This window comes from Pseudomonas sp. MDT1-17, from assembly GCF_054898105.1.
The window spans coordinates 2,803,049-3,033,734 of record NZ_JBUBVM010000001.1 but is presented as its reverse complement, the minus strand read 5'-3'; the positions used below and the strand labels follow the sequence as shown (position 1 = coordinate 3,033,734).

Here is a 230,686-nt window from a genome sequence, read left to right as displayed (position 1 = left end):
TTTAGAACTTGTGTACGCAGTAGATCGAAAGCCGCGCCCATGTTCGAATTCTTGTTGTAAGCCACAATGCGGTGGCGCTCGAGGTGATCTGGCCGCAAAGGTACAACCTTGGTTTGCACATAACTGAGCGCATTCAGACCTGTGGACTGCGCGGTCGGTGTCATGGCTTTTGAGGAGGTCTGTTGCTCGGCTTTTTCGGTATCGGACTTGATTATTTCCATGGCTATGTTCCTTATGCAAACCGACCCAGAGCTTTAAATATCAGAAGATCCAGAGGCATGTAGAGGAAGTGCAGGAGCACCAGAAAGATCACGATTATCGCGACTCCACAGACGATCAACTGCGCTCGCCACTTCCTGCGGCGTGCCAGTTCAGACTTGGTGTGAATGTAGGGAATGGAAACCAATACGCGTCTACCCAGCACGCTGGCCAAGGCAGCGGCACCGCGCACACGCTGACTCATCATCTCGAGGAGCATCACCAGTGCGCCAGCACCTACCGGGGCAAGCACGAAGCCCATGGCAATCACTTTTTTTCGGTTCGGCCGTATCGGCTTTTCGGGCATCAGCGGTGACTCCAGAAGAACAAAACGCTCGGCTTTGTTTTCCTGCTCCAGGCTTTCGGAAATTTTCGCACCCATTTCCTTCGTGCGAATCTCCTCATATTTTTTACGCGCGTTATCATGGTCACGCATCACCGTGACCAAGCCGCGCTCGACTTGCGGCGTCTCAAGAATTTGCGCCTCGTACTCGGCTATTTTTCTGAGTATTTGCTGCTTTTGATCGGCCAGCGACTTGATACGTGCGTCTGCCGCAGAGATCCGCGCCTGGGCCTTGGCAACGTCCAGATTGACCGAAGCCGCTGCACCACCCGCACCAGCACCTTTGCCAGCCTGAAGTGCAGCAATTTTGCGTTTGACGGCACGCACGTCGGGGTGGGCTTCCGTATACAGCGACTGCAGCCTGATGTACTCCGCTTTGAGGCTACCCAGATCCTGTGGTTTATCAACTGCCGCGCCGGGTGCTCCAGGCTTGGTCGCTAGCCCGGCATTCGCGGCGGAAAGCTCCAACTCATTGAAGCGCAATTCCTCACGGGCAGTTTTGTAGTCACGGTCGACCTCTTTAAGCTCGGTTTCGGCGCGCGTCAACATATTCATGCGCAGCTCCTGATGCTCGGGCAGCGCGTTGCTGTTTGCCTGCTTGAAGTCCGCCAACCGGTTCTCAAGGGCTTCCAGTTCCACCCTGAGCTTGTCCGCCTCCTGCGTCAGGAACTCTGTCGTTTCACTGGCGCGTTCGGTGCGCTGCTTGATGTTTTCATCCAGAAACAGCGTCACCAGCTCGTTGGCCACTTTGGTCGCAGTCTCGGGCTGCCGGTGCTCAAAGCCAAGACGGAAAGCAATCGTCACCTCTCCGCGCCCCTTAATGACAGCACTGACCAGAGTGACTGTAATCGCATTGCGCATTTCCTCGATCTTCTCGGTAACACTCAGTTGCCGGCTTTGCGCAGCGAAAAGATCGTATTTGTTGATGATCCCTTCCAGATGCTCGCGGGTCATCACGCGCTGGCGAATGACTTCGATGCGCTCATCGGCAAAGGTATTGTTATTCGCCGCCACCAGGTCTGGCGAAATCTGCTGAGACTCCACCAGAATCGTGCCGGATGACTCATAGGTAGGCGGGAGAGAAAGCGCGACCGCTACGCACACGCCGAGTATGACCACGAAACTCAGGATCAACAGCAGCGCATGGTGCTTGATGATTGCAATGTAGTCGTTGAACGACATTTCGTATTCAGAGGCCATATTTCTCACACACCTGAATTTCAGAGACCGGGATAACTATAAGTTACCGTCAACCCGACGACGTTTGCAGTGGCATCCGGCAAGCCATCTTGCTGGCGTTGTTTGTATGTGTAGGATAGGCGCGCAATCCAAAAAGGCGAGAGTTCTTGGCTAAACCAGGCACTGTAATTTTGCAGGGTATTAGGCGTCTGGCCTTTGGCGTCTTGCCAGGAGGCATCGAAACCGAGGCGTCGGGTCTCGTCGACGGCATAACTCCATGTACCCCTCAGGGCATCAACCTCGACGAAACCACCGTCCCCGCTGGCGAGAGTGCTACGACTGGCGTCGATGCTGGTATCAATACGCTCACCGGCATATTGCAACGCAACACCCCCCTGGCCTTTGGGGCCGCTATCTGTGCCGGAGACTTGATTGAGACCCGCGTAGACCGTCCCCTTAAACCGCTCGGAGAGCTGGAAATTCAAGCCCGCCGTGGGGGTGTAGCTGTTTGAGGAACCCACCGCAGCCCCCTCTTCCGGCTCATAGCGACTCACTCTAAAACGGGTGAACAACTCGACCTGCTCACTCCATGCATAGTTCCAGCTAAAGCGGGTCGCCAGCTCGTCATAGTCGGTCAGTGAATCAACATCGTAAGTGACATGAGTGTAGTCAGTCTCGTTAACCAGGGTACTTCGCTCGCTGAGAGCAGTGCTCCAGTTGCCGCCCAGAAAATACATCTTTTGCGTGCCATCGGAGGCAACTACGCCGGTGTCCTGAACCACCGTGGAAAGCGTCGAGTTTTCTTCATATCTCGCCGCCAGCCCAAAAGCACCCGTTTCGGTCTCGCGCTGCCACCCTAACCTTAATCTGGGGTCTTCACGGTCCGAAACGATGGACGTATCCGACGAGCGCACGATATTTAACCCGAGACCGAACTGGAATTCATCCTGGCCGGAAGTACCCACGAGGCTGTAATCGGGAGCGATGATGGTACGGGTCACCCCCTTCTCGCCACTGGTAAGAAGCGTCGGGTTGCTGTCGTACTCGACCGTCGAAGGTACCGCTATTGCAGATTGCCAGGTGGCAGCATAGGCCGTGTGCGAACACGACATAGCCAGGATTGCCGTCGCAACCCCGGTCGTTCGAAATCTAAGCAAGATAATCCCTATTGCATCGCGCAAGGCTAAGGCACAAGCACCGTATCGCCGGCCTGAAGTTGGATATTGGTAGACATGTCATTTCCTGACATCAACTCGCTGTAGTTGACGCGCAGGATTTCTTGTTTTGCCCCATTAAGTCGCACGACCTTGATGTCATCCTTGTCGGCGAATTTGTCGAGCCCGCCCGCCATGCTTATTACCTGCAGTACTGACGTTTGACCTGGCATATGCACGGTGCCGGGTTTCAGCACTTTGCCCTGAACGTAGACGAGATTACCTTCGGTGCCTGTGACGACAACGCTCACTTGCGGATCAGGTATAAATTTCTCAAGCTTGGCAGCGATTTTCTCCGCCACAGCGGTGGTATCAAGCCCCTTAACATCGACTTGCCCTGCCAGCGGGAAGGTAATGCTGCCATCGGGAAGTACTTTCACCTCCTGTTTCAGCTTGTCTTCACCCCAAACGGAAACAGAAAGGGAATCTCCCGGACTCAGCCGGTAAGCCGCGTCGTTTCCGACGGCACTGGAAATGCTGGGCCAAACAGCCAGCGCGCAAAGCACAGGTATCAATGAACGGAACATCGGCATTCCTCCGCCTAAGTAGCCATGCAAGGAGCTTAGAACAATAAACCGAGCCAAATCACTCTATCCTAATTTCACGCCAAAGAAACGACTAAACAGCAATCACTTGGAGCGTCTGGGCGGCCAAATCCACCAACGCAACTCATCCGCAACCAGCAGTGCAACTACGAAAGCAAAATAGTGTTATTTCACAATGGCTTAGATTACGCAAGCCACCCCAACCCTTACCGCGCCAAAATAAACTACATCATGCCAGTTAGAGCTGGCTCAGCTGAAACACTGCAAATCTACTGATGCAAGCACAACTAACAGGCATCAATAATTACACACTAAGCATCATTGCAAGACAGGCAATCATCCGCAAAAAACGCCTCTATACCTTCCGCCGGTTGGCGACCACAATAAAACCAAACAACGCGGAAGAAAACAACCAGGCTGCTGCCGGAAGCGATACCGCATTCGGTTGATTGATATAAGAATCAGATCCCCCAACCAACTCTTTATGCTGAACATCAAGCCCCACTAACGGGTCACTGGTAGCCGCCGCCATTAAACCGTCGCACGAAAAAGTATTGACGGTACTTCCTGCCCCAGAACCAGAATCCCTCATGCTGTCAGGCTGGTCATCATCCAAGATAGCAGAGATCGAAGAAGCCAACCCTAAGCTACTTCCAACCGTTAACGGCGCACCACTCGGCCGCTCTTCGAGCGCCTTGCCAAGTTGAGAACTTAACGCATCGCAAGCGGTACTTATGCGACTATTTTCATTGGGCAAACTGGTCGCCTGAACACTGGCAACGGCCGCACCATTCAGGATCACAGAAAACAACACAAATTTTATGACAAGTGTTGAGCGCATAACACCGCCTCCTTGCGTAGGGGGTTATTCTTTTGTCGGCTGACGGAATCTTTATCGGATAAATTGAGCGTATGTGCACATCGCCATTACGTCAACAGCTCGTCACCATAATAAATTTAAATTTCATTTTACGGAGGGTGGCGTCAAAATAACGACACGGCAAGCACCCCAGTTGAGTAAATCTATCCCTATGAAATAGCTTAGCGCTTGGGCATTAGCCCGCAACAGGAGGCTCGCCTCCGACCTGGCGCAGCGCCATGCACCGGGGGACGAAGCACTGTTGGCAACCTTCTGAAAGTACCCGGCGGGTGCCCCCTACTTCGGTTGCGCCACCGTGCGCAAATAAGGTTTCACCGTGTTGAAGCCGTCCGGGTACTTCTTCCTTGCGTCCTCGTCGGAGACCGACGTAGGAATGATCACGTCCTGACCCGGACGCCAGTTCACCGGGGTAGCGACAGTGTGCTTGGCGTTTAGCTGAATGGCGTCGAGCAGCCGCAACACTTCATCGAAGTTGCGCCCGGCACTCATCGGGTAGATCAGCATTGCCTTGATCTTTTTGTCCGGGCCGACAATGAACACCGAGCGCACCGTGGCGTTGTCCACTGCAGTACGAGCGCCGCCACTGGCATTGGGGTGAATCATGTCGTAGAGCTTGGCCACCACCAGGTTCTCGTCACCAATCATGGGGTAGTTGACCGCATGACCCTGAGTCTCTTCGATGTCTTTGGCCCAGGTCTGATGGTTACCGACGGGGTCGACGCTGAGACCGACAATCTTGGTGTTGCGTTTGTCGAACTCCGGCTTGAGCCCGGCCATGTAACCGAGTTCAGTGGTGCAGACAGGGGTGAAGTCCTTGGGATGCGAGAACAGGACGGCCCACTTGTCGCCGATCCATTCGTGGAAATGGAGCGTGCCTTCGGTGGTTTCGGCGGTGAAATCCGGTGCTTCGTCGCCAATACGAATGGTCATGTGCGTTCTCCTCGCGGTGAAGGTAGGGAAACTCTTGGAACGGTCCAGTATAGGAGACCTTGAAGACTTCGCCCTGCACCCCGCCGAAGGGACGCACGCCGATTTTCGAGACCAAAACTTCATCAGGAAATGCTGCCTATACTGCAATCCGGGGTCGATACCGCCTGTCGGCAGTGCCTAACGTTCGATTTTTTCCGAAGTCTGCGAGTTCCCCAATCCAACCGCCCTGATTGTCTGCTCTGAGGACCTGACAGATGAATGTGATCGACTATTTTGATGGAGCAAGAATCATCAATATCTCGTCAAGAAAGGATCGCCGTTTAGAAACAAAAGAAGAATTCGCTCGCTACGGCTTTCACATTGATGATGAAAAAATAGGCTTTTTTGAGGCTGTTACGCCCAGTGAGGGAAATGGCTTCCCGAGCGTCGGCGCCAGAGGCTGCTTTTTGAGTCATCTGGGGGTGCTGGAAGAGGCAATACGCCTGAATCTGAAAAATATCTTGATCATGGAGGACGACATACAGTTTTCCAGACGCACTCTTGAATTTGGGAGACAGGCCATCAAGTCTCTGGAAGGTATGGAGTGGGACATCGTCTATTTTGGGCATCCGTTTGAAGGAAATTCAAATTCGCCAGTCTGGGAAGTAGTCGACCGCCCCATACATTTGTCCCATTTCTATGCTGTAAACGGGAAAAGCATTGGGAAATTGAGGGATTTTCTATTACAGATTCTGAAGCGGCCGCCGGGACATCCTGACGGAGGTCCGATGCATTATGACGCTGCTCTCAATACGCTTATTCACCAGAACAAAGATATCCGGGCTTACTATTTCACCTGGAATTTTGGCTATCAAAGGCCCTCGCGGACAGACCTGCATGCGCTTTCCTTCTTTGACAGGACGCCTCTCCTGCGGCCGGTAATGGATATGCTCAGGAGGTTGAAGGCAAAAAACCTGAGAAGAACTCGATAGTTTTCTGTTACTTCTCTCTCCTTAGGGAAGGTCTGATGTATTTACCCAGCCCGACACGGCGCAGGAGCCGTGTCCGGGTGATGTGCTGGGCCGCACCTGGTCATTTGCGCGCCAACTTATACCGCACGCATTCCTCATAAAAGCTCTCGCGCAGGGCAGCGGGCTTCATCCGCGAATGACTGTCATAGGTCTGCTCGGTAATGCCCATCGCCATCATGTGCATCCACGGCTTGCTGAACTTGTAGGTACGTAACTTCTGTCGCGCTGTATACAGTGAAACGCCGGACAGTTTGAGTTCCTGTGCCCTCGCCGCGGTACCTGCGCCCCAGTTGCAGAGGTAACGATCATTCGATGCCAGTTCTTTGGCCTGGACAGAGGCGGCAACGCTCGCCAAGCCTAACGAAATCAGCGCAACCATCACATTCCGCATTTGCATTCGATCCCAACTAACTGAAAATAAATTGATTTTGGTCAAAAATTTGAAACTTCGGGGCCAGCAAAATGCCTTAAGTGAGCTATAGCCTGTTTTCTCAGTGCCTTGCGGGCAGTTCTTGCGGCATTTCAATCCTTTGCTATAGCTAGCACTTCTCAATGCATCCAGTGAGGCAACGGAATGTCAGTCGCAAAAAAAATGACGGTGGGTCAGCTGACGATGTTGACGGCCGTCAACATGTTGGGCTCAGGCATTGTGCTGCTACCTACAAAACTCGCCGAAGTCGGCGGTATTTCCATTCTTTCCTGGCTGATCACAGCCACCGGCTCCCTGGCGCTGGCCTATGCCTTTGCGCGCTGCGGGATGCTCAGCCGAAAGACCGGGGGCATGGGCGGCTATGCCGAGTACACCTTCGGCAAGGCGGGCAACTACATCACGAACTACACCTATGGGCTCTCGCTGTTGATTGCCAACGTGGCGATCAGTATTACCGCGGTCGGCTATATCCAGGAACTGTTCCACATCAAGCTTGATTCACTGCAAGTGGGCCTGGCGACCATCGCTCTGTTGTGGATCACCACGTTCGCCAACTTCGGCGGCGCGCGGATTACCGGCCGGATCGGTGCGATCACGGTTTGGGGGGTGATTGCGCCGGTGGTGCTGGTGTCCACCATTGGCTGGTACTGGTTCGACAGCAGTGTCTACGCCGCCGGTTGGAACCCACACAACATGGGCTGGTTCGAAGCTGCAGGTGCATCGGTGGCGATCACCTTGTGGGCATTCCTCGGTCTGGAGTCGGCGTGCGCCAACACCGATGCCGTGGAAAATCCGGAGAAGAACGTTCCGATTGCGGTACTCGGCGGCACCCTCGGCGCGGCGGTGATCTACATCGTCTCCACCAACGTCATTGCCGGTATTGTCGATAACCCTGCACTGGTCGCCTCCACCGCCCCCTTCGGTCTGGTCTTCGCCAAGATGTTCACCCCGTTGGTCGGCGACATTGTGATGGCCGCGATGGTACTCGCCTGCATCGGTTCGTTGCTGGGTTGGCAGTTCACTATTGCTCAGGTGTTCAAAAGCTCGGCGGACACCGGTTACTTCCTGTCGATCTTCGCCAAGTCAAACAAGGCCGGAACGCCGATTGTCGGCATGTTGGTGCTGCTGGCCGCGCAGACGGCGCTGGGCTTTCTCACCATCAGCCCGGACCTGAGCAAACAGTTCGACACCCTCGTCAACCTAGCGGTGGTAACCAACCTGGTGCCGTACATCCTGTCCATGGCCGCCTTGATGACCATGCAGAAGGTGTCCAACGTACCGCCAGGCAAGGCGCTGGTCACCAACATCATTGCGTGGGTGGCGGCGTTTTATAGCTACCTGGCGCTCTACAGTTCGGGCGAGCAAGCACTGATGCTCGGCGGCGTGGCGACCATCTTCGGTTACACGCTGTTCGGCTTCGTCAACAACCGCCTGATCCGCCTCGAAGCGCTCAATAACAGCGTTCCGACGCAGACCGTCAGCGCCCAGCACATCACGGGCAAACCGGTGCCGGTCAACAACTTGCAAGCAGGCACAGTGGAGGCTCAATCATGACGGAACATAGACATACGCTCGGGATGCTGACGCTGTTAGTCAGCAGCCCGCCGGACAAACGCACCGTCTTTGGTCGCGCCCTGAACCAGTTGGTCAACGATGTGGAGGAACGCGCCGTCAGGGTGCTGGCGTCGGAAACCTTGAGCGACGCCACGTCGATCCTGCGTTCGGACCCGGCCATTCAATGCGTGCTGCTCAGCTGGGAAATGGACAACAGCGAAGGCCACGAGGAATGCATCAAACTGCTGGTCAGCCTGCGCGAGCGCAACACTCGGGTGCCGGTCTTTTTGATCAGCGACCGCAGCACCGCGTCGAGCATTCCGCTGGTGGTCATGCAACACGCCGATGACTTCATCTGGCTGCCCGAGGACACCAGTCGCTTCCTCAGCGGGCGCATCCTGGCGGCCATCGAACGCTATCGCCAAGCCGCGCTACCGCCCATGTTCGGCGCGCTGGTGAAGTTTTCCCGGACCTATGAATACTCGTGGCACACCCCCGGTCATGCTGGCGGCACGGCGTTTCTCAAGAGCACGGCGGGCCGGGCGTTCTACGAGTTCTTCGGAGAAAACCTGCTGCGTTCCGACCTGTCGATTTCGGTCGGCGAACTCGGTTCGCTGCTCGATCACAGCGGCCCCATCGGCCAAGGCGAGCGCTACGCCGCCAAGGTCTTCGGCGCGCACCGCACCTATTACGTCACCAACGGCTCGTCGACTTCCAACCGCGTCATTCTCATGGCCAGCGTCACACGCAATCAGATTGCCCTGTGCGACCGCAATTGCCACAAGTCCGCCGAGCACGCGATGACGCTGTCCGGGGCCATTCCGACGTACCTGGTGCCGACCCGCAATCGCTACGGCATCATCGGCCCGATCCTGCCGCAAACCCTGAGCAGCGACGGCGTCAAAGCCGCCATCGCCAACAACCCCTTGGTCAAGGAAGGGATCGACCCGACACCGATCCACGCCATCATCACCAACTCCACCTACGACGGCCTGACCTACAACGTCACCCGCGTCGAAGAGCTGCTGGGCCAGAGCGTCGACCGTCTGCATTTCGATGAAGCCTGGTACGGTTATGCACGTTTCAACCCGTTGTATCGCGAACGCTTCGCCATGCACGGCAGTCCGGACGATCACGATGACTCGAAGCCGACCGTGTTCGCCACACAATCGACGCACAAGTTGCTGGCAGCCCTGTCCCAGGCATCGATGATTCACGTGCGCAACGGCCGTAACCCGATCCATCACGGGCGTTTTAACGAGTCGTTCATGATGCACGCCTCGACCTCGCCCAACTACGCGATCATGGCCTCCTGCGACGTCAGCTCGGCGATGATGGAAGCGCCCAGCGGCCAGATCCTGACCACCGAATCCATCGAAGAAGCCATCAGCTTCCGCCAGGTCATCTCGCGCATGCACAACGAGATGCTGAGCAAGGATGAGTGGTTCTTCACGTGCTGGCAGCCACCGTCGGTAAAGGTTGGCGCGGTATCAGTGCCGTTCCATGAAGCGGATCCGGTGCTATTGAAAACCGAGCCGAATTGCTGGGTGCTTCATCCCAACGAGGTGTGGCACGGTTTCGGGGACATCGAGGAAGGCTACTGCATGCTGGACCCGATCAAGGTCTCGGTGCTGAGCCCCGGCATGGGCGACGACGGCAACCTGCTCGACTCGGGCATCCCCGCCTGCGTGCTCACGGCGTACCTCGGACGTCAGGGCATCGTCGTCGAGAAAACCACCGACTTCACCATTCTGTTCCTGTTCTCTATCGGCATCACCAAAGGCAAATGGGGCACCCTGGTCAACGCGCTGCTCGACTTCAAACGTGACTATGACGACAACGTCGACCTGGAGCTGTGCCTGCCCGACCTCCTGAGCGCCAACCAGCAGCGCTACGCCGGTATGGGTATCAAGGACCTGGCCGACGATATCTTCGCCGCCATGAAGAAACACAAAACCACCGCAACCATGGCCCAAGCGTTCGGCATGCTCCCGCAAGCCGAATTCAGCCCGGTGGAGGCCTACGAAAAACTGGTCAAGAACGAAATCGAACGGGTCACACTGGAAGAAGCCGCCGGGCGGATCGTTGCGACCGGGATAGTGCCCTATCCACCCGGTATTCCACTGCTGATGCCGGGCGAAAACGCAGGGCCAGCGGACGGTCCGTTGTTGGCCTACCTCAAAGCGCTGGAAAGCTTCGACAAATCCTTCCCGGGCTTCACCCATGACACCCATGGGATCGAAAGCGAGGGCGGGGTTTATCGCTTGCTGGTGTTGAAATGAGTTAAAGCTTTCCCTATGGCCGTCCATCACGGTGATGTGATGGCCGTAGGCCATTTCCAGAACCCCGCTGGCGCCGCCAACCACTCTGCACTAACGTACACACTCGGCCTGAACCCTTCAACAGGCCGCTCAACGCTGCATTTTTTGCCTGTTATCCTCGTATAGATCATGCGGAGTCTACAAAATAACATGCAGGATGCCCGCCCAAACCCCACGCTTCGTCTGGAGTATTGTGTCGAACGTCCGATATTCATGGACTTCTTACAGCAAGCAAGACGCTCGCCGGATGCAATGGCTGTCATCGCTCAAGACGCGACTTGCAGCTACCGTCAGCTTGAAGAGATCAGCCGGGGCATTGCTTCCTTCTTGATTGGAAAGGGCGCTACCGAATCCGACCGGGTGGTTATTGTTTCGAATCGCTGTGCGGGGTTGGTCTACGCAATGCTCGGTGCCTCACGTGCCGGAATGACGTTCACCGTTGCCGACATTGCCTATCCACCTGCGCGCATAGCCCAAATCATTCAAACACTTCAGCCTTCCTTTGTGCTGCTATGCGGTGGGGCTACCGTCGACCTCAATCCCGAACACCTTGAGCCGAGTGCAGAGAGTTCGTCTCCGCACGTCGTTAGAATCCCGGAAATCCCCACTGAATCACTGCGTGAGTTCGCCGTTGATCAAAAGGCTTTGCTGGAGGTCAATCCTGGTCATCCGGCCTATATAACATTCACCTCGGGCAGCACCGGTGAACCGAAGGGGATTGTGACAAATCATGCGCCTTTGGTGCATTTTATCGAGTGGCATACCCAGCGTCATTCGCTATCAAAAGACGATTGCTTTTCCTTACTGTCCGGGCTGGGTCATGACCCTGTCTACAGGGACGTATTTACACCGCTCTCCATTGGCGCAAAAGTTATCATTCCGGCACAGTCGACGGTCATAGATCCTTCGGCTTTGGCGGCGTGGATACATAAGAACAAAATATCCATTATTCACGTTACCCCGCCACTGGGAAAACTCATTGAAACCGGAGCAAAACTTAACGCACTAAGATTCACCACCCTGCGATATCTGTTTTGGGGAGGAGATGCATTAAGCATTACGTTATACGAACAAATACGCGTGGTGGCGCCCAATGCCGTTAGTGTGAACTTTTACGGCACGACGGAAACACCGCAGGCCATGGCGTACCATCACATTGACCCTGAAGCCGATAATTCAAAAATCCCACTTGGGAAAGGAATTGAAGACGCACAGTTGCTGGTCGTGGATGACACTAATCAGTTGGTCTGCGAAGGAAAGACCGGAGAGATTTTAATACGCAGTCCCTATTTGTCGCTGGGATACTGGGATGACACAGCGCAAACCCGGGAAAAATTTGTTGTCAATCCATTTACCAATGTCGAGGACGACATTTGTTATAGAACCGGCGACCTTGGCACTTATCTTTCTGATGGCAGTGTCAGCTTTCTAGGGCGGGGCGATAGCCAGGTCAAGATTCGGGGACATCGAATTGAGCTCACTGAAATCGAAGGCGCATTATCACGGCATCCCCGAATCAAGCAATGCGTTGTTTTAGCCGTCAATGAACGGTCGATCGTAAGACTGGTTGCTTATTGCGTTTCGACAAAGCCTGTTTCATCTGTTGATTTACGTGAACATGTCAGCAGTGAACTCCCGGAGTATATGGTGCCGGCGTTGTTCGTCTTTTTGGACGCTATTCCACTGACGCCGAATGGAAAGATTGATAAGCGAGCATTGCCTCCGATTGCCACTCACACGGATGTGTCGTCCGTAAATTCGAGCCAGGATCTATCGCCGCTCGCGCTAAAGCTGGTGGCTACATGGTCTGGAATACTTGAAGTCACGCACATCAATGCAAACTTATCGTTCGTGGAACTGGGTGGGGATTCACTCTCGTTTGTTCAGGCTTCAATGGTGCTTGAAGAGCTTATTGGTCATCTGCCAAACCAATGGGAAATGATACCCGTACGTGAACTTTGTGAACTGGCCAACAAAACCACGTCTTCAAAGTGGTCAATTCGGGCAATGGAGATGCCCGTCTTTTTACGCGTGATATCTATACTGCTTATTGTTGTCGGACATTTTCATATTTTTTCAAAATGGCCAGTGGCAGGAGAGACGACGATCTTGTTTTTAGTCTCCGGCATCAGTCTGGCAAGGTTTCAACTTCAAGCCATCAATGAACGCGGCAACGCGCGCACGCTGGTAAAATCCATTATCAGTATCGCTGCGCCCACTATTCTGTACACCCTGCTGACTCAGATTCTGTTCGACAGGATTCATTGGCAAACAGTGCTGCTGATTTCGAATTGGTTTCCAACGAATGTCATCGGCGTGTTTGCCTATTGGTATATTGAAGTTCTGCTGCAAATGATAATAATCATTGGATTCGCTCTGTCGTTCGAGCGCGTCAGAAAAATAACAATGTCGAACCCGTTTCGTCATCTTGTCATTGCGTCATGCGCATTGGCAGTGGCTGACGTTCTGATTAATGCGTATGTGTTTGATGCTACAGCGCTCTATAACAGAGTGCCACAGCACTACCTTGCGATTATGGTGCTCGGCATGGCCATTCACTATGCCCATTCAAGAGCCCAGAAACTGGTTGTCAGTGCGGTGGCTGTCATTGTGATGGGCGGGCGAGATATTCTGGGAATCTTCGGGCATGGATTACCCGGACTCTACATGAAGGAATATATTGATATCGCCTTGCCTGCCGTTCTCGCGGTGATTTGGATCAGGTCTATCCCCGTGCCAGGCATCATCGCGCGGGGACTTGCATTAATAGCGTCGTCAACGCTGTATATTTATTTGACGCACTTTCAGTTTCTGTCCCTGGCCCGTCACATCTATGATCAGCCGGCGCTCGCGGTAGTCCTTGCGATAGCCGGTGGTATTGCGGTTGGTTACGCCTGGAACCTGAGCGTTCGAATGCTTGTAATGCGCTGGAATCGAGGAGCAAAGAAGAGCAGTTCGGATACGGTTGAGCGAGTGGCGTGACCGTTCACGCGCCCTCCTCCCGGGCCAGGCTAGCTTCCCGATAACCTGGCGCAGGCACTGCCTCTATCGGCTCAAACTCTCACATTGCGCCCCGGCAATGATGATCGCTGGCTGGTTTCCCAATCCTGGCCCAGACCGACAGGCGCATCGGACGTCGGCAGCATGGTGCACCCACGAACCAGATCGGAGGCCCGTTCGGCCAGCATGATAGTCGGTGCGTTGAGGTTGCCGTTCGGCTCGGTCGGGAACACCGACGAGTCGATCACCCGTAAACCCGCGATGCCCCGCACACGCAGCTCGGAGTCAACCACTGCCATCTCGTCCTCACCCATGCGGCACGAGCCGCAAGGATGGTAGGTGCTTTCCAGGTTTTCACGAACGAAGGCGTCGATCTCTTCATCGGTGTTCACCTGCGGCCCGGGCGCGATCTCGCCGTCGCGGAAGCGGTCCATCGCCGGTTGGCCGATGATCTCGCGAGTCAGGCGTATGCAGCGGCGGAAACCTTCCCGGTCCTCTTCGCGTTGCAGGTAGTTGAATTGGATCTGCGGATGCTCGTAGGGGTCAGCGGAGCGAGCCCGCACATAACCGCGGCTCTTGGGTTTGTTTGGCCCGGTGAGCACCATGAAGCCGTGGCCCTTGATCGGTTTGTTGCCGTCATAACGCATGGCCGCGGGCAGAAAGTGGAACTGAATGTCCGGCCAGCGCAGGCCCTTGTCCGAGCGGATGAAACCACCGGCCTCGAAATGGTTGGTGGCACCGAGTCCGTCCTTGAACAGCAGCCAGCGCAGACCGATCAACAGCTTGCTCAGCGGGTCCATTTTGCTGTTGAGCGTCACCGGTTCCTTGCAGCCGAACTGGATGTAAACCTCGGCGTGATCCTGCAGGTTCTCCCCTACTCCCGGCAGGTCATGGCGGACGCCGATCCCGGCTTTGCGCAGGACCTCGGCCGGGCCGATACCGGAGCGTTGCAACAAGTGAGGAGAGCCGATGGGCCCCGACGATACGAGCACTTCCCGGTTGCAATAGACCTGGTGGGTCTGGCCTTCATGATCATAAATGATGCCGACGGCTCGCTTGCCTTCAAGGATGATCTGGCGGGTCATTGCATGGGTGATCACGGTCAGGTTCGGACGTCCCATGGCCGGGCGCAGGTAAGCGTTGGCCGTGGAGCAGCGCACACCGTTTTTCACCGTCATGTGCATGGCACCGAACCCTTCCTGCATGTAGCCATTGCAGTCATCGGTCTTGATGTAGCCTGCTTCTGCGCCGGCCTCGACCCAAGCCCCGTACAAAGGGTTTTTCATATGATTGCCGTTGGTGGTGTGCAACGGACCCGTGCTCCCGCGATAGCCGTCACCGCCCTCCTCGTAGTGCTCTGCCCGCTTGAAGTAAGGCAGGCAATTGCGGTAACCCCAACCCTGTGCACCGAGGGACTCCCACTCGTCAAAGTCATAGGCGTGACCACGGATGTACACCAGGCCATTGATCGATGACGAGCCACCGAGCACCTTGCCTCTCGGGCAGTGGATACGACGGCCATTGAGGTACGGTTCGGGCTCGGTTTCGTAGCGCCAGTTGTACTTTTTGGTGTTCATCGGGATCGAAAATGCACTCGGCATCTGGATCACCACACTGCGGTCGCTGCCGCCGAATTCCAGCACCAGGACTGAGGTGGCCGGGTCTTCGCTCAGGCGGTTGGCCAACACACAACCCGCCGAGCCGGCACCGATGATGATGTAGTCGTATTTTTGCGTAGCCATGATTATCTCCGGGCCGCCGATTCGTTGAAAACAGGCAACGACGGCTTGGTCAACGTGTCGCCGGTGGTGTATTGCGGGGATGTTTTTTCGATGTGCTGGATGATGGCCTCTTCACGCTTGAGGTCGATCGAGCGGCTGAACCAGTAGTAGACCAAACCCGATACGATCAGCCCGACGAGCCAGGCGATGTCGATGCTGCCCAGTGCTTTGGCGAGTGGGCCGACATAGACCTCTCGCTGTTCAACGCCGTCGTAGATGTAGAAAAACGGGATCATCGAAATGAAGCCGATTGCGTACGCCGCGATGCCGCGCAGGCCCCAGCTGCCGTAGATGTTGCCGTGCGGCATGAAGAAGTGCGGGATGGCGTAGCGGCCCTTGCGGACGAAGAAGTAGTCGGTCAGGTTGACCGAGGTCCAAGGCACCAGGAAGTACAACATCACCACCAGGTAGATCCCCAGCACCGACAAGCCTTTGCCCGAACTCTGGATGCTCAGGGCCACGCCCAGTTGCAGCAGGATCACGAAAGCGATGGCCAGGATGCGCGCCTTGCGCGTCGGTTCGATGTGCTTGATGGAGTCGACGCAGGTCAACGTGGTCAGCTTCGCACTGTAGATGTTCATCGCGATGACCGGCAGAAAAGCCAGGATCGTCACAACCACCACTGCGGTACCCACCAGCGGCGACAACGTGTTGCCGACTTGCCCGAGGGCGACCAGTACGTCAGTGGAATGCAGATGATCCGCCAACCAGCCACCCACCGAGATCATCCACGCGCCGGACAGCGAGGCGCCCAGAAACACTACGGCGATCAGCTTGCCGCTGGAGGTGTTCTTCGGCAGGTAGCGCGAGTAATCGGACACATACGGGGCGTAAGCAATGTTGTAACTCGCTGCCGCCGCGAACTGGGCGATGAATCCGGTCCAGTTGAAGCCCAGCGGTGGCGGAGCCACTTCACCGGCCGCCAGCACCGGCATCGGCGCATCGGGAACCCAGCCCATCAGAACCGCCAACGTCACCAGCCCGTAAAGCGGAATCGACAAAAACAACGCCCATTTGAAACTTCGGTGCATCCAGTCATGACCGAGAATCGCCAGGATCGCCGCGGGCACCGTCACGGCCACCGCCACCACGGCAGGATTGAAACCGAAGAGCGTGTGCAGGCCCTGCATCATCAACACCAGATTGACGATGTTGAAACCGGCGAACACGAACAGTGTTGCCAGCAAAACGAGAATGACGCCGCGATAGCCAAACTGCGCACGCGACTGGATCATTTGCGGCAGCCCGAGGTGTGGGCCTTGCGAGCCGTGAAACGCCATGAACAGCGTGCCGAACATGATGCCCAGCGTGCCGGCGAGTGTGGTCCAGAGCGCGGTCAGGCCGACGCTCGGACCGACGAAGCCGATGGTCATGGTGAAGAAGGTGAAATTGCCGAGGAACCAGAACGGACCCTGGCTCGACAGTTTGTCAGTGCGCTCGCTCTCCGGGATGAAGTCAATCGAATGCCCCTCGACGACGGGTTTGTCATCGCGGGTCAACACGCTTGGGGCGGCTTTGGCGTCAATGTTCATGATGGTCTCTTATTGTTGGAAGATCATGACGAGATAACTGCATTCTTTTGGATGAACGTCCCTGTGGGAGCGAGCCTGCTCGCGAAGGCGATGTGTCAGGCGACATTGATGCTGGATGTGCCGGCCTCTTCGCGAGCAGGCTCGCTCCCACAGGGATTGAGTCAGCCATGACTCAGGGCAGTGTGATCCAGACGGCCTTGGTCTCGAGCAGATAATCGAGCTGCTCCGCGCCCAGATCCTTGCCGAATCCGGACTGTTTGTAACCACCGAACGGCATCGACGGGTCGATGGTGCTGTGGGCGTTGACGTAGACCGAACCTGCCCGCAACCGTGGAATCAGGCTGTGCACGCGCCCAAGGTCATTGGAGTAGAGCGCGGCCGCCAATCCGTACGGCGAATCATTGGCCAGGGCCAACGCCTCTTCTTCATCGTCGAAAGGTGCAGTGACCAGCACCGGACCAAAGATCTCTTCCTGGACGATGCGCATATCGTTGCGGCAATGGGCAAAAATGGTCGGCTCGACGAAGAAGCCGGGACCCTCGACAGGCTGGCCGCCGTAGACCAGTTCGGCGCCTTCTTGTTTGCCGGTTTCGATGTAGTCGCTCACTCGCTCCTTTTGCAGCGCCGATACCAACGGGCTGATAAAGCAGTCGGGGTCCAGGCCCGGCGCGATCTTCAGCGTGCGGGTGTAGGCGATCAGTTCGCGCAGGAATTCGTCGTAGACGCTGCGATGCACATAGGCGCGAGTACCGGCATCGCACACCTGACCCGAGTTGAAAAACACCCCGTTGGCGACGGCTTGTGCGGCGGCTTTCAAGTCCGCATCGGCCAATACGATTACCGGTGATTTTCCTCCGAGTTCGAGGGTTAGTCGCTTCATTTCGTCCAGCGCAGCGCGGCCGACGGTGCGGCCGACCGGGGTCGAGCCGGTGAAGGTGAGCTTGTCGATACCGGGGTGCGTGGCCATGGCCGCACCGACCACGCTGCCACGTCCGGTCACGATGTTGATCACCCCGTCCGGGATCCCGGCTTCCTGCACCAGTTCGGCAAATCGCAGGGCTGAAAGAGAGGTCAGTTCGGCGGGTTTGACCACCACGGTGCAACCGGTTGCCAAGGCGGCGCCGAGCTTCCAGGCCATGGTTTGCAGCGGGAAGTTCCAGGGCACGATGGCACCCACGACACCCACCGGTTCCTTGCGCGTATACGCCAGGTAGTTGCCCGGCAGCGAGGGCTCGACGGTGCGCCCGTGAAGCTTGGTGGCCCAGCCGGCGAAGTAACGCAGGGTATCGACCGTGCCCTGGATATCAACATCCCGTGCCTGGGCCGCGGACTTGCCCATGTCGATCGATTCGATTTCGGCCAGTTCGGCGGCGTTGTGTTCTATCAGGTCAGCCAAGCGATGCATCAACCGCTCGCGCTCTGCCGGCTTGGCCTGACGCCAGGCGCCACCGTCAAACTGTGCCCGGGCGGCTTGCACCGCGCGATCCAGATCCTGGGTGGTGCCCATAGGAATACGCGTGATCAGACCCTCGGTCGACGGTTCGATAACGTCGGATGTCTGCCCGTCGCTGGCCTCCACAAAGGCGCCACCGATGAACATTTTCTGAACCTTGCTGAGGAAGGTCTGGGTGGCTTCGGATACACCGAATTTCTGCAGGTACTGCTTAACGATCGTGTCCATTTTCATGCTCTCTGTGCGGCGGTCAGATCACGCCGTGGCCGTGGAGGTTTCGCTCATGGCGTGCCGTGCTTGAGCCCGCTCGTGGAAGATGAAACCGATGCTGTTGAGCAGCAGTTGCGCCGCCAGAATCGAGGTGATGCCGGATGGGTCATAGACCGGTGCCACCTCGACCAGATCCATGCCAACAATGTTGCCTTGGCTGCGTTTGGCCAGGGCCTGGATGATTTCCAGCACTTCGTAATAGAGGAAGCCGCCATGGCTGGGCGTGCCCGTGCCGGGTGCGATGGACGGGTCGAAACCGTCGATGTCGATGGTGATGTAGTAGTTGATGTTTTGCGGGATCAACGCCAGTACGCCTTCGACACCCAGGCGACGCACGTCGCGTACCGAGAGAATCTTCGAGCCGGCCGCGTGGGCTGCTTCGTAGTCGTCGCGGTTGGACGAAGACACGTTGCGGATGCCCATTTGGGTCATGCCGACAATGTGGTTCATTTCCGAAGCGCGGCGCAGCGGGTTGCCATGACCGTAGCGAACGCCGTGGCGTTCATCGACGAAGTCCAGGTGCGCATCGAAGTGGATGATGTGGATCGGGCCGCGCCCCTCGAACGCCTTGATGACCGGGGCGTGAACTGAATGATCGCCACCGAGTACAACGGGCATGACGCCGGCATCGAGAATCTTGCGCACGGCGTACTCGGTGTTCTCGTTACTGGTGACCATGTCGGTGTGCACGATGTCGGCGTCACCGACATCGACCATGCGCACGTCCGATGCGGTCAGGTACATGACGTCATCTTCATGGTCATAGGCGCCGGCATGGCCGAAGGAAAACAGCGTCGATGCCTCGCGAATTCCGCGTGGTCCAAAGCGTGCGCCGGAACGCCACTGGGTGCCCATGTCGTTCGGTGCGCCAAGGATGGCGACATCGGCATCGAGCGTCTCCCAATCGGTGCACACCGGGGATTTGGCGAAGGTGCAGTGGCCCACGAATGGCAGGTTCAGGCGACCGGATTCATAACCGTTATTCGACATTTCAGGCATCTCCAATTCTTGTTATCAGCTAGCGGACTTGGAAGGCGACCGCCGTTGGAATGACTATGGGCGCAGGTTTTCGTGGAAAAAATGCTAAACATCAGATACTCATATCGGCATTACCGATGCATCCACACGCGGGAGGTCCAAGGTGATCCAGCTGCACGATGTCGATCTGAAATTGCTCAGGGTGTTTGCCACGATTGTCAGGTGCGGGGGCTTTTCTGCCGCGCAGGCGGCGTTGAATGCCGGCCAGTCAACCATCAGCGAACAAATGACTCATCTGGAAACCCGGCTCGGGGTCAAACTCTGCCAACGCGGGCGCAGCGGCTTTCGCCTGACCGAGCAGGGCGTGGCGATCCATGAAGCCACTCAGCGCCTGCTCTCGGCGGTAGAAAATTTCTGCATGGACGCCGACGTGCTCAAGCAGCACATCAGCGGAAAGCTCAACCTGGGGATCATCGACACCACCATTACCGACCCCGATTCACCACTGCCGCGCACCACCCAACGCTTCGTGTCTAGGGGGCACGACGTGCACCTGAACGTGTACGTGGGCACTCCCGCAGAACTGGAAGAACGCGTGCTCGACGGCCGACTGCACCTGGCCATCGGGCACTTCCCGATCTACGTTCCGGGCCTGTTGCATTCGCCGCTGTATCAGGAAGCACTGGGGTTGTATTGCGGACGACGGCATCCGCTCTATGGCAGCAAGGCCGAGGGGGACGAACTGCTCGAGGAGATTGCCGCGAGCCGAATCGTCGTCAGGGGTTACATGCAGCAATACGACCTGGAACACCTGGGTGTCAGCAAGGCTGCGGCCACCGTGGACAACATCGAAGCGCTGGCGATTCTGCTGATCTCCGGTGCCTACCTGGGCTTCCTGCCCGTGCACTTCGCCACTCAGTGGGTCAAGACCGGCGAGATGCACCAACTGGCGCCCACCAGCTTGCAGCTGATGTCGCCGTTCGACGTGATCACCCGACGCGGCACTGCCCCGCCGCCGATTCTTCAGGCGTTCCTCGAGGATCTGGCCGCCTGTTCGCGTAACACCAGCAATACCTGACAGGCACGGCTCTTGCCACTCATACTCATTCAAATCGCAACCCTTGCAGGCCTCCCATGCGCATCCACGTCACCTTCATCGACCGCGTCGGCATCACCCAGGAAGTACTGGCCCTGCTCGGTGGGCGCCGTTTCAATCTGGATGCCGTCGAGATGGTGCCGCCGAACGTTTACATCGATGCCCCGACCCTGGGTGCCGATGTTCTGGAAGAGTTGCGCGAGGCCTTTCTCGGGGTGCGGGGCGTGCAAGCGGTGACGATGGTCGACATCCTCCCGGGGCAGCGCCGACGCTTGCAACTCGATGCCTTGCTGGCTGCCAGCACCGACCCGGTGTTGGCGGTGGATGAGCGCGGTCATGTGCTGCTGGCCAATCCGGCGCTGATTTCACTCTGTGGCCGTGAGCCGGCCGGGGAACCGCTGACGGCGCTGTTTGATGATCCCGCCCTGCAACGCACGTTGATTGAACACGGTTACCGCCTGCCCATGCACGAGGTCAGTCTCGGTGGCCAGACGCTGCTGCTGGACGCCATGCCGATCACCGATGCCGGCGCCCTGTTGACCCTGTATCAACCGAACCGCATCGGTGAACGCCTCTCGGCGCTGCATCATGACCATGCCGAAGGTTTCGACGCGCTGATCGGCGAGTCCCCGGCGATTCGGACCCTCAAGGCCCGCGCCCAACGCGTGGCAACGCTCGACGCACCGCTGCTGATTCAGGGCGAAACCGGCACCGGCAAAGAACTGGTGGCCCGCGCCTGCCACGCGATCAGCACACGGCATGACTCGCCCTTTCTGGCCCTGAACTGCGCGGCACTGCCGGAAAGCCTCGCCGAAAGCGAGCTGTTCGGCTACGCCGCCGGCGCCTTCACCGGCGCCCAGCGGGGTGGCAAACTCGGCCTGCTGGAATTGGCCGATCAGGGCACGGTGTTCCTCGACGAAGTCGGTGAAATGTCGCCGTACTTGCAAGCCAAATTGCTGCGTTTTTTAAGCGATGGCTGCTTCCGCCGAGTCGGTGGTGATCGTGAGGTCAAGGTCAACGTGCGAGTCCTGAGTGCGACCCACCGTGACCTGGAAAAAATGGTCAGCGAGGGCAGCTTTCGCGAGGACCTGTTCTACCGCCTGAATGTGCTCAATCTGCAAGTACCGCCGCTACGCGAACGCGGCCACGACATCCTGTTGATGGCCAACCACTTCATGCAGCAGGCTTGCGCACAGATCCAGCGCCCGGTCTGTCGCCTTGCGCCAGGCACCTATCCGGCGCTACTCGGTAATCGTTGGCCGGGCAATGTGCGGCAACTGCAGAACGTGATCTTTCGCGCCGCAGCTGTTTGCGAAAATCCGTTGGTGGACATCGGCGACCTCGACATCGCCAGAACAGCCGTGGAGCGGCAAAACGACGGTGAGGTGGGCAGCCTGGAAAATGCCGTCGAAGGGTTTGAAAAGAACTTGCTGGAACAGCTCTACAGCAGTTATCCCTCCAGCCGTTTACTCGCCGCACGCCTGCAAACGTCGCACAGCGCCATCGCAATTCGCCTGCGCAAATACGGCATTCCCGGCAAGGCCTGATCGCTTTGCCGCAACACAATCCCACCACCGACACTTAACCCCTGTGGGAGCGAGCCTGCTCCGGGCGGCGTTCCGACGAAAGCGGTGTGACAGGCGACATAAATATCGACTGACACTCCCTCTTCGCGAGCAGGCTCGCTCCCACAGGAGATGAGTGTCTGCAAATCGATACAGCGTATTGAATTCAAGACAAGCCTTCTCGACTCATCTGACCCGGACTTCGCTCTCTCCTCTGCGCATGCCTGTATTGAATTCAATACGGAAGCTGTTCGCCAATCCCGCTATAAATTACTCAAGACATTGATTTACAAGCAATAAACAAAATTGGCACCACCCTTGCTATCAACCCTCAAGCCACGCTCGTTGCCCGGCACGAGCCTGCCAATCGCCATCCGCCACCAGCAGCGGATGAGTCAGAACAATGAGGAGTTGATATGAGCGAATTGCGTTTTACCGTCGATCACGAATGGCTGCGTCTTGAGAGCGATGGCCTGATCACCGTGGGTATTACCGCTTACGCCCAGCAAGCGCTGGGTGACGTGGTCTTCGTTCAGGTGCCTGAGCTGCGTGCCTTCCGCGCCGGTGATGAAGTGGCGGTGCTGGAGTCGGTGAAAGCCGCCAGCAGCGTGTACATGCCGCTGGACGGTGAAGTGCTCGAGGTGAATTCGACGCTGGAAAGCTCCCCAGAATTGATCAACGAGGACGCGCAGGGTGAAGGCTGGTTCTTCCGTATGCGCTCCAGCGATTCCGACGCAATGGAAGCCCTGCTCGACCAGACCGCTTACGAGCGCCTGACCAACGCCGACGCTTGAGGATTTCTGTATGACCACCCTCCTCGACACCCGAAATGAATTCATCGCCCGCCACATCGGCCCGCGCTCCGGCGACGAGCAGGCCATGCTCAACAGCCTCGGCTTCGACTCGCTGGAAGCCCTGAGCGCCAGCGTCATCCCCGACAGCATCAAAGGCACCAGCGTCCTCGGCCTCGAAGACGGCCTGAGCGAAGCGGATGCCCTGGCGTTGATCAAATCCATCGCCGGCAAAAACCAGCTGTTCAAGACTTACATCGGCCAGGGTTACTACGGCACTCATACGCCGTCGCCGATCCTGCGCAACCTGCTGGAAAACCCGGCCTGGTACACCGCGTACACCCCGTACCAACCGGAAATTTCCCAGGGCCGTCTCGAAGCGCTGCTGAACTTCCAGACCCTGATCAGCGACCTGACCGGCCTGCCGATTGCCAATGCCTCGCTGCTGGATGAAGCCACCGCCGCCGCCGAAGCGATGACCTTCTGCAAACGCCTGAGCAAGAACAAAGGCAGCCACGCGTTCTTCGCCTCGGTGCATTGCCACCCGCAAACCCTCGACGTGTTGCGCACCCGTGCCGAGCCGTTGGGCATCGACGTGGTGGTCGGCGACGAGCATGAACTGACTGACGTGACGCCGTTCTTCGGTGCCCTGCTGCAATACCCGGCGAGCAACGGTGACGTCTTCGACTACCGCGAACTGACCGAGCGCTTCCACGCCGCTAACGCGCTGGTCGCGGTGGCCGCTGACCTGTTGGCCCTGACCGTGCTGACCCCGCCGGGCGAGTTCGGTGCTGACGTCGCCATCGGCAGCGCGCAGCGCTTCGGCGTGCCGCTGGGCTTCGGTGGCCCACACGCGGCGTATTTCTCCACCAAGGACGCGTTCAAGCGCGACATGCCGGGCCGTCTGGTCGGCGTCTCCGTGGACCGTTTCGGCAAGCCGGCCCTGCGCCTGGCGATGCAGACCCGCGAGCAACATATCCGCCGCGAGAAAGCCACCAGCAACATCTGCACCGCCCAGGTTTTGCTGGCCAACATCGCCAGCATGTACGCCGTGTATCACGGCCCGAAAGGCCTGACCCAAATTGCTAACCGCGTGCATCACCTGACCGCGATTCTGGCAAAAGGCTTGAGCGCACTGGGTCTGAACGTCGAACAAGAAAACTTCTTCGACACGCTGACGGTTAAAACCGGCGCGCAAACTGCTGCGTTGCACGACCAGGCTCACGCACAACAAATCAACCTGCGCGTGATCGATGGCGAGCGTCTGGGCCTGTCCCTCGACGAAACCACTTCGCAAGCTGACGTGGAAACCCTGTGGGCCCTGCTGGCCGACGGCAAAGCGCTGCCGGATTTCGCTGCATTGGCTGCGAATGTTGAAAGCACCATCCCGGCCGCACTGGTTCGCCAATCGCCGATCCTCAGCCACCCGGTGTTCAACCGTTATCACTCGGAAACCGAGCTGATGCGCTACCTGCGCAAGCTCGCCGACAAGGACCTGGCACTGGATCGCACCATGATCCCGCTGGGTTCCTGCACCATGAAACTCAACGCCGCCAGCGAAATGATCCCGGTGACCTGGGCCGAATTCGGCGCCCTGCACCCGTTCGCCCCGGCCGAGCAAAGCGCCGGCTATCAGCAACTGACCGATGAACTGGAAGCGATGCTCTGCGCCGCCACCGGTTACGACGCGATCTCGCTGCAACCGAACGCCGGTTCCCAAGGTGAGTACGCTGGCCTGTTGGCGATTCGCGCCTATCACCAGAGCCGTGGCGAAGACCGTCGCGACATCTGCCTGATCCCCTCGTCCGCCCACGGCACCAACCCGGCCACCGCCAACATGGCCGGTATGCGCGTGGTCGTCACGGCTTGCGATGCCCGCGGCAACGTCGACATCGAAGACCTGCGCGCCAAGGCCATCGAGCACCGCGAGCATCTCGCCGCGCTGATGATCACCTACCCGTCGACCCACGGCGTGTTCGAAGAAGGCATCCGCGACATCTGCGGCATCATTCATGACAACGGCGGCCAGGTGTACATCGACGGCGCCAACATGAACGCGATGGTCGGCCTCTGCGCACCGGGCAAGTTCGGCGGCGACGTGTCGCACCTGAACCTGCACAAGACCTTCTGCATTCCGCACGGTGGTGGCGGCCCGGGCGTCGGCCCGATTGGCGTCAAGTCGCACCTGACGCCGTTCCTGCCGGGTCATGCGCAGATGGAGCGCAAGGAAGGCGCGGTCTGTGCGGCACCGTTCGGCAGCGCGAGCATTTTGCCAATCACCTGGATGTACATTCGGATGATGGGTGGCGCGGGCCTGAAGCGTGCGTCGCAACTGGCGATCCTGAATGCCAACTACATTTCCCGTCGCCTCGAAGAGCACTACCCAGTCCTCTACACCGGCAGCAACGGCCTGGTGGCGCACGAATGCATCCTCGACCTGCGCCCGCTGAAAGACAGCAGCGGCATCAGCGTCGATGACGTCGCCAAGCGCCTGATCGACTTCGGTTTCCACGCCCCGACCATGTCGTTCCCGGTCGCCGGCACGCTGATGATCGAGCCGACCGAAAGCGAATCCAGGGAAGAACTGGACCGCTTCTGCGACGCCATGATCCGCATCCGCGAAGAAATCCGCGCGGTGGAAAACGGCACCCTGGACAAGGACGACAACCCGCTGAAAAACGCTCCGCACACCGCACAGGAAATCGTTGGCGAGTGGACGCATCCGTACAGCCGTGAGCAAGCCGTTTACCCACTTGGATCCTTGATCGAAGCCAAATACTGGCCGCCCGTAGGTCGCGTCGACAACGTGTTTGGCGATCGACACCTGATCTGCGCTTGCCCGTCGATTGCGGACTACCAGGACGCCTAAAAACAACGCAAATCCCTGTAGGAGCTGTCGAGTGAAACGAGGCTGCGATCTTTTGATCTTGGCCTCTAAAAAATCAAAAGATCGCAGCCTCGTTTCACTCGACAGCTCCTACCGGTGCACGTCAAACCATCCAAGAACAACAGAGGATTCCACCATGTTCAGCAAGCACGACCAGATCAAAGGCTACGACGACGAACTGCTGGCAGCAATGAACGCCGAGGACACCCGCCAAGAGCACCACATCGAGCTGATCGCCTCGGAAAACTACACCAGCCAACGGGTGATGGAAGCGCAAGGCAGCGGCCTGACCAACAAGTACGCCGAAGGCTATCCGGGCAAGCGCTATTACGGTGGCTGCGAACACGTCGACGTGGTCGAGCAACTGGCTATCGACCGCGCCAAACAGCTGTTCGGTGCCGATTACGCCAACGTTCAGCCGCACTCCGGCAGTCAGGCCAACGCCGCGGTCTATCTGGCGTTGCTGCAAGCCGGCGACACCGTATTGGGCATGAGCCTGGCCCACGGCGGCCACCTGACCCACGGCGCCAAAGTCAGCTTTTCCGGCAAGCTCTACAACGCCGTGCAGTACGGCATCGACACTGCGACCGGGCTGATCGACTACGACGAAGTCGAACGCCTGGCCGTCGAGCACCAACCGAAGATGATCATCGCCGGTTTCTCCGCCTATTCGAAGACCCTGGACTTCCCACGTTTTCGTGCGATTGCCGATAAGGTCGGCGCTTATCTGTTTGTTGATATGGCCCACGTCGCGGGGCTGGTAGCGACCGGTCTGTACCCGAACCCGATTCCCTTTGCCGATGTCGTCACCACCACCACTCACAAGACCCTGCGCGGTCCTCGTGGCGGCCTGATCCTGGCCAAGGCCAATCCGGAACTGGAGAAAAAACTCAATGCAGCGGTGTTCCCCGGTGGCCAGGGCGGCCCACTGATGCACGTGATCGCCGCCAAGGCCGTGTGCTTCAAAGAAGCGCTGGAGCCAGCGTTCAAGACCTATCAGGCGCAAGTCATCCGCAATGCCCAGGCGATGGCCAAAGTCTTTATCGACCGTGGCTACGACGTCGTGTCGGGCGGTACCGACAACCACCTGTTCCTGGTCAGCCTGATTCGTCAGGGCCTGACCGGCAAAGACGCCGACGCCGCCCTCGGCCGTGCCGGTATTACCGTGAACAAGAACGCCGTACCTAACGATCCGCAATCGCCATTCGTGACCTCCGGCCTGCGCATCGGCACGCCGGCGATCACCAGCCGTGGTTTCAAGGAAGCCCAGAGCATCGAGCTGGCGGGCTGGATCTGCGACATTCTCGATCACCTCGGCGATGCCGATGTCGAGGCCCACGTCGCCAGACAGGCTGCCGCCATGTGCTCTGATTTCCCTGTCTACCGCGACTGAGCCATAGCGGGAGGGCTGACCCACAACACGATCTGTAGCAGCTGGCGAAGCCTGCGTTCGGCTGCGCAGCAGTCGTAAACTCGACCTACGTGGTCTACCTGACGCGCCGCGTGTTCTGGTTTTACGACTGCTTCGCAGCCGAACGCAGGCTTCGCCATCTGCTACAAAGTGCGGGCCGCCCCCGCTCGCGCAAAAGGAAAAAGTACATGAGCACTTTCGTGGAATCGACCGGCAAGGTGCCGGTAAAAATGCAAGTCGGGGTCAAACTGCGCGGTGCGGAAAAGGTCGCGCGAATTCCGGTCAAGATCATCCCCACCGATGAATTCCCACGCAAACCCGACTGGATTCGCGTGCGCCTGCCGATCTCCCCCGAGGTCGACCGGATCAAACAGCTGCTGCGCAAACACAAGCTGCACAGCGTCTGCGAAGAAGCCTCCTGCCCGAACCTCGGCGAGTGTTTTTCCGGTGGCACGGCGACCTTCATGATCATGGGTGACATCTGCACCCGCCGTTGCCCGTTCTGCGATGTGGGCCACGGCCGTCCAAAACCACTGGATGTCGGCGAACCGATGAACCTCGCTGTGGCCATCGCCGACCTGCGCCTGAAGTACGTGGTGATCACCTCGGTGGACCGCGACGACTTGCGCGACGGCGGCGCCCAGCATTTCGTCGATTGCCTGCGCGAAATCCGCAAGCTGTCGCCGGGTGTGCAACTGGAAACCCTGGTGCCGGATTACCGCGGCCGCATGGACGTCGCCCTGGCGATCACCGCCACTGAGCCACCCGATGTGTTCAACCATAACCTGGAGACCGTTCCGCGCCTGTACAAAGCCGCACGGCCGGGCTCGGATTTCGAGTGGTCGCTGGATCTGCTGCAGAATTTCAAGTTATTGGTCCCGCGTGTACCGACCAAATCCGGCCTGATGCTGGGCCTTGGCGAGACCGACGAGGAAGTCATCGAAGTCATGCAGCGGATGCGTGAACACGATATCGACATGCTCACCCTCGGCCAGTACCTGCAACCATCGCGCAGTCACTTGCCAGTCCAGCGTTTCGTGCACCCGGACGTGTTCGCCTGGTTCGCCGAGGAAGGCACCCGGATGGGCTTCAAGAACGTTGCATCCGGTCCTCTGGTGCGCTCTTCCTACCATGCTGACCAACAAGTTCAGGGGGCAACGAACACGGTGGAGCACTGCTGGTGAACGTCAAGGATGAGGATGAACTGCTCGCCGTCGCTCGCCCACTCAACGGCCAGCTCAGCGCCGCCATGCAGCTTGAAGAGCGCGATATGCCGCTGGCTCATCGCTTGCTGCCGGTCCTGGAGCGGCGCACCGGGCGAATCGTGAACCTGCATGACTACACCGACACCCTGCCCTTGCCACGCTGTCCAGACGCGCATTGCTCAATACCCTGAGCTCCCTCAGCGCCCGAATTTTCAAGGGCCGTATCCTCCATTCTCTTGCCCAAGACGTGATGGGTGCGCAAAAGAAAATGTGACAACGCCGGGATCAGAATCAAGGCGCCCAACATGTTCCACAGGAACATGAAGGTCAGCAGAACGCCCATGTCCGCCTGGAACTTGATCGGCGACCAGACCCAGCACACCACGCCGGCCGCCAGGGTAATACCCACCAAACCCACTACACGACCGGTGAACGACACGGCGCGTCGGTAGGCTTGCATCAACGACAGACCCTGACGCTGGTATTGCAGTTGGACGCTGAGCAAGTACAGCGCGTAGTCCACGCCGATACCGACCCCCAGAGCAATCACTGGCAGCGTTGCCACCTTCACGCCGATCCCCATGACCACCATCAAGGCCTCGCAGAGAATTGAAGTCAGTATCAGCGGTAGCAGGGCCACCAAAGTCGCGCGCCAGCTGCGGAAGGTAATCAGGCAAAACAGCGTCACCGCGGCATAGACGTAAAGCAGCATGGTGCGATTGGCCTCGCGCACCACGATGTTGGTCGCCGCCTCGATCCCGGCGGTGCCGGCGGCCAGCAGAAACTGGCGATCCTCGGTGCTGTTTTCCCGGGCGAACTTGTCCGCGATGGCCACCACCGCATCCAGGGTCTCGGCCTTGTGGTCCTTGAGGAAAGCGATCACAGGCATCAGCGAACAATCGGTGTTGAAGAGCTCCGGGGAATTGACCGAGGCTTGTTGCGCGCCATAGTTCAGTACGTTCTGGTTGCGCTGGATGCTGTTGAGCTTGGGATTGCCCTCGTAGGATCCTGCAGTGATCTGACGTACCGCGTTGACCAGCGATGCCGTGGCCTGCACCCCGGGATACTGCTGAAGCTCCCAGGCCAGACGGTCGGCGAGGATCAGCGTCTGATAATTCAGACAACCCTCCGCCGGTGTCTTGATCATCACCGCAAACAGGTCGCTGGACAGCGCATAATGCTGGGTGATGTAGGCGTTGTCGCGGTTGTAGCGCGAGTCCGCACGCAACTCCGGGGCGCCGCTGTCGAGGTCGCCGATTTTCAGATGCAGGCTGACCATAAAGCCACCGATCCCCAGCAAGGCTGCGACCAGTACAGCGCCGGTGGCCCACTTCCGTGTCGTGAAGCGATCCAGTCCGTCCCACAGTTTGCCAAAGCCTTTATGCGCATTCGCTTGCGTGTCGATTTTCAGCGCACGCTCGGCAGCTTTAGCACCGACGCCGACAAAGGACAGCGCCACCGGCATGAGCAGCAACGACGTGAAGATCAACACTGCCACACCGATACTGGCGGTGATGGCCAAGTCCTGGATCACCGGTATGTCGATCAGCATCAGCACGGCGAAACCCACCGCATCAGCCAGTAGCGCGGTGACGCCGGCGATGAACAGACGGCGGAAGGTGTAACGGGCCGCTACCTGTTTATGGGTACCACGGGCGATGTCCTGCATGATGCCGTTCATCTTCTGCGCCGCGTGGGACACGCCAATGGCGAAGATCAGGAACGGCACCAGGACCGAATACGGATCGATGGCATAACCCAGCCAGGCGACGATACCCAATTGCCAGACCACCGCGATCAGCGAACAGCCGACCACCAGCAACGTGCTGCGCACACAGCGGGTGTAGAGGTAAATGATGACCAGCGAGGTGACCACGGCCAGGCCGAAGAACATCATCACCTGAATCAAACCATCGATCAGGTCGCCGATCAGTTTGGCAAAACCGATCACCCGAACCTTGTAGTGACCCTTGCCCTCCTCCCCGCTCTGGCGCGCCGCGCTGTCACCGGCGAATTCGATCTTGTCGCGCAACTGCTCTTCGAGCATCCTCGAAAATTGATGGTAGTTAATGCTCTGGCCAGTGGCCGAGGCTTTGTCCAGCAACGGCACGATCAGCATGCTCGATTTGAAATCACTGGCGACGAGACTGCCGACGATGCCGGCGCGGGTGATGTTCTGCCGCAGCTGTTCGATGTCCGACGGTGAGCCCTGATAACCGTCGGGCATCACCGGGCCACCCTGAAAGCCTTCTTCGGTGACTTCGGTCCAGCGCACGGCCGGCGTCCACAGCGACTTCATCCAGGCGCGATCAACACCTTCGGTGAGGAACAATTCGTCGTTGACCTGCTTGAGCACGTTCAAGTAGTCGGGGTCGAAGATGTCGCCCTGGGTGTTTTCCACCACCACCCGCACCGAGTTGCCCAGACCGCGCAACGACTGGCGGTTCTCCAGGAAATTCTGAATATACGGCTGGCTCTGCGGGATCATTTTTTCGAAGCTGGGGCGCAGCTCCAGACGGGTCGCCGCCATGTAGCCCAGCACCAGAGTGGCCAGCGTCATGAGCACGATGAACAGCGGGCGGTAGTTGAACACCAGCCGTTCCAGCAGGTTGCCGGAGCGCCGATCAAAGTCATGCAGATCGCGGATCACCGGCATGTTGTCTTGCTTGGTAATGGCCATGTCTGAGTACTCGCTTTTATTGTTCTGGCTCTTATTCTTTGGGAAGCGCACGCGCACCACGGCTGCCCACCACGATCAGCGAACCATCGCTGGTCAGGGCGGCACCGGCCACCGGTGAAGTGTTCTGTTGCGGCATCAGTTGCAATTGGGCGTTATGGGTCTGATCGACCAACATGTGCCCCGCCTGGGTGAACAGCCGATAGTGACCCTGGTCATCGATCGCGGCGGCGGTGACACTGACTTGCAGCCCGGTATCGAACGGCTTCCAACTCAAACCACCGTCGGTGCTGCGCAACACATTGCCGCGCAGGCCGAAGACGACGACTTCGCCAGGCTTGCCGACGACACCGAAAAAACTGCCCTGGTACGGGGTGTTCAGGGCGGCAAATCGCTGGTGCGGGTCGTCCCATTTCAGCACCAGACCTTGCTCGCCGACGATGTACAACGCATCGCCAGTCGCCGTGATCGCGTTCAAGTGAAAGTTCTGCGGGTTGTCGGTTCGGTCCTGAAAAGGCGTCCAGCTGTGGCCACCGTCCTCGGTGCGCAGGATCAGGTTGAACACACCGACCACGTAACCGACCTTGTCGTCGGCAAACCAGACGTCGAGCAAGGGTTTGTCGGCGCCCTCCTCGACCAGCCGCTGACCTTCAGCGACGAGCAGCGGCCATTGTTCGCTGGCCGGCTCGGCATCGGCCAGCGCAGCATAATGTTTGACCAGCAACGCACCGATCTCTCGACCGTCCAATTGCTTTTTCCAAGTCACACCGGCGTCGCTGCTGTGCAGAACGACTCCATCGTTGCCGACGGCCCAGCCTTGTTCAGGGGTGGAAAAGTACACGGCATTCAGGTCGCTGCTGACGGGCACGCTGGCCTGCAGCCATTGTTGGCCGGCATCGTCGGTATAAAGAATGTGGCCGCGCTGCCCGACGGCAACCAGGCGCTGCCCGGCATTCGCGACATCGAGCAAGGGGCTGCGCACGGCCAAGGCACTGGGCTTGGCGGGCAGATCCAGCACATCAACGTACCCGGAGGCCTGTGCAAGCGTCTGCCACAACACCAACATCAACGGCGCAAGCGTTTTGAATAAACACATAGTGCGTCCTCTTGCCAAAGCTGAAGCCGGCGCTCTACCGCAACCGGCCCAGACTTTTGTTGTGCGTGACTTAGCGAACGCCATTACCGGCCAGCGCATCCGGCGACCATTGCGCCTTGGAGAGCGGCGCGATGTATTTGATACCGCCGTAGGCGCCCGACAAACCATTGATGTTGTAGGTTCCGCCCACCAGGTCATAGATCACGTGAGGCGTGGTGTTGGGGGTCGTCACGTCGTAGCTTTGCGAGAGGAAGCTGAATGAACCGCGGTACAGTTGGCCGCGCGCATCGTACTGGTCGGATGCCAGAGCGACCCAGCTGTCCTCATCCAGATAGAAGCGACGCTTGGCGTAGACGTGACGGGCACCGGCCTTGAGCGTGCCTTCCACCACCCACACCCGATGCTTCTCCCAACGCACGAATTGCGGCGCCAGGTGGTTCGGTGTGGTCAAGGCTTTCGGATCCTTGATGTAGCTCAGCGCGTAGGTGTTGTACGGCACGATCATTTCCTGCTTGCCGACCAGTTTCCAGTCATAGCGATCCAGCGCACCGTTAAAGACATAAACGTCGTCATAGGTCCCGGAACCTGCGGTCCCCGGGTTTGGCGTGTCGTAGGCCAGGGTCGGTGCCAGCTTCACGCGGCGTTGCCCGGGCAAGTACTGCCAGGCACGACGCGACTGCACCAGCGGGTTGGCGGCGTCCTTGAGCATGATCGCTTCGCCCGCCCGGCGCGCAGGGCCGGTGTAGAACAAGCGCGTCTGGAAGTAGGTGTCCTTGCCATCGATGACCTTGTTCGGGTCTTCGAAGATCGGAAACGAGTTGACGATTTCGCCGCTGGTGGCCAGGTTCTGCGCGCCCGAGGCGTCGACGTTCCAGGAGTCATATTTGGTGGAATAAGCGACGCCCTGATAGCGCAGCAAGTGGTTCCACATGGCCTCGGCCCCGTTCTGCGGGATCGGGAACGGCACGCCCGGCAGAACGTTCTCGATCGCGTTGCCACCTTCCAGCGACTTGGCTCCGGTAGCGTTCTTCAACGTGTTATCCAGCACGCTCTGCGGCAGGGCCACGCTGCGGTGGGTCGGATAGACCTCAACGCGGAAACTCGGAAAACGCGTGGCCAATTCGACGGTAACGGCAGTCAGCTGATTTTTGTACTGCGCGACATTCTTGCCATCGATCACCAGCAGCGGCTTCTCGTTGGCGTAAGGATCCGGGCGAAAGGTGTCACCGGCCTTGAAACCTGCCGGCAGACTGGTCAGCCCGCCGGTGTAGGCCGGAATGGAGCCATCGGCACTCGCGGCTTTTTCGGCGCCGACGGCGGTCAGGTTAGCCCCCAGTTTGGCGGCGTCTGCGGCGGGTACAGCGGCCTGCACGAGACCGGCGAAGGTCAGCGCCAGGGAGGCAGTCAACAAAGTGTGCATGCATTTCATGTGTCGTTCTCCTGCTTGTTTTTAAGCAATCGAAAATCAGAAAGTTGTCTTGAAGGTCGCCGTGACCATGCCGCGATCCTTGAGCTGGGCCGGGGTCCCGCCGAAGGCAGTGGTTTGACCGGGTACGCAGTTGTACTGGCCGTTGGCACCCGGTGCAGCGCCGTCTCCCTGACTGCCAGTGCTGCCTGGCGAACTGCAGGTGTCGAATGGACCGAAGTTGTCCACGTATTTCAGGTCGAAGCGGTACTGGTTGCGCACGTCCATGCCGATACCGATCGAATAGCTGCCGGCGTCCTCGTTACCGCCCAACTGCACGGCGGAGTTGCCATTGAGGCCGACGTTGTAGGTCATCGGCAGGTACATATCGATGCCCGGGAAGACCTGGAACCAGGTCGGGTTGAAGTTGACGCCGATGATGTAGTTGTCCTTGGTGACCTTATCGGTCCCGTGGTACCAGTCCTCACCCTTGAACAGCTGTTTGTTGTCGGTCACCTTCAGCCAGCGGCTGTAGCCGAGCTCGACCAGCAACGAAGAACTGTCCCACAACGGCGTGTCGCCAAAGGTGGTCAGGCCGTTGAGCACCGCGTGCACGGTGTTGCCGCGGGCCACGCCGTCTTCGCCGTTGAAACCGCCGATAAAACCGGGCAAGCCAGCATTGGCCGCGGCCGGGCTGACGGTGCCCGCCACACTGGCCAGCGGCATGTTTTCGCGGTAGTTCAGGTCGAAACCGACACTGACGTCGCCAATGCTTTTCGACAGGCTGATGCCATAGATATCGATGTCGTCGACATAGAACTGGTTGTAGCTGCCGATGTTGCCGGAGATCAGCTGTGCCGGGCCGACGGCGGTCGGCTGCAGAACCAGGTTGGGCAAAATGTCGGAGGTGTTGCGGTAGTAGACACCGAGGGTGCCGTCCAGCCATTCCGGGCTCCACTTGGCCATCAGACCGAAGTCGCCGCGCTTGTCCGGGGTGAAAGTGTGACCATTGCTCAGGCGCAGGAACTGATTGGCACCGAGCGGTCCAGGGGTACCAAAGCGCGGATTCAAACCACCGATCAACGACAGGTTATGCCCGCCGCTCTGGATGCCGTCGTTGAAGCCCAGGTACGTACCGGACTCCGGCAGGCGCGAAGCGTCCCAGTCGAGGAAGTATTGCGCACCGAGGGTCAGCTCAGGGTTGACCGTAAAGCTGACAGACAATTGGTTACGCGGGATGAACAACTCCTTGGCTTCGGTGCCCGGTACCGCCAGCGCTTTGGAAATGTCCAGGCCGGACTGGCCGTAGCTGTTGCCGTGTGCAAAGGCCAGGACACTTTCGCCCCAGTACTGGGTGTGCTTGCCGGCCTTGCCACTGAGGATCGACTCCTCACCAATTTCCGTGCTGCCAAAGACAAACGCATCGAGGATTTCGGCCGACGGCCCGTTGTAGTAGCGATCGGCGTAACCGCTGATATGGCGTGAGTCCGGCACCCCGTGGTTGAGCTGATTGGTCGCCGCATTGTCGCTGCCGACATTGTCATAGGCATGGTCGTACCAGCTGTTGGTACTGACGCGAAAACCCATCTTCTTTTGGTAGGCCACATCCAGTTCCGAGAGCACATCAAGACGTTGGGACACCGCACTGCCCGAGGAGAAATTGCGGTTACCGTCATTGTTGTTCCACGAATTGGCCAACTTGCTGTTCGGGCTTTCAACCCTCTGGGCATAGTTGAACTTGAACGTGTTGTCGAAACGCACGGCCCAGTCTTCATTTCCGGTATTCAGTTCGAAGGCATTAGCCGCCGGCAATACAGCGACGAACAGCGCCGAGGCCAACAGCGTTGGCTCCCACACTCTCCCACCCGTAATTTTGTTTATTCGCATACGTTGGCTCCGATTTTTTTTGTTGTTGTTTTTGTGTTTATGAAAAAACATCTGGCCACCCAATCCGGGCGCGGCAGTGCTCACCACTCTTATCCCCATCAGGGGAGCGTTCGATTCATTCAAAGTGACCCAATCAATACCGCCGGAATCAGCACACCCCGTGGTATTGAACGACCAGACTCAACTACCGAGTCGTATCAACAGCAACACCAGTCCCAGCAAAAACACGGTTTCACCGACCATCAACAGAATGGGTTTGAGCCCCACCGTGGCCAGCTCCTTCAACTGGATTTTCATCCCCAGCGCACTGATGGCGACGACCAGGCACCAGCTCGACAATTGGTTGCCCAGGGTCAGCACCGCTGAAGGCAGCCAACCGAAACTGGTCACCGCGGCCAAAGCGATGAACGCCACGGCAAACCACGGCAACAAGGGAGGCCTCTCACCCGTCCCCTGCCCACCCTGAGCGCGGGTGATCAACACCGCGCAGACGATGACTGGCAGCAACATCGCCACTCGCATCAGTTTCACCACCGTCGCGGTATCGCCGATGTCATGGGACATGCTGTACCCGGCCCCGACCACCTGAGCGACGTCATGAATCGTGGCGCCGAGAAACACCCCGGCATGCAGCGGATCCAGACCGAGCGCCCGGGCGATCACCGGATACACAATCATCGCCAGGGTCGACAGGGCGGACACGCCAATGACCGTGAACAACGTCGCGCGCTCCTTGGCATGATGGGCCGGCAATGCCGCCGCCAACGCCAGCGCCGCGGAGGCACCGCAAATCGCGGTGGCACCGCCGGACAGCAGACCGAACAACACATTGAAACCCAGCGCCCGCGCCGCCAGCATCGACACCAAAATGGTGACCACCACCGACACCACAACGATCAGCACCGGATGCCAACCGAGCGCCGCAATCTGCTCCAGGGAAATGCGCAGCCCGAGCAAGGCAACCCCGACGCGCAGCACTTCACGAGCGCTGAAATCGATGCCCGGTTTGCTCGGCCCCGCCGTCAGAAAATTCATGGCCATGCCGAGCAGGAGTGCCAACAGCATCACCGGCGCCTGGTACTGATCAGCCAGAAACCGCGCTGCAATCGCGACGACGATACTGGCCAGGACACCCGGCAGGTGCTGGCTGACAACCGACTGAAACTGAATGACGGCGGATCTGGACATAGCTAAACCTTGATACCCATGGCCGGCACCGAACGCGTGCTTTCACGCTTGATACGCGCCGCCACATAAAAGAAGAATCCACCCAGCACCAGCGCGAGAATGTCGCTCACCAGCAATACATGGGTCAGCGGCGAAGCCACTCCGGCAGCCGTCAGCGCATCGCTGATCCAACCAACAACGAACGTGCCGAGCGCTACCGAAAAGAGGTTCAGCAGCAGCATCGAGCAGCCCATCACCGTTGAACGCATGCGCACGGGGACGGCGCCCTGAATCGCGGTGGTCGCGGAACCGTAAAGCGACATCACCATAAAAATGCCGACCGCCATTCCCACGTAGAACAGCGGTGAATCGGTCGGTACCAGGCGATAAGCAATCATGAACGGCGCACACACCAACATGAGCAATGCCAACACGCTGGCGTGGCCACCCTTGAAACGAGGGGCCAGGCGGTCGCTCAAGATGCCGCCGGCCAAGGCGCCCAACGAGCCGAAAACGATCTGCATGATGCCCATGGTCATGGCGATGGTGGCCGGGTCCATTCCTCTCTCGCGGGCAATCCACAATTGCGCGAACGAAATGCCGGGATAGACCAGATGCGCCAGCACAAACCCGGTAACGGTGTAACGCACGACCCGGTTGCTATTCAGCTCACCGAGCACCGCGGCCAGTTGAGTCTTGAGGGGTGCACCGCGCTCTTGCACAGTGCCGCTATTGCGTTTGTCGCTCATCAGCATCAAAGGCAGGCCGATGATCACCCCGGCAATACCCAGGAAATGGAACGTGGTGCGCCAGCCATGGGCGGCGCCGAGCGTGCCCGCCAGCAGAAAACTGCAGCCAATGCCCAGCGGGATACCCAGGTAGAACAGCCCCATCGCCGTGCCCCGGCGCTTCTCCGAGAACAGCTCCATCAAGAGCGCTGTGGCAGCCGGGACCAACGCCGCTTCACCGGTGGCCACCAGAAAACGCGCCGCCACCATTTGTTCGAAGTTCTGGACGTAGCCGGAAGCAATCGTGCAGACGCTCCAGATGAGCATGCCGGCACCGATCACCCGCGGACGGCTGTGGCGGTCGGCCAGTGCACCGAGAAACACCGCCATCACGCCATAGCTCAGCACCCAGACCGCGCCGACCAGAAAGCCGTACTGCGCGTTATTGATCGCCAGCTCGCTGGTGATTTGCGGCGCGAAACCCAGCAGAATATTTCGGTCCACCTGGGCCAACAGGTGAATCACCATCAGCGTTGCCAAAACGGCGCAAGGACTCTTTTTCCAGAACATCGTCTGTACCTTTGAGTTGTTTTTATGAAGGCAAGGCCGGATGCCGCTCGTCCTGCCAGGACTAGCGCATGGTCCGCCGCTTCGGCCCAAGGGAAAGCGCAGTGATGCGATACGCGTCACCCACCCAGTTGCACAGCAGCGGACGCGTACTGTCCGGCTCAATAACATCGATGACGCCAAAGCGTTCAGCCGTCCGCAGCGGTGAAGCCAAGGCCTGGTAATGAGCCTCTAGCTCCTTGCGCCGCGCCAACGGATCATCCGCTGCAGCGATTTCCTGCTTGTAGGCGGCTGCGACACCCCCCTCGATCGGGATCGAGCCCCACTGCGCCGAAGGCCAGGCAAACCGGTGCGGTAACGCCGTGCCCGTCGGACCGTGCCACGGACTGACCATGGCACCGGCGAGGCCGACACAGCGGCGCAATACGATGGTGATCACGGGCACGCTGGCCTGCTCGATCGCATGCACGGCCTGCATCGCGGCACTCAAGGTGCCCTGCATTTCCGCTTCTTGCCCGGTCATGACACCCGGCTGGTCGACGAGGAAGATGAGCGGCAGATGAAAGGTGTCGCACAGGTCGATGAAGCGGGTCTGCTTGAGCGCCGCCGCACGGGTCAGCGCACCGCCGCCAACGCGCGGGTTATTGCAGATGATCCCCACCGAGTAGCCGTTGAGACGGGCGAACGCGGTGATGGTCGACGCGCCGAAATCCGGGGACATCTCGAACAGACTGTCTTTGTCGACCAGCGACTTGAGGATCTTGTGCGGGTTGAAGATCTTGCGCCGGTCGTGGGGAATGGCATCGTTGAGCCACGCGTCGCGGCGACCGGGAGCGTCCGTCGATGCGATACGGGTTGGCTGTTCCCAGACATTGCCCGGCAGATAAGACAAGAAACGCTTGGCCAGATCCAGCGCCTCGGCATCAGTGTTGGCAGCCAGGTTGATCATGCCGCTGTGACGATGCACCTGGTCATAACCGCCCAAGTCATTCTTGTCGATATCGATACCGAACGCCTGCTTCACAACCGGCGGGCCGGCCGCAAACACCTGGCTCTGGCCACGCACCATGATCGACAGGTGTGAGGCGGCGACCCGCAACGCACCCAGCCCCGCACAGGCACCGTGAGCAATGCCGACGACCGGCACCGCCCCCAACAGACTGGTGATCGGCAACAGGGCATACCCCGGAATCTTGGTATGACCGAGCTTATCGAGCAGCTTCACACTGCCGCCGGCGCTGTCGATCATGCGAACGATCGGCAGCTTGTATTCCCAGGCGTAACGATCGGCGTAGATCCACTTTTCAGCGACGGCCGCCTCCGATGAACCGCCGCGGATGGTGAAATCATCGGCCGCCACCACAGTGCGCCGCTGCGCGATCTGGCCCACGCCGACAACGGCCGTGCTCGGTGTGGCGGAGGCAATTTTTCCTTCCGGCGTGTATTTCACGGCGCCGGCCAATACGCCGAATTCCTCGAAGCTTTCGCAATCAAGCAGGTGGCCAATGCGCTCACGCGCCGTGAGTTTGCCCTGGGCATGATGCTTTTCCACCGCTTCCGGGCCACCCAATGCATAGGCGACGTCTCGACGCGCGCGGATGTCGGCGAGCTCCAGTGACCATTCAGGGGCAACAGGCGTGCTCATGATGATGTCCTCTCCAGGCGCGCGAGATAGTCATCGCGCAGAATGTTTTTCACGACCTTGCCGGCGTTGTTGCGCGGCAGAGCGTCAACGAACTCGATCAGACGTGGCTTCTTGTAGCCGGCGATCAGTGAAACGCAATGACTGCCCAGTGCCTCGCTGTCGACCGTGGCGCCTTCGCGTCTGACGACAAACGCGGCGATCCGCTCGCCCCATTCCGCATCGGGTAACCCCAGCACCGCCACTTCGACGACCTGCGGATGGCTTTCCAGTGCATCCTCGACTTCCCGTGCGTAGACGTTAAAGCCACCGGAAATGATCATGTCTTTGTTGCGTCCGACGATATAAAGGAAGCCTTGCGCATCGAGGTAACCCAGATCGCCCGAGTAGTACCAGCCATCGCGGATGGCCTCGGCCTCCAGATCGGGACGGCGCCAGAACGCCACTTCGCCGATGCCGTCGGTGGCGATGGCGATCTCGCCGATTTCACCCGCTGCCAGCTCCTGACCGTGAACATCGCGCACGGTAATATGCACATTCGCGGTCGGTTTGCCGCAGGAGCGCAGCACGCCGTCTTCAGCGTGTTCGTGCGGATACAGCACCGCCAGTGGCTGCACCGCCTCGGTCATTCCGTACTGCTGACGCATCACCGGACCAAACCGCGCAATAGATCGGCGGATCAGGTCAACGGAGGTCGGCGCCGTTCCGTAATGAATGCACTTGAGCGACGACAGATCGGCTTCGACGCCGCTGTCGAGCGAGTCAAGCAAGCGCGTGAGCATGGTCGGCACACACATCATTTGGGTGATGCGATGGCGTTCGATTTGCTGCAGCGTTTCCAAAGGTTCGAACTTCTCCAGAATCACATTGCGCGCACCCCGCAAGTAGCAGGGCAGCAAATGGACGCCCGCGGCATGGGTCAAGGGGCCGACGTGCAACATCGCATCGTCCACGCCCAGGCTGTATTCCATGGCGTAGAAATGATTGGTCAGGCGCTCGTACCAGCGCTTGACGGTATAGGTCACGCCCTTGGGCTTGCCGGTGGTGCCCGAGGTATAGGCAATGCGCAACTGAGTATCCGCAGAGACCTGAATATTGGGCGCAGTGGCCGGCATTGAAGCGAGCACTTGGCGATAATCCAGAACCTGCGGCGCCTGCCAATCAAGCCCGATCACATGGCGCAGACTCGCAACGCGATCGCGGACACCTTCGCCGATGTCACGGAACTCCGGCCCCGCCACCAGCAGGCTTGCGCCGGCATCATTCAGGATGGCGATCTGTTCGGCCAACGTATGCCGGGCATTCAGCGCGACGTAGACCAGGCCTGCTTTCTCGACAGCAAATACGCTCTCGATCGCCTCGGGCGAATTGTTGAGTAAAACAGCCACGCGCTCCCCGACCTGCAACCCAAGGGAAATCAGGGCATGGGCCAGGCGGTTACTGCCCGTCTCCACGTCGTCATACGTCAGGCAGTCGTCCCCAAAAATAAGGGCGGTGCGGCCACGGTGCTGTCGGGCGGCCCAACTCAGCATAAATCCTGCGGTACGTTTTTTTGTCATGATATTTTTTGTCTTATTGTCGACAACTTGACACAGCACTTGGGAGTGTTGTGCCCCCGTGTGGTTTATTCCAACTGATTCGATGCGGCTTGATGGGAAGCGTTGATCAGTTCAACCATCATTTTCGCGGCAACCGTGCTGCTGTTTTCTCTGAGTGCCTCGACCAGCGAACGCCAATGCATGACGGAAGCCTGCCGACGCTCTGGCGAACGCAACCCCAGGCGGGTGTAGCGTGCGGTCTGAATTCCCAATGCGCCCATGAGTTCTGCCAGCTGCTTGTTACCGCAGGACTGGAACAGCAACGTGCTCAGGCGATAACTGCCCTGCGCGTATTCATCCAGCGCATCCGATTGCGCTGCGATCAGCTCAAGCCGGGTGACGATGGCATCCATCTGATTCACGACAGACGCATCGAGATCAGCCAGGTACTTGGCCAACAGCCCGGCCAACACGGCGCGGATCTCGAACAGGTTGTCGATCTCCTGCCGGCTCAATGACGTTACATGCGCGCCACGCTGCGGCACGATGGTGACGACGCCCACCTTCTCGAGAATACGCAAGGCTTCGCGAATCGGCCCCCGACTGACCTGAAAGTGATCGGCCAGTTCCTGCTCACGCACCGAATCTCCCGGCCCGTATTCACCGCGCAGAATCGCAAGCGTAATGCTCTCGGCAATCTGCTCAGGCATCGTCAACACGCGCTGGCGACCAGCCCGCATGATACCTATTGCACTACCGCCCTTGGCGGCCGACGCCGAACCTGCATTCATTGACATAGACTTCAATCGCACTCCATAAGCAAAACATCCTGGCCGTCTTTCACGACGTCGCCCTCGGCAACGAGAACGCTCACCACGCGACCCGAATCTGCGGCCATCAAGGGAATTTCCATTTTCATGGACTCCATGATGATCAGCGTCTGATCTTCTTCAACGACATCACCTTCGCGGACATGGATCTGCCACACCGTTCCAGCGACATCCGATTTAATCGCGATTGTACTCATTCTCGCCCCCTCCAAAACACAACTGTTTTCTGAAATCGCCGGGCCATTGGCCGCCGCACGCTACGCTTTTTTATCAAGAGCTGCGCAAACGCCCTGGGTGATGATCAGCAAACTACATGATTGTCTGATTGTTGACAATCCTACGTTTCGATGTTTTTATCGGTCAAGGCAATTCGAACAACAAGAGGCCTGAAGGCATGTCACTTACGCATAAAGAAGCACGACGAATCCTTGAGATACTGGATCACACGACGCATCTGGACTTCCTTGAAGTGCGCATCGGTGACACCACGCTGACTGCCAGCAAGTCCGGCACGATTCAGCGCTCGCTGGAGCCTGCCCAAGGCGCCACGCCCACAAAACCCGCACAGCTAGCGCCCTCCGTGGCGGCCACCAGCGAACCCGAAGTCGCCGAGGGTCAGGTGGCCGTGCGCGCGACCATGATGGGCACCTTCTATCGCAAGCCCAGCCCCGACCAACCGTCGTTTGTTGAAGAGGACGCCATGGTCGAGACCGGCACGCCCCTGTGCCTGGTCGAAGCCATGAAACTCTTCAACACCCTCGCCTCCCCGGTGACAGGTCGCGTCGTGCGCATCATCGCCCAGGACCTGCAGATGGTTCAGCGTGACCAACTCTTGATGATTATCGAACCGGAGACTCGCTGATGAGCAGCATTCCCGTGGCAACCCGTGACATTCGTCGGGTATTGATCGCCAACCGTGGCGAAATCGCTGTGCGTATCGTGCGCGCCTGCAAAACATTGGGTATCGAATCGGTCGCGGCCGTCTCCGAAGCCGACCAGGACAGCCTGGCCGCCCGTCTGGCCGACCAGTACGTCATCATCGGTCCGCCACCGGCTGCACAAAGCTATCTGTGCGCCGATCTGCTCGTGCGCACCGCACTGGAACACCGTTGCGACGCCATCCACCCGGGTTATGGCTTCCTTTCCGAACGCTCGCATTTCGCCAAAGCCTGCGAAGACGCAGGGCTGGTGTTCATCGGCCCATCGGCCGAGATCATTGACTCGATGGGCGACAAAATCACTGCCGTCGGTCTGGCCGAAAAAGCCGAAGTGCCTCGCGTACCGGGCTCCGATGCCGTGGCCGATGCCGACACCGCCCGCACTATCGCCAGCGAGATTGGCTACCCCGTACTGTTCAAGGCAACGGCCGGAGGCGGCGGTCGTGGCATGCGGATCGTACGCAGCGACGACGAGGCCGAGGCGGCATTTCGTTCGGCTTCATCGGAAGCGCAGGCTGCCTTTGGCGATCCGACCCTGTATGTCGAGAAGTTCATCGAACTGGCGCGCCATATCGAAATCCAGATCATGGGCGACCGTCATGGCAACGTGGTGCATCTGGGTGAGCGGGAGTGCTCGACGCAGCGCCGCCACCAGAAGCTGATCGAGGAAGCCCCCTCCCCAAGCCTTGCGCCACAAACCCGCGAGCAAATGGGTGAATGCGCCGTACGTCTGGCGAAAAATGTCGGCTACTTTGGCGCGGGTACGATCGAATTCGTGGTCGATGACCGCGATGGCAAATTCTATTTTCTGGAAATGAACACCCGTATTCAGGTCGAGCATCCGGTGACGGAGATGATCACCGGCTACGACCTGGTCGCCGAGCAGATTCGCATCGCGGCTGGCCTGCCGCTGTCGTTCAGTCAGGCCGACGTGAAACCGGTTGGCCATGCGATCGAGTGCCGGATCAACGCCGAGGACCCGGACCGCAATTTCCTGCCCAGCCCCGGCCAGGTGAGCGAGTGGCTGCCACCCAAAGGCAAAGGCGTACGGGTCGATACCCACTGCTACAGCGGCGCCACCGTGCCGCCTTTTTATGACTCTTTGCTTGCGAAACTGATCGTGCATGCGCCGACCCGCAGCGAGGCCATCGTGCTGATGCGCAAGGCGCTGGAGGACATGAAAATCGTGGGTCTGTCGACCACCGCCAGCTTCCATCATGCCGTGCTCGATCACCCGGACTTTGTCGCGGGCCTCGTCACCACACGCTGGGTTGAAGACGTCTTCGTACCGGCCCGCAAACAGGCTTTGAAACAAGCCAAGGAGCGCGCATGAGCATGACAACTTTGGTCGATGTCAGCCTGAGCGACGGTCAGACCGCGGCCTGGGGCGGTGCCGTCAGCACGGCGATGATGCTGGGGACGATGAATTCGCTAGGGCACGCTCGACTTGCCGCCATCGAGGTATTGAGCCCGGCCGTGATCGCGCAATGCGTAAGTCGTGATGAGAATCCGCTGCAGCGCGTCGTCGCATTGCGCGAACGCGCCAATGGCACACCCCTGCGCGCAACCGTGAACCTGCTGCCAGCCCATGGCCACATCGACGTGCTCGCCGGTGAAGCGCTGGACACCTGGCTGCGAATGCTGGCGAAGTCCGGCATCAGCGAGGTCGTTTTGATTGATCCGCTGCTGGACCTTTCGCGCCTGGGCAACGCCGTGCAAAAGGCGCAGGCCAACGGTTTGACGGCTATCGCCGCCCTGCCCTACGTGGACGATCCCGAACATTGCAACGCGTCCTATTCGGCCTGTGCCGCACAGTTGGTCCTGACCGGTGCACAGCGCATCATGCTGCGCGACGAAGCTGGTTTACTGCATGTCGATCGCCTGCCCGGCTTGCTCTCGGCCCTGCGTAGCGGCCTCGATGGCACACCGCTGGATTTGCACACACGCTGCCATACCGGCCTCGGCCCGCAGGTGGCGCTGGAGGCGATTCGACTCGGCATCGATCGCCTCGATGCTGCGCTGCCCGCTGTTGCCAACGGCGCATCGGCGCCTTCGCTGTCGCTGCTGATCCGATCCGCAGCCTTGCTCGAACTGCCACTGCAATCACCGGATCAGGATCGTCTAAAAGAAGCCCAGGCTCAGCTCGCTGCCGTGGTGGACCAAGAAGGGTTCGCCGAGAGTCTGCCTTGGGCTTTCGACCTGGCCCCATACGAACATCAATTGCCAGCAGAAATCGCCGCCCACGCCATGCAAGCGTTGCGCAAGCGCGGACGCCTGGCTGATCTGTTCGAGTTTTCTCGCGAATGCACCCGTATTCGCCAAGAGTTGGGCAATCCACCGATGCTGCAACCCTTCGCACAGGCAATCGCGCGACAGGCACTCGAGCATCTCGATGCCAGCCCACGCTACGCCACGTTGCAGCCCGCACTGCGCCGCTGGTTGCAAGGCTGCTACGGCCCGATCGACACGTCGTTGTCCAGCCTGCAACAACGCATCGGCGCTGTGGCAAACCCTTGCCGTCCGATCAACGTACCCGCCACTGAAGGGGCGCTGGCGGCGCTGATCTGCGGCTGCTCTGCGCTGCCACCCTTGCAGACACTTCACTACGAAGTTCGCACACCCGAGCAAGCCCTGACACACGGGCTGCTGAAACGCTGGCCCGATTACACCGTATTGAGTGTCACAGGCCCTGGCCTGTCCATCCATCTCGAACACAGCAAGGGGTGACATGTGCTGAATCAACTACGTGAAAAAGTGAACGCAGAATTCGCCCGTACCGGCAAACGTCGCCGTATCCAGTTGGTCGATGCTACCCTGCGTGACGCACACCAGTGTTTGTGGGCCACTCGCATGCGCACCGAGCACATGCTGCCGATGGCCGAGCGACTGGATGCCTTGGGTTTTGATGCGATTGAAGGCGTTGCGTTGGTGCAATTCGACGCCAGCGTGCTATTCCTCAACCAGAGTCCGCTGGAACGGTTACGCCTGTTGTCCGAACGCATCCGCCACACGCCGCTGCGCGGTGTCGTGCGCAGCAACATGTTGCGTAGCTTCTACCCCGAGCCGGACGATTTGAGTGAGCTGTACGTCGAACGTCTGGTCGCCAACGGTGCGCGCGATATCGGCTTTCTCGATTCCCTGCACTGCTGGGATAACCTGGTGCCGGCGATCACCACCGCCAAGCGACTCGGCGCGACAACGACCCTCGCCATGATTTACAACCTGGCCCCCGGCTACGACGCGCCGTTCTACGCCGCCAAGGCGCGCGAGGCCATCGAGCGCTTCGATATCGATGCCTTTACCTTCGGCGACGCCGGCGGCAGCATGACCGTGGAGCAGGTGCGCAGCATTGTGCCGGCGATCAAGGCCGTGATCGGTGATCGACCGCTGGAAATCATCACCCATTGCCTGAACGCGACCGGTTCGCTGGTTGCGCTGGAAGCAGCCGTGCACGGTGCCGATCGCCTGCTGTGCTCGATCGATCCGCTGGCCAACGGCAATGCCGGACCATCGGCGCAGATGCTGGCTCGCAACCTGCGTGAGATCGGCTTCGAGGTCAATTTCGATGACCGCGCAGCAGACGAAATCGGTGAATACCTTGCCGGGGTTGCCGAAGAGAACGGCTTCCCTGTGGGAGTCCCGGCGGAATACGACCCGGCTCACTTCGTGACCCAGTACGCCGGGGGCGCCATGTCCAATCTGCAATCGCAGCTTCAGCTGGCGGGAATTGCCGACAAGCTGCCAGTCGTGCTCGAGGAGATCGGCCGCATCCGCGTGGAACTGGGTTCGCCGGTGATGGCTACACCCTTCCCCGCCATGATCGCCGCACAGGCGGTGATGAACGTATTGAGCGGCGAGCGTTACAAGGTGGTGCCGGACGAAGTGAAAAAGTACGTGTGCGGCTATTTCGGCGCCCTGCCGCTGCCGGTCGATCCCGACATAAAGGATCGAGTGCTCGCCAACGGTTCCCGTGAGATTGCCATCACGCCGCCAGTGCTGGCGCCAAGGGTTCCAGAGCTGCGCCGTCGCTATCCCGGTTTGTCGGATGATGACCTGCTATTGCGCGCCATGTACGGCGACGAAAAGATCACCGGGCTAACCCCCACCGTGGTCGACGACACGTTCAGTGTGCGCCGTCCATTGCACGAACTGATCGCCGGTCTGGCCAAGCTCCCGGAACAACGTCATGTGCACATCGCCATGGCCGGTTTCGAACTGCGTACTCACTGAGGCTGCCATGTCGACTCCTCTTGCTGCACGGCCACTGCCGCAACCCACCACCGAAACGGCCGCCTACTGGGCGGCCGCGCAGGAACATCGACTGGTGATCCAGCGTTGCGGCAGCTGCGGCCACTGCCAGTTTTACCCGCGGGCGTTCTGCATCGAATGCCTGTCCGACGGCATCGAATGGATCAATGCCAGCGGTCATGGGCGCATCTACACCTACACAGTCTGCCGGATCGCGCCCTCGCCGGCCTTCGAATCGCGGTTGCCCTATGTCGTTGCGCTGATCGACCTCGATGAAGGCGTTCGTCTGCTGGCCAACATCCTCGACACCGACCTTGAGCGCGTCGCCATCGGCGCCCGCGTCAGCGTCTGTTTCGAGTCCGTCAGCGAATCCTGCACGCTGCCCCAGTTCACTCTTTTGGATTAGCCGCCACCATGGAAATGATTACCGACCACTTCGATGCCGGCGCCAATCGCCACCCGGATAATGTCTGCCTGCAAGGCACCGGTTTCAGCCTCACCTACGCCGAAGTCCAGGCCGACTCCCATGCCATTGGCCATGCCCTGACATTGCTGAGACTCCGGTCCCCCCATGTCGGCGTACTCGCGCCCAATCATCCATTAAGCTTCGTCGCCATGCTGGGTGCCTTGCGTGCGGGGGCGACCTTCGTCCCCCTGAATGCCCGTGACTCGATCGACAGCCTGATCTGGTTCATGAGCTTCACCCAGCTGTCCGTACTTGTGCTGCATTCCCAATACGCCGAGCATGCCGAGCGCATCCGCGCAGGCGTACCGACGCTGACCACGCTGATCGGCCTCGACGAACCGATCGCCGGACTGAGTATCGCCGAGTGGTGCCGAGAGCACGCCGACCAGCGCTGCACCGTGCGCCAGTCCCTCGACGACACCGCCCTGATCAAGTCCTCGGGGGGCACGACCGGTCGGCCGAAAGCGATCATGCAAAGCCATCGTGCCCTGCTGGCCTGCTACCGCATCAGTAACCAGTTCATGCCACCCGCCAAGAGTCCGGCGCATCTGGTTGTGGCGCCGCTGACCCATGCTGCAGGTGCGACCGCCATGGCGCTGTCGAGTTTCGGCACGCGCAACGTCATCGCACCGTCCGCCGACCCGGGTGCCGTCCTCGAAACCATCGAACGGGAACGCATCACTCACCTGTTCCTGCCGCCCACCCTGATCTACCGGCTGCTGTCACATCCGGACGCCAGGACGCGTGACTGCTCCTCGCTTGAGTACGTGATCTACGGTGCTGCGCCGATGTCCGTGGACAAACTGCGTGAGGGCATCGCGTTGTGGGGACCGGTGTTCGTTCAGGCCTACGGCCAATCCGAAGTGCCGGGGGTCATCACGGTGCTGACCCGCGAAGATCACATGCGTGACGGTAAGCACCTGGGCTCCGCCGGTCGACCCACCGGCGCCTGCGAAGTGGCGCTGATGGATGAGGAAGGACGGTTCGTCGAGCCGGGCGAGCGCGGGGAGATCGTCGCCCGTGGCGAGCTGGTTGCCCCGGGTTACTACGACAACCCGCAAGCCAATGCCGAGGCACGACGTTTCGGCTGGCACCACACCGGTGACATCGGTGTGTTCGACGAAGGCGGTTACCTGTACATCGTCGATCGCACCAAGGACATGATCATCTCCGGTGGCTTCAACATCTACCCGAGCGAAATCGAGCAGGTGATCTGGGCGCATCCGGCGGTCATGGATTGCGCGGTGGTCGGCATTCCCGATGCCGACTGGGGCGAGAAGGTCATCGCCGTCATCGAACTCAAGGCTGGCGCCAGCGCGACGGCCGAGGAGTTCATCGCAACCTGCCGCGAAAAACTGGGCAGCCTGAAGACCCCCAAACAGGTGCTGTTCTGGGACAGTCTGCCGCGCAGCCCGGTCGGCAAGGTATTGAAGAAAGATGTACGTGCGCAGCTCATCGCCCAGGAGCCGCAACCATGACGCTCGACGTTTCCCGTCTGGCCGGCCGTTACGCCATCGTTGGCGTCGGCGAGGCCGGCCTTGGCAAGGCGCAGCCGGGTGACACCGCGCTGTCGCTGCAATGCCGATCGGCACGCGACGCGTTGCTCGATGCAGGGCTCACGCTCGCCGACGTCGATGGTGTGTTTGCGCACTGGGACGACCGCGCCAATGCGTTGCTGGTGAGCGAGTACCTGGGCATCACGCCGCGCTATGTCGACAGCACGGTGGTGGGCGGTGGCTCGCCGCTTACCCATTTGATTCACGCCATGGCCGCGATCGAGGCCGGACTGTGCTCGGTGGCGCTCGTGACCTATGGCAGTACCCAGCGACTGGATCACAGCCGCAACCGTGGTGGAGCGATCACCGACCCGCGCTCGCCGTCGGGCCAGTTCGTGTCGCCCTACGGCGTGCTCAGTCCGATCAGTTGGTATGCGATGCTCGCGCAGCAGTATTTGCATCGCTATCAGGCGAGCGCAGAGGACCTCGGCGAAGTGGCGATCAACGCGCGGCGCTGGGCGCAGTTAAACCCACAGGCGACGCTGCGAAAGCCGCTGACGATGGAGGAGTATCTGGCTTCGCCACTGATTTCGGACCCGTTGCGCAAGGCTGATATTTGCCTGGTCAGCGACGGTGCCGGTGCGCTGATCCTCACCAAAGCCGACCGCGCACGCACGTTGGCGAAGCCGCCGGTGTTCATTCGCGGATTCGCTGACACCTATCTGCATCACGTCACACCGCTCGGCACGACCGACTGGCTCGACCCTGGCGTTATCGGCGGCTGCGCCGAGCGTGCACTGAACATGTCCGGCATCGCGCGCGACGAATTGAGCATGGTGCAGATTTACGACGCCTTCACCATCAACGTGCTGGTTGCACTCGAAGCCATGGGGTTCTGCGCGCCAGGCAAGGCCGGCGCGTTCCTGCGCAGCGGCATTGCTGCGCCCGGCGGCGCACTGCCGGTGAATACCTCCGGCGGTGGACTGGCCTTCAACCACTCCGGTCAGTTCGGCATGCAGTTGATGATCGAATCGGTGCGCCAGCTACGGGGGGAATGTGGCGAGCGGCAGGTCGCCAATGCCAGTAGCTGTCTGGTTCAGACCAGTGGGCTGCTGATGTCGGCATTCATGTCCATGGTGTTGGCGAACGGTGATTGACGATGAATACGGCAATCCCCATACGCACCATGCAAGCCTTTCGCATGTTCGACTGGCACGACGGCGGCCGCCTGTGCGAAGTGCCTGTGCCGGTTCCCGGTCCTGGTGAAGTGCGCTTGCGGGTCGGCGGCAATGGCCTCTGTCAGTCGGATCTGCATGCGCTGGACGATTTGTGCTGCTCGCCCCCGCACCTCGATGTGCAGCTGCCGATGACCCTTGGCCATGAAATCGCCGGCTGGATCGACGCGCTCGGGCCGGGCGTCAGCTGCTGGGCGATCGGTCAGGCCTGCGCCGTGAGCATTCCCGGTTGTGGTCATTGCCGCGCCTGCATCGATGGCTGGAACAACTATTGCTCCGCCTCGCGGCGCATCTATGGCGGCGGCTATGACGGCGGGCTTGCCGAATACGTCGTGGTCCACCAGGACTGCCTGGTTGATATCGGCACTCTTGAACCCTGGAAAGCCGCGCCGCTGACCGACGCTGGGCTCAGTTCCTACCACGCGGTCAAGCGCGTCGCACCGTTGCTGCAACCCGGCAGCAGCGTGCTGGTCATCGGTGTCGGTGGACTGGGGCATATCGCTATCGCCACGCTTGGCGCGATCACGGCGGCCCACGTCATCGCCATCGATACCCGCGTCGAGGCCCTGGGGCTGGCCGTCAGCCAAGGGGTGGATCGGGTGCTGGATGCCAGCGGGTTAACACCTGAGTTATTTCTCAAGCGCATCGGTCGGGTCGATGCGGTCCTGGATTTTGTCGGCAGCGGCGACACGCTGCGTCTGGCGGCCGGCGTGATTCGCCCGCTCGGGCACATCGTGGTGGTCGGGCGCGGGCACGGTGCCTTCGAGTTGCGCAACGGCTCACTGCCCTACGGCGCCATGATCAGTACCACGTTCGGTGGCAGCAAGTCCGAGCTGATCGAACTCATCGCGCTGGCATCGACCGGCCGTCTACCGATCCACCTGCACCGACATCGACTGGATGAAGTGCCGCAAGTCCTGCGCAAAATGCGTCGCGGCGAAATCGTCGGACGTGCCGTCATAGTTCCCAATGAGACTTACTGATGACTCGCGAACACCTGTCACCGGAACAAGAGCTGCAAGCCCGTCGCACGAGCACCCTGCAAATGGGTGGCGAGGCCAAGCTTCAGGCGCGCCGCAATGCCGGCGTACTTAACGCACGGGAACGTCTGGAGGGTTTGCTGGATACCCAGTCGTTCAGCGAGATCGGCATGTTGGCCCACTCTTCTCGCCCCGAGGACCGGGACAGCACCCCCGCCGACGGCAAGATCACCGGCTTCGGCCGCATCGACTCGCGTCGCGTGGCCGTTGTGTCCAACGACATGACGGTGAAAGGCGCGTCCTCCTCGTGGATCAATGCACGCAAGATCGCTTACATGAAGGAATGCGCCACCCGCAACGGCATGCCGCTGATCTTCCTTGGCGAATCCTCGGGCCAGCGCATGCAGGACGCGATGGGCGCGGCGAGCATGGCCAGCGGTGGTCAGGATGCCCAGCAGTATTGCCGACGCCGCGAAACCCCGTGGGTCAGCGCGGTGCTCGGGCCATGCTTCGGCTCGGCCAGTTGGTATTCGTGTTTGGCGGATTTCACGGTGATGCGCAAAGGTGCATTGCTCGCCGTCTCCAGCCCCAAGGTCACCTCAGTGGCGATCGGTGAATCATCAGATACCGAAGAACTCGGTGGCTGGCGCATGCACGCTGAAATCACCGGGTTGGCCGACATGGTTGTCAACAATGACCAGGAGGCACTGACTGCCATTCGGCGTTTTCTCAGCTATCTGCCTTCTCACTCGAACGAGTCGCCCGCCGTACTGCCCTGTGAACCCGAGGACCGGCCGGACTCGTCGGGACCTGAAAGCATCGTCCCGGTCGAGCGCGCCAAGACCTACGACATGCGCAAGCTGCTCGCCACGCTGGTCGATCGCGACAGTCTGTTTCCACTCAAGGACCGCTTCGGTCGCTCGGTGGTCACCGCCTTCGCCCGTCTTGAAGGTGCCAGCATCGGAATCGTCGCATCCAACCCGCAATTCAAAGGCGGGGCTCTGGACGCCGATGCCTGCCGCAAGGCCACCGGTTTCATCGCCATGTGCGACTCGTTCAATATCCCGCTGGTATTTCTTGTCGACACGCCCGGTTTCCTCGTGGGTATCGAAGGCGAGAAACGCAGCGCGCCTGCCCACATCATGAACATGATTCACGCGGTGCAACTGTGCTCGGTGCCGAAGCTCTCGGTGATCGTGCGCAAGAGTTTCGGTCAGGCCTACCTGAATTTCGGCGGTGGCCGCAACAGCGACCAGTCGGCCGCCTGGTGCATGGCCGATGTCAGTTTCGTCGACCCCGCCGTTGCGGTCAGCGTCGTGCATGACGTGACACGCGAGTCCGACCCCGAGCGCTACGACCGCCTGCACGCTGAATTCTCAAAAGACACGTCGGCCTTTGCCCTGGCCGGCGCGATGGGCATCCACGAAGTGATTGCACCGCGAGAAACCCGGCGCTTTCTCGTCGAGGCGCTGGCGGCTCAGCGACGCGGATTCAATAACGGTGTCGGGCGCCATGAAATGAGTACATGGCCGACCTACTTTTGACTTTTGTGAGTTCAATTCACGCTGAATACGCCCTCTAAATGCCAAGGAATCGCCATGAACGTTTTAATCGTGCATGCCCACCCCGAGCCAAAATCCTTTACCGCGGCACTGCGCGACCAGGCTGTTGAGACCTTGCAATCCCAAGGGCATGAGGTTCGGGTATCCGACCTGTACGAGATGAATTGGAATCCGGTGGCCAGTGCCGATGATTTCTCCGTCAGAGAAAACCCTGAGTACCTGGTCTACGCACTTGAGCAACGACGCAGCAGCAAGGAACAGACACTCGCCGCCGATATACAACAGGAGCTGGACAAGCTGCTGTGGGCGGACCTGCTGATCCTCAACTTCCCGATTTACTGGTTCTCGACACCCGCGATCCTCAAGGGCTGGATTGATCGTGTACTGGTTTCCGGCATCTGCTATGGCGGCAAACGCTTCTACGATCAAGGCGGTCTGCGCGGCAAGAAAGCGTTGGTGACGATAACGCTGGGCGGGCGTGAACACATGTTCGGCGAAGGGGCCATCCATGGTCCTTTGGAGGACATGCTGCGCCCGCTTCTGCGCGGGACGTTGGCCTATGTCGGATTGGAGGTGTTGAAGCCTTTTGTCGGCTGGCATGTACCGTATATCAGTGCTGAAGCTCGACAGGCGTTCCTGACAAACTATCACCAACGACTGGAAAGTATCGGCGAGGATCAGCCCATTGAGCATCCACGTTTGAGTCAGTTCGATGATCGACTCTATCCACTTGGGCTCGCGCCTGCCTGAATCCTCTGCCCGGTGGCGGCCGCTCGCTAAGCGCGACCGCCGGAAAAATCCGCAGCCTCAGCCCTTGGCTGCCATCGCGGTAACTTCCACGCGCATGCCTTCGACCGCCAGGGCGGCTACGCCAACGGCGGCGCGAACCGGCCAGGGCTTGGCGAAGAAGCGCTGGTAGACCTCGTTGAAAGCGGCGCGGTCGGCCATGTCGGTGAGGTAGATGGTCAGATGCAGAACCCGGTCCATGGAACTGCCGGCGTTTTCCAGCGCAACCTTGAGCGCCTGCAGCGTGCACTCGCTCTGCTCGGTGATGCCGCCCAGCTCCAGGCTGCCGTCGGCGCGGGTGGGAATCTGAGTGGAGACCAGCAGGCCGCCGAAACCGGCAACGTCGGAGGAGATGGATTCCGGGTCGGGATCGGGGAGGAAGGTGATGTCGTCGTTTGCCATGGGGATCTCTTGCTTGAGGTAATAAAGGGATCGCCGAGTATACGCTCCGCTATTTAGTGTTTAGGACAGATAAACCCCAACGCGAACGAAAAGCGGCCCCTAAAAAGGGACCGCTGCGCTGCCCAACGTCAGTTACCCACTCACCACAGCAGACCGCACCTACGTGGGTAGATCAATTTTATCCAACACCCGGTTCGCCGTGATCTCCGCCACCATGATGCTGTTTGAAATGCCCAGCAAGGCGTAGCGCGATTCACCCTCTAGATGATCCACCAATTGGTGAACCATCACATCGACCGACGCCAGCGTCTCGACCAAATAAACCGCCAGGGTTTCGACCGTGGCTTCTGGGTCGACGGAAAACAGGGTGCTGCGTGTTCGCGGGGTGGCTTTGATGTCGGCAATCGACGGGAAGTGGTAATCGAGAGCTCGCTCGGCGGCTTCGTTGAGTTTGTTTGAATCGGGTTCGTACGGGGAGACCGGATCGGTGTCCGGTGGATTGGGTGTGACCTTGAACATATTCAATTCTCCAACAACGTGGAGCCGTCACCGAATCGCTGCTAAACGCAGGGTGGCAGCTGTGTGCAGGTTAGCAGACCGGTGGAGACGAATCCGGCGCGCCCGAGGGCGCCCTGCGCACAGCTACCATAAAGTGCAGGCATGAAATGACCTGACTGTCTGGATGCAGATGCGCTTCGTCAAGACGGGCTGCTAAACCCGATCACTGATGAGCAGTGACACGAATCAAGTTACCGAGTGACCCCAAGACGCACAAGCCGGCGGATTCTGGCGTAGCCGTAGGCAACGGCGCAAGGTTTTGTAGCTTTCAGGACGTAACCTTGAGGGCGATTAAACAAACCACATCCGGCGATGTTTAAAAGTGGGCGTGCACGTCAGATAGTGGGAGTCATCGATACTGGCTAAAGAATGGAATTCGCCCACATAGAGTCAAAGTGCCATCCATTGCTTCCCCAATCCCCGACTGTCACCCTGCGCCCGTTCATCAAGGAACGGAACAAGGAATCAAGGATTGAGTGGCTACGTACCCAACTCGCCCAAGGGCTATCGAAACAGCGGCGTCGAACCCGTTGATACTAATGCCCAGCACTGGGCGCAATACAAAGACCTCCCACCCAAGCCAGACTCAAAGCCCAATCCCCTAGGCTGTGTGTTTGCCAAGAGCTGTAACCTGCCGGACGGCGAGATCAATCACACCAACCCGGCAGGGTTTGTGCCCGTTGAAAAACTAGCGGACTACGGACTATGGGCCGTGCTGGCCACTGGGGCCGCAATCACCGCCGAAGGCACCTCACTCCAACTGGTAGGTGGCTCAACAACCGGTGGCGCCATTGCCCAGCGGCTGGGCGGATCTCTTGCACTCAATTTGCTGGAGGGGGCAGGCGCAATGGCGGCGGGTGCTGCGGTGGGCACCGTCGCGCTATTAATGCCCAACACCAGCATTGCCCCCGACAGTGCCTTCTACATAAACGATCAGTACGCCACGCTTAAGGCGGGCCGCACGCGTGTCCGCGTCAATGTGAAGACCTTGCCGGATGGCTCCGTCAACGCGTATGGCTTCTACACCGGCGACAAAAAGGACTGGGAAAATGTCCCCGTCATAGAGGCCACGAAGAACGGTGAACAATACGTTGCCGACATAGGCAACGGCATTGGCCTCACCTGGACGCCAGCGGCAAGCCCGGACGGTGTACTGGGTATTCCTGCATTAGAAGGCGCCCCACAATTACCTCCCGTGTGGGTGTACCCGCCGACTGCGCAATCTGACACGTTGCTGCAAAACCCAGAGCATCCTCCTGAATTTCAGGACGCAATCATCTGGTTTCCGGCTGACGCGGGCCTAGAACCCATCTACATTGTGCTCAGCGAACAGCTGGACAAAAACAAGAAACAAGGGAAAGACTTCGAAGACACCACATACGAAGAGTTTAGCCAAAAGCAGGGCCAAAGCGGCCGTGAGGTCACGGTTAAGACCGAAAGCGGAACACGTACTCGGCTTGATATGTTGGGCCGCAACACTGACGGTGATATCACATGCGTCGAATGCAAATCATCGGAAACCGCGCCACTCACCAAGAACCAAAAAAGTGCATTCCCCGAGATTGAACGAAGCGGCGCCACCGTCGTAGGCAAGGGGAAGCCCGGCTTCCCAGGCGGGACTCAAATCCCCCCCACCAAAGTCGAAATTGTTAGACCAAAATTTTAAGGAAGCAGACATGTCCATCACCAACTCACGGGTCATTGATATCTGGGCTACCCCCGACTGGGAGCCCGAAAATGTGCTGCTCATCATCACCGACCACCTTGAGTGGGGTAACAAAACCGAACAAGGCGAGCACCTGCAACTGCTGCAAGACAAACTCAACACCTATATCGCGTTTATTGAAAGCGGCGAGATCTACACCGAGATTCCCGGCGCGATGGGCAAACACCCCATCATCCGGATTCACGGCCTGTACGAACTGCCCGAGCAGGGGGAGATCTTCATTGACCGCGCCACTGAAATGCTGAAAGACGCGGGTATCGGACTAGAATTCGTGCTTAAAGCGGACGAATCGATACGTAACATGTGATCGAGCAATTCCACTACACGAGTCCTACCTCGTCATCTCAAACCGCACTGCTGTAGAGGGTCAAATAAATGCCCGCAAGTGCGGGCTTTTATCAACAGCTGTGCACTTACTCAAGTTCAACTTCGGCCATCGCACCTACGATTTTCACTCCGCTGGATCGTTGTGGTGAGCGTCGTAAGCGTCGAAACCATTATCTTGAAAGAGTTATAGATCGAACTTCCACCAGAAATCGCGAAACGAGCCGGTTGCCCCGACGCAGGACGCGATTCGCGAGCAACACCCTCATGTACCTGACTGGACGCTTTGGTAATGAAACGACTCATCACGCTACTGAGCATTCTGCTCATCGCCGGCTGTCAGTCTGCCGACCCGCTTTCAGCAAAAAATGACCCCAAGTCACAATGGTGGGAGCTCGCGTTCACTGAACCCAACTATATGAAGGTGTGGGTTGAGGACAGCTCAGTACAGGACATCACCGGCAAAGTCTTTTTCAGAACCGGCGGCGGTAGCGCTTCTGGCGGTGAACCTGAAGACGGCAAAGAATCCGCCCGTGGCTGGGTGGCGGTCGGCGGCAGCGGGAAAACAGTGGTTGGCGCCGATTTGCCAATACGGGTGTTTGTTCGATGGCAATCCATCGTTGAGCAAAAAACCTGGCGGGCGTGGGTGGACATCCCCGAGCAAGCCAGACAGCTAATGCGCTCATCAATCATGCAACGTTGCCCGCAAACCCCGGAACAAGAGGCGCGATACATGGCCGCTATTTACATGGGCCTAGCCCCCGGTGGCGTCATACAGGTATGGGTCAGAGACTCATGTCACCGTCCCGTCGAGGTGGCGTATGCCCAAGCAGAGGTTGAGCCTTTAGGCCCCGGCCAAGGCAAGAATGAAGGCCGTTATGCTTACCCTGTGAGTGAAAAGTCCAAGCGCTACATCGAACAATTCGGAATACCTTACGGCAGCTGGTGAGTGCCCAAACTGTCTTGCTCTGGAGAATCGCAGCCAGTTCGCTGTACTTGGGTGCCCATGGCATGACCCCCGACTCAAGGCGCATTGACCACGATATAAGTCACATCGCTGCCCTGATACTGCGGTTGATACCAGGTTGAACCGCATTGCATGTAAGCCGTGTTGTACTGGATGACTTGCACGCAGCTGGTGGGCAGTTGCGCAGGGGTGAAGATGGACCCGACCACCGCCGCGGTCACCGCGACCGTTGCGGTGACGACCGCCGCCGTGGCGATCGGATGGTAGTGATTGTCGTAGCCATAGCGACCACGCCCGTCGACGTCGATGTCCACGTCGCGACTGTTATCGATGTTGACGTTACGGGTGCTGTTGTTGATGTTGGTTCGGTTGCCCACCGTGTTTCCAGCATTGACCCGATTTCCAGAATTGACCCTGTTGCCCGCGTTGACCCGATTCCCCGCATTGACCTGATTCGCTCGTTGCGCGGTATTGCCGGTGTTGATGCGCTGAGCTCTTTGGGCCGTGGGCGGCGGCGCACGATTGACCGATGCCCTGGCGTGCCCTTGTGCACGCTGGGGTCGGGCATCCACATAACTGACCAGGCTAAGCGTCAGTACCGAGGTGGTTGCGAGCGATAACAACAGGCTCCACGACATAGTCCTGTTCATGTCATTCCCCTTCCTGATCACTGGTTTTCTTCAAAGGAATCGCCACATCGCCTTTACCCGGTGCGAAGGTGAAGATCGAGTCCTTGATGCCCGGTTTCAGGTTCCAGTGATACAGCGCGCTGTATTCCGGAAAACCCGGTTCATCTGTGGTAGTGATCACCAGTTTGCACGGCAGCGGTTGCTCGGATCGGGTGATCCACAACTGCCAATCAACGCCCTCCTGCCGAAAGGCCAGGTGATCACACAGTTGCCCTTTGATCGTCGACGGCCCGACATACAACGCGCTTTTCAGCGCATCGATCTGCGCCTGATCGCTGCCAAACAGAAACAGGTCCTCCATGGGGATCTGAACACCATAATGGTTTTCGATCATGTGCAACGCATCGGACAATTTCGGCGGTGCGTCCACCGTCGTGTAGTACTTCAAAAAAGGCGAGTACTGGGTCAGTTTCTTGCCGTTGTAGAAGAACTCGCGCGTTCGAACATCGCCTTCCGTCTTGGCGTACATCCGATCACGCGTCACTTTCAAGACATTGAAGGACTCGGTCTTGATCTTCTGGCCAGACTCCAGAACGGTATCCCGGGACACCTCGGCGTCCACCTGAAACTTCGGCAGGCCGCGCAGGTAGTTGCCCATATCGATGAGTTTATCGACCACTTGCGGGTTGACCGTCGGGGTGGCGTCCGGTGTTGGCGGATCGTCGGCACGCGCCCCGGAGGTCAGCGCCAGGGTGAACAACAGGCAGCAAAAACTTGCGTTGGCTTTCATTGATCCCGCTCCTGGCCTGTGCTCATGCTCAACGCCCCGGTATCAAGGCAGATTAATAAGCCTAGACGCGGTGTGACCCGTTCGCCAGAACGGCAAGAAACCCTATGGGCAAACCCGAGCGGAGCGCTCTATGATTGAAGCCCATGACGACCACGCCTCCGATTCGCCAACCCTGCCCGCCCGGCGCCTGCGACTGCGGGCGTGACCCGCTGCTGGAAACACCGGGAGCGGACGTGCGCATCCTGTTTCTGACCCGTGCAGAGGAACAGCGCCTGATCGAACGCCTGGAAAACCTCCAGAGCCTGAGTGACCTCGAGCGTCTGCAACAGCGGATGTTTGAGCAGTTGGGCATCCGCGTGAGCATCGCCCCCGGTTTCAACGAAGTACGCACCATGCGGGGTATTGGTATCAACCTCGGCGAACAGCCAGGGTTATGCCGCAAAACCCGTCAGTCGATCCCGGCCGCGATTCGCCGCGGTCTTGAGCGGCGCCCAGAGATTGCCTACGAGCTGCTCAATGCCAACGACCTGTTGCGCGACGCGTGAAATCAGCCCCGCAACGAAACAGGATCAGCGGTCATACGCAGAGTCCGGGCCGCTGCTATGCCTTCTCATGGGAGTAATGGTTTCAAGCCAGCCAGGATGAGACTGGAAACACACGCGTGACCGTGGTCCCGGCGCCAGCCAGGTGCGCGAAGAGAAACAGGTGTCCATCCGTAGCAGGAGGTGGCAGATGATATTCATGGTCAGTTGGTCCATCAGTCCAGAAAATCGAAACACCGTGATCAAGCGCTTTCTCGAAACCAAAGGTGCCCCACCAGAAGGCGTCAAGATGTTGGGGCGCTGGCATGCCGTTGGTGGTTCCAACGGTTTTGGCATCGCTGAAGCCGATGATGCCGTAAAGATTCAGAAATGGGTGCTGCAATGGAACGACCTCATGAACATGGAAGTTCATGTAGCGTTGACCGACGAACAGGTGGCGCCGCTGCTGGCCGCCGCTGTCGGCAAGCAATAGTCGTTGAGGCGGCGAGCCGCGCTCGCCGCCTCATGCCTTTGTATTGGCAACCGAAGTTTTTACCGTGCCCATGGGCGAATCCTGGCGTTGCGGCCGGAGCCACCTATGCTCTGACCAGGGCAACGACATCAATCCATGGAGCACACACCACAATGAATCTGTCCCGAAAACTGTTTATTGGCGCTGCGCTGGCCAGCCTGCTGCTCGGCGGTTGCACCTCGAAAGTCACCGAGCGTGAGCAGTATTCCGGTTTCCTCTCCAACTACAACAATTTGCAGCAGGTCACCACCACCAGCGGCGAAACGGCCATGCGCTGGGTGAGCCCGTCCTGGAATCCAGATGCCTATAACACTGTGGCCTTCAACACGCTGGAGCTCTACCCGGCGCCACAGCCCAACGAACGCGTCAACCGGCAAACCCTGGACGAGTTGCAGAACTACATGACCAGCAAGGCCAAAGGCGTGCTGGGCCAGAAGTACCAGATGGTGTCGAGCGCAAAAGCAGCGCCGGCCGGTTCAAAAACCTTGATCATGCGCGCGGCGATCACCGGGGTGAATGCCGAAAACGAGGGCATGAAGTGGTATGAAGTGGTTCCGGTCGCCGCCGTCGTGGGGGGTGTTTCCGCTATCAGTGGCCATCGCGATCAGGACACCACACTGTTCATCGAGGCCGAGTTTATCGACGCCAGCAACAACCAGACCGTGGCCAAAGTGGTGCGCAAAGTCTTTGGCAGCACACTGTCAAACGCCAGCCAGAAGATCACCACCAAGGATTTCAAAGTGGCGATCGATAAACTGACCAGCGATCTACAGGCGTTCATCAAGTAACACCACCACCCCTGTAGGAGCTGCCGCAGGCTGCGATCTTTTGATCTTGATTGGTCGGTGTAACAACCGCCGCCAAAGATCGCAGGCTACGCCAGCTCCTGCACGGACCGAATACGCCTCGCTCGCTACTTCTTCATCCCCACCCGCCGCCGCATCTCGGCAGTGATCGACTGCCGGGTTTTCTTCAGGTCCGCCCAAGGTTCATCACCGACCTCGGCCAGGCGTTCATGCACGGTGTGCACGTTCCACTGATTCCCGCCCTTGAGCTCACCCACCTCTTCTCGAAAGATCGGCACCGACACCGGCAGCCCTTCGCGGGTGCGCACGGCGTAGGCGCAAATGGTCGTGGCGCCCAGACCGTTGCGCAGGTAATCGATGAAGATACGCCCTACCCGGTTCTTCGGTCCCGACACAGCGGAAAAACGCTCCGGCAGCAACTTGGCCATGTGGCTGACAATCGCGTGGCTGAAGTCTTTCACCTCGTCCCAACCGAGCTTGCGGGTGAGTGGCACCACCAGGTGAATCCCTTTGCCGCCGCTGGTCTTGAGGAACGCGTTGAGCCCCAACTCATCGAGCACCGACAGGGTCAGTTGAGTCGCCTCCACCATGCTTTTCCAGGGCAGCGCCGGGTCCGGGTCGAGGTCGAGGACGAAGCGGTCGGGTTTGTCGAGATTGTCCGAGGTCGCGTTCCAGGTGTGCAGCTCAACGGTGCTCATTTGCACGGCGCCGATCAGGGCCTCGGCATTATTGATGATCATCACCGGTTGGCCGGTGAGTTCTTTGTCCAGGGTGGTGATGCCCGGAATAGCCAGGCGTTCGGCGTTTTTCTGGAAAAACAAGTCGCCGGCGATGCCGTCCGGGGCGCGAACCAGCGCCACTGGCCGGTCCTTCAATTCGGGCAAAATCCATTCGGCGACGCTGGCGTAATATTCGGCCAGTTGCCCTTTGGTGGTGCCGCTGCTGGCGTCGATCACCCGGTCCGGGTGAGTGATGCGCACCTTGCCCTCGCCCAGGCCGATTTGTGATGGCGCAGGCGCGGCTTGGGCAGTTTTCTTTTTCGATGCGGCAGAGGGTTTTGCTGCGGGGGCTTGTTTAGCGGCTTTGGGCTTCACGGCTTTTGGACGCTCCTCGGTAATGTCTTCGGCAGGTTTGTCGTCACGCAGACCATGGAACACCGCATGACGGACTGAACCTTCTTTGGTCATTTCGGCAAAAGCGACCTCGGCCAGCAGCGTGGGCTTGAGCCAGTGCACACCCTTGGCGTCAAATCCGGTCGGTGGATTGACCACTGAACTCTTTTTGGTTTGCAACGGTTTCAATTGCTCGTAGATGCGCTTGAGCGTCGTCTCGTTGAACCCGGTGCCGACCTTGCCCGCGTAACGCAATTCACCGCTGTCGCGGTCATGCAATCCCAGCAGCAGAGCACCAAAGGCATTGCGCGAACCTTTGGGATCGGTGAAGCCAACGACGACGAACTCCTGCCGATGCTTGCACTTGAGTTTGATCCAGTCGCTGCTGCGCCGTGAAACGTAAGGCGAGCCCAGACGCTTGCCGATCAACCCTTCCATCTGCATTTGGCAGGCACTGTTGAGCAACGCTTCCGGTTCTTCACTAAAGGCATCGGAGAAGCGCAGCAACGGGTCTTTATGGGGGTTGAGCACCGTCGACAGCGCCACCCTTCGCTCCTCTACAGCCACCTCGCGCAGGTCCACTCCATTGAGGTAAGGCATGTCGAACAGGTAGTAAACGATGTTGCCACTGCGGCCCGAGTCGAAGGCGTTTTGCAAGGCCTGGAAGTCCGGCACGCCCTGCTCGTCGGCAATCACCATTTCACCGTCGAGCCAGGCGGATTCGAGACCCAGCGCAGCCAACGCCTCGGCTTGTCTGGGCAGTTTATGGGTCCAGTCGTGGCCGTTGCGAGTGAAGAGTTTGACCTCGTCATGGTCGATGCGGGCCATGATCCGATAGCCATCGAACTTGATCTCATAGCTCCACTCGCCGTCCGGGGCTTTTTCGACCAGCGTCGCCAGTTCCGGTTTGATCAGGTCCGGCAATTTGGCTTTGTGCGCGCCCGTCAATGGCGCCGACTTTTCCTTGCGCGCCACGGCGGCGGGTTTTTTGATGGGTTTGGGTTTGGCAGTGATCTTCGGTTTTTTGGCAACAATGGTGCGATCACTGAGCACACTGTCGGGCTCGGCAGCGACCACGTCGTAATCGCTTTCGGGTTTGGCTGCGTCGTCCTGATGCTTGATCAGAAACCATTGCTCCTGCTTGCCCGGCATGTGCGTGCGCACCAGGTTCCACAAGCCGCCGAGCTTCTCGCCTTGCAGCTCGAATTTCAGCTTGCCCTTGGCGTACGCCTTGGCCGGGTCTTCCTGAGGAATCCACACCCCTCGGTCCCAGACAATCACCTCGCCGGCGCCGTAATGCCCCTCGGGAATGCTGCCCTCGAAGGTCGCGTAATCAATCGGATGGTCTTCGACGTGGACCGCCAGACGCTTGACCTTGGGGTCCAGTGACGGGCCTTTAGGCACCGCCCAGCTTTTCAGCGCGCCATCGAGTTCCAGGCGAAAGTCGTAATGCAGGCGCGAGGCGTCGTGCTTCTGGATGCAGAACTGCAAGGCATGGTCTTTCGCGTTTTTTTTGCCCCCGCGTTTGGCGGCGGCCGGTTCAGAGGTCGCCGAGAAGTCGCGCATGCGGTTGTAATCGTCCAGGCTCCTGGTCATGGCGCACCTGCTGACGACGTAACGGTTCCCCCGATGCCTGTGCCGATGCGCGTGACGATCAGGGCGACGACGGCAATGCGTTCCACCCGCTGATAGCCAGGCGTCAACAGTTCTTCACCGAACACGTCAGGGTCGAGTTCGTGGTAAGTCCAGCCGAACATCGGCGATTCCAGACGCGGCGTCACCGCGTCCAGAAAAGGATCGAGACCATCGATCATCGCCACGCCGGTGTACAGCACCAGGGAGCCACCAGGGGCCAATCGATACAGGGCTTGCTCGACAATGCGCAACGACAATTGCGCACCGAGCGCCCCGCCGCCATGCCGGTAGGCACGCTCTGCCGGGTCGGCCATGTAGGGCGGATTCGCGACGATCAGGTCGAAGTTGCCGTCGACGTCCTGCAGCACATCGCTGGCTTCGATGCTGACGTTAGCCACCTCGGCGAGCGCGGCGTTGATCGCGGTCATGCGTAACGCCAAAGGGTTGATGTCCACGGCCAGCACCTGCGCTTCACGGCGAGCGCGGGCAATCACAATCGCCCCGACGCCTGCGCCGCAACCGATGTCCACGGCGCGCCTGATCGGCGCGAAGCTCTGTTGCAGATGGGCGTGAATCAGCCGGGCAAAACGGTAAGTGTCGGGTCCGAAGAACACCGCATCAGCGGCGTCGGTGGGGAAGCCCGAATGCACGAACAGCAGGTCATCGAGGCTTGACCAACGCACATGACTTTTCAGCCGGCCGTTGCTTTCCCCGAGGACGCCCGCCTGTTGCAACTGCCGCTGTTCATCCACCGACAACAGACCGGGTTCAAACGGCCGCGACCAACCGAATACTTCGCGCAGGGTCCGGGCGGTTTGTCCGAAGTTGCGATCATTGACCCGCTGATGGGTCAGCGGCGTTGGCGTGATGAAACGATAACCGTCGGCCTGCAAGCGCCGCCCCAGCTGCAGCAAGGCCAGATCGGGTGCGAGAAGCTGTTCTTCCTGATTCATGAAGGACTCCCTATCGAAAACCGGATTTGAGTTCGATGAACCGTCGCGTGGCCATCAGGCCAGCCGGATGAGAGTGCCTATGGGCAGACAGCCATGGGATCAACACCTGCATTTGCTCGTCGGCGGCAAGCCCATCAAGTGTAGCTTGGAGGCGTTGGACATCCGGGTCATTGGCGGGCACTGGCGGTTCGGTTGCGGCACTGGTGCCACGTCGAACCGCTGCCGGCGAACGCTCGGGGCGCCAGTCTCCGGCGATCCAGTCGTGCAGCAGCTGTTTTTCGTAGGGGCTGAACACCCCGAACATGGCCGCGCCGTCGCCATCGACCAATTGCCAGAAACGGCTGGCTTGCGGATCCTCGTGACGTTTGATCCAGCCCTTGTTTTCCAAGGCGCTGAGGAAGCCCGGCAACTGCTCCGGCGACGACAGCCATTGATTGACGGTCTTGCCTTCAAACCGGCAGTAATCGGAATGCATGTGCTGACCAAACGGACGCTTGCGTTCAAGCATGTTCAGCAACTCGCCGTACAAATCGAACGACTCGATAATCGCGCGACTGCCCTGCCCCAGATCGTTGAGCCGATAACCCAACGCGACCCTGCGCAGAAAATCTTCGCGGTCACCTTCCACCGGCAGCAATTGCAGCACCGACTGCACGGCTTTTTTCGCGTGGCCGGTGCTGGCATTGTCGATGGTCACGTGCAGCGTGAAGTAATACGGATCGATACCCAGCTCGCTGAGTTCATAGGCGCTGATCAGCAAATGCAGCGGCAGTTGCTCATAGCCGAGGTTGTAGCCGATCACCTCCGGCAAAAACTCGTCGCTGCAATAACCGAGCGCCAATTGCACCGCACCTTGCAGGTAACGCTCATCGAAGATGAATCCGCTGTCTTGCAAGCCATGCTCGGCGAGCAGTTTGCGGTAGATCACCACATGATTTTGCGCCGGGTAGCCATCGCCCAACTCTTCCAGATAGGTGCAAATCAGCCCTTCGAAACGAGGGTCGTGCCAGTGCCGCAGCAGGCCATACAGCCACGCACCGTCCACCAGTTTGGTCGGGGCAACGGCTTGCAGGAAAAACAACGCGTGCGCCTTGTTCGTAAAGAACTGCCGAGGCCCGCCTGCCTTGCGTTTTTGCAGGTAGTCGGCGTATTGGCGAGCGACTTCGACGCAGTGCTGTTCGACAAAGGTTTGCAGGGCCGACAGGTCTTGCGGCAGGTCCTCGGGCAGGTCCGCTGCGTGCGCAAGTTGAGCCTCGAGGAAGGTTTTGCCAAGGATGCGCTGGTGTTCGATATCGTCGCCCAGCAATAGCTGTTCGTAGACAAGTTTCAGGCTGCCGGCGGTCTGGATCAAGCGTTCGTGGGCAGGCTGGGATTCAAGTCGTGTCAGGGCAGTCATGGGTACGTCTCTCGGTCTGAGGCCAGTGGCAGGACGCTGAATCAGCACGTCTCTACATCAGCAGAGCGACTCGCCCGGAAAAAAATTCCATCGGCGTTGAAATCGCCCGGACAGACGGGCTTGTGGCGAGGTGCTTGGCGGGCGTTCGAGTGAATATACTCAGCGGGTGTGGACTCATCCTTTGGAGAGCAATCATGCGCACGGTTCATGTCATCGAGCCCGAAAAAACCCCCGACCCGGTCAGCGTCGTGGGTGAGGCCATCACCATTCTCGCGGGCGGGGATCTGAGCAAACCTTTTGAAATGCATATCCAGGAAGGCGTGCAAGGGGGTGGGCCGCCCCCGCATTTTCACCCTTGGGACGAGGCGTTCTACGTCATTGACGGGCAGGTGGAAATAACGGTTGCGGGCAAGTCCACCACCGTTTCGACTGGGGGTTATGTGCATATCCCTGGTGGGTCCATTCATGCTTACAAGAACATCAGCGCCACCGCGAAAATGATTGGGGTGGTGTCTGATCCGCGCGGCGGTCAATTCTTTGCGGCGGTGGATCGGCTCAAAGTGCCGGAGGATCTGCCGCGGATACTGGAGATCGCCGAGCGTTTCGGGGTTACGTTTCTGGTGCCTAAGTAGTGTGATTTATGATCGTTCCAACGCGAGCGTGGGAACGATCATCAGGCCACGACACCTTTGGCCTGTTGCTCCAGATGCACTTGTAGCTCCGGTTCGATCTTCAGCGCCGCAGCCAATTCATCCAGATAGCTACGCTCGGCGTCCTGTTGATCGTCAACCAGCATCACACTGGCCAGGTACATCTCCGCCGCCATGCCAGGATCAGTGGCCGACTGCGCCACATCGGCGGCGTCCAGTGGTCGTGTGACTTCATCGTCCAGCCATTGTTGCAATTGCGGGTCATCCGTGTGGCGGCCGATTTCGGTGCTGATCAACTGCATCTCGGCGTCGTCGATCCGGCCATCGGCCTTGGCCGCCGCAATCAATGCGCGGAGGATCGCATGGCTGTGGTCCTCGACTTCCGGGCCAGACAACAGGTCAACAGTGCGCGGTGCCTGTTGCGGCGCCGAGGCCTGGCTGCGTTGCCAGGCCTGATAGGCCTGGAACGCCATCATCCCCAGTGACGCCAGCGCCGCGTAGTTCGTGCCACCACCCGACCGGGTCCGGGTCCGGGTCGAGCCGCCCATGGCTGAGCCACCGCCCAAAAGACCACCGAGCAAACCGCCCAAACCACCGCCCCCGACGCTAGAACCGGCGCCACCGCCCAACAGGCCGCCGAGTAATCCACCGAGACCGCCGAGGCCACCTTGGGCCGACGTTCCACCGCCACCCTGTTGCGACATTGAGCCTTGGCCGGCCCGCAGAAGTTGTTCGAGCAGATCGCTGGTGTTCATGACGATGTCCTCTTCGATGGGAGTGATCCAGTCAGGCAACAATAGTCCTCGCCGGCAAATGTGCCACCACCGTTTGGCTGGCCCTGATGACCCACGGTTGCGAGTGTTCTACCCTCGCTAACCCGATGCCCACAGGATCAACGAACACATGGACCGCACTCTGATTGTCGTCAGCGACATTATCGAACCTGAAGTCGAGCAAGTACTCAGCGCCGGGCTGAGTGCCTTTAATGATCAGATGAGCGGAATCAATGACCGCCAGTCGCTGGCGGTAACGGTCCGCGATCCGCAGACCCATAAGGTGCTGGGCGGTATTACCGGGCGTACATCGCTCGGTTTGCTGTTTCTCGATCTTTTCTACTTGCCTGAGTCGCTGCGTGGCTCCGGGCTTGGCTCTCGACTGCTCAAGGCATACGAAGACGAAGGTCGCCGTCGCGGTTGCCGCTCGGCGGTGCTCTATACCCTCAGTTTCCAGGCCCCGGAGTTCTATGAAAAAAATGGCTGGCAGCGCTTTGGGGAAGTGCCCTGCGAGCCGCAAGGCACGAGTCGGGTGTTTATGAGCAAGGTGCTGTGAATGAACCTGGCTGCACCCGGTCAATCCGGAGATCGCCACGTTTGAGTAAAAAGATCGCCCTGCGACTCATGCTGTTCACTTAAGGTTGGGGTACATATCCGTTTCTGCGGTCACGCCGGCTGGCGGTTTCGCTTTTACAGCGAGTCACTTGGAACAGCCCCAAGTAACCAAGGGCTTTTGCCCCGCCATTCGGTGCCTCGCTTAGGCTCGGCATACCCTCACTCCGGCATTGCTCCGGGGGCCCGCCGCCATCGGCCATCCATGGCCGGGGGCGCCTACCGCGCAACGCCTGCGCTCGGCCTCTGGGAAAGGGGCGGCAGATCTGAAGCCAAAGCAACGGCAACGGCAAGATCAAAAGATCGCAGCCTCGCTTCGCTCGACAGCTCCTACAGGGAAATGCGTTCACTTTAAGCCAGGCCGGCCGGTAGGCCGCCTTGCTTTGGCTTTTGCGGTGCACGCCCCCTCGAGAGGCCGAGTGGAGGTTCTGCGCAGTGGGCAACCCGGCATGGATGCCGGGTTAGCCGCCCCCGGCCATGGATGGCCGATGGCGGCGGGCCCACGGAGCAGGACCGGAGCGAGGGCATGCCGAGTCTAAGCGAGGCACCGAACGTCAGGGGCAAGAGCCCTTGGTTACTTGGGGCTGTTCCAAGTGACTCGCTGTAAAAGCCAGCCCTTTCAAGGTGTTTTCCCTTTATGGGCTTTGAGCACTCGATCGGTCGACACATGAGCATTCGCAGCCTTTCCCTCCAACCACTCCTTGGGCTTGGCGATTTTGGGGCCGCGTATGCTTTTGGCAACCTGTTTGGGCTTGATATTCCTTGCCAGCGCCAACAAGCGCTGTGCCAGCGTTTCTGAGGTCGATTGAAGTGACAGATAATCCGACGGTAACGCGATCTGCATGCCCTCATAACCACTGCGCACTTGCACTGCCAAATGGAAAATCGATGCCTCCCATCCCTCTGGTTGCGTCTGGCGATGAGCCTGTTCAACGCTGCGCTTAAGTACTGACAAAACGTTGTAAGCCAACACGGCCGCGGCAAATCCCAGCAGAGCCGCCTTGGGGTTGCCCAGGCTTTCGATTTCACTGTCCAGCACCGATTCCAGGCGCTGGAACATCCCTTCGATACTCCAGCGACGACGATACAAATCGGCGATTTGCTCAGCGGTGATGGTGTCGGGCAAGTTGCTCCAGAACAACAGCATGGTGTCGCCTGATTCGGTAGCTTTTTGCAGGTTCAGTTCAACACGCCGCCACTGACGTCCGCCTTTCACTTCGATGGTTTGCTCGCGCACGCTTCCCGCCTCGACCGCGACAGGTTCTTGCCAGTCGCTTTCCTGAAGCAGGCGCGGATGCTTACTCGGCTCACGAATAATGAAAGAAGCGCCAGCGTCTTCGCAGGCCTCCATGACCGGGAGCGTGCAATAGAGCCGATCAGCCATCCACAACTGGCCCCTACTGGCGTTTTCCAGCAACGGCAGCACGCCGACGCGCTCACTGGCATAAGCATCTTCACAGGGCTGAAGATCGACGACCTGGTCGAGATCAGGGTCGTAAACCACGACCGAAAAACCAGGCCGGGCGGCGCCTCGTTCACGGCGCAAAGCGCTCAGACGTTTTTCGCTGGAAGGCAGGTGATTGCCGTCAACGACCCGCAGTTGCCAGCCAGGCAAAATGGCCGAACAGCCCAACTCTTCAATCGTCGGTGCCAAACGTTGTGCACTGCCGGCTACCAAGGCGCGCAGCAGCGCAGGCTCTGTGCGGCTGACCTTGTCATAGAGCGCCGCCAAGCTGACAGGAAGATCCATCTGCCGTGCGGCGGCATGTAGCGACGGCCGCAAACCCAGTGAAACAAGGGACATAAGCTCAACGATGGTCGAAAATAAAAGCTCACGCGGGTACTGTCGTTGACGATGCTCTTCGAACACCTGATCGACCCACTCAGCTGTAACAGCCTGCTCCAACACCAATTTGGCCATGACACTGGCCGGTGCTTTTTTCTCGAACCGCGCTAAAACCTCTTCCCACATCGTCTCGTCGCCCTGACTGGAGTTTTGGGAGATTCTAAACGAAGACCTTGAAAGGGCTGGCTGTAAAAGCGAAACCGCCCTCAACCATCACCTGAATAACGGATATACACCCAATCAAAGCCCCCGATCAGCCCCACCACCAATGTGTAGGTCCGCCTGAAGACCCGAGCCTAAGTGAACAGCATTACGCCCTGCGCCGATGTTTCATTTATTACCCCGAATTTATCCGGGGTATTTTTTTGCCGCGCAGCTAAGATTTACAGATGGTGAACCTTATCCCCGAAAACCCGGTCGATACATGCAACCTGACTTGGTTTGCCGACACCCCCAATTGAAGGGGTGATAACAGGCTTGCTTCACTTTCTGGAGAACGCCCCCGTGATATCGACCCTACACATCGCCAGGCTCAAAGCATGGGGCGCCCATGGTTTTACCGCCACTGGCGTGGTCACTGCCTTCCTCGCAACCCTCGCCTTGCTGGAAAACCAGGCCACAAACTGCTTGCTGTGGCTGGGCGTCGCCCTGATTGTCGATGGCCTGGACGGTGCGTTGGCGCGCAAGGTCAATGTCCAGTCGGTGCTGCCAAGTTTCGATGGCTCTGTCCTTGATCTGGTCATCGACTACCTGACGTATGTGTTTATCCCAGCACTGTTCATCTATCGCTACATACCTTTGCCGGACTACACGGTGCTGCTGACCGTGTCGCTGATTCTTGTCTCGTCGCTGTTTTGCTTCTGCAACGTCAACATGAAGAGCAAGGACAATTACTTCCAGGGCTTCCCCGCCGCCTGGAACGTGGTAGCCCTGTGCCTGTACATCATCGCCCCGTCGCCGTGGATCACTTTTCTCACTGTCATCGGCCTGGCGCTATTGACCGTGACCCGGATGAAGTTCCTCCACCCGTTCCGCGTGCGCAAGTTCATGCCGATCAACATCGCCGTAACGGCGATCTGGCTGCTGTGCAGCTTGTCGCTCGTGGTCAATCATCCGGTGATCAACCCGATGGTGATGGGGCTTTGGCTGCTGATGTCGGCTTACTTCCTGGGGATCTGCATCTGGCGCACGGCGCTGGAGTGGTTCGATAGCTCGCGGGGATAAAGGACTGTAGAGCGTGGCCGATTTCTCCCACAAACTGCAGAAATCGGCCATAAGAGGGAACACATCGACCATGCCCATCCATATCGTGCGACTCGGCTCACCGCGCGCCGCCAATGAAGGCCTGCGTCTGGGCACGGTACGTCGTCCGCCGCGTGGCGTGCCGAAGGCCGAGTTTGCCAGTCGTGATTTTTATGACGTGTGGCAGCCGCTGCTGTCTCCCAGTGCAGAACTGGTCGCAGAAGCCAAAGCGGCGGAAGACGCCAAGGCGTGGGAAGTCTTCAAGCGCAAATTCAAGACTGAAATGAACCACCCGGCGCCCAGCCAGTTGCTCGATTTGTTGGCTGCGTTGTCCCATCAAACGTCAATGGCCATTGGCTGCTATTGCGAAGATGAAGAGCATTGCCATCGGTCGGTATTGCGGGCTCATACGTGATTGACCTGGATATCTGAGGCAACACGGCCCTGTTTCCTGGAAGCTGGATCCAGAAAACCGAGCAAGGCCTGCCGAGTGTCCTGCCAGGCCGCCGGGTGTTCCATATCGAGGAAGTGCCCGGTGTTCTTGATGGTATGGAACCGGGACTGAGGGGCATGATCGGCAAAAAGCCGGGCGTCTTCGACCGAGGTGTATTCATCCCATTCGCCGTTGACAAACAGCAGCGGGATTTCGATGGCATCGGCACAGGCGACGTAGCAATGGGTGTCTTGGGTCAGCACTTCATTGACGTGGAAATGCATCTGCCTGTACTCGTGTTCGGCCAGACTGCGGATATGGCGGTCATTAAAGCGTTTGAACAGCGATGGCAGGTGCTTGCCGATCGTGCTGCTTATCAAGCGACCGACATTGAGGCGGTCGCAGGCCTGGAGATGGTTCAGGCCGCTCTCCAGGTAATCGCGCATCGGCGAATTGATCCGCGCTGCGAATGAATTGATCACCGCTTTCTCGATTCGTCGCGGCCGCTGGGCCAGCGCCAGCAAGGTGGCCGCGCCGCCCCAGGAAAAGGACAGCACGTGGTGCACACAAAAGTGTTCGATCAATTCCAGCAGTATCGCTGCCTCGTCTTCCTTTCGGATCGGTTGGCCCTGGAGATTGTGTTGCCTCGACTGACCGGCGTAGGGCTGGTCATAGAGAACCACATTGAATCGCGGCTGCAGGTAACGCACCGTTTGGGCAAAGGATGCAGTGGTTGCCAGCGAGCCATTGACCAGAATGATGGTCTTGTCAGCGGCGGTGTTGAGATAGTGCTCGGTATAAACCTTGTACTTCCCGCAGATCTCGACGATGGCAGTTTTCGGCATCATTTCATTTACTTCCTTGAACCCATTGGACTAAGCGCACAGCGTGAGGGATGCCCGCAGGGCCCTATCGCAGGACAGCAGAACACGTGGACCTGACAGTGAAGTGTCAGGCCAATACATTAATAATTCAGGGCGGTTTTCAAGCGTCAACGCATAGGCCTCCTCGGGCTTAACCTGGCAACACGGGCAAGCAACAACAGCGCGAGGGTGCTCCGATGGCTGCCGTGACCAATGAGTCACTGACTGACCATTGATTCAGAGTTAAGCAGGAATTTCCTCGTCTGCAAGAACGCAGACGAGTTATTGCGTCGCCCCCAAGCGCTGAACGAGCTCAGATCCCGGATCTACAGTTGCAAAAAAACCGTCCGTGGGCGGCATCTGCCGTGTGCGCTGTTGCAGAGCCGTTGGAGCGCGGACAATCCCTGACTGACTTCCGCGCCTGTACCGTTCAAGAGACGGTATTCCTTAGCCGACTAGACGGGGCATGGCTTCCTTGAGCTTTAGCAGAGATTCATCGACTCGATACTGACCGGGCGTCGTGCCGAACCAGCGGATGCAAGCTTTGTGGAAACTGCTGTGGTCGTGGAACCCGAGCAGATGAGTCACGTGCTTCATATTGAAATGGGAATGACGCAGGTAGAAGTCGGCCAACTGCCGACGCACATCGTTCAGCACGTCCTTGAACTGGGCGCCATCCTTCTCGAGTGCTCGTTGCAACGTCCTCTTGCTGATGTTCAGCGCGGTGGCGATCGATTCCATATCACACTGCCCTTGCCCCTGACTCAGGCGCTCGGTGATCAGCCCACGAATCCTGCATACAATGGTGAAGCCGTACAATAGGTCCAGCTGAGCTTCGGCAAAACTGTCATGGAGTACAGCCAACGCCTCGTTGGCCATGCTCAACGGACGCAGAAGCTCTTGGCCATCGAACAGGATGCTGTCATAGGCCGCCCCGAAACGTAGCTCACAGCCAAACAGCCGTTGATGCTCCGAGATGTCTTCAGGTTCGGGATAGGTGAACTCCACGCTTAACGGTTGCGGCAATTTGCCACCGGTCAGCCAACTACAGAATCCCAACAGCGACGCGAGTCCGGCATCGGTGTACTGCCGTGGTTTGACCGAGTCGCACTGGTGATCCAGCCCGGCCAGTCGATAATTCTGCTCTTCTTGACCCAGAAACAGGCTAAGTCCAGAGCTAATCAATGGGCTGAAACGCACGAGGCGTTCAAGCGCCCGCTTCAGATTCAAGCTGGACATCATCGTGTACCCCACAATCTGGAAGTTACTCGGATGCACATGCCCGTAGGCTTTTAAACCAATATTCGAATCGCCAGACGCCTGCGCCGCCAATTCCCACAGACGGTAGATAACACTTCGTTTATAGAAGGCTTGCTGCTGATTCAGAAGCATCATATCCAGCCCGGCTTCCCGGGATAAATTGATCACATCCAAGCCTTCAGCCGAGAGCGTATTCACCAACACACTGGTATAGCCGGTACCCACTCTATACATGACGACCTCAAAGCCCTGTTGAACCAAGCATCCTTTAGTGAGCCATTGCGAATTTGCTCTGAAATTCATACTAATGGCCATTCATTACAGGGTCGTTATACGAGCTGTTCCCGCTGTGCCTGCGCCGGAATAACCGCCCTGACTCGCGCTTCGGTGGAAGACAAAACTGTCATCGGCCTCATCGAAATGGCGATTGGCCCAGACCTTGCTTTGGCACCTGTGCGGTGATGAGTAGACACCGCGACGAAGGAACCGGCAATGGAGGTGGTCATGGTGGTGGCAGCAGCGGTGGCACTATTTATAGCTGCGTCAGCAGCGATAGCGATGGTCATCACGGCAGTAGTAGCCGGAGCAGTGGTCACACCGCCAACCACCACCGTGATGGGCATTGCAGAGCGCGTCACTCAGGACGTTCATCTTTTGGACGCCCTGGCATCCACACCAATCCCTATGATGTTAATGGTGCTAATGCTGACGGGATGCCTGGCGACAATCACGGAGTTGATGCTGGACCTGAACATGTTGTTGATTGTGGCAAACCTATAGGGGAAAGGCCGCCCCACTTTCAGGAACTCCCCCAACGTTGGGGACACGCTCCGCGCGTTAAACAAAAAATAAATCAATAACAAGGGAATCCAACCTTGAAAATTTCAACACTCTGCGTCGCGGGCAATCTTCTGGTTTCAGTCGCGGCTTCTGCTACAGGGACTATTCCCGTCATCGACCTCGACTTCACAAGGTCAGCGGCTGAAACGCTGAAAAAACGCGGCATCCACGACGCTTGTATCATTGCCGCTTCAAACCCTAAAACGTTCACCTATTGCCTAGAAGGATCGTCAACGCTCTGGAAGTATCAGGCTTTAGATCTGGAACAACAGGCGGCGATCCTGAATGGCGAAAAGCCGCACTCGACAGACTACGGGCAAATCACCCTCGTGGAAGCCGATAGCGCAGCCTGCCAACAAGATGACCTTGTGCCATTTGTTAAACCGGCTATTTCTCGTGGGCTGGCCCTCGGCCTGATCACCCTGTTTCTGTTGATTGGTTTGCGATATACCTTCCGGGCAATCATGCACTTCCACTATGAACCCGCTGCGTTTTCGGATCCCCGCTTGCAGCGATTGACCGAACCCTTGCCTGCGCACAATTCAACGGTAAAGGCGTTGGGAGCGTTTGGTATCGCCGCTACCGTGGCACTCGTTTACTTCGGCTATATAGGGCTTTGAACCCGACTGTAAATTGCGCCGCCCTTATTTGACGAGTCGCGTTTCCTTGGAAGGCCTGTATCCGAAGTACGAGCTATAGCACTTGCTGAAGTGGCTGGGCGATACAAAGCCACAGGCAACCAACACGTCCACCTGGGACAGTTCTGTGTGCTGCAGCAGCCGACGCGCTTCGGTAATCCGCAATTCCATGTAATACCGTTGCGGCGTTGTGCCCAATTGCTCCTTGAACAAGCGCTCGAGTTGTCGACGCGAACGGCCTGCGTAAACCGCCAACTGCTCCAACTCCAGAGGCTCTTCGAGGTTGGCATCCATCAGCTTCACCACCTCGCGTAATGGCGCGCTCACACAGATATTTTCAGTCGGTTTTATGCGCCGATAACGAGACTCCTCGAAAGCCAGGATGTCCTCGATACCCTCGACCAGTGCTTTGTCGTGCAGCCCTTTGATCCAGTCCAACGCCATGTGGAACGCCCCGGAGGGACTGGAAGCGGTGAGCCGGTCTCGATCAATGACGTAGGGCTCACTGGTGACATGCGTCGCCTTGGAGATTTCCGCGAGTGCGGGGCGATGTTCGGGGTGAATCGCGCAACGATACCCGTCAAGCAAGCCTGCCCTTCCCAGGAACCATGCGCCATTCCACAACCCGGCCAGACTGACACCCTGATCTGCCGCCGCTCTCAACAGACTGATGAGATCATCACTCGCCTTCAGTTCTGTTCGGTAGCCGCCACAAATCACCAGCAAATCCAGGTCCTGGATCGCTGAACAATCGATGCGCGCATCTGGCCGAATGACCAGGCCCAGGTCACTGACGACTTCCCCATCGGTCAAGCCGAACGTTCGGGAAGAGAACAACAGGGGTCGTAGTAAATTCGCGGTGACAATCGTATCCAGTGCTTGCGTGAATGCGGGCAGCGAGAAGTGCTCAAGCAACAGAAATCCTACCCGAACCCTTTGAGTCGTCTTGTTGGGGTTATCGTTCAGATAGCGAAAGTTCTTCCCCTTCATGCCTCCGCTAAATTGGCGTCGCTCGATCAATGTTTGATCCACTCGGTTACGTTAACGACCCTGTCGTCAGGTGCGTTGATATCGCGCAATGCTAACCGCAACAGTTTCAAAACCACTAGTGCCATTATGCGACTGATCAGGCAAGTTGAAAGCCGTGACGAAGTGGGTTTTCATCATCGACAAAAAGGGTGTTGTGTCCAGTAACCCGGGCCACTCGAGAGTGGTGGACACAAGCGCCTAAACAATAGCGGGATACCCATCGACACTGTCGGGCCAACGGGTCAGAACCTCGAAGCCGTCGTCAGTGACAGCGATCATATGCTCCCATTGCGCCGAGAGTGAGTGATCCCTGGTGACCACGGTCCAGCCATCGGCCAGCGTTTTCACATGGCGTTTGCCAGCGTTCAGCATGGGCTCAATGGTGAAGATCATGCCGGTTTTCAGTTTCAGGCCCTGACCTGGGTAGCCGTAATGAAGGATCTGCGGCTCATCGTGATAAACCTTGCCGATACCGTGACCGCAGTATTCGCGCACGACACTGAATCCGTCTCTTTCGGCCACGGTCTGAATCGCATGGCCAATGTCGCCCAGCGTAGCGCCGGGACGGACGACGCGAATACCGGCACACATTGCTTCATAGGTCGTCTTCGCCAGGCGTCGAGCTTCCGGGCCGGGCTCACCCACGAAGTACATGCGGCTGGTGTCGCCGTACCAACCCTCCTTGATAACGGCAATGTCGATATTCACGATATCGCCATCCTTGAGGGCGTTGGCCGAAGGAATCCCATGGCAGACCACCTGGTTGACCGATGTACACACGGTTTTCGGAAAGCCGTGATAGCCGACATTGCCGGGTATGGCTTTTTGCACGTTGACGATGTAGTCGTGACAGAGCTGATCAAGTTCGTCGGTGGTGACCCCCGCCTTGACGTGGGGAGTAATCATGGCCAGGACCTCGGCGGCCAGCGTACCCGCAGCGCGAGACATGGCTATATCTGCCGGGCTGTTGATAGCGACACTCGCCTTCATTGCTTGGCTCCTGGTGTTGTATGAACCGGAGAGCTTTGCGAAAAATCGGCGAGTGCGCAGAGCTGTTTTAAATCAAGGCCACCCGCCAGTTCGGCACGAATCAGCACACGGCAGAGGTCGCTGTGATCCAGGTTGGGATGTAACTCCGCAAGCATCCCGATGCGCATCCAGTGCTCGGCCTGAGCGTTGATCGAGCGGCTCAGCGCATCGCTGGCGACGCGCAGATTCTCGTGCATACCCTCTGAAATTTTTACGATACCCACTGACTCATCCAATATGAAATGCATATGAAACATATATTAGTTGATGAGGGTGTGGGATTGCAATTTCACGGACAGAACGGCGCGAGCAATGGACGAGTCGCACGGGACTTCAATAGCTGAGGGAATGAAGTGCTGAGCAATCATCGTTTGTCCCCCTACTCGATAATGCTCAAGATTCAAGCCATCAGCAGCAAACCAAATTCGCCTCTTCACATCGCACTATTCGACTCAGGAGATAACGATGAATAAAGCCATTTCTCGTCGTAGCGGAGGTCAAATATTGGTGGATGCCTTGCGCATCCATGGCGTTAAAAGAGCTTTTTGTGTTCCGGGAGAGAGCTACCTCGCGGTGCTCGACGCATTGCATGACGTGCAAGAAGAAATCGATCTGATCGTATGCCGTCAAGAAGGTGGGGCGGCTTATATGGCGGAAGCCTACGGCAAGCTCACTGGAGAGCCAGGCATCTGCTTCGTCACCCGAGGCCCGGGGGCAACAAATGCCTCTGTTGGTGTTCACACAGCGTTCCAGGATTCGACGCCGATGATCCTCTTCATCGGCCAAGTCGCTCGCGATCAGCAGTATCGCGAAGCCTTTCAGGAAATTGATTTTCGCCAGATGTTTGGCCCCTTGGCGAAATGGGTCGTACAAATAGACGACACAAACAGAATTCCCGAATTGATAAGCCAAGCGTTCCACCGAGCGGTCAATGGCAGGCCAGGGCCAGTCGTGGTCGCACTGCCGGAAGACATGCTGACCGAAATGGCGGAAGTCAGCGATGCCGGGCCTTTCAAACGGGTCATGATGACCCCGGCAGCCGAGCAAATGTCCGCCATGCAGCAACTGCTTGAGCAATCGGAGCGGCCATTGATGGTGCTGGGTGGCAGCGGCTGGGATAGCGAGTCAGTGCTCGACATTCGGCTTTTTGCTGAACAGCAAAATATCCCGGTGGCAGCCTCTTTTCGCTGCCAGGACCTGTTCGACAATCGACACCCTAACTATGCGGGTGATCTTGGGTTCGCGGCGTCAGTACAGCTGTCGTCAGCCGTGAAAGATGCCGATCTGCTCCTGGTAGTTGGCTCGCGAATGGGGGAAGTTTCGACAGGTGGATACACTGCTTTGGATATTCCCGTCCCCAAGCAAACCTTGATTCACATTCACCAAGGTATTGAGGAACTGGGGCGTGTCTACCAACCGGCGTTGGCGATAAACAGCAGCATGTCGAGCTTTGCGAAATCAGCGGCAAGACTCCCGGCAACAACCCCGCAAAGAAACAGTGAGTGGACCCGCACGCTGAACCAAAACTATCGGAAAAACCTGGAACGCTCAGCCTCCCCTGGCCCGGTTCAAATGGCCGACATCATTGAATGGTTGAATCGCAGACTGGCGGATGACGCGATCCTGACCAATGGTGCTGGAAACTATGCTGTCTGGCTTCAACGTTTCTACCAATTCCGTCATTACCGCACCCAGTTAGGCCCTACCAACGGCTCAATGGGCTACGGCGTTCCTGCGGCCGTGGCCGCCAAACTGACTTGCCCGGATCGAGTGGTGGTTTCGTTTTCCGGGGATGGCTGCTTCTTGATGAACGGTCAGGAGATAGCGACTGCAGCGCAATATGGGGCCAATGTGATTTTCGTTGTGATCAACAATGGAATGTACGGAACCATCAGAATGCACCAGGAACGCAATTACCCTGGACGCGTGTCAGGCACTGATTTGCACAACCCGGATTTCGCAGCACTTGCCCAAGCCTATGGACTCCATGGCGAGGTGGTCACAACGACGTCGGAATTTGCGCCAGCGTTTGAGCGCTGCCTTGAAATGTCCCGGCCATCTTTGATTGAAGTCAGAGTCGACCCTGAAGCATTGACACCTCGACTTAGCCTGACTCAGATCAGAGAGCAATCACGCTAAAGGGTTTTGCTTTCATAGATGAATGGGAACCTTCAGTCAGTCATCCACCTATCATGGTTCAGACTATGCTCTGGACTCTGTCAACGAAGTGACTTCGTCAGTGCCTGAAGCAGTGACATGGAGAAAGGAATTCCAAATCTCATAAGCATCGTGATGCCGTTTGGTCGCCTCTTCCCATTCTGGTCCTGAAACACATCTGGAAGAGACCAGCGTCATCATGCCCATCGTTGCGGCGTCCAGCTCGATCAGGAAAGCATGAGATTTGATCCTGAAATCTTCGACCGTTGCCGTTGCCATCAGGTGTTCCCCCGGCGGATTGCACCGCAATCAAGGAGCGACTGCTCCTCGGACAGTGGAGTAATGCCATCTAGGGAAAATTCATGCGGTCCGACCGCCGGTACATTTCATGGGAACGCTGACAAAAAAAATCTCGAACTCAAGCCATAGCGGCTGAAACCATTACGCCCTCTTCAACCCGAACCACGGCGCTCCCGGACAGCGGAAAGGCTATCCGAAAGGTTTACTGAATGCGCCATAACCTTGAAGACACGTCGCGCCTTCCCCCCTGTATTTGCACGACGTTAGACGGGGCTAGGCCGGTTCCGGTGCTACGCTTTCATTTCCTCGAATAGAGAACGAAGCGATGCCGACCGAACCCTCAATCCCCAGTCGTTTACGACTGTACCCATGAAACGGATCCTGATCGGTGGTATCACCGTAGCGATTATCGGCACGATGACGTTTGGATTTTTCCAATGGAAAGTCGCGGAAAACCACAAACATGACGTTCTGTGTGGAGAGGCCAAGCAGGCGCTGAAAGGCGTGGAGATCCGAGCACGGGCGTTGGCTGCCGGACTGTCCGTAGACGCCTATGGCAAAGCTGAAGAAGCCGAAGTGGCGACACTCATCGGTGCCCTCGACGCCGCCCACAGCGACGCAGAGGTCGACTCGGTCATAGAGGCACACGCTGCCGCCATAGAGGCAGTGGATTCTGCTATCGACGCTGAAGTCGATACCCGAGGCGATCAGACATTCCTCGAGCAGCGACTCGTGAAACAGCGGATCCCTGTTGACGTTAAAAAAGAACTGCAACGCGCCGCGAAGGCCGTTAGCGTCACGTGTAGTTAGCGTTCGACGATGACACGGCTCTCGTTGTGCCCGCGGACTGGCCCTGCAGTTGATATCTGCAAGCCCTGAGGACTACCTCAAGGCGTAATCGCAACCTTCATCACCCCGTCCCGCTGATGCGCAAACAACTCATAGGCGGCTTCGATGTCGTCGAGTTTGAAGCGATGCGTCACCAGCGGCGACAGATCGACGCCACCGCTTTGTACCACCGCCATCAACCGTCGCATGCGTTCTTTACCGCCGGGGCACAGGGTGCTGACGATGCTGAAATCCCCGAGCCCCGCGGCAAAGGCTTCGAGGGGAATGCGCAGATCACTGGAATAAACCCCCAGACTGGACAAACGACCACCGGGGCGCAATACCCGCAGCGCGGACTCGAAAGTGCCTTGGGTGCCCAGCGCTTCGATGGCCACGTCGACGCCTCGACCGTCGGTCAGGGTCATGATCTGCGCAACCACGTCGCCGTCCTTGAAATTGACCACGTGGGTCGCTCCCAACTGCCGGGCGACGCTCATTCGTTCAGCGACGGTATCGATGCCGATAATGGTGCTGGCGCCTTTGAGACGCGCGCCGGCCACGGCACACAGGCCGATTGGCCCGAGGGCGAACACCGCGACGGTATCGCCAATCTTGACCTCGCCGCGCTCCGCCCCGGAAAACCCCGTGGACATGATGTCAGGACACATCAGCACCTGTTCGTCGCTGAGGTCATCGGGAATCGGGCACAGGTTGGCCAACGCATCCGGCACCAGCACGTACTCAGCCTGGCAACCATCGATGGTGTTGCCGAACTTCCAGCCACCGGCAGCGCGAAAACCATGGCGGGTGTCCGGACCATCCTGTGAGCTGCACCCGCACAGGCAGGCGTAACTTTGTCCGCTGGGGGTGATGGCCCCGGCAATCACCCGTTGTCCTTCGACAAAACCACGCACTTGCGAGCCCAACCGCTCGATGATGCCCACCGGTTCGTGACCGATGGTCAGCCCTTTGGCCACCGGGTATTCACCCCGAAGGATGTGCACATCGGTGCCGCAGATCGTCGTGGTGGTGATGCGGATCAGCGCATCCAGCGGCCCGACCTCGGGGATCGGTTTGTCATCCAGCACGATGCGGTTTTTTTCAACGAATATCGCGGCTTTCATGGTTGCCATCGGGGCTCTCCTGAGCGTTCACGTGCGCTTGAGTTCAGCACGAACCTCAGCCTGCGCCCGGTTTACGGACGAGAGGTTGATCATGGTCAATACTTAGAGACTGGATGTACGTTGCACGAACCGCACATCGGGCGGCTAATCCACGGGAGGTTCGTCATGTCTGGTCAATCGCGCTTCATGCTGGTTGCATCACCGCTGATGGAACACAGCCCCGCTTTCGACAGGGCCGCTGCGCTGGCAAAGGCCGAAGACGCAGCGCTGCACATCGTCGCCTTCGATTACCTTGAAGGCCTGGCGACCGCCAGTCTGGTCAACGAAAAGGCCCTGGAACAAATGCGCCTGGGCTACGTCGAGCGCCACCGCCAATGGCTTGAGGAACAGGCCCGCCCCTTGCGCAAAATCGGGGTAACCGTCACCACCGAAGTGGCCTGGGTCGAACGCCCATTGGAAGAAATCCTGATTCACCTCAAAGAGCAGCCGATGGACGTGCTGATCAAGGCGCTGGAGCACGAATCGCGGCTGTCGCGGCTGATGTTTACCCCGCTCGATGTGCATTTGCTGCGCGAATGCCCGGTGCCGCTGCATTTCGTGAGCCACGCGGTGCACGCCTTGCCGCGAAAGATCGTCGCGGCGGTCGACCCCTTTCATCGCGATGACCAATACAAAACCTTCAATGACCGAATTCTTCACGAGGCGGCGAAACTGGCGAGCGCCTGTAATGCCGAGCTCGATGTGGTCTACGCCTATGACCTTTCATCCATCAGCGCCGACGAATTTGGCTTCGACAACGGTTCGACGTTCTTCTCGTCGGGCAAGGCCAAGACCGTTTTCGATTACCAGGAGGATGCCTTCAACGAACTGGCCGAGCGCAACGGCATCGCACCGCAGCAACGGCACATGATCATGGGCAACCCGGCCAAGGTCCTCACCCGCTATGCCGATGCCTTTGATGTTGACGTGATTGTCATGGGCCGGATAGGTCATCGCGGCATGGGGCGACTGATCGGCAGTACGGTGGAGCATCTGCTGTACAAAATGCCGTGCAGCGTTTGGGTGGTGTACACCGAGCGGCTGGATGAATAGCTGCGATACACGCGGTCCCTGTAGGAGCTGCCGCAGGCTGCGATCTCTTGATCTTCATTCGACGCGACGGGGTCAAGATCAAAAGATCGCAGCCTGCGGCAGCTCCTACAGTCCCCTCATCAGATATGTGAATGAGTTCAGCGCTGGGTGATGACTACTTCCAGGTATTCACTCGGCACCACCAGCGATTTTTCTCCCGCTCTGTTCAAACGGTTGATCAGTTCAGTCAGGTCGTTTTCCAGCGCCTGGGCGCCTTCAGGAGGCAGCGCCGCGAACGCCTTATGGACCGGGCCGTACCAGGTGCGGAACGTGTCGATGAAATGCGCGGCCGAGCGGTAACGGAAATTGAAGGCCTTGCGCGTCACCTGAACCAGAAAGTCACTGTCGTCAAAATGCGTGTGCAACCAGGCTTCGGTGCCCCACTGCGAAGGCGGTTGTGCCCCCGGCGGTGGCGGTAGGTGGCGTCCGAGGGTCTTGAACATCTGGCCGACGAAACCTTCGGGCGTCCAGTTCGCCAGGCCGATCCGCCCTCCAGGACGACAGACCCGCGCCAATTCTGCAGCGGCCTTGGGCTGGTCGGGTGTAAACATCACGCCGAAGGTCGACAGCACGGCATCGAAGCTCCCATCCTCGAACGGCAAGGCTTCAGCGTCGGCCACTTGAAACATCACATCGAGGCGTTCTGCCCTGGCCCGGTCTTCGCCGCGTTCCAGCAGCGCGGCCACGTAGTCAGTGGAGGTGACGTGGCAACCACGGCGCGCGGCGGCGAGTGTCGCGTTACCGTTGCCGGCGGCCACGTCGAGCACGCGTTCATCGCAAAGCAGGTCGCAGGCTTCGGCGAGTTGCTCGCCGACGATCTGCAAGGTGGTGCCGATCACGGCATAGTCGCCACTGGCCCAAGAGGCCATCTGACGGTTTTTCAAGGCAGTAAGATCAATGGGTGTACTCATGAATTCCGCTCCGTTGTGGGCTGGACCTCTCATTCTTGTTGTTGATGACAGGGTCGGCAGACTCTGTTTGCCCACTATCGCGCCAGGCAACGCTGGCGTCCTGCCCGATCGTCGGCCAACTCTGTCCGATCGTCCGGAGATTTCACACTCTGGCGCGACAGGCTCACAATCAAGTTCACCACCCGCGGCGTGGCGGCGCAGTCAGGAGAAAAAAACAATGGCCTACGGCGCGGAGCCTGTGAGCCATTGATTTGATGCATTACGCAGCGGGCGCTTTAGCCTCTTCCAGCAACTGCTGGATCATCTTCTCCTGGGTTTCATATCGACCTTCACCAAAGTGGGTGAAACGCACCTGACCCTTGGCATCGATCAGGTAGTGAGCAGGCCAGTACTGGTTGTCGAAGTTGCGCCAGATTGCGTAGTTGTTGTCGATGGCCACCGGGTAGGTGATGCCGAGCTTTTTCACCTGATCCTTGACGTTGCCGATGATGCGTTCGTAACCGTATTCAGGGGTGTGCACGCCGATCACGACCAGGCCGTCCTTCTCGTATTTCTTCGCCCAGTCCTTCACGTAAGGCAAGGTGTTCTGGCAGTTGATGCAGTCGTAGGTCCAGAAGTCCACCAGCACCACTTTGCCTTTCAGCGAATCATTGCTGAGCGCCGGCGAGTTGAGCCATTCGACCGCGCCGGACAGCGACGGCATGGCGCCTTGGGCGTTGTCCATGGACGAGTCTGCCTTGACCTTGCTGACGAAGTAATCGACGACTTTCGGTACGGTCTCCAACACCTGTTTTTCAACCGTGGTAACGCCTTCGGACGAGGTGCCGGCCAGCAGTGTTTTGTCGGCGCCGGTGGAGATCACCGCCGCAGCCGCCAGCACCGCAACACCGGTGCCGCGACGCAACCAACCGGTGACCGGGATCGACGCTTTCAAGCGATTGACCAGGCCGCGACCGGCGAAGATCAAGGTGCCCAGAGACAATGCGCTGCCCAGGCCGTACGCCACCAGTAACAGGCTGGTTTGAGCGTTTGCACCTTGCAGCATGGCGCCCGTAAGGATGACACCGAGGATCGGCCCGGCACACGGTGCCCAGAGCAGGCCGGTGGCAACACCGATCATGACCGAACTCAACGGGCCGGACATTTTGCGGGTGTCGGGGTCGATGCGATTGCCCAGCGCCACGAAGGGACGGGCGAGCCAGTCACCGACACGGGCGGAAATCAGCGACAGGGCGAACAGCACCATCACGATGAGGGCCACATGACGGCCGGTGTTGCTGGCGTGTATCACCCACTCACTGCTGACCACGGCCAGGCTGGAAATCAGGGCGAAAGTCAGGACCATGCCGCCAAGGGTGAGCAGGATCGAAGAACGTGTACGTTTAACACCGGCGAACAGGAACGGCACGACTGGGAGGATGCAAGGGCTGAGGACGGTCAATATGCCGCCCAGGAAAGCGATGAGAAACATGGGATCACCTTGAAATTATGGAGGGCGACTCACCACCCATCCCCTGTGGGAGCGAGCCTGCTCGCGAAGAGGCCAGCAACTTCAACATTGATGTTGACTGACACTCCGCCTTCGCGAGCAGGCTCGCTCCCACACGGGAATTGTGGTGTTTACAGATCGGTATTCGGGCCTCAGGCCGTCTGGTTATCCATCAACTGCCCCTGCGGCGTCCGGCTGGAACCGTCCTGCGCCAGGAAGGCATTACCGCCCTTCTGCGCCACCGGCGTCAGCTGGAAGCAAGTAGCGCTGCCACAGCTTTTTTGTTCAACAGCCGCGTTAGCATGGGCAGCGGCGCCGGCTACGGAGAAGGCAATGGCAGTCAAAAAGCGGCTTACGTTGTTCATGATGTGCTTCCTGTTTCAAATGGGGTTGGCGTTGTTTGGCCGAAGCACTCAGTTGTCTGAGTTGCAACTGTCAGCGACTTTGCGGTAGTCCAGAACCTGGGTTTTGTTGTGGGAATCCAGGTAGGTCAGCTGGGCATCCACAACCCCGCAGGAAGGCGAGGCGTCCTGTTTCAACGACACCACTTTCTTGATGTCCAGGGGCGTGCCGTAGGTGTAGGTTTTAGCGGTGACATCGGCTTCGGCGCGGGCCGACAAGGTGCAGATGTTCAGGGCGGCAAACAGGCAAGCGGCGTAGACGGCTTTGGTGTTCATGGTGGTTTCCTCAAGGCTTCAATAGGTCAATCGTTTATTGGGCCGAGGCGGCTTGGCTTGCCTCGATGGAACCTATTAAATGCCCGCGAGGTATCCCGTATGTGTCGGGAACAGGCGCCTGTAAATCGGTACGTATCAAAGCTGCCCCCTGATACACAGCGATACAAACCCCCTTAAAATTCGGGGTTTTGCGTCCGCGTGTATCCGTCGACACGCCAGATACACTGCAATACAAAGGGCGGCGGGCGAACGGACCAAGGCTCGATAGACTGCGCGACATCCCCCATCTACAGAGGTCTGGCCAAATGGAACACGTCGATCACATTCTCATCGTGGACGATGACCGCGAGATCCGAGAGCTGGTAGGCAACTACCTCAAGAAAAACGGCCTGCGCACCACCGTCGTGGCGGATGGACGGCAAATGCGCGCCTTCCTGGAATCCACGCCGGTGGACCTGATCGTGCTCGACATCATGATGCCGGGCGACGATGGCCTGATGCTGTGCCGTGAGTTACGTGTCGGCAAACACAAGGCCACGCCGGTGCTGATGCTCACCGCGCGCAACGATGAAACCGACCGCATCATCGGCCTGGAAATGGGCTCCGACGATTACCTGGTCAAGCCGTTCGCTGCCCGTGAATTGCTCGCCCGAATCAACGCCGTGCTGCGCCGCACGCGGATGCTGCCGCCCAACCTGGTGGTCACCGAAAGCGGTCGCCTGCTGGCCTTTGGGCGCTGGCGACTGGACACCTCGGCCCGGCATTTGCTCGATGACGACGGCACGATGGTCGCGCTCAGTGGCGCGGAATATCGACTGCTGCGGGTGTTCCTCGATCACCCTCAGCGGGTGCTCAATCGCGATCAATTGCTGAACCTGACCCAAGGCCGCGACGCCGATCTGTTCGACCGTTCCATCGACTTGCTGGTCAGCCGCTTGCGTCAGCGCTTGCTGGACGATGCCCGCGAACCGGCCTACATCAAGACAGTGCGCAGTGAAGGCTATGTGTTTTCCCTGGCGGTGGAAGTCCTCGGGGCGCCCTCATGAAACGCTCGATTCGTTGGCCCCGCACCCTGGCCTCGCGACTGTCGCTGATCTTCCTGATCGGCTTGATTCTCGCGCAGGCACTGTCCTTCGGTGCGCAATACTACGAGCGATACGAAAGCACGAAGAACACCATGCTGGGCAATCTGGAAACCGACGTCTCGACCTCCATCGCCATCCTCGACCGCTTGCCGGCCGAAGAACGCATGAGTTGGCTACAACAACTGGATCGACGCAACTACCGCTATTTGTTGAACGAAGGCTCGCCGGGCATGCCGATGAGCGAATCGCCCATAGCGATGAAGTCGATCAAAGAGGCCATCGGCAAGGATTACCCGATGACGGTGAGCGACATTCCCGGGCCGAACAAACATTTTCAGGTCCACCTGAAACTGGCGGACGGCAGCCCGCTGACCATCGACGTGCGACCCTCGATGGTGCCGTTGTCGCCGTGGTTACCCATCGTGTTGCTGGGGCAACTGGCACTGATGCTCATCTGCACCTGGCTGGCCGTGAGAATCGTCATTCGCCCCCTCACCCGCCTGGCTCAGGCCGTAGAGACCCTGGACCCCAACGCCCATGCGGTGCACCTGGATGAAAAAGGCCCGACCGAAGTCGCGCACGCCGCCATGGCCTTCAATTCGATGCAGGCGCGCATCGCCGCTTACCTGAAGGAGCGCATGCAACTGCTGGCGGCGATTTCCCACGACCTGCAAACCCCGATCACCCGCATGAAACTGCGCGCCGAATTCATGGATGACTCCGCCGAGAAAGACAAACTCTGGAATGATCTTGGCGAGATAGAACACCTGGTGCGCGAAGGCGTGGCCTATGCCCGCAGCGTTCATGGCGCCACCGAGGAAAGTCGTCGCACCAATCTGGATTCGTTCCTCGACAGCCTGGTGTTCGACTATCAGGACATGGGCAAAGACGTTCAGCTCGGTGGCAAAATTGACGCGGTGATCGACACCCGACCGCACGCCTTGCGGCGGGTGCTGGTGAACCTGACGGACAACGCACTAAAGTTCGCCGGTGCCGCCGAATTGTGGGTGGAAGCGAAGGCTGACGGCAGTTTATCGGTGAAGGTGATGGACCGCGGGCCAGGGATTGCCGAGGAGGAATTGGCTCAGGTGATGGAACCGTTTTATCGCGTGGAGAACTCGCGTAACCGCAGCACCGGCGGGACCGGGTTGGGCTTGGCGATTGCGCAGCAGTTGGCTATCGCGATTGGTGGGTCGTTGACGCTGAGTAATCGTGAGGGGGGTGGGTTGTGTGCGGAGCTAAAGTTACCGACACAAAGAGCACAGTGACCGGTAACACCTAATACCCCCTGTGGGAGCGGGCTTGCTCCGGGCGGCGTTCCGACGATGAGGCCGGCATATCCAACATTGATGTCGGCTGACACTCCGTCATCGCGGGCAAGCCCGCTCCCACAGGGGTATTAGGTGTTTTGGAGATTGCGGGCGGTCAAGCCACTAGACCAACCACCCCTTCCTCATGCATCTGCCGCAACAACCCCGCCCCACTCTCCATAAACGCCGGAGACCCAGCCATCCCCGCCTCCACCGCCAACCCTTCCAGCTGCGCACGCCCGTTCAGTTCGGGAAACGCCTCAATCCGCTGCAACAACCGCCACGCCAGCGGGCTCAGTTCGGAGAACTTCACACTCCAGTCCTCAGCCCGACGCACCAACAGCAACGTCGGCTGAGCCGGTGGCGCGTCCGGCTGGTAATCCGGCCCCACCCATTGCACCGGCCAGGCATACGCCAAAGGCCAGGCCAGCGGCGACACCTGCAACGGTCGGTCCAGCAATAACCCGGCATCGCTCACCGGCAACGGCTCGGCCTCGGACTGCTGCAGCGCCATCTCAACCCACTCGTAATGCGCCAGCTCCACCATGAACGGCGGCCATACCCCTTCGCTCAACGCTTGCGGTTCCGAGGCCAGGAACTCGACAAACTCCTTGGCAATCTCGCCGAATTTCGGCGTGTGCGCACGGTAGTCCCGCAGGAAAATCCGCACCAGCAAACGCCAGTGTTCATCGCCCAATACCTTGATCAGCACCGGAAAGGTCCCGCTGAGCAGCGACGATAGGTTTGAGAACACCAGGTCGCGGTAAACCTGCGCCCGTGCCACGTCCATTTCAGCCGGTGGCGCACAATGATCGGGATCACGCAGGTAAAGGCCCAAGGTGTTTTGCTGCTGAGACAGGTTCGATTTATCCACGGTTCACCCCCTCGGTTTGCAGGCGGCGGATGGTCTGCAATTCAGCCACCAGTTCGGAAAATGCCGGAAAGTTGAAATCCCGTTCCAACAGTGTCGGTTGCGCGCCGAATCGAGCATAAGCCTCAGCCAGCAACGACCAGACCACCGGTTTCACTGAAGCCCCGTGAGTGTCGATTTTCAACGTGTCGGACTCATCGAAATGCCCGGCCACGTGCATGGCAACCACCCGGCCCGTATCGATACCGGCCAAAAAGCTCTGCGGATCGAAACCATGATTGATCGAGTTGACGTAGACATTATTGACGTCCAGCAGCAGGTCGCAATCGGCTTCGCGCAGCACCGCGTTGGTGAAGCTCAGCTCGTCCATGTCCTGCTGTGGCGCCGCGTAGTAGGAGACGTTTTCCACCGCCAGGCGCCGGCCGAGAATGTCCTGGGCCTGGCGAATTCGCGCGGCGACGTGATGCACCGCTTCTTCGGTAAAAGGCAACGGCAGCAGGTCGTAAAGGTGACCGTCATCGCTGCAGTAGCTCAAATGCTCGCTGTACAGCGGCACGTTGTATTGATCGAGGAAAGCCCGGACTTCCTGCACAAACCCGACGTCCAGCGGTGCCGGGCCGCCCAATGAAAGGGACAAGCCATGACAGGACAACGGATAACGCTCGGCCAGGGTTCGTAACGCATGGCCATGCGCGCCGCCGATGCCGATCCAGTTTTCCGGGGCGACTTCCAGAAAATCAAAATCACCCACTCGGGCGACTTGAAGGTCCTTCATTAAACCGCGACGCAAGCCGAGCCCGACGGTCGCTTTCGCTGAGAGGGTGGGAGTTTGCATGATGTCGATCTCAATGATTGTCAGAACGGAATCACAGTTAATCGAAGCGGTGTATCGGGTCTGTGTTCGGCAGTGCCTTGGTGTTGGGGGAACTGTATCGGGACGGGGGGTGGATACAGTGGGATACACGGTGGCATTCAGGGAAATGTGCCGCAGGACTTTCGTCGCTCCGAGCAGCGGTACACGGACCCCGTACTAAACTTACTGCACGCAGGGCGTGCTTATCGTCCTGTTCATTCCCACGACCACCGTCCAGAGGTGAACGCCTCGAAAAACAAGGCTTCTGGACCGTGATCCTGCTGAAGGAGCGCACGTGATGGACGAGGCCAGACTCAATGATTTCATGGGCAAACTGGTGAACGACATGGGCGGCGCGGCGATGCTCGCCAATGTCATCCTCGGCGAAGAGCTCGGGCTGTACCGGGCCATGGCCGACAGTCAGCCAGTCACCCCTGAAGCCCTCGCCGACAAAACCGGCTGCAACACCCGCCTGCTGCGCGAATGGCTCAGCGCCCACGCCGCTTCCGGTTACATGGAACACACCGACGGCCAGTTCCGCCTGCCCGAAGAGCAGGCTTTGGCATTGGCGATCGAAGACTCACCGGTCTATATAGCGGGCGGCATCGGGGTGGTCGCGTCGTTTTTCCATGACAAGGACAAACTGGTCAAGGCCATGCGCGGCGACGGCGCCCTCGCCTGGGGCGATCACCATCCGTGCATGTTCAGCGGTACGGAGCGGTTTTTCCGGCCCGGTTACAAAGCGCACCTGATTGCCGAGTGGCTGCCGGCCCTCGACGGCGTCGTCGCCAAACTGGAGGCAGGCGCCAAAGTCGCGGACATCGGCTGCGGACATGGTGCGTCCACCGTGATCATGGCCCAGGCGTTCCCGGACTCGCGGTTCGTCGGGTTCGACTACCACGCGCCCTCCGTCACGGTCGCCATCCAGCGCGCCGAAGAAGGCGGTGTGGCCGCGCGTGCGCGATTCTTCCAGGGCACGGCAAAAAGCTACCCCGGCGACGACTATGACCTGGTCTGCTACTTCGACTGCCTGCACGACATGGGCGACCCGGTGGGCGCGGCGAAGCACGCTTATGACTCGCTGAAACCGGACGGCACGGTGTTGCTGGTGGAACCGTTCGCCAACGACTCGCTCGACGACAACACCACCCCCGTTGGTCGGTTGTTCTACGCCGCCTCGACCTTCATCTGCACCCCGAACTCGCTGTCCCAGGAAGTCGGCCTCGGGCTCGGCGCCCAGGCTGGCGAGGCGCGCCTGCGCAAAGTCTTCACAGAGGCGGGGTTCAAGACGTTCCGTCGGGCGACGGAAACCCCGTTCAACCTGATTCTGGAGGCACGGAAATAAACATTGCTGACCACTGACCGGTGACTGCTTACTGTAGGAGCTGCCGCAGGCCGCGATCTTTTGAGCTTCAGCGATTTGAGCATCGTCAAATCAAGATCAAAAGATCGCAGCCTTCGGCAGCTCCTACCGGCCCACCGGAGTGTTGCACATGCTCGACAGCCCCATCCGCGAACAACTCGACCGGCTCCAGCAGCTGATGGCCGATCAACCGTTTGTGGTCCTGACCGGCGCCGGCATCAGCACCCCGTCGGGCATTCCGGATTACCGCGACAACCAAGGCGTGCGGCGGGGGCGGCAACCGATGATGTATCAGGAGTTTCTGTCGGCCCCGGAATCCCGGCGTCGCTATTGGGCGCGAGCGATGCTCGGTTGGCCACGGGTGCGCCAGGCTCAGCCGAACGTGGCCCACGAGGCCTTGGCCAGTTTGCAAAGTTCCCGGCAGATCAGCGGGCTGATCACGCAAAACGTCGACACCTTGCATGACCAGGCTGGCAGCCATGACGTCATCGAACTTCATGGCAGCCTGCATCGGGTGTTGTGCCTCGACTGCGGCCAGCGCAGCGAACGGGATTCGATCCAGCGACTGATGGAAGCGCAGAACCCGTATCTGGCCGGAGTGGACGCGGTGCAGGCACCGGATGGCGATACCTTGCTCGACGCCGCATTTGAAGCGCGCTTTCAGGTGCCGCATTGTCCGCACTGCGCCGGGGAACGGATGAAGCCGGACGTGGTGTTTTTTGGCGAGAACGTGGCGCAGGCGACGGCGGCCAAGGCAATGGCGGCGGTCGAAAAGGCGGCGGGATTGTTGGTGGTCGGGTCTTCGTTGATGGCGTATTCGGCGTTTCGGCTGTGCCGGGCGGTGGCGGATCAGGGGAAGCCGTTGATTGCGATTAATTTGGGGAAGACTCGGGCGGATGACTTGCTGGATTTGAAGATTGAGGAGTCTTGTGAGCGGTTGCTTCCATTGCTGGCTCAAACCACTTAACAACTGACGAAGCCCAAACCCTGTGGGAGCGGGCTTGCTCGCGAAAGCGGTGTGTCAGTCAACATTAATATTGAATGTGCAGGCCTCTTCGCGAGCAAGCCCGCTCCCACAGGGGATTGTGATCAGTGCATGGAAATTTGTTGGCCGAGGTTTTGTTCCTTGAGAATATCGAACAACGCCTGAGCCGCCGCCGACAGTTCAACCCCAGGCTTGGTCAACACCCCGATCGCCCGCTCCACCACCGGGTCGCGCAAGGTAATACACCGCGCGCCCAGCTCCCGCATCTGCCCGGCGCACAACGCCGGCACTGCACTCACCCCCAACCCGCTGGCCACCATCCGCCCGACCGTCGCCAATTGATGGCTTTCAAACTCTACTGGCAACTTCATCCCTCGTGCCTGCAAGTGTTCTTCCAGCATCACCCGCACCGTCGACGGACGCTGCAAGGTAATGAACGGCTCCTTGAGCAAGGTCTGCCAATCGATGTCTTCCAGTTCGGCAAAAGGAGAATCCTTCGGCACAACGGCAACAAACCGATCCATATACAACGGCGTGAATTCCAGCGACGAGCTCTGAGTCGGCTCAAAGGCCACCCCCAGCTCGACTTGTCGATCACGCACCATTTCCAGCACCTGCTCGTTGATCACGTCATTCACCGTGACGTTGACCTTGGGATACCGCGCGCGGAAGGTTTTCAGGATCGGCGGCAGCAGGTTGCCGGCAAACGACGGCATTGCCGCCAATGTCACGCGCCCGCGCTGGAGGGTGAAACGCTGCCGCAGTTCATCCTCGGCATTGTCCCAATCAGCGATCAACCGTCGAGCCAGTGGCACCAGCGATTCGCCTTCAGCCGTCAACGCCACATTGCGTGTAGTGCGAGCGAACAAACGTCCGCCCAGCCCCTCCTCCAGCGCCTTGATGGTCAGGCTCAATGCCGATTGCGACAGGTGCAACCGCTCGCAGGCCACGGCAAAACTCAAACTCTGGGCCACGGCCAAAAATGCCCTGATCTGCTTGACTGTCATGTTCGAATTGCTCCAGTAATGAGCGCAGGCGCTCCATTCGCGAGCAGGCTCGCTCCCACAGGATTGATTGGTGAGTTTTATCTATCAATCAACCTTAAAAATCAACTTAACAAATGAATACGACGGCGAGACACTCCACCCCATACGGCTAGCCAGCCGCCCACAAAGAATAAAAGAGGTGCATATGGCAGGTTTCGACAAGCGCGTGAGTTCCTATGAGGAAGCTCTGGCAGGTCTCGAAGACGGCATGACCGTGATCGCCGGCGGCTTCGGCCTGTGCGGGATCCCGGAAAACCTGATCGCCGAGATCAAGCGCAAAGGCACCCGTGACCTCACCGTCGTTTCCAACAATTGCGGCGTCGACGGTTTCGGCCTCGGCGTGCTGCTGGAAGACCGGCAGATCAGCAAAGTAGTGGCCTCCTACGTCGGCGAGAACAAACTGTTCGAAGACCAACTGCTGAAAGGCGAAATCGAAGTCGTCCTGACCCCCCAAGGCACCCTCGCCGAAAAAATGCGCGCAGGCGGTGCCGGCATCCCCGCTTTCTTCACCGCCACCGGCGTCGGCACTCCGGTGGCCGACGGCAAGGAAGTGCGCGAATTCCACGGTCGCCAGTACCTGATGGAAGAATCCATCACCGGTGACTTCGCCATCGTCAAAGGCTGGAAAGCCGACCATTTCGGCAACGTGATCTATCGCCACACCGCCCAGAACTTCAATCCGCTGGCCGCCACAGCCGGCAAGATCACCGTGGTCGAAGTCGAAGAAATCGTCGAACCCGGCGAGCTGGACCCGGCGCAGATCCACACCCCTGGCATCTACGTCGACCGGGTCATTTGCGGCACGTTCGAGAAGCGCATCGAACAGCGCACCGTGCGTAAGTGATCCCCTGCCCCCGGACCTGAAGGAATAACAACAATGGCACTTTCCCGCGAACAAATGGCTCAACGCGTCGCCCGCGAAATGCAGGACGGCTTTTACGTGAACCTGGGCATCGGCATTCCGACCCTGGTCGCCAATTACATCCCTGAAGGCATGGAAGTCATGCTGCAGTCGGAAAACGGCTTGCTGGGCATGGGCCCCTTTCCTACTGAAGAAACCATTGATGCCGACATGATCAACGCCGGCAAACAAACCGTAACCGCACGTATTGGCGCGTCGATCTTTTCCTCGGCCGAGTCCTTTGCGATGATTCGCGGCGGTCATGTCGACCTGACCGTACTCGGTGCGTTTGAAGTAGACGTGCAAGGCAACATCGCCTCGTGGATGATTCCCGGCAAACTGGTCAAGGGCATGGGCGGCGCGATGGACCTGGTAGCCGGTGCAGACAACATCATCGTCATCATGACCCACGCGTCCAAGGACGGTGAGTCCAAGCTGTTGTCCAAATGCAGCCTGCCGCTGACCGGCGCCGGGTGCATCAAGCGTGTGTTGACCGACCTCGCCTACCTGGAAATCCAGGACGGCGCGTTCATTCTCAAGGAACGTGCACCGGGCGTCAGCGTTGAGGAGATTGTCGCCAAGACCGCCGGTAAACTGATCGTGCCGGATCACGTTCCAGAAATGCAGTTCGCTGCTCAGTGAGGAATCATTCCATGCAAGAAGTCGTCATTGTCGCCGCCACCCGTACCGCCATCGGCAGTTTCCAGGGTGCCCTGGCGAATGTTTCCGCCGTTGACCTCGGCGCTGCGGTGATCCGCCAGCTGCTGGCACAAACCGGCCTGGACGTTGCTGAAGTCGATGAAGTGATCATGGGCCAGGTGTTGACCGCCGGCGCCGGGCAGAACCCAGCGCGCCAGTCAGCGATCAAGGCCGGCCTGCCATTTACTGTACCCGCCATGACCCTGAACAAGGTCTGCGGTTCGGGCCTCAAAGCGCTGCATCTGGCAACCCAGGCCATTCGTTGCGGCGATGCCGATGTGATCATTGCCGGCGGCCAGGAAAACATGAGCCTGTCCCATTACGTCATGCCCGGTGCCCGCACCGGACTGCGCATGGGTCACGCGCAAATCGTCGACACCATGATCAGCGACGGTCTGTGGGATGCGTTCAACGATTACCACATGGGCATCACCGCCGAAAACCTGGCTGACAAGTACAACCTGACCCGCGAACAGCAAGACGCCTTCGCCGCGGCCTCGCAGCAGAAAGCCACGGCCGCCATCGAAGCCGGGCGTTTTGCCGACGAGATCACGCCGATCCTGATTCCTCAGCGCAAAGGCGATCCGGTTGCTTTCCAGGTTGACGAACAACCCCGGGCCGGTACCACCGCTGAAGCGCTGGGCAAACTGAAACCCGCCTTCAAAAAAGACGGTTCGGTGACTGCCGGTAACGCCTCGTCCCTGAATGACGGTGCCGCTGCGGTGATCCTGATGAGCGCCGAAAAAGCCAAGGCCCTCGGCCTGCCAGTGCTGGCGAAAATCGCTGCGTACGCCAACGCGGGCGTCGACCCGGCGATCATGGGCATCGGCCCGGTCAGCGCGACTCGTCGTTGCCTGGACAAGGCCGGCTGGTCCATCGACCAACTGGACCTGATCGAGGCCAACGAAGCTTTCGCCGCACAATCCCTGGCGGTGGCCAAGGACCTGGAATGGGACTTGAACAAAGTCAACGTCAACGGCGGCGCCATCGCTCTGGGTCACCCGATCGGTGCATCGGGTTGCCGGGTACTGGTGACCTTGCTGCATGAAATGATCAAGCGTGACGCCAAGAAAGGCCTCGCCACCCTGTGCATCGGTGGTGGTCAGGGCGTGGCACTGGCGATCGAACGGGCGTAAGCGTTCAACAGACGGCGCGGGGACCCACGAATATCCGTTCGCCGTCTGGCAAAACACCCGGTGCGACTTCGGTCACACCGGGTTCTGTAGCAGCTGGCGAAGCCTGCGTTCGGCTGCGAAGCAGTCGTAAAATCAGACGTTGTGGTGTTTCAGAAAGATCGCGTACTTAGGTTTGACGACTGCTGTGCAGCCGAACGCAGGCTTCGCCAGCTGCTATGTATGGACTCGCCCCCACTGTCTGCTGCTACTGGCCTTCGAGGCCTGACTGTACGATGGCTTGTGCGGCGGCCTCCTCGCGGGTTCCGGCACGCGCCGTTGGTCCGAGTTCTTCCACCAGCGAGGCCAGGCTTTGCGGGCTACGGCTGTTGGCAATAACCACTTCAATGCCTTGACGCGAGAGTGCTCTGGCAAAGGCTGCGCCGATTGCGCCAGCGCCGATGATTCCGATGGTGCTCATGGTTGTTCACTCCGAGGGTTGTCGATGGAGCGATACTGCGCTTGCCATTAGCGATTGATTAGAGGGTAATGCCTTGAATGATCTTCAAGCATGACTAGCAGGTGCCCGCCATGGAAACCCTCGCCAATCTCGAATCCTTCGTACGCAGCGCCGAAACCGGCAGTTTTTCCGCCGCCGCGCGGGCGCTCGCGCTGACCCCCGCCGCTGTCAGCCGCAACGTGGCGATGCTCGAACGCAACATCGGCGTGCGGCTGTTCCAGCGCTCGACCCGCAAGCTGTCCCTGACCGATGCCGGGGAAAGCTTTCTGACGAGCATCGGCGGCAATCTGCAAGCATTGCAGACAGCCATCAGCTCGGTGAGCAGTGACCGATGCGAACCAGCGGGAGTGCTCAAAGTCAGCCTCGCACCGACCTTTGGCATCGGTCATATCTTGCCGCTGCTACCGGCGTTCCTGGCACGCTACCCGCTGATTCGCCCGGAATGGCACTTCGAGAATCGTCCCGTGGATTTGATTGCCGAAGGGTATGACGCGGCCATTGGCGGCGGTTTCGAGTTGACGCCCGGGGTGGTGTCGCGGACGTTGGCGGCGGCGCATGTCGTGGCAGTCGCCTCACCGGCCTACCTCGCGCAACGCAGCCTGCCTGACTGTCCGGCGGACCTGTCCGGACACACCGGCATTGTGATGCGCGGCACCCGCACCGGGCGGATTCGCCAATGGCTGATGCTTGATGGCGCGGGTAATGAAGCGACGGCCAAGCTGAACGAAAACATTGTGCTCAATGATCCGGCCGCCATGCGCGAAGCGGCGATACTCGGCTTGGGTGTGACACTGCTGGTACTGCCGGATGTGCTGGCGAATATCCAGCGTGGCGAACTGGTGCGCCTGCTGCCCGATTGGCACGCCGACGCAGGGCCGATTTCGCTGTATTACCCGAGCCGGGCGTTGATGCCGGCCAAGACCCGGGTGTTCATCGACTTTATCGTTGAGGCGTTTCAGAGGGAGACCGCGTAATCGTTCTTCGCGAGCAGGCTCGCTCCCACATTTAATCTCGGTAGTTCACGGAATTTGTGTACGCAGAAAATCCAATGTGGGAGCGAGCCTGCTCGCGAAGAGGCCCGGCCAGGCAACACAGCTTCAGGCTCAGGCTACAAACTGCAAGATCAACCAGCTATTCGCCCCGCTGATCACCACAAACACCCCCCACGCCAGTACCCGCGTCGGCACCCGATTCACAAGCGTTCCCATAAGCTTGTGATCGTTGGTTATGCGAATCAGCGGATACATCGCAAACGGCAATTGCAGACTCAAGACCACCAGACTCAACACCAGCAATTGCCGATCGCATTGTCGCCCATCAGCCAGACGCCAATGAACGCCGGGATCAGCGCCAGCCCGCGCTTGACCAATGGCCTTTTGTATACAAAACCCGGAAATCCATAGAGCAATCCACCGTCCGCGATGCTAACGTTGCCGCCTCACTCAGGTCGGAGGTGCGTGCGTGCTGATTCTGAAATTGCTGGTAATACCGGGATTTCTCTTATTAATTTCCCTGGCCGGTAAACGCTGGGGACCGAGTGTCGCGGGTTGGCTGTCGGGGTTGCCGGTGGTGGTCGGGCCGATTCTGTTCTTTCTCGCCATCGAACAGGGCCAGGTGTTCGCCGCTCAATCGGCGACGGCAGCGCTGTCTGCCATGTTCGCGATGATTGCCTTTTGCGTGGCCTACGCTCAGGTTGCACAACGCGCGAGTTGGCCGTGGGCGCTGCTCATATCGCTGTTGGTCTGGGCCACGGCGGCCGTTGTGCTGTCGTTGATTCCTCCGTCCCTGGTGTTCTCGGTGATTGCCGCCGCGACTGCGCTACTGGCGGCGCCGTACCTGTTTCCCTCGGTACAGCCGATCATTTCAGGCCCGGCGCCGAAGTCCGACAAACTGCTGTTGCGCATGCTTGCCGGCGCCCTGCTCACCCTCGCGGTCACGTTGTTGGCCAGCACCGTCGGCGAACGCTGGAGTGGCCTGCTTGCCGTGTTCCCGGTGCTGGGCAGCGTGATGGCGGTGTTCTCCCAGCAAACCCGCGGCCCGGCGTTTACCGCTGCTTTGCTGCGGGCGACGGCGACCGGGATGTATTCGTTCGCCGCGTTTTGCCTGGTGTTGGCGCTGGCGTTGCCTGGCATGGGTCTGACCTCGTTCGCCCTTGGCGTTGCGGTGTCAGTGGGTATGCTCGGGGTGACCAGGCGCTTGCTGGCAAAACCGATGAGCCCGACGGCGGGCGCTGGACGTACGGCAATCAAACGCTAAGCTGCTTGATGTCATCGGGCCAGGATGGTCGCCCGCTCATCGCGCTGAAGGAACAGACATGACTCAGCTCCGAAACAGCCACCGCGCTACGGCCGTCGGCGTGATTGCGATCGTGCTCTGGTCCTCCCTGGCCTTGCTGACCACCCTCACCGAAGGCATTCCACCGTTTGAGTTGCTGACACTGGGTTTCGGCGCGGCGTTCGTGGCGAGCCTGGTGATTCTGGGCCGACGCGGAATCGCCGGGTTCGCTAGTTGGCGCCAGCCCTGGGCGGTTTGGGCGACCGGGTTCGTCGGAATTTTCGTTTACCACGCGCTGTACTTTTTTGCACTCAAAGCCGCGCCGGCGGCCGAAGCCAGTCTGATCAACTACCTTTGGCCGCTGTTGCTGGTGTTGTTGTCGGCGTTCTCGGCCGGCGAAAAGCTGCACAAACGGCAACTGCTCGGTGCACTGCTGGGCTTGGCCGGTACCGCTTTCATCATGCAGCAGCGCGCCCCGAATGCTGATGCCGCGATGCCCATCGCCGGTTATCTCGCGGCGTTTGGCTGTGCGCTGATCTGGTCGGTTTACTCGGTGATCAACCGCCGGTTCAGCGAAGTACCGAGCAGCATCATTGGCGGAATCTGCGGCCTGGTCGCCGTGGCGGGTCTGGTCTGTCACCTGGCCTTCGAAACCACGGTAAAGCCCGACTTCAGCCAATGGACCGCGATTGTCGTCCTCGGGCTGGGGCCGGTAGGACTGGCGTTTTTTGCCTGGGACCACGCCACCAAACACGGCAGTCTGGCGACGCTGGGCGCGCTTTCCTACCTCGCACCGCTGATCTCCACGTTGTTGCTGATCACCGTCGGGCGCAGCCATGCCAGCCCCATTCTGATCGTCCCCGCGCTGCTGATTATCGCTGGCGCAGTCATCGCAACGTCGCGATCAACCTCTAAAGTGCCGATAACACGTTCGATTATTTCGAACGAGTAAAGCAAAAAGCTCGTACGTCAATCGAACGGGCTTCGCCCACCATCAGCCTCAGTTCAACACCCATCACTGACTGAGGCCTACACCATGGCTGATGTTCATCGCCACCGGCCTGTCGCCATTTTCCGGCCAGGCGGTGCATTTCCTGCACCACGCACCAGAAGACCTGCCTTACGCGAAAAACCGCTACCTCAAGGAAGTCGAACGCCACTACCGCGTGCTCGATCAGCGTCTGGCCGACCATCAGTACCTGGCCGGCGATACCTACAGCATCGCCGACATGGCGCTCTGGGGTTGGGCCAATTACGCGCCGTACATCCTCGGTGAGAACGGCTTGGCGGCGTACCCGAACGTCAAGCGCCTGTTCGATGAAATCAGCGCCCGCCCGGCCGCCCAACGCGCGCAGGGCTTGAAAGAAAAACTGGTGCTGAAGGCTGAATTCGACGAAGAAACCCGGCGCAATCTGTTCCCGCAGAACCAGGCATAACACCCCTGTTGTTGTAGCAGCTGCCGAACGCAGCCTCACAGGCTCGGCAGCTGCTATGTATGGACTCGCCCCCACTGTCTACCCGCTTTTGAAAAAACCGTCGCCCCGTTGCATCTATGTATTAGGCCTATTCGTGGAAGCCGTCTTCGGCTTCTGGCCAAAATTGGAAGAGCTCGTGGTATGCCGATTACAGTCAGGCCTCGAAGGCCAGTAGCAGCTAAGGCATCAATCCACGCCGGTCTTACCTGGGGTCAATTTTCTTCAGCAAAGGGTCGGACAGTCAGTACCTCGGTGGCAGAACTCTGTCGCTCAGTGGCTTATCGTCGCTTGCTGGCCATCACCAGCGTGGCGACGATAAGTCTGGTCATTCTGTAGAAGCACCCAGACGATTCGCAGGTTGCGGTTGGCTAGCCTGATCGCAGCCTCCTTACGACCCAGCCGGCTCACCCAGCGCAACAAGCGGCGGTCATCGGGTTGCTGGGAATCAGGTCGTAGTTGTTGCAGCACCGCATGGGCTCCCTGGATCATCAGGCTGCGTAAATAAACATCACCTCGCTTGGTCATGTCCCCCAGCCGGACCGTCTGCCCGCTGCTGTGCTGGTCAGGCACCATGCCAAAGTACGCGGCAAACTTGCGGGCATTGGGAAATCGCTCAGGTTTGGTTTCCTTGGCCACCAGTGCCGTGGCAGTGACTGGGCCGATGCCGCGCACAGTCATCAGTCGCTTCGCCGTCATGTCGGCGTTGGCGGCCACTTCCAGGCGTCCCGTCAGCACGCTGATGCGCTCGCCCAAATGGCGCCACTCGGCCAACAGTTCGTCGATCAGTTCACGCAGCAGGCCAGGCACCGGCTGGGTAGCATCTTCCAGTACCCGCGGAATTTTCTGGCTGATCGCAACATCGCCCTGCGCCAAGGCCACGCCGTGCTCGAGCAGCAGGCCGCGCATCTGATTACTTACCGCCGTGCGTCGACGCACATAGCCCTGACGGGCGCGATGCAGCGCCTGCATTGCCAGCGCCGCAACGCTTTTGACCGGTACTGCGCATATCTTTTCATCGCGACCAGCCCGCAGAATCGCCAGCGCATCGTTGCGATCATTTTTAGGCCCGCTGCGGTGTGTGGCCACCAAACCGGCTGGAAGAATGCGCGCCAGATTGCCTTGGTCTTGCAGCTGCCGGGCCCAGGCTTGAGCGCCCGGACCGGTCTCCATCAAAACCACGACATGAGGCGGTAACTGTTGGAGAAACTCATAAAACGCCTCACGCGACTTGATCCGCTGCTCATAGCGCACCTGGCCGAGGACATCTTCACCGGCGACCTGAAAGACCTGCTTGGCCAGATCGACCGCCAAAGTTGTGCAGGCCGACAAATCGGAAGAAGACAGGGATTGATCAATCGAACTATGATTTTTCATGGACTCGCCCTCGCTGTCGTTGGCTGTTTAGACTGCCACCGTGGCGCATTGACGCCTCGGCTTGGGCGAGTCCATCCAATTACACGTGGTGTGAGGGCTGCTACAAAGTGAATTCCATGGGATGATCGCCCTTAAAGCGCGACCATCCCCTGGAGTTTTTGAATGTCATTGTTGAGTAAAAAAGCCGTTGCCCTGTTGTTGACGGCGGTTGCCAGTCTGGGAGCGCTGAATGCGCAGGCCGCCAAGGCCACTGCCAGTGATACCGCGCCCGCACAGAAAGTCTCGATGCTCGGCGGCAAGTTCACGTTCACCCTTCCCAAGGGCTTCATCGCCAACCCGTTGCCCGCCGGCGACGCGGCCACCGGTACCGCCGGGGCAACGGGCACCATGTACACCAATCAGGCCACTAAAACCGTCGTGATCGCCGCTGAAAACACCATCCCCGGCGGCCTCAACGTCAAAGACAACGACGGTCAGTTCCTCGACTCGGCGGCGTCCGACTTCGCCACCGAACAAGCCACGGCGCTACCGGATTTCACCAAGCTCAGCGAAAAAAGTCTGACCCAGAAAGGCACCGGCCTGGGCCTGCGGCAGATCGACAGCAGCGCCACCCAGGGCGGCGGCAAAACCCTCGACACCACAGTGATGGCCGCGTCCAACACGCGCATGGCGATCGTTCAGGTGATTTCCCGCCTCAGCGACAATGCTGGCCACGAGACACTGGTCAAACAGATCGTCACCGGCAAGTAACAATCAGGGATTGAGACGTTGCAACCAGGCGCTCAAGTCCTGCATCTCGGTGGCACTGATGCTGTGACCGACGCCAGGGTAGGCGTGGAATTCAGGTTTGAGTGACAGGCTCTGCAACAGGCTGTCGGCGTCCGTCCCGTCATTGTAGGGAAGGCGTTTGTCCGCGGTGCCATGACCGATGAAAATTGCCAGCTTCTGGCGTTTTTCATCCGGTTTCAGCTCGGACCTGAGCACCGGCAAAATCCGCCCGCTCAACGCCGCGATCCCGCCCACCGCCTCGGGATGACGTAGCGCCACCTCGTAGGACATGATCGCGCCCTGGCTGAAGCCCACCAGGAAAACCTTGTTCGGATCGGTATGATATTTCTTCGCCGCCTGTGCGACGAAATCCTGCAGCACCTGGCCGCTGGTCTTCAGATCATCGGTCTCACCGTCGTAGGCAGCGTTGCCCTTCTCGCGAAACCACTTGTAACTACCCTCCTCCATCACTATCGGTGCGCGTACCGACAGGTAGTTGTATGACGCGGGTAATTCATCCTTGATGCCGAACAAATCCTCCTCGTTACTGCCGTAACCGTGGAGGAAAATCACCAACGGCTGATTGCGCGATTCGGGGTTGGCTTGCTCCAGGTACTTGAGCGGCAGATCGGTTTGCAGCGGGGTTTGAGCGTGGACGGCGGCAGACGCCAGGAGTGTCAACAGAGCAAAAAACTTCAACATAAACCTTCCTTCACACGTGCAGGATTCGGGGCAGAGCCTAACACTGTGAAGCTTGCCGGGGCATATTCGGTGCTGCTGATGCCGCCTTCGCGAGCAGGCTCGCTTCCACAGGGGGAACGCATTTCCAATGTGGGAGCGAGCCTGCTCGCGAAGAGGCCTTAAGACACTACGAAGATTGCACGGCTAATCGTTGATGAGTTTCCCGACACGAATCGGCTCACGCCCCGCCACCTTCGCCTGCCAGGTGCCCGGCTGCGTATAGCGCCCGCGATCAATCGCAAACAACACGCCACTGGTCCCGGCGCAAACCGTGGTAACTCGATCATTCAGCGGATCGACCACTTCAAACAGGGCATCGCCCTTCTCCACCCACTCACCCGAATCGCGCAGGAAACTGACGACCCCGTGATGCGGCGCGAACAGGTATTGGGTGCCTTCGAACGGCATGCCTTCACAGCATTCGCTTGGTGCCGCAGGCCAGGTGCCGTTGATGAAACCCTGCTCGGCGAGGAACCCGAGAATCGCCTCACAATTGGCCTGGGCCTGATCGACCCGCGTATCTCCCATGCTGCCCAGCTCCAGCGTCGTCGCCAGGTTGGCCGGCGGGATCGCGGCCTCAGGGAAAGCCCTCGCCAGGCGTAACCATGGCGATGAACACGACTCATCGAATGAGCTGCCGCCGGAGTCTTCGCAGAGCAATGCCACCCCAGCCTTCAAACGCGCCGCCAGGGACTGCCACTGCGGCCAGTGTTGCGGCAAGGCATACAGATGAATCGCCGCGTCGAAATCACAATGCAGATCGAGGGTGATGTCGGCATCGCAGGCGTGGCGCAGCAGCAAGCGGTGCATGGCTTCAAGCTGCGAGGCTGGTGCTGGCAAGCCGTCGAGTACCTGGCCCATGGTCTGGCGAATCAGCGCGATGTTGGCCGCCGCATCACTGCCCAACCGATCGCCGATCAACTCGGCCACCGGTGTGCTGAGTTCAACGAAGGAGCGGTTGAAGTTCTTGCCGCTGCCCAACTCGAAGCGGCCCATGTGGCTGCCTTGCAGGTGCTGATCGAGGCCGATGGGATTGGCCACCGGGACCAGTTCGATCACCCCCTGCAACTGGCCTTGGGTGTCGAGTTCGGTCAGACGCTTCTTCAGCTCCCACGCCGTGCGCATGCCCGGCAGTTCATCAGCGTGCAGGCTGGCCTGGATGTAAACCTTGCGAATGCCCGCGCCAAATCGAAACACGCTGAGGGTGCGTTCGGTGCCCAGATGACTCCAGGGCAGTGAATGGTCGATGCGTTGCATGGGGACTCCTTGTTTCCTACATGGGATGTGTGCCGCAGAATAAATCATGAAGGCAAAAAAAAGTGGCAACCGCGTCAACGGTTGCCACTTTTTTGAACGGCGTGATTACTGGCCGTAAACGTCAAAGTCGAAGTACTTGTCTTGCACTTGCTTGTACTTGCCGTTGGCGCGGATTTCGGTGATGGCGGTGTTGAATTTGTCCGCCAGTTCTTTATCACCCTTGCGCACAGCGATACCGGCGCCGCCGCCGAAGTACTTGGCGTCTTCGTAAGTCGGGCCCACGAAAGCGAAGCCTTTACCGGCGTCGGTTTTCAGGAAACCGTCGTCCAGGTTGACCGAGTCGGCCAGCAGCGCATCTACGCGGCCGGAAACCATGTCCAGGTTGGCTTCCTGCTGGGAGCCGTAGCGAACCAGATTGATACCGGCCGGCACCAGCACTTCAGTGGCGAAGCGGTCGTGGGTACTGGCGCGCAGCACACCGACTTTCTTGCCCTTGAGTTCGGTCAGCGGGTCCTTGATGTCCGTGCCTGCCTTCATCACGAAGCGCGCCGGGGTGTGGTAGTACTTGATGGTGAAATCGACGTTCTTTTTGCGATCGTCGGTGATGGTCATGGACGACAGGATCGCGTCGATTTTCTTGACCTTCAGGGCCGGGATCAGGCCGTCGAACTCTTGCTCGACCCAGGTGCACTTCACTTTCATCTGCTCGCACAGCGCGTCACCGATGTCCACGTCGAAACCGGTGAGTTTGCCGTCGGGGGTTTTCATCGAGAATGGCGGATAACCGGCTTCGATCCCGATGCGGATCGGCTTGGCGTCTTCGGCCACAGCCGTCAGGGACAACATCGACAGTGCCAGGGCACCGAACATCACTAGCTTCTTCATTTACAACTCCTGTGTGCGGAGGCTTTTATTGGCAACTTTCGGTAGGCTGCGTCCGGTTGGAGAGCACCGAAGTGGCGGCAGTCTAGAGCGGCTTCAGGAGGGCAAATTGTGTTTAAGCGACAAATTCTTATAGAAAAGTGGCCGACGAATTCACGCCCCTTGAAGTGTGCGCCAAGCCGGTGCAAAGACTGTAGGACAAGCCCTTTTTTCAGACAAATCCTACAAGCAAAAACTACAAGTGAGCCTTGATGGCAACGTTGAATCTGATCCAGCACCACCCCGCCGAAGGCCCTGGCGCCATTGCCGACTGGGCCAAGTCCCGAGGAGTGACGCTGAACGTCTTTCGCGCCGACCTCGGCCAGTTGCCGCCAGTCAGCGCGGCACCCGTGATCCTGTTAGGCGGTCCGTATGAATCCAACGCCGGGCCGGCCTGGCTGGAAGCCGAACGTCAGTGGTTGGCCGGCAGTCTGGATCAAGGCGCGGCGGTGTTCGCGATTTGCCTGGGGGCGCAGTTGCTGGCGTTGAGCCTGGGCGGGAATGTGCGGCGAATGGATCGAACCGAAACCGGCTGGACGCCTGTGACCTTCGTCGATGGCCAGACGTTGCAGGTGCTGGAATGGCACGAAGACGCGATCGACTTGCCGCCCAACGCGCAGTTGCTGGCCAGCAGTGATCAGTGCGAGCAGCAGATGTATTGCGTCGGACCGACGCGGGTGGGTTTGCAGTTTCATCCGGAGTGGAATGCTGAATCAGTGGCGACGCTCAATGCGCATTTTGCCGACGAGTCACCGCTGCCCCGGGGCCAACAGGACAGCGCCGCCTACGCAACCGTGTTCGAGTGGTTGCAGGCGACGCTGGATGGGTGGTGGGCATCCGTTTAGAAACAAGATCAACAGATCGCAGCCTCGTTTCACTCGACAGCTCCTACAGGGGATCGCGTAGACCTGTAGGAGTTGTCGAGTGAAACGAGGCTGCGATCTTTTCGACTACATCAACATTCGCAACCGATGACGGTGGTGGCAGGCCGTTGCACCGCAGTGCTCAACTCAAACCCTTCATCCAGCCACCCGGTCACCCCGCCGATCATTTCCTTGACCGGGTAACCCAGCGCCGCCAGTTTCACTGCGGCCTTGTTGGCGCCGTTGCAGTGGGGCCCGGCGCAATACACCACGAACACGCTGGTTTTCGGGTAAGCCGCCAGAGCTTCAGCGGTCAGCAGTCGTCCCGGAATATTGATCGCTCCCGGCACATGCCCACGTTCGAAGGCGAGCGGACCGCGCACGTCCACCATGACAAAATCCACCTCGCCGGCCTGTTGGCTGCCGTGGACGTCGGAACAATCGGTTTCGAAGGTCAGACGGTTGCTGAAATGCATAAGGGCGATGGCCGATGGGGCGGCGGGAATCTCGCAGACCAGGCTGGTCATGGGCTTTACTCCAAAGTCTCGGTGGGTGTGGGAAGACTTTATCCGCCTGACGCTTGCCGCTACAGTGGCGCACAAGACACTCACCGGGAACTTTCCGCCAAATGCAGCCCACCCCTGGATTGGTCGCGATTCTGGCCTACGACGGCCTCTGTACGTTCGAATTCGGCATCGCCGTGGAGATCTTCGGCCTGGCACGTCCGGAGTTCGACTTCCCTTGGTACGAGCATCGGATCGCCGCTGTCGATCAGGGCCCGATGCGCGCCATGGGCGGCATTCAGGTGCTGGCCGATGGCGGCATGGAACTGCTCGAGGACGCCCGGACCATCATCATTCCCGGCTGGCGTGATCGCAGTGCCCCGGTGCCTGAGGCATTGATCGCGGCCCTGCGCCAGGCCCATGTTCGGGGTGCGCGGCTGCTGTCGATCTGTTCGGGCGTGTTCGTGCTGGCGGCCACCGGTTTGCTCGATGGTCGCGGCGCCACCACGCACTGGCGCTACACCGCTGAGTTGGCCGAACGTTTTCCGAACATTCTGGTGGACCCGGACGTGCTCTATGTCGATTCGGGTCAACTGATCACCTCGGCCGGCAGCGCTGCCGGTATCGATGCCTGCCTGCACTTGGTGGCGCGGGACTTCGGGACGCAGGTGGCCAACTCGGTGGCACGACGGCTGGTGATGTCGCCGCAACGCACCGGCGGCCAGGCGCAGTTTATTCCGACACCGGTCAGTCCTACGCCGCGTAGCGATTTGTCGCGCGTCATGCAGTGGGCGCGCGAACGTTTGCACGAGCCGTTGGAGGTTCGCGAGCTGGCGAGTGAAGCGGCCATGAGTGAACGGACGTTTCTGCGCCGGTTTACCGAAGCCAATGGCCTGCCGCCTAAAGCCTGGTTGCAGCATGAGCGCCTGGGCCGGGCCCGCGAGCTGCTTGAGAGCACGAATCAGAACACCGACCAGATTGCTCAACGCTGTGGGTATCGCTCGGTGGAGAGCTTTCGGGTGGCGTTTCGCAGCGTGGTCGGGGTGCCGCCGTCGGTGTATCGGGAGCGGTTTGGACGGGAGCTTAGAGCAATAATTTGAGGTGTCGCTGAGGACCTCATCGCGAGCAGGCTCGCTCCCACATTGGGTCTCCAGTGCCACACAATCCCTGTGGGAGCGAGCCTGCTCGCGAAGGCGTCAGCCCAGACACCGGTGCAATTAAGGTTTGCGCAGCAGATACGTATCCATAATCCACCCATTGGCCAACCGCGCCGCCTTGCGCACCCGTTCGATCTCATCCGCCACGTCCTTGAGCTTGCCGCTGATCAAAATCTCATCCGGCGTCCCGAGGTAGGCCCCCCAGTAAATTTCCGTCTCCTGATCCACCACTTGGTGGTAGGAATCTTCCGCATCCAGCATCACCACCAGGCTGTCGGCATCGCTCACCTGCCCCGCCGCCAGCCGCCGGCCGGTGGTGATTTCAATCGAGCGGCCAATGCGGTTCAGCGGCACCTTATGCTGCGCCGCCAGCGCCTGGACACTGGTGATGCCGGGAATCACTTCGAACTCAAAGACGCACCGGCCTGAGGCCAGTATCGCCTGCAGGATCCGAAGGGTGCTGTCGTACAGCGCCGGATCGCCCCACACCAGAAAACCGGCGCACTGGTCGTCAGTCATTTCCTCATTGATCAATCGTTCGAAGGTCCGCTGCTTGGCCAGGTTCAGGTCTTCCACGCTGGCCTTGTAGTCCACATCCCCACGTTCGCGCTCCGGGCTGTGGGCTTCGACGAAGCGGTAGTCGTGATCGGTGATGTAGCGCTCGCAGATCTCGCGGCGCAGGTCGATCAGTTTGTCTTTACTCTGGCCCTTGTCCATGAGGAAAAACACGTCGACGAGGTTCAGCGCTTTAACGGCTTGCATCGTGATGTAATCGGGGTTGCCCGCACCGATGCCGATGACCAGAAGTTTTTTCATCAACGTGTTCCCTCGGGGTCAGTGCCCGTCAAGCGTAGGCGCCAGCGGCCGTTGAACCGCAACTCGAGGGTCGACAGCGGTTCGACGTCGATAAAGTTGAATGCTGCACCTTTAAGCACGTGCGTCAGGGCGGCGCGAATGACAAACGGATGGGTGATGGCAACGATGTGCCCCGGTGCTGCCTCCAGCGTTTTCAGCCACGCAGCCACCCGCTCTGCGAGTTGCGCCACCGACTCACCACCGTGGGGTGCCGAGTTCGGGTCATCGAGCCAGAGCTGCAGCGCTTCGGCTGCGGATTTTTGCAGATCGTCGATCCGCGCGCCTTTCCAGCTCCCGAAATCGCAATCCCTCAGTGCCGCGACAATCTCCACGTCGCTGCCGAACAGCTCGGCGGTTTGCCGGGTTCTCAGTTCAGGTCCACACACCAGCCGTGGCGTCCCTTTGAACTGAGCACAACGAGATCCCTTTGCCGATTGCCAATCCATTTCCACCGGCTCATTCGTAGGAAAACGCGCCAATTTCTGTGCGACGGTTCGAGCGTGGCACATCAGGGTCAAACGGGTTGCCTGCACGAAGGATCACTCGGTCGATGGGAATGGAAAACGGCGTCACGCCGCGATAATTGCCCAATTGTGCCGCAAGAAGCGCGATCCAGGGCGTTTCGTTTGATCCAGTCATACTCGTTCGAAAAAATCATATCACCTGAAAAATCGGCGATGTCCGACATCGCTATGGGCAATGACCTACAAGCTCTGTCGACTTCCGTGTAGCCCCTGACGCACAGGCTTTTCGCCCCATTCTGGGGCTTTAAAAAACCATGGAAAAATTCACTAGACATGTCGAGTCCGCTACATAAATACTGTTTTAGCAATTTATGAAACGAAACCGACATACCCATCCAGCAGGAGCCCGGATGCCTTCTCTCAGAGACCTGATCACCGATCCCGGCCTGGAACTTACCCCGTCGGAACGCAAAGTCATCCGTGCCTTGCTGGACCAGTACCCGCGTAACGGACTGGGCCCGATGTCACGATTGGCCGAACATGCCGGTGTCAGCGACCCCACCATCGTGCGGCTGGTGAAAAAACTGGGTTTCAGCGGTTACGCCGATTTTCAGGATGCCCTGCTCAGCGACATGGACCATCGCCTGCGCTCCCCCAGCGCCCAGTTGCAGCCTCGTTCTCATCTTCAGAAAGGCGACGCCTGGAGCCATTATCTGGCGGACAGCCATCGAGCGCTGGTGGACACACATGCCCTGACCCAGCCCGAAGATGTGCGGATTCTGGTGGAATGGCTGCTCGACACCCGCCATCAGGTGCATTGCTTCGGTGGTCGCTTCAGCAGTCTCCTCGCCCATTATTTGCTCAACCACCTGCGCCTGCTGCGTCCGGGCTGTTTCGCGCTGGAGGACAACGCGCAACTGCCCGACCGATTGTTCGACGTGCAGCGCCAGGACGTGGTGCTGGTGTTCGACTATCGCCGCTACCAATCACAGGCCCTGCGCGTGGCCAATGCGGCGAAAAGTCGATATGCACGGGTGGTGTTGTTCACGGACATCTATGCTTCACCGCTGCGGGAAATGGCCGACCTGATTATCAGTGCGCCAGTGGAATCGGTGTCGGCCTTCGACTCAATGGTCCCAGCGCTGGCACAGGTCGAGGCGCTGATTGCCTGCCTGACCCTGCGCAGTCCGGATCTGGCCGATCGCCTGGAAGGCATCGATGCGCTGCGGACCGATTTCGACACCCACCTGCTGGAGGAAAAATAAGGATGTTCACGCTCCCCCACCATTCGCCTCGGGATCTACCGTTCGTCACCGATCACACCGCGCTGTTGCTGGTGGACATGCAACGCGCCTGGCTTGAACCGCAATTCGACCCGCACCTCAACGGGCCGGACGCCGAGTACTTCCTGACCCGCACCCACATGCAGGCGGTGCCCAATCAACGCCGGCTGCTCAGCGCCTTTCGCAGCGCCAGGCAAAACGTGCTGCACACCCTCATCGAAAGCCTCACCGCCGATGGCCGCGACCGCTCGCTGGACCACAAACTCTCGGACATGCACTTGCCCAAGGGCAGCCCGCAAGCGCAGATCATTGACGACCTGACCCCGGCAGAAAACGAAATCGTGCTGCCCAAGACCTCGTCCGGGGTCTTCAACTCCACCAATATCGACTACGTGCTGCGCAACCTCGAGACGCGGCACCTGATCATCGCCGGCATCGTCACCGACCAGTGCGTGGACATGGCCGTGCGTGATGCCGCCGATCGCGGTTACCTCGTCACACTGGTGGAAGATGCCTGCGCGACTTACACAGCCGAGCGGCATCAGGCCTGCCTGAATGCAATCAAGGGGTACTGCTGGATCACCGACACCCAGACCGTACTCGGCCGGTTGCAGGAGATGCGGCCATGAGCGAGCGCCTGTTGCCACTGCCCATGATCACCCTCGTCACCACCGACCTGATTGGCGTGACTCGCGGGCGCTCCTTTCCCACGGACGAACTCGAGCACTATCAAAGGGCGGGTTGTGGCTGGGTGCCGGCCAACAGTGCCCTGACCCCGCAAGACATCATCGCCTCCACAAATCCTTGGGGCGCTTATGGCGATTTGCGGCTGATGCCCGATCTGGCCAGCCGAGTGACGGTCAATAACGGCCCGGATCCCGACGCCCCGGCGCTGGATTTTATTCACAGCGACATTCAGGAAACCGATGGCCGCCCGTGGGGTGCCTGCCCGCGTACGTTGTTGCGTAACGAAGTAGCGCGTTATCGCGCCGAGTTGGGCTTGCAGGTCAATGCTGCGTTCGAGCATGAATTCAACGTGAACACCGGCGAAGTTGAACACCTGGCGTTTTCTCTGCAAGCCCAGCGTCAGGGTGCCGAATTTGGCGGTTGGTTGCTCAGCGCCCTGCGCGCCGGTGGCGTCGAACCGGAAATGTTCCTGCCCGAGTACGGCAAGCATCAATACGAAATCACCTGTCGCCCGACCCTTGGGGTGGCCGCTGCCGACCGCGCAGTGAACGTTCGTGAAATCACCCGCGAGATCGCCCGGCAAATGGGCCTGGAGTTGAGCTTCGCGCCCAAGGCCTCGGAGCAGGCGGTGTGCAACGGCGTACACCTGCACGTCAGCCTGCTGGACCTGGCCGGCCAACCGGTGATGTACGACGCCGGCACCACCAATGGCTTGTCGACTCTCGGCCAGCACTGGGCCGCCGGCATCCTGCATTACTTGCCGGCGCTCTGTGCGTTTACCGCGCCAACGCCGGTGTCCTACGAACGTTTGCAACCCCATCACTGGAGCGCGTCCTACGCGTGCCTCGGGCAACGCAACCGTGAAGCGGCGCTGCGAATCTGCCCGACGACGAGCCTGGGCGGCAAATCAGTGGCGACGCAATACAACCTGGAATTCCGCGCCATGGACGCCACGTCCTCGCCACACATGGCCATGGCCGCGTTGCTGATTGCCGGTCGGTTGGGCATCGAGCAACGCCTGGCCTTGAACGCGATCACCGATGAAGTCCCCGACGCCCTCAACGAAGAACAACGTCAGGCGCGCGGCATCGTCGCCCTGCCCGCGTCCCTTGCCCACGCCCTGGATTGCCTGCGCAACAGCGAGGCCCTGATCGAAGCCCTGCCGAGCGCGTTGCTGGACACTTACTTCGCCCTTAAAACCGAGGAACTGACGCTGACGGAACAGCTGTCGCCCGCCGAACGCTGTGAGCACTATGCGCGCCTGTACTGAATCTGCTGAGCTCGGACATTACACCGAGCCGGCGTACACCCTGAGCCGGGAAGACTCCGGGCACCCGTTGATTCTGGTGTGCGAACACGCCAGCCGTTTTATTCCGGCCGGGTTGAATGACCTGGGCCTGAGTCACGAGGCGGCCCGCGAGCACATCGCCTGGGACATCGGTGCCCTGGCGCTGGCCGAGGGTTTGTCCCAGGCATTGGGCGCAACGCTGTTGGCGGCCAATTATTCGCGACTGTTGGTCGACCTCAACCGACCGCGCCAGGCCCCGGACAGCATTCCGGCGCAGAGCGAAGTTTATCAGGTACCGGGCAACCGGGACCTCGACGAAGCCACCCGCGAGTACCGTCGGCAATGCCTGTTCGAGCCATTTCATGCTCGACTGCACACCTTGATCGACCAACGTGTCGCTCAAGGGCGGCCGGTACGGGTGGTGGGCATTCACAGTTTCACCCCTGTCTATCACGGCCAGACTCGCGCACTGGACGTTGGCGTGTTGTATAGAGAGGCCAAGGCGTATGCCCAGCGATTGATCGATGGTTTGAGCCTGCATCCATTGAAGGTTGCCTGTAATGAGCCGTACACAATCAACCCGTTGGGTGACATGACCGTGCCGGTTCACGGCGATGCACGAGGCCTGGAATCGGTGTTGATCGAGGTCCGCAACGACCTGCTGCGCACGCCTGAAGACGTCAGTCGCTTTACCGAATACCTGGCGCCGCTGCTGTAACGGAATCGCTTCAAACCCGCAGCGTGCAGCTGCTTTCATCCCAAGGAGAACGGCTTCATGGAATTAGAAGAATTTGGCTACAAGCAAGAGTTGAAACGCAGCCTGTCGCTGACCGACCTGGTGGTGTACGGGATGATCTTCATGATCCCCATCGCACCGTTCGGTGTTTATGGCTACGTCAACGCCGAGTCGCCGGGGCTGGTGCCGCTGGCCTACATCATCGGCATGGTGGCGATGCTCTTCACTGCCCTGAGTTACGGCAGCATGGCTCGGGCCTTTCCGATGGCGGGCTCGGTTTACTCCTACGCCCAGCGGGGCCTGAACCAGCACGTAGGGTTTATCGCCGGTTGGCTGATGCTCCTCGATTACCTGCTGATTCCGCCGTTGCTGTATGTGTACGCGGCCATGGCCCTGAATCATTTGTACCCGGACATTCCGAAAGTCGGTTTCATCCTGGCCTTCCTGGTCAGCGCGACCTTCGTCAATCTGCGGGGCATCACGTTCACGGCGCGAATGAACATCGTCTTTCTGCTGGCGCAACTGGTGGTGCTGGGAATCTTCCTGTTCTACGCCTGGAACGCGCTACACAGCGGCGGCGGTAACGGTCAGCTGACGCTGGCGCCGTTGTACAACCCCGAGACATTCAACTTCGCCCTGCTGATGCAAGCGGTGTCGATTGCGGTGCTGTCGTTCCTCGGTTTCGATGCGATTTCCACCCTCGCCGAAGAGGTCAAGGGTGACCCGGGTCGCAGTGTCGGCAAGGCAGCGCTGATCACACTGGTGGTGATGGGTGTGATCTTCGTGGCGCAGACCTGGATTGCGACTGATCTGGCGGCCGGCATGGGTTTCAAATCGGCTGACACGGCATTTTATGAAATCGCTGAAATCGCGGCCGGCAGCTGGCTCGCCACCCTGACTGCCGTGGCGACGGCCCTGGCCTGGGGCGTAGCGGTGGCAATCACTTCTCAAGCGGCGGTGTCTCGTCTGCTGTTCGGCATGGCCCGAGACGGCAAGCTGCCGAAAGTACTGGCCAACGTTCACCCCAAACACAACACGCCGTACGTGAGCATCTATCTGGTGGCCGTGCTGTCGCTGGTGATCTGCTACCTGTTCATCAACTCGGTGGACATCCTCACCTCATTGGTGAACTTCGGTGCACTGAGCGGCTTCATGCTGCTGCACCTGACAGTCATCAACTATTACTGGCGACGGCAGAAATCCGGCCAGGTGATCCGTCACCTGATCTGCCCGGTGATCGGCTTCATCATCGTTGCGGCCATCATGTACAACATGGGCGTCGATGCACAAAAGCTGGGCCTGATCTGGATTGCCCTGGGCCTGGTCTACCTGGTTGTGCTCAACAAACTGGGCGCCAGCACGGTACTGCCCGACCCAAGTAACGGCTGACAAGAAAAAGAGCGGCGTCTGACAAAAATTCAGGCGACCGCCGATATAACGCGTGGAAATCGACAGTGATAGTCAGGTTCGGTGCTCACCGCCGAACTCTTTGATACAGGAGTGCATCCATGCTGGTCTTACGCCCAGTCGAATTAACCGACCTGCCCCAGTTGCAGCAACTGGCGCGCGACAGTCTGGTAGGTGTCACGTCACTGCCGGACGACACCGAATGCCTGCGCGAGAAGATTCTCGACTCCTGCGCCTCATTCGAAAAAGACGTTGAAGGTCAGGGCCCGGAGAATTATTTCTTCGTGCTGGAAGATCTGACCCGAGAGCGTTTGGTGGGCTGCTCGGAGATCCTCGCCACCGCCGGTTTCAGCGAGCCGTTCTACAGCCTGCGCAACCGGAATTTCACCAGTGCCTCGCGGGAGCTGAACATCGAGCACGGCGTGCCGGCGTTGTCGTTGTGTCACGACCTCAGTGGCCATACCTTGCTGCGGGGTTTTCATATTGACGCAGCGCTGGTGCGAACACGGTTCTCTGAACTGCTGTCCCGGGCACGGCTGTTGTTCATCGCCGCCCACTCGCGGCGCTTTGCCGAAGCCGTCATCACCGAGATTGTCGGCTTCAGCAGCGATGAAGGGCAATCGCCGTTCTGGGATGCGGTGGGCAAGCACTTCTTCGACCTGCCCTACACCGAGGCCGAGCGGCTTTGCGGTCTGGAGAGCCGAACCTTCCTCGCCGAACTGATGCCGCAATACCCGATCTACGTGCCGATGCTGCCCCAGGCTGCGCAGGACTGCATCGGCCGTATCCACCCCGATGGCCAGGAGGCCTTCGATATCCTCGAGCGCGAAGGGTTCGAGACAAACAGCTACATTGACCTGTTCGACGGTGGTCCGACGCTGTATGCGCGCACCCCCGGTATCCGCTCTATCGCCCAGAGCCAGACCGGCACGGCTCGGTTGGATTCGTCCATCGACGCACGCGGCAGCTTTCTGGTCAGCAACGATTCGCTGACCGACTATCGGGCCATCGTCGCCGATCTGGATTACCAGGCCGGGCAACCTGTGGGGTTGAGCGCCGAGATGTGCGCCGCCCTGAACGTGACCGAAGGCAGCCCGATCCGGCTGATCGCCCTGTGAGCATCACCCGGCCCCGTGCCCAACGACAGCGCCCGAGCAGGCGTGCAGAAGGAGTTGCATCATGATTGTCCGCCCGGTTCACGTCACCGACCTGCCCGCCTTGCTGAATCTGGTGCACCAGGCAGGCCCTGGCTTCACGACCCTGCCGGCCAACGAAGAACGCCTGACCCACCGGATACGCTGGGCGCAACGAACTTTCGCTGAACAGGTCGAACGCGCCGATGCCGATTACCTCTTCGTGCTCGAAGACGACGATCAGCAACTGGTGGGCGTCAGTGCCCTGGCGGGCGCCGTGGGCCTGCGCGAGCCCTGGTACAACTACCGGGTCGGGCTCACGGTCAGTTCGTCACCGGACCTGGGTATTCAACGGCAGATTCCGACGCTGTTCCTGAACAATGAAATGACCGGCCAATCGGAGATTTGCTCGCTGTTTCTGCGACCCGATCAACGCCGGGGCAGTAACGGTCGATTGCTGTCGTTGGGGCGTTTGTTGTTTGTTGCCGAGTTTCAGCACCTGTTCGGCGACAAACTCATCGCCGAACTGCGTGGCAGCGCCGACGAACAAGGCTGTTCACCGTTCTGGGACAGCGTGGGCCGGCACTTCTTCAAGATGGATTTCAGTCACGCCGATCACTTGTCGGGGCTGGGCAGCAAGTCGTTCATTGCTGAACTGATGCCACGTCAACCGCTCTACACCTGCCTGCTCACCGAACAGGCTCAGGCCGTGATCGGCAAGGCGCACCCGAACACCGAACCGGCCCTGAAAATCCTCACCGCCGAAGGCTTTGCCCATAAGGGTTACATCGACATCTTTGACGCCGGCCCGGTGATCGAGGCCCCGGTCTCGACTATCCGTACCGTGCGCGACAGCCAACCGCTGGTGCTGGCCATCGGCACGCCCGACGAGCAGGCCCCGGTGTGGATGATCCACAACCGTCGCCTGGAAAACTGCCGCATCACCGCCGGCCAGGCCAGACAGGTAGGCAACAGCCTGATCGTTGACCGCCTCACCGCCAAACGCCTGCAACTGCAACCCGGCAACTCGGTACGTGCCGTACCGTTGCTCAATCAACAGCAGCAAGCGGTGGCGGCGTGATCGATTGAGGTTCATCCGCCACTGCAAAATCGTCATCATCCTTCTCCCGCTCGCGTGATAGCCTTTTGTTCCTTCGGCGTTGACACTTTTGCTCAAGCCTTTCCATTCCCATTGCAGTGGTGGAACTCATATGTCCAGGCTTTCTCATCAAGATTTACGCCGTAACTTTCGCGAGCTATTCGCTTCCAACACCTGCTATCACACGGCGTCGGTCTTCGACCCGATGTCGGCGCGCATTGCCGCTGACCTGGGTTTTGAAGTGGGGATCCTGGGCGGTTCGGTCGCGTCGTTGCAGGTACTGGGCGCCCCCGACTTTGCCTTGATCACCCTCAGCGAGTTCGCTGAACAGGCCACCCGCATCGGCCGCGTTGCCCAATTGCCGGTCATCGCCGACGCCGACCACGGTTACGGCAACGCACTCAACGTCATGCGCACCATCGTCGAACTCGAACGCGCCGGCGTGGCGGCCCTGACCATCGAAGACACGCTGCTGCCGGCCCAGTTCGGCCGCAAGTCCACTGACCTGATCGGGGTAGCGGAAGGCGTCGGCAAGATACGGGCGGCGCTGGAAGCTCGGGTCGATTCGGAAATGGCAATCATCGCCCGCACCAACGCCGGGATCCTGCCGGTGCAGGAAGTCATCAGCCGTACCTGTCATTACCAGCAGGCCGGTGCGGACGGGATTTGCATGGTGGGCGTGCGGGACTTCGACCACCTCGAACAAATCGCCGAGCACCTGAACGTGCCGCTGATGCTGGTCACCTACGGCAACCCGTTGCTGCGCGACGACAAACGTCTGGCTGAACTGGGTGTGCGGGTCACTATCGATGGTCACGGCGCCTACTTCGCCGCGATCAAGGCCACTTACGACAGCTTGCGGGAACAACGGCAAATCTTTACTCAGGCGTCGGACCTGAATGCGACCGAGTTGACTCATACCTATACGCAGCCTGAGGAATACATCCGTTGGGCAGAAGAGTTTATGAGTGTTAAGGAATAGCTGTCAGTTGGCGTATTTGTAGCGACTGCAATGGCCCCTTCGCGAGCAAGCCCGCTCCCACATTTGACCGTCTTCTTCAGATAAAACTCGGTCAAATGTGGGAGCGGGCTTGCTCGCGAAGGGGCCAGATGCCACACCACTAAACTGCGGCTTTGAACCCCGCCTCCCGCTGCAACGCCCGCGCCTGAACCACATCCAGCATCGCGCAGCCTTCGCGCATCAGCAGATGAACCGCCCGGGTAACGCGCGTCAGATCGCAATCGGAAATGTCTTTGAGGTTCAGGCTGGACAAGGTGTCCGCCAGATCGCGAACCACGGTGAAGCGATGTGCAGCGCAAGCGGTAATGTCGCTGAGTTCTTTGTGGGTGTTGATAAAGAGCACCGGGGTTTCGGCGTCGTAGGTGTCGATGGGGAAGTAACGGGGCATGACTTGGTCGAACATATTGGTAGCTCCTGATTAATGAGTCTTTCAGGTGTTCGACCGGCCAAGATCGTCGCGGAGAGATGCCGCGAGACGGAACTATAAAGGTCGATGTCGAAACGCGGCAACAGGGTACGTCGTAGGAAACGTCTTGGAAAGTTGTGCGCCACATGATGATCGTCTTAACCCTCTGCGTGGGAACGATCACGTTTCACACCGAATCAAGTAATTCGTGGTGAAGACTGCCATCGCCGCAGCAGATGACGCGGTTACGACCGGTGGCTTTGGCTTCGTAGAGTGCCTGGTCGGCGTCGTTGAGCCACAGGGTCGCGTCGGTGTGGGCCGGGTTGAAGGCGGCCAGGCCAATGCTCAGGCTGACTTTCAGCGTCGGGCTCTGCTCGTAGCCCAAGGTGGCGAAGCGATCACGCAGGGCATCCATGACGGCCGCAGCGCTCGTGAGCGGAAGGTCCGGGAGGATCACGCAGAATTCGTCGCCACCGTAGCGCCCGGCAACATCGGCCGCGCGCAGGTTCTGCTTGAGCATTTTGCTCAACTGACGCAGGACGATGTCCCCGGCAACGTGGCCGTACGTGTCGTTGATGGTTTTGAAATGGTCGATGTCGATCAGCGCAATCGCCCCGCCCTGCTGCTGACGTTTGCAACGCTGGAATTCGACTTCCAGTTGATCCTTCCAGGCGCCGTGGTTCAGCAGGCCGGAGAGGCTGTCGGTACGGCTCAGGGCCAGCAACTCACGCTTTTGTCGGCCGAGGGTGTGGGCCTGGCGGAAGCAGAGCCAGCCCAATGCCAGCGGATACAAACACATCAAGGGGAGACAGGCATACAGCTGCATTTGGCTGGTTTGCGGGATGAATGCGGGGGTGAAAATCAGCAGTCCGACACCTATCCCGAGAATCTGCGCCACGGTTCCCGCCAACAGAAAACGCAAACCGCCAATGGCCACATTGTTCATCGCCATCATGGACAGGGTCGTCGCGCTGGGCAGCGGATTGAACTGCATGGCTGCGACCCAAAAGCCGCCGAGAAAGGCGTCCACCAGCAGGTTGCGGTGTTCGGCGTGATAAGGCACTTGCGTGCGGCGCGCCCATTGATAAGCCAGGTGCGGCCAGAGTACGGCGTTGAGCAGCATCACCACCCAGACCCACGGTGCCGGGTTGAGTGGATACATCGCCGCGCTCACGAGCAACAGCCCCAAAGCTAATCCCAGGATTCGCGATGTATAAAGCCTCCTGGCCAGTGAAGGTCCTTTTCCTCCGGTTTTTCCCATTGGAGCCTCTGCGCCACAGAACGGAACCTGAAAACACAGGGTTTCAGGTGTGGTGAGAGTCTATCAGGGCAACGGCAAATAGCCATCACCGGCTGGCGGTCTGAATACCCAGGCATAGCCATGAGGCGAGCGCCCAATGTTTGGCTATACATGAGAGGAGGGTTCGATCAATAACGATAAAAAAAGGAGGCCCATGCAGACCTTTCAAGTGTTGATCATCGGCAGCGGTTTTGGCGGCCAGTGCGCGGCGATCAATTTGCTCAAGGCCGGCATCAGCGATTTCCGCCTGCTGGAACGGCGGGACTTTTTCGGCGGCACCTGGTGCCAAAACACCTACCCCGGTGCGGCGGTCGACGTGCCCTCGCCACTTTATTCCCTGTCCTTCGCGCCCTACCGCTGGACGCAAATGTTCGCCGAACAGGCCGAACTGCACCACTACACCCAGTACGTGGTGGAGCACTTCGGCCTGCGAGACAAGGTGGAACTGCAGGCCAATGTCGAGCGCATCGAATGGGACGACGACGGCAAGCGCTGGGCGGTGCACACCGCCAGCAAAGGCACGTTCCATGCGCAGTTCCTGATCAACGCCACTGGGCCGCTGAGCCAACCGGTAGTCCCATACTTCGAGGGCCAGGAGCGGTTTCAGGGCAAGACTTTTCATACCAATGACTGGGATCACGCCTACGATTACCGGCAAAAACGCGTGGCCATCGTTGGCAGCGGCGCCAGCGCGGCCCAGGTGATTCCGACGATTGCCCCGGACGTCGAGCATCTGCATGTGTTCCAGCGCACGCCCCACTGGGTATTGCCTCGGGCCGACCGCGCCTTCGGGCCTTTCCAGCGTTGGTTGCTGGGGCTCAAACCCGCCTACAAGCTGTTGCGCTGGATGATCTACTGGCAGTTCGAAACCCGGGTGATTGCCTTCAAATACTCACGGCCGGCCATCCGTTTGGTCCAGCAACACGCACTGCGCGTTCTCAAACGGCAAGTGCCCGATCCGGAACTGAGGCGAAAACTGACGCCGGATTACGCAATCGGCTGCAAACGGATAATCGTCTCGAGCACCCTGTACCCGGCACTCGGTCGCAGTAATGTGACGCTACACAGCCGCGAGCAAGGCATCGTTTCCATCGACGAAACCGGCATCGTCACCCAGGACGGCCAACACATCGACCTGGACCTGATCGTCTGGTCCACCGGTTACGACGCCACCGATGGGGTGATTTCCTACCCGGTCACCGGAAAAAACGGCAAGCGACTCAGCGATTTCTGGGCGCAGTACCCGCGGGCCTATCTCGGCACCAGCCTGCCGGACTTCCCCAATCTGTTTATCGTCACCGGCCCCAACACGGGCATCGGCCACACCTCGGCGCTGTTCATCATCGAATCCCAGATGAATTACATCCTTGATTGCATCCGCACGTTAAAAGAACACGGTTTGAGCAGCATCGAAGTACGCCCCGAAGCAGAACGTACCTACACTGAAATGATCCACCGGGAGATGGAACGCACCGTATGGAAGTCCGGGGGCTGCCACAGTTGGTATCAAAGCAAGAGCGGCCATGTGATTGCGATGTTTCCGGGGTTCAGTTTCAGCTATTACCGGTTGACCCGGGCGCTGAAACCCGCCGATCACATTCTGTCCTGATCACGTAAAAGGAAGATGCCTGATGCTTGTGTTGGTTGTCGCAATCGCAGTTTTCGTGGCCTGGAGCTGGTTGAGTTACCCGGCCATCGGTCATTGGCTCTATGACTTGAGCATGTCTGTAGAGGCGAAGCTGTATCGACTGCACAAAATTATTGTGCCGATCGCCGAAATGACCGTTTCGACCTGGCAAGGCGGGCCGTATGAAGCGTCCAGCAGTGTGCTGATGCTCCACGGTTTCAGCGCCGACAAGAACATCTGGCTGCGTTTTGCCCGGCACTTTGTCGGCAGCTATCGGGTGATCATCCCCGACATCGCCGGCCATGGCGAAACCGGCTTCAAGGCGGGCGGCGGCTACGACATTCCTTTGCAGGCCAAGCGGATGATCCAGTTGCTCGATGTCTGCGGCGTCGAGAAAGTCCATGTGATCGGCAACTCGATGGGCGGTTACATGGCGGCGTGGCTCGCGGCCACGTATCCCGATCGCATTGTTTCGGTCGCACTGATCGACCCGGCGGGCGTCACCGCCCCCGAAGTCAGCGACCTGGAGCGGCATTTGGCCAAGGGCCACAACCCGTTCCTTATTCATTCACGGGAAGAATTCCAGCGTTTCTACGCCATGACCATGGCCGAACCACCGTGGGTCCCCAAGGTGGTACTGGACGCCATCGCCCAGCGCTATGAACAGCAATGCGAGGAACTGGAAGAAATTTTCACGGAATTGCGCGCCAGCCCGCCGATGGAGCCGAAACTGCCCGACATCAAGTGCCAGGCGCTGCTGCTGTGGGGGCACAAGGACCGCTTGATCGATGTCAGCAGCGTGGCGGTCTGGAGCAAAGGCATCGCCGATCTGCGAGTGGAAGTCTGGGATCACACCGGGCATATGCCGATGGTGGAACAACCCGCGAACACTGCGCGGCTGTATCGGGAGTTTTTGGCATCGCTGCGCTCCGAACTTCCTGTGTAGCAGCTGTCGAGCCTGCGAGGCTGCGTTCGGCTGCGAAGCAGTCGTAAACCCTGGCGATATGGTCCACCTGACACACCGAGGTGGATAATTTCACGACTGCTGCGCAGCCGAACGCAGCCTCGCAGGCTCGACAGCTGCTACAACCAGCAGTCCTTTGCAGAATGAAGTTCGTAAGATTCTTCGTTTGTCGGCGCCGCGCAAGGCTGCGATCTTTTCCCGCATCCTTTACGTCACCGCACCAGGAATTTTTCATGAGCCACCCGAACTTCATCAGCCCTGACCTGATCCGCCAACGCTTCTCCAAAGCGATGTCCGACATGTACCGCGAAGAAGTGCCCCTGTACGGCACGCTGATGGAACTGGTGGAACAGACCAACCGCCATGTGCTGGACAGCGATCCGCAGATCGCCCGACAGCTGAACAGCACCGGCGAAATCCAGCGCCTGGACCTGGAACGGCATGGCGCGATTCGTGTCGGCACCGCCGATGAGCTGGCGACCCTCGCCCGGCTGTTTGCGGTGATGGGCATGCAGCCGGTGGGTTATTACGACCTGACCCCGGCCGGCGTGCCGGTGCACTCCACGGCTTTTCGCGCGGTGCATGAGGCGGCGTTGCAAGTCAGCCCGTTCCGGGTCTTCACCTCACTGCTGCGCCTGGAACTGATCGACGACCTGGAACTGCGAGCGTTCGCCCAGTCGGTGCTGGATAAGCGTTCGATCTTCACGCCCTCCGCGCTGACCCTCATCGATCGCGCCGAAACCCAGGGCGGCCTCACCGAACAAGAAGCCGAGCACTTCGTCGAGCAGGCGCTGGAAACGTTCCGCTGGCACCACAGCGCCACCGTCACCGCCGAGCAGTACCGCAAACTGATCGCCCAGCATCGTCTGATCGCCGACGTGGTGGCGTTCACCGGCCCGCATATCAACCACCTGACGCCGCGCACCCTGGACATCGACATCGTCCAGGCGCAAATGCCTGCCCACGGCATCACCCCCAAAGCGGTGATCGAAGGCCCGCCCCGCCGTCAGTGCCCGATTCTGCTGCGCCAGACCAGTTTCAAAGCCCTGGACGAGCCTGTCTCCTTCACCGATCAAGCCGAGACTCGCGGCAGCCACAGCGCTCGTTTCGGCGAAATCGAGCAACGCGGCGCCGCACTCACCCCCAAGGGCCGGACGCTTTACGACCGCTTGCTCAATGCGGCCCGAGACGAACTCAAGGACTTCCCCAATGAGGGCAATGCCGCACGTTACAACGCGCTGATGGCGCAGCATTTCAGCGAATTTCCTGACACCTACGAAGGCATGCGCCAACAGGAACTGGCGTACTTTCGCTACTTCGTCACGGAAAAAGGTTTGGGGGCCGACGAGCTGAAATCGTTGTCGCTGGAAGATCTGCTCAGCGGCGGGTATTTGCAGGTTGAACCGTTGGTGTACGAAGATTTCCTGCCAGTCAGCGCAGCGGGCATTTTTCAGTCGAACCTGGGAGATGCGGCACAAACTCACTATGGCGTGCATTCGAACCGGGAAGTGTTCGAGAAGGCGCTGGGGCGATCGACGATTGATGAGCTGGCGTTGTATGCCGAGACGCAGCGGCGCTCGATCGAGGAATGTTTTGCCGCTATTACACGATGACACGTTGAAAAGATCGCAGCCTGCGGCAGCTCCTACATGGGAACGCGAACTCCTGTAGGAGCTGCCGCAGGCTCGGGCCGCGTTCGGACGATCTTTTGATCCTATTTCAGCTTCGCCAACAACGCCTCAGCGGCAGCCTCGGACGATGCAGGATTCTGACCGGTTATCAGCATCCCATCCGTGACCACATAACTCGCCCAATCCGCCTCCTTGGAATAAATCCCCCCCTTCTCCTGCAGCATGTCCTCCACCAAAAACGGCACGACGTCCGTCAGTTGCACAGCCTCTTCCTCAGAGTTGGTGAAGCCGGTCACGCGCTTGCCTTTGACCAGCGGCTGGCCGTCCGCACCCTTGGCGTCACGCAACACACCCGGTGCGTGGCAGACGGCCGCGACCGGTTTGCCCGCCTTGAAAAACGCCTCTATCAGCGCGATCGAAACTTTGTCTTCGGTCAAATCCCACAGAGGGCCATGGCCGCCTGGGTAGAAAATCGCATCGTAATCTTCAGCTCTCGCACTGCTCAGCAAAGCAGTAGACGCTAATGCGGACTGGGCGGCGGAGTCTTTGCGAAAGCGCTCGGTGGCCGCCGTTTGCGCGTCCGGCTCGTCGCTTTTTGGGTCCAGCGGTGGTTGGCCGCCCTTGGGCGAGGCTAGGGTCAACTGAGCGCCGGCGTCCTTGAAGGCGAAATACGGTGCGGCAAATTCTTCCAGCCAGAAGCCGGTTTTCTTACCCGTGTTACCCAATTGATCGTGGGACGTTAGAACCATCAGGATTTTCATGTCGTGCTCCTTGAGTTCGCAGATGTTCATTCATCTCGGCGCTTGAGTTTGACCTCCAGGCTGCAGTGTTCGTTGCACCTGTCACCCTAACGGTTCTGCTAAAGGTTTTCGGCCAATAAGACGATTGGTCACCGGATGATGGCTAACCGCCTTGATGCGCAAGAAGTTGCGCACTCATCGCTGCGAAAGCCCTGCCCGGGGCGCTGATCGCCCCGCCCGTCAGGCGCTCTAGCCAAGTGCGCAAGAAGTTGCGCAGTACTGCGCAACTTCTTGCGCACATTCACCGGCGATCTCTGCCAAAAATTCTCCGCGAACGCTGAATAACCTCTCAACCATTTGATTTATATAGCATTCACCGTTTCTGGCACGGACCTTGATAACAGTCAGGCACCCACCGGGCGATACCGCCTCCCGGGCACCCTCACTATTTAGCAAGGAGAGCATCCATGGCTACACCAGCGTATATGTCCGTCACCGGCGAGAAACAAGGTCTGATCACTGCCGGCGCGTTCACTGCCGACTCGGTTGGCAACACCTACCAGGAAGGCCACGAAGACCAGGTCATGGTTCAGGCGTTCAGCCACGACGTGATCATCCCGCGTGACCCGCAGTCCGGCCAACCGACCGGTCAGCGCGTACACAAGCCAGTCGTGATCACCAAGGTCTACGACAAGGCTTCGCCACTGCTGCAGGCGGCTCTGACCTCCGGCGAGCGCATGAGCGAAATCGTTATCCAGTGGTACCGCACCTCGGCTCAAGGTACCCAAGAGCACTACTACACCACCAAACTGGAAGACGCGATCATCGTCGCCATCAACAACAAAATGCACAACTGCCAGGATCCGTCGAACTCCCACTTCACGCACCTGGAAGAAGTGCAATTCACCTACCGCAAAATCACCTGGACCCACGAAGTATCCGGTACTTCGGGTTCCGATGACTGGCGTCAGCCGGTCGCTTAATCGCGGCTGACCGCTTCACGCATCGGCCAGCTCTGCTGGTCGATGTTGTTTACGCCTTTCCAGAATTTTGCGTCTGCTGATCCTTTGATCGGGTATTGGTTTACGCCGCAGCACTGCACGAGGAACAAGGGATGTTCGCGCCGGCCAATCAGACTCACTTTGCCCTGACTATCGAAGGTCTGGATAACGATCTCCAGGTTCTTTCCCTGCGAGGTCGGGAAGCCATCAGCCAGCCTTTTGTGTTTGAGGTGGAGCTGGTCAGTGAACAGCCGTCCCTGGACCTCGAGACCCTGCTGCACAAACCGGCCTTTCTGCAGCTCTCGCCTGACGGCAGCGGCATCCATGGCCAGATCTATCGCGCCGCCCAGGGTGATTCCGGCAAACGCCTGACCCGCTACGCGGTGACCCTGCGTCCGCAACTGTCCTACCTGGCGCACCGCATCAACCAACGCATCTTCCAGAACCTTAACGTGCCGAAAATCATCGGCAGTGTCCTCGAAGAGCACGGCATCCAAAGCAATGCCTACGAATTCAAAGTCGGGGCGATTTATCCAGAGCGCATCTACTGCGTTCAGTACGATGAATCGGACCTGCAGTTCATCCAGCGCCTGTGCGAGGAAGAAGGTATCCACTACCACTTCCAGCACAGCGCCACGGCGCACAAGCTGGTGTTCGGCGATGACCAGACGGTGTTCCCGAAACTCGCGCCCGTGGCCTATCAGCAAGATTCCGGCATGGTCGCCAACGACCCGGTGATCAAGCGCTTCGACCTGCGCCTGGAAACCCGCACCAGTCGCACCACCCGCCGCGACTACGACTTCGAAAAACCGCGCCTGACCCTGGAAAGCGAAAACCGCGGCGACGCCCTGCCCGACCTCGAAGACTACGACTACCCCGGCCGTTTCATCGACCGCGAACGCGGCAAGCACCTGGCCAAACGCGCTCTCGAACGTCACCGCAGCGACTTCCAGCTGGTCGAAGGCAAAAGCGATCAGCCGTTGCTGGTCAGCGGCCACTTCCTGGCCCTGACCCAACACCCTAAGCCTAAATGGAACGACCTGTGGCTGCTGACCGAAATCCTCCACGAAGGCAAACAGCCGCAAGTGCTGGAAGAGTCGGTCACCAGCAACACCACGGCGTTGAAGGACGACTTCCACCAGGGCTATCGCAATCGTTTCCAGGCCACCCCATGGGACGTGCCGAACCGCCCGCCGCTGCACCACCCCAAACCACGGATCCTCGGCAGCCAGAGCGCCGTGGTCACCGGACCCAAGGGCGAAGAGATCCACTGCGACCAGTACGGTCGCGTCAAAGTGCAATTCCACTGGGACCGCGAAGGCCAGGCCGATGATAAAACCAGCTGCTGGCTGCGCGTCTCCTCCGCCTGGGCCGGCGCCCACTACGGCGGCGTCGCCATCCCGCGCATCGGCATGGAAGTGCTCGTCAGCTTTCTCGAAGGTGACCCCGACCAACCGCTGATCAGCGGCTGCCTGTACCACAAGGAAAACGTCGTCCCGTACGCCCTGCCGGCAAACAAAACCCGCAGCACCTTCAAAACCCTGAGCTCGCCGGGCGGCGCTGGCTTCAACGAGTTGCGCATCGAAGACAAGAAAGGCCAGGAACAGATCTTCCTGCACGCCCAGCGCGACTGGGACGAGAACGTCGAGCACGATCAGAAAATCCGCGTCGGCAACGAACGCCATGACACCGTCGAGCAAAACAGCTACAGCGAATTCAAGGCCGAAGAACACCACACCGTCTACGCCGACCGCAAAGTCGAAACCCGCGCCAACGACCACCTGACCGTGGGCGTCAACCAGCACATCAAAGTCGGCACCGGCCAATTCATCGAAGCCGGCCAGGAAATCCACCTGAGCAGCGGCATGAAAGTCGTGCTCGAAGCCGGCAGCGAACTCACCCTAAAGGGCGGCGGCAGCTTCATCAAGATCGACGGCAGCGGCGTGACCCTGAGCGGCCCGGTGATCAACATGAACTCCGGCGGCAGTCCGGGCAGCGGGAGCGGCGCCGCGCCACTGATGCCTGGGCCGTTGAAGCAGGCGGATGCAGACAAGGCTGGAGAGTTGTTGGTGCCGGCACAGCGGCAGGCGTTGATGCAGAAGAAGCCTATTTGCGCGATTTGCGAGAAAGCCAAGCTGGAGGCGCAAAATGCTTAAGTCCCAGTGGACGCTAGAGAATGGCCTACCGCAAGGCCTGCCATGGAATGGCACGGTAGGTTTGCTGCTGGATGGTGTCAGCGTCGAGAAACTTCCACAGCATCTGTATCAATGGTCAGATAACCTGGTGTTCGAACCGCTCTACCTCGGTACACGGTGGGCCGAACTGGGTGATGTTTCTCCGTGCCTCGTCCAGATAAAAACACAGAACAATCCGATCCTGATGCGGTTCCTCAACGCGTCCTCTCAAGAATGGGGCCACCTTGTTTTCAGCGATCAGCCCTGGGATCACATGGTCGCGCACTTCCGTTGGCTCACCAGCGTGATGCACCCGCAAGGCGAAGAAGTTCTATTGCGCATAGCCGACCCTGCTGTGACTCATGCGTTGCTCGCCCATGCGGATACCGTCAAGGATCCGACCCTGTTCGGCCCTTGCGTACAGATCGTCACCGCCGATGCGGCGCTGGGCTGCTGGCATGTAAACCAGCGACCGGGCAAGCCCCCCGAGCCGAACTACAGAAAACTCTACCGCTTGAGCGACGAGCAACTGAGCCAACTTGATGAAGTGAATTTTCGCAGCATCGTCCTTCGACTCGACGAACACATGCACGAATACTTCCCGTCCTATCAGGCGCAAGCGACGCCTCTGCAACGCTGGGAACACCTGCATGCATTGGCTTCGACTTCGTATGATCGAGGCTTCAACACCGAACTCGATATCACGCTCTACGCCAACATTCACGGGTTCCTCGGCGAAAGAACGCTGGAAGAACATCCAGACCTGGATGCAATACTCAAAACCCCATCGGAACAAACGCCCGCTCAGCGACTCGAACGCGTCGCTGATATCGCTCAGGAACGGGCTGAAACCTTCAACAGGAGCCAAGGATGACCACGCCAACATCGGCCGGCAAAAGCCCGAACAACGTCGCAAAGAGCCGAGACGATGGCAAGTGCGCCATGGGCGGCTGCCCCCTGATGAAAGCCAAAATTCAGCTCATCCCCCTACGCTATGGTTTGGTCGAGCGACTCGACCCGTCCAGCGCACTGGCGATGCCGTACAAAACCACTTCACGTCCACTGGGCATTCGCTTGATCCGCGATGGCTGGCTCTACGTCATCGTCGACAAAAAACCTCAAGCCGTCATGCACGAATACCGTGTTCAGAATGGCATCGTGACCCAACTGCTGTGGGAAAAAGGCGAAATCACCGCCAACAAACGCGAAAGCAACGTGGGCGAAGCCGTGCTGGTCTTCCCGCGTTTGAGCAAGCTCTACGTCAATTACTCCGAAGTGCAATGGACCGCCGCCAAATGCACGCAGGTCATCAAGCACAAATCCGAGCGTGAATACTTCATGCAGGCAGTGGACCTGACCAAGGTTGATCCGGAGAAAGGTGCGGCTAATCTGTTGACGCCAAGTCAGGCGGAAAAATGGATTGCGGAGGTTGCGGAGCAGCCGAGTAAAGAGCCGGCGGTTACAGGTGCCAAGCCTGAGGAAAGCAAAGACTATCTCTGGGAGCAAGTGTCGCACTTCAAAAAGACTCAGCTGGGCGCGCTGAAAAAACAGGTCAAGGCAGAAAACGAGCGTGACCATCTGTATGTGGTCATACAGGATGACTTGGGCGTGCTGCGCGATCTCGCCGAGCATCAGGATTTGGTCACTGGCTGGATCAGTGACTGGAGTGACGCTGAGGCGAATCAAAAGAAGTATGTGTTTGGCTGTTATATCGAGTCGCTATATAGGGTAACCGGCGATTCGATCCTTAAAGCCGCTCAAGGCGATCCGCGTTTTGCCGAACTCAAGGACGAAACCACCGAAGAACAGCGACAATCCATCGTCGATTACGTCAACATCAAAAACCAAACTCATTATTCAGGTGCGGGCACACAGCGTGGTGCTGTCGTAGCTTCAAAGTTGCGTATGCGCACAAGCCTTGGGGCTTTGTACGCTAAGTACGAAGACTTGATCGATTCCATTGACGACAATGCAGATGACGCGTTAGATGGCGCAAAAATGGGGCAAGACGGTATCAATGACCTAATTGATCGTCCCGCTATGGAAGCCTTCCTGAAACAGCAACGAACTCAACTCAGCCGCTGGAACAGGCGGTTGGACTTGATCACAGATGACCGAGTCAAATTAGCAAGCGAAAAACGCTTCCATCGCTCCGCCTGGTATTTCGACTCTAAGCTATCTAATCAGATAGAAACATCTCTAGCCACTGAATATGCATGCTTGAAAGATATTTGCCGAACAGACAAGGCGACTGACGCGATCGCAGAGCTAATCGAAAAACAACCCAGCTTTACAGTACCTACATTCTTCACTCTGAGCCTTACAGATCAAAAAGATTTTTACGCGAAGATGAGTTCGATTGTAAAAACCGTACGCGACATCCCTCTTTCCACTGGTGACTACAAGGGAATAAAGGATCTTAGTGTCGAGTTCAAAAAACTATTGAATCAAGACCTTCCTGCAGCAATGAACCTCAGCGAAGATGGCATAACTTTCGACCAAACAAGAAGTACTGTATACGAACCTGCCAAACAACTTCGATTAGCGAACGCCCTTGAAGAGGCCATGCAAAGCGTGCGCAGTGGCCAGCCCATTGATCCAGCGAAAGTTCTACGCCATATTCCCGGAGCCGCGTGGATTGACGTATTAAGAACCTTCGGCAAAGAAGGGATGACCTTGGAGTTCGCGTCGGCGGAACAAGCTCGAGCGTACAAAGCCGATTCAGAAAAAGCCGGCGAGATTCGTAAGAAAATGGCTTCGCTAAAAAACGAAATCAGGCAGATGCTGGCGAATGAGCGTAAAGGTAAAGCACCTAAAGGCAGTCATCGTGCATTGATTGCACAACGTAAATCCATTCAGCAGATGCTACCTCCTCTGGAAGCAAGCATTGCTTCCGCTATGAGGCTCGTTGGTGAAGGGCCCAGCAAAGTCGGATTAAAGATTAAGGGCCTGACCAGCGCACAAGAGGTCGAGTTCCATCGTATGGCAGAAGACTATCGATTGAACCGCCCAGACAAATTGAAAGGTCTTGGAAAAGATATATTCAAATCGGCAGGTGGAGATATTTTTGCGTCTGCGGTTATGGTAGTTCAAATCATGAGCTTTCTAACTGTACAGTCGGAGTTCTCTCGAAAAAAAGATGCTGATTTTTCTGACAAGCTAGCAGTAACCAACTCATTTTTCTCGATGCTAGGCGGGATATTTGCTGCGGCTCAAGGGATATCGATAACGACCTTAACAGCAGCGCAACGTAATTACTCAAGTGCGGCCGGAAAAATCAAATTGGCGGCGCGCTTTGGCAGACTCACAGGTGGATTGGGGTTAGCCGCGTATGGATTTGGAGCGTCAGCCGCAGCAACTAGCTTGTATGGAGAGAAAGGTTCAGTTGTCAAATGGACAGAAGCGTTAAGATCAGGTGACGGAGGCAAACTGGCTGGTGCCTCTATGACACTTGTTGGAGATTCTGGACAACTTGCAGTTAATGGCTGGGCAACGGTTCGTACCGGCCAATACATGTACGAGGCCGCTTCAAAAATCAGCGAAGCGAGAGCAGTTGCGTGGGCAACAGCAGGTGGCAGAGTCCTAAGCGTGGCAGCTCGCGCAAATTTGATCGGACTTGGACTCACTATTTTGCAGCTCGGCGGTGAGTGGATCTACAACCATTACAACAAGTCAGAATTGGACAAATGGTTACAGCAAGGTGCATGGGGTAAAAAAAGTCTGCAGCGCCCACTGGAAGAGGATCGCCTGCAATTGGCAGACATTACTGCGGCACCTCAAGTAGGCTTAAAAAATATTAATGGCCAACCAATGGCTGTGATTAGTATTCCGGGCATCACGACTAGTGAGTTAGACCACGTAAGTTTCGAACTAGAGGCATACTGGCTCAATAACTCACCCCATTACAATTGGGAACCATGGACCGAGCCGATGGCATATCAACTAAATCTTCTCAGCACTCCCGACGCACCACTTAAAATGGGTCTTGAGATTTTTCAACACGAAGCTAATGCGATGCACGGGTTAGCTATTAAACTGCGCTATCATCCTCTCGCTGGAAATAGCGCAATCCGAGAGAAATACTTTCAGACCATGACACTTAATGCAGGGAAAGAAAAAACGATTCCTTCTATTCCCGCGCTACGCGTCCGCAATGCCAGTGCGCCATCATTGCTCGTGACTACTGATCTTCTCAACGTGCCTGGCTCCACCCAACGCCTCGGTAAAATTTGATGCCTTTACAGAACCAATCACCTCGCGACGATATGCTTGGACTGAACAAAAAAAGACCTGCATCCGGTGAAACTCGTAGTTTTGCGACTGGAGAGGCTGTTTTCTTTTCTCCACTTCCCGTACCTACGGGTAGCACTCCAATGGATCTGGGGGGTAGCTTCATCGAGGTCAATGAGACCTATCTCGATGTAGGTAGCACCAACTTTGGCAAGGCATTTCAGGCAAGAGCGATGATCGGCCTTTGTATGGGTTTTATAATTGCCTGTCTATTAGTTTTACCGACGATCATGGGCTTTTCGACCTTCAACAATCCATTTGGCCGTGATTTCTCTTGGTATTTCAGCGAGTTCTTTGAGTCGGGTTTATATATTTCAGGATGGGGAGGAACAGCGTTCGCGGCCCTTGGTTTGTACGTCGTCATAAGCACGACAAGAAAAAAATCTCAAGCCCGCCCTATACGCTTCAACAGGCAACGCCGTGAGGTCTGTTTTTTCGCGGACGGGTCTGATGAGCCTGTGATTCAGCCATGGGAAGGGATGGTGTCCTGGCTCTCGGTCAGCACTGGTGTTACCGGTGTAGGCGTCATGAGCACTTATACATTCGGCATGGCTTTCGACGATCTTAAAGCCGATACCGTGCATTTTGTAAACCAAGGTGTAATGACCCCAACTCATGGTTTGGGCAAGTGGGAAGCGATCCGCCTCTACATGGAAAAGGGACCGCAATACTGCCCGAATAAAGCACCTTACGAGGGTCGCCATACTTTCGATCAACAACGTGCAAATATGCACGAGGAGTACCAACACAACGAGCGTTCCGCTCTGAGCGTTGGCTGGTGGTATTTTTCTCATGCAATCACTTTGTGGCGCTTTCCGTACTGGGTAGCAGAATGGGATCATCGTTTCAGCATGAAATCTCTACCTGAATCCATTGCCGAATGGTCCAAACCTTTGCCTTCTGAACAATGGGCCAAACCAAGCGCCGCTCTGAAAGAGCAAACCATGAAGATCGAAAAGGCCTTTACTCAAGGACAGGATTTCATGGCGTACTTTAAGGCCAACCTAAACGAAACCAAGGCAGAAGAATCAACAAATAATTGAATAGAACTGAACAAACTTTATGGCTTTCTGCGTGACACCTACCTCTCCGCAGTACGACGAGTTCGATATACAAAAGCAACGACCTATCGTTGGTGAAACTCGTCGTTTTGCCACTGGAGAGGCTCTATTTTTGTCGCCACTGCCGGTGCCCACCAGGCAAACCCCCATGGATTTTGGCGGAAGCTTTGTTGAGGTTAATGACACATTCCTTGACGTAGGCAGTAGTAATTTCGGCAAGGCTTTCCAATCCAGGGCAATGATTGGGCTCGGTATGATGTTCATTTTTTCATGCCTGATTGTTCTGCCTTTGCTTGCAGGAACTACTACCTGGGGAAATCCTTTTTCCGAGTCCTTTTGGGACAGAGCGGCAGGCATGCTCAATTTCGGTGTGACCTTTAGTATTTGGGGAGGAGGAATAGCTGCGCTCCTGGGTACTTACGTTATCTTGAGCACTACCAGAGCAAAGTCGCGCACCCGTCCTATTCGATTCAACCGCCAACGTCGTGAAGTCTGTTTCTTTCCCGAAGGTTCTGACGTCCCCGTCATTCAACCATGGGAAGAGACAGTATCTTGGCTTTCAATCAGTACAGGTGTTACTGGAGTAGGAGTAACAAGCGCTTATACCTTTGGTATGGCGTTCGACGATTCCAAAGCTGACGTAGTGCATTTTGTGAGACAAGGCGTGATGACTCCTGCTCATGGCTTGGGTAAGTGGGAAGCCATACGTGTCTATATGGAAAAAGGTCCAGAGTTCTGCCCTGGCAAAGCACCATACGAAGGCCGTGGCACCTTCGATAAAGAACGACAAGACATGCATGAGGAGCACCAACACAACGAACGTTCCGCTTTCGGGGTTGGCTGGTGGTACCTGACACACCTGATCACCTGGTGGCGTTTTCCGTACTGGGTAGCAGAGTGGGACCATCGTTTCAGCATGAAATCTCTACCTGATTCCATTGCTGAGTGGTCAAAATCTCTACCGACTGAGCAGTGGGCCAAGCCGAGCCAAGCCTTGAAAGAGCAAAGCGCCAAGATCGAAAAGGCTTTTGCTCAGGGACAAGATTTCATGACCTACTTCAAGGCGAACCTAAATGAAATCAAGACAGAAGAATCGATAAATAATTGAATGGAAACGATGAGTCGCGTCCTTGATGCCCCCGGTGTCAGGATAGTTGTCGCCTCTCCGAATTTTCCTGAAAAAGCATATCGGGGGCGGAAAGAGACTGGTCGTGCCGTACTATTCACCTGAACGCAAAGCCGCATTACTCAAGATGCTGCTTCCCCCGCTGAGCCTGACGATGGCCGAGGTTTCCCGGCGTGAAGGGGTTAGCGAAATGTCTTTGTCCAACTGGCGCAAGAAGGTCAGTTCTGAAGGAAGCGCAGTGCCTGAAGACAAGCCACTCCCCGAGAACTGGTCTGCTGAAGCCCGGTTCGCTGTCGTCCTTGAAACCGCCGGTCTGTCGCAGCTCGAACTGGGTGAGTACTGCCGACGAAAAGGTCTGTACCCCGAACACGTCAGCGCCTGGCGCCAAGCCTGTATCACGGGGCAGCAGAGTGTTCAGAACCAACAAAAGGTCGACCGCGAACAATCTCGCAAGGACAAGAAACGTATTCAGCAACTTGAGCGCGAACTGCTGCGTAAAGACAAGGCGCTGGCCGAGACCGCCGCGTTGTTGGTGCTGCGAAAAAAGCTCAACGATTACTGGGGGATCGACAACGAGGACACCTGACCTCTTTGCCGGAACGGCAGTTGTTGGTGGCTTGGTTGATCGAAGCCATCGTGGCCGGTGCTCGAAAAATCAGAGCGTGCCAGGAGGTGGGGCTGTCGCTCAGAACCTTGCAGCGATGGACGCAGAGTGAGGATGTTCAAGCCGATGCCCGCACAACCACCGTGCGGCCCACGCCACGTAATGCGTTGAGCGAGATCGAACGACAAGCGATCGTGACCCTGTGTAACAGCCCTGCGTATGCCCATTTGCCGCCGAGTCAGATCGTACCGAGGCTGGCTGACGAGGGGCGTTATCTGGCGTCGGAAGCGACGTTTTATCGCATCCTGCGTGCAGCCGGTCAGCAACATCATCGGGGCCGTAGCCAGCGACCCAGACGGCATGCGGCACCGACGACGCATGTCGCCAAAGCGCCCAATCAGGTGTGGTCGTGGGACATCACGTATTTGCCGTCGCCGATACGCGGCAAGTACTACTACCTGTATTTGATCGAAGATATTTACAGCCGCAAGGCCGTGGGCTGGGAAGTTTACGAAGAAGAAAGCGGCGAAAAAGCCGCTGCGCTGCTGCAACGCAGCGTGATCGGCGAGCAGTGTTTACGCGAGCCGCTGGTGCTGCACTCGGACAATGGTGCGCCGATGAAATCGCTGACGCTGTTGAGCAAGATGTACGACCTGGGCATCACGCCGTCCCGTGGCCGACCGCGAGTGAGCAACGACAATCCGTACTCGGAGTCGCTGTTTAGAACACTGAAATATTGCCCGCAATGGCCGCAGGAGGGTTTTGCCAGCTTGGACGCCGCACGCGCTTGGGTGAGAGATTTTATGCGTTGGTACAACAACGAGCACCGGCATAGCCGGATCCGCTTCGTGACACCGGCTGAGCGGCATCGAGGGCTGGACCACCAGATCCTGGCGCGGCGGCATGAACTGTACCAGCGAGCGCGCAAGAAAAGCCCGGAACGTTGGTCAGGCCAGACGCGGAACTGGGAGCCGATAGGAGCGGTGATGCTGAATCCGGATCGGGAGCAGCAGGACGAGAAAAGAGCGGCATAGTTGAACGGTTGACGCGACAACTACCTTGAAAAATGCCGGATGCATAAATATAATCGACTACCTCATGCCGGAGATGCACTTTATGGTTATCCTGCATGACACCTACCCCTCCGCAGTACGACGAGTTCGATATTCGACAGCTGCGCCCCGTCGCTGGGGAAACTCGTCGCTTCCCCACTGGTGAAGCATTGTTCCTTTCACCTCTACCTGTTCCTACCGGGCAAATCCCAATGGATCTCGGCGGAAGTTTTGTTGAAGTCAACGACACCTACCTGGACTTGGGTAGCAGCAATCTCACCAAGTCTTTCCAAGCACGATTAGCTGTGTCACTCCCTACAGTCGTAGTTATTGTTTGTCTATTTGTTCTCCCAGCCTTGATGGGCTTCGCAGCATTCATAAATCCATTCGGCAGAAGCTTTTGGTTTTACTTCAACGATTTTTTTGAGTTCGGAATATCACTAGCGCTCTGGTGTGGAGGGGGAGCAGCGCTGATTGGCCTGTACGCGATTATCAGCACCACAAGAAGCAAAGCCCGCGCCCGCCCCATCCGATTTAACCGTCAACGCCGAGAGGTCTGTTACTTCCCGAATGGCTCCGACGAACCCGTGATCCAGCCTTGGGAAGACACGGTTGCGTGGATCTCAGTCAGCACCGGATTCACCGGGGTAGGCGTAATCAGTAGCTACACCTTTAGCATGGCCATAGATAATCCCAAGGCCGATACGGTGCACTTTCTTACACAGGAGGTCATGACTCCTGTTCATGGACTAGGCAAATGGGAAGCCATACGTGTCTACATTGAAAAAGGACCAGAGTTTTGCCCTGGTAAAGCACCATACGAGGGTCGCCACACTTTCGATCAAGAACGACAGGACATGCACGAGGAATACCAGCACAACGAACGGTTGGTGGTACCTGACACACCTGATCACTTGGTGGCGTTTTCCGTACTGGGTAGCGGAATGGGATCACCGTTTCAGCATGAAATCTCTACCTGCATCTATTGCTGAGTGGTCCAAACCTTTACCGTCTGAGCAATGGGCCAAACCGAGCGCCGCGTTGAAAGAGCAAAGTATCGAGATCGAGAAAGCCTTCGCTCAGGGGCGAAGTTTCATTGAGTATTTCACCGTCAACTAACACCCATTAGCGGAACAGTCATGAATTTCCTCAAACCTTACTTGCTCACATTGACCTTGTTGCTGAGCGGCTGCAAAGAAGACTTCGCCACCTTGCACTTCCCGGACACGGTGCGCTCGGATCCTGCTTCCGGGCCTCGATACACCGATACCCTGGTCCATGAAAAATACAAAAAACTGATTTTCGACGCCGTTTCAGCGCGTGGCATTGATCCCGACGCGGTGGTGCTGGAGCGGGTTAAAGATCAAGACAAATTGATCCTGCTACGCTTGGCCGATAGTTCGCTCAGCGACGATCAACGCAACATGCTGCGCGCGGTATTTGATGAGGTCATCCAGGCTCGCAAGGCCAGCTCGCGAAAACTAAGTCTCGATCTCGCCGAGGAAAAGGGGGACGCACCTGAGCGGGAGCAGGTCAGAACCGTTGATTTTATTCTCGATATACAACCGAAAATCGAGCTCACCAGCAAGTTGGCAGGCATTTGGGGCGATGGCTTTCAAAAGATGGCGAGCGCTTTCAAATATGGCATTGGGGACGAAGTTAAATGCCAGCTGTCCGCCAATCTTTTACCCAACCCTGCCTTACGAATCACGGCTTATGAACCGAATTTGAAGACCCGTGAAAACGCGTTCGTGACGCTACTGACCACCACCGAACGCCCCGCCAAGGTGAGCGCTCACTGGCGCTTTCAGGATCCAGCGCTGATGAACGCGATTCACAGCGGCTTGGTCAACGTTTCACCCTCGACGTCTATTACCACTCGCGATAATCGCAGAACGTGGATGGTGGTCGACCAGATAGCACTTGAATTTGGCTCTATCGGAGAACAGACGATACATCCGGGTCAACTTGGTCGCACAGACCAAAGCGGGATGGAGGCATTATGTGCCAAGAAAGGCGAAGCGCTTGGACGACCGTTTTCATTCTATTTAGGGGACAGCCTGGATCGTTTGAGCCATGTCGAATACTTATGATCTGCGCAGATCTCAAGCCGATGCCTCTATGACGATGGCGCGCTTTTGCACGGCTTTGCGTTAAAAAAAAGGACGACCCAATGATCGCCCGTTTTTTTATGCACTTCAGGTCAGTAAACTTTCCTCAACCTCATACTTAACCACCACCCGATTCTTATAAAGCCGCTCACTCTTCAACACCTGACTCTCCTGCCCCTTGCTCCTGACCTCCCGCCATATCTCGTTCTCGCGAAAAACCCGCCCACCGCCTCGCACAAACCGATGCCCAAGTTGATAAACGTGATACCGAAACTCCCTCACCTGATCGCACAACAACTCCCCTTCCAACTGTTGCTCGGCGACATTGAGCTTCAACTGAAAATGGCGATCGGTCGGGTTATGCAACACCAGGTCAATATAGTTGTAAAAGATCGCTGCACCAGAGCCGAATGGAAGCACCCGCCCTTCGTCAGGAAAGGGATCGAAGCTGTGGCTCGACCGCTCAACCACGACCAATGGTGAGTGAATCGCGATCCAGTGAATCAGGTTGCTCAGTTGGCAAATTTCTCCGCCAATGCCGCTGCGGGCTTCACCAAATGACAGCTCCATTCCTTCGACATAGCCGCGTTGACGGGTGGGTCGGCCCACCAAGCGGCAGAAGGAAAAGTATTCTCCGGGTGCGATGACGACGCCGTCGATGCTGGCCACCGCCAGTTTCAGGTTGATGACTTTGTTGTGCTGCAGGGCGAGATCGGAGTTGCCGAGTTTGCGGATCAGTTTGGAGGTGTGCTTGAGGTAGCGAAATGGTAATCGGGAGACGGCGCTCACCGAAACTGCGTAATGCTTGCGGGAGAAGCGCCAGGCCACTTGCCGGAACAGTCTTTTTTGCCACACGCGAAGCCAGTAGGGCGCCGGGGGGGTAGAGGGAGAGTGGTTTCATCCGCGTCAGAACGGTAGCCGTTTTCTTCCTTGATCTGCAAAATACCGCGCATCTTAACGTATTGCTGCAAGTGCGTATCGCACGTCGAGAAGGTGTTCGCCCAGTGTAATGGCCTGGCAATCCATGCACCGGCAAAGAGCCCTGACACTGGGCGAACGGGAAGTATTTTAATTGAAGTTTTCGAATATGTCCGCGTATATAAACATGAATTTATCGAAACAACATTGATTAAATGTCGGCCCAAATACTATTTTAACAAGCTACTTGAACTAACCGATCCGACCATCAAATTGATTATTCTTGTACCAAAACTTGTACAATAATAATCAATGTATATAGAGCTATTACGCAACTTCCGTACTGACTGGTCACTTTCAATGTATCGGTATAGGTCACCACAATGCGCTGCCCTACTTTCAGATCCTTCAGTTTCTTCTGAACTACAGGTTTTTCGACGTTGATGGTTGTTGGCTGACCAGCCGGAAAGAGCGCTGCCCCCCAAGCCAGCGCCCTCTGTGCAGATAAGCAATGGCGCTGATCAGGGCGTTTTTGCCGTTTCCTGTGCGGTGGATTCGCCGCTGTCTGTGCCCTTGCCGCTCTCCTTGCGTCGGGTCGGATCGGTCGGGCGCAGGGCGTCGTTGTCGCGCTCGACTTCACCCGGTGGCCGAGGTTCGTCAGGGTGCTCAGTGGGGGTTGTCGGTTTCATGTAAGTTCTCCTCAAGCTTCGGGATCGTCAACCTCATGGGCGACGTTCACGGCAGGCGAGTCTTTATGGGATTGATCGGCCTTGGCTTTCAGGGCTTGCCACTGTTCCAGGTCGATGGCGCCCTGCCCCAGCAAGTCATCGGCCACCCGCAGCAGTTCGGTGTAATGGGCGTCGGGGGACTGCTGCCAGTAGGCCTTGTCGTCGAAAAGGCGTTGCCACGAGGCAAGGTCAGGTGGTTTGAGGTCGTCGCTCATGGCGGGCTCCTGTGTACCGGTGTCTTAACTTAGGAGGCTGTCGCCCAACCGAGAGTTCCGACTCAATACCCGGTCATTTCCAGATAACCCTGCCCACCGTGGCTGCCGCTCAGTTGCACCGGCCCTTCCCAATAGGGAATGCGCAAAGTCATCCACGCGTTGGGATTGAGGGCGCTGATTGTGATGTCGAGGTGTTTGTCGGGAATTTTGATCGACCAACGCACCGGCATCGATCGTCCGGCGACGTTGGCGGTGTCTTGCGGTGTGAGGCTGATGTCGGCGGCGTTCAGCAACTGCGTCTGGCCCTGAGCGTCGACCCAGGTGCCGGTGAGGTAAGGCGCGCCGTCCTTCTGCCGCATGCGGTAGAGCATCACCTGTTCGCCGCTGTCCAGGTGCAGGGAGAACCAGTCCCAGCCCGTCTGGTTGGCGGTCAGGGGCTGGCTGCTCCATTCGCGGTCGAGCCAGGCCGGACCGCTGACTTGATACGTTTTGCCGTCGATTTCCAGTGTGCCGCGGGCCTGAAAAAATGGCTGACTGTAGTAGTACGACGCCTGCCCTTGTTCGGATTTCTGACTGAAGCCTTTGTCGCCCTGAAGCACCAGCGGACGTGTGGAGGTCAGCCGCAGTTGATAGCCAAAATCCTTGTCCCGGGCGCTGAGTTGAAGGTCCGCCAGAGGATCGGAACCCTGACTGCTGAAACGCCAATCATCGATCCACGCGTTGAACGGCGCGAGGCTTACGCCAGCCTGACCCACGCCACCACGGGCATAGCGCTCGGCGGCGTGATGCACTGTCGCCGAGGTCACGGCCGCGTGGCCAAGCCAGATAGTTTGATTGCTCCAGCCAGACTGCTCGGGTGTAGCTTTCAAGGCGCTGCGAAACAGCGTCCACTGCGCGCCGAACTCTTGACCCTGATCGTCCTTGAGGTTGGCTGTGACGTACCACCATTCAATTCGAAAACCGTCATGAGGACCGTGATCCGCCGGAAAGCTGAACACCCGCCCGGGCACCACCGGCGTAAACGCGGTGGCCTGATTGCCCAGACCCGCGAAGCCTTTTTCAACCGGCACCGAGTTATCGCACCCGCCCAATAAAGCCAAGAGCAACACACCGAGCTTAATCTTCATGAGCAAACGTCCTCAGCAGATCCGCCGGTTGCGAGCGATACAGCGAGTACAGCGGCCACGCCGACGCCAGTAACGTCGCCAGCAGCGCCAACCCCATCAACTGCAACAGCTGCATCGGAAACACCCGCAGCGGCAAGCGCCAGCCGAAGGCCTGGACGTTGATCACCGTGTCCAGGCACCACGCCAGCGCGATCCCCAATGGCAACGCCAGCACCAGGGTCAGCACCGCCAGCAACCAGGTCTGCCCGAGATTGAGCAGCATCAATTGTCGGCGAGTCACACCCAGCGCCCACAGGGGTGCGAGCTGCCCGAGGCGGCTCTGACTTTGGGTCAACAGGCTGATGAACAGCGCCACGCCCGCCACGCAGAGGGTCAGGCTGTTGAGCGCGGCGGTCGCGGCAAAGGTGCGTTCGAACACTTGTGTGGACCAACCCTTGAGCCGGGCCTGGTCGACGATGCGGCTGTCCTCCAAAGAAAAGCGTGTTTGCAGCGTGGTCAGGAACGCGGGGATCAACGGCGGGTCGATGCGCAGGTTGAAACGGCTGGGTGTCAGCTGCGGCCAGCCGCGCAGCAGATGGTTGACGTTGACCAGAATGTGGCCCTTGGGATTGCCGTAATCGGCGTAGATGCCGACGATCCGTGGCGACCAGGCGCCGTTCGGCGTGGGAATCGTCAGGTGATCGCCCAGACGCACCTTCAGCCGACGGGCCAGTTGCTCGCTGAGCATCACAGCATCGTCCTTGGCCAGTCGGTCCCAAGGGTTGTCGCCCAAGGCTTCCAGCAGCGGCCAATGCTGGCGATACGTCGGGTGATCGATCACGCCGAAGACCTCCGCCGGCCAGCCTTGCAACTGAATCGACACTTGCCAGCTGGGCAGCACTGCCGTGAGTCCGGGTTGCTGCTTGAGCCAGGTTTGCAGCTCTCTGGCCTGGGCCGGATTTCGCGGATTAACGTACAGTTCGGCGGTCAGGCGTTGCTCGAGCCAATCGCTGAAGGTCTGGCGAAAACCGGCCGTCATGCTGCCCGCACCAATGTTCGCCGCCAGTGCCAACAACAGCGCCATCAGCGCCAGGCTCAGGGCCGGCAGTTGCTGACGGCAGTCGGCGAGAAACCATTGGCCGAGCACCGAGCGACTGCGTTGCAGCACCAGGTTCAACACAATGTTGAGCACCACCGGCAACGCCAGTGCGGCGCCGATCAACAGTGCCGCCATCAGCACGAAGCCACTGCTCAGGCTGTCGCCAAAGATCAACGCCAGCAGCGCGACCACCGCGGCAATCACAGCGACCCAACCCTGGCGCCGCAACCAGCGCGCGTGAGCCTGATGCCAGGCTTGCGGGTCGGCCAGCGCCAGCAAAGGCAGGCGCGCTGCCCTTAACAAACTGTTGGCACCGGCCAACAACGCACCGAACAGGCTCAGCCCGACGCCGCTGAGCCACCACCACAGACTGAGGCTCAACTGCCCCGCCATTTCGGCGCCGTATAACCCGCGCAGACTGGCGGCGACGTCCGGCAACAGCACGCTGGCCAGCAGGTAGCCGCTGACGACCCCGGCCAGTCCGCCGATCAACGCCAGGCCACCCAATTCAACCGCCAGACAGGTAATCAGCATTCGCGCACTGACGCCACAGGCACGCAGGGTTCTGAGCAAGCCACGGCGTTGTTCCAGCGCCAGGCCGATCGCGGCGTGGACGATGAACAGGCCGACCACGAATGACAGAAAACCCAGAGCGTCGAGGTTTAAGTGAAAACTCTCGGTCAGGCGCGACAAATTGTTCTCTTCGTCGCTGGTCTTGAACTGCAGTTGTCCCTTGAATTGATCAGGCAGGGTCGCGGTGAAACCCTTTGGCAGCAGCAGGCGCGACAGCTGATCCGGCAGGCCGAGAATCTGCTGGGCGAAGCCGATGTCCACCAGCAACACACCGGGAGCCATATCGGATTGGGCATGCAGCGGCGGCAAGGCCTGGCCACTCAAACTTACCGGGCGTTCGCCCTCGTGCAGACCCAGTGCCTGCAACGTCTGCGGCGAAATCCAGGTACTGCCCGGCGGGCTGAAAAACTCGACAATCTGCTCAATCGCCAACGCCTGCCCGGCCACTGCGGAACCCGCGGGCAGCGACACCGGCTCGATCCCCATCAGCTGCAAGCGCTGATCGTCATGGCCCTTGAGCGTCACCCGACCTTGCAGGACCGGCGACACCGGCCACCCCGCACGGCGCAGGTCGACAAACACTTGCTGGGAAAAGGTCGCGCCGCTGGGCGCACTGAGGCTGGCCTGGGGTTCGCCGCCGATCAACTGACTGGCCCGGGCATAACTTTCACGCGCCTGACTGTTCAGCGCCTGCACGCCGGTCAGCAGGCTGGTGGCGAGCCAGAGCCCGGTCAGCACACTGAAAAACTGCACCGGATGCTGCCGCCAATGACTGAGCAGCGCCCGCAGCGTCTCGCGAAAGACCCGCACCTCAGCGCTCGTCCGCGCCAGCCAGACGGCCACCCTGGAGCACCACTTTTTCTGCCAGCCGCGCGGCAACCCTCGGGCTGTGAGTGACCATCAATAAGGTGGTGGGACTGTCATCGAGCAACTCCAACAATAGCTTCAAGACCTCATCGCTGGTGGCTTCATCGAGGCTGCCGGTGGGTTCGTCGGCCAGCAGCAGTTTTGGCTGTGACGCCAGGGCCCGGCCCAACGCGACCCGTTGCTGCTGGCCGCCGGACAGCTGCTCCGGATAACGCCGCAGCAAATCCCCCAACCCCAGACGTTGCACCAGATGCGCCTGCCAGCGCGGATCATGCCGCCCCGCCAGTCGCGCCTGGAATGCCAGATTGTCCTCCACGCGCAAACTGCCGATCAGGTTGAACTGCTGAAACACCAGGCCAATTTCGGTCCGCCGCCAGTTCGCCAGTTGCCCTTCGCTCATCTGCTCCAGCCGATGTTCGCCGCTGCGGATGCTGCCGCGATCGACCTTGTCGAGCCCGGCAATCAGGTGCAGCAAAGTGCTTTTGCCACTGCCCGACTCACCCATCAACGCCAGGCTGCTGCCGGGTTTCAAGGTGAGGTCGACACCTTGCAGAACCGGTAATGGGCCCTGAGGAGTGGCGTAGCTTTTGAAGACGCCTTGGACCGTAAGCATTGGGGAAAACCGTTCGATGTGCGTGGAGCAAGGATAGCGGACGGCAGCCGCACCGCGAATAGGCGGGCTCAGACACCCCATAGCCCACACACTTTAGGGAAAAAACATACATGACCAAGGAAACGTCTGACTGTTCATTCGTATCCATTTGGATACATTTGAGCAATGAATTATCTTATTCAACAAACCGCAAACCGCCGACATCAGGCGGGCGAAAAAATTGGCAAAGGAGGTTTAAACATGAGCCAGACTTTGACTACTTTCGATATGGCGGCTCTGCTGGACAGTGACGAAGCCATCAGCGAGTACCTTTCGCAAGTGCTCGCAGACGGCGACAACGAAGAATTTCTTCGCGCTATTGGCTACGTGGTGAAAGCGCGTGGAATGACACAAATAGCCAAGGATTCGGGTATGGGCCGCGAAAGCCTGTACAAGGCCTTCGCACCCGGTGCAAAACCACGTTTCGATACGGTTCTAAAGGTTGTACATGCCCTTGGCATTGATCTCTGCGCGCAGCCGGGTCATTCGGTCAATCACTCGACTCACTGAGAGTCTCTTCTGGCTAGGCTGCTCGCTTCACCGCCACCCACGTAAAACACAACGGCAACTGCGCCGTTTGCTGTTCATACCGATCATAGAGTTCCTCGCGGTTGGAATGCGGGTACTCCTTGAAGTGGCTGACCTGCAATCCGGCGTCGATCGCCCCCGTGAAGATGGCGCCCAGGGTGTGGACGAACCAGTAGGACGAAGGCGCCTGCTGGTCGACTTTGCCTTCGTAGACGATCGGCTGATCCTGCACGAAGGGTTCACTGCGAAAGTACGAGCTGTCCGGCCGATACGGATCGGCTGACTCGGGGTCGAACATTTCCAGGAAAGGGTGGGTTTCGTACACCACCAGGCTGCCACCGGGCTTGAGGGTTTGTGCGACATGGCGGAAGAATTCGCCAATATCCGGCATCCAGTTCAAGACGCCGATGGTGATCAGGGCGACGTCGAAATGCTCGTGCAGTTCACTCGGTAGACGGTGGATGTCGGCCTCGATGAACTCAGGCGCATGGGGCGAGCGTGACGCCAGTTCCCGCGCCTGATCGAGGAAGGCCTTGGACTGGTCGACGCCCACGACGCGGTGGGCCCCCAACGCAAACAGCGAGATACTTTCGCGCCCGTTGTTGCAGCCCAATTGGACGACGTCCTTGCCGTCGACACCCACGTGCTCCAGCAAACCTCGGAGGGTGTCGTCCAGGCAGCAAAAATCCCCATTACCAACAGCCGTCAAACGGGCCTGCCATTCAGGGGTGTCTTTGTGGTGTCGGGCGGAATCATTCCAGGCATCGCGGTTGCTGGCGATGGCCTTTTCTTTTGTCGGCATTTCCATTGCGCGCTCCAGACTGGGGTCTTGATTGACCGGCACGAGTCTAGATCAGGGTTTCGAAAAACCCCATTCAGTCTTTGTTGAAATCTTGTAATCCGGGCATCGCGAACGCGTCCCCGTACGGCAGCTATAGTTAATGACCTTGGGGAAATGCGGGAAAAACCGATTTCGCAGGTGTCGCCATGAAAAAAACCGATTTGACGCTACTGTTTGCCCTCTGCCTGACCGCCACAACCGGTGCTCACGCAGACGACAGCCTGACTCCCACCAGCGATTACAGCAGTGAGTTCAACTATTACGGAGCCGACCAACCCTTTGCTCACCCCGTGCCTCCGTCCCTGAACGCGGTGCCCCCCGGGTCCTACATCCCGACCGCCCCCCAGGATTTCATCCCCATTTCGAGCCAGCATGAGTTCTACGACTCAAGATTGCCGACGGTAGCAGATGCCACTGTTCGCGTATTCATCCGCTCTTACGATCAGGAACGCGGTGTCTACGTGAACGAAGAAGTCCTCGACCCCACGTGTCTGCTCGCGTGCCTCAGCCGTCAGGGGCCAGTGATGCAATAGGCCTACCACTGGCGTTTGTCCGGGCGCGCGAGACCGAGTTTTTCGATCCGGTAACGCAGCATGTCGCGGCTCAGGCCCAGCAGTCGTGCGGACTTGGTGACGTTCCAGTCGGTCTTGTCGAGCATCTTGCGCACCATGTCGCGCTCCACTTCCGGCAGGTTCATGGACTCGGTGCCGTTGTAGACCGGACGCGGCTCGCTGTATTGCGGCTCTTGCTGAAACACCAGCGGCTCATCCACCAGGCTCAGGCACACATTCAACTGATGGGCGGCGATGGTGTCGCTCTGGGCCAACAGCACGGTTTGCTCAAGCATATTGCGCAACTCGCGCACATTGCCCGGCCAGCTGTAACCGAGCATCAACGCTTCGGCCTGGTCGCTGAAATGCAGGTGCGGCTTGCCATAACGTTTGCCGTGGACCGCCAGGAAGTGCCGGGCCAGCAACAGGATGTCTTCGCCACGGGCATACAGGCGCGGCACCTTGATCGAGATGATCCGCAAACGGAAGAACAGGTCGCGGCGGAACTTGCCCTGCTGGACCATTTGTTCGAGGTTGCAGTTGGTGGCGCTGATCACCCGCAAATCGACCTTGCGCTCCTTCACCGAACCCACCCGGCGGATGGTCCGGTCCTCCAGCAGCTTCAGCAGTTTGGCCTGCAGCAACAGGTCCATCTCGCCGACTTCATCGAGAAACAGCGTTCCGCCATCGGCCGCTTCCACCAGCCCGACGCGCCGTTCCTTGGCGTCGGTGAAAGCGCCCTTCTCATGGCCGAACAGTTCCGACTCCACCAGGTTGGAAGGAATCGAAGCGCAGTTGAATTCGATGAACGGGCCTTTGGCACGCGGGCCATCGAAGTGCAGCGCCCGGGCCACCAGTTCTTTGCCGGTACCGGTCTCGCCTTCCACCAACACCGGCGGCAGATCGGTATTGGCCATGCGCCGTTCGGCGTCGAGTAACTGGCCAATGGTGCTTTTGAGGTACTGCATCGGTGCCGATTCGCCAATCAATGCCTGCACCCCTGACTTCTGCGCTTCGCGTTCCTGATAGAACGACAGCGTGCGTTCCATTCGGTCGGTGGCCAAGGCCTTGTCCAGCAGCAGCTTGAGCTCCGGCAAGGCCACCGGTTTGGTGACGTAATGGAAAGCGCCCTCTTTCATCGCCACCACGGCGTCTTCGACGTTGCCGTAACCGGTCATCATGATCACTTTCAGATCCGGCGCGCCGATGCGCAGCTTCTGGATCAGGTCGTGACCGCTCATGCCCGGCAGCGAGTTATCGGTCAGCACCACGTCAGGGACGAAAGTGCCCAATTGCTCCAGTGCATCCTCAGCCGAGTGGCAGACCGTCACCTCGAAGTCCTTGCGCTCCAGGTAGGTCTGAATATTCTCGGCGAGGAGTTCGTCATCCTCGACCAGCAGAATGCTGTGCTCCATATACCCCTCCCGTTGCCACTTTAAAATTGAGACAGACGCGGGTTCCTTCCTGCTCGCGGCTGGTCAATTCGACCGAGCCTTCGAAACGCTCCATTATTCTTTTGACCAGGGCCAGGCCCACGCCCAACCCTCCTTGTTTGGTGGTGAAAAAAGGCTTGAAGGCCATTTGTTGCTGCTGTTTGTTCATGCCCTTGCCGGTATCGCTCAGCGTCATGCGCACGAGTCCGGGCTGCGGCGTTTCGATGTCGATACTCAGCAGGCCGCCCTTGGGCATGGCTTCCAGGGCATTGGCAAACAGGCTATTGAGAATTTGGGTGAGCAGCACCTGTTGGCTGACGACCGGCGGACAACTGCAAGGCGCGAACCGTACTTCCACGTCGGAGCGTTTAATCTGCGCGTCGAACGCACTCAGCGTGTCGTCGATGACCAGCACCAGGTCTACCGATTCGTAGTCGTCGTTCATGGGCCGCAATGACACCAGCAACTCCCGAACCCAGCGCGACATGCGATCGACCTGACTGATGATGTCGCCGATGTTCTTCTGCGCGTTCTGGCTGGCGATTTCCTGAGCCAGTTCGGCGCTGGAACGAATGTTGGCCAACGGATTACGCAAACTGTGAGCCACTGCCGAGGACATTTCCCCCAGCGCCACAAAGGTCTCATTGTTGATCAGTTGTTTTTGCTGGCTCTGAAGCAGCATTGCCGCACGCCGCACAATCCAGAACAGCCCGAGGTAGATGGCCAGACCGCCGAGGATGGTTGCCAGCCAGATCGACCTGAAACCGCGCTGGATACGTTCCACCAGGTCCACGGGTTCTTTGTAGATCTCCACCATGGCGATCACTTTGCTCTTGTCGGCATTGAACATCGGGATGTAGTTCTCGATGAACAGGTATTCAGGCTCACGCAGCAGCCTCTGCTCGGGACGCCCCTCATCGATTTCGTGGTAGCTGGTGGACACCAGTTCCTTCATTTCGAAAGATTCGTCCAGTTCTTCGTCATCTTTGATGCGAACCCCAATCAGCTCCGGATTGGTCGACCACACCACCGTGCGATCCAGGGCGTACACCGTGGCCAACAGAATGTCCGGCAGATGCTCCACATGATCGAGAAATTCGCCGCGCGAAGCGGCGCGAGAGGCTGGACTCACGTCGGGATAAGCGTGGTCCAGGCGTGGATCGAGCATTTCACCCATGGTTCTGTTCGGGGCAATCGCGGCATGGCGAATTTCGGCATCACCAATGGCCTGGACGAACTGCGCGGTCAGCATCGAATCGCGCTCGATGCTTTCCTCGACCACAAAGCGCGTGGAAACGTAGCCCAACCCCAGCGCAACGGCGGCGATGATGAAAAAGCTGCCAAGGGAAAACCAGCGCAGCAAATTGAACTGTCCTCGCCAGCCCTTGCCCACTGCTGCCGACGTCACCGGCGCAGGTATTTTTTGTTGTCCTGATATCTGCATAGGTCCTTCCCGGATGCCTTGCATCAAGCCTTTTCAGCCGCGCTTCGGATCAGTGTAGGTGGCATTGATCGAGACTGACGGCGCCAATGATAGTATTTAGCCGCTATTGCGTTTGCACTGCCTGTAGCGGTTGTTGGCGATCGGTTTCTTCTTGCAAAAATTCTATAATTGACTGCGCAGCGTTCTCATCCAGTCGCAGGTTGGGCATGGGGATTTTGTCGAAACGTTCAAACAGTTCCATCGCGATTGGGTCCTTTTCCGCCAGCATGCGGTCTGGCTCGCGAATCCAGCGACTCAGCCATGCTGGATCACGCTGGCGAGTGACGCCGATCAGGTCCGGGCCGATGCTGCGCATGCCGATGCCCTGCCCATCCATCGGGCCCAGGCTGTGGCACGACGCGCAACGGGTGCGAAACAGTTCTTCGCCATTGCTGGGTGGGCGAATCTCGGGCGCATTCGCGTAGTTTTCTTCAACGCTGGGCTGCTTCCAGTTCTGCAGCGTGTTGGCCAACTGATCGGCGAGGATCCACGGGTTTTCGAACGGTGAAGCTTTCATCCAGCGACCGGTGCTTTGGTTGCCGACGATCAGGCTCAGGTTGTGGTCCTTGCTGCGGCCGTTGTCGACGCCTTCGATGAACAGCCCGAGTTTTTTGCGCAGGTCGGTGACAGCTTCGAACTCCCCGGTGAGGAACTGCCAGCCGGGTCCGACCTTGAAGCGCTGCGCATAGGCCTTGAGCACTTGCGGCGTGTCGCTCAACGGGTCGATGCTGATCGAGTAGAAAAAGATGTCTTGGCCGACCCGGTCCCCCAGCAACTGTTGCACCTGGCGCAGGCGCGCGGTTTCCAGCGGACAGGAGTCGCTGCACGTGGTGAAGACGAAGTTGATCACCACCACTTTGCCCTTGATCAGGTCATCGAAAAAACGCACCTGCCGACCGTCCTGATCGGTCAGTAAAGTATTGGGAAAGTAATCGCCGCCCCAGGGTGTCGCCGATTCCGTCGGCGACGGTGTCCTTTCATGAGCGAGCAGCACCCAAGCGGCCAGCCCACAGGTGACCAGCAGCAAAATCAAGTGCATGCCCAAGGGGCGGGAGCGCGGCGTACGTGATGTCATGTCGGCTCCCCTGCGGATCATGGTGTGACCTCAGCTTTGGTGCCGTAGCCGTCGCCGGTGCGGAAGGTTGGAAGCGCAGCTGAGTTCACGTAGCGCACGCCATCCCAGGTCGGCAACGGAGTCGGCATCAACTGCAGTTGCCCGGGTTTTTCAAGGTCCCACCGCAGCAACATGGAGTTATCCTCATGTTGCGTGTTGTGGCAGTGCTCCATGTAGGTGCCGGCGAATTCGCGAAACTGGATCGCAATTTCGACATTGTCCGTACCATCCTTTTCCGAACCGACGCGATACACGTCCTTACGTGCCCATTTTTCCCATTCCGGTGGTGGCTTGCCGCCACGGCTGAGGATGATCCCTTCCTCGAAGTGCACGTGCACCGGGTGGCCCCAGCCCGTGTCATTGCCCTTGATGTGCCACACTTCCAGCGTGCCGAAACCCGTGACGCCGGCGTCGGTCGGACCGCTGGCCAGTTTGGTCGAGACGGCCAGTCGGCGCGGGTCCATGCGATACCCGAAACCGCCGTCGAACTTGACCGTCCAGGGCGCTTCATCGGTGCCATCGGAACGGCCGAAGGTAAAGGTGCGGTGGCGGGCTTTGGCGAGCAGCGCCTTGTCGGCAGCATTGTCGTAGTGAATCTTCAGCGGGATCATCGCCAGGCCTTCAGCCTTGCCCGGTTTGGCCGGTTCATAAGCGGTCGGGTCCATGGCCAGGTCCTGACCGGTGTAAGCCTTGACGTTCAATTGCAAGACCTTGCCCACTGCCGGGTCGCCCCTGTCCCACATGGGCCCCTTGCTGGTTTGCTTGATGATCGCCTTGTATTTCTCAGACAGCACGTCTGCCAGGGCGACAGGTTCTTCCGGACCCTTGCCGTCTTGGTGCACCAGCAGGTTGACGAAGAACAGCTTGTCGCCCGTCTTGATCCCGTTTTTCGAGAAGTTAACGATGATGTCGAAACGCTCGGCGATGCCCAGGGTTGGCAAAATCGCGTTGTGGTTCTGTTTATCACCGTCGGCATCCAGGTCCATGCTGCCGTCGAACGGCACGCTGTGTTCCATGATATTGCCGTCGTTGGCAATCATGTGGAACGGCACCCGGGCATACGACACGCCCGACCCGACTGGCCCTTGAAACTCGCCGCTGGTGCCCTTGATCTCGCGCACCAGCGCCATTTTGAAGTAGCGCGACACTGAGCCATTGAGCATGCGCAAGCGATAGCTGCGGGCGCGCACGTCCAGGGTCGGTTTCCACGACCAGTTGACCAGCACCTGGTCACCGAGGAAGCCGTCAGTGTTGAAGGGGTTGAACCACAGCTGACCGTTCTTATCCCACGCCTTGTCGGCAAACATCAGGTTGACGTCGTAGTCGCGGTTACCCCAAGGCAAGGCGCTGCCGCTGGGGAGGCGCAGGTTGACGCCGTCATTTACCGATTCATTGCCGCGATCCAGGGCGCTGTAGTAGTTCATCATCGCCGCGTTGCCCTTGTAGACGTTCTGCGCGGTGAAATCGAGCATGTGGTCGTGGAACCAGTGGGTGCTCATGGTTTCGCGCCAGTCGCCGCGGACCTTGATCATTCCGTTGTCGCAGGTCTTGCGGCCGGGGGTGAGGTCGTTGGTCCACAGGGTTTCACCCGGTGAACACGGAAATGCTGCACGCGGGTCCTCAGCCTTAGTGTTGATGCTGTCGTAGCCGGCCAACTGGATCGGCCAGCGATAGTCGTAAAATTGCCCGGGGAAGAAAAACGCATTGGCATAGCCGTCGCTTTCCGCCGGTACGTGACCGTTGTGTTCGTGGGTGGTGATGGTGTGCAGGCCAAACCCCATGTTCGCCGACGGGTCGATTGGCAAGCCGTTGTAATGGCGCATCAACACCGGTTGCCCATATCGCACCATGAGCAATTTGGGCGGGAAGGTCCCGTCGAAGGTCCACAGCGAATTGTGTTTCTGCACCGGCATTTTCGGGTGCAAACGCGGCGCGACGCCCTTGGTGGTGCCAGCGGTCGCCGGCACGCCAACCACATTGTAATAGAGGCCACTGGGGCCAAACTCACCCATGGCATAGCGGTGCATCTGACGACTGTCACGTAACCCGGTATTCACCCGTGCGCCGGTTTGCACGGTTTTGTAAGCCACCTGCGGGTAAAACTCGTTCCAGCGCTGGTGCGACCAGCCTTTTCCTGGCGGACGGCCTTCCGCCGACGAGCCGATACGGCGGTTGAGGAAAAATTCAATCTGCTTCTGCCAAGGGTTGCGGTCGACCACGTTGGAATAATGGCTGGGAAACGGAGTCAAGCCTGGTTGACGCAAGAACGCGTCGAGCGCCGCACTCGGTGGGGCGCTACGAGCGACGCTGGTGGGATCTTGTTGCGGCAGCGGGCCGATGGCGGCGGGTGGAAACGGCAACAGTGCCGCCGGTGTCGCGGGGTCAAGTTTTTCCAGACCGAATTCTTCGAACAACGCCATTTGCTGAGTGAACGGCAGCGCTCCGTACAGTGGGCTGGGTTTTCCGTTGGTGGGGTAATTGAAACTGGTCTGCAGCGCTGGCGGCAGGATGTTTTCCTGGCGTGGGGTGTTGCGGTTGCCTTTGACGCCACCCGGCAAGTCGAAGGAATCCAGGTTAGCCGGGGGCATGGTCAAAATGGCGTTCAAGGCGCCTGCTTTGTCAGCCGGTTCGTCGTAATACGCCGAGGGGTCGGACGGTTCGGGCTGTCGTTCGTCGTCGATCGGGCTGGCGCGCAGGTTCGTTGTGCCGAACGTCATTGTCAGAAGGACGCTTACACGCGTCAGGAGGCCGAACCATTTGAAGGGGGACCGCGCTTTTGTGTCCATTACCAGCCGCCTCGAAGTCGTGAAGGGGTAATGGGGCTTGTGCAAGGACCTCGCCAGATATGTAACTGTTTTTTACGAAAGCATTAGAACTAACAAAACAATGGCTTATCAACATCAATTTGCCATATTCGGGGAAACGACTGGGGAATGGCACCCGCTAACGGGGAAAGTTCACACCCATTATCAGGGGACCATCTTGAACGACAGACGCACACTCGTGCCCTCGCCTTCACGGCTTTCCAGGGTCACCGTACCGCCGAACCGCTCCATGATCCGCTTGACCAAAACCAGCCCGACACCGAGCCCGCCTTGTTTAGTGGTGAAAAAAGGCCGAAACGCCATGCTGCGCTGCTCTTCGTTCATGCCTTTGCCGGTGTCGCTCACCACCACGCTGATGCCATGGGAATCGGTCGGTTCCAGCGTGATAGCCAACGTGCCGCCCTTGTCCATGGCTTCCAGTGCATTGGCCAGCACACTGTTGAGGATCTGCGTCAACTGCACCTGCTGGCTCAGGACCATGGGCGTCAGCTGCGGGTCGAACACCACGTGGACCGAGGCTTTGGCGATTTGAAGCTCGAAGGCCATCAGACTGTCATGCAGCGCCGCTACCAGATTCACAGGCTCAGCCTCGTCATTGAGCGGGCGCAAGGATTGCAGCAGCTCCCTCACCCACTTCGACATGCGATCCACCTGGCCGATGATGTCGTTGATGTTCTTGTGGGCCGGGCTGCTGTCGAACTCCAGCGCCAGTTCGGCACTGGAGCGGATGGTCGCCAGCGGATTACGCAAACTGTGTGCCACCGCCGACGACATCTCGCCCAGGGCGACAAAGGTTTCGTTGGTGATCAGTTGCTTTTGTTGCGCCGCCAGCAAAATCGCCGCCCGGCGCACGATCCAGTACAGCCCCAGATAGATCAGCCCGCCGCCCAGTGCAGTGGCCAGCCAAATCAGCATCAGTCCGCGCTCCATGCGGCTGATCAGGTCCTTGGGTTCCTTGTAGATCTCGACCATCGCCGTGACTTTGTCGCCGTCGGCATCGAACAGCGGAATGTAATTCTCGATGAAGATGTATTCCGGGGGCGTCACGAACTTCTGTTCCATGCGGCTCTTGTCCACATCGTGATAGCTGGCCGACACAGGCGTTTTGGAATTGAACGCTTGATCCAGGTCTTCGTCGGTGTGGATCGTGGTGCCCATTAACGCCGGGTTGGTCGACCAGATCACCATGCGGTCGGGGGCGTAGATGTTGGCCAGGATCACGTCCGGCAAGTGCGCGATATGGTCGAGGAATTCGCCTCGGGCATCGGCACGGGCCAGCGGGTCAACGTCGGGAAAGTCCTTGTCTTTGCGCGGATCGAGCAGTTCACCCATGGTCCGCACGTTAGGAATCGACACATGACGCACCTCGGCCGAGGCAATCGCCTGAATGAACTGGGAAGTCAACAACGCATCGCGCTGCACGCTTTCGGTAATCACAAACCGCGTGGACACCGACCCCAACGCCACCGCCACTGTGCCAATCACTGCCAGGCTGATGAGCGAGAACCAGCGCAGTAAATTGAACGGTGGCTTGCGCGCGCTCAGGCGAACATCACCCTCCTCGTAGTGGAGTGTTCTAGTTGGCATGTCCATGGACGTGTTCCCGACGATTCCCCTATAGGGTTATAGCCCACTAATAGCCGTTTGCCCGACGTTGGGTCTTGTCCCCCCACTTCCTCCTTATAACCATCTACCCCCAATGCTGGGGACAGTGGCCCGCTCCCAAAACTCGCGGTCTGACGCTGGTTGTGCGTGACACGCCCATGGCTCGGGCCTCTGCCGGCCGTTTTAGCCGGTTGGTATGGAAGTTGCCGAAGACCTCTCAACTGACCCGTCTCCATGGGGCAGGCATTTTGATAGAGGGCTTTACTCATGCACCCTTTACTGTCCAAAACCGCGGCCGCCCTGGTCGTTAGCGCACTGGCCCAAGGCGTCGCGCAGGCAGCGCTTTATGCCGTCGACCCCGGTCCCTATGTACCCGCCAACGGCTCGTTCGCCGCCTGGTATCAGGACACTCACGGTCGAACCCTCGACCTTTGCCTGTCCAAGGCCCTCAGTTCCAGGGTCCCCAGCGCACCGGGCGCTCCTTCGTACATGTGCACGCTGCTGCCGACACCCGGGGTATTCGACGACGCGCAACCGATCGTCTTCCCGACCAACTTCCCTGACGAAACATTCTGGTTCACTGCAGACGCGGCAATCGTCGATGCCGGCAGGGGCATCGACCTGTCTTTTGGTACTGCCATTGAAGCGGCCTTCGCCGCTGAAGAACCGATTGAAGGTGACCAGGTCAGCTTCGCCCGCGTGCGCATTCGCGTCGACGTGCCCACCGCCGGCACCTACGTCATTACCCACCCCTACGGCGTCGATGTCTTCAACGTCGATGTTCCCGGGCAGCGGGCGATCAACATGACCCGGGACATTGGCATCGGCGTGCCGAAAACCTACGACGGTGCCCTTAAGGGCGATGTCGGGCCGTTCCTGCGCAGCGTCAATGGTCCCTACACCGAGACCAATCCGCTGACCGGTGCGGCCGAGCAATTCATTGGCGATCCGAACATAGAGGAAGCCATTACCGGCAGTCCTTTCAACACCAACTACGTGCGCATCGAAGGGCCGAATGGTCTGGACTTGCGCACCACGGTGTTTGCCATCTCTGGCAAGTTGTCGACCGTGGTCCGGCCGACACCGATGATCACCCAGCGCAGCACCTACTCGCGCAAGGCAGGTGAAAGTGCGCCGGTGGCCCAGCAAGACGTGTTTGTCATGGCCCCTCCGCCACCGGCCACTGTGACGCTGGACAGCAACAGCCCGGCACTGCACCTGACCGAAGCCGACACCACCGGCAACTGGTACGCGCAATCCTCGGCCAACCCGACCTTGCCGAGCACCTTGCAGGTGACTGCCGACAACCACCCGGCCATCCCCAGCAGCACACCGACCACCTTGTCCATGGTGCTGACCGACCTGGTGGTGATCCAGCGTGCCGAGTACAGCCTGAGCTCCGGGCAACTGACGCTCGAGGCCTCGACCAGCGATGAAACGTCGCCGCCGGTGCTCACCGCCACCTCTGGCTCCGGTGTCGCCATCGGCGCCCTCAGTGGCGACGGCGCGGTGAAAACCCTGGCCACCGGCATCTCGCCGATTCCACCGGCCAAGGTTCGGGTGACGTCATCCAATGGCGGCAGCGACACCGAAGAAGTGGTCATCGTGCAATGAACGCTCTAATGCCCAGATCCTCATCAGGAGGCATCATGAACAATTGGCCACGCCTGGCGCTCAACGCCCTGGGACTGACTCTATCGCTGTCCGGCAGCGCGTTCGCGCAACTCGCTGCCGTCGACCCCGGCCCTTACACCTTTGCCACGGGGAAATTCCCCATGTGGTATCAGGACAACAATCAACTCTCGATGGAACTGTGCCAGTCCCGGGCCGCGAGCTCGCGGGTGCCGGCCACCGTGCCACCGTCCTACATGTGCATCCTCGCGGCGGAACCGGGTGTTTACGACGACGCCCAACCGATGATCTTCCCCGACAACTGGCCGGCAGAAGCGTTCTGGTTCGCGGCGGAAACCGCGATCCCGCAAGTTGGCAACAGCGGGTATGAACTGGAAGTGTATGTGGCCGCTGTCGAGGCGGCATTCAGCTCCGAAATCCCCGTAGATGGTGATCAGGTATCCTTCGCGCGGATCCGCCTACGTGCCTCGGTGCCGACGCCCGGGGTCTATACCATCACCCACCCTTATGGGGTGGAAACGATCAACGTCACCACCACTGGCGTGCGCGCCATCAACATGACCCGGGACATCGGCATCGGTGCGCCAGGTAATTTCAGCGGTGTGCTGAATGGCAACGTCGGTCCGTTCCTGCGCAGCGTAAACGGCCCCTACACCGAGGTGAACCCGGACACCGGGGCCGTCGAAACCTTCGTCGGCGATCCGAACCTCACCGAGCAGGTCACCGGCAGCCCCAACGACACCAACTTCGTCCGTATACAGGGACCGGCCGGGACCCTCCAGACCAACCTGTTTACTGTGTCCGGCAAAGTCCTCGATAACCGCGCGCAAACACCGGTGGAGATTGACCGTGCCACCTACCGGCGCAGCGGCGACAGCACTCGGGTCGAAGTCTTTGGCAAATCGGGCAACAGTTCGAGCCTGTGCTTCCGCGAAAGCGTTGCCCTGGTACCCGGCCCACCACTTTCGCCGTGTCTGATCAACATGACCGGCGACAACAATGGATTGTTCTTCGGCCAACGTCTGTTCACCGGCAACGTGCCTCCGGTCGTAGTGGTCACCGCCTCCAACCCGACGGGTACAACCCGGCCGACGGCGGTATCGAGCAAGCTCACTGACGTCGCGAAAATCCAGACCGCCCGCTACAACTGGAGCGATCACAGCCTGCTGATCGAGGCGACTTCCACTGACGAAGTGGCCGTGCCAGACATGGTCGTGCAGGGGTACGGACGTCTGTCGAAATCCGGCACCTTGCAACGTTTGACCATTGCCGACCTGACTCAGCCACCGGCCAGCGTCACGGTCAAATCCGCGGCAGGCGGTAGCGATACCGAGCCCGTCGTGGTCGTCGGAACCGCACCGGACACCGGCGAGAACCAGGCGCCGTTGGCCATTGCCGATACCGGCAGCACCAGCTTCGGTGTGCCGATCACCCTCAACCTGCTGGCCAACGACAGCGACCCGGACGGCAACACGCCACTGAGCATCACCGCGCTGACCCAACCGGCCGCCGGCCAAGGCACCGTGGCATTGAACGGAGCGGCATCGGTGGTCTATACCCCACCCGCCGTGGTCAATGCACCGCTGACCACGACCTTCACCTACAAGGCTCAAGACATCAAAGGCCTGGCCTCGACCGCTTCGGCGACCGTGACCATTACCGTTGCGCCTAACCAGTCTCCAGTGGCGGTCGCCGACAGCATCGCAACCCTGGGCGTGGCGGTTCCGATAAACGTGTTGGCCAACGACACCGATCCGGAAGGCAACGTGCCTCTAGCGGTCGCCAGTTTCACCCAACCACCGGCGGATCGCGGCACCGTCAGCAGCAACGGCACGGTGATCACCTACACCCCACCGGCCACGGTCACGACGGCCTTCACCACGACCTTCACCTATATCGCCCGGGACAGCTTCGGCGCCCTGTCGACGCCGGCCACGGTCACGGTGCAAGTCTCGCCAAGGCCTGCTGCGGAAACCTTTGCGGTGACCACTGCAACGGTATCGGCCCGCTCCAATAACCGCTTCAACTGGGACTTTGCGGGCACCTCATCGGTGATCACCGGCAACACCATCACCGTGCAGGTCACCACCCCGACCGGGCTGGTAACCCTGGGCACCACCACGGTGCCGGTGACCGGGCGCTGGCGGTTGACGGTGAGCAACAGCACTACGGTGATTCCGTCGGCTAATCCGACGGCGACCATCCGCTCGTCCCAGGGCACCGTGCGCACGGTGTCGGTGATCTCGAACTGAGCCCTTGCCCCACCCGCCGATTCGGTGGATGGGGCCGGCCTCTTCCTAAAGGACGCAGCCATGAAAACGCCGACCACCGCCCTGCTCTGCCTGCTTCTGCTCTGCAGCAGTGCGGGCGTGCTCGCCGACGATTTGATGGAAAACGACGACCTGGCCCCCGGCGCCGACCTCGGCGAGTTACCACCGCCGATTGGCCAGCAAGCACTGATTGATCAGAACGGCCAGGCCAACGTTGCGCTGCTGCAACAGAACGGCCAGTCGCTGCTCGGTCGCATCGTCCAGTCGGGCAGCAATCAGGAAGCCTACATCCTGCAACAAGGCAGCGACCTGATGGCATTGATCACTCAGCAAGGTTCCGGCAACGCCGCCTCGATCACTCAGACCGGCAGCCACAACCGCGCGCAGATTTCCCAGAACGGCAACAACAACGACGCCAGCATCGACCAGGCCGGTACGGGGCTTTCAAGCGCCGTGACCCAGTCCGGAGATGGCATGAGCGTTTCGGTCAAACAATACCGCTAAAGCACTGCACCATTTGGAGGTTTCATCATGTTCAAACTGACGCCCCTCACCGCCGCCATCCTGGTCATTGTCAGTGCCCAGGCGATGGCCGACGACAGCGTTTCCACCCAGGACCAGCTCGGTACCGCCAACGTCGCTGATGTGAAACAGATCGCGGCCCCGTTCAGTACCGCCACCCAGCAGCAACTCGGCGAGGGCAACGACGCCGCAGCGGTGCAAGACAACGCCACCGACACCATCACCCAGGATCAAGTTGGTGACTACAACGCCGGTTATGCCGAGCAACTGTTCGAGAACGGCAGCACCATCACCCAACAACAGTTCGGCAGCTCCAACACCAGCCACGCCAGCCAGTCGATAGGCGTGGGCGGCAACGAAACGCTGCAACAACAGCAAGGCACCGGCAACTTCTCGTTCATTTATCAGGACACTCAGGAAGCCACCAAAGCCCAGACCTTCCAGTTTGGTGACGGCAATGAGGCCAATATCGAACAGATCCAACTGGGCATTGCCAACAACGCAGTGATCATCCAGTACGGCACCGCCAACTACGCCACCGCCGAACAGATCGCCCACATGGGTGGCCAGATCAATCTCAACCAGGCGGGTGAAGGCAACTACGCCTATGGCGACCAGCGCGATGGCAACGGCGGCACCGTGACCATCAACCAGTTCGGCGACTTCAACGGCGCCGAAGTCTGGCAAGGCGGGCAAACCGCCAGCGAGGCTACCGTCAACCAGTACGGGCAAACCAACGAAACCGTGGTCGACCAGAGCTTCGGCGTAAACAACAACGCCCAGGTGCTGCAAGTCGGCGACGTCAACGCGATCTACGCCGACCAGTTCGACTCCGTCGGCTCGGTGCTCGCGCTGTACCAGCAAGGCACCGGCAACGTGCACTTCACCTATCAGAGCGGCGACAGCCATGTGCTGAACGCCACCTCCGAGGGGACTGAAAACAAGGTCTACGCCAGCGACTGGAAAGGCCCGCAACTGGGCGGTCAATTCGGCAGCAACCAGCGCGCCACCATCACCCAGGCTGGCACCAACAACACCGCCAGTTTCAAACAAGACGGCGTCAGCCACATCATGACCACCAACCAGACGGGTACCGGCAACAAAACCACGGTCAAACAGGCTGAAAACTACAACGAGCTGTACTTCGACCAGAACGGCAGTGACAACATCCTCATCGCCGACCAGCGCGGCACCACCAACCTGGCCCAGGGCAGCAGCAACGGTACCGGCAACACCACCGACTTCGACCAGTCCGGCACCGGCAACCAGGCGTTCACCACGCAGCTGTATGGCAGCGACAACATGATCACGGTCAAACAGACAGACACCATGAACGTGGCTTACGTCACTCAGGGCGGCACCGGCAACATTGCCAATGTTAATCAGAGTGGCATGACCCAGATGGCGACTGTGCAACAAACGGGCAGCGACAACCGGGCGACTGTGTTGCAGCAATAATCGCAAGGCATAAAAAAACCGCGGCCCTGGGTGGGGGGGGCGCGGTTTTTTATTGATCGGTAGCAGCTAAACGCTATTCCTGGGGATCGATGTTATCCAACGCCCGATTCACTGCCAGGTCGGCCAGCATGATGACTTGTTGGATGCCCAATAACATGCTGCGCTGTGGCCCCTCCAGAAAGACCGCGAAATCAGTGGCCATGACACTGGCTGACGCCAGGGATTCGCAGGCATGGGCTAACAGGCTTTCGGTGTCGATGTCCGGGGCGATGAGGAACATCGTGCCGGGTTTGCGTATCGGGGAGTCTTTGGGGGGATTGGGTGTGGGTTTGAACATGGTGAAGCTCCTTGATCAATGGAGCCGCCACACATCGCTGCTAAACGAAAAAGGGTGGCGACTGTACGCGGGTTAGCAGACCAGGGATCAAGGAACCCGGCGCACCGAAGTGCCCCACGCACAGCCACCATAACGCAGATCAGCAAGGACAAAAAAAGCCGACTGATCGAGAGGTGACACTGGCGTGCCTTGATATTCACCGAGCTGCTAAACCCGATCGCTGAATTGGCAGCGATGGGGGAACGATAGAGACCAGGGCCAAGGCGCACAAGCCGGCGGATTCTGGCTTAGTTGTAGGCAACGGCGCAAGGCGGTGTAGCTTTCAGGAAGTAACGTTAAACGCTCTTAAACATCCCCTTCAAATCAGTACATATCCCCTGTGGGAGCGGGCTTGCCCGCGAAGGCGGAGTGTCAGCCAACATCCATGCTGAATGGCACACCGCTTTCGCGAGCAGGCTCGCTCCCACCGTTTGGTCGGGGTACATCTGCGGGAGATTGGTCGGCTGTCAGGCCGCCATCGCGGGCAAGCCCGGCTCCCACAGGGTTTGGGTACATCTGCGGGAGATTGGTCGGCTGTCAGGCCGCCATCGCGGGCAAGCCCGGCTCCCACAGGGTTTGGGTACATCCGCAAAAGCCAGGTCGGCTGTCAGGCCGCCTTCGCGAGCAGGCTCGCTCCCACAAAAATCAGACATGCGCCCCCAGCCAAACAACGAGGCCGAGCGTTAGCTCGCCTCGCCTGCTTTTGATCTGCCCGCCCCTTCGGCAGGCTGAGTGGAGGTGTTCATCTGGGGGGTAGGCGCGCAGCGCCGTTCGACGAAGTCGAACACATCGAGAGGAGGTTGAAGCGAAGCCAACCGGAGGCGATGCCCCCAGATGAATGCCGGAGCGAGGGCACGCCGAGCCTAGGCGAGGGGCCGGACGCTGGGGCGAAGCGTTTTGGTTCCTTTTGGGCGTTTGCAAAAGGGACTCGCCGTAAGGGCGAAACCATTAGCAGCCGTTACCGCAGGAATGGATATGTACACCAGAAAAAAATAGGTCGGCTATCAGGCCGCCTTCGCGAGCAGGCTCGCTCCCACAGTTGGACTGGGTACATCCATGAGAGATTGGTCGGCTGTCAGGCCGCCAAGATCAAAAGCCAGGTCGGCCCGAAGGCCGCCTCGGTTCACTCTTCCTCACCCTCAGACACAACCTTGTTCTGAGTCAGGTAACGGTCAAGCGTTGCATTGTTGTCAGGCGAAGAATTATCCCCCGCCACCTGCCACAAATTCCGCTCAATCCCCTGCGCCAGCAAATGCCCCACCGCCGCCTCGATCGCCGACAACACACACAACTGCGCCGGCTCGTTCGTGGTGTACCCGACCTCAGCCTCCAGCAACTTCTTGAACTCGATAAACTTGAACACCCCCGCACTGCGCCCAACAGAGTAGATCGTCTTGCTCGTCATCACATTCGCCAGCACCTGCCCACTGCGCACATCCACGGCACGAAGGTTCACCGACACCTGATCCACCCGATACTCCCGGGAAATATCGATCCCCAAGTACCGCGCCCCTTCCCCGCCACTGCGCACGTTGGTGTCATAGGCAATAATCCCGCCCTCAAGCATCAAATTGGCGGCCTGCAACGGCGGCAACTCGCCCTGGATATTCACCGGCGTATTGGGCTTCTTCTGCGAGGCGCGAATGATCTTGCGTTCGGTCAACAGATTCTGCAGCCCTTCCCGTTCCAGCACCACAAACCAGCCACTGGCCTGCAACGCATCCATCAACATGCTCGCCGCGCCCTGCGTCACGCTGGTGGAAAACGAACTGGCCGGGGTCGGTTTGTACTGCCCGGTCTGATCCCGGAAGCCATACACCACCGCCATCAACCGGCCCTTGGGTCGTGGCATGTTCAGCAAGTCGTAATAGGTCGACGCCCGAGGTGTCAGGGTCGGTGATTCGGTGTCTTGCTCGGCCCCCATCGGCTCGCGCAAACTGCACCCTTGTAATGCCGCCAACATTAGCCCTAGCGCTATTATTTTTTTCATGTCCTTAACTCCCCATCGACCCAAATCCCCGTCAAGGGGCCAGGCCATTCACCTGGATTTCGGAAACTTCACCGGTCGCTCGGTCGGTCACTTCAATAGTCAGTGCACCGGAGTCATCGATGACGTTGACGATAAAAGCGTCGGTGGCCATGCTCCCGGCATTGCCCGCGGAGATGTTGTCCATCAACTGACCTAGCAGTCGTGATTGCAGCTGACTGGTGAAGCGCTCCAGGGCCGAAGCACCGGCCACGGACGCACGGTCTTTCAAGTCAGGGTCGTCGTAGTCGTTCTGCGCCTGGGCGTTGTTGAGCAACCAGGTTCCGTTCAACGGGTTACCGCCAAACGACGGATTGATGGGCGTGTAGACCAGCTCTGTGGCCTGGACCAGCCCACAACTACCGAGCCCTAATAACCACATGCCCGTGCGTTGCGAGAAAGCTCTAATGTTCATAGTTCGTCCCTCTCAAGGTCGGTTGTGTCCTGCAACAAGGCTTCCAGCTTGCGCTGGACGATCTGCCCGCGAACCCAGTCGGCGGCGTCATAGGCCTCATCCTTCAACTCCACGGTGTTCGGCGGCAGGAAGCGCCGATAAACCAATCGTTGCTGATATTCCACGGTCACCAGGCTGCCCCAGCGAGCCGAAGGTCGTTCACGCACCACCAGGTTGAAGTCCATCGGACTGGTAGCGCGCAGGCGTTCACTGAACGAGTAATAAAAGTCGTGGCCGATGTGCGAGATCGTGTCGTCGACGATAAATCCCATCATTTCGTCTTCTTCGGCGGCCGACACGAAGGACGTCATCAGCATCAGGGCCAGGGCCGGTAGCCAGTGTCTGTTCATGGCATCACCGCCCCAGCGCCTGCGGCGCTTTGGGGTTGGCCTTTGGGCGCGGACGCACCATCGAGAAACGCCTTCTCGGCCACGAACTGCCAGTCCTTGTAACTCGCCATGCCGGTGAAGTCCGACCATTGAGTAGGGAAATCCGCCTGCTTGAGCGGCGTGTCCGTGGAGGGGCTGTTGAGGCCGGTGATGCGTCCGTCGAAACCGCGCATCAACGTCCACTCGCCCCCCCCGATCGGGTCCGGGTACAGGTTGCGCAAGTGGTGTTTGGGCGACGGAAAACGCTCGTCCTGCAACAGATCCGCCAGTGCTTGAGGGTACTGGGCCAGGCCAGGTGAACTGCGGTAGTAGCTGCGCAATGCCTGAGCGTATTGAGTACCGACCCAGAGCAACTGGCGCTCACGATCACGGCGTGAGGCGGTGGACCACAACTCGCCAGCGCTGGCCAGGCCCATGCCCATCAACATGATCAGAAACAGCACGCCCAGGTAAGTGAAACCGGCCTCGCTGCCGGGCTTACCACTCTGAATACAAGCTGCCATCACGCGCCCTCCCTGTGGCACCGCTTTTGATGTCGGCAACCCCGCCCGGCACGCCGTCAGGCGGCGCCACCAGCACCCAGAGGTCTTTGCGTTCAGCGATCGGGTCCATCGGCGGGTTGCGCAGGTAACGCTGCTCGACCAGCTGTTCGATGGAATCGGGATAACGCCCGGTGTCGCCGTAGTAGTGATCCAGTGATTCGCGCATGGCCGACAGGCTCTGGCGCAGCGTGGTCTCTTTCGAGGCCTCAAGGCTGTTGAAATAGCGTGGCAACGCGATGGTCATCAAGGTGGCGATGATTGCCATGACCACCATCAGTTCCAGCAGGGTAAAGCCCTTTTCCCGACGCATAATCTCACCACTCCCGGTAGGCGATGCCGTTGAGACCCTTGCCGCGAGCCTTGGAGTAAACGTCAAAGACGTCTTCGCCTTCCCGCGGGTTTTGAGCCGTACTGTCGTAGGAGCGCACGCCCCAGCCGCCTTCGTCGTCACGCTTGACCGGCGTCAGCGGGTCATGGGGCACGCGCCGCAGAAAATAGAACTTGGCCCCCTTGGCGCTGCGCACATCGCGCACCCCCTCCACCAGCACTTGCAGGTTCGGCGGGTAGCCGCTGCTGTTCAGGGATTTCTCGATGTAGCCGGCGTCGAAAGCACGTTTGTAGGCGTCGATGGCATCGCGAATCTGGTACAGCGCAGCGCGCAGATCCTGCTCCTTGCCCCGGCGTACCACGGTCTCGGTCAGGGGCGCGGCCATGCCGGCCAGCAGGCCGATCAGGGCCAGCGTCACCACGACTTCGATCAGGGTAAAACCGCGTTGCGAGGCGTTCATGATCAAGGCTTCTCGACGACAACGTGGGTGGAGGCAACCGGAGTACCGAGGGTCTCTGTGCGAATCGCCGAGTCCATCCCACGGTCCGGTGCCTGAATGTGCATGCTGGTTTCGGTACCGGTGGTGAACTCCATGTCCGACGGGCTCTGGTATGGCAGGTTGCGCACGATCCGCGGCGTGATCGACAGCACCAGCTCCGACTTGCCGACTGTGTCCTTGTTGCTGCCAAACAAGCGGCCCAGACCAGGAATGTCGCCAAGGCCGGGGATCTTGTTGCCGGTGGCGCCATGGTCGTTGCGCATCAGGCCGGCGAGGATCTGGGTTTCGCCGTCATGCAGGCGCAAGGTGGTCTGGGCGTTGCGGGTATCGACCTGGACCGGAATGGTGCCCTGACGGGTGGGTTCCAGTGGCGTGGCGTTACTCACTTCAAGGGCGATTTTGATCGCCACTTCGTTGTTCAAATGCACGGTCGGCTGGACTTCGAGCTTCAGACCGACGTCCAGGTAGGTGACGCTTTCAGTGATCACCGGGCCTTGAGTCGAAGGCACCGAGGTGGCGCTGATGATCGGCACGCGCTGACCGATGTGGATGCGTGCCTGTTCGCGGTTGCTGACCCGAATCACCGGGCTGGCCAGGGTGTTGATGTCGTTGTCCTGGGCGTTGATCTTGGCCTGCGGCGACGGCGAGATGGAGATCCGGCTGGAGTTGATGCCTTTGAGTTGATCGAGCAGGGTCACAGCCGAGCCGTCGCTGTTGACCACACCGAAGGTGTTCGGCCATTGCAAGCCAAGGTCGAGAATCCGCTGGGTGGCGACTTCCATCACCTCCACTTCCAGCACCACTTCAGGGTTGGACTGGTCCTGCGATTGCAGGAGTTTTTCGGCCATGCGGATCGCGTCTTCAGAGTCGCGCATGGTCAGGGTGTTGAGGCGTTCATCGACGAACACGTCGCGGGTCTTGAGCATGGTTTTGATCATGTTCAGCGCGGTGTTGGCATCGATGCTGGTCAGGTAGAAGGTGCGCATCACCAGCTCTTGGTAATCCTTGACCTTCTGCGGCGAGTCCGGGTAGATCAGCAAGGTGTTTTCGTTCACCACTTTCTGGTGCAGCTGGTTCTGTTGCAGCAGCAATTCCACAGCGTCTTCGATGCGCACATCACGCACGAAGATCGTGGCTTTCATGTCCGGGCGCAGGTCCTTGTCGAAGATAAAGTTCAAACCGGCGACCTGCGACAGCACTTCGAAGATGGTTTTCAGGTTGGCGTCGCGAAATTCAAGGGTCACCGGACGGTCCAGACGGGTCCGCAGTTGTGGATACGCAATCACGTTGCGGCTTTGCACCAGGCGGACATTGCTTTGCAGCTCCAGCGCCCCTTCATTTTTCGGGTCCAGTTCGAGAATCTGCTTCACCTGGCGGTCGGCGCCGTAGATGTCGCCGCGACGCAAGTCGCCACGGGCCAGTTCGAGTTTTTCATCCAGGCTGCGCATGTGATCGAGCTGACGCAGCGAGTTCTGGGCACGGCGGTTGTTCGATTCGATGGTCAACACCCGGCCGTAATTCAGGTGGGCAGAAGCGAAATCACGCTGGGCACGATCCATGTCGCCCTGGGTCAACAGCGCCGTCACCGCACGGGCACGGCCGCTGGTCAGGGCCAGGTGCAGCTCGGTGTTGCGAGGGTTTTTCCTCAGCCCTTCCTCGATGCGGGCCAGGCCGGCTTCGTACTGTCCCGACTCCATCAGGTCGGTCGCCTCCTCTTTGGCGACCTGCGCGGAACTGCACGCGGCCAACCCTGCACAAAGGCAAAGGCTCATCAGCAAACGGGATCTGTTCATTGCGTGCTCCCCACAGACAAAGTCTGAGACAAATGCAGAGGCAGGTAGATAAAGCTGAGTTCCACATCGGAAATCCCTTCTATCCGCCAGGTTTCGTCGATCACATCCCCCTTGCGTACGACGTATATTTTTTCGCCGTTCTGCAAAAACACTTGCAGGTCCGAACGGTCACTCAGCTTGCCAATGAACTGGAAAGGCATCGGTGGTGCGCTGGGGGCTTGCACGACCGGGGTGAAGTTGACGGGTTGTTCGGTGACGGTGGCGAGCTTTTGCGCAGCCTTCCAGCTACGGGCGGCGAACAGGTCACCAGCCGGGCCCAGGTCCTTGACTGCCGCCGCCGTTTTACCGGCGGATGCGGCGGGCAGTGCCCCGCGGGTTTTGCTTTTGGTCGGGGTGGCCACAGCGGCAACCGAAGCATCGGCCTCCTGCGACGAGGTGAAATATTCAGGCAACCAGGTCAGCGCCGCCGCCACGCCGAAGAACGCCACCCAGCCCACTACGCGTTTGGTATTCATCATGACCTCGACAGGTAAAGGGTCATGCGGATCCGCCCGGTCAGGTCGGTGTCGGCGATTTTTTTACGCTGGAACTCCACGTCTTCCACCACCACCGCCGGTAACTGGCCGAGCAAGGCATGCAGGAAGCGCCGCAGTTGCGGGTAGCTGCCGCGTACCGGCAGCAGAATCTGATACCGGGCCAGGTGCGTCTTGGGGTCTATGCCCAGGGAGTATTCACCGCGCGCCAGGGTGATGTGTTCCTGGGCCGCCAGCGCGTAGATCTTGTCGATGGCGACGGTGGCCTGAGGCTGGGACGGCAGCTTGCTGCGGAAATCGTCGAGCTGACGGTGCGGCACCACCGGAGCGGCGACACTGCCATCTTCGACTTTGGCCAGGTACTCGCCGGCTTCGCGCGTCTGCTGGCTGAGCGTTTGCAGTGACTGCCAGTCAGGCATCAGGCCCACCAGGCCATACGCCAGCGCCAGCACCAACATCGCCAGCCCTGCCAGGCCGGGAATGCCCAAACCTTGCAGGTATTCGTGGACGATCAATCTAGGGATTTGCATCGCCAATCTCCCAGCTAGCCGACAGGTTGAATTGCACCGGGTGTTCCGGCACGTTCGCGACGATTTCGTGGCTGAGCAGCGACACATCGGACAGCTCGTCGCTGGCTTCGAGGCTGCGGTGGAAGTCGAGCATGGCTTCCAGATCCCGCGCTTCGGCGCTGATTCGCACCTGGCCTTTGCGGGCATCCGGGGTCAGGGTCAATAAAGCAATGTCGTCCCGGGGCATGGCTTCGAGCATGGCGAACAGACGCTCCCAAGGCCGACGCAATTGCTGCGACACCTTGCGCATCTCGGCCAGGTTGTGCGCCTGTTCGCGGGTTTCGGCCGGGGTCAGGCTGACCTTGCCGCCGGTATCGCCGGTGAGTCCGCGCTGGGCGGTTTGCAAATGGCCTTGCTGTTGCGCGGCCTGTTCACTGAGGTGCTGCTGAACCAGCAAGCAAGTCAGCGTCAGCACTACGCCCCCGACCAGCAGGCTCCAGCCCAAAGGGCTTGAGCGGCGAGGCGGCTGGAAGTCGAGCATCAGGGCGCGCATATCAGGCCACCGCCCGGGACATGACGTACAAGCCATCGCGTACGGATGTCCGGTCTTCATCGAGGGTTCGCAGGTGCACGCCGGGCACCTCAGGATGCGAGTCAATGCGGGCCGGCGCGTGCAGGTAAATATTCAGCGGCCGGTCGCTGGTGGACGCCTGTAATTGGTTTTCACGACCGATCAATGCCGTCAGTGCGGCGTCGCTGTCGCTGCTGCCCACCGAACGCACCGATGCCCAGCGCCCTTCCCGGGCCAGCAGCAACACACTGCGCACCGGCTCGGCGACCACGAACAGGAAGTCCCCGGCGTCGAAGCTTTTATCGAAATGATTGAACGCCGCCATCAGGTACGGCTGCACCGAACGCAGGCGCAGGGCACGACCGGTGACCAGCGTGCGCAGCTGCGTCAGCAAGTCTTGCGGCAGCGCGGTGGCGACCCGGTCGTAGCCCGCCGGTTCAGCCGACAGCACCAGGCTCCAGGGTTGATTCGGCACACCGTAAAGGTCTTCGAAACACAGTTGGGCAAACCCGAGCAATTCGGCAGGGCTGCTGATCTGTTCGCTCCAGGGCACCAGACAGAAGCGGCTGAAGTGCCCGGAGATCACCACACTCAATTCGGCACCGGGACGGGTGTGTTCGGCCAGCAGACGGTCGAGCGTTTCCAGGGCCACGGCCCAGGCATGGAAGCCTTCGTCGATAAAACCGACGCTGCCCAGCCACAGGGTTTCACTGCCACGGCGCTGGCCCAGACCGACACCACTGGCGCCGAGCACGGCGACAAAACGATCACGAGATAAAAGTGACACGATTGATCTCCTCGAGCGTGGTCCGCCCCTCTGCAACCAGTTCCAGTGCCGACTCGCGCAACAGGCGCAAGCCACGACTGCAAGCCAGGATCTTGATTTTCGAAATGGGTTGGCGCTCGACGATCATTTGCCGCAACTCGTCGTCGAGGTGCAGCAGTTCGGCAATCGCCGTACGCCCGCGGTAACCGGTGCCCCGGCAGTGGCCGCAGCCCTTGCCATGGACGAAGTGGTAGTGATCGACCTGTTGCGGATCGAGGCCCGAAGCGCGCAGTTCTTCGTCAGTCGGGTTGCTTGGCGCACTGCAACTGGCGCAGACCAGTCGAATCAAGCGCTGGGCCAGCACGGCATTGAGTGCCGAAACGAGGCTGTAAGGATCGATTTCCATCTGGGTGAAGCGGCCGATCACGTCGAACACGTTGTTGGCGTGAATGGTGGTGAACACCAGGTGCCCGGTGAGCGCCGATTGCACGGCGATCTGTGCGGTGTCGGGGTCACGGATTTCACCGACCATGATTTTGTCCGGGTCATGGCGCAGGATCGAGCGCAAGCCACGGGCGAAGGTCAGGCCTTTCTTTTCGTTGACCGGGATTTGCAGCACGCCAGGCAGTTGGTATTCCACCGGGTCTTCAATGGTGATGATCTTTTCCACGCCGTGGTTGATCTCGGTGATCATCGCGTACAGCGTGGTGGTTTTGCCGCTACCGGTGGGGCCGGTCACCAGCACCATGCCGTAAGGTTCGGCGGCCAGCCGACGCAGATGGCGCAGGGTTTCGTCGTCGAAGCCCAAGGCTTGCAACTGCACACCGCAGACCTTGTCGGCCAGGTCCTGTTTGTCGAGGACCCGCAGTACGGCGTCTTCGCCGAAAATGCTCGGCATGATCGAGACCCGAAAGTCGATCTGCCGGCCGCTGATGCCGATCTTGAAGCGACCGTCCTGGGGCACGCGTTTTTCGCCGATGTCCAGTTCGGCCATGACCTTGACCCGGGAAATCACCTGCTCGGCGAACTCGCTGCCCTGGATTTTGCTGATGTTGTTCAGCACGCCATCGATCCGGTACTTGATCACCAGGCCGCTGCCGGTGGTGCCCAGATGGATATCGCTGGCGTGCATTTTCAGCGCGTCGTAGAGGGTTGAGTTGACCAGTTTGACCACCACGCTGGCGTCTTCGCTGATGCTGGTCAGGGACAGGCTTTGCAGGGTATCGATTTCGACGTTGGCGCCGGCCTGGGCGTTGAGCGATTCCACGGCATGGAAGCTTTCTTCGTGGCGTGCCAGGTAGGCTTTCAGGTCGTCGGCATGCACCAGGTACAGCGGCGCGCCGTGCAGGCAGTCGTCGATCCAGGCCAGGCGAGTCGTGTCGAAGGGGTCAGCGAACACACCAATGACCGCATCGTCGTGACGCAGCAGGATGAATTCGCGCTTGAGGCATTGAGCCAGGGTGATCCGGTCGAACACCGGGGTGGATTGAAACAGGGCGTCGGTGTCGAGCACCGGATAATGCAGGGTAGCGCCGAGGCACTGGATGAAGGGCATGGGGGCCAGTTCGCACAACACCCCGAGGGCTTCCAGGATACGTTCGCCGGAACTGGTTGCCCTGGCCCGGGCCTGGGCCAATTGCTCACTGGAAAATCTTGACGGTACACAGTCCAACAGCGCCGATTCGACGGCAAGGGATAGACGGTCCATGGCATGCTCTCCAACGCCGGGGGCTTTGAGCCCTGTCGACGCGGCAGGCCATTGCGGCGGATGCCGGAACGTCTTGTCGCGCCACTACTCCCCGGTGAACAATTGTTCGTCGTCTGGTGCCATGGAGGTCGATAGATTTCGTCGACGATCTGCCAGCACCCAACTGCCGTCGTACAACTGCAGCGGGAAACTCTCGGTCCTGCTCTGGCGTCGTTCGACAAAACCTTGCGAATTGCTCATGCCTGCTTTGGGTTCGCGCTCCATCCCCAGAAGGTCGCAGACTGCTCGGGCCAATTCCGCCAATGGAAACGGTTTGAACAGGATATGGCTGACTCCCAGTTGCCGGGCCCGCTCACAGACTTCAGCGGTGGGGTGCCCGGTAATCAGCACAAAATGACACTTCCTGTTCTGGCGGACAGCATCGAGCACCTCAAAGCCTTCCATGTCGGGCAAGCGGTAATCGAACACCATCACATCAGGTGCAAACTGTTCGGCTTCACCGATACCCGTCACACCGTCATGTGCAATCCGGACGTCGAGCTCTTGCGCCTGAAGGTAATCCTTGAGGTTTTGGGCAAGGAGCAGTTCGTCTTCGACAACCAGTACTTTGTTTAACAAGGTCGACTCCTTGAAACCGCAGGTCCGATGTTCCAACCCTGGGAGTACGCGCCTTCACTGAGGCTAACGCACACTTCATGCCAGGCTGAGCGCCGGTTTTTTTACCGTTGCACGTCTTTGATTTTCATGAAAAAACCATTTCGTCCAGAAACTCCATCCCCCAAAGGCGGGGAAGCGCTCGGATGTGCCTTGAAGCTATTCCCCACTATTGGGGGGGGGGGAACCTTCAATCATCGTCAATCCGTTCGATTCGATTGCTTGATCGCAGCTGCGCGAGCACCTGTAGACGAGCCTGAGCCTGTTGCTGTCGGGCAAGGTAAGCCCTGACCATTTCAAGCCCCTGCACCTCTGAGACATCGGTCGCCTCCAAGTGGTTCTGCAGGTAGATCAAATGCCAGCCCAGCGGCGTACGCACGGGTGTACTGACAGCCCCCGGCGCCAGGGCAAAGGCCGCCGCTTCGAATTCAGGCATCATCCGCCCACGCGGAAAATAGCCCAGATCACCGCCCTCGCTCGCAGAAGCGTCTTCGGAGCCGGCCCGGGCCACGCTGGCAAAATCCTCACCCTGACTGATTTTTACCTGCATCTCCTCTAAGCGTAGCCGGGCTGCTTCAACTGTGGCGGAATCAGCGCCTTGAGGCACTTTGATCAGAATGTGCCGTGCCTGGATTTCTTCCGGCCGGCTCATCTCGGTGAGATGCTCCTCATAGAACGCACGGACCTGTTTTTCGTCTGGCCCGGCGACCTTGGCGAGGTCAGCAAATACCTGCTGGGCCGCAAGTTCGCGGCGGGTGTACTCGGTATACGCGGCCTCGTCGAAACCGGCGTCTTCCAGGCGCCGCACGAACACGTCGGCACCGCCCATGGCTTGCCGGGTCTGATCAACCTGGCTTTGCACCACTTCGTCACTGATCACCACCCCGCGCTTGACGGCTTCCTGCCACAGCAATTCTTTATCAATCAAGGCTGTCAGTGCCGCCTGACGCAATTGCTTGTAGGCCTTGGGATTACGGATGCTGCCCAGCGCCCGGCCCTGGTCCTCCAGGTATTCGGCGAAATAGCGCTCCAGGCGGAACGCGGATATTTCTTCGTCATTGACCCGCGCGGCGGCCGGGCCATCGCTGCAGAACGCCAAGGGAACCCACATCGTGAGCAGGAGCAGCAGCGTCTTGAGCATCATGATCGAGACCTCCAGTCAGGGTGTAGCGGCAATCGGTTTGTAGGGAGCGACCAGATAAAAGCGCTGGTCGGGCAAGTCCACGGTGACGATATGCGCGCCGCTCAAGCCCAGGCGGCGGCCCGGACCGAAGCTGATCAGCGGGGTCAGCCCGGTATCGAAGTTGTGCAGGCCTTCCAGCGCACTGATGAGTTTCTCGCGGCTGGCGTCGCGCCCGGCCTGTTTCATGCCTTCGCTGAACAGCAACATCGAACTGAACGCGCCGACTTGCAGCACCGCGTGCTGACCACCAAGCCCCTGGTGTTTGCGCAACTGGGTCAGGGCCAGGCGTCCGGCCAGCGTCCAGTCACTGGGTACGAACGGATAAGCCAGAAACACCCGCCGGGAAAAAGCACTGGGCACCTGCAACAGATCACCCGCCACCTGGTTTGACGCGGCGAACAGGTAAGGCACCTGCCCTGCCGCCTGCAAGCGCTCGGCGAGGCGACTGAAACCGCCGCCGCTGCCCAGGTAAAACACGGAACGCGAGCCCAGTGGCAGTTCGTCCAGCGCCGAGTCGTAGGCTTGCAGACTGACCTTTTGCCAGGCGTTATCTTCCAGGTACTGGCCGAGGTTCTGCGCCGCCAACCGTTGACTGGGCTCGTCCGGGTAGGTGATCAGCGTCGGTCCCTGGAGCACCCGCAAACTGTCGGTGGCGTAATCGGCCAAGGCAATCAGTTGCTCGCGCAAACCCGGCAGCGGTTCGAAGATCTGTCGACTGGTCTGCGCCGTGCCCAGCAATGACAACGGTCCGATCAACGGAATGCCGGTCCGCTCCAGGCGCGCGGCCAGGTCCAGATCCAGTGCCGGTGCCAAAGGCGCGATCAGGGCGAACACCTGCTCCCGCTCGATCAACTGATCCAGCGCCTGCTCGGCACTGGCGCGGTCCGGGCCCGGGTCGGCCATGGTCAGGCGCAACTGCCGGCCATGAATCCCGCCCGCTTCGTTGATGCGCGCCACGCTGCCCTGGAGCACCGCCGCGATCGTGGCACCCTCCCCGCTCAACGGCCCCTGGCGTGGCAGCAAGGTGCCCAGGTGCAGACTGTCGGGGGTCAGGCCAGGGTCGTGGTCATCGGCCACACGTTTGAGGTAGGCCGTGAGGTTGCGCTGATCATTCATCGACAGGACGAAGCGCGGCATCGCCGGATCAAGTCGATTGTTACCCGGATCACGCCCTTCCTGGATGGCACGCGCTAACGTGCCTTCGGTATACGCCGGGTAATTACGACCATTGATTTGCTGCTGGCCGTAGGTGCTGGTGAGTCGCGACCAGCTAAGCTCCGGCGGTCGCACCCCGCCCTCGGGCCGCCCCAGGCCATCGGCGCCGTGGCAGTTGGCGCACGGCAGGCTGGTGGCCGGCAACAGCATACCCGCCGCCCCGACCCGCGCCATGATCGGCTCGCCACTGCCGGAAACACCCTCGCGATACAGCCGTTTACCGGCGCTTTCGTTGGGGCTCAGCGGCAACGCTTCCGCGGCGAATTGGAGGCCGCCGAACAGTAACAGGCCGAGGATGAGTGAGGTTTTCATGGCGCAGGCTCAACGGCCAGCCACGGGCATTGTCAGCAACTGCAAGCGCTGGGCAATGGCGGCGGCCGGGGCATCGGGACGGATTTTGCTCCAGCGTTTGTTGGCCACGTCTCCCACGATCAGTTGGGTTGAATGCTGCTCGGGGGTCGGCACGATCTGGCCGATGCGCCTCAGTACAAGGTCCATTTGCGCCTTGTCACCGGTTAGAAAAAGCCAGTGGGGGCCATCGACGCCCTGCTTCAAGGTGTAAGCCTTGAGTACCGCCGGGGTGTCCCGCAGCGGATCACTGGTAAGGGAGATAAAAGTGATGCCGTCGGCCTTGTCGCCCAGCAACTCACGCACTTCCTTGAGCTTGCGGGTGATCAGCGGGCAGGCATCATTGCAACGGGTGAAAATCACGTTGAGCAGCACCACGCGATTTTGCAGCGCGTCGCTGTAGAAACGCAGGGTCTCGCCGTTCTGGTCCTGCAACGGCGTGTCGGTAAACCAGGTTTTCGCATCGCGGGTGCCGCTGGCCGGTGGTGCGGTAACGGCGGCAACAGCGGTCACCGCGGGGGCCGGCGCTTCGTGCCCTTCATGGGCCAACGCCAGCGAACTGAACAGGTAAAAGCAAACCGTCCGGGTGATCCAGTCGAGGGCTCTCATGGCTGCTGCTCCATAGCGATGGCGGTGTGCTTGGCGTGGGCGTTGCGCTGACCGCTGAGTTTCTCCACTTCACGGGCCAGCACCTTTGGGTCGGTGAAGCCGTAATAGCGGGTCCAGTGGCGGCTGTTGCCGTCCCCCACCAGAATCAGTGGCTGATGGCTTTTGAAGTCCCCGCTGAAGGTGCCCAGGCCCTTGAGGGTTTCGTTGATCGACTTCGAGCTGCCGGTCAGCCAGCTCCAGCCCGGGCCGTTCTGGAAGTTGCGGGCGTAGTCGTTCAGGCGCTTGGCGTCATCGCGCTGCGGGTCGATGCTGATCGACACCAGTTGCACCTCGTCGCCGACCCGGGCACCCAGCTGTTTTTGCACCTTGCCCATGATCGACGACACCACTGGGCAGACCGTGGTGCAACGGGTGTAGATGAAGCTCATGACCACAATCTTGTTGGTCACCAGGTCTTTTTCCAGGCGCACCGGTTTGCCGTTCTGGTCCACCAGCGCCACGTCGGCGAACTTGATCTGGGCGCTCTCCGAACGGGCGCTTTTGGCCGGCATTTCGTGACCGGCGTGCTCATCCGCCGAGTGGGCCAGGGCCTGACCGGTGCCGGCGGCCAACAGGCAGAACGTCAGCAGTCCACGGTGTGCGAATCGGTTCATGTCGAAACTCCTTTTAGTGGGCATCGCCGGGCAGGACCCGAACGCTGGCAAAAGTCTTGTCGTCGAAACTCGCGCCCAGCGACGCCGCGCGTACGTGCAGGTACCAGGCGCCGTTCTGGTCGAGGGTCACCGGGGCTTCATAAACCCCGTCGGCCACTTCCAGCGCGGCGACTTCCTGGGCCCGGGATGTCGGGGCCCGGAAGTAGCGCACCTGAACGTCCTTGACCCCGCTGCGCTGGACCTTCTGTTTGCCCTGAACGATGCGAAAGCGCACCACGTAAGGACTGCCAAGGGCGGCCGTGGATTTGTCGAGCATGAATTCCACCTTCGGCACACCCGCACGCGGGTCGAGGTTTTTATCCGGCTCAACCAATGCCCTGAAGCAATGGATGATGTTCGGCTGGTTCAGCAGGAAGGCCACGTCGAAACGCCCGGCGGGGGGCAGTTTGATCCGGGCGCTGTACAGCCCCGGCTCGACTTCGCGCAGGCTGCGGTCGATGACCATCGCCGCCCGCGCCACTTGCCCACGATTGGGGTAGCCGGACATCGGCGCGTTCATGCCTTCGGCGTAGAAGTAGGTGGTGTTGTCCACCGGGTTGACCACAAACACCGCGTTGTCGTCCCGTGACACGGCCAGGCTCGATGCCAACGGCAAATCACCCGCCAACCGTGGCGCCTGAGGCCCGGCTTCGAAACCCTGGCTGATGGGCGTGCGGCCCTCGCCGAGGGATGACAGGTTGATCATCGTGACCTTGGCCGAGGCCAGCCCGCGAACGTAGGCATAGGCCTTGGTGAACACCACTTGATAGGGTTCGGCGGACACGTCCAGTTCATGGATCAACGAATCGGTGGCCGCGTCGATCACCGAGGCCTGGTTCTCCAGGGTGTTGAGTACGATGCCGAAACGACCGTCAGCGCTGAAACCCATCGGGCCCAGGCCCTGTTTCATCTTGATCACCCGCCGTACCGCGAAGCTGGCGGTGTCGACCACAGTCACCGTGCCGTCCTTGCCATCGGCGACATACACCGCCTGGGACAGTGGCGAGTACGCCACGGACAACGGGTTTGAGCCGGTTTGCAGTTGCTTGCTGATGGTCAGGCTGGCGATGTCGATGATGCTCAGCGTCCCGTCATCGCGGTTGGTGACGAAGGCAAAACGACTGTCCTTGCTGAAGGCGATTTCGTGATGCCCGGCACCGGTGGCCAGGTGCTTGAGGGTCTTGAAGCTGCGCGTGTCGATCACCGTCACCCCCGACGCCTCGGCCGACTTCGCGTTGTTGCCAACCCACAGCAGACGCTCATCGGGTTGCAATGCCAGTCGCACCGGGTTGCTACCGGCGGCCACCGAGTCGATCAACTTGAATTGCTCGCTGTCGATCACCGCAATCTCATCGGCCGTTGGCATCGAGACGAACACCCGCTTGTTGTCACGGGGGGTTACCCAGTCCATCGGCGGCTGCTTGATATCAATCCGCGCCATGGTGCTGGTGATCCCGCCCACCGACACCGACGGGTCGACCACCGAGACACTGGCATCGCGGTTCATCACCAGCAGAAAGTAGCTGTTCAGATCGAGCAACGGCCGCGCGCCGATGCTCGATTTCAGAAACACCCCCACCCGCGACTTGCAGCTGTGCTCCCGGCCTTGCGCCTTGTCGGCGGCGACGGATTCCGGATCGAGCCAGGCCCCCGGGTTCACGCCCGACAAGGGTTGGCCCGAAGCGCTGTCAGTGACCCGAAAGCGTACGTCGGCGAATCCACCTTCGCGCAGCACGCCGTCCTCCGCCAGCGGCCGCACCTCGAGCGCCACCGACACCCCGTCGCGCTTAAGCTTTTGGCCGCTCCAGGTGTCTGGCAGCGCGACCTTGCTCAGCATGTCCGGGGGCGCCGTGCGCCATACCCCCAGCCAGATCAGCGCCAACCCCACAACCAGCGCACATCCAGCCACTTTGATGGTCCTGCTCATAATGCTTCTCCCCTTCAGATCTGTGTCTGCTATGGCTCAAGGTGCCGGAGCCGGTTCTGGTTCGTTGGTCACCCGCAGCAATCCCCAAAGCCCGGCGGTGTTGCCATAAGCGCCGTAATCACGGAACAGGTAGTCGCCCGGTATTGCGTTGCTGCCCCCGGCGCTCGGGTGCATGAAGCTGAAGTGCGCCGCCGGCAGGATGCTTTCGCGGGCACCGATGTACATCGACATCGGGTTGTAGCCGAACCGCACCGACCCCACCCCTGGTGTATTCGTCGGATAACCGCCGGTATCGCTCTTCTCCGACTGGAACGGGTTGACCGACCAGACGTGACCGTCAAGCTGGAAGGTCGTACCGCGGCTACCACCGGTGGGCATCATGATGTGGGTGCGGAACGGTTGCCCCGGCTTCACATACAGCACCGGCGTTTGCGGATCGCCTCCCACCAGCGCGTTGCTGTAAGCCATGTGCGCATTGGGCACGTCACCATAACCATGGCCGTCGGCACGGCCGAACGGCGCATCCGGTGCCAGCCCGAAGCGGTACCACAGCGGCTCGGCCTTGTAGTTGATGGCCATGCTCGAGTTGTCCTGCGGATCGGTCGGCACACCCAGGCCTTCGGCGGCAATGCCTTCGACCGGCCGGCCGTTTGCCCAGCGGATGTTCAGGGCTTTTTGCCAGACCATCGCAAAGTCGCGGTAGGTGGTTTGCCCCGCAGCGGTGACCGTCGCCGTCACTTTGCGCGCATCGTCAACCCAGGTCGCCCCGATCGGCAGGATGCTCATCGCTCCGCCCAGGCCTTTCTGCGGCTGTTTGATGACGTCCGCCGGGGTGAAATTCAACCCGCCGAACTCCACCGCCGTGGCGTTGATGTTGTCGACACTGCGGCCCAGTTGCGTGATCGGCTTGCCTTCACGCTCCAGGTGCCCTGCGTAGTACTGATAGGTACGCGTCGGGTACGCGCCGATACTGCCAACACGCGGCGGCACGGTCTGGATCGGGTTGGCGCCGACGTTAGTGCCGTCGGATTTGGTGATGTCGTACGCCAGCAGTTGCGCGTGCAGGCCAACGTGGCTGGACGGCCGCATCAGGTTATTGCTGAAGGTGGTCGCCCCCAGGCCGCTGTTGCGATCACGCTTGACCACGCCTTGCATCACCGCTGTCTGGGTCAGGTCCGGCATGATCATGGGCAGACGGTTTTCCAGGGTGATTTTGATGCAATCACCGGCCGCCGCGCGCAGCACCAGCGGTTCGACAGGCACACCGGGGTTGAGCTTGCCGGTGATCGGGTCGAGATCGCCCTTGCGCACATAAAGGATCGCCGTCGGGTCATGCAGCGGCCCGCTTTGCCCGCCGATGGTGAAGGTCTCACCGTCTTCGGGGTCGGTCACGGTGACCTGCGCAATGCTCACGGGGCGCGAGTTGAACACCAGCGTGCCGCCCGCCGGATTCAACGCCCCACCGACATGTTGCCCAATCCCCGCCGGATCGCCGATGGACAGGTTCAGCGGGTTGCCGAGGATGTCGTTGGCCAGCGCCGCGACCACGTCATAGTTGCGTTGCACGGTCGGCCGGGTGCCGATGCCATTAGGGTTGGCGCCATACCGTGGGCAGATACCATCGAACGCCACAGTGTTGCGCATACCCATCGGTTTCGGGTTGTTCGGCAGCGCGAACAGATCGCTGCGCTGGGCCGTGTAGTTGCGCATCACGCCCCAGATCCCGCTCCAGTATCCTTCCAGGGAGGCGTCCATCGAGTACAGGTAGTCACCCGTGGTCGCGGCCGAGCTGGAGACCATCGACACCGGTGCATTGAAGCCCAATTGCTCGGAGATCCCGACCATCTGCGACGAACGCCAGCCCGAGTTGGAGCTGTTGCCGAACCCGGAACCACTCTGCAGCCATTTCACGCCATGCAGGGTCACGTTGTGCTCTTCTTCATGACCGCCGGCATGCACCCGCAGCCGCACGTTGTCACCGGTGTAGGTACGCAGCATCGGGGTGAACGGGTCACCCGGTTCTGCGCCGCCACGGTTGATGTGCGGCGGGAACAGCGTAGTGCCGCCGGTTGGACCGGTGGCCGCAGTCACCAGGTTCGGTGCCAGGTTCATCGCCGGAATGGCGCGGTCGGTGCGGCTTTGCATGGCATACGCCAGGTCGCCGCCGAGGTCGTCGGCCTGCATGCCGCGCTTGCCGTCCGGGCCGACCTTGTTCGGGTCGTACACTCGCAGGGCCAGCGGTTCGTTGCGGTAATTGACCACGAACATGCCCGGGTCATCGACCGAGATGGCTTGTGGGCATGGCCGGCTTGGGCAACCGGGCACTTGCCCGCCTTGCACTTCGACGATCCCTTCCAACAAGTCGCTGGCGTTATTGCGCACCGGTGGGTTGATCGCGAAGCGGAAGCTGTCGGCGGTGGCCGGGAAGGCTTGCGGATCGGGTATGCCATCGGGGCCGGCGCCTACATACACACCCGCTTCATAGGCGTGCTGGAAGTCGCTGTACTCAAGGAAGAACTCCCGGAAGCTGTCGTTCTTGCCGTCACCATCGATGTCACCGGTGGAAATTACCGCTTGCCATGAAGTCGGCCCGCCATCCTGCCGCGCGCCGCTGTACAACGGCTCGCCGGTTTCGGCGTGGAACCAGGTAGAACCCGCCGGTTCAGCCAGTACAGTGGCATACAGACCGATCTGTTGGTGAGTCGATGGGCCAAAGTGGTCATGGGTGAAAATGGTCCCCAACCCACGGTCGACACCTTTGGCGTTCACCACCGGATCGATAAACCAGCGCTGCATTGCAGTGCGCGCTCCGACCCAATCAGCACGGCCAAATTGACCGAAGTACGGGTGATTTGTGGCTTTCGGACAGGCCGGCGTGGCGTCACGCGGGTCGGTGCCTTCGCACTGGTTGAACTCGCGAATGGCGCGGATGCGTGATTGCACCGCACCGGGTGAAAGCACGCCGTCTTCGTAGTTCCAGCCGTTGGCCGAACCGTCGGCGGCCGTCAGGTCCCATTTCGGCAGGTGAATGTGCTGGCCAATCACGTCGGTTGGCGTGCGCACCTGATAGTCGTCCATTTCATAGGTGGCCGGCACCAGGTTGGTTTGCTGGTATTGCACGCAGTCAAAGGTGTTCATGCGCATCACCAAAGGCTCTGGTGGACGCTGCTTGGTAATCACCGGCCAGGCGTCTTCCCACAGCGCAAGAATGCGTGCTTGCGGGAAGTGGTAACCGACCTTGTTGTAGACCGCGTCGAACTGGATGTTCGCGGCTTTGTAGACGCGTGGACGGTCGGCGGTGAACGTCGACGTACCGGTGAAGGACATGCCGTCGAGCCGTTCGCCGCTGGCAAACTCGCCAGTGCCGGCGCTGCTGCTCAGGCGTTTTTGCCGGTCATCCATGCAGGGTTCGTAATACGGTGCGCCCGCAATCGGCAAGGCACCGTTGGTGCGGAAGTTGCGCGCCACCACCTGATTGCCCGGCAGCACGGCAAAGCTTGGGTGGTCCTTTTTGGCGTGGAACGCCATGGCCGCCTGTTCGACTTCGGTGCCCTCTTCCGGCATGTAAATCGGTTTGGCGCGGGTCACTTCCTTGGAGAAATCCAGGGACGTGGTAATCGTGTTCGCCTGGCCACCGGAGGAGAAGCCGTCCAGCGTATGACGCCCCAGACCGCCGTCCCAGCCACCGGACTGAGCCGGGTCGAGGTTGGCCCACAAGGCGTTGCCGCTGGATTTCAAGGACTGAGCCGTGGCAGCGTCGAGCATGTCCAGCGGTGGGGTCGGTGGGCGTTGGCCGACCGAGCTTTCCATGCCGCCGATCCAGAACGGATAGCCAGGGTTTTTCAGGCTGCCATCGGCATTGCGGTTGGCTTCACTGCGATCCACCAGGGCCAGGGAACCGATGGCTTGAGCGCCGCCGTTGCCGCCATGATGTTCGCCGTCGTCATCCTCCTCGTCATCGTCGCCACCGGCCACCAGGATTTCGCCGATTTTCGGCACGACCGCGACTTTGCCCGGCATCGGTGGCATGGCTTTGCCTGGCAGCGGCACGACGGCTGGAATCGGTGTACCGGCAACGATCTCGCCATCGGGCAAGGCCCGGGCGCCTGCAGCCGGTTTACCGCTGCGCAGCGCATAAGGCTCGCTGTGATAACCGTCGGCGCCCTGCTGGGACACCTCGAGTTTGGTGCCTTCCTCAAAGACGTCATGCACCCGCCACATGCTCCACATGCCTTGCGCGAAGTGCGGATAAAAGTGGCAGTGATAGATCGCATCGCCCGCGACCCGGTTGCGGTTGCCCGACCCACCGTTGGCGATTTCGTAGGTGTAACCGGCGCCCGGACCAATGCCTTGGGCGTCCACATAGTCGGAGTTGTCGTCGTTGGGGTTGAACAACCACTGGTGCCCGTGCAGGTGGAAAATGTGTGCCTCGTGACCGTTGTGGGTGTTGCGGAATTTGATGAAGTCACCGATGTAGCTGTGGTTGACGTTCGACGGCTCGGACGGATACAGCGCCATGGTCGCCTTGACCCCGACCTGATCGGCGCTCGGCACTTGACCGGGGAGAATGCCTTCCAGGCCGGCGTTGGCCGGCACGTCCACCAGCATGGCCACGTCGCCGACAGTGTGGGAACTGAGGAAGAATTCTTCATAGGCGCAGGACAGGCAATCGTGCATCGGCCCGACGCCCAAACGGTTGGCGACCACTTCGGCGCCCAAGCCGCCGGAGCCATAGTTGATCATGAACGAGTCGCGGGTCGGCTCCAGCACGTGGGCCATCACCGGGTCTGCCCAGTAGGCGGGGAACGCCTGGGTCGCAGCGGTTTCATCCTGGAACTGCGAAGCAAAATCGCGGAAAGGTTCCAGACGATTCGGGATCGCCGGGTTGCGTTTACCGATAGATTCCAGCGGATAGGTTGACGGCGGGAAGCTGCCATCGGCGTTGCTGCCCATCACCACCGCGTCACTCTCGCTGGAAATGATTTCATTACCGTCGACCATGTTGATGATCGGCGTACCGGCCTTGCCTTCACGGACCCACGGCTCGCGTTGTGGGTAGCGCGCCTGGTAATCCACGATCGGTTGACCGGCCGGGGTGCGGCCGACGCTGGCCAGGCGCATTTCTTCTTCGGTCACGGTGTTGCGATAGGTGCGGCCGCCCTTGGGCACCACGACAACCTGGCCGAACAGTCCGTTGGCCACGTTGCCTGCATCCCCTTCACCGCCGAAGGTCGCGCCGCGGCTGCTGGCGGCAAACGCGCCTTCGCGCTCGGCGTACAAGGTGTAGGAGCGGGTGGCACCCGGGGGAATCAAAGTATTGGCGTTGCGCCCGGTATAGGACGCAATGTCGTCGATGCTGTTGACCGCTTGCAGGCCATTGACCTGGAAGCCGACGTGGCGGTCGGCGACCTGTTCATCGACCTTGAATTCGTCTTTGTTGCCGATGGCGACTTCGCCCTCAATCTCACCCTCTTCCTCCCCCCCGTCTTCATGGCTGCCGGGGTTGGCCTGGTAGGCGAGCAGGTTCTGCAGGTTGATGGTCAGGCAGTCACCGGCAGCGACACGCAATACCAGTGGACGCGGACGCTTGTCGGGCCGCAGCGACACTTTGCCCGGCACCGCCGCCCCGCCCTGGGCCAGGGACATTTCGTGGTCGTCGACCACATCGCGGCGCAGGGCGAACATCATGCCGTTGACGTTCTGCGCGCCGAGGCGGTTGAACATCAGCGGTTGATCCAGCGCCACGACGTTGGCCACCAGATTACGCTCGCAGCGCACGGCCGCCTCAGCCAGCTCAATGCCAAGCATCGACACCACCAACAACAGCAAGTTAAAAACGGACGGAGTGTTGGGTATGCCGGTCATGATCACGGGGCCTCGCTGTGGGTGCTCACAGGGAATAATTCTCGATAAATCCCTTGAGCAATCCGCATGCCATAAATAATTCGATTGTTTTTCAATTGCTTACATCAACGACTTAATAACTCGGGGGATATTCCCCACCCATTCCCCCCACTTTTCGGGTTGGAATTAATCTCGCCCAAAACGCAAATCCGGTAGCAGCTGCCGAGCCTGCGAGGCTGCGTTCGGCGGCGCAGCCGTCGTAAAACCTGAACGCGAGGTAGTGCTGAAACACTGCGTCGTCTGAATTCACGACTGCTTCGCAGCCGAACGCAGGCTCGGCAGCTGCTACAAATACGTTGCCCCACTATTGGGGGAACCCCCAATCACAGCGGCGCATCCGCGGCCAGGCCCTGCAAGCGCCGGTATTGGCGCAAGACACTGGGCACGTAACGCTGGGTTTCGGCGAACGGCGGGATCACTCCGCCACGGCTGAGCACCGCTTGCGGCCCGGCGTTGTAGGCCGCCACGGCGAGGCTGATGTCGTTGTCAAACAGGGTCATCAGGCGCTTCAGATAACGGGCGCCGCCCTGGATGTTGGCCTTGGGGTCATAGACATCTTTCACCCCCAGTTCCCGAGCGGTGCCGGGCATCAACTGCATCAATCCTCCCGCCCCCTTGGGTGACCGCGCGCCGGAGTCGTAGGCAGACTCGGCCTGAATCACGGCATGCAACAGCGCCGCCGGCAATTCATTGGCCGTGGCCGCGGCTGAAACCAGCTCGGCATAGGGCTGCGCGGCAATCATCTGGGGCTGCTGATCGAGGCTGACCAGAGCCTTTTCGGGCTCGTGAATCACCCGTTCATAGGTGCGGCCGGGACGGTGGACATTGGACAGAACGTAGCTGCCCTTGGTGTCCACGGAAACGAACACATCGGCCTGTACGACGCCGGTCAGCACAAGCAGACCGAGCAGTCCTGTGGTGAGTGTTTTCATTTTTTTGCCTCCCCTGCCCGGCCCCGAAAAATGGGGCTAATGCCCCAATGGCCGGTAGTAAACCAGCTGTACGCAAGCACTGTGCCGAAAGCGCAAAGGCCCGTAATACAGGGGATGCAGAAGGTTCTCCGGGTGTGAGCATGGCAATTGCATAAGCCTTCACGGCGACCCTTCTGCCGACTGTGTGAGGTCATCATGAATCAGCGTTTGCGTTCCGCCCCGCGTACTCAAAGCGGGTTCACCCTGCTCGAACTGTTGGTGGTGTTGGTGGTGCTCGGGCTGTTGGCCGGCATCGTCGCGCCGAAGTATTTCGCCCAACTGGGCCGCTCCGAAGTGAAGGTGGCCAAGGCGCAGATAGAAGGCCTGGGCAAAGCATTGGATCTGTACCGTCTGGAGGTCGGTCACTACCCGTCGACCGAACAGGGTTTGCAGGCGCTGATCACAGCGCCCAGCGATGAAACCAAATGGACCGGTCCTTATTTGCAGAAAAAACTGCCGCAGGATCCGTGGGGCCGTAACTACGCCTATCGCTACCCCGGTGAAAACGGCGAATACGACTTGCTGTCCATGGGCAAGGACGGCCAACCCGGCGGCGAAGGCGAAAACGCTGAAGTCACCAGCTGGCAATGACGGGAGCGGCGACCATGCGATTTCATCTCAAAGCCGTTGGCAAGGCTGGCGTAGTCTCGATGACCGTCGAGGCGCTGGGCCACAGCGAAGCCCGGCGCATCGTCGAAGATCAGGGCTATCGGGTGGTGAGCCTGTACGCCGAGAGGCACTGGCGTGCGTTGCGCTTACGACAGCGCGAGACCTTCAACCTGGTGCTGTTCAGCCAGGAGCTGACTACGTTGCTCAATGCCGGCCTGCCGCTGATCGATGCGCTGGAAAGCCTGGCGGAAAAAGAGAACGCGCCCCAGGCCCGCAAGACCTTAAGCGAACTGGTGCGCCTGCTTTATGAAGGCAAATCGTTCTCCCAGGCACTGGGCCAGTTGTCGGCGGTTTTCCCCCCGCTCTATGTTGCGCTAGTACAGTCCAGCGAGAAGACCGGCGCCGTGGGCGATGCCCTGGGCCGCTATGTCAGCTATCGCCAGCGCATGGACGAGGTTCGGCAAAAAATCGTCAGCGCTTCTATCTACCCCATGCTGTTGCTGGTTGTCGGCGGTGGCGTAGTTTTGTTTTTGATGGGCTACGTGGTGCCTCGCTTCAGCCTGGTGTTCGAAGGCCTGGGGAATAACTTGCCGTGGCTGTCGCAAATCCTGATGAGCAGCGGGATGTTCCTCCACGCCCACCAGGGTGAATTCTTCGGCACATTGGCGGCAATCGTCGTCGCCCTCGGCTTCCTCCAGCGCCAACCAGCCTTTCGCCGGGGCGTCGACCGCGTGGTTGAAAAACTCCCGGCAGTCCATCAACGCATCTTCATGTACGAACTGGCGCGGTTCTATCGCTCGCTGGGGATTCTGCTGCAAGGCGGTATTCCCCTCGTCACCGCCATGGGCATGGTTCGCGGCCTGCTCACCGTCGCCTCCCGCGTGCGCCTGGACCAGGCCTGCGAACGGGTGCGCGAGGGCCAGTCGCTGTCGACCGCGCTGGAACTCAATCATTTGGTGACCCCCGTCTCCCTGCGCTTGCTGCGCGCCGGCGAGCAGTCCGGCAACCTCGGGCAAATGATGGAGCGCAGCGCCGACTTCTACGACGAAGAAATCAGCCGCTGGATCGAATGGTTCGTGAGGTTGTTCGAGCCCTTGCTCATGACCTTCATCGGCCTGCTGATCGGGGTGATCGTGATCCTGATGTACATCCCGATTTTCGAGCTGGCCTCAAGTATTCACTGAGCCCTGGAACAGGGTCGAGATGGACGTTTTAGCGCTCATCGTCGTTACAACTGAATAAATTGGTGCGTTGAGGTGTTTACCCACTGAATCAGGCAGCAAGTTGCATTCATCAACGTTCCAATCTGAATAAGAAGACGGAGAACGATATGCACATGAAAAAGCTTTTGCTCGCAGTCGCTATTGGCGCAGTTCTGTCGGCATCCACCGTTCTGATTCCGGACAGCCTGTCCGGTGTGTCGAGTGCTCAAGCCAAAGACGGAGGCAGTGGCGGAAGCGGAGGGGGTGGCGGAGGCGGCGGTGGCGGCAATGGGGGTGGCGGAGGTAGTGGCGGCGGTGGAAGCGGTGGCGGCGGCAATGGCGGCGGTCACGGTGGAAGTGGCAGTGGCGGCAATGGCGGTGGTCACGGTGGAAGCGGCGGTGGCGGCAATAGCGGCAGCGGCCACGGTGGAAGCGGCAGTGGCGGCATTAGCGGCAATAGCGGCAGCGGTCACAGTGGCAGCGACCATGGCTCGGGCCATTCCGGCAACTCAGCCTCATCCTCCTCCGGACGCAGTGGCACTCACGCCGAACCGGGGGATGATCACGGCGTGCATCGTTCCGGTGAAGTCGGTGACGATCACGGCGTACATGTCGGCGGCGAACCCGGTGATGACAAAAGGTCCTGACGAACACTGATTACAGAGAACCCACAAAACCCTGTGGGAGCGAGCTTGCTCGCGATATAGGTAGTCCGTTCCTTTCTCTTCCATACTGACTTCGCTGGAAGTTGGCTGTCGGCGAGGAAGGAACATGCACCTGCGGGCTACGAATATGCTCGCGAAGCACTCGATGATTACGCCATCACCTTCGAGTCCACAGGTGCGCTTGCGCCCTCTAACGAATTCTCAGGGAAAGCCCGACACGGCTCTCTATATCGCCTTCGCTGGACGCAAGCATGCATGTCCCTGCATGTACTTTAGCGTCTGTGGAGGTGTTCCATGCAAACGCTCCTGTCTCAGAGTTTCACTGCTTATATCGGAATTGATTGGGCAGACGCCAAGCACGACACCTGTTTGCAGATAGCTGGAGAGGCTCAGCGGAGTTTCGCGCCGCGGCGGTCCCGGAAACTTTCTTCACGGTGTGGGCCAATCTGTTCGACATGGGCGGCGCCAGCAAAGGCCAGCGTGCATTGATTCACGGAGGCACCAGTGGCATCGGCACCACCGCGCTGATGCTCTGCCGCGAATTCGGCGTCAAGGTCTTCGCCACGGCGGGCAGTGAGGAAAAATGCGCGGCGATTCGTAAGCTGGGGGCCGAGGCGATCAACTATCGCGATCAGGATTTTGTCCAGGTCATCCAGGAAAAAACCGCCGGCAAGGGCGTCAATGTCATCCTCGACATCATGGGCGGCTCGTACCTGAATCCGAATATCGCGGCGCTAGGCATGGACGGTCGGCTGGTGATGCTGGGTTTCCTGGGTGGCGCCCATGCCAAAGACGTCGACCTGCTGGCGATTCTGGGCAAACGCGCGACGATCACCGGATCACTGATGCGCTCGCGCACCCGCGAAGAAAAAGCCTCGATCGCCGAACAGTTGCGCGAGTAGGTCTGGCCGCCCCCTTCATGCCCTCGCGGTTCAGCCAGCAGTTATTCAATGCTGCCAACGAACCCAAGCGCCTGTTATTGGTGCCAGGGGGTACGCACAACAACAGCTTGAGCCGGGGCGGTACCCAGTATCGCCAGGCACTCGAAGGTTTGATGAAGGCAAAACCACCGCAAGTGGCCGGGCCAGCGGTGACTCGGATTTCTCGGGAGTCTTGAGGTCTATCGGTAACCGCGGGCCTGCAAATCAAATAACTGCGCATAACGCCCGCCCGCTGCCACCAGATTGTCGTGATCGCCCCGCTCAAGGATCGCGCCCTGATCCAGCACGATGATGTGATCTGCATTGCGCACGCTGGAAAACCGGTGAGAGATCAGCAATGTCATGCGGCCTTCGGTGTGCTCACTGAAATGCTCGAACACCGCCGCTTCCGCCGCCGGGTCGAGTGCCGAGGTCGGCTCATCCAGAATCAGGATATCGGCGTTGCGCCGCATGTAGGCGCGCGACAACGCGATCTTCTGCCATTGCCCGCCAGACAACTCCTGCCCCCCGGCGAACCAACGCCCTAATTGCGTGGCATACCCTCGATCCAGCCCCTCGATGAAGGGTGCGGCCATGCCCTCGGCAGCAGCTTCCTGCCAGCGCTGCTCATCATTGAACGCCAGCGTGTCACCCACACCAATGTTCTCGCCGACGGAGAATTGGTAGCGAATATAGTCCTGAAAAATCACCCCGATGCGCCGACGCAGCGTGTCTTCTTCCCACGTCTGCAAATCGCTGCCGTCCAGCAGGATGCGGCCCTGATCAGGTCGGTACAGCCGAGTCAGCAATTTGATCAGCGTGGTCTTGCCCGAACCGTTCTCCCCCACCAGCGCCACACTGTGCCCGGGTACAAGGTGAAGATCGATGCCTTCCAGCGCGGCGCGACTGGCACCCGGATAACGGAAGCCGACGTTTTCGAAACGCAGGCCATCGCCAGGTACCGCGCCCACGGTGAGATTACCGGTATCCGCCACAACAGGTTCAGCCAGGTATTCATAGAGACTGGAAAGGTAAAGACCATCCTCGTAGAGACCGCTGATGGCACTCAAACTACTGCTGACCGCCGTCTGCCCCTGCTTGAACAACACCAGGTACATGGTCATCTGTCCGAGGCTGATGTTGCCGTGGACGGTATCGACCACAACCCAGGCATACGCCAGATAAAATGCGCCGGTGCCCAGTAGGCCGAGGACAAATCCCCAGCCATCTCGACGTAGCGTCAGGCGCCGGTCTTCGGCATAGAGACGTGCGAATGTCTCGCGGTAACGCTTCAACAGCAACGGCGCGAAGCCGAACAGTTTGACCTCTTTGATGTAGCCCTCGTGGGAGAGCAGCGTTTCAATGTAATTCTGTTGTCGACTCTCCGGCGCGCGACGCGTGAAAAGTCTGAAAGCATCACCAGAAAAATGCGCTTCGGCGAAGAAAACCGGTAACGCGCCGACCACCAGCAACACCAACGCCCACGGCGAAAAATGCACCAGCAACACACCGAAACTGATCAACACGATCAGGTTCTGGATCAGCCCCAACGACTTCATCACCAGCGCCAGCGGCCGGGTCGAGGCTTCGCGCCGCACCCGAACCAGCTTGTCGTAGAACTCGGAATTCTCGAACTGCACCAGCGATAACGTCTGGGCCTTTTCCAGAATCATCGTGTTGACCTTCTGCCCCAACTGCACCCGCAACAGCGATTGCTGGACCGACAGCGCACGCTGGGCCCCGGACAGCAACGCGAGCACGCCCGCTTCGAATAACACGTAACGCACGACCGGCCACAACGGCGCACTGCCCTGCTGCGCGTGCAACTGCATGGCGGTGACCACTGCATCGACAATCCGTTGCCCCAACCAGGCCGCCAGTGCCGGAAGCACCCCGGCGATCAGCGTCGCTAGCACCAATCCCAGAAACAGCCCGCGAGACGTCGCCCAGACCAGCAGCAAGGCGCGTCTGGCCTGGTCGAGTAATGAGGTGAAGCGATCAAGAACTGGGGTCACTCCGTGAGCTCCCCCTGATACCTTGCCCGATACCGTCCCGGACTTTCCCCCGTCCACTTCTTGAACGCCCGATGGAACGCACTCGGCTCCTGAAAGCCTAGCTGCTCGGCAATATCGCTGATACTCGCCCGACTCTGACGCAGTTGCTCAAACGCAACACCGCGCCGCACCTCGTCCTTGATCTCCTGATACGAACACCCTTCACGCTCCAGTTTTCGGCGAAAGGTGCTGGGGCTCAGGTGCTGTTCCAGGGCGAAGGCCTGCAAGGTCGGCCATTGGCTGTAATGGCTGTTACGCAGGCGCTGGTGGACCTGCGACGCGAGGCCGTGCTGATTACGAAAACGGATCACTAGCCATTGCGGCGCGGTGCGCAAGAACACTTTCAGCGACGCCAGATCCTGGACCACCGGCAGACGCAAGTAGTGGCTGGCGAATTCGATTTCAGTGCGCTCTGCACCAAAGGTCAGGTTCGGTCCCCAGAGCAAACGGTCATCGCTGAGCGACACCCGCTCATGGCGAAAGTCTGCGCGATCGATGGGAATCCGTCGACCGCCGAGCCAGCAGAGCAGACTGATCATCAACACCAGAAACGTCTCCTCGCCCAAACGACTGACGTCGCAGTTTGGCGAGTGGTTCTGCAAGCTGATCACCGCACGTTTGCCCCGCACCGTCAGCGTGCCGCGAAAGTCGTGGAGGAACAGCGCGAAATTGGCCAGGCACTGGCGCATGGCTTTGTGCAGGTCAGGTTCCTGAATCAATGCCCGGCAGATCAGGGCGAAACTGCCCGGCGGCATGCCATGGGAATCGAGCCCGAAGAATTCATCGTTCAGTTCGCGGATTTGAATCAACCACAACGCGGCAAACGCGCTCGCCGGCACGCGCGCGGTGGGCTGCTCCATCAACACCGGATCAATGCCGGCCTCTTCAAGCACAGCCCTCAGACGCTGCGGATATTCCCCCAGCCCATGGATCATTGCCTGCACGAAGTAGGCGGCAACCGAGTCCTTTTCCCGCATGTGAACGCTTCTCTCCCCATCACCCGAATGGCAAAAAACACCAATGCCGTTGAACAGTTTCGGCATAGGACAACCGCCCTGCCGGCTCTAGACTCGCGGCCAATAGTACGCCTTCGGCCACTACGGCGGCCAAGGTATCGTGGGGTTTGATCGGAAGGACGGAACATGAATCTGCAAAACATTGGCGTAATCGGCGCAGGCACAATGGGCAACGGCATTGCGCAAGTCTGCGCCTTGGCCGGTTTTAATGTGACCTTGCTCGACATCTCCGAGAGCGCCCTGCAAAAAGCCATCGCGACCGTGGGCAAAAACCTCGATCGGCAGATCGCCAAGGAAACGCTGACGCAAGAGCAAAAGCTCGCCGCCCTCGACAAAATCCACACCAGCACCGACTACAGCAACTTGCAGAACGTGCAAATGGTGATCGAAGCTGCCACCGAAAACCTCGACCTGAAACTGCGCGTGCTACAGCAAATCGCCGCACAGGTCAGCACCGAGTGCGTGATCGCCTCCAACACTTCGTCGCTGTCCATCACCCAGCTCGCTGCCAGCGTCAGCCAGCCTGAGCGTTTCATCGGCCTGCACTTCTTCAACCCGGTGCCGGTGATGGGCCTGATCGAGGTGATTCGCGGCTTGCAAACCAGCGACGCCACCCACGCCCTGGCGCTGGACATGGCGACAACACTCGGCAAAACCGCGATCACCGCTGGCAACCGTCCGGGTTTCGTGGTCAACCGGATTCTGGTGCCGATGATCAACGAAGCGATTCTGGTGTTTCAGGAAGGCCTGGCCAGTGCCGAAGACATCGATGCCGGCATGCGCCTGGGCTGCAATCAGCCGATCGGGCCGCTGGCGTTGGCGGACCTGATCGGCCTGGACACCGTGCTGGCGATTCTCGAAGCTTTCTACGATGGCTTCAACGACAGCAAGTACCGCCCTGCTCCACTGCTTAAGGAAATGGTCGCCGCCGGCTACCTGGGACGCAAAACGGGGCGTGGCTTCCATGCCTATGCCTGAGCGTTGCTCGCGCTTTGCCGAGTACCGGGACAAGGTGCTGGAGTTGTTCGCCAGCAAGGGTTTCGGCCAGGTTGGCATGCGTGAGCTCGCGACCTGCCTGGGGCTCGCCCCCGGCTCGTTGTATCACCATTACCCCAGTAAACAGCACTTGCTGCTCGACCTGATCGAGGAGTTCTACGAGGAGCTGCTGGCAACCTTGGGCCGCATCGAGCAAAAGGCCCCGGCAAAACGTGACAAGCTCCATGCCCTTATCCGAGCGCATTTGAATTTGCATCAGGAGATGCCCTGGCATTTTCGTCTGGCGGAGCGTGACAGCGGCTGCCTGAATGAAGAGCAGCAGGAACGGGTTCGAGCGCTGCGCGAGCAATACGAGCACAAGTTGCTCATGGTGCTTGGGGTCCGATCGCGGTTCAGTGAGCAAGGCCTGTTGGCCACCGGACATGCAATCGCCAACTTACTCAACAGCGCGCCCAGTTGGCTGGCGCAGCATACATTGAGTGAAGCGGAGCGAGATGAGCTGCTGGAAAACCTGGTCAGCGGTGCCATCGAGCGCTTGCTGCGTCCCTCGGCACCACGCGCAGTGGCCTAGGGACCCAAGACGATATCCCCGCGACCCTGGATTGCCACATGGCCACAGCAAGCCATAAGCCACGTCGCTTCAATAGAAAAAACGTCTAAACGATTCCTGCGAATCGCGCCGTCTAACGCTTTGCTAAAGGGAGCCAATCACTGCGGAGCCGGAGGTGAATCCAGCCACCCTCCGCCTCCTTCGTTACCGGGAGCCAAAAATGAAAATCAATCCCTACCTGATCTTCAACGGCGACTGCAAAGCCGCTTTCACCTTCTATGCCCAAAGCCTGCCAGGCCAGCTCGAAGTCATGATGACCTTCGGCGAAAGCCCTGCGCGCGAGCACTTTCCGGCGGACTACCACAACCTGATCATCCACACCCGCCTGCTGGTGGGCGATCAGGCGATCATGGGCTCGGACACAACACCTGACCGCCCCACTGACGAAATGAGCGGTTGTTCGGTTTCGCTGATCATCGACAGCATTGCGGAGGCAGAGCGGGTGTTTTCTGCGTTGTCGGACGGCGGCAAGGTGGGAATGCCACTGGAAGCCACGTTCTGGGCAGCTCGCTTCGGCATGCTGGTTGATAGGTTTGGTGTGTCGTGGATGGTGAATTGCGAAAAGGATCAGTGAAATTCACTTTCTCAAGGATCGAGTAGGAGGCGGGGTTGCCCCCGCCGTCCTCTCACACCACCGTACATACGGTTCCGTATACGGCGGTTCAGGTTACACGGCTAAGCCGGTTTATCGTATCCAGTATCGAGACCAGCCCGAGTCGGTCCCACAGCTTCTTCGGCAACGCCTGATTCATATGAGGCGCTCCCGAGTTCCACCATGGGCCTCGGCCATTGACTGCCGATTTCCACGCCCGCGCCTCATTAAGTCCCAAGCGTATCAAGTTGCGCGCCCTCGTAGAGGGCCGCTTCCATTGACGCCAGACGACACAACGAAGCTTGTGACGCACCCAGCCGTCCAGTTCCTCAAGTGGCCGTTTGCTTTGGCTCAGCTTGAAGTAGCCCGCCCAACCACGCAGCACGGGGTTTATCCGCTCGATGATATTCGCCATCTTGTGGCCCCGCGCTTTACGTAGCAGCTCTCTGAGTCGGTCGCGCAAGCGACCCAGACTCATCGTCGCCACTCTCAGCTTCGGTTGCTGATGCCAGCTCATCCCGTAACCCAGATAGTCGCAGGCCCAAGACCCCGCAACTCGGCTCTTGTCCCGGTTCAGCGTCAGTTTCAGGCGCTGATTCAGGAAGCGCTCGACACTCCTCATCACTCGTTCGCCAGCACGAGGGCTGCGCACATAGATGTTCGCATCGTCGGCATAACGCACAAAACGATGACCCCGTCGTTCCAGCTCGCGGTCGAGTTCGTTGAGCAGGATGTTCGACAGCAACGGCGAGAGCGGGCCGCCTTGCGGCGCCCCTTCCTGCCGTCGGCTGGCGATACCGCCTGACATCGTTCCCGCTTCGAGGTAACGACGGATCAGCTTGAGCACCCGCTTGTCTTCGATTTGGCGCGCCAGATAAGCCATCAGGATGTCGTGATTAACCCGATCAAAGAACTTCTCAAGATCGAGTTCCACGCACCAGCGATGCCCTGCCGCCACATGGGCACGGGCTTTCTCGATGGCTTGGTGGGCGCTTCTGCCCGGTCGAAAGCCGTAGCTATAGTCCGAGAATAGCGGGTCGAAGATCGGCGTGAGCTGTTGCAGCAATGCCTGTTGGATCAGGCGATCCACAACGCTGGGAATACCCAGCTGCCGGGTGCCGCCTTTGGGTTTGGGGATGTCGACGGCGCGTACACCTTGCGGGTGGTACTCGCCGGCCAGCAACCTCTTCTGGAGGGTCGGCCAATACTGTTTCACATAGTCCGCCAACTGGTCGACCGTCATGCCATCGGCACCCGGCGCGCCCTTGTTGCTGACTACGCGATGATACGCACGTCTGAGGTTGGCGGGTGCAAGCACCCGCGCCATCAGCGTGTCCGGCTCCGCGTTCGTCCACGTCACAGACGCCGTCGATACCTTTGCGCTGTCAGCCGTCATCCTCGGATTCTGTCCGGGACTCGGAGTAACAGTCTTCTCTGGGAGAAATTTCTGCATTTCGGTATTCGACGAGACTCTGACACCTACTGGCGGCATAACCTGTTCGGCCCTTGGTGGCAGGGTTATTTGCCACTTACTACGGCCTCGGCTGACTTCTGCACGCTCATCCCGTCGCCTCTCGACGCTCGGTAGCACAGTGGCAAACGTGCAGATCTCCCAGGGTAATTCGCGCGACCTTCCTGCTTATGCCTGTCGGATCTACGTCGTAGCGTTCCGTGCAAGTATTGGGCTTTGACGATTATGGCCGTCTTACCCCGCTACGCCGCCTCATCCGCTTCCTGTTCGTCAGGCCAGCATTTTGCCTCGGGCTTCCTTCAGATTCGCAGTCACCCGCGACACCCTTGCCTCTGGCTAACACTTCCCCTTGCCGGGTGTGTAGAGGACTTTCACCTCCAAGTCACCAGCGTGGCCACCACAGCCAAACTGGTTGCGCTTGCGCGCAACGCGCCATACCTGGCGCACCATGAAAAAGCCCAACCTGAAAAGGTTGGGCTTCTGGCAACTGTCGGACCGTCTGCTACCGTCAACCCGCTACCTCGCACAGCAGCGGATTGTTCGGAGGAACCCCACTATGTCTGCCCATGACGTGCCTTGGTCTAATCGTTTCAAACTGTCACTGCTGGCTGGAGGGCTCACCGCTACTCTGCTCGCGCTGAGTGGGTGCGCCACCGTCGACGCCCAGACCACTGCCTAAGTGGGCGTGGAGCATCCCGCACCGAGCCCCTTCGTCCTCACGTCCGATTAGGTGAAGTGCTCATCGATGCAAGCGTCGAACCTGCCCCTCCCATCACCCAGGTAGAAGAAAAACTGCGCGATGAGTCCGCCAAACTCGGCGGCGATGCCGTGGTGGTGGTCTACGACCATATCCAACCGGTGGGCGCCTATGTCAACGGGCCGCTTTGGGCTCGCGACGTAAAAACCATTGAGGGTCGGAAACTCAAAGGGATTGTGATCAAGTATCGGTAATGCCCACTCACACTTTCCTGCGGACAAAACAAAACCCCTACCTGCATACGCAGATAGGGGTTTCGGAATTTAATCTTGACGATGACCTACTCTCACATGGGGAAACCCCACACTACCATCGGCGATGCATCGTTTCACTGCTGAGTTCGGGATGGGATCAGGTGGTTCCAATGCTCTATGGTCGTCAAGAAATTCGGTAGCCAGGTCGTGGGCCTTTTCAGGTTCACGCTCCAGCGAATGGGTAGGCGATAGATTTGTGTGTTGCCTTGCGAATTTTCGACTGGTGTCGTCTTCACACACCGCAATCTGGCCTCTTTCGAGTTCACAAATTGCTTGGGTGTTATATGGTCAAGCCTCACGGGCAATTAGTATTGGTTAGCTCAACGCCTCACAGCGCTTACACACCCAACCTATCAACGTCGTAGTCTTCGACGGCCCTTCAGGGGACTCAAGGTCCCAGTGAGATCTCATCTTGAGGCTAGTTTCCCGCTTAGATGCTTTCAGCGGTTATCTATTCCGAACATAGCTACCCGGCAATGCCACTGGCGTGACAACCGGAACACCAGAGGTTCGTCCACTCCGGTCCTCTCGTACTAGGAGCAGCCCCTCTCAAATCTCAAACGTCCACGGCAGATAGGGACCGAACTGTCTCACGACGTTCTAAACCCAGCTCGCGTACCACTTTAAATGGCGAACAGCCATACCCTTGGGACCGGCTTCAGCCCCAGGATGTGATGAGCCGACATCGAGGTGCCAAACACCGCCGTCGATATGAACTCTTGGGCGGTATCAGCCTGTTATCCCCGGAGTACCTTTTATCCGTTGAGCGATGGCCCTTCCATACAGAACCACCGGATCACTAAGACCTACTTTCGTACCTGCTCGACGTGTCTGTCTCGCAGTCAAGCGCGCTTTTGCCTTTATACTCTACGACCGATTTCCGACCGGTCTGAGCGCACCTTCGTACTCCTCCGTTACTCTTTAGGAGGAGACCGCCCCAGTCAAACTACCCACCATACACTGTCCTCGATCCGGATAACGGACCTGAGTTAGAACCTCAAAGTTGCCAGGGTGGTATTTCAAGGTTGGCTCCACGCGAACTGGCGTCCACGCTTCAAAGCCTCCCACCTATCCTACACAAGCAAATTCAAAGTCCAGTGCAAAGCTATAGTAAAGGTTCACGGGGTCTTTCCGTCTAGCCGCGGATACACTGCATCTTCACAGCGATTTCAATTTCACTGAGTCTCGGGTGGAGACAGCGCCGCCATCGTTACGCCATTCGTGCAGGTCGGAACTTACCCGACAAGGAATTTCGCTACCTTAGGACCGTTATAGTTACGGCCGCCGTTTACCGGGGCTTCGATCAAGAGCTTCGCGTTAGCTAACCCCATCAATTAACCTTCCGGCACCGGGCAGGCGTCACACCCTATACGTCCACTTTCGTGTTTGCAGAGTGCTGTGTTTTTAATAAACAGTCGCAGCGGCCTGGTATCTTCGACCGGCATGGGCTTACGCAGTAAATGCTTCACCCTCACCGGCGCACCTTCTCCCGAAGTTACGGTGCCATTTTGCCTAGTTCCTTCACCCGAGTTCTCTCAAGCGCCTTGGTATTCTCTACCCAACCACCTGTGTCGGTTTGGGGTACGGTTCCTGGTTACCTGAAGCTTAGAAGCTTTTCTTGGAAGCATGGCATCAACCACTTCGTCACCCAAAGGGTAACTCGTCATCAGCTCTCGGCCTTAGAATCCCGGATTTACCTAAGATTCCAGCCTACCACCTTAAACTTGGACAACCAACGCCAAGCTGGCCTAGCCTTCTCCGTCCCTCCATCGCAATAACCAGAAGTACAGGAATATTAACCTGTTTTCCATCGACTACGCTTTTCAGCCTCGCCTTAGGGACCGACTAACCCTGCGTCGATTAACGTTGCGCAGGAAACCTTGGTCTTTCGGCGTGGGTGTTTTTCACACCCATTGTCGTTACTCATGTCAGCATTCGCACTTCTGATACCTCCAGCAAGCTTCTCAACTCACCTTCACAGGCTTACAGAACGCTCCTCTACCGCATCACCTAAGTGATACCCGTAGCTTCGGTGTATGGTTTGAGCCCCGTTACATCTTCCGCGCAGGCCGACTCGACTAGTGAGCTATTACGCTTTCTTTAAAGGGTGGCTGCTTCTAAGCCAACCTCCTAGCTGTCTAAGCCTTCCCACATCGTTTCCCACTTAACCATAACTTTGGGACCTTAGCTGACGGTCTGGGTTGTTTCCCTTTTCACGACGGACGTTAGCACCCGCCGTGTGTCTCCCATGCTCGGCACTTGTAGGTATTCGGAGTTTGCATCGGTTTGGTAAGTCGGGATGACCCCCTAGCCGAAACAGTGCTCTACCCCCTACAGTGATACATGAGGCGCTACCTAAATAGCTTTCGAGGAGAACCAGCTATCTCCGAGCTTGATTAGCCTTTCACTCCGATCCACAGGTCATCCGCTAACTTTTCAACGGTAGTCGGTTCGGTCCTCCAGTTAGTGTTACCCAACCTTCAACCTGCCCATGGATAGATCGCCCGGTTTCGGGTCTACTCCCAGCGACTAGACGCCCTATTAAGACTCGCTTTCGCTACGCCTCCCCTATTCGGTTAAGCTCGCCACTGAAAATAAGTCGCTGACCCATTATACAAAAGGTACGCAGTCACCCAACAAAGTGGGCTCCCACTGCTTGTACGCATACGGTTTCAGGATCTATTTCACTCCCCTCTCCGGGGTTCTTTTCGCCTTTCCCTCACGGTACTAGTTCACTATCGGTCAGTCAGTAGTATTTAGCCTTGGAGGATGGTCCCCCCATATTCAGACAAAGTTTCTCGTGCTCCGTCCTACTCGATTTCATGACTAAGAGATTTTCGCGTACAGGGCTATCACCCACTATGGCCGTACTTTCCAGAACGTTCCGCTAATCTCAAAGCCACTTAAGGGCTAGTCCCCGTTCGCTCGCCACTACTAAGGGAATCTCGGTTGATTTCTTTTCCTCAGGGTACTTAGATGTTTCAGTTCCCCTGGTTCGCCTCTTAAGCCTATGTATTCAGCTTAAGATAACCATCTTATGATGGCTGGGTTCCCCCATTCAGACATCTCCGGATCAAAGTCTGTTTGCCGACTCCCCGAAGCTTTTCGCAGGCTACCACGTCTTTCATCGCCTCTGACTGCCAAGGCATCCACCGTATGCGCTTCTTCACTTGACCATATAACCCCAAGCAATCTGGTTATACTGTGAAGACGACATTCGCCGAAAATTCGCATTCTTACTCATTAAGAGCAACTCACAAATTTTACCTTAGCCTGATCCGTTACCAGTGAAAGTAACGTCCAGTCTATCTTTCTATCACATACCCAAATTTTTAAAGAACGATCTAGCCAAAGACTAGAAATCAACATTCACCATCATCACAATGGAATGCTCATTTCTAAGCTTTCAACAAACAGAAGCAGTTAGTGGTGGAGCCAAACGGGATCGAACCGTTGACCTCCTGCGTGCAAGGCAGGCGCTCTCCCAGCTGAGCTATGGCCCCGTATTTCTACAGGCGTTTCCCACACAAAATTGGTGGGTCTGGGCAGATTCGAACTGCCGACCTCACCCTTATCAGGGGTGCGCTCTAACCAACTGAGCTACAGACCCAATTTCGGGCTGCTTCTATATCGTCTTCTTCAATGAATCAAGCAATTCGTGTGGGAACTTATGGAGCAGCTGATGTCGTCGATTAAGGAGGTGATCCAGCCGCAGGTTCCCCTACGGCTACCTTGTTACGACTTCACCCCAGTCATGAATCACACCGTGGTAACCGTCCTCCCGAAGGTTAGACTAGCTACTTCTGGTGCAACCCACTCCCATGGTGTGACGGGCGGTGTGTACAAGGCCCGGGAACGTATTCACCGCGACATTCTGATTCGCGATTACTAGCGATTCCGACTTCACGCAGTCGAGTTGCAGACTGCGATCCGGACTACGATCGGTTTTCTGGGATTAGCTCCACCTCGCGGCTTGGCAACCCTCTGTACCGACCATTGTAGCACGTGTGTAGCCCAGGCCGTAAGGGCCATGATGACTTGACGTCATCCCCACCTTCCTCCGGTTTGTCACCGGCAGTCTCCTTAGAGTGCCCACCATGACGTGCTGGTAACTAAGGACAAGGGTTGCGCTCGTTACGGGACTTAACCCAACATCTCACGACACGAGCTGACGACAGCCATGCAGCACCTGTCTCAATGTTCCCGAAGGCACCAATCCATCTCTGGAAAGTTCATTGGATGTCAAGGCCTGGTAAGGTTCTTCGCGTTGCTTCGAATTAAACCACATGCTCCACCGCTTGTGCGGGCCCCCGTCAATTCATTTGAGTTTTAACCTTGCGGCCGTACTCCCCAGGCGGTCAACTTAATGCGTTAGCTGCGCCACTAAGAGCTCAAGGCTCCCAACGGCTAGTTGACATCGTTTACGGCGTGGACTACCAGGGTATCTAATCCTGTTTGCTCCCCACGCTTTCGCACCTCAGTGTCAGTATCAGTCCAGGTGGTCGCCTTCGCCACTGGTGTTCCTTCCTATATCTACGCATTTCACCGCTACACAGGAAATTCCACCACCCTCTACCATACTCTAGCTCGACAGTTTTGAATGCAGTTCCCAGGTTGAGCCCGGGGATTTCACATCCAACTTAACGAACCACCTACGCGCGCTTTACGCCCAGTAATTCCGATTAACGCTTGCACCCTCTGTATTACCGCGGCTGCTGGCACAGAGTTAGCCGGTGCTTATTCTGTCGGTAACGTCAAAACAGCAAAGTATTAATTTACTGCCCTTCCTCCCAACTTAAAGTGCTTTACAATCCGAAGACCTTCTTCACACACGCGGCATGGCTGGATCAGGCTTTCGCCCATTGTCCAATATTCCCCACTGCTGCCTCCCGTAGGAGTCTGGACCGTGTCTCAGTTCCAGTGTGACTGATCATCCTCTCAGACCAGTTACGGATCGTCGCCTTGGTGAGCCATTACCTCACCAACTAGCTAATCCGACCTAGGCTCATCTGATAGCGCAAGGCCCGAAGGTCCCCTGCTTTCTCCCGTAGGACGTATGCGGTATTAGCGTCCGTTTCCGAGCGTTATCCCCCACTACCAGGCAGATTCCTAGGCATTACTCACCCGTCCGCCGCTCGCCACCAGGTACAAGTACCCGTGCTGCCGCTCGACTTGCATGTGTTAGGCCTGCCGCCAGCGTTCAATCTGAGCCATGATCAAACTCTTCAGTTCAAACATCTTTGGGTTTTTAAGAAACCCTAAACTTGGCTCAGCAATCGTTGGTTACATCTTTGATTTCTCGCGGAGTAACTTGTGATGCTGATAATCTTGTTGACTATCAGTCTGACTCCACAAGCACCCACACGAATTGCTTGATTCAGTTGTTAAAGAGCGGTTGGTTAAGATCTTTCGTCTCAACCGAGGCGCGCATTCTACAGCAGCCTCTGTTGCTGTCAAGCGGTTATTTTAAGAAGTTTTCAAAGTTTCCTCTGCAACTTCAACCACTTGCGCTTCCGATCTCTCGTTAGCGGGAGGCGAATTCTACAGCGTTACTCACTGCTGTCAACACCTCTTTTACACCACTTTCGACCGAGAAGATCGAACCGTTAAAAGAGCCAAACAACCCTGCCCTCTCAACTCCTTCTGGGCTTCGATGACCTGAAGCAACCCGCTGCCGAAAACTGCGTAACTCATTGTTTACCAAGGAGTTTCCCGTTTCGACTGCGCCGGAAGTGGGGCGAATTATAGACTTCCAGAATCTGCCGTCAACCCTTAATTGAGCTTTTCTATCAAACACTTGCTGAACGCCAGAAAACAGCCCCTTTCCTCTCTATATAGAAGAGCAAAACGGATCCCTCTATATAGAGGGAAGTGCTTGATCCCCTTAGGGCGACCCAATCAGCTGCCGTACACTTTCGCCGCAGGCACCGCCCGGGCCATCAACTGCGCTACCGCCGGCCCCACCTCGCCCACCGCCCAGCGCCCTTGCCTGTCCAGTTCAGGACCTCTACGCCAGCCGTCGGCAATCGACAACTTGCCCCCCTCGACTTCGAACATCTGCCCGTTGACCGCACTGGACGCTTGCGAGCCGAGCCAGACCACCAACGGCGCAACGTTTTCCGGAGCAAAGTAGTCGAAGCCCTCTTCGGGTTTTTTCATGGTATCGGCGAACACCTGCTCGGTCATTCCGGTGCGCGCGGCCGGGGCCAGGGCGTTGACGGTTATGCCATAGCGACCCAGTTCGGCCGCCTGCACCAGCGTCAACGCAGCGATACCCGCCTTGGCAGCGGAATAGTTGGACTGACCGATGGAGCCCTGCAAACCGGCCCCGGAACTGGTGTTGATGATCCGCGCACTCAGCTGCGCACCACCCTTGGCCTGCTCGCGCCAGTAACGCGCGGCGTGGCTGGCGATACAGAAATGGCCTTTGAGGTGCACGGCCACCACCGCATCCCAGTCGGCTTCGGTGAGGCTGGCGAACATGCGGTCGCGACAGATGCCGGCGTTGTTGACCACCACGTCCAGGCCGCCGAAGGTTTCGATGGCCTGGCGCACGATCAACGCCGCATCGTCGTAGCGAGTGATGTCGTTGCTGTTGGCTACCGCCACACCGCCCTGCGCCTCAATGTCGGCGACGACGGCCAGTGCTGCTTCTCGGTTGATATCGTTGACGACCACTTTGGCGCCCTCGGCGGCGAAGGCCAGCGCGTAGGCCCGGCCCAATCCACCACCGGCACCGGTGATGATCACTACGCGGTTCTCACAGATTTTCATGGTGCTATTCCTTCACATTCATAGCTAGTCGACTAATCCCCTGTGGGAGCGAGCCTGCTCACGAAAGCGGTGGGTCAGTCATCATCAATGTTGAATTTGATGGCCCCTTCGCGAGCAGGCTCACTCCCACAGGATCAGTGTGCATCCTGGAATCAGGTCAGCTTACAAGCGTTCGATAATCGTCACGTTGGCCTGGCCGCCGCCTTCGCACATGGTCTGCAAACCGAAGCGACCACCGCTGCGTTCCAGCTCATGCAGCAGGCTGCACATCAACCGGGTGCCGGTGGCGCCCAGCGGATGGCCGAGGGCAATTGCGCCGCCGTTGACGTTGGTCTGCTCGTGGGGATAGCCGGTCTCCTTGAGCCAGGCCATCGCGACCGAGGCGAAGGCTTCGTTGATCTCCACCCGGTCGATGTCTTCAAGCTTCATCCCGGCTCGCTTGAGTGCATAAGCGGTGGCCGGGATGGGTGCGGTGAGCATCCAGATCGGGTCTTCGGCGCGCACGCTGAGGTGGTGGATACGCGCGCGCGGTGTCAGCCCGTAGCGCTTGAGTGCCGCCTCGGAAACGATCAGCATCGCGCTGGCCGCGTCGCAGGTCTGGCTGGACACGGCTGCGGTCACCCGGTCGCAGCCAAACAGGACGTCCAGTTCGGCCATTTTCGCCAGGCTGGTGTGGCGCGGCGTTTCGTCGTGCACAACTGCGGCCAGTGGCACGATTTCCCGGTTGAACCGCCCTTGCTCGATGGCCCGCAATGCCCGCTGATGGGACTCCAGTGAATAGGCTTCCAGTTGTTCGCGGGACAGCCCCCACTTCTCGGCAATCATCTGCGCCGAACGGAACTGCGTCGGCGGCTGCGTACCGTAGCGTCGGACCCAACCTTCAGACCCACTGAACGGATCGCTAAAGCCCAGCGGTTCGGCAGCGATCATGGCTGAGGAAATAGGAATCTGGGTCATGGTTTGCACGCCGCCGGCGATGACCACATCCTGGGTGCCGCTCATCACCGCTTGGGCGGCAAAGTGCACCGCTTGCTGGGACGAACCGCACTGGCGATCGATGGTGGTGCCGGGTACCGCCTGCGACAGGCCGGCGGCCAGCCAACTGGTGCGGGCAATGTCCCCGGCCAGCGGACCGATGGTGTCGACACAGCCGAAGATCACATCGTCGTAATCGTCATCGGGGATGTCGTTGCGCTCGACCAGTGCACGCAAGACGTGGGCGCCCAGATCGGCTGCGTGAATCTGGCTCAAACCACCCTTGCGCCGCCCGGTGGGTGTACGCAGTGCGTCGACAATATAGGCTTCAGGCATGGTGTACCTCGGGGTAAATGTTGAAGTCGGGCACAGTCGCCGTCAGAAAGTGTTGCCAGCACCCAGTGCTGGATTGCCGTCGAACAACGCCGCGCGGATCCGCCCTTTGTGATGGCCACGATCACCCCAGACTTTGTCCAGTGCCCAGGCGCGCTTCATGAACAAATGCAGGTCGACTTCCCAGGTGTAACCCATGGCGCCGTGAGCCTGAATGGTGTTTTTCGCGGCGAGCATGGCGGCCTCCGAAGTCGCCAACTTGGCATGGGACACCAGCACGTCCTGTCCCGGTTGCTGCTCGGCCAATGCATAGGCAGCGCGGTACAGCGGCCCTTTGGCGAACTCGATCTGCACCGCGACGTTGGCCATCAAATGCTTGACCGCCTGGAACGAACCCACCGGTTTGCCGAACTGTTTGCGCTCGAAGGTGTAATCCACCGCGAGGTCGACCATGCGCTTGGCCAGTCCCAGCATTTGCGCGGCACTGCCCAGGGCGCCACGATTGAACGCGGCGGCCCACAAGCGTCGGCCCTGTTCGCCAGCGGCCACGCAGGTGGCGGGCGTTGGCGTCCAGTCGACCTGAAACAGCTGACGACTGGGATCGACCGACACATTGCGGGTCAAGCGCACCGCGCCAGGTTCGACCGCATGCACCTCATCGCCATGAGCCAGCAACAGCAAATCGGCGACATGGGCATCGCTGACCAGCGGGTTACCCGGTTCGGCAATCGCCAACCGTGCGCGGCCTTCCGCGACGCGCGCCAGCCAGTGTTGTTTGAGCACCGCGTGGCTTTCATCAAGGGCGGCGAGCAACGGCACGCCGATCAGCATCGTCTCCACCAGCGGCTCGGGCAGACCGGCATACCCACATTCCTGAGCGAGCAGAATGAAGTCCAGCTCATTCATACCCATCCCGTTTTGCTCTTCGGGAACGGTCAGCGCAGTCAGGCCCAACTCCACCAATTGGGCCCAGAGCTGATCGCTACGTCCGCTGTCGCTGAGCCAAAGTTCGCGAATGCGCTCCGGGGTGACCTCGTTGATCAGAAAACTTCTGACGTTGTCCTGGAACAGCAACTGGTCGCGGCTGAAACTAAAGTCCATGGTCTATTCCTCAGGCACGCGGCATGCCGAGCATGCGTTCGGCAATGATGTTGCGCTGGATCTCGTTGGTGCCGGCATAGATCGGTCCGGCCTGGGCAAACAGAAAACCTTCCAGCCAATGGCCGACGTCGCCCGCAGCAGGTGCTTCGGGCAGCAGCTCGCCACGCAAGCCGAGAATGCTCATGGCGGTGTCGTGCATGCGCTGATCGAGTTCCGACCAGAAGATTTTGTTGGTCGAGGATTCCGGCCCGATCTTGCCGCCCTGCACCAGTTGCGAGGCGGTCATGTAGGTGCTCAGGGTGTAAGCCTCGGCGTCCAGCCAGGCGCGCATCACTGCTTCGCCAATGGCCGGGTCGCGGTCAGCCTGCTCGCGGTTGGCCTGGTACAACTGCACCAGTCGCCGAGCGGTTTCCTGAAAGCGTGCGGGTGAACGCAGCAGCAAACCGCGCTCGAACCCGGCGGTGGACATCGCCACATGCCAACCCATGCCCTCACCACCCAAGGCGTTTTCCACCGGCACCTTGACGTCGTCGAAGAAGATTTCGGCGAACCCCGGCAAGCCATTGAGCTGCGGAATGGGCCGTACGGTGATCCCCGGACTGTCGAGCGGCAGCAGGATAAATGTCAGGCCTTGATGGCGCTGTGAGTGCGGATCGGTGCGAAAAATACCGAAAATCCAATCGGCCCATACGGCGCGGGTCGACCAGGTTTTCTGGCCGTTGATCACATAGTGGTCGCCGACCCGCTCGGCCTTCGAGCGGATCGCCGCCATGTCGGAACCCGCGCCTGGCTCGGACCAGGCCTGGGCCCAGATATCTTCACCGGTGGCCATACGCGGCAGAAAGCGCGCTTTCTGTTCCTCGCTACCGTATTCCATCAGCGTCGGGCCGAGCAGGAAGATACCGTTCTGGTTAACCCGTGCAGGCGCGCCAGAGCGGTAGTATTCCTCCTCGAAGATCAGCCACTCGATCAAGTCGCAACCGCGTCCGCCGAGATCGATGGGCCAGGTGACCATGCCCCAGCGACCGTCGTTAAGCCGGTTCTCCCAGGCACGATGCGCGGCAAAGCCTTGCTCGGTGTCGAACGATTGCAGCGGTTCACCGGGTACATTGGCCGCCAGCCAGGTCCGCGCTTCCGCGCGAAAGGCCTGTTGGGCCGGGGTATAGGTCAAGTCCATGAGAGTGCCTTCAGCCGTTGAAGTGGGCATCGCGCTTCTCGACGAACGAGTCGCGTGCTTCCTGTGAGTCCAGTGAGCGATAAGCCTCGAGCGTGAAGCCCTGCTCCCAGCGATATTTGTCTTCCAGATTGCCGTCTTCGATACCGCTCAGCGCTTCTTTGGCGAGGCTGATCATGGCCGGGCTCTTGGCGGCGATGCTGCGGGCGATCTGCAGCGCGGCTTCACGCAAGTCCTCGCGCTTGACCACACGCTCTACTGCACCCAGGCGCCAGGCCTCGGCGGCGTCGATCATCTCGCCGGTGAAGTACATGTGACGGACCTTCTGCACCGGGAACAGCCGCTGCAAATGCGCACCGCCGCCCATGGCACCGCGATCCACTTCGGGCACGCCGAAGGTGGCGCATTCGGAGGCCACCAGAATGTCGGCCGCGCCGCAGATGCCGATGCCGCCGCCAAGAACGAAGCCGTGTACGGCGACGATGACCGGTTTCGGATTGCGGTGAATCGCCTTGAAGCTGTCGTAGTTGCCCTTGTTCACCGCCACGATCAGGTTGCCGTCGGCGGCCAGTTCCTTGATGTCGACCCCGGCACAGAAACCGCGACCTTCGGCGCGAATCACGATCACCCGCACGCTGCTGTCGCGACCGAGGGCTTCGAGCTCGCTGGCGATATCGGCCCAGCCCTGACAATTGAAGGCGTTGACCGGTGGCTGGTTGAACACCAGTTCGGCGATGCCGTTATCGATACTGACGCTAAATGGTTTCATGCCTTTCCCCTTCACGACACACGGCGGCACAGCTCGCCCAGACGCAATTCGGCGTCGCGGACGATCTGTTCAATCAATTGGGCGCAGCTGGGCAAGCTGTCGATGGATGCGGCGATCTGGCCGGCGGGCAGCACACCTTCGGCGGGTAACCCGTCGACCATGGCTTTCTGAATCACCATCGGTGCGTTGGCGGCCATGAGGCTTTGCGCGGCCGTCAGCTCACCGCTGCCGCGCATTTTCAAAACGCTGCCGAGCAGTTGCGTCAGGCTCATGCCACTGTGGCGGCGGTACGCCAGGCCACTCTGGAATGCCAACAACAAGCGTTTGAGACCACCACTCGTTTCAAGCTGGTTGAGCAGTTCGTTGCGAATCATCCGTTGCGGCATGCCGTCGATGGCGCGGCTGATGATGATTGCCGCCGGGTCGTTGACTGCCAGGTAACGCGCCAGCGTCGCCTGCGGCACCGGGCTGTCGGCGCACATCAGAAAGCGTGTGCCCATGGCGATGCCTTCGGCGCCGTACGCCAGGGCCGAGACCAGGCCTTTGCCATCCTTGAAACCACCGGCGGCCACCACGGGCACCGAGACCGCGTTGACCACTTGATCGAGCAGCAACGACGTCGGCACCGACCCGGTATGCCCGCCGCCCTCGCCGCCTTGTACGGTGACGGCGTCAGCACCCATTTCCACGGCTTTTTGCGCGTGTTTCAGAGCACCGACCGTGGGCATGCACACCACGCCGGCGTCCTTCAGACGGCTGATCATTTGTTTGCCGGGCGAGCGGCTGTAGCTGACTGCCCTGACGTTATGGCGCAACACCAGCTCAACAATCTCGCCGGCGTTGGCCTGGTACATATGAAAATTGACGCCGAAAGGCTGATCAGTCAGGCGCCGTGTTTCGAGGATCGCCGCCTCCATCCGTTGCGGCTCGATGGTCGCCCCGGCGAGAAAACCGAAGCCGCCGGCATTACCGGTGGCCGCCACCAGTTTCGGGTCGGCGACCCAGCCCATGGCGGTCTGGATGATCGGGTAGCGGCAACCGAGCAATTCGGTCAGTCGAGTGTTCAGAGAGATCGCCATGCTTACGCCCCGCCCGATGTGCGCTGCGAACTGGCCATGGCCTTGGCGTCATAACCGCCGAGGCGGTCACCGGACACCAATTCATTGTGCGCATGGGCGAAGTGATGCAGACCGAACACCATGTCCATGGTTGCGCGCTTGCCCATCAAGTCTTCAGCGTTGTTAACCGCCTGCTTGCTCAGTTGCAGCCCCAGGCGCGGCATCTGCGCGATGCGCCCGGCGATGTCGAGGGTTTCCTGTTCCAGCACTTCACTCGGCACCACCCGATTGAGCATGCCCATCTGATAGGCGCGCGCCGCCGGCATGCGCTCGCCGAGGAATAGAAACTCCTTGGCGATACGCGGATTCAGCTCATGCACATGGGCGAAGTACTCGACCCCGGGAATGCCCATGCGCACCACCGGATCCGCGAAGTACGAATCCTCACTGGCGACGATCAGGTCGCAGACCCAAGCCAGCATCAGCCCGCCCGCGATGCACGCCCCCTGGACCATGGCGATGGTTGGCTTGGGCATTTCGCGCCAGCGTCGGCACATGCCCAGATAGACTTCCTGCTCTCGGGCGTAGAGAAACTCGCCGCCCGGCTTGTTCACATGGTCGTACCACAGGCTGGCACGGTCGAAGGTCTGATCGACGTCGCGACCCGGCGTGCCGATGTCATGCCCGGCGGAGAAATGCTTGCCGGCACCACGCAGCACGATGACTTTCACCTCATCGTCATCGCAGGCCCGGCGAAACGCCACATCCAGCGCGTAGGTCATCTGCGAGTTCTGCGCGTTGTGGAACTCGGGGCGGTTCATGGTGACCAGGGCCACCGCGCCACGCACCTCGTAAAGCACCACGTCGGCCCGGTTTTTATCGTTATGTTCAGCCATCACTTTTCTCCAAAACCGGGGGCGCTCAGCGTTGGCCTGGCGGGTTGTCTTTGAGCTGGCTGGCACGCAGGTTGTGCGGATCCAGACGCTGGATCAGCTGCAATTGCTCGACACTCGGGCCAGCGGTGGTCGGGCAGTCTTGCGGCACATGCAAAGCAAACCCGGTGTTGTCCTGCACCTCGGCCACGCTCACGCCAGGGTGCAACGAACGAATCCGCATCTGCCGTTGCGGCCCCTGGAAATCCAGGACGCAGAGGTCGGTGATGATCAGGCGAATATCGATCTCGTCCAGCGACCAGCCGCGAGCCAGGCGGGCCGGGTTGTAGCCGACCGAGGCGACCATATCGACCTCGCCTTCGACGAACACCCGACGGTTATGGCTGGGCACGCAAAAGGAGTTGGCGTGGCTGATCGAGTTGCCGGGAAAACCACGCACCCCGAGCATCTGCGCCTTGGGTTTGGCGTAGTCGCCAATGCACGAAATGTTCGCCTGGCCGAAACGGTCGATCTGGGTCGGGCCGACCAACGCATGGCGCTTGCCGCCCCAGACATTGTCGAAAATCCGCGAGAACCCCATCCAGCTGTCACGCTTGGGCTGATAGCCGTTTCGCGCACCCAGCGGCACCGGTTCGGCGACCATGTAGGCTTCAGAATCGGTCATCAGCAGCTGCGGATTGCTGCTGAGCATCGCCAGTGACGCAGCGAGACGCGGGATCACCCCGATGCCGCTGGCCAGAACCTCGCCATCGTCGCGCCAGGCCTCGGAAGCGGCGCAGATCATCAGTTCGGCGAGGCTGTAAGTGGTTGCAGTAGTGGTCATATCGAGGCTCGCTTAGAAAACCGGCAGAGGAAGCTGGCGGATGGCAGCCAGGCCGCCGACCTTGTCCAGGTACTGTTCGTGAGTGCAGTCAACGTAATCCCGGACGTAATCCTGCCAGCCATCGACCGCCTGGGCCGAAGCGTTGTAGGCCTTGAAGTGCGCCACGTCGAAACCGTACAGCGGCGCGCAGGAAGACGGATGCGCACCGCCTGGGACGTGGGCCACGGCGGTGGTCAGGTTGCGTTCCCAGAACACTTGATGCGCCTGCCCTGCATTGGCATGGAAAGATTCGCTGTCGACCAGTTCGTCGCAGGTGACGTAGCTGTGAGTCGCGGCACGCACGAACAGGTCGTCCATGTAGTGATCGGGGCCACTGATCTGGCAGACACCTCGCGCATCGGCACGGTCGACGTGAATCAGCGCCGCATCGAGTTTGAGCGCCGGCATGGCGACCCAGTCCTTGCCATCGGCATAAGGCGAAGCGATCAACTTGATCTGCCGGTTGTGGCGCAGCACATCGGTGCCCAACCCGACCGCCGTCGGAATGAACGGCACGTTCATGGCTGCAGCCCGCAGACCGAGCAGGAGCATGCCTTCGTCGATTTCCATCACGTGCAGTGCCGCCTCTTGGCGCGCCTTGCGGAAATACGGTTCCAGTGGAATGAAATCCAGGGAAACGAAGGCGAACACCAGTTTCCTGATCTTGCCGGCCGCGCAGAGCATGCCAACGTCGGCACCGCCGTAAGCGACGACGGTGAGGTCCTTGAGGTCGGAGCGCAGAATCTCCCGCACCAACGCCATGGGTTTGCGCCGCGGTCCCCAGCCACCGATGCCGATGGTCATGCCGTCACGCAGTTGGCCAACCATCTCGGCCGTGGTCATTCGCTTGTCCATCGTCATAGTCCTCATTGGCGACCGACACTGAAATCATGGCCCCAGTGGCTGACCACGGTGCTTTCAAAAGGTGTGTGGCGATCCCAATCGACCACCAGGCCATCGCAGCCGTATTCCAGGTCAAACCCGGACGGCGTCTTGATGTAGAACGAGATCATCTGATCGTTGGTGTGCTGACCGAGGGTGGCCGACAGCTTCACGCCGTTTGCCTGCACGCGATCGAGGGCGCGACCGACCTCGTCCAGTGTGTTGACCTCGACCATCATGTGCACGCAGCCGTGGGGCATCGGGCACTCAAAAATCGCCAGCGAGTGGTGCCGGCCGTTATTGCAGTGCAGGAAGTGGATGCGCTTTTGCGGCTCGGCCGGGTCCGGGGTAAAGCGGACTTTCATCAGGTCGGACAGACCGAAGCCGAGTACCTGCTCGTAGAAATCCCGGCAACGCTCAAAGCTCGGCGCCGGCAATACCACGTGGCCCATACCCAGTTCGTTGGTGACAAAACCCTTGACCCCAACCGGCGAGACGAACCGTGCGAAGTCCTGCTGAGGTCCCCAGAACAGTTCGTGGCGATTGCCATCCGGGTCGCTGAAGTGAACCAGTTCCTGGACCTTGCGCATTTCGGCTTGAGCCGTTGGGCCGCGGGTGACTTGCACATCGGCCTGTTGCAGGACGCTGACGGCGTGCTCGAGTGCCGCTTTTCCCGGGACTTCCCAGCCGCAGGCGCCGAAACCATCTTGAGTGCTCTTCTCCACCAGAATGCGGTAATGGCGATCGTCCATTTTCAGGTACAGCCGCTCATCATCAGCGCTGCCGATGACCATCATGCCCAGCACCTGGCTTGCGTACTGACGCCATTGCGCCAGGTCGCTGGATAACAGGGTGACGTAACCCAGACCACGGATATCCATGGATGCACTCCTCGTTTTTGTCAGGCCGAGCCGCCCCTCGGCGGTGGCCGGGGGAGACTTTATGTAGGGCTATTCAAACGGGTTTGCGCGGGGGCAACATCGTCCAATGGGACTAGCGGAAATGATTGGTGGGGGCATAAAAACATGTGGGAGCGAGCCTGCTCGCGATGGGGCCATAACACTCAACATTGATGTTGAATGTAAGGCCGCTATCGCGAGCAGGCTCGCTCCCACAGGGGTTATGCGGTGTTCAGTTACTTAAGTGTCGGGGCTCACGCCTTGCGAAAATGCGGGATCACTTTTTCGCCAATATTGCGCAAGGTCTCCAGTTGCGCCCACTGCGGCACGGTACCCATCTGGCAGATGAACAGGATCTCGTCGGCGCCGGCGTCGATCAGGCGCTGCACGTAACCGATGCAATCCTCGACCGTGCCGTAAGCGTGGTTGGGGTTCATCATGGCCATGGTCGGGTCGGAGAAATCGACGCTGACTTCTTCCGAGGCGAAGCGCGACTTGATCACGCTCTGGCCGTTGCCATCGACGAAGGTGTCGTCCTTCCACTTCTCCGGGTCCGGGCGCTCGCCACCGCCGTACCAGTAGCCCAACGATTCCATGAAGTAGCGCTGGCCACGAATACCGATGCGGCGCGCCTCTTCATTGTTTTCAAGAACAATGGCCGGGCACAGTGCCGCGATGTGCCGGTTGGGACGGAAACCCACCTGTTTCTTCTCGTCGCGGTTGTCCCAGGCTTCATGGTAGACCGCGACTTTCTTGGCGATTTCTTCCGGGCCACCGAAGCCCAGTACCAAGGCACCCATGCCGCGCCCGCCGGCATTTTTCAGCGAGTCGGTGTTGGTGCAGGCCAGGTACATCGGCGGGTGCGGGTCTTGATAAGGCTTGGGGTGGATGGGTCGTTTGGGGATCTGCACGAAGTCGCCGTTATGTTCGATTTCGTCCTGCACGAACATCTTCGGGATCAAGTACATCATTTCGTCGATCTGCGGCTGCAACGTGGCCAGGTCGTAGCCGAAGGTGCCGGCCTCCTGCTGGGTGCCACCCTTGCCGACGCCAAAATGTACCCGGCCTTTGGACAACAGGTCGAGGGTCGCTATGCGTTCCGCGACTTTCACCGGGTGATTCATCGCCGGCGGCAGGCAGACCACGCCGTGGCCGATACCGATGCGTTCGGTTTTACCGGCGACGAACGCCAGCATGGTTTCCGGCGCGGACATGTGCGAGTAGTTGCTCAGCGCCGTGTGCTCCACGCACCAGAAGGTGTCGAAGCCGAGCTTGTCAGCCAGCACAGCCTGCTCGACGGTGTCTTCAAAAATCCTGCGGTCGCCTTCACGGCTGGAGTCCACCGTCTGGGCTTCGTAAATTAGTGAAAATTTCATGGTTGATCCTTGTGTTTATTGGATGCGCAGTCGGCGCCGGAGACGTACGCCTTGTGCCCATGCTCGGGCATCAAAGGGGCGCTCGAATCACGCAAACGGACTAGCCGACTCATGGAAAGAGCCGTAGGAAAAAGTCAGAGAAAAAAGTCATTGCTGTCCTGGCCCATGCTGACCCCGCCGAGATTCCAGGCGTACTTGGCCGGGTTGTTCGCGACGTGGGCGCGGCCAGTGTGAATGTCGCGGAATGCCCGGTTGATTGCGTGGCTGCGGAAGATGGTCGAGGCGCCGCTGTTGAACATCAAGTCGGCAACCGCTTTGGCGCACTTGTCGACCACCAGCGCCGAGTCGTAACGCATCTTCACCCGCTCGGACATGCTCAACGGCTCTGCGCTTTGGGCCCGTTGCAGCATCAGGGCGAAGTTGCGCATCAGCACGGTCTTGCACTCGTCGACGCAGACCATGGCGTTGGCCAGCGCGGATTGCGCGGACGGGTCCTGGACCATTTTCCGACCGTCGTTGACCCCGACCCGCGCGCGGTTGTGCTCGACAAACTGATCTACCGCACCTTGCAGCGCGCCGATGGCCGAGGACGACACCGCACGCACAAAAATCTGCCCGAACGGCAGGCGAAACAACGGCGCGGTGTTCACGGCGTTACCCGGACTGTTCTGCATGAAACCGTCAAAGGCGCGATGAGTGCGGTACTCCGGCACAAAGGCGTTTTCGACCAGAATGTCGTGGGAGCCGGTGGCTTCCAGGCCCATGACATTCCAGTTGTCGAGAATCTGGTAGTCGCTGCGCGGCACCAGGAAAGTCCGGTAATCCGGCGCTCCACCGGCTTCTTCCGGTGGCACCAGCGCTCCCAGGAACACCCAGTCGCAGTGTTTGCTGCCGGAAGAAAACCCCCAACGCCCGCTCAGCTTGAAACCACCCTCGACCCGCTCGACCTTGCCCACCGGCATATAGGAAGAAGAGATCAGCACACTGGAGTCGGCGCCCCAGACATCTTGTGCCGCACGGTCATCGAACAGCGCCAGTTGCCAGTTATGGATCGCCACCACACCCAACACCCAGGCCGAGGACATGCAGCCTTCAGCCAGGGTCATCTGCACGTCAAAGAAATCCTTGGGCTCCAGTTCATAGCCTTCCCAGCGAGAAGGCTGGAGGATGCGAAAGAAGCCGGCGTCCTGGAAATCCTTCAGCGTTTCTTCAGGCAACTGGCCGGCTTGCGCGGCATTCAGGGCGCGTTCACGCAGGATCGGCACCAGCTCGCGGGCACGTTGGCTCAGACGCTGGCGAATCAGGTCTTGATTGAGCATTTTTATTGTTCTCCTTTGTTCACCCCATCCGCCGGGGCGCGCGTGCAGCGGGGCGTGTGTAGCGCCCCTACCCTGGCATTCAAGCAATGTGCGCAATGGTGGGCATCCCTCAAACGGACCATGTGGTTTGAGAGAAAAGCGAAGATCAAAAGATCGCAGCCTGCGGCAGCTCCTACAGGGAGATTGCATACAGCAGAAAGAGATTGGTCGGCTGTCAGGACGCCATCACGCCCTGAGCCTTTCGCCTTTCGCCTTTCGCTTCTCACCACTCAACAGGCCGAGCGTTAGCTCGCCTGCAGCTCTTGATCTTGATCCACCCGCCCCTTCGGGAGGCTGAGTGGAGGTATTCATCCGGGGAGTGGCGCGCAGCGCCGTTCGACGCAGTCGAACACGCTGCATGTAGGTCGTCGCGAAGCAGACCGGAGGGCAGTGTCCCCGGATGGATACCGGAACGAAGGAACGCCGAGCCTAAGCGAGGGGCCGGACGCTCGGGGCGAAGCCTTTTGGTTCCTTTTTGGCGTTTGAAAAAGGGACTCGCCGTAAGGGCGAAACCGCCAGCCGCCATAACCGAAGGAATGGATATGTACTCGATCAACAAGAGCCTGGTCGGCCCAGAGGCCGCCAAGGCCTAGTCCCCTCGGACGATGTTATAGCGGGGCGTCAGAGCAAGAATCCACCGCACTCCATGCACAACAAAAAGGGCTAGTGCGATGAACGACGTCAATCTGAAAGCCGACATGCTCCAGGCCATGCGCCGCCTGGCCAAGTCAGTCACCATAATCAGCACCAGCAATGGCTCTGAGCGTTTCGCCATGGCCGCCACGGCAGTCGATTCCCTCAGCACCGAACCACCATCGCTGCTCATCTGCATCAACAAAACCGCCTCCCCCCACGCCGCACTGGCCACCGGCGCAGACTTCTGCGTCAACATCCTCGGCGTCGAGCAACAAGACCTCGCACACCTGTGCAGCGGTGCGATCAAAGGCGAAGCACGGTTCGACCGCGGCAACTGGCTGACCAGCGCCGGCGGCATTCCCTACCTGGGAGATGCCCAATCAGCAATCCTCTGCCGCCAGGACGGCCACTTCAGCTACGGCACCCACACCGTCTTCATCGGGCGCATCCTGCAAATCCACACCAGCGCCGCGATCACCCCGCTGGTCTACCTCGACGGCAGCTACACCACCACCGCCAAACCCGCACCCTCCTTCGCTTTCGCCGGCTGAGGCCTGAAAAAATGGACAGCCTGAACGGGTTGACGGCACTACGAATAAGCAGCGCCGACCAGCTGAACTGGGATGATCGCTGCGACTTGCTAGTGGTCGGTTTTGGCGGCGCCGGCACCTGTGCCGCCATCGAAGCGGCCAGTCGCGGATTGGCGGTGCTGGCACTGGACCGCTTCGAAGGGGGTGGTGCCACCGCGATCAGTGGCGGAGTGGTGTATGCCGGTGGCGGCACGCCCTATCAGCGCCAGGCCGGCTATGACGACACCAGTGAAGCGATGTTCAACTACCTGCGTCAGGAAGTCGGCGAAGCCGTCAGCAGCCAGACGCTGCGAGATTTCTGCGAAGGCAGTGGCGAGCAACTGGCGTGGCTTGAGCGACAAGGCGTTGCGTTCGAATCCAGCATGCCGCCGCATAAAACTTCATACCCGAGCGATCAGTACTACCTCTATTACTCCGGCAACGAAGCGGTGCCGGCCTATGCCGCCATTGCCAAACCGGCACCTCGCGGTCACCGCACCAAAGGCCCCGGCATGTCCGGCGCCAGCCTGTTCGCCCCGCTAAAGGCCAGCGCCTTGCGCCACGGCGCACGCCTGCGCAGCCAGTGCGAAGTCCGGCGGCTGGTGCTCGATACCAGCGATCAAGTGCTGGGGGTCGAAGCCTGGCAGCTGCCGCCCGGTAGCCACGCCGCCCGTCAACATGCCCGGCTTTCACGCTGGGCCAGCGCCATCCACATGTATGCCCCGGCATTGGCCGACCGTTTGCGCGCTCGCTTGCGACGCATCGAACAGACCAGTGCCGAGCGCCTGTTGATTCGCGCCGAACACGGTGTATTGCTGAGCAGCGGCGGGTTTATCTTCAATCGCGACTGGGTCCGCCGGCATGCGCCGCAGTACCTGGCCGGGTTGCCGCTGGGGACCACTGGCTGCAACGGCAGCGGCATCGCCCTGGGTCAGAGCGCCGGAGGCAGCGTGGCGCGGATGGACAAAATCAGCGCCTGGCGTTTTATCAATCCACCGCTGGCCTGGGCCCGAGGACTGATCGTCAACGCGCGCGGGCATCGCTATGCCAACGAAGAAATCTACGGTGCGACCCTCGGCCATGCCATGGTCGAAGAGCAGGACGGCCGCGCAATGCTGATTCTCAACCGGGCGCTGGTGCGCGAGGCATTGCGCCAGGTCGGTCCGGGCAAAGTCTGGCAATTCCAGCGTCTGCCGGTGCTGCTCAACTTGCTGTTCAACGCTCGGCGCAGCAGCAGTCTCACGGGTCTGGCAAAGCGTTGCGGATTACCCGCCGAGGCCCTGCAACAGAGCGTGGCCTCCTACAGCCGCGCCGCTCGGGGCGACGTCGCTGATGCTTTTTGCAAGTCGCAAGCCATGCTCGCCGATATGGAACAAGGCCCGTGGTACGCCCTGGATCTGTCATTCGCCAGCCGCCTGTTCCCCTGCCCCGTCATCACCCTCGGTGGATTAAAAGTCTGCGAACGCAGCGGCCAGGTGCTGGACCACGCAGGTCGGCCGATCCGCGGTCTGTACAGCGCCGGTCGCAATGCGGTCGGGGTCGCTTCAAATCTGTATGTCTCCGGCCTGTCGCTGGCCGATTGCATCTATTCCGGTCGCCGTGCCGCTGCCCATGTGGCCGACCAGGTCGCACTTAAAACCACACGCTCAGGAGAACAACAATGCAACGTGTAGAAGGCAAAGTCTGCATCATCACCGGCGCCGCCAGCGGCATCGGTCGCGAAGACGCTCTGCTGCTGGCCCGTGAAGGCGCCAAAGTCGTGCTGACCGATCTCAACGAAGAAGCCGGTCGCCAGGTCGCCGCAGAAATCGGCAGCAATGCGCTGTTCATTCGCCATGACATAGCCAGTGAAAGCGACTGGCAACAGGTGATCAAAACCACCCTGGAACACTTCGGACGCCTCGATGTACTGGTGAACAACGCTGCGATTCTGGCCTTGGGCAGCATCGAAGACACCACGCTGGAACTGTGGCAGAAGGTGCAGAAGATCAATGGCGACGGTTACTTCCTCGGCTGCAAGTACGCGATCCAGGCCATGAAAGAAACCGGCGGCGGCTCGATCATCAACATGTCGTCGGTAGCAGCGCTGGGCGCGATGCCGATGTTCTGTGCCTACTCGGCGTCCAAAGGCGCGGTGGCGGCAATGACCCGTTCCATCGCCTTGCACTGCAAACAGCAGGGCTATCGCATTCGTTGCAACAGCGTACACCCGGACGGCGTCAACACGCCGATGACCCAGGCCCTGACCGGCGGCCAGCCGATCCCTCAGGAAGCCCTTGACCAAGACCCGATGAATCGTATGTGCGCGCCCCGGGACATTGCCAATGTGGTGCTGTTCCTCGCCACTGACGAGTCACGTTTCGTCAACGGTGCCGAGATCCGCGTCGACAACGCCCAATTGATCAGCGGGCTCTGAGACCGAGGTGAACATGGGCACGCAACAGCAGAACCTGACACCGGCCGAATCAACGACGGGAAGCTACTCATTGCAAGTGTGCGCGGTGATCGACGAGACCTTTGATGCGCGCTCGCTGGTGCTGGACATACCGCCAACCTTGCGTGAGCGCTTTCGTTACAAACCGGGCCAGTTCCTGACGTTTCGCGTGACCTGCGCCGGCAAGCTGTTGACCCGCTGTTACTCCATGGCCAGCTCGCCGCTGGCGGATGCGCTGCCCAAGGTCACGGTCAAACGGGTCGAGGGCGGTCGGGTGTCGAACTGGATGAACGAGGTCCAGGTCGGTGACTGGCTGGAGGTGTTGCCGCCAGCCGGGCATTTCTGTGTGGACCAGCATCAGCAGGACGCCGACTCCAGGCCGTTGGTGCTCTTCGGCGGAGGTTCGGGCATCACCCCGGTGTTTTCCATTCTCAAATCGACGCTGCACAGCAGCCAGCGGCCGATCAAGTTGATCTACGCTAACCGTGAAGAAGCCTCGGTGATTTTCAAGGATGAGCTGCGGCAGTTGATCAAGGCGCATCCTGATCAACTGCACGTGGTGCACGTCCTCGACTCGGTTCAGGGTTTCCTGACCGAGGCTCAGGTGCGTCATCTGCTGCGCGGTTCGGCTGGCGGTGATTACTTCATCTGCGGACCGGGGCCGTTCATGGACACCGTGGAGCGCACGCTGCTGGGTCTGGGCGAAGCCGCCGAACGCATCCATGTCGAGCGCTTCCTCTCCCCTCCGGATCCCGACGAACTACTGGCCGAAGAAACCCTGGCCCGGGCGGCTGCCCTCGGATCACTGTGCGAGGCGCTGATTGTCGAGCTCGATGGTCAACAGCACGAGATTGCCTGCCGGCCTGGCGACACCCTGCTGCAAAGTTGCAAAGCGGCAGGCCTGGACGTGCCCTCTTCTTGCGAAGAAGGTTTTTGCGGGGCCTGCATGTGTGTCGTCCAGGAAGGAGAGATCCAGTTGGCTCGCAACGATGTGCTCAGCCCCAAAGAATTGGCCGAAGGCTGGACGCTGGCCTGCCAGAGCCGTCCAACCGGCGCCCGGGTACGGCTCAAATTCCCTGACTGAGTACGCGTTCCCCTGTAGGAGCTGTCGAGTGCAACGAGGCTGCGATCTTTTGATTTTTCAAAGGCAAGATCAAAAGATCGCAGCCTCGTTGCACTCGACAGCTCCTACAGGGGGGGTGGAGAGCCACAGCATTCCCCAATTGAGACGCTCTGTCGCCATAGTCTCAACGGACGATCACCCGGGCCCGGTCTGCAGTTAGACTCGGCCACAGCATTAGCCCACAACAATAAAAGAGGTGCAGTTATGGCTCGTTTGCAGAATAAGGTCGCGGTGGTAACCGGCGGCGCTTCGGGGATCGGCCTGGCCTGCGTACGCCGCTTCGCCGCTGAAGGTGCGCACGTGGTCGGGCTGGACATCGGCACGGCACCGGCGGATTTCCCTGGCCTGTTCATGACCCTCGATGTGCGCGATGAAGCGCAGGTCCAGCAGGTCATGCAAGAAGTCATCGGCCACTTCGGGCGCATCGACGTGCTGGTCAACGCGGCCGGCGTCGCCGACCAGGGCAGCGTCACTCAGACCACCACCGCCAACTGGCAACGGGTGATGGACATCAATCTGACGGGCAGCATGCTCACCAGCAAATATGCGCTGCCATCAATGGAGTCGCAGCGCAGTGGCTCAATCATCAACGTCGGTTCGATTTTCGGTCTGCAAGGCTGCGACGGCAATGTCGCCTACAACGTCTCCAAGGGCGGCATTAACCAGCTGACCCGCTCGATGGCCATCGACTACGGCTACGCCAATATCCGCGTCAACGGCTTGTGCCCAGGCCTGATCGAAACGCCGATGACCAGCATGGTCCGTGAGCAGGAAGCCTTCCACGCCTTCTTCGCCTCGCAGCACATGCTCAATCGCTCCGGGCAACCGGAAGAAGTGGCCAACGTCGCGCTGTTCCTGGCTTCAGACGAGGCGTCCTTTGTCAGCGGCCAGATGATCGCCGTGGACGGTGGTTTCTCCGCCGGTCGCCGCTTCGCCCCGCCCGCCGCGTAACTTCTATCCAGCCGGGCACCCTGCCCGGCCTCCCCCTTTTCGCACTTGTCCTCTAGCCGAGGAGGCCCCATGCCGCCCGTCGTAATCGCACAGACCATTCCCCAACTGTTCGCCAACGCTGCCCAGACCTACGGCGACCGCCCGGCCATCGAGGATGACGGGCGCTCGATCAGTTACCGGGCACTCAACCAACTGCGCCGACAAGCCGCCCGCGCGCTGCTGGCGCTGGACGTAAAGGCCGGGGATCGGGTGGCGATATGGGCGCCTAATATGTGGGAATGGATCGTGGCCGCCGGTGCGCTGCAAACTGTCGGTGCTGCACTGGTACCCCTCAACACCCGCATGAAAGGCAGCGAGGCGGGTTACATCCTTCGCGAAAGCGGCGCCTGCGTGCTGTTTGCCATCGGTGAGTTTCTCGGTGCCGACTACCCGCGCATGCTGGCGCCTGAAGAATTGCCGGCGCTGCGCCAGATCGTCACCTTGCGCGGTGGTGGTTCGGGCACGCTGGCGTGGGAAGATTTTCTCGCGCTGGCGGACGAGGTGCCGCAATTGGCGCTGCAAACCCGCGAACGGGGCGTTGACCCGCAAACGCTGTCTGACCTGCTGTTCACCTCGGGCACCACCGGCAAGCCCAAAGGGGTGATGACGAGCCACGGACAAAACCTGCGGGTGGTGCGCGACTGGAGCGAGGTGGTGGGTTTGCGTGAGGGCGATCGCTACCTGATCGTCAATCCGTTCTTCCATTCCTTCGGTTACAAGGCCGGTTGGCTGGCGGCGCTGATGCGCGGCTGCACCATCGTGCCGCAGCAGATTTTTGATGTGCGGACAGTGCTTGAATGCGTCGAGCGCGAACGGATCACCGTGCTGCCTGGCCCGCCGACCCTCTATCAGTCATTGCTCGCCCACCCACAACGCAGCGATTTTGACCTGACGTCATTGCGGGTAGCAGTGACCGGTGCCGCGGCGATTCCGGTGGAAATGATCCGGCGCATGCGTGACGAACTGGGGTTTGCCACCATCGTCACCGCCTATGGTCTGACCGAAGTCTGCGGTTTTGCGACGATCTGCCGTCCTGGCGATTCGCCGGAATTGGTGGCCAACACCAGCGGCCGGGCCATGCCTGGCGTGGAAATCCGCTGCGTTGGCAGCACGGGCAACAGCCAACCGGCCAACATCCCCGGCGAGGTTCAGGTGCGCGGCTACAACCTGATGCAGGGTTATTTCAATGATCTGCCGGCCAGTCAGGAAGTCCTCGATGCCGACGGCTGGCTGCACACCGGGGACATCGGCGTGCTCGATGAACAGGGTTATCTGCGCATCACCGACCGCCTCAAGGACATGTTCATCACGGGAGGTTTCAACGTGTACCCGGCGGAGATCGAACACTGTTTGCTGACCTACCCCGGCGTGGCCCAGGTTGCGGTGATCGGTATCCCCGATGAACGTCTGGGTGAAGTGGCAATGGCCTTCCTGCTGCCGGCGCCGGGCATAGAGATCGAGCAGGCCCGATTCCTCGCCTGGTGCCGCGAGCAGATGGCCAACTACAAAGTCCCGCGCCGGGTGCGAGTACTTGAGAGCATGCCGCTCAACGCAGCGGGCAAAGTGACCAAGAATGTGTTGCGTGAGTGGGCGTCAAACCCCGTCAGTTAAATGCAATCCCTGTGGGAGCGAGCCTGCTCGCGAAAGCGGTGTATCAGTCAGCATCAATGTTGAATGAACAATTGCCTTCGCGAGCAAGCTCGCTCCCACAGGGTTTTGTGTTTGACCTGCCGAATGTGGACTAGATCACCCGCGCCTGATGCTGCTGGCGCGGGTCGCCGAGCATGGCGCGGTGGGAGGGTGGCTGGCGGCCGCCGGCTTCGCTGATGCCGTAACCGGCAGCTATTTCGGCGGTGATTAAGGTCTGCCCGGAGAACGCTATCAACTGCGGGTCATTAAGCAGAGCGTGAATCACCCGGCCAGTGAATTGCGGGGTTTCGGCATCCGCCAGAAACGCCCGGTATTGCTCGCCATGTTGTTCGCCGGCAATCCGTGTGCGTTCGGTCAGTTGCGGGCCAAGCCATAGCGATAACGCCGCCACGCCCCGCCCCTCGAAGTCGATGGCCATGTCGGCCGCCAGTTTGTCGCAACCCGCCTTTTGCGCGCCGTACGCGGGGCCGTGCATGTAACACCCGGCACCGAATGACGAGGTGAAACAGATCAGCCCCCCCCTTTTCAGCAACAACGGCGCGGCATAGTAGCTGGCGATATACGCCGAACGCAGGCCGACGTCGAGGATGCGCACCAGGTCCAGCGGCTTCTCCCAGAAAGGTCCCGGTTCAATCAACTGGTCATGAATGAACGCGGCATTGTTCACCAGCAGATCCAGTTGCCCGCATTCCTTTTCAACCCGGGCGAACAGTGCCTGAACCTGCGCATCATCGGCATGATCGCAGACCACCGCGATGCCCCGCCCACCCGCCGCCGTAATCGCGGCAGCCGTGTCCTTGAGTGAGCCGCGCAATGCATGCCCGTACACATTCGATCCGCCGTGTTCCGGAGCGCGTCCGGTGACGAATACCGTCATGCCCGCAGCGCCAAGGGCCAGGGCGATACCCTGACCGACCCCGCGACTGGCGCCGGTCACCACCGCGACGTGTTTAAGTGGCTGATTCATTCGACGCTCCTGAACAGGCTTTTGGCCGAGCTGGTCTGGCTCTGGCGCTTGATGTGATTGGCCGCCACGTAACCGAAGGTCATCGCCGGACCGATGGTCGAACCGGCGCCCGGGTACGTGCGCCCCATCATCGAAGCGGCACTGTTGCCGATGGCATACAAACCGTTGATGGGTTGCCCGTCCTCATGCAATACGCGGGCGTGAACATCGGTCAGCAAACCACCCTTGGTGCCGATGTCCCCGGCATCAATGCGCACGGCGTAGAACGGACCTTTGAGCAATGGCGCCAGGCAAGGATTGGGCTGCACATTCGGGTCGCCGTAGTAGCGATCGAACAGTGATTCACCTTTATGGAAATCTGTGTCGACACCCTGCACGGCCATGCCGTTGAAACGCTGCACTGTGCGGACCAGACCGGCACCGTCGACGCCGATTTTTTCTGCCAGTGCCTGCAAACTCGCAGCTTTGTAAAAGTACTCACGCAGGTGCTCGGGCAGCTGCCAATCGCGCTGGGCGTAGCCTGGCAGTAACGCGCCGCAGGGGTACTTGCGGCGGAATTCGGCGTCGAACACCATCCAGCACGGCACACTCACCGCGCCTTCGCGGTTGTTGGCGTACATCGCGTAAACGATATCGGTATAAGGCGCCGCTTCGTTGACGAAACGCTCGCCGGCAGAGTTGACCAACACGCAACCCGGCAAGGTCCGCTCGACGAACAGTGCACGCTGCTTTTCTTCGCCCTGGACATGGGTGGTCGGCGCCCACCAGCTATGGTCCATCAGCGCAGTGCGAGCACCGATTGCCTGACCGGCGCGAATGCCGTCACCGGTATTGTGCGGCGGCGTGGCACTCCAGGTGGCCTGGGTCGGCTGCGGCAGGTATTGGGTGCGCATCGCCTGATTACGCTCGAAACCACCGGCCGCGATGATCACGCCGTAGCGGGCCTTGACGTTGAGTAACTGCCCGTCGCGACAGACGCGAGCGCCGCCAACCCGATCATCAACGAGCAGCAATTCTTCCAGTGCACAGTTCAGCCAAAGGGACTTGCCGCGATCCTGCAACGAACAGCGCAAGGCGCCGATCAAGGCATTGCCAAGGGTCAGGAAGCGGTCGCGGCGTGACAACCGTCGCCCCTCGCGGTCACGCCAGTAACGCCACATCACCCGCAGCGTCAGTCGCAACCAGCCAGGGCCACGGCACAACAGTACCTGCGCCTCTTTCATGGTCATCGCCATGCGCCCCATCATCAGTGTTCCGGGAGACGGCGCACGCATGCGCAGAAATTCCTCACCCAGTTCGGCGGCGTCAAACGGTTGCGGATCCATGGAGCGGTAACCCGGTTTTCCGCCTTCGACTTCCGGGTAGTAATCGGCATAACGAGGCTGCGCCTCGAAACGCACGCGGGTCTGTTGTTCGAGGTATTCGACCATTTCCCTGCCGTGCTCGACATAGGCTTCGATTCGTCCGTCATCGACCTCGCCGTGGGTTACCGCCCGGATGTAGGCAATCGCTTCGGCTGCTGAATCGCTGCCGCCCAGGGCTTTGATCCGGTGGTTGTCGGGTATCCAGATGCCGCCGCCGGACACCGCCGAGGTGCCGCCATATTCGGCGCTCTTCTCGATCAATAGCGCATTGAGGCCCAGATCGTGGGCGCGCAATGCAGCGGTCATGCCCCCTGCTCCGGAGCCAATCACCAGTACATCGCAGCACTCATCCCATTTGATCCCGGCAGCGTTCATGCGATCACCCTTGCTCAGCGCCCATCAGGCAGAAACCGCCGCCGCCAGATCTTCGCCCGGTGCAGTCGGTCTCGGGATTGTTCGCCGCGCGCACTGAGTGTTCATCGTCCGATGGGACTAAGGCGCAGACGACTGCCCTCCCCTTCAAATCGCTTAGTCCGCTTGGACGATGTTGCGCCCGATTGCTGACTCCATAGTCGCCCACAGCACCAATCACCCCCCTGAAATGCAGGTCGGGCAGGTCTGACCTGGGCATGAGGACGACATGATAAAAACAATAATCGCCCCACAATCGCTGCACCCTCGCGTACAGCTGGCCATGCTCTTGCTGGCTGGTGGACTGGGCAGTCAAGCCAGCGCCATGAGTTTCCAGCCGAGCGAGGATTTGAGCGTCGACTGGGATACCACACTGACGTACAGCCTGGCCTGGCGGACCGACTCTCGCGATCACAAGCTGACGGCCAATGCCAACGGCAACGATGGCAACAACGCGTTCGACAAAGGCAGCCTGATCAACAACCGCAGCGGTTTTCTCACCGAGGCCAACATCAAATGGCGTGAGGACTACGGCGTGTTCCTGCGTGGGACGGGCTTCTACGACAACGTTTACGATCAGGGCAACGACAACGACACGGGCACTTCGAACTGCTTCGCCGGCGGTCATTGCAACCGTCCCGATCGGTTTTCCCAGGACACCATCGACCAACACCGCAATGAACTGCGCATGCTCGATTACTACGCGTATGGCACCTGGGACATCGGCGGCCACAACTTCAACGCGCGGCTCGGCAATCAGGTGGTGAGCTGGGGTGAAAGCCTGTTCTACCCCGGCATTTCTGCCGCCCAGAGCCCGGTGGATGCGACCAAGTCGACCACTCCTGGGGTTGAGGTCAAGGAGATCTTGCTGCCCGTCGGCCAATTGTTCACGCAGTTCAGCCTGACCGACAGCCTCGACCTGCAGGCCTACTACCAATACAAATGGGAAAAGACCGAGCTGTTCGGCGTGGGTAGCTACTTTTCCACCACCGACTTCATCGACGAGGGTGGCTTCAACGACGCCAGCGGTTTCCTGACACGCCTGGGTGACGACAAGCCGAGCGACAGCGGCCAATACGGTGTGGCCCTGACCTATGCGGTAGAGTCGCTGAACAACACCGAGTTCGGCCTCTACTACTCGCGCTACCACGACAAGACCCCGTCGCTGGATTTCCAGACCGACCTGGGGCACTACCGAGTGCGCTATTTCGACAACATCGACCTGTACGGCGCCAGTTTCGCCACGGTGCTGGGCAGCGTGAGCTGGGCCGGTGAAGTCAGCTACCGCGACGGTCAGCCAGTGATGGTCGACAACGGCTTCTCAAGCCCGGTGCGCGGCAAAACCATGCAGGCGCAGACGTCGATGATCTACGTGCTCGGCCCGACATCATGGGCCGACAACACCACCCTGATCGGTGAGCTGGTCTACAACACCGTGCTCAGCAACGACAAGTCGGAACCTGTGACATTGGCCCCCGGATTCTCACTGCCGGGCACCGACAGTCTGGTCTATGACCGCGACGCCTTCGGTTACACGGTTCAGGCGAACTTCGATTACAACAACGTGTTCAGCGGCTGGGACATGTCGGTGCCCGTCACCTACAGCACCGCGGCCCAGCATGACAGCGCACTGGTGGGCTCGATCAACTCAGGCCAGGGCGACGACCGTGCGAGCATCGGCAGCTCATGGCGTTACCTCGGCAACTTCACCGTCGAAGCCCGCTACAACGCCTACCTCGGCAACGCCAACAACGCCCCGTTGGCCGACCGCGACAACGTCGCGCTCAACTTCAAATACCGGTTCTGAATCCCCTGATGGAGGAGTACAGCATGTCTAGATTTACCCACACGTTGTTGGGCACGGCGCTGGCCGTCAGCCTGCTCGGCAGTGGCCTGGTTCAGGCCAAAATCAGCAATGAAGAAGCCGCACGCCTGGGCCAGGACCTGACCCCGATGGGCGCCGAAAAAGCCGCTAACGCCGACGGCAGCATCCCGGCCTGGACCGGCAAATGGCGCGGCCTGCCACCGCAACTCAAGTACGCCGGCCCCGGTACGCCGTACCCGGACCCGTACGCGGCGGAAAAACCGTTGTTCGTGATCAATGCGCAGAACATGGACAAGTACGCCGACAACCTCACCGATGGCCAGAAGGCACTGCTGAAACGCTACCCCGCAACCTTCAATATTCCGGTTTACCCGAGCCATCGCGACTTCCGTTTCGATCAGCGCCTGGAAGACCTCGTCAAGAAAAACGCGGTCAGCGCCGAACTGGCCAACGACAACAACGACACGCAAAACGCCTGGGGCGCCTCGCCGTTCCCGATTCCCAAGAACGGCAGCGAGTTGATGTTCAACCATACCCTGGCCGGACGCGCCAATACCGAAGAGGCCAACTACGGTCAGGCCGTGGTGTACTCCAACAAGGAACGGGTACTGGAAGAGGTCAATTACAAGATCTTTTCGATCTGGTCCAGCCCGGATAAAACCCTGGAGAGCGCCAACGGCATTCTCACCAACTTCCTGATCACCACCCTGGAACCGGTGCGCAAGAAAGGCGAGATTGTCGTCGGTCACGAGTTCATCAACCCGACCGCCTCCCCTCGCCAGGCCTGGCAGTACAGCCCGGGGCAACGTCGGGTACGTCGAGCGCCGACGGTAGGCTATGACTCGCCAAGCGGCGCCGGCGGCTTCCGGGTGTATGACGAAGACCGTTTGTTCAACGGTGCGCCGGATCGCTACAACTGGACCATCGTCGGCAAGAAAGAAATCTACATCCCGTACCACAACTACAAGATCGACGACCCGAGCGTGAGTACCGACCAGATCCTGGCCACCACCGGCCACATCGATCCGCAGTACATGCGCTATGAAAAGCACCGCGTCTGGGTCTTGCAGGCAACGCTTAAAGAAGGTGCCCGGCATGTTTACGCCAAGCGTGTGTTGTATCTGGACGAGGACTCCTGGGCCGCGACCCTGGCCGACAACTACGACAGCCGCGGCGAGCTTTGGCGCACCAACATGCAGACCTCGATCTACGCCTACGAGTTGCAGCGTTACCACGCTCGCCTCGGGCTCTACCATGACCTGATCGCCGGTTCGTATCTGGTTGACCGAATGTTGATCGATCAAAAGCCCGCCAAACTCAACGCCACCGCCTTCACTGAAGACGAATTCACCCCCGGCAACCTGCGCAAACTCGGCACCCGCTAAACCCTCGACGCCCTGACCGATTTACTCGGTCGGGGCGTTGTGCTTTCTTGAACTCGCTCATTTCACGGAAAATCCCCCATGAATAAACTGCTCACTGGCGCCATTGCCATGGCGGGCGCAGGCCTGTCGATGCAGGCCAATGCCCTGAACATTCTGCTGACCAATGACGATGGCTGCCGGGCACCCGGCATCGATGCGATGTACCGGGCGCTGACGGTCGCCGGGCATCAGGTGACCCTGGTCGGCCCGTTGAACGACAGCAGTGGTATCAGCGCGGCCAGCGTGGTCGTGCCCGGCCAGGCGCTGGCGGTGACCGAACTGGCGCCCGGCAGGTTTTGCGTCGGACCACCCGATGCCTACACCCCGCCCCCAGGCAAGACTTCCGCCATCGGCACCCCGGTGGATGCGGTCAATGTCGGCCTGGACGTGCTGCTCAAGGACAATCGGCCAGACCTGGTGGTGTCGGGCAGCAACTTCGGTGAAAACGTCGGCCCGCTGACGCAAATGTCCGGCACCTTGAACGCTGCGGTTCGCGCGATGTTCAAGGGCATTCCGGCGGTGGCGGTGTCGACGGCCATCGACATGGACCTGATCATCCACGATCAACAGGCCGGCTACCGCAAAACCCTCGGCGCCATGGACGACACCGCCCGGTTCGCGGTAACGGTTATCGAGCAGGCGAGCCTGGCGGGTGCACAAGCCAGACAGACCTGCGAAAAAAACAAACACCACTGCGAACTGAACGTGCTCGGTTTGCCAGGCGTCAGCGGGCTGAACATCAACTACCCGGCGCTGGCGGCCAGTGAGGTCAAAGGGGTGAGCTTTGCACCGATCGGCAATTGGGACCGGGTGAACTTCACTTCTCAGCGCGGCGCCGACGGCGTAATTCACGTCAACCTGGTCGCCCCGTCGACACCCACAGCCGCCCAGCAACAGGCCGATGCGTATCAGTTGTGGCAGGGGCATGCGGTGATCACCGTGATCGACGGCAACATGAGTGCACCCGGTGCGGTGCAGGATCAGGCGAAGGACATGTTGCGGGGAATAAAACCTTAAGGCACGCAGAACCTGTGGGAGCGAGCCTGCTCGCGAAGAGGCCGGCACATTCAACATCTATGTCGCTGTTAACTCCGCTTTCGCGAGCAGGCTCGCTCCCACAGTTGATCGTCGGAAAACACAAAGCCTGTGAACACCCTAAATCCCTTGTGGGAGCGGGCTTGCTCGCGAAGAGGCCGGCATATTCAACATCTATGTCGCTGGTAACTCCGCTTTCGCGAGCAAGCCCGCTCCCACAGTTGATCGTCGGTAAACACACAGCCTGTGAACACCATGAGTCCCTTGTGGGAGCGGGCTTGCTCGCGAAGAGGCCGGCCTATTCAACATCTATGTCGCTGGCAACTCCGCTTTCGCGAGCAAGCCCGCTCCCACAGTTGATCGTCGGTAAACACACAGCCTGTGAACACCATGAATCCCTTGTGGGAGCGAGCTTGCTCGCGAAGAGGCCGGCATATTCAACATCTATGTCGCTGTTAACTCCGCTTTCGCGAGCAAGCCCGCTCCCACAGTTGATCGTCGGTAAACACACAGCCTGTGAACACCATGAATCCCTTGTGGGAGCGAGCTTGCTCGCGAAGAGGCCGGCACTTTCAACATCTATATCGCCTGTAACTCTGCCATCGTCGGAACGCCGCCCGGAGCAAGCTCGCTCCTACAAGTTATGTGTTTGCTTCAGATAGCGCCCTGCGCAGGTCTGCTGCGGCATCGGACAAGGCTTGCGCAGCGCGCTCGACAAACGGCGCCATGCTGATAAATCCGTGAATCATGCCTTCGCAGCGCTGCACGCGCACCGGCACGCCCGCCTGTTGCAAGCGCAGGGCAAACGCTTCGCCCTCGTCACGCAACGGGTCGAACTCGGCGCTGATCAAGGTGGTCGGCGGCAGGTCCGCCAGGCTGTCGGCGCGCAAGGGCGAAGCCAAAGGATCATCACCCTGCCCGGTGTCCTGCAGGTATTGCTGCCAGAACCAGTACATCATGGCGCTGGAGAGGAAATAGCCCTCGGCAAAATCCTCATAAGACTGACTGTCACATCGCGCATCGGTGACCGGGTAAAACAGGCATTGGTGACTGATCTTTGGCCCTTGCCGTTGTGCGCATAGGCGACTGACGGCGAGCGCCAGATTACCCCCGGCACTGTCCCCGGCCAAACCCAGCCGGCTGCCATCGACGCCCAGTTCAGACGCGTGCTCGACCAGCCAGCACGTGGCCGCGTAACAATCCAGCGGTGCCGCCGGAAAATGGTTTTCCGGTGCCAGTCGGTAGGCGACCGACACCACCACCGCCTCCGTCAGACTGGCGAGTGAACGGCAGAGGTTGTCATGGGTGTCGAGGTTGCCCATGACAAAACCGCCACCGTGGAAGTACACCAGCAGCGGCAGGTTGTCCTGCTCCAGTGGCCGATACAGCCGCGCATCCAGTTCGCCCGCCGCGCCGGCGACCCGCAGGTGACGCACTTCGATCATCGGGTCGCCGGGGATGGCGGGCTGCAGGTTGTCGCAAAACTGCCGATATTGCTCGGCATCGAGCTGGCTGAAATCGGGCTCCGGCAGGTCGCGAAATTGCTGGAGCACCGCGGTGATCTGCTTATCGAGCGGCATGGGCATCTCCCTCTACATCGGTCATTTGAAACTGCGGATTGGTTTCTTCCAGGATGCTTTGCACCCTTCGCTCAAGGGCGGGTTTGAAACCTTTGTGGGGGAAGATCCAGAAGCGCTTTTCAGCGATGGCGACGAACACGTGCGCTGCCAGCTCAGTCGGCGTCATACCTTGGCGAATCGTGCTGTCCAGCAGCTGACTGAAAGAAGAACCGGCTGTGTCGACCACCTGGTTCGAGGCCATGATTTCGCTTGCCACGGGACCTGGGCACAGCACTGAAACCGACACCGGCGCGCCGAGCATGGTCAATTCGTAATGGAGGGTTTCCGAGAGGGCGACCACGGCCTGTTTGGTAACGTTATACGGCGCCATCAACGGACTGCTGACCAGGCCAGCAAGGGACGCCGTGTTGATCACATGGGCGGCTCGCCCCTGACGCAGAAACAACGGGACGAAACTGC

General features: G+C 59.4%; 196 protein-coding genes, 2 tRNA genes, 3 rRNA genes and 8 pseudogenes (2 of these 209 cut by a window edge). 94 read left to right on the top strand and 115 right to left on the bottom strand.

The genetic code is table 11. The annotated features are described in order from the left end of the window. The 6 genes from ACYZTX_RS14040 to ACYZTX_RS14015 form a co-directional block, all read right to left on the bottom strand. A protein-coding gene (locus ACYZTX_RS14040) for a CpsD/CapB family tyrosine-protein kinase (RefSeq protein ID WP_462037040.1) crosses the window boundary here: on the bottom strand, positions 1-164 show its 5' portion. Its footprint begins 568 nt before the window's first position; the window shows 164 of its 732 coding nt (coding positions 1-164); it begins with the start codon at positions 162-164; the stop codon falls past the left edge of the window. A 68-nt stretch (positions 165-232) separates the two neighbouring features. Then, complete coding sequence (locus ACYZTX_RS14035; RefSeq protein WP_462034544.1) at positions 233-1,801, bottom strand: GumC family protein; 1,569 nt, start codon at positions 1,799-1,801, stop codon at positions 233-235. A gap of 20 nt (positions 1,802-1,821) precedes the next feature. Beyond that, positions 1,822-2,892: a hypothetical protein gene (locus ACYZTX_RS14030; protein ID WP_462034543.1), complete on the bottom strand. Its 1,071-nt coding sequence runs from the start codon at positions 2,890-2,892 to the stop codon at positions 1,822-1,824. A 71-nt stretch (positions 2,893-2,963) separates the two neighbouring features. Beyond that, positions 2,964-3,521 carry a polysaccharide biosynthesis/export family protein gene (locus tag ACYZTX_RS14025; RefSeq protein ID WP_462034542.1) on the bottom strand — a complete coding sequence of 186 codons (558 nt, stop codon included), beginning with the start codon at positions 3,519-3,521 and terminating at the stop codon, positions 2,964-2,966. 373 nt (positions 3,522-3,894) lie between these two features. Next, a complete protein-coding gene (locus tag ACYZTX_RS14020) occupies positions 3,895-4,380 on the bottom strand; it encodes a hypothetical protein (protein ID WP_462034541.1) in 486 nt (161 codons plus the stop codon). A 315-nt stretch (positions 4,381-4,695) separates the two neighbouring features. Further along, positions 4,696-5,349, bottom strand: coding sequence for a peroxiredoxin (locus tag ACYZTX_RS14015; protein ID WP_462034540.1), 654 nt, complete (start codon positions 5,347-5,349; stop codon positions 4,696-4,698). 254 nt (positions 5,350-5,603) lie between these two features. Here ACYZTX_RS14015 and ACYZTX_RS14010 point away from each other — a divergent pair, with 254 nt between their 5' ends. Continuing rightward, positions 5,604-6,320: a glycosyltransferase family 25 protein gene (locus ACYZTX_RS14010; RefSeq protein ID WP_462034539.1), complete on the top strand. Its 717-nt coding sequence runs from the start codon at positions 5,604-5,606 to the stop codon at positions 6,318-6,320. A gap of 100 nt (positions 6,321-6,420) precedes the next feature. On the opposite strand, the gene ACYZTX_RS14005 is transcribed toward ACYZTX_RS14010, so the two are convergent. Beyond that, positions 6,421-6,750: a hypothetical protein gene (locus ACYZTX_RS14005; protein ID WP_462037039.1), complete on the bottom strand. Its 330-nt coding sequence runs from the start codon at positions 6,748-6,750 to the stop codon at positions 6,421-6,423. A 183-nt stretch (positions 6,751-6,933) separates the two neighbouring features. Here ACYZTX_RS14005 and potE point away from each other — a divergent pair, with 183 nt between their 5' ends. The 3 genes from potE to ACYZTX_RS13990 all read left to right on the top strand — a co-directional run bounded on the left by potE (position 6,934) and on the right by ACYZTX_RS13990 (position 13,646). Next, positions 6,934-8,343, top strand: coding sequence for a putrescine-ornithine antiporter (gene potE, locus ACYZTX_RS14000; protein ID WP_462034538.1), 1,410 nt, complete (start codon positions 6,934-6,936; stop codon positions 8,341-8,343). Further along, the gene (locus ACYZTX_RS13995; protein ID WP_462034537.1) at positions 8,340-10,625 is read left to right on the top strand and encodes an Orn/Lys/Arg family decarboxylase; all 2,286 of its coding nucleotides are present in this window, start codon (positions 8,340-8,342) and stop codon (positions 10,623-10,625) included. The genes potE and ACYZTX_RS13995 overlap by 4 nt, the downstream gene beginning before the upstream one ends. A gap of 189 nt (positions 10,626-10,814) precedes the next feature. After that, positions 10,815-13,646, top strand: a complete 2,832-nt coding sequence (locus ACYZTX_RS13990; protein ID WP_462034536.1) for an amino acid adenylation domain-containing protein — start codon at positions 10,815-10,817, stop codon at positions 13,644-13,646. 71 nt (positions 13,647-13,717) lie between these two features. On the opposite strand, the gene betA is transcribed toward ACYZTX_RS13990, so the two are convergent. The 4 genes from betA to speB all read right to left on the bottom strand — a co-directional run bounded on the left by betA (position 13,718) and on the right by speB (position 19,690). Continuing rightward, positions 13,718-15,406, bottom strand: a complete 1,689-nt coding sequence (gene betA / locus ACYZTX_RS13985) for a choline dehydrogenase (protein WP_462034535.1) — start codon at positions 15,404-15,406, stop codon at positions 13,718-13,720. Positions 15,407-15,408: 2 nt separating this feature from the next. Next, on the bottom strand, positions 15,409-16,977 hold the full coding sequence (locus tag ACYZTX_RS13980; RefSeq protein ID WP_462034534.1) for a purine-cytosine permease family protein: 1,569 nt from the start codon (positions 16,975-16,977) through the stop codon (positions 15,409-15,411). Between the two features lie 172 nt (positions 16,978-17,149). Further along, positions 17,150-18,658, bottom strand: a complete 1,509-nt coding sequence (locus ACYZTX_RS13975) for an aldehyde dehydrogenase family protein (RefSeq protein ID WP_462034533.1) — start codon at positions 18,656-18,658, stop codon at positions 17,150-17,152. A gap of 27 nt (positions 18,659-18,685) precedes the next feature. Next, positions 18,686-19,690: an agmatinase gene (gene speB, locus ACYZTX_RS13970; RefSeq protein WP_462037038.1), complete on the bottom strand. Its 1,005-nt coding sequence runs from the start codon at positions 19,688-19,690 to the stop codon at positions 18,686-18,688. Positions 19,691-19,841: 151 nt separating this feature from the next. Between speB and ACYZTX_RS13965 the strand changes: the two genes are divergently transcribed. The 7 genes from ACYZTX_RS13965 (at position 19,842) to ACYZTX_RS13935 (ending at position 28,824) form a co-directional block, all read left to right on the top strand. Further along, on the top strand, positions 19,842-20,756 hold the full coding sequence (locus tag ACYZTX_RS13965) for a LysR family transcriptional regulator (RefSeq protein WP_462034532.1): 915 nt from the start codon (positions 19,842-19,844) through the stop codon (positions 20,754-20,756). 56 nt (positions 20,757-20,812) lie between these two features. Further along, the gene (locus ACYZTX_RS13960; protein ID WP_462034531.1) at positions 20,813-22,321 is read left to right on the top strand and encodes a sigma-54-dependent transcriptional regulator; all 1,509 of its coding nucleotides are present in this window, start codon (positions 20,813-20,815) and stop codon (positions 22,319-22,321) included. Between the two features lie 434 nt (positions 22,322-22,755). Then, the gene (gene gcvH, locus ACYZTX_RS13955) at positions 22,756-23,133 is read left to right on the top strand and encodes a glycine cleavage system protein GcvH (protein WP_462034530.1); all 378 of its coding nucleotides are present in this window, start codon (positions 22,756-22,758) and stop codon (positions 23,131-23,133) included. A 10-nt stretch (positions 23,134-23,143) separates the two neighbouring features. After that, positions 23,144-25,999, top strand: a complete 2,856-nt coding sequence (gene gcvP / locus ACYZTX_RS13950) for an aminomethyl-transferring glycine dehydrogenase (RefSeq protein WP_462034529.1) — start codon at positions 23,144-23,146, stop codon at positions 25,997-25,999. 154 nt (positions 26,000-26,153) lie between these two features. After that, complete coding sequence (glyA, locus tag ACYZTX_RS13945; RefSeq protein ID WP_462034528.1) at positions 26,154-27,410, top strand: serine hydroxymethyltransferase; 1,257 nt, start codon at positions 26,154-26,156, stop codon at positions 27,408-27,410. A 206-nt stretch (positions 27,411-27,616) separates the two neighbouring features. Further along, positions 27,617-28,612, top strand: coding sequence for a lipoyl synthase (gene lipA, locus ACYZTX_RS13940; protein WP_462034527.1), 996 nt, complete (start codon positions 27,617-27,619; stop codon positions 28,610-28,612). Next, entirely contained in the window at positions 28,609-28,824 is a 216-nt protein-coding gene (locus ACYZTX_RS13935; RefSeq protein WP_462034526.1) for a hypothetical protein, read from the top strand. The genes lipA and ACYZTX_RS13935 overlap by 4 nt, the downstream gene beginning before the upstream one ends. On the opposite strand, the gene ACYZTX_RS13930 is transcribed toward ACYZTX_RS13935, so the two are convergent. The 10 genes from ACYZTX_RS13930 to ACYZTX_RS13885 form a co-directional block, all read right to left on the bottom strand. After that, positions 28,767-31,313, bottom strand: coding sequence for an efflux RND transporter permease subunit (locus tag ACYZTX_RS13930; protein WP_462034525.1), 2,547 nt, complete (start codon positions 31,311-31,313; stop codon positions 28,767-28,769). The genes ACYZTX_RS13935 and ACYZTX_RS13930 overlap by 58 nt on opposite strands. A 31-nt stretch (positions 31,314-31,344) precedes the next feature. Then, positions 31,345-32,406: a YCF48-related protein gene (locus tag ACYZTX_RS13925; protein WP_462034524.1), complete on the bottom strand. Its 1,062-nt coding sequence runs from the start codon at positions 32,404-32,406 to the stop codon at positions 31,345-31,347. 70 nt (positions 32,407-32,476) lie between these two features. After that, positions 32,477-33,835 carry a DUF1329 domain-containing protein gene (locus ACYZTX_RS13920; protein ID WP_462034523.1) on the bottom strand — a complete coding sequence of 453 codons (1,359 nt, stop codon included), beginning with the start codon at positions 33,833-33,835 and terminating at the stop codon, positions 32,477-32,479. A 36-nt stretch (positions 33,836-33,871) separates the two neighbouring features. Next, the gene (locus ACYZTX_RS13915) at positions 33,872-35,698 is read right to left on the bottom strand and encodes a DUF1302 domain-containing protein (protein WP_462034522.1); all 1,827 of its coding nucleotides are present in this window, start codon (positions 35,696-35,698) and stop codon (positions 33,872-33,874) included. Between the two features lie 180 nt (positions 35,699-35,878). Beyond that, entirely contained in the window at positions 35,879-36,886 is a 1,008-nt protein-coding gene (locus ACYZTX_RS13910; protein WP_462034521.1) for a YeiH family protein, read from the bottom strand. A 2-nt stretch (positions 36,887-36,888) separates the two neighbouring features. After that, positions 36,889-38,163 (bottom strand): spinster family MFS transporter, encoded by a 1,275-nt coding sequence (locus ACYZTX_RS13905; RefSeq protein WP_462034520.1) that lies wholly within the window; start codon positions 38,161-38,163, stop codon positions 36,889-36,891. Positions 38,164-38,224: 61 nt separating this feature from the next. Then, complete coding sequence (locus ACYZTX_RS13900; protein ID WP_462034519.1) at positions 38,225-39,805, bottom strand: acyl-CoA carboxylase subunit beta; 1,581 nt, start codon at positions 39,803-39,805, stop codon at positions 38,225-38,227. Next, a complete protein-coding gene (locus tag ACYZTX_RS13895; RefSeq protein ID WP_462034518.1) occupies positions 39,802-41,361 on the bottom strand; it encodes a class I adenylate-forming enzyme family protein in 1,560 nt (519 codons plus the stop codon). Before ACYZTX_RS13895 ends, ACYZTX_RS13900 begins: the two co-directional genes overlap by 4 nt. Positions 41,362-41,426: 65 nt before the next feature. Next, a complete protein-coding gene (locus ACYZTX_RS13890) occupies positions 41,427-42,137 on the bottom strand; it encodes a GntR family transcriptional regulator (protein WP_462037037.1) in 711 nt (236 codons plus the stop codon). Between the two features lie 5 nt (positions 42,138-42,142). Beyond that, complete coding sequence (locus tag ACYZTX_RS13885; protein WP_462034517.1) at positions 42,143-42,367, bottom strand: acyl-CoA carboxylase biotin carboxyl carrier protein subunit; 225 nt, start codon at positions 42,365-42,367, stop codon at positions 42,143-42,145. 197 nt (positions 42,368-42,564) lie between these two features. On the opposite strand from ACYZTX_RS13885, the gene ACYZTX_RS13880 reads away from it, so the two are divergent. From ACYZTX_RS13880 to ACYZTX_RS13835, 10 genes are read left to right on the top strand one after another with little or no spacing between them, the layout of a single operon-like run. Continuing rightward, the gene (locus ACYZTX_RS13880; RefSeq protein WP_462034516.1) at positions 42,565-43,032 is read left to right on the top strand and encodes an acetyl-CoA carboxylase biotin carboxyl carrier protein; all 468 of its coding nucleotides are present in this window, start codon (positions 42,565-42,567) and stop codon (positions 43,030-43,032) included. Next, the gene (gene accC / locus ACYZTX_RS13875; protein ID WP_462034515.1) at positions 43,032-44,441 is read left to right on the top strand and encodes an acetyl-CoA carboxylase biotin carboxylase subunit; all 1,410 of its coding nucleotides are present in this window, start codon (positions 43,032-43,034) and stop codon (positions 44,439-44,441) included. The genes ACYZTX_RS13880 and accC overlap by 1 nt, the downstream gene beginning before the upstream one ends. Beyond that, positions 44,438-45,835 carry a beta/alpha barrel domain-containing protein gene (locus ACYZTX_RS13870; RefSeq protein WP_462034514.1) on the top strand — a complete coding sequence of 466 codons (1,398 nt, stop codon included), beginning with the start codon at positions 44,438-44,440 and terminating at the stop codon, positions 45,833-45,835. The genes accC and ACYZTX_RS13870 overlap by 4 nt, the downstream gene beginning before the upstream one ends. A gap of 3 nt (positions 45,836-45,838) precedes the next feature. After that, positions 45,839-47,338: a hypothetical protein gene (locus ACYZTX_RS13865; protein ID WP_462034513.1), complete on the top strand. Its 1,500-nt coding sequence runs from the start codon at positions 45,839-45,841 to the stop codon at positions 47,336-47,338. A 7-nt stretch (positions 47,339-47,345) separates the two neighbouring features. Further along, positions 47,346-47,762, top strand: a complete 417-nt coding sequence (locus ACYZTX_RS13860; protein WP_462034512.1) for a Zn-ribbon domain-containing OB-fold protein — start codon at positions 47,346-47,348, stop codon at positions 47,760-47,762. A gap of 8 nt (positions 47,763-47,770) precedes the next feature. Continuing rightward, the gene (locus ACYZTX_RS13855; RefSeq protein ID WP_462034511.1) at positions 47,771-49,300 is read left to right on the top strand and encodes an AMP-binding protein; all 1,530 of its coding nucleotides are present in this window, start codon (positions 47,771-47,773) and stop codon (positions 49,298-49,300) included. Further along, on the top strand, positions 49,297-50,475 hold the full coding sequence (locus ACYZTX_RS13850) for a thiolase C-terminal domain-containing protein (protein WP_462034510.1): 1,179 nt from the start codon (positions 49,297-49,299) through the stop codon (positions 50,473-50,475). Before ACYZTX_RS13855 ends, ACYZTX_RS13850 begins: the two co-directional genes overlap by 4 nt. A 2-nt stretch (positions 50,476-50,477) precedes the next feature. Beyond that, complete coding sequence (locus tag ACYZTX_RS13845) at positions 50,478-51,536, top strand: alcohol dehydrogenase catalytic domain-containing protein (protein WP_462034509.1); 1,059 nt, start codon at positions 50,478-50,480, stop codon at positions 51,534-51,536. After that, positions 51,536-53,077: an acyl-CoA carboxylase subunit beta gene (locus tag ACYZTX_RS13840; RefSeq protein WP_462034508.1), complete on the top strand. Its 1,542-nt coding sequence runs from the start codon at positions 51,536-51,538 to the stop codon at positions 53,075-53,077. Before ACYZTX_RS13845 ends, ACYZTX_RS13840 begins: the two co-directional genes overlap by 1 nt. Before the next feature lie 54 nt (positions 53,078-53,131). Then, the gene (locus ACYZTX_RS13835; RefSeq protein ID WP_462034507.1) at positions 53,132-53,845 is read left to right on the top strand and encodes an NAD(P)H-dependent oxidoreductase; all 714 of its coding nucleotides are present in this window, start codon (positions 53,132-53,134) and stop codon (positions 53,843-53,845) included. Positions 53,846-53,902: 57 nt separating this feature from the next. On the opposite strand, the gene ACYZTX_RS13830 is transcribed toward ACYZTX_RS13835, so the two are convergent. Together ACYZTX_RS13830 and ACYZTX_RS13825 are read right to left on the bottom strand one after the other, a co-directional pair. Beyond that, the gene (locus ACYZTX_RS13830; RefSeq protein WP_462034506.1) at positions 53,903-54,283 is read right to left on the bottom strand and encodes a RidA family protein; all 381 of its coding nucleotides are present in this window, start codon (positions 54,281-54,283) and stop codon (positions 53,903-53,905) included. Positions 54,284-54,442: 159 nt separating this feature from the next. Next, entirely contained in the window at positions 54,443-54,802 is a 360-nt protein-coding gene (locus ACYZTX_RS13825; protein ID WP_462034505.1) for a DUF6124 family protein, read from the bottom strand. A gap of 511 nt (positions 54,803-55,313) precedes the next feature. Here ACYZTX_RS13825 and ACYZTX_RS13820 point away from each other — a divergent pair. The 3 genes from ACYZTX_RS13820 to ACYZTX_RS13810 all read left to right on the top strand — a co-directional run bounded on the left by ACYZTX_RS13820 (position 55,314) and on the right by ACYZTX_RS13810 (position 57,840). After that, the gene (locus ACYZTX_RS13820; RefSeq protein WP_462034504.1) at positions 55,314-56,507 is read left to right on the top strand and encodes an S-type pyocin domain-containing protein; all 1,194 of its coding nucleotides are present in this window, start codon (positions 55,314-55,316) and stop codon (positions 56,505-56,507) included. A gap of 10 nt (positions 56,508-56,517) precedes the next feature. After that, positions 56,518-56,874: a DUF6572 domain-containing protein gene (locus ACYZTX_RS13815; protein WP_462034503.1), complete on the top strand. Its 357-nt coding sequence runs from the start codon at positions 56,518-56,520 to the stop codon at positions 56,872-56,874. 309 nt (positions 56,875-57,183) lie between these two features. After that, a complete protein-coding gene (locus ACYZTX_RS13810) occupies positions 57,184-57,840 on the top strand; it encodes a DUF2931 family protein (RefSeq protein WP_462034502.1) in 657 nt (218 codons plus the stop codon). A gap of 74 nt (positions 57,841-57,914) precedes the next feature. Here the strand turns inward: ACYZTX_RS13810 and ACYZTX_RS13805 are convergent, their stop codons facing one another. Next, on the bottom strand, positions 57,915-58,508 hold the full coding sequence (locus tag ACYZTX_RS13805) for a hypothetical protein (protein WP_462034501.1): 594 nt from the start codon (positions 58,506-58,508) through the stop codon (positions 57,915-57,917). A 1-nt stretch (position 58,509) separates the two neighbouring features. After that, positions 58,510-59,277 (bottom strand): DUF2092 domain-containing protein, encoded by a 768-nt coding sequence (locus ACYZTX_RS13800; protein ID WP_462034500.1) that lies wholly within the window; start codon positions 59,275-59,277, stop codon positions 58,510-58,512. Between the two features lie 143 nt (positions 59,278-59,420). On the opposite strand from ACYZTX_RS13800, the gene ACYZTX_RS13795 reads away from it, so the two are divergent. The 3 genes from ACYZTX_RS13795 (at position 59,421) to ACYZTX_RS13785 (ending at position 61,118) form a co-directional block, all read left to right on the top strand. Then, the gene (locus ACYZTX_RS13795; RefSeq protein WP_462034499.1) at positions 59,421-59,822 is read left to right on the top strand and encodes a hypothetical protein; all 402 of its coding nucleotides are present in this window, start codon (positions 59,421-59,423) and stop codon (positions 59,820-59,822) included. A gap of 187 nt (positions 59,823-60,009) precedes the next feature. Then, positions 60,010-60,291, top strand: a complete 282-nt coding sequence (locus ACYZTX_RS13790) for a DUF3303 domain-containing protein (protein WP_462037036.1) — start codon at positions 60,010-60,012, stop codon at positions 60,289-60,291. Between the two features lie 152 nt (positions 60,292-60,443). Further along, positions 60,444-61,118: a DUF3313 domain-containing protein gene (locus ACYZTX_RS13785; protein ID WP_462034498.1), complete on the top strand. Its 675-nt coding sequence runs from the start codon at positions 60,444-60,446 to the stop codon at positions 61,116-61,118. 125 nt (positions 61,119-61,243) lie between these two features. Here the strand turns inward: ACYZTX_RS13785 and ligD are convergent, their stop codons facing one another. Genes ligD through ACYZTX_RS13770 form a run of 3 tightly spaced genes read right to left on the bottom strand, consistent with a single transcriptional unit; the run spans position 61,244 to position 66,232 of the window. After that, complete coding sequence (gene ligD / locus ACYZTX_RS13780; RefSeq protein ID WP_462034497.1) at positions 61,244-63,844, bottom strand: DNA ligase D; 2,601 nt, start codon at positions 63,842-63,844, stop codon at positions 61,244-61,246. Then, positions 63,841-64,836, bottom strand: coding sequence for a methyltransferase (locus ACYZTX_RS13775; RefSeq protein ID WP_462034496.1), 996 nt, complete (start codon positions 64,834-64,836; stop codon positions 63,841-63,843). The genes ligD and ACYZTX_RS13775 overlap by 4 nt, the downstream gene beginning before the upstream one ends. A 10-nt stretch (positions 64,837-64,846) precedes the next feature. Next, positions 64,847-66,232, bottom strand: a complete 1,386-nt coding sequence (locus ACYZTX_RS13770) for an iron-containing redox enzyme family protein (protein WP_462034495.1) — start codon at positions 66,230-66,232, stop codon at positions 64,847-64,849. Positions 66,233-66,426: 194 nt separating this feature from the next. Between ACYZTX_RS13770 and ACYZTX_RS13765 the strand changes: the two genes are divergently transcribed. After that, on the top strand, positions 66,427-66,864 hold the full coding sequence (locus tag ACYZTX_RS13765; protein WP_462034494.1) for a cupin domain-containing protein: 438 nt from the start codon (positions 66,427-66,429) through the stop codon (positions 66,862-66,864). A gap of 41 nt (positions 66,865-66,905) precedes the next feature. Here the strand turns inward: ACYZTX_RS13765 and ACYZTX_RS13760 are convergent, their stop codons facing one another. Then, entirely contained in the window at positions 66,906-67,637 is a 732-nt protein-coding gene (locus ACYZTX_RS13760) for a tellurite resistance TerB family protein (protein WP_462037035.1), read from the bottom strand. Between the two features lie 148 nt (positions 67,638-67,785). Between ACYZTX_RS13760 and ACYZTX_RS13755 the strand changes: the two genes are divergently transcribed. Continuing rightward, positions 67,786-68,211: a GNAT family N-acetyltransferase gene (locus ACYZTX_RS13755; RefSeq protein ID WP_462034493.1), complete on the top strand. Its 426-nt coding sequence runs from the start codon at positions 67,786-67,788 to the stop codon at positions 68,209-68,211. A gap of 675 nt (positions 68,212-68,886) precedes the next feature. Here the strand turns inward: ACYZTX_RS13755 and ACYZTX_RS13750 are convergent. After that, positions 68,887-70,188, bottom strand: coding sequence for an IS4 family transposase (locus ACYZTX_RS13750; RefSeq protein ID WP_462036995.1), 1,302 nt, complete (start codon positions 70,186-70,188; stop codon positions 68,887-68,889). 429 nt (positions 70,189-70,617) lie between these two features. On the opposite strand from ACYZTX_RS13750, the gene pcsA reads away from it, so the two are divergent. Both pcsA and ACYZTX_RS13740 read left to right on the top strand, forming a co-directional pair. Then, a complete protein-coding gene (gene pcsA, locus ACYZTX_RS13745; RefSeq protein ID WP_462034492.1) occupies positions 70,618-71,337 on the top strand; it encodes a phosphatidylcholine synthase in 720 nt (239 codons plus the stop codon). A 70-nt stretch (positions 71,338-71,407) separates the two neighbouring features. Continuing rightward, positions 71,408-71,770 (top strand): DUF488 domain-containing protein, encoded by a 363-nt coding sequence (locus ACYZTX_RS13740; protein ID WP_462034491.1) that lies wholly within the window; start codon positions 71,408-71,410, stop codon positions 71,768-71,770. Here ACYZTX_RS13740 and ACYZTX_RS13735 read toward each other — a convergent pair. Both ACYZTX_RS13735 and ACYZTX_RS13730 read right to left on the bottom strand, forming a co-directional pair. Continuing rightward, on the bottom strand, positions 71,761-72,636 hold the full coding sequence (locus ACYZTX_RS13735) for an alpha/beta fold hydrolase (RefSeq protein ID WP_462034490.1): 876 nt from the start codon (positions 72,634-72,636) through the stop codon (positions 71,761-71,763). The two genes, ACYZTX_RS13740 and ACYZTX_RS13735, sit on opposite strands and share 10 nt — an antisense overlap. Before the next feature lie 462 nt (positions 72,637-73,098). Then, on the bottom strand, positions 73,099-74,145 hold the full coding sequence (locus ACYZTX_RS13730; RefSeq protein WP_462037034.1) for an AraC family transcriptional regulator: 1,047 nt from the start codon (positions 74,143-74,145) through the stop codon (positions 73,099-73,101). Positions 74,146-74,403: 258 nt separating this feature from the next. Here ACYZTX_RS13730 and ACYZTX_RS13725 point away from each other — a divergent pair, with 258 nt between their 5' ends. Beyond that, positions 74,404-74,691 carry a hypothetical protein gene (locus ACYZTX_RS13725; RefSeq protein ID WP_462034489.1) on the top strand — a complete coding sequence of 96 codons (288 nt, stop codon included), beginning with the start codon at positions 74,404-74,406 and terminating at the stop codon, positions 74,689-74,691. A 95-nt stretch (positions 74,692-74,786) separates the two neighbouring features. After that, positions 74,787-75,371 carry a hypothetical protein gene (locus tag ACYZTX_RS13720; protein WP_462034488.1) on the top strand — a complete coding sequence of 195 codons (585 nt, stop codon included), beginning with the start codon at positions 74,787-74,789 and terminating at the stop codon, positions 75,369-75,371. Positions 75,372-75,395: 24 nt separating this feature from the next. Here the strand turns inward: ACYZTX_RS13720 and ACYZTX_RS13715 are convergent, their stop codons facing one another. The 3 genes from ACYZTX_RS13715 to ACYZTX_RS13705 all read right to left on the bottom strand — a co-directional run bounded on the left by ACYZTX_RS13715 (position 75,396) and on the right by ACYZTX_RS13705 (position 77,671). Further along, positions 75,396-76,409: a GlxA family transcriptional regulator gene (locus ACYZTX_RS13715; RefSeq protein WP_462034487.1), complete on the bottom strand. Its 1,014-nt coding sequence runs from the start codon at positions 76,407-76,409 to the stop codon at positions 75,396-75,398. A 207-nt stretch (positions 76,410-76,616) separates the two neighbouring features. Further along, positions 76,617-77,408, bottom strand: a complete 792-nt coding sequence (map, locus tag ACYZTX_RS13710) for a type I methionyl aminopeptidase (protein ID WP_462034486.1) — start codon at positions 77,406-77,408, stop codon at positions 76,617-76,619. Beyond that, positions 77,405-77,671, bottom strand: coding sequence for a ParD-like family protein (locus ACYZTX_RS13705; protein WP_462034485.1), 267 nt, complete (start codon positions 77,669-77,671; stop codon positions 77,405-77,407). Before ACYZTX_RS13705 ends, map begins: the two co-directional genes overlap by 4 nt. A 241-nt stretch (positions 77,672-77,912) precedes the next feature. Between ACYZTX_RS13705 and ACYZTX_RS13700 the strand changes: the two genes are divergently transcribed. Further along, on the top strand, positions 77,913-79,586 hold the full coding sequence (locus ACYZTX_RS13700) for a thiamine pyrophosphate-binding protein (protein ID WP_462034484.1): 1,674 nt from the start codon (positions 77,913-77,915) through the stop codon (positions 79,584-79,586). Between the two features lie 63 nt (positions 79,587-79,649). On the opposite strand, the gene ACYZTX_RS13695 is transcribed toward ACYZTX_RS13700, so the two are convergent. Continuing rightward, a complete protein-coding gene (locus tag ACYZTX_RS13695; protein ID WP_462034483.1) occupies positions 79,650-79,883 on the bottom strand; it encodes a hypothetical protein in 234 nt (77 codons plus the stop codon). A 390-nt stretch (positions 79,884-80,273) separates the two neighbouring features. On the opposite strand from ACYZTX_RS13695, the gene ACYZTX_RS13690 reads away from it, so the two are divergent. After that, positions 80,274-80,714 (top strand): hypothetical protein, encoded by a 441-nt coding sequence (locus ACYZTX_RS13690; protein WP_462034482.1) that lies wholly within the window; start codon positions 80,274-80,276, stop codon positions 80,712-80,714. A gap of 77 nt (positions 80,715-80,791) precedes the next feature. Here ACYZTX_RS13690 and ACYZTX_RS13685 read toward each other — a convergent pair whose 3' ends face one another. After that, positions 80,792-81,865, bottom strand: a complete 1,074-nt coding sequence (locus tag ACYZTX_RS13685) for an NAD(P)-dependent alcohol dehydrogenase (RefSeq protein ID WP_462034481.1) — start codon at positions 81,863-81,865, stop codon at positions 80,792-80,794. A 156-nt stretch (positions 81,866-82,021) separates the two neighbouring features. Here ACYZTX_RS13685 and ACYZTX_RS13680 point away from each other — a divergent pair, with 156 nt between their 5' ends. Beyond that, positions 82,022-82,948 (top strand): universal stress protein, encoded by a 927-nt coding sequence (locus tag ACYZTX_RS13680; RefSeq protein WP_462034480.1) that lies wholly within the window; start codon positions 82,022-82,024, stop codon positions 82,946-82,948. 137 nt (positions 82,949-83,085) lie between these two features. Here ACYZTX_RS13680 and ACYZTX_RS13675 read toward each other — a convergent pair whose 3' ends face one another. The 4 genes from ACYZTX_RS13675 to ACYZTX_RS13660 all read right to left on the bottom strand — a co-directional run bounded on the left by ACYZTX_RS13675 (position 83,086) and on the right by ACYZTX_RS13660 (position 86,064). Further along, the gene (locus tag ACYZTX_RS13675) at positions 83,086-83,898 is read right to left on the bottom strand and encodes a class I SAM-dependent methyltransferase (RefSeq protein ID WP_462034479.1); all 813 of its coding nucleotides are present in this window, start codon (positions 83,896-83,898) and stop codon (positions 83,086-83,088) included. A 259-nt stretch (positions 83,899-84,157) separates the two neighbouring features. Next, positions 84,158-85,369 (bottom strand): cytochrome c biogenesis protein DipZ, encoded by a 1,212-nt coding sequence (locus ACYZTX_RS13670; protein WP_462034478.1) that lies wholly within the window; start codon positions 85,367-85,369, stop codon positions 84,158-84,160. Positions 85,370-85,539: 170 nt separating this feature from the next. After that, entirely contained in the window at positions 85,540-85,752 is a 213-nt protein-coding gene (locus ACYZTX_RS13665) for a hypothetical protein (RefSeq protein ID WP_462034477.1), read from the bottom strand. A gap of 48 nt (positions 85,753-85,800) precedes the next feature. Continuing rightward, positions 85,801-86,064, bottom strand: a complete 264-nt coding sequence (locus ACYZTX_RS13660; RefSeq protein WP_462034476.1) for a DUF2790 domain-containing protein — start codon at positions 86,062-86,064, stop codon at positions 85,801-85,803. A gap of 305 nt (positions 86,065-86,369) precedes the next feature. On the opposite strand from ACYZTX_RS13660, the gene ACYZTX_RS13655 reads away from it, so the two are divergent. Beyond that, positions 86,370-87,110, top strand: coding sequence for a response regulator (locus ACYZTX_RS13655; RefSeq protein ID WP_462034475.1), 741 nt, complete (start codon positions 86,370-86,372; stop codon positions 87,108-87,110). Next, entirely contained in the window at positions 87,107-88,417 is a 1,311-nt protein-coding gene (locus ACYZTX_RS13650; protein ID WP_462034474.1) for a sensor histidine kinase, read from the top strand. The genes ACYZTX_RS13655 and ACYZTX_RS13650 overlap by 4 nt, the downstream gene beginning before the upstream one ends. A gap of 157 nt (positions 88,418-88,574) precedes the next feature. Here ACYZTX_RS13650 and ACYZTX_RS13645 read toward each other — a convergent pair whose 3' ends face one another. Both ACYZTX_RS13645 and ACYZTX_RS13640 read right to left on the bottom strand, forming a co-directional pair. Beyond that, the gene (locus ACYZTX_RS13645; protein ID WP_462034473.1) at positions 88,575-89,333 is read right to left on the bottom strand and encodes an HvfC family RiPP maturation protein; all 759 of its coding nucleotides are present in this window, start codon (positions 89,331-89,333) and stop codon (positions 88,575-88,577) included. Then, positions 89,326-90,165, bottom strand: coding sequence for an HvfB family MNIO-type RiPP peptide maturase (locus ACYZTX_RS13640; RefSeq protein ID WP_462034472.1), 840 nt, complete (start codon positions 90,163-90,165; stop codon positions 89,326-89,328). Before ACYZTX_RS13640 ends, ACYZTX_RS13645 begins: the two co-directional genes overlap by 8 nt. A gap of 316 nt (positions 90,166-90,481) precedes the next feature. On the opposite strand from ACYZTX_RS13640, the gene ACYZTX_RS13635 reads away from it, so the two are divergent. Both ACYZTX_RS13635 and ACYZTX_RS13630 read left to right on the top strand, forming a co-directional pair. Further along, positions 90,482-91,528, top strand: a complete 1,047-nt coding sequence (locus ACYZTX_RS13635) for a class I SAM-dependent methyltransferase (RefSeq protein ID WP_462034471.1) — start codon at positions 90,482-90,484, stop codon at positions 91,526-91,528. A 148-nt stretch (positions 91,529-91,676) separates the two neighbouring features. Continuing rightward, the gene (locus ACYZTX_RS13630) at positions 91,677-92,513 is read left to right on the top strand and encodes an NAD-dependent protein deacetylase (protein WP_462034470.1); all 837 of its coding nucleotides are present in this window, start codon (positions 91,677-91,679) and stop codon (positions 92,511-92,513) included. Between the two features lie 122 nt (positions 92,514-92,635). Here ACYZTX_RS13630 and ACYZTX_RS13625 read toward each other — a convergent pair whose 3' ends face one another. Continuing rightward, positions 92,636-93,538, bottom strand: a complete 903-nt coding sequence (locus ACYZTX_RS13625; protein WP_462034469.1) for a LysR family transcriptional regulator — start codon at positions 93,536-93,538, stop codon at positions 92,636-92,638. A 184-nt stretch (positions 93,539-93,722) separates the two neighbouring features. On the opposite strand from ACYZTX_RS13625, the gene ACYZTX_RS13620 reads away from it, so the two are divergent. The 3 genes from ACYZTX_RS13620 to ACYZTX_RS13610 are packed head-to-tail and all read left to right on the top strand — an operon-like array spanning position 93,723 to position 96,313. Then, complete coding sequence (locus ACYZTX_RS13620) at positions 93,723-94,421, top strand: CoA transferase subunit A (RefSeq protein WP_045060543.1); 699 nt, start codon at positions 93,723-93,725, stop codon at positions 94,419-94,421. 33 nt (positions 94,422-94,454) lie between these two features. After that, positions 94,455-95,120, top strand: coding sequence for a CoA transferase subunit B (locus ACYZTX_RS13615; protein WP_461972863.1), 666 nt, complete (start codon positions 94,455-94,457; stop codon positions 95,118-95,120). An 11-nt stretch (positions 95,121-95,131) separates the two neighbouring features. After that, a complete protein-coding gene (locus ACYZTX_RS13610; protein ID WP_462034468.1) occupies positions 95,132-96,313 on the top strand; it encodes an acetyl-CoA C-acetyltransferase in 1,182 nt (393 codons plus the stop codon). A 268-nt stretch (positions 96,314-96,581) separates the two neighbouring features. Here the strand turns inward: ACYZTX_RS13610 and ACYZTX_RS13605 are convergent. Then, positions 96,582-96,770: pseudogene (locus tag ACYZTX_RS13605) on the bottom strand (NAD(P)-binding domain-containing protein); the annotation flags it as partial. Positions 96,771-96,880: 110 nt separating this feature from the next. On the opposite strand from ACYZTX_RS13605, the gene ACYZTX_RS13600 reads away from it, so the two are divergent. Then, positions 96,881-97,783, top strand: a complete 903-nt coding sequence (locus tag ACYZTX_RS13600; protein WP_462034467.1) for a LysR family transcriptional regulator — start codon at positions 96,881-96,883, stop codon at positions 97,781-97,783. Positions 97,784-97,912: 129 nt separating this feature from the next. On the opposite strand, the pseudogene ACYZTX_RS13595 reads toward ACYZTX_RS13600, so the two are convergent. Further along, a pseudogene (locus ACYZTX_RS13595) lies at positions 97,913-98,178 on the bottom strand (divalent metal cation transporter); the annotation flags it as partial. Between the two features lie 92 nt (positions 98,179-98,270). On the opposite strand from ACYZTX_RS13595, the gene ACYZTX_RS13590 reads away from it, so the two are divergent. The 3 genes and pseudogenes from ACYZTX_RS13590 to ACYZTX_RS13580 all read left to right on the top strand — a co-directional run. Then, positions 98,271-99,065, top strand: coding sequence for a hypothetical protein (locus ACYZTX_RS13590; protein ID WP_462034466.1), 795 nt, complete (start codon positions 98,271-98,273; stop codon positions 99,063-99,065). 58 nt (positions 99,066-99,123) lie between these two features. Further along, a complete protein-coding gene (yddG, locus tag ACYZTX_RS13585; protein ID WP_462034465.1) occupies positions 99,124-100,035 on the top strand; it encodes an aromatic amino acid exporter YddG in 912 nt (303 codons plus the stop codon). An 85-nt stretch (positions 100,036-100,120) separates the two neighbouring features. Continuing rightward, positions 100,121-100,519: pseudogene (locus ACYZTX_RS13580) on the top strand (glutathione binding-like protein); the annotation flags it as partial. 309 nt (positions 100,520-100,828) lie between these two features. Here ACYZTX_RS13580 and ACYZTX_RS13575 read toward each other — a convergent pair. After that, the gene (locus ACYZTX_RS13575; protein ID WP_462037001.1) at positions 100,829-101,887 is read right to left on the bottom strand and encodes an IS110 family RNA-guided transposase; all 1,059 of its coding nucleotides are present in this window, start codon (positions 101,885-101,887) and stop codon (positions 100,829-100,831) included. 207 nt (positions 101,888-102,094) lie between these two features. Here ACYZTX_RS13575 and ACYZTX_RS13570 point away from each other — a divergent pair, with 207 nt between their 5' ends. After that, positions 102,095-102,682, top strand: coding sequence for a DcrB/PsbP domain-containing protein (locus ACYZTX_RS13570; RefSeq protein ID WP_462034464.1), 588 nt, complete (start codon positions 102,095-102,097; stop codon positions 102,680-102,682). A 3-nt stretch (positions 102,683-102,685) separates the two neighbouring features. On the opposite strand, the gene ACYZTX_RS13565 is transcribed toward ACYZTX_RS13570, so the two are convergent. From ACYZTX_RS13565 to ACYZTX_RS13555, 3 genes are all read right to left on the bottom strand, one after another. Further along, positions 102,686-103,402: an alpha/beta hydrolase gene (locus tag ACYZTX_RS13565; RefSeq protein WP_462034463.1), complete on the bottom strand. Its 717-nt coding sequence runs from the start codon at positions 103,400-103,402 to the stop codon at positions 102,686-102,688. A 183-nt stretch (positions 103,403-103,585) separates the two neighbouring features. Next, on the bottom strand, positions 103,586-104,698 hold the full coding sequence (locus ACYZTX_RS13560; protein ID WP_462034462.1) for a succinylglutamate desuccinylase/aspartoacylase family protein: 1,113 nt from the start codon (positions 104,696-104,698) through the stop codon (positions 103,586-103,588). Positions 104,699-104,803: 105 nt separating this feature from the next. Beyond that, positions 104,804-105,583, bottom strand: coding sequence for an ABC transporter substrate-binding protein (locus ACYZTX_RS13555; protein ID WP_462034461.1), 780 nt, complete (start codon positions 105,581-105,583; stop codon positions 104,804-104,806). Between the two features lie 248 nt (positions 105,584-105,831). Between ACYZTX_RS13555 and ACYZTX_RS13550 the strand changes: the two genes are divergently transcribed. Further along, on the top strand, positions 105,832-106,464 hold the full coding sequence (locus ACYZTX_RS13550; protein ID WP_462034460.1) for a type 1 glutamine amidotransferase: 633 nt from the start codon (positions 105,832-105,834) through the stop codon (positions 106,462-106,464). Positions 106,465-106,574: 110 nt separating this feature from the next. On the opposite strand, the gene ACYZTX_RS13545 is transcribed toward ACYZTX_RS13550, so the two are convergent. Next, complete coding sequence (locus ACYZTX_RS13545; RefSeq protein WP_462034459.1) at positions 106,575-107,009, bottom strand: rhodanese-like domain-containing protein; 435 nt, start codon at positions 107,007-107,009, stop codon at positions 106,575-106,577. 101 nt (positions 107,010-107,110) lie between these two features. Here ACYZTX_RS13545 and ftrA point away from each other — a divergent pair, with 101 nt between their 5' ends. Then, positions 107,111-108,085, top strand: a complete 975-nt coding sequence (gene ftrA / locus ACYZTX_RS13540; protein WP_462034458.1) for a transcriptional regulator FtrA — start codon at positions 107,111-107,113, stop codon at positions 108,083-108,085. A 117-nt stretch (positions 108,086-108,202) separates the two neighbouring features. On the opposite strand, the gene cobF is transcribed toward ftrA, so the two are convergent. The 3 genes from cobF to ACYZTX_RS13525 are packed head-to-tail and all read right to left on the bottom strand — an operon-like array spanning position 108,203 to position 109,636. Further along, complete coding sequence (cobF, locus tag ACYZTX_RS13535; protein ID WP_462034457.1) at positions 108,203-108,958, bottom strand: precorrin-6A synthase (deacetylating); 756 nt, start codon at positions 108,956-108,958, stop codon at positions 108,203-108,205. Further along, positions 108,958-109,530: a histidine phosphatase family protein gene (locus tag ACYZTX_RS13530; RefSeq protein ID WP_462034456.1), complete on the bottom strand. Its 573-nt coding sequence runs from the start codon at positions 109,528-109,530 to the stop codon at positions 108,958-108,960. Before ACYZTX_RS13530 ends, cobF begins: the two co-directional genes overlap by 1 nt. Continuing rightward, entirely contained in the window at positions 109,454-109,636 is a 183-nt protein-coding gene (locus tag ACYZTX_RS13525; RefSeq protein WP_462037134.1) for a hypothetical protein, read from the bottom strand. The genes ACYZTX_RS13530 and ACYZTX_RS13525 overlap by 77 nt, the downstream gene beginning before the upstream one ends. 235 nt (positions 109,637-109,871) lie before the next feature. On the opposite strand from ACYZTX_RS13525, the gene ACYZTX_RS13520 reads away from it, so the two are divergent. From ACYZTX_RS13520 to ACYZTX_RS13485, 8 genes are all read left to right on the top strand, one after another. After that, positions 109,872-110,726 (top strand): MurR/RpiR family transcriptional regulator, encoded by an 855-nt coding sequence (locus tag ACYZTX_RS13520; RefSeq protein ID WP_462034455.1) that lies wholly within the window; start codon positions 109,872-109,874, stop codon positions 110,724-110,726. A 2-nt stretch (positions 110,727-110,728) separates the two neighbouring features. Beyond that, on the top strand, positions 110,729-111,373 hold the full coding sequence (locus ACYZTX_RS13515; protein ID WP_462034454.1) for a cysteine hydrolase family protein: 645 nt from the start codon (positions 110,729-110,731) through the stop codon (positions 111,371-111,373). Beyond that, positions 111,370-112,701 carry a type I glutamate--ammonia ligase gene (locus ACYZTX_RS13510; RefSeq protein ID WP_462034453.1) on the top strand — a complete coding sequence of 444 codons (1,332 nt, stop codon included), beginning with the start codon at positions 111,370-111,372 and terminating at the stop codon, positions 112,699-112,701. The genes ACYZTX_RS13515 and ACYZTX_RS13510 overlap by 4 nt, the downstream gene beginning before the upstream one ends. Further along, complete coding sequence (locus ACYZTX_RS13505; RefSeq protein WP_462034452.1) at positions 112,685-113,437, top strand: N-formylglutamate amidohydrolase; 753 nt, start codon at positions 112,685-112,687, stop codon at positions 113,435-113,437. Before ACYZTX_RS13510 ends, ACYZTX_RS13505 begins: the two co-directional genes overlap by 17 nt. Before the next feature lie 57 nt (positions 113,438-113,494). Next, the gene (locus ACYZTX_RS13500; protein ID WP_462034451.1) at positions 113,495-114,844 is read left to right on the top strand and encodes an APC family permease; all 1,350 of its coding nucleotides are present in this window, start codon (positions 113,495-113,497) and stop codon (positions 114,842-114,844) included. 119 nt (positions 114,845-114,963) lie between these two features. Further along, entirely contained in the window at positions 114,964-115,980 is a 1,017-nt protein-coding gene (locus ACYZTX_RS13495) for an arginine N-succinyltransferase (protein WP_462034450.1), read from the top strand. Positions 115,981-116,041: 61 nt separating this feature from the next. After that, the gene (gene astA, locus ACYZTX_RS13490) at positions 116,042-117,076 is read left to right on the top strand and encodes an arginine N-succinyltransferase (protein ID WP_462034449.1); all 1,035 of its coding nucleotides are present in this window, start codon (positions 116,042-116,044) and stop codon (positions 117,074-117,076) included. Between the two features lie 130 nt (positions 117,077-117,206). After that, complete coding sequence (locus ACYZTX_RS13485; RefSeq protein ID WP_309675875.1) at positions 117,207-118,076, top strand: isocitrate lyase/PEP mutase family protein; 870 nt, start codon at positions 117,207-117,209, stop codon at positions 118,074-118,076. Between the two features lie 139 nt (positions 118,077-118,215). Here the strand turns inward: ACYZTX_RS13485 and ACYZTX_RS13480 are convergent, their stop codons facing one another. Both ACYZTX_RS13480 and ACYZTX_RS13475 read right to left on the bottom strand, forming a co-directional pair. Beyond that, on the bottom strand, positions 118,216-118,518 hold the full coding sequence (locus ACYZTX_RS13480; RefSeq protein WP_462034448.1) for a hypothetical protein: 303 nt from the start codon (positions 118,516-118,518) through the stop codon (positions 118,216-118,218). A gap of 190 nt (positions 118,519-118,708) precedes the next feature. After that, the gene (locus ACYZTX_RS13475) at positions 118,709-119,782 is read right to left on the bottom strand and encodes a diguanylate cyclase (RefSeq protein ID WP_462034447.1); all 1,074 of its coding nucleotides are present in this window, start codon (positions 119,780-119,782) and stop codon (positions 118,709-118,711) included. A 193-nt stretch (positions 119,783-119,975) separates the two neighbouring features. Between ACYZTX_RS13475 and ACYZTX_RS13470 the strand changes: the two genes are divergently transcribed. The 3 genes from ACYZTX_RS13470 (at position 119,976) to hglS (ending at position 124,025) form a co-directional block, all read left to right on the top strand. Continuing rightward, positions 119,976-121,430 carry a flavin-containing monooxygenase gene (locus ACYZTX_RS13470; protein ID WP_462034446.1) on the top strand — a complete coding sequence of 485 codons (1,455 nt, stop codon included), beginning with the start codon at positions 119,976-119,978 and terminating at the stop codon, positions 121,428-121,430. A 22-nt stretch (positions 121,431-121,452) separates the two neighbouring features. Beyond that, the gene (locus tag ACYZTX_RS13465) at positions 121,453-122,394 is read left to right on the top strand and encodes an alpha/beta fold hydrolase (protein WP_462034445.1); all 942 of its coding nucleotides are present in this window, start codon (positions 121,453-121,455) and stop codon (positions 122,392-122,394) included. A 251-nt stretch (positions 122,395-122,645) separates the two neighbouring features. Further along, positions 122,646-124,025 (top strand): 2-oxoadipate dioxygenase/decarboxylase HglS, encoded by a 1,380-nt coding sequence (gene hglS, locus ACYZTX_RS13460; RefSeq protein WP_462034444.1) that lies wholly within the window; start codon positions 122,646-122,648, stop codon positions 124,023-124,025. A 101-nt stretch (positions 124,026-124,126) separates the two neighbouring features. On the opposite strand, the gene ACYZTX_RS13455 is transcribed toward hglS, so the two are convergent. Further along, positions 124,127-124,804, bottom strand: coding sequence for a type 1 glutamine amidotransferase domain-containing protein (locus ACYZTX_RS13455; protein WP_462034443.1), 678 nt, complete (start codon positions 124,802-124,804; stop codon positions 124,127-124,129). Positions 124,805-125,250: 446 nt separating this feature from the next. Here ACYZTX_RS13455 and ACYZTX_RS13450 point away from each other — a divergent pair, with 446 nt between their 5' ends. From ACYZTX_RS13450 to ACYZTX_RS13410, 9 genes are all read left to right on the top strand, one after another. After that, positions 125,251-125,766, top strand: a complete 516-nt coding sequence (locus ACYZTX_RS13450) for an Hcp family type VI secretion system effector (protein WP_054051032.1) — start codon at positions 125,251-125,253, stop codon at positions 125,764-125,766. Positions 125,767-125,897: 131 nt separating this feature from the next. Further along, positions 125,898-127,940: a type VI secretion system Vgr family protein gene (locus tag ACYZTX_RS13445; RefSeq protein ID WP_462034442.1), complete on the top strand. Its 2,043-nt coding sequence runs from the start codon at positions 125,898-125,900 to the stop codon at positions 127,938-127,940. Then, positions 127,933-128,832: a DUF4123 domain-containing protein gene (locus tag ACYZTX_RS13440; protein WP_462034441.1), complete on the top strand. Its 900-nt coding sequence runs from the start codon at positions 127,933-127,935 to the stop codon at positions 128,830-128,832. The genes ACYZTX_RS13445 and ACYZTX_RS13440 overlap by 8 nt, the downstream gene beginning before the upstream one ends. After that, on the top strand, positions 128,829-132,191 hold the full coding sequence (locus tag ACYZTX_RS13435) for a toxin VasX (protein ID WP_462034440.1): 3,363 nt from the start codon (positions 128,829-128,831) through the stop codon (positions 132,189-132,191). The genes ACYZTX_RS13440 and ACYZTX_RS13435 overlap by 4 nt, the downstream gene beginning before the upstream one ends. Then, positions 132,191-133,291, top strand: coding sequence for a DUF6708 domain-containing protein (locus ACYZTX_RS13430; RefSeq protein ID WP_462034439.1), 1,101 nt, complete (start codon positions 132,191-132,193; stop codon positions 133,289-133,291). Before ACYZTX_RS13435 ends, ACYZTX_RS13430 begins: the two co-directional genes overlap by 1 nt. A gap of 19 nt (positions 133,292-133,310) precedes the next feature. Then, positions 133,311-134,417, top strand: coding sequence for a DUF6708 domain-containing protein (locus tag ACYZTX_RS13425; protein WP_462034438.1), 1,107 nt, complete (start codon positions 133,311-133,313; stop codon positions 134,415-134,417). A gap of 103 nt (positions 134,418-134,520) precedes the next feature. After that, a protein-coding gene (locus tag ACYZTX_RS13420; protein WP_462033692.1) for an IS3 family transposase occupies positions 134,521-136,073 on the top strand; the annotation gives its coding sequence in 2 pieces (ribosomal slippage) (positions 134,521-134,983 and positions 134,983-136,073; 1,554 coding nt in all). Between the two features lie 95 nt (positions 136,074-136,168). Beyond that, positions 136,169-137,083, top strand: coding sequence for a DUF6708 domain-containing protein (locus ACYZTX_RS13415; protein WP_462034437.1), 915 nt, complete (start codon positions 136,169-136,171; stop codon positions 137,081-137,083). A 147-nt stretch (positions 137,084-137,230) separates the two neighbouring features. After that, on the top strand, positions 137,231-138,184 hold the full coding sequence (locus tag ACYZTX_RS13410) for a hypothetical protein (protein WP_462034436.1): 954 nt from the start codon (positions 137,231-137,233) through the stop codon (positions 138,182-138,184). A gap of 105 nt (positions 138,185-138,289) precedes the next feature. On the opposite strand, the pseudogene ACYZTX_RS13405 reads toward ACYZTX_RS13410, so the two are convergent. From ACYZTX_RS13405 to ACYZTX_RS13375, 7 genes and pseudogenes are all read right to left on the bottom strand, one after another. Next, a pseudogene (locus ACYZTX_RS13405) lies at positions 138,290-139,103 on the bottom strand (VanW family protein). Positions 139,104-139,397: 294 nt separating this feature from the next. Continuing rightward, positions 139,398-139,586 (bottom strand): annotated as a pseudogene (locus ACYZTX_RS13400) (hypothetical protein); the annotation flags it as partial. Positions 139,587-139,641: 55 nt separating this feature from the next. After that, on the bottom strand, positions 139,642-139,809 hold the full coding sequence (locus tag ACYZTX_RS13395; protein ID WP_170206238.1) for a hypothetical protein: 168 nt from the start codon (positions 139,807-139,809) through the stop codon (positions 139,642-139,644). 11 nt (positions 139,810-139,820) lie between these two features. Then, positions 139,821-140,063, bottom strand: a complete 243-nt coding sequence (locus ACYZTX_RS13390; protein ID WP_282381232.1) for a hypothetical protein — start codon at positions 140,061-140,063, stop codon at positions 139,821-139,823. Between the two features lie 62 nt (positions 140,064-140,125). Beyond that, positions 140,126-141,190 (bottom strand): lipocalin-like domain-containing protein, encoded by a 1,065-nt coding sequence (locus ACYZTX_RS13385; RefSeq protein ID WP_462034435.1) that lies wholly within the window; start codon positions 141,188-141,190, stop codon positions 140,126-140,128. Beyond that, complete coding sequence (locus ACYZTX_RS13380) at positions 141,180-143,651, bottom strand: ABC transporter permease (RefSeq protein ID WP_462037033.1); 2,472 nt, start codon at positions 143,649-143,651, stop codon at positions 141,180-141,182. The genes ACYZTX_RS13385 and ACYZTX_RS13380 overlap by 11 nt, the downstream gene beginning before the upstream one ends. A gap of 1 nt (position 143,652) precedes the next feature. Continuing rightward, a complete protein-coding gene (locus tag ACYZTX_RS13375; RefSeq protein ID WP_462034434.1) occupies positions 143,653-144,321 on the bottom strand; it encodes an ABC transporter ATP-binding protein in 669 nt (222 codons plus the stop codon). A gap of 240 nt (positions 144,322-144,561) precedes the next feature. Between ACYZTX_RS13375 and ACYZTX_RS13370 the strand changes: the two genes are divergently transcribed. Next, a complete protein-coding gene (locus tag ACYZTX_RS13370) occupies positions 144,562-144,870 on the top strand; it encodes an addiction module antidote protein (protein WP_462034433.1) in 309 nt (102 codons plus the stop codon). Between the two features lie 13 nt (positions 144,871-144,883). Here the strand turns inward: ACYZTX_RS13370 and ACYZTX_RS13365 are convergent, their stop codons facing one another. Further along, a complete protein-coding gene (locus tag ACYZTX_RS13365) occupies positions 144,884-145,696 on the bottom strand; it encodes a class I SAM-dependent methyltransferase (protein ID WP_462034432.1) in 813 nt (270 codons plus the stop codon). Between the two features lie 179 nt (positions 145,697-145,875). On the opposite strand from ACYZTX_RS13365, the gene ACYZTX_RS13360 reads away from it, so the two are divergent. Continuing rightward, entirely contained in the window at positions 145,876-146,262 is a 387-nt protein-coding gene (locus ACYZTX_RS13360) for a hypothetical protein (protein WP_462034431.1), read from the top strand. Between the two features lie 2 nt (positions 146,263-146,264). On the opposite strand, the gene ACYZTX_RS13355 is transcribed toward ACYZTX_RS13360, so the two are convergent. The 5 genes from ACYZTX_RS13355 to ACYZTX_RS13335 all read right to left on the bottom strand — a co-directional run bounded on the left by ACYZTX_RS13355 (position 146,265) and on the right by ACYZTX_RS13335 (position 154,728). Then, on the bottom strand, positions 146,265-147,695 hold the full coding sequence (locus ACYZTX_RS13355; protein ID WP_462034430.1) for a sigma-54-dependent transcriptional regulator: 1,431 nt from the start codon (positions 147,693-147,695) through the stop codon (positions 146,265-146,267). After that, positions 147,664-149,157 carry a sensor histidine kinase gene (locus ACYZTX_RS13350; RefSeq protein ID WP_462034429.1) on the bottom strand — a complete coding sequence of 498 codons (1,494 nt, stop codon included), beginning with the start codon at positions 149,155-149,157 and terminating at the stop codon, positions 147,664-147,666. The genes ACYZTX_RS13355 and ACYZTX_RS13350 overlap by 32 nt, the downstream gene beginning before the upstream one ends. A gap of 103 nt (positions 149,158-149,260) precedes the next feature. After that, entirely contained in the window at positions 149,261-150,271 is a 1,011-nt protein-coding gene (locus ACYZTX_RS13345) for an SCO family protein (RefSeq protein ID WP_462034428.1), read from the bottom strand. 17 nt (positions 150,272-150,288) lie between these two features. Next, a complete protein-coding gene (locus ACYZTX_RS13340) occupies positions 150,289-153,096 on the bottom strand; it encodes a multicopper oxidase domain-containing protein (protein WP_462034427.1) in 2,808 nt (935 codons plus the stop codon). A gap of 183 nt (positions 153,097-153,279) precedes the next feature. Then, the gene (locus tag ACYZTX_RS13335; protein WP_462034426.1) at positions 153,280-154,728 is read right to left on the bottom strand and encodes a sensor histidine kinase; all 1,449 of its coding nucleotides are present in this window, start codon (positions 154,726-154,728) and stop codon (positions 153,280-153,282) included. A gap of 279 nt (positions 154,729-155,007) precedes the next feature. On the opposite strand from ACYZTX_RS13335, the gene ACYZTX_RS13330 reads away from it, so the two are divergent. From ACYZTX_RS13330 to ACYZTX_RS13315, 4 genes are read left to right on the top strand one after another with little or no spacing between them, the layout of a single operon-like run. Then, positions 155,008-156,354, top strand: a complete 1,347-nt coding sequence (locus ACYZTX_RS13330; RefSeq protein ID WP_462034425.1) for a hypothetical protein — start codon at positions 155,008-155,010, stop codon at positions 156,352-156,354. A gap of 35 nt (positions 156,355-156,389) precedes the next feature. Further along, positions 156,390-158,624, top strand: a complete 2,235-nt coding sequence (locus ACYZTX_RS13325; protein ID WP_462034424.1) for an Ig-like domain-containing protein — start codon at positions 156,390-156,392, stop codon at positions 158,622-158,624. Between the two features lie 60 nt (positions 158,625-158,684). Beyond that, positions 158,685-159,146, top strand: a complete 462-nt coding sequence (locus ACYZTX_RS13320) for a curlin (protein WP_462034423.1) — start codon at positions 158,685-158,687, stop codon at positions 159,144-159,146. A 27-nt stretch (positions 159,147-159,173) separates the two neighbouring features. Continuing rightward, complete coding sequence (locus ACYZTX_RS13315; RefSeq protein WP_462034422.1) at positions 159,174-160,622, top strand: curlin; 1,449 nt, start codon at positions 159,174-159,176, stop codon at positions 160,620-160,622. 73 nt (positions 160,623-160,695) lie between these two features. Here ACYZTX_RS13315 and ACYZTX_RS13310 read toward each other — a convergent pair whose 3' ends face one another. The 21 genes from ACYZTX_RS13310 to ACYZTX_RS13210 form a co-directional block, all read right to left on the bottom strand. Next, on the bottom strand, positions 160,696-160,959 hold the full coding sequence (locus tag ACYZTX_RS13310) for a DUF6124 family protein (protein WP_462034421.1): 264 nt from the start codon (positions 160,957-160,959) through the stop codon (positions 160,696-160,698). Between the two features lie 1,162 nt (positions 160,960-162,121). Further along, positions 162,122-162,988: a CsgG/HfaB family protein gene (locus ACYZTX_RS13305; RefSeq protein ID WP_462034420.1), complete on the bottom strand. Its 867-nt coding sequence runs from the start codon at positions 162,986-162,988 to the stop codon at positions 162,122-162,124. A 31-nt stretch (positions 162,989-163,019) separates the two neighbouring features. After that, positions 163,020-163,439 (bottom strand): curli assembly protein CsgF, encoded by a 420-nt coding sequence (locus ACYZTX_RS13300; protein WP_462034419.1) that lies wholly within the window; start codon positions 163,437-163,439, stop codon positions 163,020-163,022. After that, entirely contained in the window at positions 163,436-163,828 is a 393-nt protein-coding gene (gene csgE, locus ACYZTX_RS13295; protein WP_462034418.1) for a curli production assembly/transport protein CsgE, read from the bottom strand. The genes ACYZTX_RS13300 and csgE overlap by 4 nt, the downstream gene beginning before the upstream one ends. Next, entirely contained in the window at positions 163,825-164,370 is a 546-nt protein-coding gene (locus tag ACYZTX_RS13290) for a type II secretion system protein (RefSeq protein ID WP_462034417.1), read from the bottom strand. Before ACYZTX_RS13290 ends, csgE begins: the two co-directional genes overlap by 4 nt. Then, on the bottom strand, positions 164,345-164,719 hold the full coding sequence (locus ACYZTX_RS13285; protein ID WP_462034416.1) for a type II secretion system protein: 375 nt from the start codon (positions 164,717-164,719) through the stop codon (positions 164,345-164,347). Before ACYZTX_RS13285 ends, ACYZTX_RS13290 begins: the two co-directional genes overlap by 26 nt. 4 nt (positions 164,720-164,723) lie before the next feature. Next, positions 164,724-165,197 carry a type II secretion system protein gene (locus ACYZTX_RS13280; protein WP_462034415.1) on the bottom strand — a complete coding sequence of 158 codons (474 nt, stop codon included), beginning with the start codon at positions 165,195-165,197 and terminating at the stop codon, positions 164,724-164,726. 2 nt (positions 165,198-165,199) lie between these two features. Beyond that, entirely contained in the window at positions 165,200-167,029 is a 1,830-nt protein-coding gene (locus ACYZTX_RS13275; RefSeq protein WP_462034414.1) for a secretin N-terminal domain-containing protein, read from the bottom strand. Beyond that, positions 167,026-167,544, bottom strand: a complete 519-nt coding sequence (locus ACYZTX_RS13270) for a hypothetical protein (RefSeq protein WP_462034413.1) — start codon at positions 167,542-167,544, stop codon at positions 167,026-167,028. The genes ACYZTX_RS13275 and ACYZTX_RS13270 overlap by 4 nt, the downstream gene beginning before the upstream one ends. Further along, positions 167,544-168,092, bottom strand: a complete 549-nt coding sequence (locus tag ACYZTX_RS13265; RefSeq protein WP_462034412.1) for a GspMb/PilO family protein — start codon at positions 168,090-168,092, stop codon at positions 167,544-167,546. Before ACYZTX_RS13265 ends, ACYZTX_RS13270 begins: the two co-directional genes overlap by 1 nt. Next, positions 168,079-168,624 carry a pilus assembly protein gene (locus tag ACYZTX_RS13260; RefSeq protein WP_462034411.1) on the bottom strand — a complete coding sequence of 182 codons (546 nt, stop codon included), beginning with the start codon at positions 168,622-168,624 and terminating at the stop codon, positions 168,079-168,081. Before ACYZTX_RS13260 ends, ACYZTX_RS13265 begins: the two co-directional genes overlap by 14 nt. 1 nt (position 168,625) lies before the next feature. Beyond that, positions 168,626-169,429, bottom strand: coding sequence for a hypothetical protein (locus ACYZTX_RS13255; protein ID WP_462034410.1), 804 nt, complete (start codon positions 169,427-169,429; stop codon positions 168,626-168,628). After that, a complete protein-coding gene (locus tag ACYZTX_RS13250) occupies positions 169,410-171,116 on the bottom strand; it encodes a GspE/PulE family protein (RefSeq protein WP_462034409.1) in 1,707 nt (568 codons plus the stop codon). Before ACYZTX_RS13250 ends, ACYZTX_RS13255 begins: the two co-directional genes overlap by 20 nt. An 84-nt stretch (positions 171,117-171,200) precedes the next feature. Beyond that, entirely contained in the window at positions 171,201-171,734 is a 534-nt protein-coding gene (locus ACYZTX_RS13245) for a response regulator (RefSeq protein WP_462034408.1), read from the bottom strand. 226 nt (positions 171,735-171,960) lie between these two features. Beyond that, positions 171,961-172,914 (bottom strand): peptidylprolyl isomerase, encoded by a 954-nt coding sequence (locus ACYZTX_RS13240; protein WP_462034407.1) that lies wholly within the window; start codon positions 172,912-172,914, stop codon positions 171,961-171,963. 15 nt (positions 172,915-172,929) lie between these two features. Then, entirely contained in the window at positions 172,930-174,480 is a 1,551-nt protein-coding gene (locus ACYZTX_RS13235; protein ID WP_462034406.1) for a cytochrome c/ABC transporter substrate-binding protein, read from the bottom strand. A 9-nt stretch (positions 174,481-174,489) separates the two neighbouring features. Further along, positions 174,490-175,125 carry an SCO family protein gene (locus ACYZTX_RS13230; protein WP_462034405.1) on the bottom strand — a complete coding sequence of 212 codons (636 nt, stop codon included), beginning with the start codon at positions 175,123-175,125 and terminating at the stop codon, positions 174,490-174,492. Then, the gene (locus tag ACYZTX_RS13225; RefSeq protein ID WP_462034404.1) at positions 175,122-175,778 is read right to left on the bottom strand and encodes an SCO family protein; all 657 of its coding nucleotides are present in this window, start codon (positions 175,776-175,778) and stop codon (positions 175,122-175,124) included. The genes ACYZTX_RS13230 and ACYZTX_RS13225 overlap by 4 nt, the downstream gene beginning before the upstream one ends. A 13-nt stretch (positions 175,779-175,791) precedes the next feature. Then, complete coding sequence (locus tag ACYZTX_RS13220) at positions 175,792-177,744, bottom strand: YncE family protein (RefSeq protein ID WP_462034403.1); 1,953 nt, start codon at positions 177,742-177,744, stop codon at positions 175,792-175,794. A 36-nt stretch (positions 177,745-177,780) separates the two neighbouring features. After that, positions 177,781-183,609, bottom strand: a complete 5,829-nt coding sequence (gene mnxG / locus ACYZTX_RS13215) for a manganese-oxidizing multicopper oxidase MnxG (protein ID WP_462034402.1) — start codon at positions 183,607-183,609, stop codon at positions 177,781-177,783. Positions 183,610-183,971: 362 nt separating this feature from the next. Beyond that, positions 183,972-184,580 (bottom strand): lytic transglycosylase domain-containing protein, encoded by a 609-nt coding sequence (locus ACYZTX_RS13210; protein WP_462034401.1) that lies wholly within the window; start codon positions 184,578-184,580, stop codon positions 183,972-183,974. Positions 184,581-184,775: 195 nt separating this feature from the next. Between ACYZTX_RS13210 and gspG the strand changes: the two genes are divergently transcribed. From gspG to ACYZTX_RS13185, 5 genes and pseudogenes are all read left to right on the top strand, one after another. Next, positions 184,776-185,210, top strand: coding sequence for a type II secretion system major pseudopilin GspG (gspG, locus tag ACYZTX_RS13205; RefSeq protein ID WP_462034400.1), 435 nt, complete (start codon positions 184,776-184,778; stop codon positions 185,208-185,210). Positions 185,211-185,224: 14 nt separating this feature from the next. Then, positions 185,225-186,412 (top strand): type II secretion system F family protein, encoded by a 1,188-nt coding sequence (locus tag ACYZTX_RS13200; protein ID WP_462034399.1) that lies wholly within the window; start codon positions 185,225-185,227, stop codon positions 186,410-186,412. Between the two features lie 146 nt (positions 186,413-186,558). After that, positions 186,559-187,077 (top strand): hypothetical protein, encoded by a 519-nt coding sequence (locus ACYZTX_RS13195; protein WP_462034398.1) that lies wholly within the window; start codon positions 186,559-186,561, stop codon positions 187,075-187,077. A gap of 419 nt (positions 187,078-187,496) precedes the next feature. Then, positions 187,497-187,994: pseudogene (locus ACYZTX_RS13190) on the top strand (zinc-binding dehydrogenase); the annotation flags it as partial. Between the two features lie 2 nt (positions 187,995-187,996). Continuing rightward, a pseudogene (locus tag ACYZTX_RS13185) lies at positions 187,997-188,212 on the top strand (alpha/beta hydrolase); the annotation flags it as partial. Between the two features lie 3 nt (positions 188,213-188,215). Here the strand turns inward: ACYZTX_RS13185 and ACYZTX_RS13180 are convergent. Together ACYZTX_RS13180 and ACYZTX_RS13175 are read right to left on the bottom strand one after the other, a co-directional pair. After that, positions 188,216-190,030 (bottom strand): ABC transporter ATP-binding protein, encoded by a 1,815-nt coding sequence (locus ACYZTX_RS13180; protein WP_462034397.1) that lies wholly within the window; start codon positions 190,028-190,030, stop codon positions 188,216-188,218. Then, positions 190,027-191,046: an AraC family transcriptional regulator gene (locus ACYZTX_RS13175; protein ID WP_462034396.1), complete on the bottom strand. Its 1,020-nt coding sequence runs from the start codon at positions 191,044-191,046 to the stop codon at positions 190,027-190,029. Before ACYZTX_RS13175 ends, ACYZTX_RS13180 begins: the two co-directional genes overlap by 4 nt. 165 nt (positions 191,047-191,211) lie before the next feature. On the opposite strand from ACYZTX_RS13175, the gene ACYZTX_RS13170 reads away from it, so the two are divergent. From ACYZTX_RS13170 to ACYZTX_RS13160, 3 genes are all read left to right on the top strand, one after another. Further along, positions 191,212-192,063, top strand: coding sequence for a 3-hydroxybutyryl-CoA dehydrogenase (locus tag ACYZTX_RS13170; protein WP_462034395.1), 852 nt, complete (start codon positions 191,212-191,214; stop codon positions 192,061-192,063). After that, a complete protein-coding gene (locus ACYZTX_RS13165) occupies positions 192,050-192,652 on the top strand; it encodes a TetR/AcrR family transcriptional regulator (RefSeq protein WP_462034394.1) in 603 nt (200 codons plus the stop codon). Before ACYZTX_RS13170 ends, ACYZTX_RS13165 begins: the two co-directional genes overlap by 14 nt. A gap of 199 nt (positions 192,653-192,851) precedes the next feature. Continuing rightward, positions 192,852-193,265: a VOC family protein gene (locus ACYZTX_RS13160; RefSeq protein WP_462034393.1), complete on the top strand. Its 414-nt coding sequence runs from the start codon at positions 192,852-192,854 to the stop codon at positions 193,263-193,265. A gap of 88 nt (positions 193,266-193,353) precedes the next feature. Here ACYZTX_RS13160 and ltrA read toward each other — a convergent pair whose 3' ends face one another. Continuing rightward, a complete protein-coding gene (ltrA, locus tag ACYZTX_RS13155; protein WP_462034392.1) occupies positions 193,354-194,775 on the bottom strand; it encodes a group II intron reverse transcriptase/maturase in 1,422 nt (473 codons plus the stop codon). A gap of 535 nt (positions 194,776-195,310) precedes the next feature. Between ltrA and ACYZTX_RS13150 the strand changes: the two are divergent. Next, a pseudogene (locus tag ACYZTX_RS13150) lies at positions 195,311-195,705 on the top strand (hypothetical protein). Positions 195,706-195,778: 73 nt separating this feature from the next. Here the strand turns inward: ACYZTX_RS13150 and rrf are convergent. The 17 genes from rrf to ACYZTX_RS13065 form a co-directional block, all read right to left on the bottom strand. Then, a 5S ribosomal RNA gene (gene rrf, locus ACYZTX_RS13145) occupies positions 195,779-195,894 on the bottom strand. A 155-nt stretch (positions 195,895-196,049) separates the two neighbouring features. Next, positions 196,050-198,941, bottom strand: a 23S ribosomal RNA gene (locus tag ACYZTX_RS13140). A gap of 251 nt (positions 198,942-199,192) precedes the next feature. Beyond that, positions 199,193-199,268: transfer RNA gene (locus tag ACYZTX_RS13135), tRNA-Ala, on the bottom strand. Positions 199,269-199,298: 30 nt separating this feature from the next. Continuing rightward, positions 199,299-199,375: transfer RNA gene (locus tag ACYZTX_RS13130), tRNA-Ile, on the bottom strand. A gap of 83 nt (positions 199,376-199,458) precedes the next feature. Further along, positions 199,459-200,997, bottom strand: a 16S ribosomal RNA gene (locus ACYZTX_RS13125). Together the 16S, 23S and 5S rRNA genes with 2 tRNA genes alongside form the textbook arrangement of a ribosomal RNA operon. Before the next feature lie 666 nt (positions 200,998-201,663). After that, the gene (locus ACYZTX_RS13120) at positions 201,664-202,539 is read right to left on the bottom strand and encodes an SDR family oxidoreductase (RefSeq protein ID WP_462034391.1); all 876 of its coding nucleotides are present in this window, start codon (positions 202,537-202,539) and stop codon (positions 201,664-201,666) included. 162 nt (positions 202,540-202,701) lie between these two features. Beyond that, positions 202,702-203,850: an acetyl-CoA C-acetyltransferase gene (locus ACYZTX_RS13115; protein WP_462034390.1), complete on the bottom strand. Its 1,149-nt coding sequence runs from the start codon at positions 203,848-203,850 to the stop codon at positions 202,702-202,704. Between the two features lie 42 nt (positions 203,851-203,892). Continuing rightward, positions 203,893-204,948 carry an acyl-CoA dehydrogenase family protein gene (locus ACYZTX_RS13110; protein ID WP_462034389.1) on the bottom strand — a complete coding sequence of 352 codons (1,056 nt, stop codon included), beginning with the start codon at positions 204,946-204,948 and terminating at the stop codon, positions 203,893-203,895. A gap of 10 nt (positions 204,949-204,958) precedes the next feature. Next, positions 204,959-206,125 (bottom strand): acyl-CoA dehydrogenase family protein, encoded by a 1,167-nt coding sequence (locus ACYZTX_RS13105; RefSeq protein WP_462037032.1) that lies wholly within the window; start codon positions 206,123-206,125, stop codon positions 204,959-204,961. A gap of 10 nt (positions 206,126-206,135) precedes the next feature. Further along, the gene (locus tag ACYZTX_RS13100) at positions 206,136-206,891 is read right to left on the bottom strand and encodes an enoyl-CoA hydratase family protein (RefSeq protein ID WP_462034388.1); all 756 of its coding nucleotides are present in this window, start codon (positions 206,889-206,891) and stop codon (positions 206,136-206,138) included. Between the two features lie 11 nt (positions 206,892-206,902). Then, complete coding sequence (locus ACYZTX_RS13095; protein WP_462034387.1) at positions 206,903-207,970, bottom strand: NAD(P)H-dependent flavin oxidoreductase; 1,068 nt, start codon at positions 207,968-207,970, stop codon at positions 206,903-206,905. A gap of 2 nt (positions 207,971-207,972) precedes the next feature. Then, positions 207,973-208,845, bottom strand: coding sequence for an enoyl-CoA hydratase (locus tag ACYZTX_RS13090; protein WP_462034386.1), 873 nt, complete (start codon positions 208,843-208,845; stop codon positions 207,973-207,975). Between the two features lie 25 nt (positions 208,846-208,870). Further along, positions 208,871-209,665 carry a CoA-transferase subunit beta gene (locus ACYZTX_RS13085; RefSeq protein WP_462034385.1) on the bottom strand — a complete coding sequence of 265 codons (795 nt, stop codon included), beginning with the start codon at positions 209,663-209,665 and terminating at the stop codon, positions 208,871-208,873. Positions 209,666-209,677: 12 nt separating this feature from the next. Next, positions 209,678-210,559, bottom strand: a complete 882-nt coding sequence (locus ACYZTX_RS13080) for a CoA transferase subunit A (protein ID WP_462034384.1) — start codon at positions 210,557-210,559, stop codon at positions 209,678-209,680. A gap of 11 nt (positions 210,560-210,570) precedes the next feature. Continuing rightward, positions 210,571-211,467, bottom strand: a complete 897-nt coding sequence (locus ACYZTX_RS13075) for a VOC family protein (RefSeq protein ID WP_462034383.1) — start codon at positions 211,465-211,467, stop codon at positions 210,571-210,573. Positions 211,468-211,739: 272 nt separating this feature from the next. After that, entirely contained in the window at positions 211,740-212,861 is a 1,122-nt protein-coding gene (locus tag ACYZTX_RS13070) for an LLM class flavin-dependent oxidoreductase (RefSeq protein ID WP_462034382.1), read from the bottom strand. 134 nt (positions 212,862-212,995) lie between these two features. Further along, positions 212,996-214,180 (bottom strand): acyl-CoA dehydrogenase family protein, encoded by a 1,185-nt coding sequence (locus tag ACYZTX_RS13065; RefSeq protein ID WP_462034381.1) that lies wholly within the window; start codon positions 214,178-214,180, stop codon positions 212,996-212,998. A 710-nt stretch (positions 214,181-214,890) separates the two neighbouring features. Here ACYZTX_RS13065 and ACYZTX_RS13060 point away from each other — a divergent pair. The 6 genes from ACYZTX_RS13060 (at position 214,891) to ACYZTX_RS13035 (ending at position 221,582) form a co-directional block, all read left to right on the top strand. Beyond that, a complete protein-coding gene (locus ACYZTX_RS13060) occupies positions 214,891-215,406 on the top strand; it encodes a flavin reductase family protein (RefSeq protein ID WP_462034380.1) in 516 nt (171 codons plus the stop codon). Between the two features lie 11 nt (positions 215,407-215,417). Continuing rightward, positions 215,418-217,097, top strand: coding sequence for an FAD-binding protein (locus tag ACYZTX_RS13055; protein ID WP_462034379.1), 1,680 nt, complete (start codon positions 215,418-215,420; stop codon positions 217,095-217,097). Continuing rightward, positions 217,085-217,840: a glucose 1-dehydrogenase gene (locus ACYZTX_RS13050; protein WP_046049827.1), complete on the top strand. Its 756-nt coding sequence runs from the start codon at positions 217,085-217,087 to the stop codon at positions 217,838-217,840. Before ACYZTX_RS13055 ends, ACYZTX_RS13050 begins: the two co-directional genes overlap by 13 nt. A 13-nt stretch (positions 217,841-217,853) precedes the next feature. Continuing rightward, positions 217,854-218,942 (top strand): 2Fe-2S iron-sulfur cluster-binding protein, encoded by a 1,089-nt coding sequence (locus tag ACYZTX_RS13045; RefSeq protein ID WP_462034378.1) that lies wholly within the window; start codon positions 217,854-217,856, stop codon positions 218,940-218,942. 243 nt (positions 218,943-219,185) lie between these two features. After that, positions 219,186-219,932 (top strand): SDR family NAD(P)-dependent oxidoreductase, encoded by a 747-nt coding sequence (locus ACYZTX_RS13040; RefSeq protein WP_462034377.1) that lies wholly within the window; start codon positions 219,186-219,188, stop codon positions 219,930-219,932. A gap of 69 nt (positions 219,933-220,001) precedes the next feature. After that, a complete protein-coding gene (locus ACYZTX_RS13035; RefSeq protein ID WP_462034376.1) occupies positions 220,002-221,582 on the top strand; it encodes a FadD3 family acyl-CoA ligase in 1,581 nt (526 codons plus the stop codon). Positions 221,583-221,712: 130 nt separating this feature from the next. On the opposite strand, the gene ACYZTX_RS13030 is transcribed toward ACYZTX_RS13035, so the two are convergent. Together ACYZTX_RS13030 and ACYZTX_RS13025 are read right to left on the bottom strand one after the other, a co-directional pair. Continuing rightward, positions 221,713-222,588 (bottom strand): SDR family NAD(P)-dependent oxidoreductase, encoded by an 876-nt coding sequence (locus ACYZTX_RS13030; protein WP_462034375.1) that lies wholly within the window; start codon positions 222,586-222,588, stop codon positions 221,713-221,715. Next, on the bottom strand, positions 222,585-224,327 hold the full coding sequence (locus ACYZTX_RS13025) for an FAD-dependent oxidoreductase (protein WP_462034374.1): 1,743 nt from the start codon (positions 224,325-224,327) through the stop codon (positions 222,585-222,587). Before ACYZTX_RS13025 ends, ACYZTX_RS13030 begins: the two co-directional genes overlap by 4 nt. A 265-nt stretch (positions 224,328-224,592) precedes the next feature. Here ACYZTX_RS13025 and ACYZTX_RS13020 point away from each other — a divergent pair, with 265 nt between their 5' ends. The 3 genes from ACYZTX_RS13020 (at position 224,593) to ACYZTX_RS13010 (ending at position 228,629) form a co-directional block, all read left to right on the top strand. Next, on the top strand, positions 224,593-226,170 hold the full coding sequence (locus ACYZTX_RS13020; RefSeq protein ID WP_462034373.1) for a DUF1302 domain-containing protein: 1,578 nt from the start codon (positions 224,593-224,595) through the stop codon (positions 226,168-226,170). A 23-nt stretch (positions 226,171-226,193) separates the two neighbouring features. After that, positions 226,194-227,573 (top strand): DUF1329 domain-containing protein, encoded by a 1,380-nt coding sequence (locus tag ACYZTX_RS13015; RefSeq protein WP_462034372.1) that lies wholly within the window; start codon positions 226,194-226,196, stop codon positions 227,571-227,573. Between the two features lie 78 nt (positions 227,574-227,651). Beyond that, the gene (locus ACYZTX_RS13010; RefSeq protein WP_462034371.1) at positions 227,652-228,629 is read left to right on the top strand and encodes a 5'/3'-nucleotidase SurE; all 978 of its coding nucleotides are present in this window, start codon (positions 227,652-227,654) and stop codon (positions 228,627-228,629) included. Positions 228,630-229,288: 659 nt separating this feature from the next. Here ACYZTX_RS13010 and ACYZTX_RS13005 read toward each other — a convergent pair. Then, positions 229,289-230,227, bottom strand: coding sequence for an alpha/beta hydrolase (locus tag ACYZTX_RS13005; protein ID WP_462034370.1), 939 nt, complete (start codon positions 230,225-230,227; stop codon positions 229,289-229,291). Further along, on the bottom strand, positions 230,214-230,686 hold the 3' portion of the coding sequence (locus ACYZTX_RS13000) for an SDR family NAD(P)-dependent oxidoreductase (protein ID WP_462034369.1). The gene runs 367 nt beyond the window's last position; only the last 473 of its 840 coding nucleotides appear in the window; its start codon lies off the right edge, out of view — the gene reads right to left on this strand; its stop codon occupies positions 230,214-230,216. Before ACYZTX_RS13000 ends, ACYZTX_RS13005 begins: the two co-directional genes overlap by 14 nt.

Excerpts from the sequence above, each read along its gene's own strand:
- ACYZTX_RS13765 (WP_462034494.1), top strand. The coding sequence starts at position 66,427 with ATGCGCACGGTTCATGTCATCGAGCCCGAAAAAACCCCCGACCCGGTC.
- ACYZTX_RS13345 (WP_462034428.1), bottom strand. The coding sequence starts at position 150,271 with ATGACATCACGTACGCCGCGCTCCCGCCCCTTGGGCATGCACTTGATT.
- ACYZTX_RS13320 (WP_462034423.1), top strand. The coding sequence starts at position 158,685 with ATGAAAACGCCGACCACCGCCCTGCTCTGCCTGCTTCTGCTCTGCAGC.
- ACYZTX_RS13365 (WP_462034432.1), bottom strand. The coding sequence starts at position 145,696 with ATGGAAATGCCGACAAAAGAAAAGGCCATCGCCAGCAACCGCGATGCC.
- ACYZTX_RS13110 (WP_462034389.1), bottom strand. The coding sequence starts at position 204,948 with ATGGACTTTAGTTTCAGCCGCGACCAGTTGCTGTTCCAGGACAACGTC.
- ACYZTX_RS13695 (WP_462034483.1), bottom strand. The coding sequence starts at position 79,883 with ATGGCAACGGCAACGGTCGAAGATTTCAGGATCAAATCTCATGCTTTC.
- ACYZTX_RS13210 (WP_462034401.1), bottom strand. The coding sequence starts at position 184,580 with ATGAAAACACTCACCACAGGACTGCTCGGTCTGCTTGTGCTGACCGGC.
- ACYZTX_RS13050 (WP_046049827.1), top strand. The coding sequence starts at position 217,085 with ATGCAACGTGTAGAAGGCAAAGTCTGCATCATCACCGGCGCCGCCAGC.
- ACYZTX_RS13890 (WP_462037037.1), bottom strand. The coding sequence starts at position 42,137 with ATGTCAATGAATGCAGGTTCGGCGTCGGCCGCCAAGGGCGGTAGTGCA.
- ACYZTX_RS13770 (WP_462034495.1), bottom strand. The coding sequence starts at position 66,232 with ATGACTGCCCTGACACGACTTGAATCCCAGCCTGCCCACGAACGCTTG.
- ACYZTX_RS13270 (WP_462034413.1), bottom strand. The coding sequence starts at position 167,544 with ATGAATACCAAACGCGTAGTGGGCTGGGTGGCGTTCTTCGGCGTGGCG.
- ACYZTX_RS13225 (WP_462034404.1), bottom strand. The coding sequence starts at position 175,778 with ATGAACCGATTCGCACACCGTGGACTGCTGACGTTCTGCCTGTTGGCC.
- ACYZTX_RS13115 (WP_462034390.1), bottom strand. The coding sequence starts at position 203,850 with ATGCCTGAAGCCTATATTGTCGACGCACTGCGTACACCCACCGGGCGG.
- speB (WP_462037038.1), bottom strand. The coding sequence starts at position 19,690 with ATGTCGAATAACGGTTATGAATCCGGTCGCCTGAACCTGCCATTCGTG.
- ACYZTX_RS13200 (WP_462034399.1), top strand. The coding sequence starts at position 185,225 with ATGCGATTTCATCTCAAAGCCGTTGGCAAGGCTGGCGTAGTCTCGATG.
- ACYZTX_RS13805 (WP_462034501.1), bottom strand. The coding sequence starts at position 58,508 with ATGAACAGGACTATGTCGTGGAGCCTGTTGTTATCGCTCGCAACCACC.
- glyA (WP_462034528.1), top strand. The coding sequence starts at position 26,154 with ATGTTCAGCAAGCACGACCAGATCAAAGGCTACGACGACGAACTGCTG.
- ACYZTX_RS13390 (WP_282381232.1), bottom strand. The coding sequence starts at position 140,063 with ATGAGCGACGACCTCAAACCACCTGACCTTGCCTCGTGGCAACGCCTT.
- ACYZTX_RS13915 (WP_462034522.1), bottom strand. The coding sequence starts at position 35,698 with ATGCGAATAAACAAAATTACGGGTGGGAGAGTGTGGGAGCCAACGCTG.
- ACYZTX_RS13470 (WP_462034446.1), top strand. The coding sequence starts at position 119,976 with ATGCAGACCTTTCAAGTGTTGATCATCGGCAGCGGTTTTGGCGGCCAG.
- ACYZTX_RS13690 (WP_462034482.1), top strand. The coding sequence starts at position 80,274 with ATGAAACGGATCCTGATCGGTGGTATCACCGTAGCGATTATCGGCACG.
- ACYZTX_RS13785 (WP_462034498.1), top strand. The coding sequence starts at position 60,444 with ATGAATCTGTCCCGAAAACTGTTTATTGGCGCTGCGCTGGCCAGCCTG.
- ACYZTX_RS13870 (WP_462034514.1), top strand. The coding sequence starts at position 44,438 with ATGAGCATGACAACTTTGGTCGATGTCAGCCTGAGCGACGGTCAGACC.
- ACYZTX_RS13620 (WP_045060543.1), top strand. The coding sequence starts at position 93,723 with ATGGCAGGTTTCGACAAGCGCGTGAGTTCCTATGAGGAAGCTCTGGCA.
- ACYZTX_RS13675 (WP_462034479.1), bottom strand. The coding sequence starts at position 83,898 with ATGAGTACACCCATTGATCTTACTGCCTTGAAAAACCGTCAGATGGCC.
- lipA (WP_462034527.1), top strand. The coding sequence starts at position 27,617 with ATGAGCACTTTCGTGGAATCGACCGGCAAGGTGCCGGTAAAAATGCAA.
- ACYZTX_RS13425 (WP_462034438.1), top strand. The coding sequence starts at position 133,311 with ATGGCTTTCTGCGTGACACCTACCTCTCCGCAGTACGACGAGTTCGAT.
- ACYZTX_RS13315 (WP_462034422.1), top strand. The coding sequence starts at position 159,174 with ATGTTCAAACTGACGCCCCTCACCGCCGCCATCCTGGTCATTGTCAGT.
- gcvH (WP_462034530.1), top strand. The coding sequence starts at position 22,756 with ATGAGCGAATTGCGTTTTACCGTCGATCACGAATGGCTGCGTCTTGAG.
- ACYZTX_RS13085 (WP_462034385.1), bottom strand. The coding sequence starts at position 209,665 with ATGACCACTACTGCAACCACTTACAGCCTCGCCGAACTGATGATCTGC.
- ACYZTX_RS13855 (WP_462034511.1), top strand. The coding sequence starts at position 47,771 with ATGGAAATGATTACCGACCACTTCGATGCCGGCGCCAATCGCCACCCG.
- ACYZTX_RS13810 (WP_462034502.1), top strand. The coding sequence starts at position 57,184 with ATGAAACGACTCATCACGCTACTGAGCATTCTGCTCATCGCCGGCTGT.
- ACYZTX_RS13750 (WP_462036995.1), bottom strand. The coding sequence starts at position 70,188 with ATGGCCAAATTGGTGTTGGAGCAGGCTGTTACAGCTGAGTGGGTCGAT.
- ACYZTX_RS13430 (WP_462034439.1), top strand. The coding sequence starts at position 132,191 with ATGCCTTTACAGAACCAATCACCTCGCGACGATATGCTTGGACTGAAC.
- ACYZTX_RS13275 (WP_462034414.1), bottom strand. The coding sequence starts at position 167,029 with ATGAACAGATCCCGTTTGCTGATGAGCCTTTGCCTTTGTGCAGGGTTG.
- ACYZTX_RS13510 (WP_462034453.1), top strand. The coding sequence starts at position 111,370 with ATGAGCGAGCGCCTGTTGCCACTGCCCATGATCACCCTCGTCACCACC.
- ACYZTX_RS13995 (WP_462034537.1), top strand. The coding sequence starts at position 8,340 with ATGACGGAACATAGACATACGCTCGGGATGCTGACGCTGTTAGTCAGC.
- ACYZTX_RS13680 (WP_462034480.1), top strand. The coding sequence starts at position 82,022 with ATGTCTGGTCAATCGCGCTTCATGCTGGTTGCATCACCGCTGATGGAA.
- ACYZTX_RS13840 (WP_462034508.1), top strand. The coding sequence starts at position 51,536 with ATGACTCGCGAACACCTGTCACCGGAACAAGAGCTGCAAGCCCGTCGC.
- ACYZTX_RS13465 (WP_462034445.1), top strand. The coding sequence starts at position 121,453 with ATGCTTGTGTTGGTTGTCGCAATCGCAGTTTTCGTGGCCTGGAGCTGG.
- ACYZTX_RS13305 (WP_462034420.1), bottom strand. The coding sequence starts at position 162,988 with ATGAAAAAAATAATAGCGCTAGGGCTAATGTTGGCGGCATTACAAGGG.
- ACYZTX_RS13755 (WP_462034493.1), top strand. The coding sequence starts at position 67,786 with ATGGACCGCACTCTGATTGTCGTCAGCGACATTATCGAACCTGAAGTC.
- ACYZTX_RS13445 (WP_462034442.1), top strand. The coding sequence starts at position 125,898 with ATGTTCGCGCCGGCCAATCAGACTCACTTTGCCCTGACTATCGAAGGT.
- gspG (WP_462034400.1), top strand. The coding sequence starts at position 184,776 with ATGAATCAGCGTTTGCGTTCCGCCCCGCGTACTCAAAGCGGGTTCACC.
- accC (WP_462034515.1), top strand. The coding sequence starts at position 43,032 with ATGAGCAGCATTCCCGTGGCAACCCGTGACATTCGTCGGGTATTGATC.
- ACYZTX_RS13025 (WP_462034374.1), bottom strand. The coding sequence starts at position 224,327 with ATGAACGCTGCCGGGATCAAATGGGATGAGTGCTGCGATGTACTGGTG.
- ACYZTX_RS13120 (WP_462034391.1), bottom strand. The coding sequence starts at position 202,539 with ATGAAAATCTGTGAGAACCGCGTAGTGATCATCACCGGTGCCGGTGGT.
- ACYZTX_RS13795 (WP_462034499.1), top strand. The coding sequence starts at position 59,421 with ATGACGACCACGCCTCCGATTCGCCAACCCTGCCCGCCCGGCGCCTGC.
- gcvP (WP_462034529.1), top strand. The coding sequence starts at position 23,144 with ATGACCACCCTCCTCGACACCCGAAATGAATTCATCGCCCGCCACATC.
- ACYZTX_RS13895 (WP_462034518.1), bottom strand. The coding sequence starts at position 41,361 with ATGACAAAAAAACGTACCGCAGGATTTATGCTGAGTTGGGCCGCCCGA.
- ACYZTX_RS13005 (WP_462034370.1), bottom strand. The coding sequence starts at position 230,227 with ATGCCGCTCGATAAGCAGATCACCGCGGTGCTCCAGCAATTTCGCGAC.
- ACYZTX_RS13045 (WP_462034378.1), top strand. The coding sequence starts at position 217,854 with ATGGGCACGCAACAGCAGAACCTGACACCGGCCGAATCAACGACGGGA.
- ACYZTX_RS13055 (WP_462034379.1), top strand. The coding sequence starts at position 215,418 with ATGGACAGCCTGAACGGGTTGACGGCACTACGAATAAGCAGCGCCGAC.
- ACYZTX_RS14035 (WP_462034544.1), bottom strand. The coding sequence starts at position 1,801 with ATGGCCTCTGAATACGAAATGTCGTTCAACGACTACATTGCAATCATC.
- ACYZTX_RS13065 (WP_462034381.1), bottom strand. The coding sequence starts at position 214,180 with ATGCTCAATCAAGACCTGATTCGCCAGCGTCTGAGCCAACGTGCCCGC.
- ACYZTX_RS13555 (WP_462034461.1), bottom strand. The coding sequence starts at position 105,583 with ATGAAGAAGCTAGTGATGTTCGGTGCCCTGGCACTGTCGATGTTGTCC.
- ACYZTX_RS13040 (WP_462034377.1), top strand. The coding sequence starts at position 219,186 with ATGGCTCGTTTGCAGAATAAGGTCGCGGTGGTAACCGGCGGCGCTTCG.
- ACYZTX_RS13640 (WP_462034472.1), bottom strand. The coding sequence starts at position 90,165 with ATGCAAACTCCCACCCTCTCAGCGAAAGCGACCGTCGGGCTCGGCTTG.
- ACYZTX_RS13835 (WP_462034507.1), top strand. The coding sequence starts at position 53,132 with ATGAACGTTTTAATCGTGCATGCCCACCCCGAGCCAAAATCCTTTACC.
- mnxG (WP_462034402.1), bottom strand. The coding sequence starts at position 183,609 with ATGACCGGCATACCCAACACTCCGTCCGTTTTTAACTTGCTGTTGTTG.
- ACYZTX_RS13310 (WP_462034421.1), bottom strand. The coding sequence starts at position 160,959 with ATGTTCAAACCCACACCCAATCCCCCCAAAGACTCCCCGATACGCAAA.
- ACYZTX_RS13825 (WP_462034505.1), bottom strand. The coding sequence starts at position 54,802 with ATGTTCAAGGTCACACCCAATCCACCGGACACCGATCCGGTCTCCCCG.
- ACYZTX_RS13975 (WP_462034533.1), bottom strand. The coding sequence starts at position 18,658 with ATGGACACGATCGTTAAGCAGTACCTGCAGAAATTCGGTGTATCCGAA.
- ACYZTX_RS13650 (WP_462034474.1), top strand. The coding sequence starts at position 87,107 with ATGAAACGCTCGATTCGTTGGCCCCGCACCCTGGCCTCGCGACTGTCG.
- ACYZTX_RS13610 (WP_462034468.1), top strand. The coding sequence starts at position 95,132 with ATGCAAGAAGTCGTCATTGTCGCCGCCACCCGTACCGCCATCGGCAGT.
- ACYZTX_RS13730 (WP_462037034.1), bottom strand. The coding sequence starts at position 74,145 with ATGTATAGAGTGGGTACCGGCTATACCAGTGTGTTGGTGAATACGCTC.
- ACYZTX_RS13260 (WP_462034411.1), bottom strand. The coding sequence starts at position 168,624 with ATGCGCGCCCTGATGCTCGACTTCCAGCCGCCTCGCCGCTCAAGCCCT.
- ACYZTX_RS13090 (WP_462034386.1), bottom strand. The coding sequence starts at position 208,845 with ATGGCTGAACATAACGATAAAAACCGGGCCGACGTGGTGCTTTACGAG.
- ACYZTX_RS13325 (WP_462034424.1), top strand. The coding sequence starts at position 156,390 with ATGAACAATTGGCCACGCCTGGCGCTCAACGCCCTGGGACTGACTCTA.
- ACYZTX_RS13030 (WP_462034375.1), bottom strand. The coding sequence starts at position 222,588 with ATGAATCAGCCACTTAAACACGTCGCGGTGGTGACCGGCGCCAGTCGC.
- betA (WP_462034535.1), bottom strand. The coding sequence starts at position 15,406 with ATGGCTACGCAAAAATACGACTACATCATCATCGGTGCCGGCTCGGCG.
- ligD (WP_462034497.1), bottom strand. The coding sequence starts at position 63,844 with ATGACCAGGAGCCTGGACGATTACAACCGCATGCGCGACTTCTCGGCG.
- ACYZTX_RS14010 (WP_462034539.1), top strand. The coding sequence starts at position 5,604 with ATGAATGTGATCGACTATTTTGATGGAGCAAGAATCATCAATATCTCG.
- ACYZTX_RS13570 (WP_462034464.1), top strand. The coding sequence starts at position 102,095 with ATGTCATTGTTGAGTAAAAAAGCCGTTGCCCTGTTGTTGACGGCGGTT.
- ACYZTX_RS13815 (WP_462034503.1), top strand. The coding sequence starts at position 56,518 with ATGTCCATCACCAACTCACGGGTCATTGATATCTGGGCTACCCCCGAC.
- ACYZTX_RS13660 (WP_462034476.1), bottom strand. The coding sequence starts at position 86,064 with ATGAACACCAAAGCCGTCTACGCCGCTTGCCTGTTTGCCGCCCTGAAC.
- ACYZTX_RS13480 (WP_462034448.1), bottom strand. The coding sequence starts at position 118,518 with ATGTTCGACCAAGTCATGCCCCGTTACTTCCCCATCGACACCTACGAC.
- ACYZTX_RS13740 (WP_462034491.1), top strand. The coding sequence starts at position 71,408 with ATGCCCATCCATATCGTGCGACTCGGCTCACCGCGCGCCGCCAATGAA.
- potE (WP_462034538.1), top strand. The coding sequence starts at position 6,934 with ATGTCAGTCGCAAAAAAAATGACGGTGGGTCAGCTGACGATGTTGACG.
- ACYZTX_RS13105 (WP_462037032.1), bottom strand. The coding sequence starts at position 206,125 with ATGGACTTGACCTATACCCCGGCCCAACAGGCCTTTCGCGCGGAAGCG.
- ACYZTX_RS13655 (WP_462034475.1), top strand. The coding sequence starts at position 86,370 with ATGGAACACGTCGATCACATTCTCATCGTGGACGATGACCGCGAGATC.
- ACYZTX_RS13340 (WP_462034427.1), bottom strand. The coding sequence starts at position 153,096 with ATGGACACAAAAGCGCGGTCCCCCTTCAAATGGTTCGGCCTCCTGACG.
- ACYZTX_RS13035 (WP_462034376.1), top strand. The coding sequence starts at position 220,002 with ATGCCGCCCGTCGTAATCGCACAGACCATTCCCCAACTGTTCGCCAAC.
- ACYZTX_RS13010 (WP_462034371.1), top strand. The coding sequence starts at position 227,652 with ATGAATAAACTGCTCACTGGCGCCATTGCCATGGCGGGCGCAGGCCTG.
- ACYZTX_RS13800 (WP_462034500.1), bottom strand. The coding sequence starts at position 59,277 with ATGAAAGCCAACGCAAGTTTTTGCTGCCTGTTGTTCACCCTGGCGCTG.
- ACYZTX_RS13020 (WP_462034373.1), top strand. The coding sequence starts at position 224,593 with ATGATAAAAACAATAATCGCCCCACAATCGCTGCACCCTCGCGTACAG.
- ACYZTX_RS13440 (WP_462034441.1), top strand. The coding sequence starts at position 127,933 with ATGCTTAAGTCCCAGTGGACGCTAGAGAATGGCCTACCGCAAGGCCTG.
- ACYZTX_RS13845 (WP_462034509.1), top strand. The coding sequence starts at position 50,478 with ATGAATACGGCAATCCCCATACGCACCATGCAAGCCTTTCGCATGTTC.
- ACYZTX_RS13615 (WP_461972863.1), top strand. The coding sequence starts at position 94,455 with ATGGCACTTTCCCGCGAACAAATGGCTCAACGCGTCGCCCGCGAAATG.
- ACYZTX_RS14025 (WP_462034542.1), bottom strand. The coding sequence starts at position 3,521 with ATGTTCCGTTCATTGATACCTGTGCTTTGCGCGCTGGCTGTTTGGCCC.
- yddG (WP_462034465.1), top strand. The coding sequence starts at position 99,124 with ATGACTCAGCTCCGAAACAGCCACCGCGCTACGGCCGTCGGCGTGATT.
- ACYZTX_RS13885 (WP_462034517.1), bottom strand. The coding sequence starts at position 42,367 with ATGAGTACAATCGCGATTAAATCGGATGTCGCTGGAACGGTGTGGCAG.
- ACYZTX_RS13280 (WP_462034415.1), bottom strand. The coding sequence starts at position 165,197 with ATGAACGCCTCGCAACGCGGTTTTACCCTGATCGAAGTCGTGGTGACG.
- ACYZTX_RS13170 (WP_462034395.1), top strand. The coding sequence starts at position 191,212 with ATGAATCTGCAAAACATTGGCGTAATCGGCGCAGGCACAATGGGCAAC.
- ACYZTX_RS13670 (WP_462034478.1), bottom strand. The coding sequence starts at position 85,369 with ATGTTTCTCATCGCTTTCCTGGGCGGCATATTGACCGTCCTCAGCCCT.
- ACYZTX_RS13095 (WP_462034387.1), bottom strand. The coding sequence starts at position 207,970 with ATGGCGATCTCTCTGAACACTCGACTGACCGAATTGCTCGGTTGCCGC.
- ACYZTX_RS13290 (WP_462034417.1), bottom strand. The coding sequence starts at position 164,370 with ATGGCAGCTTGTATTCAGAGTGGTAAGCCCGGCAGCGAGGCCGGTTTC.
- ACYZTX_RS13905 (WP_462034520.1), bottom strand. The coding sequence starts at position 38,163 with ATGTTCTGGAAAAAGAGTCCTTGCGCCGTTTTGGCAACGCTGATGGTG.
- ACYZTX_RS13725 (WP_462034489.1), top strand. The coding sequence starts at position 74,404 with ATGGAGGTGGTCATGGTGGTGGCAGCAGCGGTGGCACTATTTATAGCT.
- ACYZTX_RS13015 (WP_462034372.1), top strand. The coding sequence starts at position 226,194 with ATGTCTAGATTTACCCACACGTTGTTGGGCACGGCGCTGGCCGTCAGC.
- ACYZTX_RS14020 (WP_462034541.1), bottom strand. The coding sequence starts at position 4,380 with ATGCGCTCAACACTTGTCATAAAATTTGTGTTGTTTTCTGTGATCCTG.
- ACYZTX_RS13960 (WP_462034531.1), top strand. The coding sequence starts at position 20,813 with ATGCGCATCCACGTCACCTTCATCGACCGCGTCGGCATCACCCAGGAA.
- ACYZTX_RS13900 (WP_462034519.1), bottom strand. The coding sequence starts at position 39,805 with ATGAGCACGCCTGTTGCCCCTGAATGGTCACTGGAGCTCGCCGACATC.
- ACYZTX_RS13565 (WP_462034463.1), bottom strand. The coding sequence starts at position 103,402 with ATGTTGAAGTTTTTTGCTCTGTTGACACTCCTGGCGTCTGCCGCCGTC.
- hglS (WP_462034444.1), top strand. The coding sequence starts at position 122,646 with ATGAGCCACCCGAACTTCATCAGCCCTGACCTGATCCGCCAACGCTTC.
- ACYZTX_RS13600 (WP_462034467.1), top strand. The coding sequence starts at position 96,881 with ATGGAAACCCTCGCCAATCTCGAATCCTTCGTACGCAGCGCCGAAACC.
- ACYZTX_RS13685 (WP_462034481.1), bottom strand. The coding sequence starts at position 81,865 with ATGGCAACCATGAAAGCCGCGATATTCGTTGAAAAAAACCGCATCGTG.
- ACYZTX_RS14030 (WP_462034543.1), bottom strand. The coding sequence starts at position 2,892 with ATGTCGTGTTCGCACACGGCCTATGCTGCCACCTGGCAATCTGCAATA.
- ACYZTX_RS13700 (WP_462034484.1), top strand. The coding sequence starts at position 77,913 with ATGAATAAAGCCATTTCTCGTCGTAGCGGAGGTCAAATATTGGTGGAT.
- ACYZTX_RS13475 (WP_462034447.1), bottom strand. The coding sequence starts at position 119,782 with ATGGGAAAAACCGGAGGAAAAGGACCTTCACTGGCCAGGAGGCTTTAT.
- ltrA (WP_462034392.1), bottom strand. The coding sequence starts at position 194,775 with ATGCCGCCAGTAGGTGTCAGAGTCTCGTCGAATACCGAAATGCAGAAA.
- ACYZTX_RS13830 (WP_462034506.1), bottom strand. The coding sequence starts at position 54,283 with ATGGCAAACGACGACATCACCTTCCTCCCCGATCCCGACCCGGAATCC.
- ACYZTX_RS13330 (WP_462034425.1), top strand. The coding sequence starts at position 155,008 with ATGCACCCTTTACTGTCCAAAACCGCGGCCGCCCTGGTCGTTAGCGCA.
- ACYZTX_RS13860 (WP_462034512.1), top strand. The coding sequence starts at position 47,346 with ATGTCGACTCCTCTTGCTGCACGGCCACTGCCGCAACCCACCACCGAA.
- ACYZTX_RS13195 (WP_462034398.1), top strand. The coding sequence starts at position 186,559 with ATGCACATGAAAAAGCTTTTGCTCGCAGTCGCTATTGGCGCAGTTCTG.
- ACYZTX_RS14015 (WP_462034540.1), bottom strand. The coding sequence starts at position 5,349 with ATGACCATTCGTATTGGCGACGAAGCACCGGATTTCACCGCCGAAACC.
- ACYZTX_RS13550 (WP_462034460.1), top strand. The coding sequence starts at position 105,832 with ATGGCAACGTTGAATCTGATCCAGCACCACCCCGCCGAAGGCCCTGGC.
- ACYZTX_RS13265 (WP_462034412.1), bottom strand. The coding sequence starts at position 168,092 with ATGCAAATCCCTAGATTGATCGTCCACGAATACCTGCAAGGTTTGGGC.
- ACYZTX_RS13230 (WP_462034405.1), bottom strand. The coding sequence starts at position 175,125 with ATGAGAGCCCTCGACTGGATCACCCGGACGGTTTGCTTTTACCTGTTC.
- ACYZTX_RS13175 (WP_462034396.1), bottom strand. The coding sequence starts at position 191,046 with ATGCGGGAAAAGGACTCGGTTGCCGCCTACTTCGTGCAGGCAATGATC.
- ACYZTX_RS13990 (WP_462034536.1), top strand. The coding sequence starts at position 10,815 with ATGCAGGATGCCCGCCCAAACCCCACGCTTCGTCTGGAGTATTGTGTC.
- ACYZTX_RS13635 (WP_462034471.1), top strand. The coding sequence starts at position 90,482 with ATGGACGAGGCCAGACTCAATGATTTCATGGGCAAACTGGTGAACGAC.
- ftrA (WP_462034458.1), top strand. The coding sequence starts at position 107,111 with ATGCAGCCCACCCCTGGATTGGTCGCGATTCTGGCCTACGACGGCCTC.
- ACYZTX_RS13410 (WP_462034436.1), top strand. The coding sequence starts at position 137,231 with ATGAATTTCCTCAAACCTTACTTGCTCACATTGACCTTGTTGCTGAGC.
- ACYZTX_RS13370 (WP_462034433.1), top strand. The coding sequence starts at position 144,562 with ATGAGCCAGACTTTGACTACTTTCGATATGGCGGCTCTGCTGGACAGT.
- ACYZTX_RS13790 (WP_462037036.1), top strand. The coding sequence starts at position 60,010 with ATGATATTCATGGTCAGTTGGTCCATCAGTCCAGAAAATCGAAACACC.
- ACYZTX_RS13495 (WP_462034450.1), top strand. The coding sequence starts at position 114,964 with ATGCTGGTCTTACGCCCAGTCGAATTAACCGACCTGCCCCAGTTGCAG.
- ACYZTX_RS13735 (WP_462034490.1), bottom strand. The coding sequence starts at position 72,636 with ATGATGCCGAAAACTGCCATCGTCGAGATCTGCGGGAAGTACAAGGTT.
- ACYZTX_RS13850 (WP_462034510.1), top strand. The coding sequence starts at position 49,297 with ATGACGCTCGACGTTTCCCGTCTGGCCGGCCGTTACGCCATCGTTGGC.
- ACYZTX_RS13455 (WP_462034443.1), bottom strand. The coding sequence starts at position 124,804 with ATGAAAATCCTGATGGTTCTAACGTCCCACGATCAATTGGGTAACACG.
- ACYZTX_RS13665 (WP_462034477.1), bottom strand. The coding sequence starts at position 85,752 with ATGAACAACGTAAGCCGCTTTTTGACTGCCATTGCCTTCTCCGTAGCC.
- ACYZTX_RS13385 (WP_462034435.1), bottom strand. The coding sequence starts at position 141,190 with ATGAAGATTAAGCTCGGTGTGTTGCTCTTGGCTTTATTGGGCGGGTGC.
- ACYZTX_RS13920 (WP_462034523.1), bottom strand. The coding sequence starts at position 33,835 with ATGAAATGCATGCACACTTTGTTGACTGCCTCCCTGGCGCTGACCTTC.
- ACYZTX_RS13355 (WP_462034430.1), bottom strand. The coding sequence starts at position 147,695 with ATGGAGCACAGCATTCTGCTGGTCGAGGATGACGAACTCCTCGCCGAG.
- ACYZTX_RS13560 (WP_462034462.1), bottom strand. The coding sequence starts at position 104,698 with ATGCAACGCATCGACCATTCACTGCCCTGGAGTCATCTGGGCACCGAA.
- ACYZTX_RS13235 (WP_462034406.1), bottom strand. The coding sequence starts at position 174,480 with ATGAAAACCTCACTCATCCTCGGCCTGTTACTGTTCGGCGGCCTCCAA.
- ACYZTX_RS13980 (WP_462034534.1), bottom strand. The coding sequence starts at position 16,977 with ATGAACATTGACGCCAAAGCCGCCCCAAGCGTGTTGACCCGCGATGAC.
- ACYZTX_RS13285 (WP_462034416.1), bottom strand. The coding sequence starts at position 164,719 with ATGCGTCGGGAAAAGGGCTTTACCCTGCTGGAACTGATGGTGGTCATG.
- ACYZTX_RS13760 (WP_462037035.1), bottom strand. The coding sequence starts at position 67,637 with ATGAACACCAGCGATCTGCTCGAACAACTTCTGCGGGCCGGCCAAGGC.
- ACYZTX_RS13160 (WP_462034393.1), top strand. The coding sequence starts at position 192,852 with ATGAAAATCAATCCCTACCTGATCTTCAACGGCGACTGCAAAGCCGCT.
- ACYZTX_RS13525 (WP_462037134.1), bottom strand. The coding sequence starts at position 109,636 with ATGACTGGATCAAACGAAACGCCCTGGATCGCGCTTCTTGCGGCACAA.
- csgE (WP_462034418.1), bottom strand. The coding sequence starts at position 163,828 with ATGAACAGACACTGGCTACCGGCCCTGGCCCTGATGCTGATGACGTCC.
- ACYZTX_RS13250 (WP_462034409.1), bottom strand. The coding sequence starts at position 171,116 with ATGGACCGTCTATCCCTTGCCGTCGAATCGGCGCTGTTGGACTGTGTA.
- ACYZTX_RS13775 (WP_462034496.1), bottom strand. The coding sequence starts at position 64,836 with ATGAATCAGGAAGAACAGCTTCTCGCACCCGATCTGGCCTTGCTGCAG.
- map (WP_462034486.1), bottom strand. The coding sequence starts at position 77,408 with ATGAAGGCGAGTGTCGCTATCAACAGCCCGGCAGATATAGCCATGTCT.
- ACYZTX_RS13625 (WP_462034469.1), bottom strand. The coding sequence starts at position 93,538 with ATGACAGTCAAGCAGATCAGGGCATTTTTGGCCGTGGCCCAGAGTTTG.
- ACYZTX_RS13630 (WP_462034470.1), top strand. The coding sequence starts at position 91,677 with ATGCTCGACAGCCCCATCCGCGAACAACTCGACCGGCTCCAGCAGCTG.
- ACYZTX_RS13505 (WP_462034452.1), top strand. The coding sequence starts at position 112,685 with ATGCGCGCCTGTACTGAATCTGCTGAGCTCGGACATTACACCGAGCCG.
- ACYZTX_RS13925 (WP_462034524.1), bottom strand. The coding sequence starts at position 32,406 with ATGTGTTTATTCAAAACGCTTGCGCCGTTGATGTTGGTGTTGTGGCAG.
- ACYZTX_RS13485 (WP_309675875.1), top strand. The coding sequence starts at position 117,207 with ATGTCCAGGCTTTCTCATCAAGATTTACGCCGTAACTTTCGCGAGCTA.
- ACYZTX_RS13360 (WP_462034431.1), top strand. The coding sequence starts at position 145,876 with ATGAAAAAAACCGATTTGACGCTACTGTTTGCCCTCTGCCTGACCGCC.
- ACYZTX_RS13300 (WP_462034419.1), bottom strand. The coding sequence starts at position 163,439 with ATGAACATTAGAGCTTTCTCGCAACGCACGGGCATGTGGTTATTAGGG.
- ACYZTX_RS13415 (WP_462034437.1), top strand. The coding sequence starts at position 136,169 with ATGACACCTACCCCTCCGCAGTACGACGAGTTCGATATTCGACAGCTG.
- ACYZTX_RS13335 (WP_462034426.1), bottom strand. The coding sequence starts at position 154,728 with ATGGACATGCCAACTAGAACACTCCACTACGAGGAGGGTGATGTTCGC.
- ACYZTX_RS13070 (WP_462034382.1), bottom strand. The coding sequence starts at position 212,861 with ATGAAATTTTCACTAATTTACGAAGCCCAGACGGTGGACTCCAGCCGT.
- ACYZTX_RS13075 (WP_462034383.1), bottom strand. The coding sequence starts at position 211,467 with ATGGATATCCGTGGTCTGGGTTACGTCACCCTGTTATCCAGCGACCTG.
- ACYZTX_RS13060 (WP_462034380.1), top strand. The coding sequence starts at position 214,891 with ATGAACGACGTCAATCTGAAAGCCGACATGCTCCAGGCCATGCGCCGC.
- ACYZTX_RS13080 (WP_462034384.1), bottom strand. The coding sequence starts at position 210,559 with ATGGACAAGCGAATGACCACGGCCGAGATGGTTGGCCAACTGCGTGAC.
- ACYZTX_RS13240 (WP_462034407.1), bottom strand. The coding sequence starts at position 172,914 with ATGATGCTCAAGACGCTGCTGCTCCTGCTCACGATGTGGGTTCCCTTG.
- astA (WP_462034449.1), top strand. The coding sequence starts at position 116,042 with ATGATTGTCCGCCCGGTTCACGTCACCGACCTGCCCGCCTTGCTGAAT.
- cobF (WP_462034457.1), bottom strand. The coding sequence starts at position 108,958 with ATGAAAAAACTTCTGGTCATCGGCATCGGTGCGGGCAACCCCGATTAC.
- ACYZTX_RS13220 (WP_462034403.1), bottom strand. The coding sequence starts at position 177,744 with ATGAGCAGGACCATCAAAGTGGCTGGATGTGCGCTGGTTGTGGGGTTG.
- ACYZTX_RS13395 (WP_170206238.1), bottom strand. The coding sequence starts at position 139,809 with ATGAAACCGACAACCCCCACTGAGCACCCTGACGAACCTCGGCCACCG.
- ACYZTX_RS13500 (WP_462034451.1), top strand. The coding sequence starts at position 113,495 with ATGGAATTAGAAGAATTTGGCTACAAGCAAGAGTTGAAACGCAGCCTG.
- ACYZTX_RS13450 (WP_054051032.1), top strand. The coding sequence starts at position 125,251 with ATGGCTACACCAGCGTATATGTCCGTCACCGGCGAGAAACAAGGTCTG.
- ACYZTX_RS13165 (WP_462034394.1), top strand. The coding sequence starts at position 192,050 with ATGCCTATGCCTGAGCGTTGCTCGCGCTTTGCCGAGTACCGGGACAAG.
- ACYZTX_RS13880 (WP_462034516.1), top strand. The coding sequence starts at position 42,565 with ATGTCACTTACGCATAAAGAAGCACGACGAATCCTTGAGATACTGGAT.
- ACYZTX_RS13910 (WP_462034521.1), bottom strand. The coding sequence starts at position 36,886 with ATGTCCAGATCCGCCGTCATTCAGTTTCAGTCGGTTGTCAGCCAGCAC.
- ACYZTX_RS13375 (WP_462034434.1), bottom strand. The coding sequence starts at position 144,321 with ATGCTTACGGTCCAAGGCGTCTTCAAAAGCTACGCCACTCCTCAGGGC.
- ACYZTX_RS13100 (WP_462034388.1), bottom strand. The coding sequence starts at position 206,891 with ATGAAACCATTTAGCGTCAGTATCGATAACGGCATCGCCGAACTGGTG.
- ACYZTX_RS13930 (WP_462034525.1), bottom strand. The coding sequence starts at position 31,313 with ATGGCCATTACCAAGCAAGACAACATGCCGGTGATCCGCGATCTGCAT.
- ACYZTX_RS13520 (WP_462034455.1), top strand. The coding sequence starts at position 109,872 with ATGCCTTCTCTCAGAGACCTGATCACCGATCCCGGCCTGGAACTTACC.
- ACYZTX_RS13515 (WP_462034454.1), top strand. The coding sequence starts at position 110,729 with ATGTTCACGCTCCCCCACCATTCGCCTCGGGATCTACCGTTCGTCACC.
- ACYZTX_RS13350 (WP_462034429.1), bottom strand. The coding sequence starts at position 149,157 with ATGCAGATATCAGGACAACAAAAAATACCTGCGCCGGTGACGTCGGCA.
- ACYZTX_RS13545 (WP_462034459.1), bottom strand. The coding sequence starts at position 107,009 with ATGACCAGCCTGGTCTGCGAGATTCCCGCCGCCCCATCGGCCATCGCC.
- ACYZTX_RS14005 (WP_462037039.1), bottom strand. The coding sequence starts at position 6,750 with ATGCGGAATGTGATGGTTGCGCTGATTTCGTTAGGCTTGGCGAGCGTT.
- ACYZTX_RS13435 (WP_462034440.1), top strand. The coding sequence starts at position 128,829 with ATGACCACGCCAACATCGGCCGGCAAAAGCCCGAACAACGTCGCAAAG.